Origin of the sequence: Hymenobacter citatus (assembly GCF_014333615.1) — a bacterium.
In the GTDB taxonomy this organism is placed as follows: domain Bacteria; phylum Bacteroidota; class Bacteroidia; order Cytophagales; family Hymenobacteraceae; genus Hymenobacter; species Hymenobacter citatus.
Map to the genome: position 1 here is coordinate 1 of NZ_JACSCY010000008.1, position 205,226 is coordinate 205,226.

At 55.1% G+C, this 205,226-nt stretch carries 163 protein-coding genes and 4 tRNA genes; 103 read left to right on the forward strand and 64 right to left on the reverse strand.

Annotated elements, in window-relative coordinates:
• Window positions 1-731 precede the first annotated feature (731 nt).
• Both H8B15_RS11515 and H8B15_RS11520 read left to right on the forward strand, forming a co-directional pair.
• Window positions 732-1,934 carry a threonine synthase gene (locus H8B15_RS11515; RefSeq protein WP_187319844.1) on the forward strand — a complete coding sequence of 401 codons (1,203 nt, stop codon included), beginning with the start codon at window positions 732-734 and terminating at the stop codon, window positions 1,932-1,934.
• Between the two features lie 353 nt (window positions 1,935-2,287).
• Window positions 2,288-3,688, forward strand: coding sequence for an ammonium transporter (locus H8B15_RS11520; RefSeq protein ID WP_187319845.1), 1,401 nt, complete (start codon window positions 2,288-2,290; stop codon window positions 3,686-3,688).
• A 188-nt stretch (window positions 3,689-3,876) separates the two neighbouring features.
• Here H8B15_RS11520 and H8B15_RS11525 read toward each other — a convergent pair whose 3' ends face one another.
• The 7 genes from H8B15_RS11525 to H8B15_RS11555 all read right to left on the reverse strand — a co-directional run bounded on the left by H8B15_RS11525 (window position 3,877) and on the right by H8B15_RS11555 (window position 10,150).
• Complete coding sequence (locus tag H8B15_RS11525) at window positions 3,877-5,082, reverse strand: tetratricopeptide repeat protein (RefSeq protein ID WP_187319846.1); 1,206 nt, start codon at window positions 5,080-5,082, stop codon at window positions 3,877-3,879.
• A gap of 24 nt (window positions 5,083-5,106) precedes the next feature.
• Window positions 5,107-6,321 (reverse strand): tetratricopeptide repeat protein, encoded by a 1,215-nt coding sequence (locus H8B15_RS11530; RefSeq protein WP_187319847.1) that lies wholly within the window; start codon window positions 6,319-6,321, stop codon window positions 5,107-5,109.
• 16 nt (window positions 6,322-6,337) lie between these two features.
• Window positions 6,338-7,702 (reverse strand): ATP-binding protein, encoded by a 1,365-nt coding sequence (locus H8B15_RS11535; RefSeq protein ID WP_187319848.1) that lies wholly within the window; start codon window positions 7,700-7,702, stop codon window positions 6,338-6,340.
• A gap of 56 nt (window positions 7,703-7,758) precedes the next feature.
• A complete protein-coding gene (locus H8B15_RS11540) occupies window positions 7,759-8,022 on the reverse strand; it encodes a DUF167 domain-containing protein (protein WP_187319849.1) in 264 nt (87 codons plus the stop codon).
• A 19-nt stretch (window positions 8,023-8,041) separates the two neighbouring features.
• Window positions 8,042-8,242 carry a hypothetical protein gene (locus H8B15_RS11545; RefSeq protein ID WP_187319850.1) on the reverse strand — a complete coding sequence of 67 codons (201 nt, stop codon included), beginning with the start codon at window positions 8,240-8,242 and terminating at the stop codon, window positions 8,042-8,044.
• Window positions 8,243-8,446: 204 nt separating this feature from the next.
• Window positions 8,447-9,172, reverse strand: coding sequence for an endonuclease III domain-containing protein (locus H8B15_RS11550; protein ID WP_343069150.1), 726 nt, complete (start codon window positions 9,170-9,172; stop codon window positions 8,447-8,449).
• Between the two features lie 48 nt (window positions 9,173-9,220).
• Complete coding sequence (locus tag H8B15_RS11555) at window positions 9,221-10,150, reverse strand: hypothetical protein (RefSeq protein WP_187319851.1); 930 nt, start codon at window positions 10,148-10,150, stop codon at window positions 9,221-9,223.
• Window positions 10,151-10,389: 239 nt separating this feature from the next.
• Here H8B15_RS11555 and H8B15_RS11560 point away from each other — a divergent pair, with 239 nt between their 5' ends.
• Window positions 10,390-11,205, forward strand: coding sequence for a TrmH family RNA methyltransferase (locus tag H8B15_RS11560; protein WP_187319852.1), 816 nt, complete (start codon window positions 10,390-10,392; stop codon window positions 11,203-11,205).
• A gap of 176 nt (window positions 11,206-11,381) precedes the next feature.
• On the opposite strand, the gene nagA is transcribed toward H8B15_RS11560, so the two are convergent.
• On the reverse strand, window positions 11,382-12,509 hold the full coding sequence (gene nagA / locus H8B15_RS11565; RefSeq protein WP_187319853.1) for an N-acetylglucosamine-6-phosphate deacetylase: 1,128 nt from the start codon (window positions 12,507-12,509) through the stop codon (window positions 11,382-11,384).
• Between the two features lie 126 nt (window positions 12,510-12,635).
• On the opposite strand from nagA, the gene H8B15_RS11570 reads away from it, so the two are divergent.
• Window positions 12,636-12,893, forward strand: coding sequence for an acylphosphatase (locus tag H8B15_RS11570; RefSeq protein ID WP_187319854.1), 258 nt, complete (start codon window positions 12,636-12,638; stop codon window positions 12,891-12,893).
• 74 nt (window positions 12,894-12,967) lie between these two features.
• Here the strand turns inward: H8B15_RS11570 and H8B15_RS11575 are convergent, their stop codons facing one another.
• Both H8B15_RS11575 and typA read right to left on the reverse strand, forming a co-directional pair.
• Window positions 12,968-13,282, reverse strand: coding sequence for a hypothetical protein (locus tag H8B15_RS11575; protein WP_187319855.1), 315 nt, complete (start codon window positions 13,280-13,282; stop codon window positions 12,968-12,970).
• Window positions 13,283-13,413: 131 nt separating this feature from the next.
• Window positions 13,414-15,222, reverse strand: a complete 1,809-nt coding sequence (typA, locus tag H8B15_RS11580; protein WP_187319856.1) for a translational GTPase TypA — start codon at window positions 15,220-15,222, stop codon at window positions 13,414-13,416.
• A gap of 141 nt (window positions 15,223-15,363) precedes the next feature.
• Here typA and msrB point away from each other — a divergent pair, with 141 nt between their 5' ends.
• The 3 genes from msrB (at window position 15,364) to H8B15_RS11595 (ending at window position 17,380) form a co-directional block, all read left to right on the forward strand.
• Window positions 15,364-15,975 (forward strand): peptide-methionine (R)-S-oxide reductase MsrB, encoded by a 612-nt coding sequence (gene msrB, locus H8B15_RS11585; protein WP_343069151.1) that lies wholly within the window; start codon window positions 15,364-15,366, stop codon window positions 15,973-15,975.
• 66 nt (window positions 15,976-16,041) lie between these two features.
• Complete coding sequence (locus H8B15_RS11590; RefSeq protein WP_187319857.1) at window positions 16,042-16,830, forward strand: DUF3050 domain-containing protein; 789 nt, start codon at window positions 16,042-16,044, stop codon at window positions 16,828-16,830.
• Between the two features lie 196 nt (window positions 16,831-17,026).
• Complete coding sequence (locus H8B15_RS11595; RefSeq protein WP_187319858.1) at window positions 17,027-17,380, forward strand: hypothetical protein; 354 nt, start codon at window positions 17,027-17,029, stop codon at window positions 17,378-17,380.
• Window positions 17,381-17,389: 9 nt separating this feature from the next.
• Here H8B15_RS11595 and H8B15_RS11600 read toward each other — a convergent pair whose 3' ends face one another.
• The gene (locus tag H8B15_RS11600) at window positions 17,390-17,962 is read right to left on the reverse strand and encodes a hypothetical protein (protein WP_187319859.1); all 573 of its coding nucleotides are present in this window, start codon (window positions 17,960-17,962) and stop codon (window positions 17,390-17,392) included.
• 214 nt (window positions 17,963-18,176) lie between these two features.
• Between H8B15_RS11600 and metG the strand changes: the two genes are divergently transcribed.
• Window positions 18,177-20,225: a methionine--tRNA ligase gene (gene metG / locus H8B15_RS11605; RefSeq protein WP_187319860.1), complete on the forward strand. Its 2,049-nt coding sequence runs from the start codon at window positions 18,177-18,179 to the stop codon at window positions 20,223-20,225.
• Between the two features lie 206 nt (window positions 20,226-20,431).
• Here the strand turns inward: metG and pth are convergent, their stop codons facing one another.
• Entirely contained in the window at window positions 20,432-20,995 is a 564-nt protein-coding gene (gene pth / locus H8B15_RS11610; RefSeq protein WP_187319861.1) for an aminoacyl-tRNA hydrolase, read from the reverse strand.
• Between the two features lie 129 nt (window positions 20,996-21,124).
• Window positions 21,125-21,697 (reverse strand): 50S ribosomal protein L25/general stress protein Ctc, encoded by a 573-nt coding sequence (locus tag H8B15_RS11615; protein ID WP_187319862.1) that lies wholly within the window; start codon window positions 21,695-21,697, stop codon window positions 21,125-21,127.
• Between the two features lie 348 nt (window positions 21,698-22,045).
• Here H8B15_RS11615 and H8B15_RS11620 point away from each other — a divergent pair, with 348 nt between their 5' ends.
• Window positions 22,046-23,917: a CocE/NonD family hydrolase gene (locus H8B15_RS11620; protein ID WP_187319863.1), complete on the forward strand. Its 1,872-nt coding sequence runs from the start codon at window positions 22,046-22,048 to the stop codon at window positions 23,915-23,917.
• A 117-nt stretch (window positions 23,918-24,034) separates the two neighbouring features.
• Here the strand turns inward: H8B15_RS11620 and H8B15_RS11625 are convergent, their stop codons facing one another.
• Together H8B15_RS11625 and H8B15_RS11630 are read right to left on the reverse strand one after the other, a co-directional pair.
• A complete protein-coding gene (locus H8B15_RS11625; RefSeq protein ID WP_187319864.1) occupies window positions 24,035-24,964 on the reverse strand; it encodes a ribose-phosphate pyrophosphokinase in 930 nt (309 codons plus the stop codon).
• 165 nt (window positions 24,965-25,129) lie between these two features.
• A tRNA-Gln gene (locus H8B15_RS11630) sits at window positions 25,130-25,202 on the reverse strand.
• A gap of 283 nt (window positions 25,203-25,485) precedes the next feature.
• On the opposite strand from H8B15_RS11630, the gene atpD reads away from it, so the two are divergent.
• The 3 genes from atpD to H8B15_RS11645 all read left to right on the forward strand — a co-directional run bounded on the left by atpD (window position 25,486) and on the right by H8B15_RS11645 (window position 28,558).
• Window positions 25,486-26,991: a F0F1 ATP synthase subunit beta gene (gene atpD, locus H8B15_RS11635; RefSeq protein WP_187319865.1), complete on the forward strand. Its 1,506-nt coding sequence runs from the start codon at window positions 25,486-25,488 to the stop codon at window positions 26,989-26,991.
• 83 nt (window positions 26,992-27,074) lie between these two features.
• Window positions 27,075-27,320 carry an ATP synthase F1 subunit epsilon gene (atpC, locus tag H8B15_RS11640; RefSeq protein ID WP_185282650.1) on the forward strand — a complete coding sequence of 82 codons (246 nt, stop codon included), beginning with the start codon at window positions 27,075-27,077 and terminating at the stop codon, window positions 27,318-27,320.
• A gap of 107 nt (window positions 27,321-27,427) precedes the next feature.
• Window positions 27,428-28,558 carry a trans-sulfuration enzyme family protein gene (locus H8B15_RS11645; RefSeq protein ID WP_187319866.1) on the forward strand — a complete coding sequence of 377 codons (1,131 nt, stop codon included), beginning with the start codon at window positions 27,428-27,430 and terminating at the stop codon, window positions 28,556-28,558.
• Window positions 28,559-28,728: 170 nt separating this feature from the next.
• Here H8B15_RS11645 and H8B15_RS11650 read toward each other — a convergent pair whose 3' ends face one another.
• From H8B15_RS11650 to H8B15_RS11665, 4 genes are all read right to left on the reverse strand, one after another.
• Window positions 28,729-29,667 carry a YitT family protein gene (locus H8B15_RS11650; RefSeq protein ID WP_187319867.1) on the reverse strand — a complete coding sequence of 313 codons (939 nt, stop codon included), beginning with the start codon at window positions 29,665-29,667 and terminating at the stop codon, window positions 28,729-28,731.
• 90 nt (window positions 29,668-29,757) lie between these two features.
• Window positions 29,758-30,909, reverse strand: coding sequence for a DegT/DnrJ/EryC1/StrS family aminotransferase (locus H8B15_RS11655; protein ID WP_187319868.1), 1,152 nt, complete (start codon window positions 30,907-30,909; stop codon window positions 29,758-29,760).
• 69 nt (window positions 30,910-30,978) lie between these two features.
• Window positions 30,979-31,665, reverse strand: coding sequence for an acetyltransferase (locus tag H8B15_RS11660; protein WP_187319869.1), 687 nt, complete (start codon window positions 31,663-31,665; stop codon window positions 30,979-30,981).
• Window positions 31,658-32,308 (reverse strand): sugar transferase, encoded by a 651-nt coding sequence (locus H8B15_RS11665; RefSeq protein WP_187319870.1) that lies wholly within the window; start codon window positions 32,306-32,308, stop codon window positions 31,658-31,660. Before H8B15_RS11665 ends, H8B15_RS11660 begins: the two co-directional genes overlap by 8 nt.
• A 125-nt stretch (window positions 32,309-32,433) precedes the next feature.
• Here H8B15_RS11665 and ispE point away from each other — a divergent pair, with 125 nt between their 5' ends.
• The gene (ispE, locus tag H8B15_RS11670; RefSeq protein WP_187319871.1) at window positions 32,434-33,246 is read left to right on the forward strand and encodes a 4-(cytidine 5'-diphospho)-2-C-methyl-D-erythritol kinase; all 813 of its coding nucleotides are present in this window, start codon (window positions 32,434-32,436) and stop codon (window positions 33,244-33,246) included.
• 194 nt (window positions 33,247-33,440) lie between these two features.
• On the opposite strand, the gene H8B15_RS11675 is transcribed toward ispE, so the two are convergent.
• The 3 genes from H8B15_RS11675 to tgt form a co-directional block, all read right to left on the reverse strand.
• On the reverse strand, window positions 33,441-34,346 hold the full coding sequence (locus H8B15_RS11675) for a DMT family transporter (protein WP_187319872.1): 906 nt from the start codon (window positions 34,344-34,346) through the stop codon (window positions 33,441-33,443).
• Between the two features lie 125 nt (window positions 34,347-34,471).
• Window positions 34,472-35,548 carry an LptF/LptG family permease gene (locus tag H8B15_RS11680; protein WP_187319873.1) on the reverse strand — a complete coding sequence of 359 codons (1,077 nt, stop codon included), beginning with the start codon at window positions 35,546-35,548 and terminating at the stop codon, window positions 34,472-34,474.
• A 129-nt stretch (window positions 35,549-35,677) separates the two neighbouring features.
• Window positions 35,678-36,808 (reverse strand): tRNA guanosine(34) transglycosylase Tgt, encoded by a 1,131-nt coding sequence (gene tgt / locus H8B15_RS11685; protein WP_187319874.1) that lies wholly within the window; start codon window positions 36,806-36,808, stop codon window positions 35,678-35,680.
• 185 nt (window positions 36,809-36,993) lie between these two features.
• Here tgt and H8B15_RS11690 point away from each other — a divergent pair, with 185 nt between their 5' ends.
• The 4 genes from H8B15_RS11690 (at window position 36,994) to H8B15_RS11705 (ending at window position 40,223) form a co-directional block, all read left to right on the forward strand.
• Window positions 36,994-38,127, forward strand: coding sequence for a glycosyltransferase (locus H8B15_RS11690; protein WP_187319875.1), 1,134 nt, complete (start codon window positions 36,994-36,996; stop codon window positions 38,125-38,127).
• On the forward strand, window positions 38,118-38,741 hold the full coding sequence (locus H8B15_RS11695; RefSeq protein ID WP_185282661.1) for an RNA polymerase sigma factor: 624 nt from the start codon (window positions 38,118-38,120) through the stop codon (window positions 38,739-38,741). Before H8B15_RS11690 ends, H8B15_RS11695 begins: the two co-directional genes overlap by 10 nt.
• Window positions 38,742-38,981: 240 nt before the next feature.
• Window positions 38,982-39,602 carry a 16S rRNA (guanine(527)-N(7))-methyltransferase RsmG gene (gene rsmG, locus H8B15_RS11700; protein ID WP_187319876.1) on the forward strand — a complete coding sequence of 207 codons (621 nt, stop codon included), beginning with the start codon at window positions 38,982-38,984 and terminating at the stop codon, window positions 39,600-39,602.
• Between the two features lie 105 nt (window positions 39,603-39,707).
• Complete coding sequence (locus H8B15_RS11705) at window positions 39,708-40,223, forward strand: energy transducer TonB (protein ID WP_246455434.1); 516 nt, start codon at window positions 39,708-39,710, stop codon at window positions 40,221-40,223.
• Between the two features lie 179 nt (window positions 40,224-40,402).
• Here the strand turns inward: H8B15_RS11705 and H8B15_RS11710 are convergent, their stop codons facing one another.
• Window positions 40,403-41,386: a YheT family hydrolase gene (locus H8B15_RS11710; protein WP_187319878.1), complete on the reverse strand. Its 984-nt coding sequence runs from the start codon at window positions 41,384-41,386 to the stop codon at window positions 40,403-40,405.
• Window positions 41,387-41,706: 320 nt separating this feature from the next.
• Here H8B15_RS11710 and rpsT point away from each other — a divergent pair, with 320 nt between their 5' ends.
• Window positions 41,707-41,964 carry a 30S ribosomal protein S20 gene (gene rpsT / locus H8B15_RS11715; protein ID WP_187319879.1) on the forward strand — a complete coding sequence of 86 codons (258 nt, stop codon included), beginning with the start codon at window positions 41,707-41,709 and terminating at the stop codon, window positions 41,962-41,964.
• Between the two features lie 320 nt (window positions 41,965-42,284).
• Here the strand turns inward: rpsT and pyk are convergent, their stop codons facing one another.
• Together pyk and H8B15_RS11725 are read right to left on the reverse strand one after the other, a co-directional pair.
• Entirely contained in the window at window positions 42,285-43,724 is a 1,440-nt protein-coding gene (gene pyk, locus H8B15_RS11720) for a pyruvate kinase (RefSeq protein WP_187319880.1), read from the reverse strand.
• Between the two features lie 122 nt (window positions 43,725-43,846).
• Window positions 43,847-44,275 carry an IPExxxVDY family protein gene (locus H8B15_RS11725; RefSeq protein WP_187319881.1) on the reverse strand — a complete coding sequence of 143 codons (429 nt, stop codon included), beginning with the start codon at window positions 44,273-44,275 and terminating at the stop codon, window positions 43,847-43,849.
• Between the two features lie 162 nt (window positions 44,276-44,437).
• Here H8B15_RS11725 and H8B15_RS11730 point away from each other — a divergent pair, with 162 nt between their 5' ends.
• The 10 genes from H8B15_RS11730 to lgt all read left to right on the forward strand — a co-directional run bounded on the left by H8B15_RS11730 (window position 44,438) and on the right by lgt (window position 55,084).
• Window positions 44,438-44,674 (forward strand): acyl carrier protein, encoded by a 237-nt coding sequence (locus tag H8B15_RS11730; RefSeq protein WP_073109216.1) that lies wholly within the window; start codon window positions 44,438-44,440, stop codon window positions 44,672-44,674.
• Window positions 44,675-44,777: 103 nt separating this feature from the next.
• Window positions 44,778-46,031: a beta-ketoacyl-ACP synthase II gene (fabF, locus tag H8B15_RS11735; protein WP_187319882.1), complete on the forward strand. Its 1,254-nt coding sequence runs from the start codon at window positions 44,778-44,780 to the stop codon at window positions 46,029-46,031.
• A gap of 26 nt (window positions 46,032-46,057) precedes the next feature.
• Window positions 46,058-46,780, forward strand: coding sequence for a ribonuclease III (gene rnc / locus H8B15_RS11740; protein WP_343069152.1), 723 nt, complete (start codon window positions 46,058-46,060; stop codon window positions 46,778-46,780).
• Between the two features lie 249 nt (window positions 46,781-47,029).
• Window positions 47,030-48,538, forward strand: a complete 1,509-nt coding sequence (gene gndA / locus H8B15_RS11745; protein ID WP_187319884.1) for an NADP-dependent phosphogluconate dehydrogenase — start codon at window positions 47,030-47,032, stop codon at window positions 48,536-48,538.
• A 36-nt stretch (window positions 48,539-48,574) separates the two neighbouring features.
• Complete coding sequence (gene zwf / locus H8B15_RS11750; protein WP_187319997.1) at window positions 48,575-50,095, forward strand: glucose-6-phosphate dehydrogenase; 1,521 nt, start codon at window positions 48,575-48,577, stop codon at window positions 50,093-50,095.
• Window positions 50,095-50,823, forward strand: a complete 729-nt coding sequence (gene pgl / locus H8B15_RS11755; RefSeq protein WP_187319885.1) for a 6-phosphogluconolactonase — start codon at window positions 50,095-50,097, stop codon at window positions 50,821-50,823. The genes zwf and pgl overlap by 1 nt, the downstream gene beginning before the upstream one ends.
• Before the next feature lie 161 nt (window positions 50,824-50,984).
• Window positions 50,985-52,958, forward strand: a complete 1,974-nt coding sequence (gene nadE, locus H8B15_RS11760; protein WP_187319886.1) for an NAD(+) synthase — start codon at window positions 50,985-50,987, stop codon at window positions 52,956-52,958.
• Between the two features lie 142 nt (window positions 52,959-53,100).
• A complete protein-coding gene (locus H8B15_RS11765; RefSeq protein WP_343069153.1) occupies window positions 53,101-53,799 on the forward strand; it encodes an RNA polymerase sigma factor in 699 nt (232 codons plus the stop codon).
• On the forward strand, window positions 53,792-54,091 hold the full coding sequence (locus H8B15_RS11770; RefSeq protein WP_187319887.1) for a hypothetical protein: 300 nt from the start codon (window positions 53,792-53,794) through the stop codon (window positions 54,089-54,091). Before H8B15_RS11765 ends, H8B15_RS11770 begins: the two co-directional genes overlap by 8 nt.
• Window positions 54,092-54,175: 84 nt before the next feature.
• Complete coding sequence (gene lgt / locus H8B15_RS11775; RefSeq protein ID WP_187319888.1) at window positions 54,176-55,084, forward strand: prolipoprotein diacylglyceryl transferase; 909 nt, start codon at window positions 54,176-54,178, stop codon at window positions 55,082-55,084.
• Between the two features lie 148 nt (window positions 55,085-55,232).
• Here lgt and H8B15_RS11780 read toward each other — a convergent pair whose 3' ends face one another.
• Together H8B15_RS11780 and yidD are read right to left on the reverse strand one after the other, a co-directional pair.
• Window positions 55,233-56,132, reverse strand: coding sequence for an SdiA-regulated/phytase-like domain-containing protein (locus H8B15_RS11780; protein WP_187319889.1), 900 nt, complete (start codon window positions 56,130-56,132; stop codon window positions 55,233-55,235).
• Between the two features lie 81 nt (window positions 56,133-56,213).
• On the reverse strand, window positions 56,214-56,435 hold the full coding sequence (gene yidD, locus H8B15_RS11785) for a membrane protein insertion efficiency factor YidD (RefSeq protein WP_187319890.1): 222 nt from the start codon (window positions 56,433-56,435) through the stop codon (window positions 56,214-56,216).
• A gap of 157 nt (window positions 56,436-56,592) precedes the next feature.
• On the opposite strand from yidD, the gene H8B15_RS11790 reads away from it, so the two are divergent.
• Together H8B15_RS11790 and H8B15_RS11795 are read left to right on the forward strand one after the other, a co-directional pair.
• The gene (locus H8B15_RS11790; RefSeq protein ID WP_187319891.1) at window positions 56,593-57,450 is read left to right on the forward strand and encodes a PorV/PorQ family protein; all 858 of its coding nucleotides are present in this window, start codon (window positions 56,593-56,595) and stop codon (window positions 57,448-57,450) included.
• Complete coding sequence (locus tag H8B15_RS11795; RefSeq protein ID WP_187319892.1) at window positions 57,447-59,576, forward strand: ComEA family DNA-binding protein; 2,130 nt, start codon at window positions 57,447-57,449, stop codon at window positions 59,574-59,576. Before H8B15_RS11790 ends, H8B15_RS11795 begins: the two co-directional genes overlap by 4 nt.
• A 189-nt stretch (window positions 59,577-59,765) precedes the next feature.
• On the opposite strand, the gene H8B15_RS11800 is transcribed toward H8B15_RS11795, so the two are convergent.
• From H8B15_RS11800 to H8B15_RS11815, 4 genes are all read right to left on the reverse strand, one after another.
• Entirely contained in the window at window positions 59,766-63,329 is a 3,564-nt protein-coding gene (locus H8B15_RS11800; RefSeq protein WP_187319893.1) for a reprolysin-like metallopeptidase, read from the reverse strand.
• Window positions 63,330-63,602: 273 nt separating this feature from the next.
• Window positions 63,603-65,558 (reverse strand): DUF3857 domain-containing protein, encoded by a 1,956-nt coding sequence (locus H8B15_RS11805; RefSeq protein WP_187319894.1) that lies wholly within the window; start codon window positions 65,556-65,558, stop codon window positions 63,603-63,605.
• Window positions 65,559-65,562: 4 nt separating this feature from the next.
• Window positions 65,563-67,602, reverse strand: a complete 2,040-nt coding sequence (locus H8B15_RS11810; protein WP_187319895.1) for a DUF3857 domain-containing protein — start codon at window positions 67,600-67,602, stop codon at window positions 65,563-65,565.
• 203 nt (window positions 67,603-67,805) lie between these two features.
• Complete coding sequence (locus H8B15_RS11815; RefSeq protein WP_187319896.1) at window positions 67,806-69,857, reverse strand: DUF3857 domain-containing protein; 2,052 nt, start codon at window positions 69,855-69,857, stop codon at window positions 67,806-67,808.
• A gap of 267 nt (window positions 69,858-70,124) precedes the next feature.
• Between H8B15_RS11815 and H8B15_RS11820 the strand changes: the two genes are divergently transcribed.
• The gene (locus H8B15_RS11820; protein WP_187319897.1) at window positions 70,125-71,231 is read left to right on the forward strand and encodes a glycoside hydrolase family 43 protein; all 1,107 of its coding nucleotides are present in this window, start codon (window positions 70,125-70,127) and stop codon (window positions 71,229-71,231) included.
• Window positions 71,232-71,235: 4 nt separating this feature from the next.
• Here the strand turns inward: H8B15_RS11820 and H8B15_RS11825 are convergent, their stop codons facing one another.
• On the reverse strand, window positions 71,236-72,426 hold the full coding sequence (locus H8B15_RS11825; RefSeq protein WP_187319898.1) for an MFS transporter: 1,191 nt from the start codon (window positions 72,424-72,426) through the stop codon (window positions 71,236-71,238).
• Between the two features lie 279 nt (window positions 72,427-72,705).
• Window positions 72,706-76,017 (reverse strand): SGNH/GDSL hydrolase family protein, encoded by a 3,312-nt coding sequence (locus H8B15_RS11830; protein ID WP_187319899.1) that lies wholly within the window; start codon window positions 76,015-76,017, stop codon window positions 72,706-72,708.
• Window positions 76,018-76,429: 412 nt separating this feature from the next.
• Between H8B15_RS11830 and H8B15_RS11835 the strand changes: the two genes are divergently transcribed.
• From H8B15_RS11835 to H8B15_RS11855, 5 genes are all read left to right on the forward strand, one after another.
• Complete coding sequence (locus H8B15_RS11835) at window positions 76,430-78,307, forward strand: ABC transporter ATP-binding protein (RefSeq protein WP_187319900.1); 1,878 nt, start codon at window positions 76,430-76,432, stop codon at window positions 78,305-78,307.
• 107 nt (window positions 78,308-78,414) lie between these two features.
• The gene (locus tag H8B15_RS11840; protein ID WP_187319901.1) at window positions 78,415-79,002 is read left to right on the forward strand and encodes a DUF4136 domain-containing protein; all 588 of its coding nucleotides are present in this window, start codon (window positions 78,415-78,417) and stop codon (window positions 79,000-79,002) included.
• 165 nt (window positions 79,003-79,167) lie between these two features.
• Window positions 79,168-80,082 carry a hypothetical protein gene (locus tag H8B15_RS11845; RefSeq protein ID WP_187319902.1) on the forward strand — a complete coding sequence of 305 codons (915 nt, stop codon included), beginning with the start codon at window positions 79,168-79,170 and terminating at the stop codon, window positions 80,080-80,082.
• A 111-nt stretch (window positions 80,083-80,193) separates the two neighbouring features.
• Window positions 80,194-81,267, forward strand: a complete 1,074-nt coding sequence (locus H8B15_RS11850) for an MJ1255/VC2487 family glycosyltransferase (RefSeq protein ID WP_187319903.1) — start codon at window positions 80,194-80,196, stop codon at window positions 81,265-81,267.
• A 63-nt stretch (window positions 81,268-81,330) separates the two neighbouring features.
• Complete coding sequence (locus H8B15_RS11855; protein ID WP_187319904.1) at window positions 81,331-83,331, forward strand: peptidylprolyl isomerase; 2,001 nt, start codon at window positions 81,331-81,333, stop codon at window positions 83,329-83,331.
• Between the two features lie 69 nt (window positions 83,332-83,400).
• Here H8B15_RS11855 and H8B15_RS11860 read toward each other — a convergent pair whose 3' ends face one another.
• Window positions 83,401-86,448 (reverse strand): T9SS type A sorting domain-containing protein, encoded by a 3,048-nt coding sequence (locus H8B15_RS11860; protein ID WP_187319905.1) that lies wholly within the window; start codon window positions 86,446-86,448, stop codon window positions 83,401-83,403.
• Window positions 86,449-86,818: 370 nt separating this feature from the next.
• On the reverse strand, window positions 86,819-87,160 hold the full coding sequence (locus H8B15_RS11865) for a cupin domain-containing protein (protein WP_187319906.1): 342 nt from the start codon (window positions 87,158-87,160) through the stop codon (window positions 86,819-86,821).
• 177 nt (window positions 87,161-87,337) lie between these two features.
• On the opposite strand from H8B15_RS11865, the gene H8B15_RS11870 reads away from it, so the two are divergent.
• Together H8B15_RS11870 and cysK are read left to right on the forward strand one after the other, a co-directional pair.
• Window positions 87,338-88,165, forward strand: coding sequence for a serine O-acetyltransferase (locus tag H8B15_RS11870; protein WP_187319907.1), 828 nt, complete (start codon window positions 87,338-87,340; stop codon window positions 88,163-88,165).
• Between the two features lie 135 nt (window positions 88,166-88,300).
• Complete coding sequence (cysK, locus tag H8B15_RS11875; RefSeq protein ID WP_187319908.1) at window positions 88,301-89,221, forward strand: cysteine synthase A; 921 nt, start codon at window positions 88,301-88,303, stop codon at window positions 89,219-89,221.
• 122 nt (window positions 89,222-89,343) lie between these two features.
• Here the strand turns inward: cysK and H8B15_RS11880 are convergent.
• The 4 genes from H8B15_RS11880 to H8B15_RS11895 form a co-directional block, all read right to left on the reverse strand.
• Window positions 89,344-89,417: transfer RNA gene (locus H8B15_RS11880), tRNA-Ala, on the reverse strand.
• 147 nt (window positions 89,418-89,564) lie between these two features.
• Window positions 89,565-93,095, reverse strand: a complete 3,531-nt coding sequence (locus tag H8B15_RS11885; protein ID WP_187319909.1) for a TonB-dependent receptor — start codon at window positions 93,093-93,095, stop codon at window positions 89,565-89,567.
• 263 nt (window positions 93,096-93,358) lie between these two features.
• Window positions 93,359-96,751: a TonB-dependent receptor gene (locus H8B15_RS11890; RefSeq protein ID WP_187319910.1), complete on the reverse strand. Its 3,393-nt coding sequence runs from the start codon at window positions 96,749-96,751 to the stop codon at window positions 93,359-93,361.
• Window positions 96,752-96,903: 152 nt separating this feature from the next.
• On the reverse strand, window positions 96,904-97,581 hold the full coding sequence (locus H8B15_RS11895) for a C40 family peptidase (RefSeq protein WP_187319911.1): 678 nt from the start codon (window positions 97,579-97,581) through the stop codon (window positions 96,904-96,906).
• A gap of 43 nt (window positions 97,582-97,624) precedes the next feature.
• Here H8B15_RS11895 and H8B15_RS11900 point away from each other — a divergent pair, with 43 nt between their 5' ends.
• Entirely contained in the window at window positions 97,625-99,058 is a 1,434-nt protein-coding gene (locus H8B15_RS11900; protein WP_187319912.1) for an FAD-binding oxidoreductase, read from the forward strand.
• Between the two features lie 176 nt (window positions 99,059-99,234).
• On the opposite strand, the gene H8B15_RS11905 is transcribed toward H8B15_RS11900, so the two are convergent.
• A complete protein-coding gene (locus H8B15_RS11905) occupies window positions 99,235-99,723 on the reverse strand; it encodes an acyl-CoA-binding protein (protein WP_187319913.1) in 489 nt (162 codons plus the stop codon).
• 124 nt (window positions 99,724-99,847) lie between these two features.
• Between H8B15_RS11905 and asnB the strand changes: the two genes are divergently transcribed.
• The 22 genes from asnB (at window position 99,848) to H8B15_RS12015 (ending at window position 123,835) form a co-directional block, all read left to right on the forward strand.
• Entirely contained in the window at window positions 99,848-101,755 is a 1,908-nt protein-coding gene (asnB, locus tag H8B15_RS11910; RefSeq protein WP_187319914.1) for an asparagine synthase (glutamine-hydrolyzing), read from the forward strand.
• A 35-nt stretch (window positions 101,756-101,790) separates the two neighbouring features.
• Complete coding sequence (locus H8B15_RS11915) at window positions 101,791-102,522, forward strand: glycosyltransferase family 2 protein (RefSeq protein WP_187319915.1); 732 nt, start codon at window positions 101,791-101,793, stop codon at window positions 102,520-102,522.
• A 67-nt stretch (window positions 102,523-102,589) separates the two neighbouring features.
• Window positions 102,590-103,927, forward strand: a complete 1,338-nt coding sequence (locus H8B15_RS11920) for a UDP-glucose dehydrogenase family protein (protein WP_187319916.1) — start codon at window positions 102,590-102,592, stop codon at window positions 103,925-103,927.
• Window positions 103,928-104,003: 76 nt separating this feature from the next.
• On the forward strand, window positions 104,004-104,990 hold the full coding sequence (locus H8B15_RS11925) for a UDP-glucuronic acid decarboxylase family protein (RefSeq protein WP_187319917.1): 987 nt from the start codon (window positions 104,004-104,006) through the stop codon (window positions 104,988-104,990).
• A 263-nt stretch (window positions 104,991-105,253) separates the two neighbouring features.
• Window positions 105,254-106,369 (forward strand): DegT/DnrJ/EryC1/StrS family aminotransferase, encoded by a 1,116-nt coding sequence (locus tag H8B15_RS11930; RefSeq protein WP_187319918.1) that lies wholly within the window; start codon window positions 105,254-105,256, stop codon window positions 106,367-106,369.
• A gap of 147 nt (window positions 106,370-106,516) precedes the next feature.
• Window positions 106,517-107,635: a GDP-mannose 4,6-dehydratase gene (gene gmd, locus H8B15_RS11935; RefSeq protein ID WP_187319919.1), complete on the forward strand. Its 1,119-nt coding sequence runs from the start codon at window positions 106,517-106,519 to the stop codon at window positions 107,633-107,635.
• An 86-nt stretch (window positions 107,636-107,721) separates the two neighbouring features.
• Complete coding sequence (locus H8B15_RS11940; RefSeq protein WP_187319920.1) at window positions 107,722-108,657, forward strand: GDP-L-fucose synthase family protein; 936 nt, start codon at window positions 107,722-107,724, stop codon at window positions 108,655-108,657.
• A 96-nt stretch (window positions 108,658-108,753) separates the two neighbouring features.
• A complete protein-coding gene (locus H8B15_RS11945; protein WP_343069154.1) occupies window positions 108,754-109,656 on the forward strand; it encodes an ABC transporter permease in 903 nt (300 codons plus the stop codon).
• 53 nt (window positions 109,657-109,709) lie between these two features.
• Window positions 109,710-110,993, forward strand: coding sequence for an ABC transporter ATP-binding protein (locus tag H8B15_RS11950; protein ID WP_187319921.1), 1,284 nt, complete (start codon window positions 109,710-109,712; stop codon window positions 110,991-110,993).
• 2 nt (window positions 110,994-110,995) lie between these two features.
• Window positions 110,996-111,814: an alpha-1,2-fucosyltransferase gene (locus H8B15_RS11955; protein ID WP_187319922.1), complete on the forward strand. Its 819-nt coding sequence runs from the start codon at window positions 110,996-110,998 to the stop codon at window positions 111,812-111,814.
• Between the two features lie 39 nt (window positions 111,815-111,853).
• Window positions 111,854-112,771, forward strand: coding sequence for a nucleotide-diphospho-sugar transferase (locus tag H8B15_RS11960; protein ID WP_187319923.1), 918 nt, complete (start codon window positions 111,854-111,856; stop codon window positions 112,769-112,771).
• A gap of 32 nt (window positions 112,772-112,803) precedes the next feature.
• Window positions 112,804-113,418, forward strand: a complete 615-nt coding sequence (locus tag H8B15_RS11965; protein ID WP_187319924.1) for an acyltransferase — start codon at window positions 112,804-112,806, stop codon at window positions 113,416-113,418.
• The gene (locus H8B15_RS11970; protein WP_187319925.1) at window positions 113,415-114,278 is read left to right on the forward strand and encodes a class I SAM-dependent methyltransferase; all 864 of its coding nucleotides are present in this window, start codon (window positions 113,415-113,417) and stop codon (window positions 114,276-114,278) included. Before H8B15_RS11965 ends, H8B15_RS11970 begins: the two co-directional genes overlap by 4 nt.
• Entirely contained in the window at window positions 114,263-115,183 is a 921-nt protein-coding gene (locus H8B15_RS11975) for an NAD-dependent epimerase/dehydratase family protein (protein ID WP_187319926.1), read from the forward strand. The genes H8B15_RS11970 and H8B15_RS11975 overlap by 16 nt, the downstream gene beginning before the upstream one ends.
• Window positions 115,156-116,313: a glycosyltransferase family 4 protein gene (locus H8B15_RS11980; RefSeq protein WP_187319927.1), complete on the forward strand. Its 1,158-nt coding sequence runs from the start codon at window positions 115,156-115,158 to the stop codon at window positions 116,311-116,313. Before H8B15_RS11975 ends, H8B15_RS11980 begins: the two co-directional genes overlap by 28 nt.
• Window positions 116,314-116,345: 32 nt before the next feature.
• The gene (locus H8B15_RS11985) at window positions 116,346-117,425 is read left to right on the forward strand and encodes a glycosyltransferase family 2 protein (RefSeq protein WP_187319928.1); all 1,080 of its coding nucleotides are present in this window, start codon (window positions 116,346-116,348) and stop codon (window positions 117,423-117,425) included.
• Between the two features lie 72 nt (window positions 117,426-117,497).
• Entirely contained in the window at window positions 117,498-118,670 is a 1,173-nt protein-coding gene (locus H8B15_RS11990) for a glycosyltransferase family 4 protein (protein WP_187319929.1), read from the forward strand.
• Window positions 118,671-118,691: 21 nt separating this feature from the next.
• Entirely contained in the window at window positions 118,692-119,552 is an 861-nt protein-coding gene (locus tag H8B15_RS11995; RefSeq protein ID WP_187319930.1) for a glycosyltransferase, read from the forward strand.
• Between the two features lie 191 nt (window positions 119,553-119,743).
• Complete coding sequence (locus H8B15_RS12000; protein ID WP_187319931.1) at window positions 119,744-120,703, forward strand: NAD-dependent epimerase/dehydratase family protein; 960 nt, start codon at window positions 119,744-119,746, stop codon at window positions 120,701-120,703.
• Between the two features lie 54 nt (window positions 120,704-120,757).
• Complete coding sequence (locus H8B15_RS12005) at window positions 120,758-121,894, forward strand: glycosyltransferase family 4 protein (protein ID WP_187319932.1); 1,137 nt, start codon at window positions 120,758-120,760, stop codon at window positions 121,892-121,894.
• 33 nt (window positions 121,895-121,927) lie between these two features.
• The gene (locus H8B15_RS12010; RefSeq protein WP_187319933.1) at window positions 121,928-122,827 is read left to right on the forward strand and encodes a glycosyltransferase family 47 protein; all 900 of its coding nucleotides are present in this window, start codon (window positions 121,928-121,930) and stop codon (window positions 122,825-122,827) included.
• Between the two features lie 96 nt (window positions 122,828-122,923).
• Complete coding sequence (locus H8B15_RS12015; protein ID WP_187319934.1) at window positions 122,924-123,835, forward strand: glycosyltransferase family 8 protein; 912 nt, start codon at window positions 122,924-122,926, stop codon at window positions 123,833-123,835.
• Here H8B15_RS12015 and H8B15_RS12020 read toward each other — a convergent pair.
• Window positions 123,832-124,890: a glycosyltransferase gene (locus H8B15_RS12020; protein ID WP_187319935.1), complete on the reverse strand. Its 1,059-nt coding sequence runs from the start codon at window positions 124,888-124,890 to the stop codon at window positions 123,832-123,834. The two genes, H8B15_RS12015 and H8B15_RS12020, sit on opposite strands and share 4 nt — an antisense overlap.
• A gap of 477 nt (window positions 124,891-125,367) precedes the next feature.
• Here H8B15_RS12020 and H8B15_RS12025 point away from each other — a divergent pair, with 477 nt between their 5' ends.
• The 6 genes from H8B15_RS12025 to H8B15_RS12050 all read left to right on the forward strand — a co-directional run bounded on the left by H8B15_RS12025 (window position 125,368) and on the right by H8B15_RS12050 (window position 132,154).
• Window positions 125,368-125,895: a serine O-acetyltransferase gene (locus H8B15_RS12025; protein ID WP_187319936.1), complete on the forward strand. Its 528-nt coding sequence runs from the start codon at window positions 125,368-125,370 to the stop codon at window positions 125,893-125,895.
• Window positions 125,896-126,120: 225 nt separating this feature from the next.
• Window positions 126,121-127,293: a glycosyltransferase family 4 protein gene (locus tag H8B15_RS12030; protein WP_187319937.1), complete on the forward strand. Its 1,173-nt coding sequence runs from the start codon at window positions 126,121-126,123 to the stop codon at window positions 127,291-127,293.
• A gap of 82 nt (window positions 127,294-127,375) precedes the next feature.
• A complete protein-coding gene (locus tag H8B15_RS12035; protein ID WP_187319938.1) occupies window positions 127,376-128,584 on the forward strand; it encodes a glycosyltransferase family 4 protein in 1,209 nt (402 codons plus the stop codon).
• 75 nt (window positions 128,585-128,659) lie between these two features.
• Window positions 128,660-129,913, forward strand: coding sequence for a glycosyltransferase (locus H8B15_RS12040; protein WP_187319939.1), 1,254 nt, complete (start codon window positions 128,660-128,662; stop codon window positions 129,911-129,913).
• A complete protein-coding gene (locus tag H8B15_RS12045) occupies window positions 129,914-131,077 on the forward strand; it encodes a glycosyltransferase family 4 protein (protein WP_187319940.1) in 1,164 nt (387 codons plus the stop codon).
• A 9-nt stretch (window positions 131,078-131,086) separates the two neighbouring features.
• Window positions 131,087-132,154 (forward strand): glycosyltransferase, encoded by a 1,068-nt coding sequence (locus H8B15_RS12050; protein WP_187319941.1) that lies wholly within the window; start codon window positions 131,087-131,089, stop codon window positions 132,152-132,154.
• Here the strand turns inward: H8B15_RS12050 and H8B15_RS12055 are convergent.
• A complete protein-coding gene (locus H8B15_RS12055) occupies window positions 132,106-133,476 on the reverse strand; it encodes a hypothetical protein (RefSeq protein WP_187319942.1) in 1,371 nt (456 codons plus the stop codon). The genes H8B15_RS12050 and H8B15_RS12055 overlap by 49 nt on opposite strands.
• Window positions 133,477-133,486: 10 nt before the next feature.
• Window positions 133,487-134,704: a tol-pal system protein YbgF gene (locus tag H8B15_RS12060; protein ID WP_246455418.1), complete on the reverse strand. Its 1,218-nt coding sequence runs from the start codon at window positions 134,702-134,704 to the stop codon at window positions 133,487-133,489.
• 134 nt (window positions 134,705-134,838) lie between these two features.
• Between H8B15_RS12060 and H8B15_RS12065 the strand changes: the two genes are divergently transcribed.
• The 13 genes from H8B15_RS12065 (at window position 134,839) to H8B15_RS12125 (ending at window position 149,064) form a co-directional block, all read left to right on the forward strand.
• A complete protein-coding gene (locus tag H8B15_RS12065; protein ID WP_187319944.1) occupies window positions 134,839-135,753 on the forward strand; it encodes a M20/M25/M40 family metallo-hydrolase in 915 nt (304 codons plus the stop codon).
• 119 nt (window positions 135,754-135,872) lie between these two features.
• Window positions 135,873-138,107: a sodium-translocating pyrophosphatase gene (locus H8B15_RS12070; RefSeq protein WP_246455422.1), complete on the forward strand. Its 2,235-nt coding sequence runs from the start codon at window positions 135,873-135,875 to the stop codon at window positions 138,105-138,107.
• A 222-nt stretch (window positions 138,108-138,329) separates the two neighbouring features.
• Window positions 138,330-138,869 carry a hypoxanthine phosphoribosyltransferase gene (hpt, locus tag H8B15_RS12075; RefSeq protein ID WP_187319945.1) on the forward strand — a complete coding sequence of 180 codons (540 nt, stop codon included), beginning with the start codon at window positions 138,330-138,332 and terminating at the stop codon, window positions 138,867-138,869.
• Between the two features lie 87 nt (window positions 138,870-138,956).
• Complete coding sequence (locus H8B15_RS12080; protein WP_187319946.1) at window positions 138,957-139,577, forward strand: adenylate kinase; 621 nt, start codon at window positions 138,957-138,959, stop codon at window positions 139,575-139,577.
• A 219-nt stretch (window positions 139,578-139,796) separates the two neighbouring features.
• Window positions 139,797-140,795 carry a GTPase ObgE gene (obgE, locus tag H8B15_RS12085; RefSeq protein WP_187319947.1) on the forward strand — a complete coding sequence of 333 codons (999 nt, stop codon included), beginning with the start codon at window positions 139,797-139,799 and terminating at the stop codon, window positions 140,793-140,795.
• Window positions 140,796-140,923: 128 nt separating this feature from the next.
• Window positions 140,924-141,463 carry a nucleotide exchange factor GrpE gene (locus H8B15_RS12090; RefSeq protein WP_187319948.1) on the forward strand — a complete coding sequence of 180 codons (540 nt, stop codon included), beginning with the start codon at window positions 140,924-140,926 and terminating at the stop codon, window positions 141,461-141,463.
• Window positions 141,464-141,571: 108 nt separating this feature from the next.
• Window positions 141,572-142,711 (forward strand): molecular chaperone DnaJ, encoded by a 1,140-nt coding sequence (gene dnaJ / locus H8B15_RS12095; protein WP_187319949.1) that lies wholly within the window; start codon window positions 141,572-141,574, stop codon window positions 142,709-142,711.
• A gap of 342 nt (window positions 142,712-143,053) precedes the next feature.
• Window positions 143,054-143,560, forward strand: coding sequence for an RNA polymerase sigma factor (locus H8B15_RS12100; protein WP_187319950.1), 507 nt, complete (start codon window positions 143,054-143,056; stop codon window positions 143,558-143,560).
• 89 nt (window positions 143,561-143,649) lie between these two features.
• On the forward strand, window positions 143,650-144,186 hold the full coding sequence (locus H8B15_RS12105) for a hypothetical protein (protein WP_187319951.1): 537 nt from the start codon (window positions 143,650-143,652) through the stop codon (window positions 144,184-144,186).
• Between the two features lie 133 nt (window positions 144,187-144,319).
• A complete protein-coding gene (locus tag H8B15_RS12110) occupies window positions 144,320-145,267 on the forward strand; it encodes an ATP-binding cassette domain-containing protein (protein ID WP_187319952.1) in 948 nt (315 codons plus the stop codon).
• 15 nt (window positions 145,268-145,282) lie between these two features.
• The gene (locus tag H8B15_RS12115) at window positions 145,283-146,665 is read left to right on the forward strand and encodes an ABC transporter permease (RefSeq protein ID WP_187319953.1); all 1,383 of its coding nucleotides are present in this window, start codon (window positions 145,283-145,285) and stop codon (window positions 146,663-146,665) included.
• A gap of 103 nt (window positions 146,666-146,768) precedes the next feature.
• On the forward strand, window positions 146,769-147,638 hold the full coding sequence (locus H8B15_RS12120) for a ChaN family lipoprotein (protein ID WP_187319954.1): 870 nt from the start codon (window positions 146,769-146,771) through the stop codon (window positions 147,636-147,638).
• A gap of 73 nt (window positions 147,639-147,711) precedes the next feature.
• The gene (locus H8B15_RS12125; protein WP_187319955.1) at window positions 147,712-149,064 is read left to right on the forward strand and encodes a DUF2254 domain-containing protein; all 1,353 of its coding nucleotides are present in this window, start codon (window positions 147,712-147,714) and stop codon (window positions 149,062-149,064) included.
• Window positions 149,065-149,132: 68 nt separating this feature from the next.
• On the opposite strand, the gene H8B15_RS12130 is transcribed toward H8B15_RS12125, so the two are convergent.
• Window positions 149,133-149,486, reverse strand: a complete 354-nt coding sequence (locus H8B15_RS12130; RefSeq protein ID WP_187319956.1) for a HesB/IscA family protein — start codon at window positions 149,484-149,486, stop codon at window positions 149,133-149,135.
• A 202-nt stretch (window positions 149,487-149,688) separates the two neighbouring features.
• Here H8B15_RS12130 and H8B15_RS12135 point away from each other — a divergent pair, with 202 nt between their 5' ends.
• Window positions 149,689-150,225 (forward strand): DUF7935 family protein, encoded by a 537-nt coding sequence (locus tag H8B15_RS12135; protein ID WP_187319957.1) that lies wholly within the window; start codon window positions 149,689-149,691, stop codon window positions 150,223-150,225.
• A 74-nt stretch (window positions 150,226-150,299) separates the two neighbouring features.
• Here H8B15_RS12135 and H8B15_RS12140 read toward each other — a convergent pair whose 3' ends face one another.
• From H8B15_RS12140 to H8B15_RS12155, 4 genes are all read right to left on the reverse strand, one after another.
• A complete protein-coding gene (locus H8B15_RS12140) occupies window positions 150,300-151,106 on the reverse strand; it encodes a helical backbone metal receptor (RefSeq protein ID WP_187319958.1) in 807 nt (268 codons plus the stop codon).
• Window positions 151,107-151,210: 104 nt separating this feature from the next.
• Complete coding sequence (locus H8B15_RS12145; protein ID WP_187319959.1) at window positions 151,211-152,281, reverse strand: M42 family metallopeptidase; 1,071 nt, start codon at window positions 152,279-152,281, stop codon at window positions 151,211-151,213.
• 113 nt (window positions 152,282-152,394) lie between these two features.
• Window positions 152,395-153,960: an acyl-CoA carboxylase subunit beta gene (locus tag H8B15_RS12150; protein ID WP_187319960.1), complete on the reverse strand. Its 1,566-nt coding sequence runs from the start codon at window positions 153,958-153,960 to the stop codon at window positions 152,395-152,397.
• A 222-nt stretch (window positions 153,961-154,182) separates the two neighbouring features.
• Window positions 154,183-154,797: a Uma2 family endonuclease gene (locus tag H8B15_RS12155; RefSeq protein ID WP_187319961.1), complete on the reverse strand. Its 615-nt coding sequence runs from the start codon at window positions 154,795-154,797 to the stop codon at window positions 154,183-154,185.
• A 178-nt stretch (window positions 154,798-154,975) separates the two neighbouring features.
• Here H8B15_RS12155 and H8B15_RS12160 point away from each other — a divergent pair, with 178 nt between their 5' ends.
• Window positions 154,976-155,575 carry a hypothetical protein gene (locus tag H8B15_RS12160; RefSeq protein ID WP_187319962.1) on the forward strand — a complete coding sequence of 200 codons (600 nt, stop codon included), beginning with the start codon at window positions 154,976-154,978 and terminating at the stop codon, window positions 155,573-155,575.
• Between the two features lie 204 nt (window positions 155,576-155,779).
• Here the strand turns inward: H8B15_RS12160 and H8B15_RS12165 are convergent, their stop codons facing one another.
• Together H8B15_RS12165 and H8B15_RS12170 are read right to left on the reverse strand one after the other, a co-directional pair.
• Window positions 155,780-158,386, reverse strand: a complete 2,607-nt coding sequence (locus tag H8B15_RS12165; RefSeq protein ID WP_187319963.1) for an ATP-dependent Clp protease ATP-binding subunit — start codon at window positions 158,384-158,386, stop codon at window positions 155,780-155,782.
• Window positions 158,387-158,510: 124 nt separating this feature from the next.
• Window positions 158,511-159,161 carry a WbqC family protein gene (locus H8B15_RS12170; RefSeq protein WP_187319964.1) on the reverse strand — a complete coding sequence of 217 codons (651 nt, stop codon included), beginning with the start codon at window positions 159,159-159,161 and terminating at the stop codon, window positions 158,511-158,513.
• A 212-nt stretch (window positions 159,162-159,373) separates the two neighbouring features.
• Between H8B15_RS12170 and H8B15_RS12175 the strand changes: the two genes are divergently transcribed.
• Both H8B15_RS12175 and H8B15_RS12180 read left to right on the forward strand, forming a co-directional pair.
• Entirely contained in the window at window positions 159,374-160,234 is an 861-nt protein-coding gene (locus tag H8B15_RS12175; protein ID WP_187319965.1) for a hypothetical protein, read from the forward strand.
• 3 nt (window positions 160,235-160,237) lie between these two features.
• Window positions 160,238-161,134 carry a lysophospholipid acyltransferase family protein gene (locus H8B15_RS12180; RefSeq protein WP_246455424.1) on the forward strand — a complete coding sequence of 299 codons (897 nt, stop codon included), beginning with the start codon at window positions 160,238-160,240 and terminating at the stop codon, window positions 161,132-161,134.
• A 189-nt stretch (window positions 161,135-161,323) separates the two neighbouring features.
• On the opposite strand, the gene H8B15_RS12185 is transcribed toward H8B15_RS12180, so the two are convergent.
• Complete coding sequence (locus H8B15_RS12185; RefSeq protein WP_187319966.1) at window positions 161,324-161,953, reverse strand: L-threonylcarbamoyladenylate synthase; 630 nt, start codon at window positions 161,951-161,953, stop codon at window positions 161,324-161,326.
• A gap of 303 nt (window positions 161,954-162,256) precedes the next feature.
• On the opposite strand from H8B15_RS12185, the gene mltG reads away from it, so the two are divergent.
• From mltG to H8B15_RS12210, 5 genes are all read left to right on the forward strand, one after another.
• A complete protein-coding gene (gene mltG / locus H8B15_RS12190) occupies window positions 162,257-163,348 on the forward strand; it encodes an endolytic transglycosylase MltG (protein WP_187319967.1) in 1,092 nt (363 codons plus the stop codon).
• 132 nt (window positions 163,349-163,480) lie between these two features.
• Window positions 163,481-163,975, forward strand: coding sequence for an acyl-CoA thioesterase (locus tag H8B15_RS12195; protein WP_187319968.1), 495 nt, complete (start codon window positions 163,481-163,483; stop codon window positions 163,973-163,975).
• 248 nt (window positions 163,976-164,223) lie between these two features.
• Window positions 164,224-165,234 (forward strand): YihY/virulence factor BrkB family protein, encoded by a 1,011-nt coding sequence (locus H8B15_RS12200; RefSeq protein ID WP_187319969.1) that lies wholly within the window; start codon window positions 164,224-164,226, stop codon window positions 165,232-165,234.
• A 135-nt stretch (window positions 165,235-165,369) separates the two neighbouring features.
• A tRNA-Ser gene (locus tag H8B15_RS12205) sits at window positions 165,370-165,456 on the forward strand.
• Window positions 165,457-165,509: 53 nt separating this feature from the next.
• Window positions 165,510-165,594 (forward strand) — tRNA-Ser (locus H8B15_RS12210).
• Between the two features lie 67 nt (window positions 165,595-165,661).
• Here the strand turns inward: H8B15_RS12210 and H8B15_RS12215 are convergent.
• Together H8B15_RS12215 and H8B15_RS12220 are read right to left on the reverse strand one after the other, a co-directional pair.
• The gene (locus tag H8B15_RS12215; protein ID WP_187319970.1) at window positions 165,662-166,099 is read right to left on the reverse strand and encodes a hypothetical protein; all 438 of its coding nucleotides are present in this window, start codon (window positions 166,097-166,099) and stop codon (window positions 165,662-165,664) included.
• Between the two features lie 175 nt (window positions 166,100-166,274).
• The gene (locus H8B15_RS12220) at window positions 166,275-168,908 is read right to left on the reverse strand and encodes an MGH1-like glycoside hydrolase domain-containing protein (RefSeq protein ID WP_187319971.1); all 2,634 of its coding nucleotides are present in this window, start codon (window positions 168,906-168,908) and stop codon (window positions 166,275-166,277) included.
• A 388-nt stretch (window positions 168,909-169,296) separates the two neighbouring features.
• On the opposite strand from H8B15_RS12220, the gene H8B15_RS12225 reads away from it, so the two are divergent.
• Window positions 169,297-170,103: a helix-turn-helix domain-containing protein gene (locus H8B15_RS12225; protein ID WP_187319972.1), complete on the forward strand. Its 807-nt coding sequence runs from the start codon at window positions 169,297-169,299 to the stop codon at window positions 170,101-170,103.
• Between the two features lie 229 nt (window positions 170,104-170,332).
• Window positions 170,333-171,070, forward strand: coding sequence for an SDR family oxidoreductase (locus H8B15_RS12230; RefSeq protein WP_187319973.1), 738 nt, complete (start codon window positions 170,333-170,335; stop codon window positions 171,068-171,070).
• A gap of 114 nt (window positions 171,071-171,184) precedes the next feature.
• Here the strand turns inward: H8B15_RS12230 and H8B15_RS12235 are convergent, their stop codons facing one another.
• From H8B15_RS12235 to H8B15_RS12245, 3 genes are all read right to left on the reverse strand, one after another.
• A complete protein-coding gene (locus H8B15_RS12235) occupies window positions 171,185-172,363 on the reverse strand; it encodes an efflux RND transporter periplasmic adaptor subunit (RefSeq protein ID WP_187319974.1) in 1,179 nt (392 codons plus the stop codon).
• Between the two features lie 367 nt (window positions 172,364-172,730).
• Window positions 172,731-177,206, reverse strand: a complete 4,476-nt coding sequence (locus H8B15_RS12240; RefSeq protein WP_187319975.1) for a CusA/CzcA family heavy metal efflux RND transporter — start codon at window positions 177,204-177,206, stop codon at window positions 172,731-172,733.
• 309 nt (window positions 177,207-177,515) lie between these two features.
• Window positions 177,516-177,923 carry a hypothetical protein gene (locus tag H8B15_RS12245; RefSeq protein WP_187319976.1) on the reverse strand — a complete coding sequence of 136 codons (408 nt, stop codon included), beginning with the start codon at window positions 177,921-177,923 and terminating at the stop codon, window positions 177,516-177,518.
• A 201-nt stretch (window positions 177,924-178,124) separates the two neighbouring features.
• Here H8B15_RS12245 and H8B15_RS12250 point away from each other — a divergent pair, with 201 nt between their 5' ends.
• Window positions 178,125-179,390, forward strand: a complete 1,266-nt coding sequence (locus H8B15_RS12250; protein WP_187319977.1) for a zinc dependent phospholipase C family protein — start codon at window positions 178,125-178,127, stop codon at window positions 179,388-179,390.
• A gap of 193 nt (window positions 179,391-179,583) precedes the next feature.
• On the opposite strand, the gene H8B15_RS12255 is transcribed toward H8B15_RS12250, so the two are convergent.
• From H8B15_RS12255 to H8B15_RS12265, 3 genes are all read right to left on the reverse strand, one after another.
• Complete coding sequence (locus tag H8B15_RS12255) at window positions 179,584-180,993, reverse strand: TolC family protein (protein ID WP_187319978.1); 1,410 nt, start codon at window positions 180,991-180,993, stop codon at window positions 179,584-179,586.
• Between the two features lie 142 nt (window positions 180,994-181,135).
• Complete coding sequence (locus tag H8B15_RS12260; protein ID WP_187319979.1) at window positions 181,136-184,261, reverse strand: efflux RND transporter permease subunit; 3,126 nt, start codon at window positions 184,259-184,261, stop codon at window positions 181,136-181,138.
• A gap of 242 nt (window positions 184,262-184,503) precedes the next feature.
• Window positions 184,504-185,631: an efflux RND transporter periplasmic adaptor subunit gene (locus H8B15_RS12265; RefSeq protein ID WP_187319980.1), complete on the reverse strand. Its 1,128-nt coding sequence runs from the start codon at window positions 185,629-185,631 to the stop codon at window positions 184,504-184,506.
• A 328-nt stretch (window positions 185,632-185,959) separates the two neighbouring features.
• Between H8B15_RS12265 and H8B15_RS12270 the strand changes: the two genes are divergently transcribed.
• On the forward strand, window positions 185,960-186,316 hold the full coding sequence (locus H8B15_RS12270) for an MGMT family protein (protein WP_187319981.1): 357 nt from the start codon (window positions 185,960-185,962) through the stop codon (window positions 186,314-186,316).
• A 53-nt stretch (window positions 186,317-186,369) separates the two neighbouring features.
• Window positions 186,370-186,900 carry a 5' nucleotidase, NT5C type gene (locus H8B15_RS12275; protein ID WP_187319982.1) on the forward strand — a complete coding sequence of 177 codons (531 nt, stop codon included), beginning with the start codon at window positions 186,370-186,372 and terminating at the stop codon, window positions 186,898-186,900.
• Window positions 186,901-187,062: 162 nt separating this feature from the next.
• Here H8B15_RS12275 and bshA read toward each other — a convergent pair whose 3' ends face one another.
• Together bshA and H8B15_RS12285 are read right to left on the reverse strand one after the other, a co-directional pair.
• The gene (bshA, locus tag H8B15_RS12280; protein ID WP_187319983.1) at window positions 187,063-188,199 is read right to left on the reverse strand and encodes an N-acetyl-alpha-D-glucosaminyl L-malate synthase BshA; all 1,137 of its coding nucleotides are present in this window, start codon (window positions 188,197-188,199) and stop codon (window positions 187,063-187,065) included.
• A gap of 183 nt (window positions 188,200-188,382) precedes the next feature.
• Entirely contained in the window at window positions 188,383-191,343 is a 2,961-nt protein-coding gene (locus H8B15_RS12285) for a serine hydrolase domain-containing protein (protein ID WP_187319984.1), read from the reverse strand.
• Between the two features lie 271 nt (window positions 191,344-191,614).
• Between H8B15_RS12285 and mutL the strand changes: the two genes are divergently transcribed.
• From mutL to H8B15_RS12300, 3 genes are all read left to right on the forward strand, one after another.
• Window positions 191,615-193,621: a DNA mismatch repair endonuclease MutL gene (gene mutL / locus H8B15_RS12290; protein WP_187319985.1), complete on the forward strand. Its 2,007-nt coding sequence runs from the start codon at window positions 191,615-191,617 to the stop codon at window positions 193,619-193,621.
• 171 nt (window positions 193,622-193,792) lie between these two features.
• On the forward strand, window positions 193,793-194,569 hold the full coding sequence (locus tag H8B15_RS12295) for a rhomboid family intramembrane serine protease (protein WP_187319986.1): 777 nt from the start codon (window positions 193,793-193,795) through the stop codon (window positions 194,567-194,569).
• A 165-nt stretch (window positions 194,570-194,734) separates the two neighbouring features.
• Window positions 194,735-195,625 carry a rhomboid family intramembrane serine protease gene (locus tag H8B15_RS12300; protein WP_187319987.1) on the forward strand — a complete coding sequence of 297 codons (891 nt, stop codon included), beginning with the start codon at window positions 194,735-194,737 and terminating at the stop codon, window positions 195,623-195,625.
• Window positions 195,626-195,869: 244 nt separating this feature from the next.
• Here H8B15_RS12300 and H8B15_RS12305 read toward each other — a convergent pair whose 3' ends face one another.
• The 3 genes from H8B15_RS12305 to tilS form a co-directional block, all read right to left on the reverse strand.
• Window positions 195,870-196,895, reverse strand: a complete 1,026-nt coding sequence (locus tag H8B15_RS12305; protein WP_187319988.1) for an aldo/keto reductase — start codon at window positions 196,893-196,895, stop codon at window positions 195,870-195,872.
• 180 nt (window positions 196,896-197,075) lie between these two features.
• Window positions 197,076-198,017 carry a malate dehydrogenase gene (mdh, locus tag H8B15_RS12310; protein WP_187319989.1) on the reverse strand — a complete coding sequence of 314 codons (942 nt, stop codon included), beginning with the start codon at window positions 198,015-198,017 and terminating at the stop codon, window positions 197,076-197,078.
• Window positions 198,018-198,161: 144 nt separating this feature from the next.
• A complete protein-coding gene (tilS, locus tag H8B15_RS12315; RefSeq protein ID WP_246455426.1) occupies window positions 198,162-199,553 on the reverse strand; it encodes a tRNA lysidine(34) synthetase TilS in 1,392 nt (463 codons plus the stop codon).
• A gap of 165 nt (window positions 199,554-199,718) precedes the next feature.
• Between tilS and H8B15_RS12320 the strand changes: the two genes are divergently transcribed.
• The 6 genes from H8B15_RS12320 to porD all read left to right on the forward strand — a co-directional run bounded on the left by H8B15_RS12320 (window position 199,719) and on the right by porD (window position 205,053).
• Window positions 199,719-201,476, forward strand: a complete 1,758-nt coding sequence (locus H8B15_RS12320) for an OstA-like protein (RefSeq protein ID WP_187319990.1) — start codon at window positions 199,719-199,721, stop codon at window positions 201,474-201,476.
• 59 nt (window positions 201,477-201,535) lie between these two features.
• Entirely contained in the window at window positions 201,536-202,387 is an 852-nt protein-coding gene (locus H8B15_RS12325; RefSeq protein WP_246455431.1) for an outer membrane protein assembly factor BamD, read from the forward strand.
• Window positions 202,388-202,436: 49 nt separating this feature from the next.
• Complete coding sequence (locus tag H8B15_RS12330; RefSeq protein ID WP_187319991.1) at window positions 202,437-202,781, forward strand: DNA-directed RNA polymerase subunit omega; 345 nt, start codon at window positions 202,437-202,439, stop codon at window positions 202,779-202,781.
• 14 nt (window positions 202,782-202,795) lie between these two features.
• Window positions 202,796-203,344 (forward strand): flavoprotein, encoded by a 549-nt coding sequence (locus H8B15_RS12335; RefSeq protein WP_187319992.1) that lies wholly within the window; start codon window positions 202,796-202,798, stop codon window positions 203,342-203,344.
• A 148-nt stretch (window positions 203,345-203,492) separates the two neighbouring features.
• Window positions 203,493-204,143 (forward strand): phosphopantothenoylcysteine decarboxylase domain-containing protein, encoded by a 651-nt coding sequence (locus tag H8B15_RS12340; protein ID WP_187319993.1) that lies wholly within the window; start codon window positions 203,493-203,495, stop codon window positions 204,141-204,143.
• Window positions 204,127-205,053, forward strand: a complete 927-nt coding sequence (gene porD / locus H8B15_RS12345; protein ID WP_187319994.1) for a type IX secretion system protein PorD — start codon at window positions 204,127-204,129, stop codon at window positions 205,051-205,053. The genes H8B15_RS12340 and porD overlap by 17 nt, the downstream gene beginning before the upstream one ends.
• Window positions 205,054-205,226: the final 173 nt, after the last annotated feature.

The window sequence follows — 205,226 nt, forward strand, 5'->3', positions numbered from 1 at the left end:
GGGGCAGTAGGGAAAGAATGGGAAAAGATACCCCCTTTCTCTACTTTTCACTGGCCTACTTCACGGGGAAGCCTACATTGTTAACTACACAGGAAATAACCTTTGGGTGCGTGGCCAGATAGCATAACCGTTCGTGATGAGACAACAAGGTATCTAAAAACCGATAGTCTTATACACTTCTCAACATTGGCAAAAGCAACTAGCGAAAACGACCGTTAATACTGTTATTTACACTGCTTATTAACGCATTTAACTGATTAAAAGTGGTTTATGTGTAAAAAACGAAGTGGTAGGTCCTTCAACTCTGAGGGTTCGTCCTGTTTGTGTGATGGCACTCTCCTTTCCAATACTCGCCATCCCCCGGCCCGCGCCGTGCGTGCCAAGGTGCGCGCCGCTTCTGTGCGGGTCGTGTTGTTCGCATAGCTTTCTGCCAGGTTCGCGTGTTGCAACAGCTGGAGAATCCGATGCAACGTTGAGCCAGCCTTTTGCCCTAGGTGCTCAATACGTAGCGTATAATCCGCGCCTTGTGGAAGAAGAGCCCCACATAGAATCATTTGATTAAATGAAAGTGCGCTATTGGTCAAGTATTTAACGGCTGTGCTGAACTTCTAACTAAGCCTAGGTAGGTGGAAATGATAAGACCATCCGTATTCCAAACGGGCATAGCCTATTCCAAATAGCTGTTAGGTTCAGGAATGAACAGCACGCAGCTTTGCGTAGACTTTGCTGCTATGCTGACTTCTGTAGAACCTATTTCGCGCCTGCACGAGCTGCGCTGCTCGGTGTGCGGCCAGGCCCACACGGCCTACCTCTTGCAAACCGTATCGGAGTGCCACGCGGCGCCGCTGGAGGCAGTGTATGACCAGCGCCCGCGCCTGACCCGAGCCGTGGCCATCAACGTGCACGATGCCTCCATGTGGCGCTACCGGGCCATGCTCCCCCTGCTCGACGACGAAAACAAGGTGACGCTAGGCGAGGGTTTTACGCCCATTCTGCCTCTACGGCAACTGGCGGGCCGCTACAACCTGCGCGAGCTATTGTTGAAAGACGAAGGCCAGAATCCGACCGGCTCCTTTAAAGCCCGGGGCCTGAGCATGGCCGTGTCGAAGGCAAAGGAACTGGGCAGTACAGGGTGCATTATTCCTACGGCTGGCAACGCAGGCGTAGCCATGGCGGCCTACTGCGCCCGCGCCGGCCTGCGCGCCGTGGTAGTAATGCCCCGTCACACGCCCACGGCCTTCAAAGAAGAATGCTACTGGTACGGCGCCGAGGTGCATCTTGTAGATGGCCTCATCAACGACTGCGCCGCCCGCGTGCGCGAGCTGAACAGCCGCAACGAGCTGCTGGACGTTTCTACCCTAAAGGAGCCCTACCGCCTCGAAGGCAAAAAAACCATGGGCTACGAGCTGGCCGAGCAGCTCGACTGGCAATTGCCCGACGTGCTGCTCTACCCCGCCGGCGGCGGCACCGGCCTCATTGGCATCTGGAAAGCCTTCCGAGAAATGCAGGCGCTGGGCTGGCTGCCCGCCAGCGCAACGCTACCGCGCATGGTGGCCGTACAGGCCGAAAACTGCCAGCCACTCGCCGAAACGTATTTCGGCCGCCAGGCCAGCTGCGCCGCCTACGTGGGGCAGCCTACTATTGCCAATGGCCTCGCGGTGCCGCGCCCCCTGGGCGAGCAAATGATGCTGCGCGTGCTGCAAGAATCCGGCGGCACGATAGTAAGCATTTCCGACGACGACATGCTGGTAGGGATGCGTGAGCTAGGCCAACTGGAAGGCCTGTTTGTGGCGCCCGAAGGCGCCGCCGTGTGGATGGCCGCACGGCAGCTGCTAGCCGCTGGTAGCATCCGTCCCGACGAGCAAATCCTGCTGCTCAATACCGGCTCCGGGCAGAAGTATTTGGACAATGTGCTGGGCAGGTCCAAGGGGTAGGAGAAGCTGTCTTTGTTAAATCGGTGAATTATTGGAACGGTGTAGAGACGCGCCCTTACGGCTTGTCTTTGAACGATGCCGGTAGGGGCGTTTGATAATGAAACGCGAGGATACGTCTCTTCATCTTCATAACTAACACAAGCAGCTTCTAGAAAAGAATAAACGAAAAACAAAAAAGGGAATAGTAGTTATACGCGTTGATTGATGTGAATTAGATAGGTGTAATCTGAAAAATAATAGGTAATTTGTAGAGAAAGGGGGTAAAAATTAGAGGGTATCTAGATGAAAGATAGGTTTCAGGTGTATATTGCCCTTGGAAACTATACCCCCGGTCCTTTCAATCACCTCTACGTATGTCTTCCCCCTCTACTTTACGACCAAGCTACACCCTGTTTTCGCTGTTTGCGCTGGTAGCCATTAGCTTAGTAGTAGCGCTGGTGCCCCTGGAGCACCCCACCGCCGCGCCCGATTCGCTGAACGGCGCCGATGTGGCCTGGATGCTTACGGCCACCGCCCTCGTGCTGATTATGACGCCGGGCTTGTCCTTTTTCTATGGGGGGATGGTGCGGCCCAAGAACGTTATCAGCACCATGCTCCAGAGTTTTGTGGCCATGGGCGTTATCACGGTGCTATTCTACCTGGTAGGTTTCTCGCTGGCCTACGGCGACTCCTGGCACGGGCTGATCGGCAACCCCTTCACGTTCATAGCCTTGCGCAACGTAGGCACGGCACCCAACTCGGCGTTTGCGGCTACCATTCCGTTTGTGCTGTTTTTTGCGTTTCAGCTGAAGTTTGCCGTCATCACCCCGGCGCTCATCACCGGTTCGTTTGCCGAGCGTGTGCGCTTTAAGGGGTATCTGGCATTTATGGTGTTGTTTAGTTTGTTTATCTACTGCCCGCTGGCGCACTGGACCTGGCATCCTGAGGGCTTTTTGCGGCAGTGGGGTGTGTTGGATTTTGCGGGTGGTACGGTAGTGCACATTTCGGCGGGTATTGCGGCCCTGGCCGGGGCTATGGTGCTGGGCCGTCGTTCCACCCATGTGCGCCAAAGCTCTTTCTCGACGCCCAACGTGCCCTATGTCATGCTGGGCACCGGCCTGCTGTGGTTTGGTTGGTTTGGTTTTAATGCCGGTTCCTCACTGGGTGCCAATGATATAGCTGCGCTGTCGTTCGTAAATACTACCCTGGCTTCGGGCGCAGCCCTTATTGCTTGGATGCTGATTGAAACCATCTGGGGCGGCAAGCCCACGGCGCTGGGCGCCTGCATTGGAGCAGTGGTAGGCTTAGTGGCCATTACGCCCGCGGCCGGCTACGTGCAGAGCGGACACAGCATCTTCATCGGGGTTATTTCCTCCCTGATTAGCTACGCCGCCGTGCACTGGAAAAACAGCCGCACTACCCTCGACGACACCCTCGATGTGTTCCCTTGCCACGGCTTGGGCGGTATCGTAGGCATGCTGCTTACGGGCGTGTTTGCGGATAAGGTAGGGCTGATTCACGGCTCGGCTACCACGTTTGGCTACCATGTGCTGGCGTTGGTTATCGTAGTGGCCTACACCTTTGTAGGGTCCTGGATTTTGCTGAAAATAACAGCCTCTGTTTTTGGACTGCGCGTGAAGCCAGCCGACGAAGACCTGGGCCTAGACCTGAGCCAGCACGAGGAATCAACCTACCATGTGGATGAGGAGTACGAGCGCACCTACCGCAGAACTCCGATGCAACATGAGCCGGAGCCGGAATTACTTTCTCGGTAAATGCGTAGAAGCACCCTATAAACACAAACGGCCCGTCTTATGAAGATGGGCCGTTTGTGTTTACAGGGTGTTCATACTATCTAAACGGTGTAGCATATTGCGTCTCGTCGTTGAACAAATCTGGTAGTAGGGCGCGAACAACAAAACGCACGTAGGCGTCTTGGAACCGTTACAGCTATCTTTCTAAACTACCGCAACGCATACGTCCAGACGTACACCACGAGGCCGCCGAAATATAAAGCCAGTGCGGGCGTAACGTAGGTTTGCGGCATGCCAAGCGCCACGAGGCCGACGGCTATGAGCCCTACTACCGCCAAGCCACCCGCAAACCACATCGATTGACGCTGACGTTTGGGGGCCAGCAGCCGCCATGTACCCACCACTGGAAACAGTAGCCCCAGCGTGGCAAAGCCCAGCAGCTCCACGGCGGGTAGCTGGCCTAATAGTCCGCCTACGACGGCCACTGTGCCACCCAGCAGCAACACCAGAAACTGGTTCGATTGGCGTACCTGGTCGGGGCTGAGGGCGTGGCGGCCGTGACTATTGAGGCGTAGTAGGGAGTTGAACAGTGGATCGGCGAACCAGCTCATGAACACCAGCAGCAAGTACAGCGGCAGCAGCAGCGGCACGAACCGCGCCAGCACCCATAGTCCAATAAACAAGGCTCGACGAGTGCCATCACTAAGCGTAGTAGACCAATACGCAAATTTCAGGAAGCCGCGGTACAACCAGTAGCGGGCTTTCAGGGCTTCTACCAGGCCTTCGCGGGCGTAGTCAGAGGTAGGGTGGAGGCGCAGGGCCTCGCGAAAATAGCCCAGCGCCTGTTTGGGCCGACCGGCTTCCAGGGCCACCCAGCCAGCATCGGCGTGGGTGCCGGCTGCGTCGGGGTCGTGGCGCAGAGCTTCCTGGAGTGTGTCGGCGGCATCGGCGCGGCGGCCCAAGCGGGCCAGCGCCCGTCCGCGCAGCCCCAGGCAGTCGATGTGGGCAGGGTCGTAGCGCAGGCCGGTTTCGGCGGCGCGCAGGGCGGCCTCCCATTGCCCGCGCCGAAACCGGATGATGCCCAACGTGTGGTGGTAGTTGGGGTCGGCGGGATCCAGCGCCAGCGCCTGCTCAATGGCTTGCTGGGCCTCCTGCGGTCGGTGCTGACGCAGGTGGGCCAGGCTGAGCAGGTAGTAAGCAAAGTCGTATTCCGGGGCCAGATGGATGGCCAACTCCGCTTCCTGCTGTCCCTCTTCCAGCTTATTCTGTTCCAGTAAGGCCATCCCTAACCAGCCGTGCGCGAGGGCATCGGTAGGGTCGTCGTGCAGCATCTGGCGTAGCTCCTGCTCGGCCTGCGGGGCCCGGTCTTGACGTAGGAGCAGCAGGATGCGGTCGGTCCAGTGAGTTACGGGCATAAAGGATAGCGTAAGTGAAGCCTGCTACTCTTGTTGTGGAGCATATGGCTTAGCAGGACGGAACAACTGGTAGATCAGTAGGAAAAGCCCAAAAATAGCCAGGAAGCCCCGGCTTTCGGTGGCAGGATCAGGGTTTTGCCAGAAATCATACAGCATAAGCAACGCATTGCCGCCCGGTGAGAGCAGTAGCAAAAAGCCCAGCGGTAGGCGCTTGTCGCCCTCCCGAAAGCGTCGCCACGCGTTGCGCAGCGGGAAAATCAGCCCGCCTCCTACCAATGTCCACACCACTGGTAGGCTAGCTGGCAACAGAGCGGCGCTGGCGATGGTGACGCCTCCCCAGATCAGCCCACCATAAAACCAGGCATCGGTAGGCGTGGGGGCGCGTTGCTGCTGCTGATACCGCCAATCCAGCACGGCGCTCAGCAACCACGCACCGGCCAAGGGTAGGAGGAGCAGGCAGCAGCCCAACGTCAGGCAAACCGCCCACAGCTTGCTCCGAAGATGCGGCGCTTGCCACTGGTGCTGAATCTCCTGTTTTTGCGCTGTGGCCCACACAATGGGCCGTCGCCACCAGCGCGTGTCGCGGGTGGCCTGTTGCAAGAGTCGTTGCGCCACCTGTAGGGTAGGGTCGAGGCGCAGGGCTTCGCGCAGGTGGGGTAGGGCCGCAGTAGCCTGATGCCGTTCCAGCAGCGCCGAGCCCACGTTGAGCCGCACAATGGCTGTGCTCGGCGCTAGCACCAACAGCTGCGTAAACACGGCATCAGCAGTGGTGTAGTCGTGCAGCTTATTGAGGCCCATGCCCAGCCATAGTAGGTTACCTGCGTGTTGGGGCTCCAGGCTCAACCCTGCATAGGCTACCTCAATAGCCGCCGCATACAAGCCCGCAAACCACAAAATCTGACTCCGCAACGCATAATACCGCACCATATCGGGGCGCAGGCGCAGGGCCTGGATAATGGCCTCGTCGGCGGCCAGATAGCGACTAAGCAGGTGCTGCACCTGGGCCAATAGGAAGAAAGCACTGGGCTCCTCGGGGGCCAGTGCAATGGTGGTGCGACTCATCTCCAGCGCCTCAGACAGCCGGCGCTGCCGCAATAGGGCTTCTGTTAGCGTGAGGTGGGCCTGCACGTCGTACGGTTCCTGTTGGAGCCGGCGCATGGCCAGCTGAGCCGCATCGACGGGGCGGTGGTGCTGAAGCAGGAGCGCTGCCCGGGCAAACCATTCTTCTTCCTGCCTCATCACACAAGCCGCCTACCTACTCCCGCGGTTTTTTAATGCCCAAATACACCAGAATATCGTCGTACACGCCGCCCTCGTTGGAGTAAAGCGCGTAGTTTTTGGCCGTGGCAAACCACTCCTTGGTGCTGGGGCGCACCTGGCCGGTGGCTTGCAGGAAATCGGTCTGCTCCAGGGGCAGGGGGCGGCCCTGCTTCATCGACTCCCGCAGGCGGTTTTCAATGGCCACGTCTACCAGCGCCTTGAGGTCGGCGCCGGAGAAGCCAGTCGTTTTGGCGGCCAAGGCTGCCACGTTCACATTGGTGCTCAGCGGTTTTTCGCGCAGCATCACTTCCAGTACGGCTTGGCGGGCAGCCTCATCGGGCGGCGTCACCAGCACAATGCGGTCGAAGCGGCCGGGACGGCGGAAAGCTGCATCCAGGTGCCAAGGCGCGTTGGTGGCGGCCATAATGAGCACGCCGTCGTTGGCACTCACGGCTCCATCCAACTCGGCCAGAAACTGATTGATAACGGTACGGCCCGCGCTTTGGCGCAAGTCGTGGCGATTGGCGGCCAGGGCGTCTACCTCGTCAAAAAACAGCACGCACGGCGCCTGCAACCGAGCCATCTGAAACAGCTGGTGCAGGTTTTTCTCGCTGTTGCCCAGCCACATATCCAGAATGTCGTTGATGCCGACGTTGATAAACGACGCCTGCACCTCGCCGGCTGTGGCACGAGCCAGGTGAGTTTTGCCGCAACCAGGCGGGCCGTACAGCAGCAGCCCACCGCCGGTAGCTTTGCCGTAGGCTTTGTAGAGGTCGGGGAATTGCAGGGGGTGGATGATTTTGAGGCGGATTTCCTCCTTCACCGCCTCCATGCCGCCTACATCGGCAAAGTTGATTTTGGGCTTTTCGAGGCCCGCAAACAGGGCTTGTTCGTCTACCACAGGCGCGCTATCGGTGGGGCGCGGGCCTTGTGCCGGCACAGGCGTAGCCGATTCGCGCAGTTGGGCGGCCAAGGTAGCGTCCTCCAGGGTAGGGTTATGGTGCAGAGCCGTTTCATACGCCTCACGGGCGGCTTCTTGCTGACCGGTTTGGGCAAGTAGGCGCGCGTGCAGCAAGTGGGCACGCGCGTGCTCGGGGGCGCTGATTAATAGTTCTTCCACCACCACAAAAGCCGCCGAGGTTTTGTGCAAGCCAGTGTAGACTTCGGCTAATCCCAACTGCAAATCCGTATCGGTGGGTACCTGACGCAGGCCGGTGCGGTATAGTTCTTCGGCTTCGGGGAGGCGTTGAGCTTGCACCAGCAGGCCGGCTACGTGCTTGCGAAGGGGTAGATTATCGGGCGAGAAGGTAAGCGCTTCCAGCAGCGGTTGAATAGCGGATGGATCGGGTAAAGCAGCCATAAGTAAACACGAATCGTTGTACTTGCAAGCTACGGTCTTTCGCGGTTTTGTGCTAACTAATCCGCTTTATATTGCTGCAAAACCATCTGTAAGTCAATTTCTGACACACCAGCAATGGCTATTTTTTTGGAAGGCGCCGTATGGCCGCTTAGTAGCTCAACACTTGATTTGGCTACGCCAAATACCTCGGCCAGGTAGGCCAGCAGGCAAGCGTTGGCTTTGCCATCCTGAGGGGGCGCCTGTAGGCGCACCGCTACAGTGCCATCGGCGGCTACCAGCAGCTGATTGCGACGGGCATTAGGCTTGGCTTTGAGGTGCAAAATGGCCAAAACAGTTGCCTTACGCGGGGTCGTTGTAGGCGTCGTACACGTTCCAGGCCCACACCAGGAAAGGCACAATAAACGTCCACCACAGAAAAAATCCGACCAAGCCGCTAATCACCCAAATGAACAGCGCCTTCAGAATCTGGCCTTTGATTAATTGGCCCAAGCCGGGCAGGAATATGGAAGCAAGGGCTGGAACGCCGTAGGTCTGTTTCATTAGTCGATTATTTAATGTGCTGTTTGGTTGATGTGCTGATGAGTCGATACGATGATGTGATAGAGCTAATAAGTTGATTTTCGACGGTTTGATGTGCTATGTGCTGGTTTCGATGCGCCTTATTGAAACGCCGTTTTCCTCGGATGGTTGAAATGATATGGTAGGGTTCGCAATCAGCCTATCAAAAATCAACGTATCAGCACATCAACTTACCCGTGCCTGCCCGAACGGGCATTGGTCGAGCACAACGCAGCGCCCGCAGGCCGGAGCAGCGTAGTAGCAGCATTTTTGCCCATGAAACATGAGCGCCTCATGGTGGTCGTAGACTTGCTGGGCGGTCCAATCGGGGGGGAGTAGGGCTGCTAGTAGGGCGTGTGCGGGGCCTTCGCCTACCTTGGGACCAATCAGACCCAGGCGTTGGGCCACGCGGTGGTGGTGGCTGTCGACGGGCATAGCGGGCCGGTGCAATGTGCTGAACAGCAATACGGCGGCGCTGGTTTTGGGGCCTACCCCCGGCAGTTGCTCCAGCCAGGCCCGAGCCTCTGGAATGGGCATATCGGCCAGAAATTCTAGGTGGCAGGGGCCGTCGCAGCGGGTGCTTACCTCGCGCAGTACGGCTTGCAGGCGCGGGGCCTTTTGCTCGGGCCAAGTGCAGGGGTTGATGGCGGCTTCTACCTCCGCCGTCGGGGCGTCGCGCACGGCATCCCAGTCTGGAAACCGGGCGCGCAGTTGCTGGTAAGCGCGGTGCGAATCCTGGTTTTTGGTGCGGTGCGAAAGCAAGGAGCTGATGAGCTCACTCAGAGGATCTTTTTCGCTGAAAAACGGAAAAGGCGCGCCGTACTGAGCGCAGAGGCGCTCGTGTACCAGCAGTGCCTTTTCCTGGCGGGCTTCGAAGGTAGGAGAGTCGGGGGCGGTAGGGGAGGGCTTCACTTGCTTGCCTACGCAAAGCGCCGGCCGCAGGGTTGCCCGCGCTGTCTCCTATCTACCGGCGTTATTGTCGCTGTTATAAATCGTAATAGCCTGTTTGATGTTATTCTGCTGCTTGCCCTGCAACACCAGCGGTACAATCAGCAGCGGTATACCCGCATACACCAGCGGCGAAATAGTAGGCCCAGTTGCGTTTGGATTAACAGACGATACCAACCCGGCCACCAGCAAACCACCGGCGGCCACGTAGCTTAGGGTAGTGATGGTCTGGTAGCGGCGTGCCTGGGCTAGCAGGGCGCTGGCGCCGGCATTGTCGGACACGGCCACGCTCAGGTTGCGCACATTCAGGTCCTGCACCGGCCCGTTTTCCTTGCTGAAATACGACGTTTTCACTGTACGGTAGCCACCGTAGGGGTAGCCTCCAAAACCACCACCGTAGGGCATGCCGAAGCCTCCGTAGCCAAATGGGCTATACCCGAAAGGGCTGCCGCCTGCATACTGCGTACGGGTGATGGAATACAGGCTCAGGCGCCCTACCCGGTCACGGCGCAGGGTAGCCTCACGGCGCGATTTGGGTAGGGTAGTGCGCACATAGAATCCGGTTTCGTCTTCGTAGTACCGCACTTGGTCGAAGTCGATGCGTTGCTGCCCGTCGAGCAATAAGAAGTTGCGCCCAAACACGGGCTGCTTGATTTCGACGTCGTAGGCGCGGTACACCTGCCCGCTTTTCAGGCCCACCGCGTAGCGACTGGTATTGGCCGGGGGTAGGCTCTGCATCTGGCGTTGCTGCTGTTGCTGGCGCATCTCAGCTTCCGACAAGGCCGGTGGCGCCGCCAACTGGGGCCTTACCGTATCGGGAGCAGCTACGGGCGCGGGGGCTGCTTGCGGCAGCGTGTTGAGTTGGCGAGGACCCTCCTGCTGCGCCCATGCGGCGGGCGCGCCCAGCAGGAGTACGGCGAAGAGAAAGGAGCGGCAAGTCATGGTGCGTAGAGAAAAAGCAGAAGCCCAAAAAAACGGGGTCGGCATGAAGGTAAAATTAATTTTGCTACGCTGCTAGCCGAAAATTGATGGAAGCAGCCAAACCATTAGCACATGGATGACCACTGGCAACCCAATGGTTGCATAACGTCAGAACATTTGGATATGGTATGAGACTGAGCTAACCGCAAATGCCCAACTTGTTGTCTGTTGGCACCTGCCAGCCCGTATCTTTGCCTACCATGTCTGACCTTATTACCAGCCCCCAGAACCCGCGTATTAAAGCCTTGCTGCGGTTGCAGCAAAAGTCGTCGGAGCGGCGCCAGCAGGGCCTGACCATTGTAGAAGGCTTGCGCGAGCTGACGGTAGCCCGGCAGGCGGGGGTAGCGGTGCCTACCATATTCATCTGCCCCGAGCTGGCCGGCGCAGCCCAACCGCCTACTCTCGCTGCTGTGCTCGATAAGAGTACGGAGTGGGTAACCGTCTCGAAAGCCGTGTTTGAGCGCGTGGCCTACCGCGAGGGTTCCGATGGTGTGCTGGCCCTGGTGCGCCCACCCCACCGTACGCTCACCGACCTGAGTCTACCCTCCAATCCGCTGCTGCTGGTGCTGGAAGCCGTGGAAAAGCCCGGCAATCTAGGCGCCATCCTGCGCACCGCCGATGCTGCCCAGGCTACCGCCGTCATCGTCTGCGACCCACGCACCGACCTCTACAATCCCAACGCTATCCGCAGCAGCATTGGCTGCATTTTCACGGTGCCCACGGTGGCTACTTCGCGCCTTGAGCTGTTGGCATGGTGCCAGGAGCACGGCATCCGCACCTACGCCGCCGCCCTCACCGACGCGGCCCTACCCTATACTACCCGCGATTTTCGCGGCCCCACGGCCCTCGTGATGGGCACCGAGGCCGACGGCCTCACCCCCGAACTACGCCAAGCCTGCGACGAAACCATCATCATCCCCATGCGCGGCGCCATCGACTCGCTCAACGTAAGCACCGCCACCGCCATACTAACGTTTGAAGCCGTGCGGCAGAGAGGAGAAATAGTGAAGTGGTGAGTTTGTGAAGTAGTGAATGAAAAAGGCGGCTGTCATCCTGAGCTTGCGAAGGACCTTATCACGCTTGGACGAGTCGTTGTGACGTCTGTTGTTCTAGTGTGATAAGGTCCTTCGCTCCGCTCAGGATGACACGCGTCTTTTCAACTCACAATTTCACTACTCACCACCTCACCACTTCATTCTTCATTCCAAACCAACTCCCCCGCCAGCACGGTGCCTTGCACCTCAAAATCGGCGTTGAATAAACATAAATCAGCACGGTAGCCGGGTTGGATGAGGCCTAGCTCGTCGTCGAGGGCGAGGACCTGGGCGGGGTAGAGGGTAGCCATGCGCAGGGCTTCTTCCAGGGGTAGGCGCACCTCCTGCACGCAGTTGCGCACGGCATCCATCATGCTGAGAGCCGAGCCAGCCAGCGTGCCGTCTTCGTCCACGAAGCAATTATCGGCTCGGCGGAAACGGTAAGCGCCGTGGGTGCCGGCCTCCACGGCATCTGTAATCAGAAACAGCCGCTTGCCCAGTAGTTTGTGGCTGATGCGCACGGCCGCAAAGTCGCAGTGCACACCGTCGGCAATGATGCTGGCGTGAGCTGAATCGGCATCGTAGATGGCCCCTACCAGCCCCGGCGCCCGGCTTTCCAGCGCCGACATGGCATTGAACAGGTGCGTAGCCGCCGTGAAACCCTGTTTGAAGGCCGCCGCGCCCTGCGCATACATAGCGTTGGAGTGCCCTGCCGACAGGACTACCTCCGCGCGGCGCAGCAGAGCTATTATTTCCGGCGTGGTCACTTCGGGCGCCAGCGTCATCATGCGCAGGATGCCTTCACCTATTGTGAGTAGCTCCGCTACCGATTCGGTAGTGGGCTGCTGAATAAATTCTTCCTGGTGAGCACCCTTCTTAACAGGGTTGATGTAAGGACCTTCGAGATGAATACCCAGCAGGCTTGGGTACCCGGCCTGTTGGTAGTCGCGGCCGGCTTGCAAGGCCGCCCGTATCATCTCGGGCGAGTTGGTGGGCATGGTAGCCTGAAAGCCGGTGGTGCCGTGGCGTCGCACGTAAGCCTGTAGCTTCTGCAACGATTGCACCGTTGGATCAACCGAAAACAGTGCCCCACTACCCCCATAAATCTGCAAATCGATGAAGCCGGGGCTCACATTGCACCCGCGCCCATCCACGCGGTCTACGTCGGCGGGGGCGGCTACTTCGGGTACAATGGCCGCCACATGGCTTCCTTTAATCAGCACGGCGTGGTCGTGCAAAACGGTGTTGCCGCTGTAAATGGTGCAGTTGGTAAGCAGGTACGACATGGTGGCGGAGTAGTCAGATGTAGAGTGTGTGCTAAGCTACTAAACGGTAATAAGCAGGTAGGGTATCGAAAGCAGTTGGGGTTCTCACGCTCAACCCGTCTCGTTGCCTTGGCGTAGGCATACGCTATGGCACACGAACACCGCACATTCCGCATTCGCGGCCGCGTACAGGGCGTCTTTTTTCGACGGAGCGCACAACAGGAAGCGCGCCTACTCGGCCTCACCGGCTATGCCCGCAACAACGACGACAACACCGTTACAATTGAGGCCGAAGGACCTGCGGAGGCGCTGAATAAGCTAGCCGCTTGGTGTCAGCACGGCCCTAGCACCGCTAAGGTAGAGCGGGTAGAGAAAACGGTGGGGGGAGATGCAAGGCTACACTGAATTTGAAGTGCGGCGCCATTGAAAAAGGCTCAGCGTATACGCTGAGCCTTTTTTAATTTCACACGACAGCCTGTCTAGCTGGCTTTGTTGTACACGGTTTTTTCCAGCCGCTCAATGCGCTGCTGCAAGCTTTCTATATCCGTATGCTGCTGTTGCTGCGTAGCCACCCCATCATAGCGCGCTGTCTGCCTGTTCATAGCATCAATCACGGCCTCCGTCATGCGGTCGAAGGAGTTGTTGAGCCGTGCAAAGCCTTCGTTCATATCCTGGCGCATCTGCACTTGCTCTTGCTGCATTTGCGCTTGCTGTTGCTGCACGTGTTCCAGCGTAATCAAAATGTCGGCTACTACTTCGGGCAGGTCGCGCTTATTGCGGTTTTCAGAATCCATAGAATAGTATAAGTTGGTAAGCCAAGATACGTAATTGCTCCGGCAGTTGATAAAGCTAAAAAAGAAAAGGAGCGCAACCGTTTTGGTTGCGCTCCTTTAAAGCTATCAGCCAATAGCTTCTACCACAAACGTTAGTCAGCCTGCTTAGCGTAGCGTAGACGCTCGTTTTCGTCGAGGTAGATCTTGCGCATCCGCACCGATTTCGGCGTTACCTCCAGGTACTCATCCTTCTGGATGTATTCCATGGCTTCTTCCAGCGAGAACTGGCGCTTGGGCACAATCTTCACGTTTTCGTCGGAGCCCGAAGCACGCATGTTGGTGAGCTTCTTACCTTTCTGAATGTTGATGGTGAGGTCGTTGGGGCGGGTGTGCTCACCGATTACCTGACCAGCGTATACCTCTTCGCCCGGATCCACGAAGAACTCGCCGCGGTCCTGCATCTTGTCGATGGTATAAGCGGTGCCAGGACCGGTTTCCAACGAAATCAGCGAGCCGGAAACACGACCGGGAATGTTGCCCTTGTGCGCCTCATACTTTACGAAACGGTGGTTCATGATGGCCTCACCAGCGGTGGCGGTCAGCACGTTGTTACGCAGGCCAATCAAGCCGCGCGACGGGATGTTGAACTCCAGGTGCTGCAAGTCGCCCTTGGGCTCCATGATGGTCAGCTCGCCTTTGCGCATGGTTACCAACTCAATCACCTTGCCGGCGGTTTCCTCGGGCACATCTACTACCAGGTGCTCGATGGGCTCCAGGCGGTGGCCGCTCTCGTCTTCCTGGAACAGTACCTGGGGCTGGCCTACCTGCAACTCATACCCTTCGCGGCGCATCGTCTCGATGAGCACCGACAAGTGAAGAATACCGCGGCCGTACACCAAGAAGGAGTCTTCCTTGTCGGTTTCCTTCACGCGCAGGGCCAGGTTTTTCTCGGTTTCCTTGTACAGACGGTCGCGCAGGTGGCGCGAGGTCACGAACTTACCTTCCTTACCGAAGAACGGCGAGTTGTTGATGGTGAACAGCATGTTCATCGTCGGCTCGTCGATGCTGATGCGGGGTAGGGGCTCCGGGTTTTCGGCGTCGGCAATGGTGTCGCCGATGTCGAAGCCTTCGATGCCCGTTACGGCGCAGATTTCGCCGGCGCTAACCTCCGAAACCTTGGCGCGGCCGAGGCCTTCGAATACCTGTAGTTCTTTGATTTTTACCTTCTTGATGCTGCCATCAGCCTTGCACAGGCTCATGTTGGCACCTTCTTTCAGGGTACCACGCTGCACACGGCCGATGGCGATACGACCCACGAACGACGAGTAGTCGAGCGAGGTCACCTGCATCTGCGGGGTGCCTTCGTTGAACGGCGCGGGCGGAATCACCTCGATGATGGCATCGAGTAGGGGCGTGATGTTGTCGGTCTGCTCTTTCCAGTCGCGCGACATCCAGCCTTGCTTGGAAGAGCCGTACAGGGTCACGAAATCCAGCTGGTCTTCCGAAGCGCCCAAGTTGAACATCAGGTCGAACACCTGCTCGTGCACCTCGTCGGGGCGGCAGTTTTCTTTGTCTACCTTGTTTACTACCACGATGGGCTTCAGGCCCAGGTCGATGGCTTTGCCTAGCACGAAACGCGTCTGGGGCATAGCGCCTTCAAAGGCATCGACGAGCAGCAATACGCCGTCGGCCATCTTCAGTACGCGCTCTACCTCACCGCCGAAGTCGGCGTGACCAGGGGTATCGATGATGTTGATTTTAACGTCCTTATAGCGGACGGACACGTTCTTGGAAACGATGGTGATACCCCGCTCGCGCTCCAGGTCGTTGTTGTCGAGAATCAGGTCGTCGAACTGCTGGTGTTCGTCGAAGATTTTCGAGGCGTGAATGATCTTGTCCACGAGCGTGGTTTTGCCGTGGTCAACGTGCGCAATAATTGCGATATTCCGAATGTTCTGCATACAAAGGGTTTTGCGGGTGCAAAGGTACGCATTTTTGGTGGCAAAAACGCACAGCAACAAAAAGATAACTCACTGTGACTGAAAGAGCCGCGCTGCGTGGCAGAACCGAACGCAAAGCCAAGTGCGTACGTTTCATCACAGATGAGTTTACTGCTCATCATCTCCTCCGGCCTTTCATTTCCTACCCTCATGCGTACCTCCTTGCTGGCTTTGCTGTTAGCCCTCGGTATCAGCTCCACAGCCTGTTCTCAGAATAAAGCTAAAACCATCCCCAACGGCCCCGACGTGCCAGCCCGCACCGTGAATGCGGTGGACAAAAAATACGCCGCCCCCAAGCCCGTGACGGGCAAGCCCGGCGAGTTTCCGGTGCAGAAAACCACCGCCGAATGGAAAAAGCAACTCACCGACGAGCAGTTCTACATCCTGCGCGAGAAAGGCACCGAGCGCGCCTACAACAACCCCTACTGGGACAATCACGCCAAGGGCACGTACTACTGCGCCGGCTGCCACAACCTGCTGTTCAACTCCAGCACCAAGTTCGAGTCGGGCACAGGCTGGCCGAGCTTTTGGGCACCTGCTACCGATAATAGCCTGAAAGTAACCGACGACGAAAGCTTCGGGATGAGCCGCGACGAGATAGTGTGCGCCAAGTGCGGCGGCCACCTCGGCCATGTCTTCGACGACGGCCCCAAGCCTACCGGCCTGCGATACTGCATGGACTCGTATGGCATGACCTTCGAGAAGGCTAAATAACCTAAGCTGAACTGTATTTTTGTGCTGCTGAGCTTCGGCTTGGCGGTACTTTTTATTTTCCTACCTATGTCCGCTCACCCCAATTCCATCGAAGGCCTGCAACGGCAGCTGGCCCCCGCCCGCCAGCAGCTTGTCGACCACGGCGTGTACCATGCCCTCACGTCGCTCGACGATTTGCGCACGTTTATGCAGCACCACGTTTTTGCGGTGTGGGATTTTATGTCGTTGCTGAAAGCGCTGCAACGTGAGTTGACCTGTGTATCCCTACCCTGGGTGCCCAAGGGCAACCCCGCTACCCGCCGCCTCATCAACGACATTGTGCTGGAAGAAGAAACCGATGTAGACCCCGAAGGCCGCCCCAGCAGCCACTTCGAACTGTACCTGCGCTCCATGCGGGAATGCGGCGCCGACACCCAGCCAGCGGAGCGCCTACTGGCAGCATTAGCCGAAGGCAAAACCGTAGCCGAAGCCCTGGAAGCTGCGCAAGCGCCAGCGTCGGTGCGGGAGTTTGTGCTAAGCACGTTTGCCATCATCGACTCGGGCAAGCCGCACGCCGTGGCTGCCGCCTTCACGTTTGGTCGCGAAGACGTGATTCCGGATATGTTCCGCCATTTGGTAGCCGATTTGCAACGCCGCTTCCCCGGCCAGCTCGATACGTTTGCGTACTACCTCAACCGTCACATCGAGCTGGATGAGGAAGTGCACACGCCCCTGGCCCAGCAAATGGTGCGCGAACTGTGCGGCGATGATGCCCAGAAATGGCAGGAAGCCGCTACCGTAGCCGCCGAATGCATGCAGGCCCGCGTAGCCCTCTGGAACGGCATCCAGGCCGATTTAGGTGTAACGGCTTCGTAGTGACTCGTTAGGACTAATCAATACCATTGTCATCCTGAGCTTGCGAAGGACCTTCTCACGCTAGAACGAGTCGTTAATACGATGGTCGTTCTAGCGTGAGAAGATCCTTCGCAAGCTCAGGATGACAGAATAGCAACTGAATATAGAACGGGCGCGTTGTAGGAGAAAATACCTCCCACAACGCGCCCGTTCTATAATGTCAGCCCGACTTTTACTTTCGTTTCTCAGTGCTTCGCTGCTGCTTAGCGGTGCGGCCTGCACCATCTCACAGGAGCAAGGCGTGGAGGTAGCCCGCCCCGCCGTGCCCGCCGAAATCCTAACGGATGCCGACCGCCAAGCCGCCTACAACAGTAATGCGGGCTTTGGCAGCGGCACCGCGCCCGATGCTACCCCCGGCCGGGTGCAGCCTGGGCAACAGGCCAGCGACGTAAATTCGCGCAAGCGGCCCGAGAGCCTGAACACCAACCTACCCAACAACACCCCTACCGAAACGCGGCTTAGTCGCCTGCGCGGGGCACCGTTGGATACACTGCGGCTACCGCCACGGTAAAGCCGGTGGTTATTCTGTATCGGCAGCAGTATCCGATGAAGGTGCGGGAGTAGCTGGTTTCTTAGCGCGTGAGGGCCGGCTGCGGGTAGACGTGGCCGCGGAAGTAGCGCGACGGCGCGGCTTAGCGGCCGGTTTCGGTGCGGCTTCTTCCGTATCAGCTGGCGTGGCGGCTAGTTCTTCCGTGTCGATGCTGTCGGAGGCGGCGGGGGTAGGGGTATCGTAGTGGCGCACTATCGTGTGTAGGGCCTGCTCAAACATGCGCTCCGTGTCGGCGTCGAGGCGGTTGGTGGCTTCGCGCACCACTTCCTTCAGTTTGGCTTTGGTTTCCTTGCGGATGCGCTTTACCACTTCGTTCATGCGCTTGTCCAGCTCCTTTTGCAGCTCTTTGGCGGCGGCTTTCAGCGATTTTTTCTGGTTGGTCTTCTTCTCGGCGCGGTTGTCGGTTACCAGCTCCGTGGCTTTGGGGGGGCTTTTCTTCTTGCTTTTGCTTTTGCCTTCAGCTTTATCGTTTTCTGCAATAGAAGCTTTGGTATTGATGAGTTCAGCTTTGGCCGACTTCAGTTTTTTATCCAGTTTTTTCATGGGTAGGGAGCAGTAAGAAGGTGTTTTGTTGGTAGCAGATACGCGCGCACGGCTCGACTGTTGTGGCGAAAGGTACCATGCAACGGTAGGAGAAAGTCGTTAAGAATTTGTTACCATCCTAACTCCTGTTTTTTACTCGTTCCTTTGCCGGAAAATTGGCGCACTTCTGCGCGCCGTTTTCCCTCCGCGACGACTGTTTTTGGTTTCTTTTTCTATGCAAATTCTTCCTCAACGCTATACCGTTACGGCGGCCCTACCCTACGCTAACGGCCCCGTGCACATTGGTCACCTGGCGGGCGTGTACCTGCCGGCCGACATCTACGTGCGCTACCTGCGCGCCCAGCAGCGCGACGTTAAGTTCATTTGCGGCTCCGATGAGCACGGTGTGCCCATCACCATTCGCGCCCAAAAAGAAGGCGTCACGCCCCAGCAGGTGGTCGATAAATACCACGCCATCATCAAAGATTCTTTCCAGGAATTTGGCGTGTCGTTCGATATTTACTCGCGCACTTCTTCCGAAACGCACGCCGAAACGGCCAGCGGTTTTTTCCGCAAACTCTACGACGATAACAAGTTTATCGAGCAGGTTTCGGAGCAGTATTATGACGAGAAAGCCGGGCAGTTTTTGGCCGACCGCTACATTGTGGGCACCTGCCCGCACTGCGGCAACGAAAACGCCTACGGCGACCAGTGCGAGAAATGCGGCTCGTCGCTGAGCCCCAGCGAGCTGATCAACCCGCGCTCCATGCTCTCCGGCAACCAGCCCGTGCTGCGCGAAACCAAGCACTGGTACCTACCCCTCGACCAATACGAACCCTGGCTGCGCGAGTGGATTGTGGAAGGCCACAAGCAGGACTGGAAAACCAACGTGTACGGCCAGTGCAAATCCTGGCTCGACCAGGGCCTGCACCCCCGCGCCGTAACCCGCGACCTGGACTGGGGCGTGCCCGTGCCCGTAGCCGGCGCCGAGGGCAAAGTGCTCTATGTATGGTTTGATGCGCCCATCGGCTACATCTCTGCTACCAAAGACCTGCTGCCCGGCGACGCCTGGAAACCCTATTGGCAGGACGCCGGCACTAAGCTGGTGCACTTCATCGGCAAGGACAACATCGTGTTCCACTGCATCATTTTCCCCACGATGCTGAAGGCCCACGGCGACTACATCCTGCCCGACAACGTGCCCGCCAACGAGTTCCTGAACCTGGAAGGCGACAAAATCTCTACTTCGCGCAACTGGGCCGTGTGGTTGCACGAGTACCTGCAAGACTTCCCCGGCAAGGCCGATGTGCTGCGCTATGTGCTCTGCGCCAACGCTCCCGAAACCAAGGACAACGACTTCACCTGGAAGGACTTCCAGGCGCGCAACAACAACGAGTTGGTGGCCAACCTGGGTAATTTCGTGAACCGTGCCGTAGTACTCACGCACAAATTCTTCGAGGGCAAAGTACCCGAATCCGTGGGTTTTGCTACCGAAGACGAAGACGTGCTGCGCCAACTCGCGGAATTCCCGCAGCGGGTAGGCGACCTGATTGAAGCCTACCGTTTCCGCGACGCCCTGAACGAACTGATGAACCTCACGCGCCTCGGCAACAAGTACCTGGCCGATATGGAGCCCTGGAAGCTCATCAAAACCGACCAAGCCCGCACCGGCACCGTGCTACACGTGGCCCTGCAACTGGCCGCTGGCCTCGTAACGCTGCTGGAGCCCTTCCTACCCGCCTCGGCCGACAAGCTGGGCCAGATGCTGAACCTGGAAAAAGGCAGCTGGCCCCAAGCCGGCCGCTCCGATGTCCTACCCGCCGGCCACCAGCTCCAGCCCGCCGCCCTGCTCTTCGACAAAATCGAAGACGCCACGGTAGAGGCCCAGGTGCAGAAGCTGCTTGACACAAAGAAAGCCAACGAGTTGGCCGCTGCTGTAGCTGCTCCCGCTAAAGCGGATATTTCGTTCGAGCAGTTCCAGCAAATGGACCTGCGCATTGGCACCATCACCGCCGCCGAGAAGGTAGCCAAAACCAAGAAGCTGCTAAAGCTCACCGTGGACCTGGGCCTACCCGAGCCGCGCACCATTGTATCGGGCATTGCCGAACATTTTCTACCCGAAGCCCTCATCGGCCAGCAAGTGCAGGTGCTGCTGAACCTGGCGCCCCGCGAAATCAAAGGTATCCAGAGCCAGGGCATGCTGCTGATGGCTGAAAATGCTGATGGCGTATTGTCGCTGATGCAGCCGAGCAGCCACGTATTGCCGGGATCCAACGTGGCGTAGGGGCGCGTTGCACACGCCCCTCGTTGCTGATGTTGTTATAATCTTATAATCAAAACCGCCTGTCATCCTGAGCTTGCGAAGGACCTTCTCGCGGTAGAACGATGAGCGTCACAACGACTCGTTCTGCCGCGAGAAGGTCCTTCGCAAGCTCAGGATGACAGGCGGTTTTTATGTGTCGCCTACCTAAGGGCGCCTGCAAGGCGCCCCTACTTCGTGTTCACTACGTTCATCGTGCGTTCCAGCCCTATCGTGCCAAACGACAGAATCGCGTCGGCCGCCCGCTCGATGTGGGTGGAAAGGTCGATCTGCTCGTCGGCGGAGAAAGGATTGAGCACGTAATCCACCTGCCTACCCTTCGAGAAGTTGGCATCTACGCCGAAGCGCAGGCGGGCGTACTCGTCGGAACCGATACTTTCCTGGATGCTTTTCAAGCCATTGTGCCCACCAGCCGAGCCTCTGCCTTTCAGGCGCAGCTTGCCGTAGGGTAGGGCTAGGTCGTCGGTTACCACTACCATGTTTTCCTTCGGGATTTTGAGGCTGGTGAGGTAGTGCGCGGCGGCTTTGCCGCTCAGGTTCATGTAGGTGGTGGGTTTCACCAGTACAAAGATTTTACCCTTGTGCTTGATTTCGGTGACGAAGGCATGACGGCCTAGCTCAAACCGGGCGTCGTTTTTCTTCGCCAGATAATCGGCCACCATAAACCCAATGTTGTGGCGCGTATCAGCATACTCCGGCCCAATATTGCCGAGAGCGAGAACGAGGAATTTCATGCGGTAAGGTAGGCGCTTAGCCTCTTAATAAGAACGAAGTTGCAAAGAATACGCTCCATTGTTCATAAAAAGAGCCGCTCTTGTGGGAGCGGCTCTTTATGTATACGATACGTAGCCGAAGCCAGTAACTTATTTCTCGCCAGCCATCTGGCCTTTCAGCGCACGTGGGATGGCCACGGTGGCGATAGGAGCCAGGGGGTTGGTCAGGATGGTGTAGTTCTCAGGCTCTACCTTACTTACTTTGATCGACTTACCGAGGCCCAGGTCCGAAATGTCCACTTTCACGGAATCTGGCAGGTTTTCGGGTAGGGCTTTCACTTTCAGCTTACGCAGCTTGCTTACCAGCTTGCCACCAGCCAGCACGCCCGGCGATACGCCTACGTATTGTACGGGCACGTCCATCTTCACTTCTTTGCCGTCTTGCAGCAACAGGAAGTCAACGTGCAGCAGCATTTCGTTTACGGGGTGGAATTGCGCGTCCTGCACGATAGCACGGTAGGTAGTACCCTCAACGTTGAGGTCTACAATGTGTACTTCGGGGGTGTACAGCAGTTCGCGGAACAGGATGGCCGGGGCTGAAAAATGCACTTGCTCGTCGCCGCCGTACAGTACGCACGGTACATACGACTCCAGGCGCAGCGCCTTGGCATCTTTCTTACCGAGATTCGCTCTTTTAAACCCTACAATCTCGAGGCTTTTCATAAAAACGTGTGTTTGAGAGAAATAGAACGCCTACCCTGCATGGGTAAACGGGCCGCAAAGGTAGGTATAAATTCAGAAGTATGAATAGATAAGTGAGGATAATCCTTGAAATGTCTCGTTCCGTCAAAACGTCATTTCGACCAGCGGGAGAAATCTCGCGTGCCGTGATAATTTCAATCGTCAGGAATTACCGTGGCACGCGAGATTTCTCCCGCTGGTCGAAATGACGGACAAAGATGTTCTCACGCAATCGGAGCCATTAACGCAACCTGCCGGCAAAACCGCAGACTTTGGCAGTAGCCTCCGCAGGCAATTCTGTACTTTGAGGCCCTCATCTATTCTCTCCCCATGAAAAAAGCAGTTGCCCTCGGCTTACTGGTGTGGTGTAGCGTTCCGGCGCTGGCCCAAAACCAGGATAGCTACGCCAAAGCCCACTACACCAAGCAGGAAGTGTACATTCCGATGCGCGACGGCACCAAGCTGTTCACGGCCATCTACACGCCCAAAGATGCCAGCAAGCAGCACAAGTACCCCATGATGATGCAGCGCACCTGCTACAGCATCGCGCCCTATGGCGAAGGCAAGTATCCGGCGCGCCTGGGACCTTCGGAAACGATGATGAAGGAGGGCTACATCTTTGTGTATCAGGATGTGCGCGGGCGCTACAAGAGCGAGGGCACCTGGACCAACATGACGCCCGTTATCGACAACAAGAAGGGTAAAAAGGACGTCGACGAGGGCTCTGATACCTACGATACCATTGAGTGGCTGACTAAGAAAGCAGCCAACAACAACGGCAGGGTAGGACAGTGGGGCATTTCCTACCCCGGTTTCTATACGGCGGCCGGCATCCTGTCGGACCATCCGGCGCTGAAGGCTTCCTCGCCGCAGGCACCCGTTTCGGACTTCTTCTTCGACGATTTCCACCACAACGGGGCGTTTTTGGAATCGTACATCTTCACCTTTCCGGTGTTTGGGGTGCAGAAGCAGGATACCACCAGCCGTGCCTGGTACAGCGCCCAAAACATCAAGCCAAACACCAAGGACGGCTACCAGTTTCTGCTGGATCTTGGTCCGCTGAAAAACGCCGACCAGTACTACGCCAACAACTTCTTCTGGCAGGAAACCATCAACCACCCCAACTACGACGAGTTCTGGCAGAAGCGCGGCCTACCTGAGCACTACAAGTCCGGCATCAAGCCGGCTGTGATGACGGTAGGCGGCTGGTTCGACGCCGAGGATTTGCGCGGCCCGCTCACTATTTATAAGACCATTGAGAAGAAAAACCCCAACGCCTATAACACCATCGTGATGGGGCCGTTTGGACACGGGCGCTGGAGCCGCGAAACCGGCCACACCATGCACAGCAACGTGTATTTTGGTGACAGCATTGCCACGTTCTATCAGAAGAATATCGAGGCGAAGTTCTTCCGGCACTTCCTGAAAGAAGACAGCGGCAAGAACTCCGGCCTGCCCGAAGCCTATATGTATGACACGGGCAAGAAGCAGTGGGAAACCTTTGCCAAGTGGCCCGCCGCCAACGCTACCCACCAAAAGCTCTACCTCGCCGCCGATGGTAAAATCAGCCAGCAACCAGCCGCCACGCCCGGCACCACTACCTTCCTCAGCGACCCGCTGAAGCCCGTGCCCTACACCGAGGACCTGACCACCACGATGGGCTTCACCCCGCACAACTATATGAGCGAGGATCAGCGCTTCGCTGGCCGTCGCCCCGATGTAGTGGTGTTCCAGACCGATGTGTTGACCGAAGACGTGACGCTGGGCGGTGAAATCATGGCCAAGCTGCAAGTGGCCACCACCAGCACCGACGCCGACTGGGTAGTGAAGCTCATCGACGTGTATCCGGGCGATGAGGCCAACAACGCCTACATGCCCAACAAGAACATCATGCTCAGCAACTACTGGCAGATGGTGCGCTCCGAAGTGATGCCGGCCCGCTTCCGCAACAGCTTCGAGAAGCCCGAGGCAATGGTAGCGAATCAAAAAACGGCCGTTGATTTCCGCTTGCAGGACGTGCTGCATACCTTTAAAAAGGGCCACCGCATTATGGTACAGGTGCAAAGCACGTGGTTCCCATTCATTGCCCGCAATCCGCAAAAGTTCGTGCCCAACCCCTACAAAGCCGACGCCAGCGACTACACGAAAGCTACGCACACGGTGTATGGGGACAGTTTCTTGGATGTGGAGGTGCTGAAATAAGGTCTTTCTGTCATCCTGAACGCAGTGAAGGACCTTATCACGTGAGAACGACTCGTGGTTTCGAGTACCGTCTTTACGTGATAAGGTCCTTCACTGCGTTCAGGATGACAGAAAAATCTAAATAAACAACGAGCTAATCGACTCGTGCGAAACAACGTTGTGCATGGCCTGTGCAAACAGTGCTGCCACCGATACTACCTTGATCTTCTTGTTCTCCTCGCGCAGCGGAATGGTATCCGTGATAATCAGCTCCTCCAGCGCGGAGTTGCGGATACGGTCATGGGCGGGGCCGCTGAGCAGGGGGTGGGTGATGACTGCCCGCACCGATTTGGCGCCGCGCTCCATCAGCAGGTCGGCGGCTTTGCAGATGGTACCGGCTGTGTCCACGATGTCGTCTACCAGCACCACGTTGTGGCCGGCTACGTCGCCGATTACCTGCATGGAGGCAATCTCGTTGGCCCGCAGGCGCATTTTGTCGCACACTACAATCTCGGCGCCGAAGCGCTTGGCGTAGGCCCGCGTGCGCACTACCCCGCCCACGTCGGGGGAGGCAAACAGCAGGTTGTCCAGGTTCAGCGACTTGATGTAGGGCACCGTCACGGCGGCACCGTCGAGGTGGTCTACCGGAATATCGAAGAAGCCTTGGATCTGGCCCGCGTGCAGGTCGCAGGTCATGAGGCGGTCGGCGCCTACGCTCTGGATGATGTTGGCTAATACTTTGGCGCCGATGCTCACGCGCGGTTTGTCTTTACGGTCCTGGCGGGCGTAGCCCATGTAGGGCATCACCACGTTCACTTTATAGGCCGAGGCGCGTTTGGCGGCGTCTACCATCAAGGCCAGCTCCATCAGGTTCTCGGCGGGCGGGTTGGTGCTTTGGATCAGAAAAACCGCGCAGCCGCGCACGCTTTCGTTGAAGCTCGGCCCCAGCTCCGCGTCGGCGAAGCGCTGGATGCTAAGGTCGCCCAGCGGCATACCGTAGGCGGCCGCTATTTGCTCACCGAGTTCGTGCGAAGCATTGCCCGTAAAGATCTTAACCTGTTGTGACATGAAAAAGAGGTAGAGGTGTTGGAGAAGAAGACAAAGAACGGGCGGCAAGTAGAAAGCGCCAAGCGTTGGCCCGAATAAAGCCAGCGCCCCAGAAAAACCTAAAAAAGCGAAAGGCGCTGCCTTCCTGTTTAGGAAGATGCAGCGCCTTTCGCGGTAGTTGAGCAGTTGTCCGACCAGGGCTCGAACCTGGACTTTCTTGAATCAAAATCAAGCGTGTTGCCAGTTACACCATCGGACAATTTGTAATTCCCAACGGGGTGTGCCGTTTGGGTGTGCAAATGTACTACTGTTAGGATTCAAGGCAAACTTTCGGGCAAATATTTTTTTCAGCCAACTGGTTTCAAAAGCCCTTTTCATGCTGGTTGAAGCGGCTGAAACCTTGATTTTCAGAGTGTGACGTTTCCACTAAAAAGCTGAAAATTTCTCAGGGTCTCTTGGTAAGTAGACTTGGCAAAGCAACGATTTTGCCGTAGTTTTGCGGCCTGAAAACGTTGCACCACCCCTACATATAATAGAACCGCATGGCGAATATCGGTAAAATCACCCAGGTCATTGGTCCCGTCGTGGACGTGAGCTTCGCGGGTGAAGGCGCTAAACTGCCTAATATCTTGGATGCCCTCGAAGTAACGAAGGATAACGGCCAGGTTGTGGTACTGGAATGCCAGCAGCACTTGGGGGAAGACCGGGTACGCACCATTGCCATGGATTCGACCGAGGGGATGACCCGCGGCGCCGAAGTGCGTGACTTGGGCGCCCCCATCTCCATGCCCACCGGCGACGGCGTGAAAGGCCGCCTGTTCAACGTAATCGGCGAGGCCATTGACGGCATCCCGCAGCCCAAGAGCGCCGGCCCCATGTCCATTCACCGCCACGCCCCGGCGTTTGAGGACCTGGCTACGTCGTCGGAGGTGTTCTTCACCGGCATCAAAGTAATCGACCTGCTTGCTCCCTATGTAAAGGGTGGTAAGATTGGTTTGTTCGGTGGCGCCGGGGTAGGCAAAACCGTACTGATTCAGGAGCTGATCAACAACGTGGCCAAGGCCTACTCGGGTCTGTCGGTGTTTGCTGGTGTGGGCGAGCGTACCCGCGAAGGCAACGACTTGCTGCGTGAATTCATCGAGGCCAACATCATCCGCTACGGCGAGGAGTTCAAGCACTCGATGGAAGAAGGCGGCTGGGACCTGAGCAAGGTAGACATGGCCGAGATGGAAAAGTCGCAGGCTACCCTGGTGTTCGGCCAGATGAACGAGCCTCCCGGAGCCCGCGCCCGCGTGGCCCTGTCGGGTCTGACCATTGCCGAGAGCTTCCGCGACGGCGACGGCACCGGCGCTGGTCGTGACATTCTGTTCTTCATCGACAACATCTTCCGCTTCACGCAGGCAGGTTCGGAAGTATCGGCTCTGTTGGGTCGTATGCCTTCAGCCGTAGGTTATCAGCCTACCCTGGCTACTGAAATGGGCGCCATGCAGGAGCGCATTACCTCCACCAAGCGTGGTTCCATCACCTCGGTACAGGCTGTATACGTACCTGCCGATGACTTGACGGACCCGGCTCCGGCCAACACCTTCGCTCACTTGGACGCTACCACGGTACTGTCGCGTAAGATTGCTGAGCTGGGTATCTACCCTGCTGTAGACCCACTGGACTCTACCTCGCGCATTCTGGACGCTACCATCCTCGGCGACGAGCACTACAACACCGCCCAGCGCGTGAAAGAGCTGCTCCAGCGCTACAAAGAACTGCAAGACATCATTGCCATCCTGGGTATGGACGAGCTGTCGGAGGAGGACAAGCAGGTAGTAACGCGCGCCCGCCGCGTGCAGCGCTTCCTGTCGCAGCCCTTCTTTGTGGCCGAGCAGTTCACGGGCCTGAAAGGCGTACTGGTTGACATCAAGGACACCATCAAAGGCTTCAACGAAATCATCGACGGCAAGTATGACCACCTGCCCGAGGCTGCTTTCAACCTGGTAGGCAACATCGAAGATGCCGTAGCCAAAGGTGAGCGTCTGATTGCCGAAGCGAAATAATTTTTTAGTTGCCAGTTGTTAGTTGTCAGTTGTCAGGATTTGTTCTGAAACTAACAGCTGACAACTAAAAACTGACAACCACTATGCATTTAGAAATCATCACGCCGGACCGGAAGGTGTTTGAAGGCGAAGTAACCTCGGCGCAGTTTCCGGGTATCGACGGGCTGTTTGAAGTGCTGAACAACCACGCCCCGCTGATTTCGGCGTTGAAAACCGGCGCTGTAACGATTAACGGCACCAGCGGCCGCGAGTCATTCAACATCGACGGTGGCGTGGTAGAAGTATTGCGCAACAACGTGATTGTGCTGGCAGAGTCGATCAAGGCGTAACTTTCGCACTTCTGATTTTCTGAAAAAAGGTCTTTCTCCGCGGAGAAAGACCTTTTTTTGTGCCGTAAGCCGTAGCTTGTGCCGCGAACCATGCTTTGCTGTATTCGATGGAAATTCATCCCAAAATCACCCCGATTTACCAGACTTCCGTTTTCAAGTTTGAAGACCTGAACGAGCTGGAGCTGTATTTCGGAGAGCCGGGAAGCCGCTACCTCTACTCCCGCAATGGCAACCCCAACTCTGATGAGCTGGCCGAGGCCATCAATAAACTGGAAGCCGGCGCGGGAGCCGTGGCAACTGGTTCCGGCATGGGGGCCATCTTTGCGGCCATGCTGTGCTACTGCCAGGCCGGCGACCATGTGCTGTGCGCCCAGGACATCTACGGGGGCTCGTCGTCGCTGCTGAATCAGGAGCTGAGCCGCCTGGGTATCAGCGTTACGTACGTACCGTTTGCCGATCTGACGGGCGACTTACAGCCCTACCTGCAACCGCGTACCAAACTGCTGCTCTGCGAAACTATCAGCAACCCCTTGCTACGGGTGGTAGACGTGCAGGCAGCGGCGGCGGCGTGCCACGCGCATGGGTTGAAGCTGGTGGTGGATAATACGTTTGCTACCCCGGTGCTGACGCAGGTGCTGGCGCTCGGCGCCGATCTGGCCGTGCACAGTGTCACAAAGTACCTGGCCGGCCACTCCGATGTGACGGCTGGTGCCGTGGTAGCGCGTACCGCAGAAGATGCAGCGCGCCTCAAGCAAATCGGCGTGACGTTTGGGCTTACCCTGAGCCCGATGGAAAGCTGGCTGGCCGTGCGGGGGCTGAAAACACTGCGTCTGCGCGTAGAAGCGCACTCGCGTAACGCGGCGCAGATTGCCGATATGCTGACGCAGCAGCCCAGCGTGCGGGCCGTGTATTACCCCGGCTTGCCTACCCACCCGCAGCACCAGCTGGCCGCGACGCAGGGCCACGGGCTGTTCGGCGGTATGCTTTCCTTCCTGCTGGCTGATGAAGACGAAGTGGTGAACCGGGTGATGCAGCGGAGTCAGCGGTTCCCATTTGCGCCGTCGCTGGCAGGGGTCGATTCGTCGCTTTCTTACCCGGCCGGCACCTCGCACCGCGCCCTCACGCCGGAGCAGCGCACGGAGCTAGGCATCACAACCGGACTGGTGCGGCTATCCGTGGGTATTGAGCCGGTGGATGAGTTGCTAGCTGATCTGCAACAAGCGCTATCCAAGGGGTAGCATTTTATACTGAGCAGTGAGCCTTTTGTGCGTTATATACTGCCCGTTGAACTTTATGTACCTTTTTGAGGCAATATTCTACACAATACGATAATTAATCATGCTGTTTTACATACAAAAAGCCCCCGCAACGACGTGTTATGGGGGCTTTTAGGTTATTGCTACCGTACTTAGTGCAAAGGCCTTTTCTTCACCATGCCGCCTTCCGTGTCATCAATCCGATACTGAATAACGAAAGCTTTGGGGTCGATGCTGCGCACTTCGGCGCGGAGCTGTGGTATTTCCAAGCGCGTAACGACGGTGAAGACGATATCCATGTCCACATTCTGAGCGCCGCGCTTCCCAAAGCCCCGCTTGCCCTGATACATGGTAACACCCCGACCAAGCTTCTCGGTAATGGCCTGCCGGATTTGCTCGCTGAACTCAGCGGAAATAATCGTAACGCCCGTGTACTGCTCAATACCATTCAGTAGGAAGTCGAGGGAGTTGGAGGCCGCTACATAGGTCAGAATCGAATACAGGGCTACATCGACACTGAGCACAAAGGCGGCCACGCTGAAGATGAAGATGTTCAGAATCAGAATAACATCACTGACTTTGAGCAGGGGCGTATATTTGCTGATGAGCAGGGCGGCTATTTCGGTGCCGTCGAGCACAGCGCCGCCTCGCATGGCCAAGCCGATACCCGCGCCGATGAATACGCCGCCAAATACCGAGGTGAGCAGTACATCGTGGGTGACGTCGGGGAAGTGCACTACGGCCAGGCAAAGCGCCAATCCGGCAATGGCTGCCGCGCTCTTAATGGCAAATTGCAACCCTACCTGCCGGTAGCCCAAAATCAGGAAGGGTAGGTTGATGAGCGGCAGCAGCGCCGCCAGCGGCACGCCCGTCACGCTAGACAAGAGCATGGAAATGCCCGTTACGCCGCCATCAATGAGGTGGCTGGATAACAGGAAACCTTTGAGGCCCATACCGGCCGAGAGGATACCCAGCACCACCAAAGCGAAATTGCGCAGCCGGGCTTGCGGGGTGAGGGTAGGGGCGACGGGTGGGGCAATAGGCGGCACCGGTACTGGTGAGGCCTGGGGAATGGGAGCTTCGTCAGCCATGAAAAGCAGAAGATAAAATCGACAGAAGCTGCAAAATAGGCAATTTGCCCGGCGAAAGGCCTCTCTTTTATCCCTGCCGCAACTGTTGTGCTACGGCGCTGCGGGCAAAACGTCGCGTATGGCCCCGGCTACACGAGCCAAATCGTCATCGGTGAGCGCAGAGCCAGAGGGTAGGCACAAGCCGCGGGCAAACAGATCGGCACACACGGCGCCGCCGTACATGGGCGCCCCGGCAAATAGCGGTTGCAAATGCAGCGGTTTCCAGAGCGGGCGACTCTCGATGTTGCGCGTTTCGAGGTGCTGGCGCAGTTGCTCGGGCGTAACCGGAGCGGTAGCCGGGTCGAGTAGCACGGTGGTGAGCCAGCGGTTGCTGCGGCCGCCCTCGGGCTCGGTGGGCGCGAAGCTGAGGCCCGGCAGCTCGCGCAGCTTGTCCTGGTACCAGGCAAAGATTTCGCGACGCTTCTTCACGCGGTCCTCAATCAACTCCATCTGCCCGCGCCCAATGCCGGCTAGCAGATTGCTGAGGCGGTAGTTGTAGCCCACTTCGGAGTGCTGGTAGTGCGCGGCAGGGTCTTTGGCTTGGGTAGCGAGGTAGAGTGCCCGGCGGGCGTGGTCGGCGTTGTTGGTCACCAGTACGCCGCCCCCGCTGGTGGTCAGAATTTTATTGCCATTAAACGAGAAAAGACCCACATTGCCGAACGTGCCTAGCGGCCTACCCTGGTAGCGCGAACCAAGGGCTTCGGCGGCGTCTTCCAGCACCGGAATGGCATACTCGGCAGCTATAGCCAGCAACTCCGTGAGCTGGGCGGGCATACCGTAGAGGTGCACCAGAATGAGAGCCTTGGGCTTGCGGCCCAGGCGCAGCCGGTCTTCAATGGCCGAGCGCAGTAGGGTAGGGTCGAGGTTCCAAGTGGTAGGCTCACTGTCCACAAAGACCGGCGTAGCGCCCAGGTAGAGAATGGGGTTGGCCGTGGCCACAAAGGTGAACGACGGACACAGCACCTCGTCGCCCGGCCCTACCCCCAACAGCTGCAACCCCAGGTGAATAGCGGCCGTGCCCGAGGTGAGGGCCACCGCGTGCGCCACGCCGGTGTACTGGCAAACGTCCTGTTCGAAGCCCGTGAGGTTGGGGCCAACTGGGGCTACCCAGTTGTCTTCAACAGCCTTATGCAGATAATTCAGCTCGTGGCGGCCCAGGTGCGGGGGCGAAAGGTAAATTCGGTCGTAATCCTGGCTGCGCATGAAAGGCGGAAGGTGGTAGCAAGGTGGGGAAGGTACGCAGGAACAGCTGAAGCGCCGTGATGTTGGAAGCTATACGGCCTTGTGTTGTTTGATAACGGCGGCCGGCACGCCCACGGCCGTGCAGTAGGCCGGCAGGTCGCGGACGGCCACGGCGCCCGCTCCCAAGGTCGTATGCGCCCCTACTGTCACTTGGTTGAGCACCGTGGCATTGGTGCCCAAATAGGCCCCCACGCCCAGGTACGCTTCGCCGCCCACGTTGGCGTGCGGCATCAGGGAACAAAAATCTTCCAGCACGGCATCGTGGCCCACAGTACAGCCCAGATTGAGCAGTACGAAGTTTCCTACTTGAATATCCGTCGTCAGAATGCAGCCTTGCGTGATGAGGCAGCCCGCCCCGAAGCGCAGGCGTTGGTATGGCTGGCAGGCCACGCTGGGGTGAATGAGGGTAGGAAACGACAACAGTGGCGAGGTGAGTCGGCCCACAATAGCGGCCCGGCTGCGGCTGCTGCCCACCGCCACGGCCACGGCCAGCGGCTCGGTAGTAGCGTTGAGGTCGGTGGTGGTACCGAGGTAGGGTAAGTCGTGCAGGGTAGGGGTGGCGGGGGGCTGGTCGTCGTAGAAGCCGCGCAGGTTCCACATGGGTCGCACCTCGTTGAGCTGGCGTACCAATACCAGCACCTCTCGGCCCAATCCGCCCGCCCCAAAAATAACCAGAGGAGTCCCTTGTGATGGAGACGGCGTAGACAAATCACTCATGGGGTAGGGTAGAAGACGAGCCAGTGAAGGCGGTGGTAGTGGCTTGGCCGGCGGCGGTAATGCCCTGCGCCCCAAGTACCCGCTTGATTGTGCGCAGCAGAATCCGCAGGTCCAGCCATAGGCTGAGATGGTCTACGTACCACACATCATACCGGAATTTCTCTTCCCAACTGATGGCGTTGCGGCCATTCACCTGCGCCCAACCCGTGATGCCGGGCCGCACGTGGTGGCGGCGGGCCTGCTCGGGCGAATACAGCGTGAGGTATTGCGCCAGTAGGGGGCGCGGCCCAACCAGGCTCAGGTCGCCGCGCAGTACGTTCCAGAGCTGGGGCAGCTCGTCGAGGGAGGTGGCGCGCACCCAGCGGCCGAGGCGGGGTAGGCGGTCGGCATCGGGGAGGAGGTGGCCGTGGGCGTCGCGGGCTTCGGTCATAGTTTGCAGCTTGTAGAGCGTAAACAGCTGTCCATCGAAGCCGGGGCGCTGCTGCCGGAACAACACCCGCCCCCGGTTCTGCACGGCCAGCAGCGCGGCGGCACTCAGCAGCAGCGGGGCCGTGAGCACCACCAGCGGCGCGGCCAGCGCCATATCCAGCAGGCGTTTGCCGCGGCGGGTATACCAAGAAGCTGGGGTAGAAAGATGGGCCATGCGTGCCGCAAAAATACGGTTTCTGTGCCGGAGAAGCTGTAGCTTCGCCGCGGGCTGCGCCGGTGGTGTGGCCGATATGTTACTGATGGGCGCTCCGGCACCGGGCGCCTGCAAGGCGCCCCTACATGCTTGTTTTTCCCAACGCCAAGCTCAACCTTGGCCTCTACGTCACCGGCCAGCGGCCCGACGGCTTCCGCAACCTCGAATCGGTTTTCCTACCCCTGCCCTGGACCGACGCCCTGGAGGCCCTACCCGCCCCCGAAACCACGCTCACGCTCACCGGCCTGCCCATCCCCGGCGACCCGGCTACCAACCTGTGCCTGCGCGCCTACGAGCTGCTGAAAGCCGATTTCGACCTACCGCCCGCGCAGCTGCATCTGCACAAAGTGGTACCCATCGGGGCCGGGCTAGGTGGTGGCTCTGCCGACGCGGCGTTTGCCTTGCGGGTACTGAACGACCTGTTCAGCCTCCAACTTTCCACCGAAACGCTCGTTGGCTATGCCAGGCGCCTGGGTTCCGACTGCGCCTTCTTCATTGAAAATAAACCCGTTTTCGCCCATGAAAAAGGCGACGTATTCGCGCCCATCGTTCTCAACCTAACCGGTACGCCCTGCGTAGTAGTCTACCCCAATCTGCATATCAGCACGGCCGAAGCCTATGCCCGCGTGGTACCTGCCGCGCCGCGCCACGATCTGCGCGAGGCACTTGCGCAGCCTATGAGTACGTGGCGCCACACCGTCAGCAACGATTTTGAGGATGTCCTGACGCCGGTATATCCGGTGCTGGGTAGTATCAAGCAGCAGCTCTACGATGCGGGCGCTACCTATGCCAGTCTGTCGGGCTCAGGCTCGGCGGTGTATGGGTTGTTTGTGGGTAGGGAAGAGGCGCCGGCGCTGGCGTGGCCGGCGGAGTACACCGTGTGGCGCGGCCAGCTGTAGGGGCGCCTTGCAGGCGCCCGTCGTTGCTGATGTTGCGGCCGCCTACCCGTCATTGCGGCCACTAGCCCGTCATTTCGACCGGCGGGATAAATCTCGCTTGATACTAGTTTCTATCTGAAGTCAGCAAGCGAGATTTCTCCCGCTGGTCGAAATGACGTTCAACATCAGCAACAATGGGCGCCTGCAAGACGCCCCTACACTACCACTTCGGCTGCGGCCACCCTGCGCTGGCGGCGCTTGTTCCATTGGTCCAGCACCGGATGAATTAGGACGCTGAACAGGATGATGGCGGTGCCCAAGTAGAAGCCTGCCGACATCTTTTCGTGAAAGAAATACACGGCCAGCAAAATGCCATACACCGGCTCCAGGTTGATGGTGAGGTTGACGACGAAGGCCGAAATGCGCTTCATCAGCTCCACTGAGGCCGAGAAGGCGTACACCGTGCACACGCCCGCCAGCGCCAGCAGCAGCCACCAATCGTTGTCGTGCAACGCCAGTTGCAGGCCCGCGCCGTTGGTGAAATAGCGGCCATAAAAGGGTAGGAATAGCACGATGCTCAGGCAGGCCCCAGTCATTTCGTAGAAGGTGAGCTGGGTAGGCGTGTGCCGTTTCACGAACTTGGAATTGAGCACGCTGAACAGCGCCGACAAGCCCGCCGACACAATGGCTACGCTCAGTCCTAGCAGCTGGTTCAGCTCAGCCTGCGACACAATGTAGAGCCCCACCATCGTGAGCAGCCCCAGCCCTACCTCGTAAAAACGCACCGGCCGCCACAGAATCAGTGGCTCCAGCAACGACGTCCACAGGGCCAGGGTAGCTAGGCCCGCCAGGCACACACTCACCGACGACAGCCGCGCCGCCAGGAAAAACGTAATCCAGTGCGCCGCCACCAGCGCGCCTACCCCCAGCAGCCGCGCCGTATCGGCCCAGCCTACCCGCCACGACTGCCGCCGCATCAGCAGCAACCCCAGCAGCCCCGCGCTGGCCAGCAACGTGCGCCAGAACACCAGTTCCACCGGCGGCAGCGAAATCAGCTTGCCCAGAATGGCCGTGAAGCCCCAAAGCAGCACAATAAAATGGAGCCGCAGGTAATCTTTCATGTGGTGAAATAGTGAGATGGTGAAATGGTGAGTTTGACGTTCTATTGGTGCTATTGGCGCAGTTTGAGCAGATGGCGCAGTTAGGACGTCAAACTCACCATTTCACCATCTCACCATATCACCACTTAGCGCGGTACAAACCGGTAGAGTCCGGCGCCGATGCAGGAGAAAACAATACTGGGCATCCAAGCGGCTAGCAGGGGGTGCATGTCGCCCACGCTGGCCAGGTTGCGGCCCAGAATTACGAAAATGATAAATAAAAAGGCCAGCACGAAGCCCAAAGCAATCTGCCCACCCACCCCAGCCCGCGACTTGCGCGAGCTAAGAATCACGCCGATGGCCGTGAGGATGACGATGGCGAAGGGGTAGGAATACCGCTCGTATTTCTCGCTGAGGTACTGCTGCGTGTCGTCGGCGCCGCGCTCTAGCTTCTGCTGGATAAAGTCGTTCAGCTCGGGTAGCGTCATGGTTTCGGCCAGGCGGTACTTGCTGGCGAAGTCCTTGGGGTAGAGGTTGAGCGTGGTGTCGCGGGCGGGCACGGTGAGCAGGCGCTCCTGCTGCCCGTCAATCACGCGCACCAGCTGCGGCGAGAGGTGCCACACATGCTTGGTAGAGTCCCAGCTGATGGCATCGGCCGTAAGGCGGCGGCGCAGCTTGGTACCGTCGATGGTTTCGAGGGCAAAGTGGTAGCCGATGTTAGCGGTGTTGTCGTAGCTTTCCATATAGGCGTAGCTTCGCTCGCCCAGCTTCATGTGCACGTTGCGCCCATCGAAGTGGTAGGGGCGTTTCACGTAGAGCCGCTCGAAGTTGACGCGGGTTTTGTTGGCTATCGGAATCACCCAGCCAATCAGCCCAAACGTGGCCCCACCAATAATGGCCCCGCCTACCAGGTAGGGCAGCAGCAGCCGGTTGAAGCTCATGCCGCTGGCCAGCATGGCCACAATTTCGGTGCGCTCGGCTAGCCGCGCCGTCACAAATACCACGGCAATAAATACCGTGATGGGCGACAGCAGATTGGCGAAATACGGAAACAGGTTGATGTAGTAATCCAGGATAATCTTCTTGGCAGGCAGATTATGCTGAATAAACTTGTCGTTTTTCTCCGTGAAATCCACCACGCAAATCACGCTCACCAGCAAAAGCACCGTGAACACGAACGCCGTGAGAAATTTCTGAATGATGTATTTATCGAGGAGCCGCATTGTTGTTTTTGACTGTCATCCTGAGCGGAGCGAAGGACCTTCTCACGGCAGAACGAGTCGTTGTTATCATTAATCGTTCTGCCGTGAGAAGGTCCTTCGCTCCGCTCAGGATGACACAAGCATTTATGATTACAACCTAGTCATCACTTGCTTCACCATTTTGTCCTTCCACTCGCGGAAGGTGCCGGCCAGGATTCGCTCCCGCGCCTGGCCTACCAGCCACAGGTAGAAGCTGAGGTTGTGGATAGAGGCAATTTGCGGGCCGAGCATTTCCTGGCTCTGAAACAGGTGACGCACGTAGCTGCGCGAGTAAAACGTACTCACGTAGCCGCCTAGTTCACGGTCAATCGGCTCGAAGTCGGTAGCCCATTTCTTGTTGGTGATATTGATGATGCCCTGCGTGGTGAACAGCATGCCGTTGCGGGCGTTGCGGGTGGGCATCACGCAGTCAAACATATCTACGCCCAACGCTATATTCTCCAGGATATTGGCCGGCGTGCCTACCCCCATCAGGTAGCGAGGCTTATCCTGGGGTAGGATGTCGCAGACCAGCTCGGTCATTTCGTACATCAACTCGGCCGGCTCGCCCACGCTCAAGCCGCCAATGGCATTGCCTTCGCGCTGCTGCTCGGCCACAAACTCCGCCGACTTCACCCGCAAATCCTTGAACGTGCTACCCTGCACGATGGGAAACAGCGTTTGCTGGTAGCCGTAGTGGCCCTCGGTGCTGTCGAAACGCTCGATGCAGCGCTTCAGCCAGCGGTGCGTCATGTCGAGGGAGCGGGCGGCGTAGTCGTACTCGCAGGGCCAGGGCGTGCACTCGTCGAAGGCCATCATAATGTCGGCCCCAATGGTGCGCTGAATGTCCATCACACCCTCGGGCGAAAACAGGTGCTGCGAGCCGTCGATGTGGGAGCGAAACTTCACGCCCTCTTCCTTGATCTTGCGCGTGCCGCTCAGCGAGTACACCTGGTAGCCACCCGAGTCGGTGAGGATGGGCCGGTCCCAACCATTGAACTTGTGCAGGCCACCCGCCTGACGCAGCACATCAAGGCCAGGGCGTAAATACAGGTGGTAGGTATTGCCGAGGATAATCTGCGCCTTAATATCGTCTTTCAGGTCGCGCTGCTGCACAGCTTTCACGGTGCCGGCCGTGCCTACGGGCATGAAAATGGGCGTTTGAATGGCGCCGTGCGCGGTGTGCACTACACCGGCGCGGGCTTTGGACTGCGGGTCCTGGGCAACTAAATCGAAGGTCATTCTGGAGGAGCTTCTCGCAGAGGTTCGCGGAGGGAGGCGCAGAGGTTCGCAGAGAACGATAACCGTTAAACACTGCGAACCTCTGCGCCTCCCTCCGCGAACCTCTGCGAGAAATAGTATGAATCAGGGGGTAAGAATTCACAAAGGTAACTAATGCCTACTTTTGCCTGCTTATTCTGTTTGCTGTGTTGCCACTTCCGTTTTCCCCGCTGGTATGGCTGCTGCTGGCGTGCGTGCTGGTGCAGCTGTTATACTTTGCTTACTATTTCCTACCCTTCGCCAACCGGCCACCCGAGCCCGCGGCCGAGGAACCCGGCCCCGACGAAGAACCCGTTTCGGTACTCATTTGCGCCCGCAACGAGCTGGAAAACCTGCGCCAGCTAATGCCCCTGCTGCTCCAGCAGGACTACCCCACCGGCTTCGAAGTCGTCCTCGTCGACGACCGTTCCGACGACGATACCTACCTCTACGTGCAGCAACTCACGCAGTACTACCCCCACGTGCGGCTGGTGCAGGTGCACCGCACACCCGATGGCCTTGCACCAAAAAAATACGCCCTCACGCTGGGCATCAAAACCGCCCGTCACCCGCGCCTGCTGTTCACCGATGCCGACTGTATTCCGGCTACCAACCAGTGGCTCAGGCTGATGCAGCGCGGCTTTGCCCAACCCGCCGACATGGTACTAGGCTACTCAGCCTATGCGCCCGCACCGAACCTGCTCAATAAGCTCATCCGTTTTGAAACCTTAATTACCGGAGCGCAGTATCTGTCGTTTGCCTGGCGTGGTAAGCCCTACATGGGCGTGGGCCGCAACCTGGCCTACACGCAGCAAGCCTTCCGCTCCACCAAAGGGTTTGCATCTCACATCCGCAGCCTCAGTGGCGACGACGACTTGCTGGTGCAGGATGCCGTAGCCCAGGGTGCCCGGGTGGCCGTGGTGGCCGAGCCCAGTGCCCATACCCTCAGTGAGCCAGCGGCAACGTGGGGCGCCTGGTGGCGGCAAAAACGTCGGCATTTGTCGGCTGGTAAGCGCTACCGTTTCGCCGATAGATGGCGGGTAGGAAACTTTATTGGTACTAATCTGCTTTTTTATTTCACTGCGTTTGGACTGTTATTTTCCCGCCCCGATTGGATACCTTTGGCTGTCTTATGGTCGTTACGGACCGGTATCATGCTGCTGACCTATCACCGATTGGGACGCCGCCTTGACGACCGCCTACCCCCGGCGCTGCTGCCCGTGCTCGACGCCATCTATTCTTTCTACTATCTAGCCCTGGGAACCTCGCTGTTCCTTCACCGCACGCTCCGATGGAAGTAAACAATCAGGAAATACAGAAGCAATTCTCCGCCAAAGCCAAGCACGATTTCAAGCTGATTCGTGCCGCCGTAGAGCAGGGCGATGAGAAGGCCTACGCCGAACTGATGCAGATCTACAAGAAACCCGTGTATCACGTGGTATTGAAGATGGTGCGCAACGCCGACGACGCCGAAGACCTTACGATTGAGGCCTTTGCTAAAGCCTTCCGCAACCTGCACAAGTTCAACCCCGAGTATGCGTTCAGCACTTGGCTGTTCCGCATCGCTACCAACAACTGCATCGACTTTATTCGCAAGAATAAAATCAAAACGATGTCGATTGACTCGGCCATCAAGATTGACAACGGCGACGAAATCACCATCGATTTCCGCGACGGCAACCTCAACCCGGCCGAAAACGCCATCAAAAACCAGAAAATCGAAATCATGCAGCACGTGGTATCACGGCTGCCCGATAAGTACCAACGCCTCGTGACGCTACGCTATTTCGATGAGCTGAGCTATGAGGAAATTGCCCAGGAGCTGAAAGCCCCCCTCGGCACCGTGAAAGCCCAGCTGCACCGCGCCCGCGAGCTGCTCTATGACATGGTAAAGAACAAGAAGCACATTATCTGATGTGCTGATGATTAATTTGAAAAGCCCCGGCCTTGGTCGGGGCTTTTTGTTTGGGTTGAAACCATCTGTCATCCTGAGCATGTGGCGCATCAAGCCAGCGACGAAGGACCTTCCCTCTCACGTGAGAACAAACCGTTGAACAACTGATGAAACAACGACTCGTCCTAGCGTGAGAAGGTCCTTCGCAAGCTCAGGATGACAGTGCGGTTACTATGCAGCTGTACTATCTTTGCCCGCATCATGGACATCCTCTTCCGCTACTTTCCTACCCTCACCGACCACCAACGCGACCAGTTCCGCCAGCTCGAAACCGAGTTCCGCAGCTGGAACGAGCGCGTGAACCTCATCGCCCGCACCGACGTGGAAAACCTGGCCGAGCGCCATTTTCTGCACTCGCTGGGCATTGCCAAGGTGATAGAGTTTCCGGCGGGTTCGTCGGTGCTGGATGTGGGCACGGGCGGCGGCCTACCCGGCTTGCCGCTGGCTATCCTGTTTCCGGAGGTGAAATTTCACCTGGTAGATAGCATTGGCAAGAAAATCAGGGCAGTGGAAGGCATGGCTGAGGCCCTGCACCTCACCAACGTGACGGCCGAGCAAATTCGCGCCGAGCAGCTGCACACCAAATACGACTACGTAGTGAGCCGCGCTGTAGCCCGCCTCGCCACCTTTCATACTTGGATTGCCCACCGTTACAAGCCCCACGCCGCTGCTAACAGTGGCCTCTACTACCTCAAAGGTGGCGACCTAACCGAGGAAATTGCTGAGTCTGGCCTAAAAGCGCATATTACCGATCTAAGCGACTTCTTCGCGGAGGAGTTTTTTGAGACGAAGAAGGTGGTGTTTGTGCCGGCAAAGAGATGATGACCTCTTATTTAAAGGGACCGTTCAATAAATGTTATAGCTTCTTTAGTCTGTTAGTTCCGCTGCTATTTTGGTGTCGTTGAGCCTTATTGTCTGTGATCTGTGATGAAGATTCTTCTTTTCTCCCTGTTCTTGACTGGCTTGTTTGTGCTTCAGCCGTTCCTCATTCAGGCTCAGCAACAACGACAAGTGAAAAAAGCAACAGCTTCTACCCATTCCGCGAATACACCAGCCGTTTCGCCAAATGATTTAGGCGAGGCGAGCTGCATTTGTGGCTTTCCTTGTGCGGCACTGTCTCCTGCTTTAGACACCTATAGCTGTGTTGAACGGATGCCAATGCCACCACAAGGTTACATAGCGTTTTCGCGGGCTGTCGCAAGCCAAGTGCAACCTCCCATCAATCAGCCTCAGCTAACAGGAAGGGTATGGGCCACCTTTGTGGTGACCAAGACGGGAGAGCTAACCGACTTCAAGATCTCGAAAGGTCTCTCCCCAGCCTATGACGCTGAAGCATTACGCGTACTACAACAGCAGCAACCTTGGACGCCAGGCTATCAAAGTGGTCAAGCTGTGCGAGTGCAAATTTTAACCTATGTACCGTATGCCTCGGCACAACATTAGCCTCACAGAAGTGCAGAGAGAACAGCCTTTGGAAAGAGGCATGAACTCATAACCCCAGAGTCAGCATAGTAAGAATAGTACTATGTATTTATGCGTATAACAACAGGCTATAAGTTGTTATTTTTCCAAAGCCTGTCCGAGAAGTAAAAATTATATTGAGGTATAATTTCCCCCTCTAATCACCCCGGTACCCTTGCCGTCAAAAACTCAATGGCCCGGCGTTCTGAGTAATACTTGCCATCGGGCGTGCCCTCCGCAAAACCCACGTGCCCGCCAGCGGGCGGCGTTTCCAGGAACACGTACTGGCTACGCGCTGCCACGTCGCGGGGGTAGCAGGTAGGGGCCAGGAAGGGGTCGTTTTGGGCATTTACCAGCAGGGTAGGAATGCGGATGCGGCTGAGGTAGCGGCCAGAGCTGGCCGTCTCGTAGTACTCGTCGGCTGATTGGAAGCCGTGCATGGGCGCCGTGAAGCGGGCGTCGAACTCCGGAAAATCGCGCAGCAGATCAATGCCCTCCAAGTCTACCTGGCCGGGTAGCAGCTCCGCTTTCTGCCGCATCTTGGTTCGCAACGATTTCATAAAGCGCGCCATGTACACGCGGTTTGCGGGGCGGGCAATCTGGTAGGAACTGGCTTTTAAATCGGTAGGAACTGAAAAGACGGCGGCCCGCGCCACTTGGGGCGGCACCCGCTCGGGATTTTCGCCCAGATACTTCAGCGTCACGTTGCCGCCGGCCGAAAAACCCGTTAGGAACACGCGCTGGTAGCGGCCGGTAGCCAGCGCGTACCGCAGCACGAAATCCAGGTCGTCGGTGTCGCCGAGGTGGTAGGAGCGGAGCAGGCGGTTCATTTCGCCGCTACAGCTGCGGTAATTCCAGGCTAGCGCATCAAAGCCGGCGTTGTTGAGCGCCCGCACCATGCCGCGCACGTAGGGCCGCGAGGCGTCGCCTTCCAGCCCGTGCGACACAACACCCAGCGTGTCGCGCGCTTCGCCAGCCGGCCGCGACCAGTCGAGGTCCAGAAAGTCGCCGTCTTCGGTTTCTACCCGCTCGCGCTGGTAGCGCACCTCCGGCACTGAACGCCACAAGCTGGGCACGATGGTTTGCAAGTGGCCGTTGAACAGGTAGAACGGCGGCTGGTAGCGGGATTCAGCAATAACGGGCATGGCAGATGGCGGCTATGGAAAGCGAAGTAAGCAGGCAGAAAAGCCAGTACGATGTTTAAAGATAACAAAACAAGTCGTCATGCATACTATTGCTGACTACTGTATAGAAGGGTAGGGCGTCATTTCGACCGCAGGGAGAAATCTTGCGTGCTGACGAATGATACTATCTATTGTCAGCGCGCGAGATTTCTCCCTGCGGTCGAAATGACGGTCCATGATGCACGTAATTCCTCCTGTACTGTTTGCTAATTCCATTGAAAGCCGTACCTTTGCCACCCCAACTGAACTGAAACAGAGCAGAACGTACCTATTTCAACCCCATGGCAAACCACAAATCGGCCCTCAAGCGCATCCGTTCCAACGAAGCTAAGCGCGTATTGAACCGTTACCAGGCCAAATCGACCCGCACCGCTATCAAAAAGCTACGTGCTACTACAAACCAATCCGAAGCACAGGAGCAGCTGAAGAAGGTTTCGTCGATGCTGGACCGGCTGGCTAAGAAGAACATTATTCACAAGAACAAAGCCGCTAACAATAAGTCGAGCCTGGCTAAGTTCGTAAGCTCGCTGGCCGCTTAAGGCGACTTTTTCCAGCGTTCCTGCTCTTTTTAATAGAAAAGGCCCCGTGCGTAAGCGTGGGGCCTTTTTGTCTGAACCACGGATTCGCTCGAATTTATCGGATTACACGAATTTCGAATCACGGATTCGCTCGGATTAAAGCGGATTTCACGGATTTTGTGGACGATCTATCCTTATCCTTATTACCTCTCAACTCTACATAGTTGCCTTAATTGTCAGCAGAACAAAAGCGGCTGCCCAAATTGGGCAGCCGCTTTTGTTTGTAATCGTCCACAAAATCCGTGAAATCCGCTTTAATCCGAGCGAATCCGTGATTATGACTACGCTACGCTCACTTTTACCATGTTGGTCTTGCCTTTCTCCGTAATCGGCATAGAGGCGGTGTTGATGAACACGTCGCCTTTTTGCAGGTGGCCGGTGGTGGTGAGAATGTTCTTGAGGTCATCGATGGTGCTGTCGGTGCTGTTCATGCGGTCGTAGTAGAACGCGCGCACGCCCCACACGAGGCTCAGAACCGTAAGCAGGTCGCGATTGTCGGTGAAGATGAAAATGTCCGCTTTGGGGCGATATTTTGATAGTTGGAAAGCCGTGTAGCCGCGATGCGTCATGCCGGTAATGGCCTTGGCGCCCGTGTTTTTGGCCAAGTGACCCGCCGCCGACAAGAGGCTATCTACCATAAAGCCAGGCGCAGAGGAGTCGATGGGCACCCAGTGGTTGAAGATGGTTTCCGACTTGCTTTCCACGCTCCGAATGATAGCTACCATCTGCCGGATAACCTCAATGGGGTAGGCACCTACGGCGGTTTCGGCGGAGAGCATCACGGCGTCGGTACCGTCGAGCACGGCGTTGGCCACGTCGTTGGTTTCAGCGCGGGTAGGGCGAGGGGCCGTAATCATGCTCTCCATCATCTGGGTAGCCACAATCACGGGTTTGCCGGCCTTATTGCACTTCTGGATAATCATCTTCTGCGCCAAGGGCACTTCGCCGCCGGCAATTTCCACGCCCAGGTCGCCGCGGGCTACCATCACGGCATCCGTGAGGGCAATGATTTCGTCGACGTTGCGCAGGCCCTCGGGCGTCTCGATTTTGGCTATGACGCGGGTTTGCTTGCCGGCTTCGGCAATCAGCGACTTAATAAAACGAATGTCTTCGGCGCGACGCGCAAACGACAGCGCCACCCAGTCCACGTCGTTTTCCAGGCCAAACTTCAGATCGGCAATGTCCTTCTCCGTCATGGAAGGGGCCGATACGTCGGAGTCGGGTAGGTTGATGCCTTTGCGGGGCTTCACGGTGCCGCCGTAGACAACTTCCACGTCTACCTCTTTCTCGCGGTCGGTGGCCAGCACGCGCAGCTCAATCTTGCCGTCGTCAATCAGAATCGCATCGCCGGGCTTCACGTCGCGGGCCAGGCCCAGGTAGATCGTACTCAGGCGCTCGGCCGTGCTGATTTCCTTTTCGCCACACACCAGTTTAATCTTGTCGCCAGCCTTGATTTCTACGCTGCCGCCTTCTACTTCTCCCAAACGGATTTTTGGTCCCTGCAAGTCCTGTAGCAGCCCCGTATTGGTGCGCAGGTCTTTGTTGAGGCGACGCACGGTATTGATAACATTCAGGTGCGTTTCGTGCTCGCCGTGCGAGAAATTCAGGCGAAATACGTTGACGCCCTCGCGAATCAGGGCCCCCAGGCGCTCGTACGTGTCAGAAGCCGGACCAACGGTGGCTACAATCTTGGTCTTATTGAAATAAGGGCGTGGTTCCATGCAAGAGAAGAAAAGAATGGTATGTCTGGTGGTACGAAAAAACAGGGTAGCGTGCGAAGCACAGTGCCACAAAGGTAGCGGAACCTAAGGCTTCTGCCTCAGGTCAACGGGGTAGGGGTCTGTTAGAAAAATAGGTTTTCCTTGAATTCCAATTGGTTAGGATCCAGTTGACACACATGTTGAACGTCGTCTAAAGCAGTGAGGCGCGCCAGCACCTGCTCCGGCGCCAGCGTGCCCGTGCCGTTGCTGATTTGCAGCAGGTAGTCGTACTGGCGCACGTCGGGGGCGAGGTAGGGCTTCTTGAGGGTGGAGGGCGCCACCGAGCGGTTGCGCAGCAGGCGCAGGGTGCACGTGTGCGTGGTGTGCAGATAGTTGCTGATTACCAATCGGCCGCGGCTGAGCAAATCATAGATGATATCCTGCTGTTTTATCAGGCGCAGGCGCAGGTCGGCGTTTAGCAACCAGGCTAGGCGGTGCTCGCGGGTAGAGGAAACCAGCCCGAATAACTCGAAGTCGCAGTCGTATTCAAAGTCGAGAGTCAGGGTTTTCATCGGCTGAGTATCAAGGGAAAACAGGCAAAACAAGGGAGGCGCTAAACGCGGCGGAACCAGCCCGGCCATAATGTTGTACCTGTAAGATTAGACCGGGTTTGTTTGACAATGTTAGCGAAGATGGTGTTATTTGTGCCTAGTTTTCCTCAAACCCCCACGGAAATGTCTGAAATCGCAGAAAAAGTAAAAGCCATTATCATCGATAAGCTAGGTGTAGAAGCTTCGGAAGTAACGCCAGAGGCTAGCTTCACCAACGATCTGGGCGCCGACTCGCTCGATACCGTTGAGTTGATCATGGAATTTGAAAAAGAGTTTAACGTGTCTATCCCCGACGACCAGGCGGAGAACATTGCTACCGTAGGGCAGGCTATCAGCTACCTCGAGGAGCACGCTAAGTAGTCTTCGACGCTCTTTTTTTACGGCTTACAGCTCATCGGCCGGCTTGCCGCCGGCCGTTTTGCTTTTCCCACCCTTTCCTATTCTTTCGTTTCTTCTCTAGCCTATGTCTCTTCGGAGAGTTGTTGTGACCGGCATTGGGGCCATCACCCCGCTTGGCAGCACGGCCCCCGCCTACTGGGAGGGCCTGGCGCAGGGCGTAAGCGGCGCGGGTCCCATCACCCGCTTCGACGCCAGCAAGTTCAAAACGCGCTTCGCCTGCGAAGTCAAAAACTATAGTCCCGACGACTACTTCGACCGCAAGGAAGGTCGGAAGATGGACTTGTTCACGCAGTTTGGCGTCATTGCCAGCGATGAAGCCATCAAAGATGCCGGCCTGCACGAGAGTGGCGTTAACAAAGACCGGGTAGGCGTGATTTGGGGCTCTGGCATTGGGGGCCTCACCACCTTCCAGCAGGAGAGCTTCAACTTTGCCAAGGGCGACGGTACGCCGCGCTACAATCCGTTCTTCATTCCGAAGATGATTGCCGACTCCTCGTCGGGCAACATCTCGATTAAGAACGGTTTCCGCGGCCCCAACTTCGTTACCACGTCGGCCTGCGCGTCTTCTTCCGACTCCATTGTATCGGCCTACAACTACATCCGTTTGGGAATGGCCGATGTGGTGGTAACCGGCGGCTCCGAAGCCGCTATTACCGAAGCCGGGGTAGGGGGATTCAACGCCCTGAAAGCCATGAGCGAGCGGAACGACGACCCTGCTACCGCCTCGCGCCCCTACGACAAAGACCGCGACGGTTTTGTATTAGGCGAAGGCGGTGGTGCGTTGGTAGTGGAAGACTACGAGCACGCCAAGGCCCGTGGTGCCAAAATCTACGCCGAAATCATTGGCGGTGGCCTGTCTTCGGATGCCTACCACATCACGGCGCCCGATCCCACGGGCGAAGGCGTGGTGCTGGTAATGCAGAACGCCCTGCGTGATGCGGGCATCAAGCCGGAAGATGTGGACTACATCAACACCCACGGCACCAGCACGCCGCTGGGCGACGGCGCCGAGATTACGGCCATCCAGAAGGTGTTTGGCGATGCCGCCTACAACCTCAATATCTCTTCTACCAAGAGCATGACCGGCCACTTGCTGGGCGGCGCGGGTGGTATTGAGGCCGTAGCCAGCATTCTGGCCATTCAGCACGGCATCATTCCGCCTACTATCAATCACTTCACGGACGACCCGGAACTGGACGCCCGGCTAAATTTCACCTTCAATGAAGCGCAGAAGCGCGAGGTGAATATTGCTGTGAGCAATACGTTTGGGTTTGGCGGCCACAACACGTCGGTGGTCTTCCGCAAATTCCGCGACTAATGCCGAGGCCCGGTCAGCCCTTGCCTGTGTTTGGATTTTTTCGGCGGTTGCTGGGGCACGACCGGGCTTTTCGGCAGGCCATTACCACCATGACGGGCGTTTCGCCCGACAACGTGCGTGTGTACCGGTTGGCCTTCACGCACTCTTCGGTGGTGCGGCAGCAGCCGGAGCAGGGCCGGCACCAGAGCAACGAGCGCCTGGAGTTTCTGGGCGATGCCGTGCTGGGCACCATCGTGGCCGAGTACCTGTTTCGCAAGTTTCCGTACGAGCAGGAAGGCTTCCTGACGGAGATGCGTAGCCGCATCGTCAACCGCGAAAGCCTTAACCAACTCGCCCTTAAGCTGGGCCTTGATAAGCTGGTGCAGCTGGATGCCACGCAGGGTAGGGCCGCCCGCTCGCGCTCCGTAAACGGCAACGCGCTAGAGGCCTTGGTGGGCGCTGTCTACCTCGACCAGGGGTATAAAGTGGCCCGTAAGTTCGTGCTCAGCCGCCTGATTAAGCCTTTCGTGGATGTGAAGTCATTGACCGAAACCACGTCCAACTTCAAGAGCAAGCTCATTGAGTGGGCGCAACGGCAAGGCAAAGTAGTGCGCTACGAGCTGGCCGGTGAGCCGCGCGGCGGCGGCGTGATGGAGTTTTCGGCCACGCTGCTCATTGATGAGGAAGTGGTGGCCACCGGTATGGGGCTTTCGAAAAAGCAGGCTGAGCAACTAGCCGCCGAGCGTGCCTTAACAGCCTTGGGCCTTTAAAAAGCAACTTTTTTGCGGTGCTAAAAGCCGGTGCCCTACCCAATTATTGGGTAGGGCACCGGCTTTTTCGTTATCATCTACGCCATTGTTTACGTACACCCTACCCAACCGCGGGCAGCGCTGGTTTGAAACCATGCCCTACCCCAACGGTTAGAGAAGGGTAGGCCGTCTGCTGCCAATTGCTACCTTCGCGGCATCTGCTTCCGCATTTCATCTCACACCTAACACCGCTAGAAACTTTCTTTCCCAATGAGCGCACCACAACCAAAAAACTACGCCTTCGGCATGATTGGCCTGGGTACTATGGGCCGCAACCTGCTGCTGAACATGGCCGACCACGATTTTTCGGTGGCCGGGTATGACAAAGACACCAGCAAAATTCCGCTGCTGCACAAGGAAGCCGACGAAGACGGGGTGAAAAACGTGGAGGGCTTTTCGGACCTGGGCGCCTTTGTGCAGAGCTTGGCCAAGCCCCGTGTGGTGATGATGCTGGTGCCGGCGGGCAAGATTGTGGACAGCGTAATTGCAGAAATTACGCCCCTGCTCGACAAAGGGGATATGCTGATTGATGGTGGTAACTCCTACTTCCTGGATACCACCCGCCGGGCTACAGAGCTGGAAGTGAAAGGCCTGCATTTCTTTGGTATGGGCATCTCAGGTGGGGAAGAAGGCGCGCGGCGCGGCCCCAGCATGATGCCCGGTGGCGACCCAGAAGCCTACAAGCGGATGCAGCCCGTGCTGGAAGCCGTGGCAGCCAAGGTAGGCGGCGAGCCGTGCGTGACCTATATCGGGCCGGGCGCTTCCGGGCACTTTGTGAAGATGGTACACAATGGCATCGAATACGGCATTATGCAGCTGCTGGCCGAGACGTATGACGTGATGAAAAACGGTCTGGGCATGAGCAATGAGGCTATGCAGCAGGTGTACGCCAAGTGGAACGAGGGCCGGTTGCAGTCCTTCCTGGTAGACATCACCAAGGACATTTTTGCCTACATCGCCCCCGACACCGACCACCTGCTGCTGGACGATATCAAAGACGAAGCTCGCTCCAAGGGCACCGGCAAGTGGACTTCGCAGATTGCGATGGACTTGCAAGTGCCTCTGTCGCTGATTGATGAGGCCGTGGCCATGCGCGATTTGTCGAAGTACAAAGCGCTGCGCGAGGAGATGGAAAAGGCGTACGGCGCCCGCCCTACCCCCAGCCAGGATGAGCAGGAGCAGCTGGCGGAGCTGGAGCAGGCCATGTACTTCAGCATGATCATCGCCTACGCTCAGGGCATGCACATGCTGGCGCGCGCTTCCGAAGAATATGTGTTTAACCTGAACCTGGCCGACATTGCCAAAATCTGGCGCGGCGGCTGCATCATCCGCTCTGAGTTCCTGAATACGATTTACAACGCCTACCAGCAGCAGCCTGATCTGGCGCACCTGCTCCTTGATAGCGACGTGCGCCAGCAGGTGCAAGACGCCGTGGCAGGTGCACGCGCCGTGGTGGCGCGCACGGCTACGGCTGGTATTGGGGTACCCGCGCTGGCGGCGTCACTCAGCTATTTCGACACGCTGCGCACTGGCCGGATGCCTTCCAACCTCATTCAGGCCCAGCGTGACTACTTCGGCGCGCACACCTATGAGCTGATCGGCAAAGAAGGCGTATTTCATACTCAGTGGACGGCTTCGCACGAGGAAGCCGAGAACAAGCAAGACACGCACCGCGGAACCGGCACCGAAAACGAAACGCCCGTTACGCCCAACAAATAGTCTGTGTCCGTACCCATCACGCGTTACAATCTAAAAATGAGTAACAACGAGAAAATTCAGCCGACCATTTTCGTCATTTTCGGCGGTACGGGCGATTTGAACGCCCGCAAGCTGGCTCCGGCTCTATATAATTTGTTTTTGGATGGCTGGCTGCCCACGCAGTTTGCCATTCTTGGCACGGGCCGCACCAAGCTCACAGACGAGGCTTTCCGTGATAAAGTCCGGGAGGACATCGATAAGTTTTCGCGCCGGGGCAAGGTGAATTCGGATAAGTGGGAGGAGTTTGCCCAGCACATGACCTACCAGGTATCGGACCTGAACGATGCGGCTACCTACACGCAGTTTGGCGAACGAGTAGCCGAGCACGAGGCCGATTGGAACGTGAAAGCCCAGGTGATTTACTACCTGGCCGTATCGCCCAACTTCTTCCCCATCATCGCCCGCAACCTTTCCGAAGCCAAGCTGGCTGAGGACCCCGACCGCGTGCGCATCGTGATTGAGAAGCCTTTCGGGCACGATCTGGAAACGGCCAAGGAACTGAACGACCTGCTGGCCGGCATTTTCCAGGAGCGCCAGATCTACCGCATCGACCACTACCTGGGCAAGGAGACGGTGCAGAATATCATGGCGTTCCGTTTTGCCAACGCCATTCTGGAGCCGCTCTGGAACCGCAACTACATCGAGCACGTGCAGATTTCCGTGACCGAGCAGCTGGGTATGGGCGACCGGGGCGACTACTACGACGGCTCGGGCGCCCTGCGCGACATGATTCAGAACCACCTGTTGCAGCTGTTGTGCTTGGTGGCGATGGAGCCGCCCGTGAGCTTCGAGGCCGATGAGGTGCGCAATCGTAAGGTAGACGTGCTGCGCGCCATGCGCCGCTTTGGGCCGGAAGAAGTGCGTTCGGCCGCTGTGCGCGGGCAGTATGCCAAAGGTTGGGTAGAGGGCAAAGAAGTGCCCGGATACCGTGAAGAAAACAAGGTGGACCCCGAGTCGAACACCGAAACCTTTGCCGCCATCAAGTTTTTTGTGGACAACTGGCGCTGGCAGGGAGTACCGTTTTACCTACGCACGGGCAAGCGCCTGCACCGCTCGGCGTCTATCATCACTATCCAGTTTAAGGACGTGCCACACCTGATTTTTCCGAATGAGTCGTCGGAGGCGTGGCACCAGAACCGGTTGGTTATCAGCATTCAGCCCGAGATGAGCATTCGGTTGCAGGTACAGGCTAAGCGCCCCGGCCTGGATATGGTGCTCAACCGGGTAGACATGGTGTTCGACTACCAGGGCACCTACACCAACGACACGCCCGAGGCCTACGAAACCCTGCTGCTCGACACCATGATTGGCGACCAAACGCTGTTTATGCGCGGCGACCAGGTAGAGGCTGCCTGGGACCTGATTATGCCGATTCTGAGCGCTTGGGAAAGCAAAAAGAGCATGAACTTCCCCAACTATTCCGCCGACTCGTGGGGGCCGGAAATTGCCGAGGCGCTCATCGCCCGCGACGGTTTCCATTGGTTTACCCTACCCCTTCACGATAAAAAAGAGTGCTAATGGCTATTCGCGTATTTCCATCCGTTGAGGAATCTAATAAGGCGTTGGCCGACTATTTCGTGGAAACGGGTAGGCAAGCCATTGCGGCGCGGGGCCGGTTTGCGGTGGCGCTGTCGGGCGGCTCGTCGCCCAAAAAGCTGTTTGAGCTGCTGGCTTCTGACTACCGCGACCAACTGGAGTGGGAGCGGGTAGATTTCTTTTGGGGCGATGAGCGGTACGTGCCGCACACCGACCCGCAGAGCAATTACCTGATGGCTAAGAAGGCGCTGCTAGACCCACTCAACATTCAGCCCGCGCATATTTTTGCCGTCGAAACCGACCTGCCACCCGCCGAGGCTGCCGCCGCCTACACGCGCACCATGCAGCAGTACTTCGGTAGCCAGGATTCCCTACCCCTCGATCTGGACCTGCTGGGCCTGGGCGACAACGCCCATACGGCCTCGCTGTTCCCGCACACCTCCGTGCTCACCAACGACACGGTGAGCGTGCAGGCGCTCTACATCGAAGAAGTGCAGGCCAACCGCATCACCATGACGGCGCCTCTGCTGAACCAGGCCCGCGCCACCGCCTTTTTGGTGTACGGTGAGGGCAAGGCCGAAGCCGTGCGCCAGATTTTGGAAGAGAAGCGCGACGTGCAGCAATACCCTGCCCAACTAATCCAGCCCGAAAACGGCAACGTAACGTGGTTCTTGGACGAAGCTGCCGCTAGTAAGCTGACACAGAAGTAACTTTTTTCTTCATAGAACGTCATGCTGAGCTTGCCGAAGCATCTCGCGTGCTGATGTTAGAAATACTATCTTTCATCAGCACGCGAGATGCTTCGGCAAGCTCAGCATGACGTTCTAATGTTATTCATATTCACAATTTCACCCTTCACAACTTCACCACCATGCGTATCGCCGGCGCAGCGCTCAACCAGATTCCTTTTGCGTGGCAGCACAATCTGCGCACCATTCGCACAGCCATTGAGCAGGCCCGCACGTCGGGGGTAGAGTTGCTGTGTTTGCCCGAGCTGTGCCTAACTGGCTACAATTGCGAAGACCTGTTTCTGAGCGACTGGCTTTGTGAGGAAGCGCTGGACTATTTGCAGCAAATCCGTCCCTGGACCCAGGGCATTTTGGTGTGCGTGGGCCTGCCCGTGCGGTTGGAAGGCCGAACCTATAATACCAGTTGCGTGCTGCGCGATGGCGAGATTCTGGGATTTGCGGCCAAGCAGTTTTTAGCCAACGATGGCGTGCACTATGAAACGCGCTTTTTCTACCCCTGGCCGGCTGGCGAAACCACTACGGTGCGCTGGCAAGACCAGGAGTGGCCAATGGGCGACCTTACCTTTGAGCACAAAGGCGTGCGCTTCGGCTTCGAGATTTGCGAAGATGCCTGGCGCCCCGACCACGTGCGCCCCGCTGCCCGGTTGCAGGGTAGGGTAGACCTGATTGTGAACCCGTCGGCCAGCCATTTTGCCATGAGCAAGACGGACTTGCGCTACAAGCTGGTGCTCAATGCTTCACGCAATTTTCATTGCACATACCTCTACGCCAACCTACTCGGCAACGAGGCCGGCCGCATCATCTATGACGGCGAAATTCTGGTGGCCCGCGAAGGTCATTTACTGACGCGTAATCAGCTGCTGAGCTTCAAAGAAGTGGACGTGGAGTGCGTAGACGTGGACTTTGCTACGCCGCTGGAGCCGGCCGCCGAAATTCAGCCGCTCCCTACCCCCGACGAATACCTGGAGCTGAACCAGGCCCTGAGCCTGGCTTTGTTCGACTACATGCGCAAAGCCCGCACCCGCGGATTCGTGCTGAGCTTATCGGGCGGGGCCGACTCGTGCATGTGCGCGGTATCGGTGGCGGAAATGGTGCGGCTGGGCACGGCTGAGCTAGGCACGGCCGAGTTTATGCGCCGTACGGGATGCTTCACGGCCGAAGACATTGTGGCCATCACCGGCCAGACGGAGGCACCTACCATGCAAGAGCACCGCGCCGCCGCCGATGGCACCCCGCAGGAAGCGCCCTCAGATAACCTACCCAAAGCCAGCACCGAAGTAACCTCTGACGAGCAGCGCCAGATCAACCGCCGCATCACTGGCCGCCTGCTCACGTGCGCCTATCAAGGCACTGTCAACTCCTCCGATGATACCCTGAACTCGGCCCAAGAACTGGCCGAAGAACTGGGCGCCGTGTTCTACAATTGGAACATCGACGACGAGGTATCTGGGTACGTCAGCAAAATAGCCAGCGCACTGGACCGCCCCCTTACCTGGAAAACCGATGACCTGGCCCTGCAAAACATTCAGGCGCGGGTGCGGGCCCCCGGTATCTGGCTGCTAGCCAACGTGCTCAATGCCCTGCTCATCACCACCTCCAACCGCTCCGAGGCCTCCGTGGGTTATTGCACGATGGATGGCGACACCGCCGGCAGTATTTCGCCCATTGCCGGCGTCGATAAGGCTTTCGTGAAGCAGTGGCTGCGCTGGGCCGAGGTGGAACGGCACTACCCTGCCCTGCGCCACGTGAATGCTTTGCAACCCACCGCCGAGTTGCGGCCATTGGAGGAAAAGCAAACCGACGAGCGCGACCTGATGCCCTACGTGCTGCTCAACCGCATCGAGCGCCTGGCATTCTACAACCGCCTGAGCCCAGCCCAGGTGCTGGCAACCTTACTCGAAGAGGACCCCTCCGCCGACCGCGAACAATTGAAGGTCTACCTGAAGCGTTTTTACTCGCTATGGAGCCGCAACCAATGGAAGCGCGAGCGGTACGCCCCCGCCTTCCACCTCGACGACTACAACGTAGACCCGCGCTCCTGGCTGCGCTTTCCTATCCTGAGCGGCGGCTATACCGAAGAGCTGAACGCGCTGTAGCTGTTTAGTGAGTAGTGCTGTTTTTTTCAGTAGATGCTACACACTTAGTTTGTTGAGAAAATTATAAATCTGTTTCACAGATAGTTATAATCTATTTGAAGAAGTCGGGCAAGTTTTCTACAATGAAGGGACCTAAGCTGATGTGACCCTGCTACCTGCGGCTACGGCCAAAGTAGGTAGGGCGCTGTTCCTCTTTTCTGTCTCCCGGATGTACACTTTTCCGCTGCCTTGTCTTCAACCGATACCTTCTAGCGCGCAGCCAGCTGCGGCTTGCGCGGAGGCTGAGTTGGTAGCCCAATTGCAGCAGGGTAGCGAAGCGGCGTTTCGCACGTTGGTGGAGCGGTATCAACACCGCATCTACCGCACGGTGCTGGCGCTGCTCCATTCGCCGGAGGAGGCGGAGGACGTAGCACAGGAGGTTTTCGTGGAAGTGTACCAAACCATTGGCCGTTTCCGGGGCGAAGCATCCCTGACCACCTGGCTCTACCGGCTGGCTACCTCGCGGGCGCTCAAGCAGCAGCGCCGCGCCCGCGCCCGCAAGCGCTTCGCCTACCTAACCAGCTTGCTTGGCTTCGACAACCGTGTGCTGTACGAACCAGCCCATAACGAACACCCCCAGGCCCAGTTAGAAGGCCAACAACAGGTAGCGCTTTTGCGGGCACGCATTGCCCAACTGCCCGACCAGCAGCAAGTGGCTTTCACCTTGCGCCACGAGCAAGAGCTGAGTTACGAGGAAATAGCCGCGGTGCTCAACACCACCGTGTCGGCCGTGGAGTCATTGTTATTTCGGGCCCGCAAAACGCTTCGCCATCATCTTCAACCCACCCTACGCCATGTCTGATTCTGTTGACCGCACGAACGCCGACGAAGAATGGAAAAAGCTGCTGCACCAATGGCGGGCTGAAGTAGCCACCCCGCCACGGCCGTATTTCTACAGTCGGGTACGTGCTAAACTAGTGCATGCCGCAGGAGTGCAGCACCCACCGGTACGGACCTGGCGGCACTGGCCCGCCTACGCCGCTTTGCTGGCCATACTGCTCCTGCTTAGCGGCGATGATGCGGCGCTACATACAGGAGGCGAAGTCAACCAGGATAGCAGTAACCCACCTGAGGCCAGTTTCAGCGGCTATTAGCCGCCTTTGTCAAGAAATCGTGTCCACCCGCCTACCAAACGGGAAGTGAGTACCTTTGAATTTCTATCATCTTCTGCCTACCCTATGCTTTCTTTTCTTGCTGCCATCACCTGGGATGTATCGCCCCTCATTGCTGAGTTTGGCCCCTGGAATATAGGCTCGTTCACGCTGGGGCCGCTGGCGCTGCGGTGGTACGGGCTGCTGTTTATGTCGGGCTTTGTGGTGGGCACGTTTGTGCTGGCGCACATTTACAAGTCAGAAAAAGTGTCGCCGATGTGGGTGGATGTCATCACCATCTACATGCTGATTGGCACCATCGTAGGCGCCCGGTTGGGGCACGTGCTATTCTATCAGCCTGAAATACTGAAAGATCCGCTGGAGGTGTTCAAGATATGGCACGGCGGCTTGGCCAGCCACGGCGCTACCATCGGGATTATCCTAGCGGTGTATCTGTTCAGCCGCAACAACAAGTTCGACGTACTCTGGACGCTCGACCGCATCGTGATTGTGGTGGCCTCGGGTGGGGCGCTCATACGCTTGGGAAACCTGATGAACTCCGAAATCGTGGGCCGCGAAACCGACGTGCCGTGGGCCTTCATCTTCCTGCGCGACCGGGAGCATTTCGTGAATGGCATGGCCGTGCCGCGCCACCCTACCCAGATTTATGAGTCGCTGTTCTGCGTGTTTCTGTTTGTGCTGCTGTACTTTATGTGGAACCGCACCAAGGAGCGCACCCCGCGCGGGCAGCTGTTTGGGCTGTTTGTGGTGCTGCTGTTCACGTTCCGCTTTTTCGTGGAGTTCCTGAAAGTAAGCCAGGTTGATTTCGAAAATAGCCTACCCCTGGATATGGGTCAAATCCTGAGCATCCCGATGGTAGCCATTGGCTTCTGGGTGCTGCTGCGCGCCGGCAAAGACCCCAAGAATCCCTACGGCTACGCCCCGCGCGACTTGGGTAAAGAAGAACAAAACCCTAAGCTGGCGCAGGCGAAGTAAGGGTGAAGTTGACCTAAAAAAGCCGTGTCATCCTGAGCTTGCGAAGGACCTTATGTCAGTTGAACGACCGTCTTAACAACGACTCGTTCAACTGACATAAGGTCCTTCGCAAGCTCAGGATGACACGGCTTTTTGCTTACAATCCTACTTAAAACTCATACTTATACAAATCACCTTGTTCGGTGCTGATATAGATGGTATTGTCGTCGGTGAAGACCACGCCTTCTGTCTGGCCGGCGCCCTTCAGCGAAATCTGGCGCGGGGTGGCTTTTAGCGCATCGGCCAAAGAGCTGCCTTCCAGCACAAACATTTCCTCCCTACCCATCAGTACCAGGCGGCGGCCGTTGGGGCTCAGGTTGGCGTCCGTCACCTGGCCGGGAATGCTCAGTTTGGTAAGCAGTTTTGCTTTGTACGTGCCGGGCTGGTCAGGCAGCGTATATACTTTGCTGGTGCTGCTGTTGGCGCGGTCTTTCGTGAACAGGTAGAGCTGATTCTGGTGCCACAGCGAAGCTTCCACATCGAAATTACGGTCGCCTTTTTTGGGCGGAAACTCGGTTTGGTCGGCGTAGGAAAAGTTGATCTTATCTACTTGGTTCGGCGTTTTTGGGCGAAAACGGAGGATGGCCAGGTCTTCGCGGTCGTTACTATTGTTGCCCGCGTCGGCCAGATAATAGTATCCTTGGTTATCGCGCGAAATGCTTTCCCAGTCGTAGTTGGTGGCACTGAGGCGCAACGTGCCGAGCAGCTTGCCTGTTTCGGACACTTTATAGACAATCGGTGGATTACCGGCGTCGCTGAACGTGTAGAACGTGCCGGGCGTATCGGCTACAGCCAAGCCAGAGCTTTCGCGAACTTCTTCCAGGTCGCCTACCTTGTTTAGCTCCACGGCCTCGCCCTTCGATTTCTTCCCTTTTTTGCCCTTCTTCCCTTTTTTCCCCTGATCAGCCTGCGTGGTGGTGAAATCGGTGGTAGACTGTTCGGCGGGGGTAGAGTTACAACTACTCAGCAACGTGCTAGTCAGCAGGGCTGTGGTCAAAAGAAAAGGCATGGTATGCATAAAGAGGGCAAAAGAAAAGGCCCCTACCCAAAGGCAGAGGCGCGTGCACAAGGGTATACGATAATTGTGGCGTTAGGGTACAGGGTCGTAGCCATGGCCGCCCCAGGGGTGGCAGCGCCCAATGCGGCGCAGGGCCAGCCAGCCGCCCCGCCACGGACCGTGCCGCTCGATGGCCTGCACGGCATAGGCCGAGCACGTGGGCTGGTAGCGGCAGGTAGGAGGCTTGAGGGGCGACAGCAGGTGGCGGTACACCCACAATAGCGTTAGCAGCAAACGGCGGAACAACGACTTCATCGTAGCAAAGAACGCGAAACATCGGCAGCTGGTGCCCGCCACGTAATATGAGTACTTTGTTTGGCGGGGTATTTGAATAAAACCAAGCAGATTCTTTGCTGTAGGGTCTATTAGTGAATTGTTTTTGTAGTTATTCTAGTGTCTTGATTAGCTTTCTATGGAGAAACGCTACCCGCTATTTTTTTGCCTGTTTTTGTTGGGATGGCAGGCGCTGGCACAAGGCAATGGGCCGGGCATCCGAGGGGCGCGGGCCGCGGCGCTGGGCTACACCAGCACCACCCTCCACGACGTGTGGGCCGTGGGCAACAACGCCGCCGGGCTGGGCCAACTCACACAGCCAGAAGTAGGATTCTACGCCGAAAACCGTTTTTTGCTACCCAATTTCAACACGGCCGCGCTAGCTGTGGCCCTACCTCTAGGCGAAGTGGTAGAAGGCCGCGCAAAAAATGGCGTAGTCGGTTTTGAAGCCCAGCGTTTCGGAGGCAAGCTCTACGCCGAGCAGCGCTTGGGTGCGGCCTATGGCTACCGGAGCGGGCTGGTGAGTGTGGGCGCCCGCCTCGATGTGTTGCAGGTGAGTATAGAAGGGCTGGGCAGTCGCCGGGCGCTGGCCGTATCGCTGGGTGGGCAAGCCGAAGTGGTGCCCAAAAAGCTGGTATTTGGCGCCTATATCTACAACCTCAATCAGGCCCGCCTAGCCCGCTACCAAGACGAGCGGGTGCCCACCGTGCTACGAGCCGGCCTGGGCTACCAGCCCACCGATAAGGTGCTGCTGACCGTGGAAACCGAAAAGGACGTGGACCACGATGCCGATTTTCGGGCGGGCCTGGAATATAAAGCGCTGGATGCATTACAGGTGCGGGCAGGTTTTGCGGCGCTCAGTGAGCAAACCACCGGTGGTGTAGGCTTTCACACAGGCCAGCTGCGCATTGATTACGCTGCCGCCTGGCAAACGGCACTTGGGCTCAGTCAGTATCTGAGCGTGCATGTGTTGCTCGCCAAGCCTGGGCAGCCATGAGCAAAAAGCTGCCTAGCTACCTGAGAGTAGCCTTTGGGCTTGTGCTGGTGGGGCTATTCTGTGTTGCCCAGCCTACCCAGGCCCAACAGTTTCCGCGCCCTACCCCCGACCTCGACCGGCTGGTGCAGGAGCTGTTTGCCGATCAGCAGAGCGACGACGTGCCCTACGAGGATATGTACGAAACGCTATTGCTCTACTACCAAACGCCGCTCAACCTGAACCTGGCTACGCGTGAGGAGCTACGCGGACTGCTGCTGCTGTCGGAAGTGCAGATTACGCACCTGCTGGAGCACCGCCAGCGGGTAGGGCCGCTGCTCAGCCTCTACGAGCTGCAAAGCATCGACGGCTTTGACCTGCGCACCATCTACCGCGTGGGGCCTTTCGTGACGGTGACCGATGCCGGCCCCAACGCCGCCCGCGGGCCGCTCTGGCAACGCGTGCTGCACGAAGACAACAACGCCTTGTTTGTGCGCTACGAGCGGGTGTTGCAGCAACGCCGTGGCTACACTGCCCCCGATACCACCAGCACCGGCCGCCTCACCAGCCGCTATCTCGGCTCGCCCGACAAGCTGTTGCTGCGCTACCGCGTCAGCCATACCAAAGATTTCAGCGTGGGCTTCACGGCCGAAAAGGACGCCGGCGAGCCGCTGGCGTGGCAGCCCGGCCAGCGCCGCTACGGCGCCGATTTTCTGTCGGCGCACGTGGTAGTGCAGGAGCGCGGCCGCCTGAAAACCCTGGCGCTAGGTGATTATCAGCTGCAATTTGGGCAGGGGTTGTTGCTGTCGTCGGGGTTGCAGGTAGGCAAGGGTGGCGAAACCATTACCACCATTCGGCGCAGCTCGCTGGGCGTGCGGCCCTACTCTTCGGTGCTGGAAAGCGCCTTTTTTCGGGGCGCCGCGGCTACTGTAGCTGTGAGTAATACGGTGCGGGCCACAGCATTTGCTTCCTACAAACACGTAGATGCCAACCGCCAGCAAAGCCTGGATTCGTTGGCTGATTTCACGGAGTATGCGTCGGGGGTATTGGTGGCGGGCTTGCACCGTACGGCTACCGAGCTGGCTAATCGTAAAAGTCTCGGCGAGGCCATTGGGGGCGGCAACGTGACCTATACCAGCCGCAGCAACCACCTGGCGGTGGGCCTCACGGCCGTAGGCACGCACTACGATAGAGCATTGCAACGCCGGTCGGCGCTATATAACGCGTATGAATTCCGAGGACAGAATAATCTGGCTGTGGGTATGCATTACAGCTACGTGCTGCGCAACTTGCTACTATTTGGCGAAACAGCTCGTAGCAGCAGCGGTGGGGTAGGCACAGTGAATGGCCTGCTGGCCAGCCTGGCCCCCAACGTGGATGCCGCCGTGCTCTACCGCTCCTACACCCGCGACTTCCATACCTTCTACGGCAACGCGCTCAGCGAAAACAGTCGCAACATCAACGAGCGTGGCCTCTACCTAGGGCTGAAAGTACGGCCAGCAGCGGGTTGGGAAATCTCGACGTACTACGACCAATTCTGGTTTCCGTGGCTGCGCTACCGGGTAGGCGCACCTTCGCACGGCCACGACTGGCTGCTGCGCCTGGCCTACACGCCCACCAAAACCAGCCTGCTCTATGCCCAACTGCGCACCCGACTCAAAGAGTACAACGCCGACGACCCGCGCCCCCTGCCACTGCCGGAACCCACGCTGCGCCACAGCCTGCTGCTGTTCTATGATGCCAATCCTACCACTGTACTCAGCCTGCGCACGCGGGTGCAGGGCACTCGTTATCGCGAGGGCGAGGGCCCGCGCCATACGGGCTACGTGCTGGCTCAGGACATGTCTTACACCTTCGGCCGCTACCTGCGCCTGAGTGGCCGCTACGCCCTGTTTGATACCGACGATTATGATACGCGTCAGTACGTGTTTGAACAGGACGTGCTCTACGCTTTTTCGGTGCCCGCCCTCTACGGGCAGGGCACACGCACGTACGCGTTGGCCGAAGTGCGCTGCAACCGTCACCTCACGTTCTGGCTGCGCTACGCCGAAACGCACTACCGCAACCAAACGACCATCGGCTCGGGCCTGGATTTAATCGAGGGTAACCGCCGCTCCGAAGTGAAAGCCCAGGCGCGGTATCGGTTTTGAGTTTGTAAAATGGTGAAGTGGTGAAATGGTGAGTTTTGCTGTTCTGTCATCCTAAGTGCAGCGAAGGACCTTCTCACGTCAGAATGACAGTCGTAACAACGACTCGCTCTAGCGTGAGAAAGTCCTTCGCTGCACTCAGGATGACAGAACAATAAAACTCACCATTTCACCATTTCACCACTTCACCATTTACTCCTTCACCAACTTCACTACCGACGTGCCTTGCGGCTGCATGACGCGTAGTTGATAAATGCCTACGCTAAGGGCGCGTAAATCCAGGGTTTGTTGCAAGTTATTGCCCGCTTTGGCAAAGGTGCGCGTCAGCACATTGCGGCCCAAGGCGTCGAATACCTGCACCTGTACCCCGCCGGTATGCGCATTGTTCAGCTCCAATTTGAACAAGCCGTTGCTGGGGTTGGGATATACTGTTAACCCTTTCAGGACTGGCGCGGTGGCGCTGGCAAGCGTTACGCTAGCAACGGCCTCGTTGGAGTAGGACGAATTGCCTATGTCGTTTATAGCCCGGATGCGGTATACGTAGCGGCCAGTGGCAGAAACCGCATCGGAGTAAGTGGTCTGGTTGGCGGCAATGGTGGCAATGCGCTGAAAATTGGCGTTGGTGGTCAGAGAGCGTTCCAGCTCGAAGCCGGTTTCGTTATTAGCGTTGTCCTGCCACTGTAGGCCAATGGTAGCCGTACTGCCGCTGGTGCCACTGAGGTAGGCGAGTAGGCTGGTAGGCGCAGCGGGTGGGGCTGGCACCGTACACAACTCCAATGCCCAGCCTGTAAGCGTGCCGCCATTGCCAGCAGCAGTATCGGTAATGCGCAAGGTCCACGTGCCGTTAGCGGGCGCGTTCAGCAACTCGGCCAGCGAGGTAGCAGGGCGGTAGGTGCCGCCCGCGTTCAGCGGACAAGCAAGAGCTGCTGTAGCCTGCTCATCCAGCGACAAGTTGAGGTTGGCCGTGCCTGCGCACAGAGTAGCCAGCAGCACGGCCGAGCGGCCAGCCGGGTTGGTTAGCGTTACCGTCAATTCGCCTACGTTGGGATGGGTAATGGCCAGATTAGTAATGCGAATAGCCGATACCACGTCCGTCGAGCTTACTTCCACCGTCGAAGAAACGGAGGCATTCGCCGTTTCCGGAATCGTGACGGGCACTTGCGTGGCCGCATAAGGCTGGCAGGAGACTACCCCCGTGCGGAAAGCCGTGGCTGCCGAATAGGGTGCCGCGCCACAAACGTTGCCACCGCGCACGCGCCAATAGTAGGTGGTGCCCGCCGTTAGGGGAGTGGTAGGAGTGAAGCTAGTGGTAGTGCCCGACGCTATATTCTGAGTGAGCACCACATTGCTGAAAGCGGCGTCGGTGGCTACTTGCACAGCATACGCAGTGGCATTGGGCACGGCCTGCCACGTAAAGACCGGCCGCGTGGTTGTCACCGCATTGGTGGCCGGCGCTACGGCTACGGCCGCTTGCGTGGCCAGCGGCGGCACCACCACGCGCACCACCTGATTCTGCACTACCCCACCGCTAGTGCCCGTGAGGGTAAGTGTGTAGGTGCCGGGCGTGGTAGTAGCCGCCGCCGCAATGGTGGCTACTGCCGTGCCACCCGCTGCTACGCTGGCGGGCGCATAGCTAACACTAAGGCCACTGGGTAGCCCGGTAGCACCCAGCACTACAGTACCCGCAAAGCCTTGCGCCTGCCCAATACTCAGGCTCACGGGCACGCTGGAGCCGGGGCACACCGTCAGCAGATTGCTTGCAATGCAGGCCGTATTCAGGTAAAAGGTAGGCGCCGTAAGCGGCCGAATAGTGAAGTTCTGGTTGGAAATATCGAAGAACACGTTGCCCGTAGCCTGCACTTTAATACGCGCCAGCGCTGTGTTGGTGGCAGCGGGTACCGTCACCGATTCGCAACCGTCGTTGGGGGTAGCGGCCAGCAGCACGGTTGGGAACGTGAGGCCTCCATCGGTAGATAAGAGAATGTCCACGTTGGCAGCGTTGATAGGCGACTGCGTGGTATTGGCTACATCCCAGGTTACTTGTTGGGGCACTCCAGCCTGCCAGGTGGTAGCCGTGTTGGGCGTAGTCACCACAAAGGGGCCGGCGGTACCAATCACAGCTACGTTCATGGAATCGTACTCCACGCCGCCCCCGCCATTCCGGTTGTCGCGCGCCACAAACCGAAAGATCAGGCGCCGCGCATAGGTTGGCAGCACCTCCCCAATGGTTGTGGTGTTATTCACCAGGTCCGACACCCGCGGGAACGTGCGGCTGGCACTCGGGGTAGGCTCAAACGATCGGAAAATGGGCGCATTGCCCTGTGGCGCAGTAGGCGTACCGACTGGCCCGAGGTTGTACTGCTCCCACGTGTAGGTCAGGGCATCACCATCAGGGTCGGTGGCCGAGCCCGTAAGCGTGAAAGGCGTACTGATAGGAATGCGGTAGTTGGCGCCGGCATTTACGGTAGGTGCCTGGTTGCCGGTAGCGGTAACAACGGCGCAGTTGCCAGCTCCGGTTACGTGGTTCAGAATCTGGTCGTAGCTGCGCGAGTGGAAGTAGGGAATGCTGTTGGCCTGTAGGTTGTCGTTCCCGCAAATACCCGCGTAGGCCATAATCGTGACACCACTACCCGGCTCGTAGGCCGAGGAGGCAGAACGGTTGCCTCCCCCACAGTTGCCGGCTTGGCTATTAAACGTATGGTCGGCACCAAACTGGTGGCCCATCTCGTGGGCCACAAAATCCACATCAAAGGCGTCGCCCACCGGATTTGGCGAACCCGTCACGCCCATGGCCTTGCGGCCCGCCACGCACACCGAGCCCAAGGAGGCAATGCCCCCGCCGCCGGTGCTAAATACGTGTCCAATATCGTAGTTGGCCGAGCCAATGCTATCCGTCAGAACAGCTTGGTTCTGGCCCAGCATGGTTTCACCGTCGTTGTTGGTGTATCGGTCGGTGGAGTCGGTGAGAAAAATCAGACGGTCGTTGTTAGCAATCAGCACCATCCGAATGGCTAATTCACGCTCGTAAATCCCATCCACGCGGTTCACGGAGGTGACAATGCCGGCCAGGGCGCCCTCCTTCGTACCGCCTTTGGTAGCCGCGTACTCACCAGTGCAAGCCACCGCCAGCCGGTAGGTGCGTAGCTGGCTACCGTTGGGTCGCTGGAGAGCAGCAGAGCGGTTTAGAGCAGTAGCAGTCGTGCGGCTCAGGCCATCGGGCGTGTAGCACACAGCGCCCAGCGCCGAGCGGCTCATGCTGCTCTGGTCAAATACTAGGTGGTTTACCGTGTCGCCGGGCGCGGCCGGATCGATATACACCGTGCGGCCAGCTGCCAGAATCTGGGCATGAAAACCCGCCGGCGACACATCGAGGCGCGCCGTGGCTGTGGGGTCGTCTATACCCTGGGCCACATAGGTCCGAATGCGAGGATAGCGCGCCGCCAGCGCCGGCGCCATCACCTGCGTGGCTGCCACCCGAAACCGCTGGGAGGTGCCATCGGGTAGGGGCAGCGACACCACCGTACCCGACTGTCGGGCAGCCGCGCTGCGCTCGGCCGGAGCAGCGCGCAAGGTGCTGCGCACCGTGCCCAGCTGCACCGTCACGGCCCGGAAGCGGCTCAGGGCCAGCGCATGTTGCTTGGGCACTACAGCCGGGGAGGCATCGGCCCACAGTACGCGTTGCGCCGTGGCCGGTAGTAGGCCTGCCAGTAAAAACAGGCCGCTCAGCAGCCCGCGTCGCAGGGTAGAAGTTTGCATCAGGTAGAGAAAAGAAGGAAGGGTAGGAAGAACAGGGAAAACGAAAATAGCAACACCTCAACGTCATACGTCATCTACTCGACCAACGGCGCCTAAACAACGACTATCCGGGTAGAAGATAGAGCGTTTTCGGCTGCGCGGGAAGATGATGTGTAATAAATAACATTGCGCTAGTGCAGGAGCTACGTAGCAGACAGCCTCGTTGGTCGTGCAGGGTATAAAAAAAGTCTGACTGCCAGCGGCAGCCAGACTTTTCAAAAATAAACAAGTAGACTATACGTCCGTCTTCAGCAGCACAATCTGCGCCTTGTCAGCCGCGCTGATTTTGCGGCGAAACTCCACATAAGCCGGGTAGTCTGCCTTGGCGAAGCGCGTACGGGGCATTTGCAGCTGACGCACATACTGCAACGTACCATCAGGCAGAGTACGCAGCTGGGCTGAGTACGTGCCGAAAGCCGTGGTAAGCTGCACTGGCGCCGGCAGGTTTTCGGGTTGTAGCCCAGCCGGCACATGAATGCGTACCGTATCGGCGTAGGTGTAGGCGTGGCTCAGCCACACATCTGACTGGCGGCCGCCCACCGGCACAGCCATGGCGGGTAGGCGACTGAGTAGGTTGGGCGCCAGAAACAGGCGCTTGCCACTCACCGACGCGAAAGTAGGCAGCGTAAGGTCCAGCTTCTCCGTTACCATAGGTAGGGCCTGCTGGCGGTTGGCCGTCAGGTTGAATTTCGTGATGCTGAAGTTGTTCAGGGTCAGGCTTTCCGTGATGTATTTCTTCTGCTGAGCTGGGTCCAGCCCATCAAGCATAGCGCTGAGGCGGTCCTGCTCCAGGCCAGTGTAGGCCGTGCGTACGGCGGCTGTGGCTTTACCCTGGGCATCCAGATACACATCGGCCAGCCGCTCGCGGCGGTTTTCGCGCACGCCGTAGGTAGGGGTGCGCACCAGCTTACCACCCTGCGGGGTGAGCAGCAGCGCGTGGCGGTTGCCTGTGAAGCTGCCCATGTAGCCAAACGGCGCCGTTTGGCTGGTGCATTCCAGCCACACCGTATCGGCCTTGGCGGTTTTGGTGGCAGCCAGCGGCACGCACAGTATCACGTGGTTGAACTGGGTGCTGGGAAACTCGGTGTGAATGTCGGGCGCGTCGGCGCGCACCAGGGCACAGTAGCCCGTAATGCCAGCCGCCTGCAACAGCGCCATGCCGTAGTTCGATAGGGCTTTGCAGTCGCCGTAGCCGTTGGTGCTCACCGCCGAGGCCGGAAACGTTTGCCACCCACCCAGCCCCAACTGCACCGAAATGTACCGGGTATTGGCCTGCAAGAATTCGTACACTTTTCGAATGCGGGCGCGCTCGTCTTTCTCGTCCTTCACCAGCGCCGCCACGCGCGCCCGCAGGTCATCGGGCAATACGTCGCGGCCCTTGTTCAGCTCGTAGCTCCACTGGCCCAGCTGCTGCCAGGAAGCAGCGCTTCCGGCATGACCCTGTACCTCAAAGGCAGCAGGCGCTGTCACTACTATCGGCGTCAGTTCACGCAGGGGCGGACCATCCGGCTCGCGCTCTATGGCGGCCAACCCCTTCACTTCCCACTGATACACTTCCTGCCCGCCCTGCTGCGAGCGTGCGGCCTGCACGCCTTGGGGCAGGTGTCGCTCCTGGTAACGTAGGGGTAGGGCCGTGGGCGTCAGCACCCGGAAAGTGGCGTGCTCTACGGCCAACTGGGGCTCGTCCTGCGGATCCCAGGTGCTATAGAACAACGAGTTGTCGGAAGTGATTTCGTAGTCGAACTCCACCGTATAAGGGTAGGCCGACTGTTGCAATTTGGCCAGCCGGCCGCGGTTGTCGGTGGCCAAGCTAAAGCCGTCGGACAGGCCGTAGTCCTTCACGTCGGAGGCACGCAGGGAGCGAATTAGGCGGCCGTCGGCATCGTACACAGCCCCGCGTAGGTAGTTGATGCTGTTGAGCTGATCATAGGGCACCAGCAGCTCGGCCCAGTCGGCGCCGGCGCCGTCTAGGATGGTGATGGCGCGGTGCACCGTACTCACTGTGCGGCTCACCGACTTCACCACCAGCGTTTCGTCGTAGGCGCGCACCACGCCGTGGGCATTCTCGCGTAGGCTGGCCGATAGGTCGCTCACCGGGTATTTGGGCGCCGGCGCGGCCCAGGCAGTGCTGCTTAGCAACAGGCCGATGCTCAGTACAGTAGCCCGGCAGGATAGGGGAAAGTAGCGCATCGGCTTACGATTTTTTCTTGAGCACAATTTGCTCGGCCTGCTTGGCCAGCAGGCGCGAGTAGAAGTCCCGCAGCGCTGCATACTCTTCGGCCGAGTACACCGTTTTGCGCAGGTTCATGCGGGTCATAATCTGCAAGGAGTTCTCGCCGGGCGAGATGGAGTACATAAATCGGCCGCCGTTGTCGGGCAGGTCTACCACCAGCGGTTTGGGCATCTCCTCTACCGCATAGCCGGCGGGTAGGGCCAATGTCACCAGATTGGTTTCGTCCATTAGTGCGCCAAAATCCACCGGGAAACGACGGTCTTCGTGCAGAAATGGATTTTTGCTGTCGCTGAAATGCCGCATGGGATTGATGTATAGCATGTCGGCAGCCTGCTCGTTGCCGGCGCTGGTCAGCTCGTAGTCCAGGGAAAGCGGGGCCGTATAAGTTTCTTTTTCCTTGAACGCATATTTCGGAATGTCCCAGCCCTCGTGGCCCTTGGCCAATTCCTCCATAAACTTTTTCTCGCCCAGCTTCACTAGGCGCGAGCGGTGGTGGGCGCCCAGATAGCCGCCGTACTCTTGGTGCACCTGCCCGGTGTAGCCGCCCTTATCATCTAGTTGCAGCTGCACCTTGCGGTAGTCGATAAACCGGGTGAGGGGAGCAAGATCTACCCAACGCGACTGCGCCGCATTGGGCAGGAGCAGGCGACCCACACCATTCAGGCAGCGGCCAGGCAGGTTGCCGCAGGGCATAGCTTCTTCGGTGGCATCTACCAGCATCTCCTTATTGTCGGGTAGGGCCACGTGGGCAACCACATAGTTGAAGTTCGACAGCAGCGGAAAGAGCGTGTTTACGCGGCCGTGGTCGCGGGTGCTTAGGATAACGGGATGAGCCGTGAGGCCAGCGTCGCGCAGGGCACCTATTAGCAGCAGATTCACGTCGGCAGCACTCCCGTTATGCTGATCGTAGGCCCGGCGGGTAGTAGTGGTAGCGTAGAGGCGGTCTTGGTCGTTGTACTTCACCGAGTGGTGTACCAAGTGGCGTATGGCGGCCGTCAGCGCCGCCGGGTTGCCGGCGTGCTTGGCTTTGAGCGCTGCAATCTCCTCTTTCAAAAAGCTGGCGTGCTTTGCTTGGTTTCCAAAACTCTCCTCCGTCAGCAGCTCTTCATTAATTTTGTTCCAGGAATTGGCCATGTTATGGTATCCCTGGTTGGGCCACTTGGTACCCGCCAGCTCAAAGTCGATGCGGGCTATAAAGTCGCGCGAGGTGGTCATGTACGGCTCGTTGCGGAAGGCCGGCACATCTTTCATCACCCAGCGGTGGTTGGTCACGCTGGCCGATACCGTTTGGCTGCTGGCGCTGCGGCGGTTGCCATAGTCGTCAAAAGAGCCACCGGTGCTAATCGTATACTGCGTCTGGCCGGTAGGATGCTCACTAATGGCCAGCGGCTCGTAGCCCTGCATCAGCATTTTGTAGTCGAAATACTCCGGGATGCTGGCCCGGTACTCGCTCCAGCGCACAGGTATGCTTTCCTGGAACTGCCAATTCTGGAAGTTGAACAGAAAGTCAGAATTGACGGTGTAGGCGTACTCAATCACAGAACCTACGCGCACGTTGGGTAGTGTAAACTTGCGCACCGTCACGTTGGCCGATTTCTCCTCCCGGAAGGTATTTTCGCTGGCCAGCTTTTCTTTCACTAGCTGCCCGTTCACCATGTTGTAAGTGAAGCCGCGCAGGGTGCTCAGTTTCTCTTCGCTGGTGCCTTGATGATACAGCGGCACCTCCACCGTGGCCCGGTCGTAGGCCGATTTCTTCAGAATCTTGATGCGCGTGACGCGCTCAAATACAATTTTGAAGTCGCCGTTTGCTACGTTGAAGCGCGACACGCCGTAGTCGCACAGCACCACAGCCTCGGCGGCGCTGTCGGCCGCAAAGTTTTTCTCGTCCATGTCCTGCGGATCGAGCTTGCCGAACTTAATGGGCTCGTTCTGGGCCTGGGCAGTAAGGGCGAGGCCACTGGCCAACGCCAGCAGCAGGAAGCGGGGTAGTAATTTTTGCATAAGTAAGGAGGGTAGTAATTATTGTAGGCACAGGGAGCCACAGCCACGCGCCAATTAGGCGTGCAGCCGCAGAATATCATAGTTGCATAAGGTGTAGGGCAGAAAGCAGGGCGGCGGGTAGAAAACGGTTTGCGTTATTTCTCATTGCCAGCAGGATGACGAGACGCAAACTTGCGTCTCGTCATCCTGCTGGCGTATTTCTTCTACTTCCGTTGCAGCACCAGCATTTCGGCGTGCTTGGCAATGGCACGGCTGTAAAACTCGCGCAGGGCCGCGTACTCGGCCGGGCTGTAGCTGGTCTTGGTGAGTTGTAAGCGCGAGGTGATTTCCAGACGGTCAGGGGTAGGCTGGGCCACGTGGTAGAGAAACTTGCCTGCATTGCCGGGTAGGGCTAGGGTCAGGTCGGCAGGCTTCTCTTGCACCGTGTAGCGGGCTGGTAGGGCCAAGCTCACCACCTGCGTCAGCTCACGGCTGGTACTAAAATCGACGGGAAAAAACCGGTCGGCGTGGCGGAAAGGGTTAGTGGTAAGGCCAACCGTCTGCATCAGTGGCAGATACAGCGTAGCGGCCGGCGTTTCGGAGCCGGGTAGAGTCATGGCTACGTCCACGGCGAAGGCCTTTCTGGGGTCTTCCAGCTCCAGCAAGGTAGGCGGGGTAGTCAGCTGCCAGTCGGTCCAGCGGTGGCCCAGTTGGGTTTTATAGGCCGATTCGCCCTGGCTGAACACCTGTTGCCGGGCCGCCAGGCCAGCATAGCCACTGTACCCCTGGCGCATGGTACCGCGCAGCGTGCCCGTATCGTCGAGCTTGAAGTCAGCCTTGGTGTACTCCAGGTAGTTGCGGTTGCTGGTGAGGGGTAGCCAGGCACCGGTAGTAGTCAGCAGGCGGCCCTGCTCGTTGAGGCAGCGCTCCGGCAGCATCTCCATGGGTAGCAACGGCTCGGTGGCGTCCAGCAGCAATTCTCCATCGGGCAGCAGCACGTGGGCAATAGTGTAGTTGAACTGACTGAGCAGGGGCATATCCGTCACGATGCGGCCGTGGCTGCGCGTGCTCAGCAGCACGGGGTTAGCGGTCAAATCGGCCGCACGCAGCGTTTGCAGCAGCAGCAGGTTCACATCGGCCGAGTTGCCCTGGTGCTGCTCGTAGGTTTTGCGGGTAGGCTGCGACGTATAGAGCCGTTCCTGCCCGTTGTATTTCACGTGCTGCTGCACCAGCCGCAGCACGGCCTCGGCGCGGGCGTGGGCATCGGGTAGGCGGGTGCGCAGGGCCTTGGCCTCGGTTGTCAGCGGCGAATTCTGGTTGAGCACCGCGCCAAACCGCTCGTCGGCCAGCAGCGCCGCCCCTATCTTCTCCCAGGTATGCGACAGGTCGCGGAAGTCGTGACCTGTGAAATCGGAGCCGGCCAGCTCGAAGTGCACGCTGCGCATGTAGTCCTGCGCGGCGGCCATAAACGGCTCTTCCCGGAAAGCCGGCGCGTTTTGCAGCACCCAGCGCTTAGCCAGTGCCTGCGTGCTGATGCTAGTCGTTTGGGTAGGGCCCGTATTCACGGACCCATAACCCGTCTGTTGGTTCTGGTGGTAGCCGGTGCTGTAGGGCACCCACGCCTGGTCCTGGGTGGCAAAGGGCAGGTAGCCGTGCGTGATTTCCTTGTACCGGAAAAACGAGGGCAGGGCCACGCGGTACTCGCTCCAGCGCGTAGGAATGCGGTGCTGAAACTGCCAATCCTGAAGGTTGAACAGAAAATCCGACGTGATGGTATAGGTAAACTCCACCACCGAGCCTTCCTTCACGTTGGGTAGGGTGAAGGAGTAGAGCACGTGGTTTTTGTCGATTTTCTCGCTGAACACCCCCGAGCCGGGGTCGAGCTTGGTTTTCTCCACCTTGCCGCCTACCATATTATAAGTGAAGCCTTTCAGGTTGGAGAGCTTCTCGCGCTGGTCGTCGTCCACGTAGAGGGGCACGCGCACCGTGGCCCACTCGTAGCCGGCCTTACGCAGAATATGAATGCGCGTGGTGCGGTCAAACACCACCTGGAATTTCTCCGTGGCCCCCACAATGCGCGACTGGCCGTAGTCGCACAGTACCTCGGCTTCGGCGGCGCTATCGGCAGCCACAGGGGTCGGGCTGGGAGCAAAATCAGCGACCGATACGTCGCCGAAGGAGATGGGTGGCTTTAGGCCGGCCTTTTGTGCCATTGTTGGCCGGTAGCCACACAGTAGCCCCAGCAGCAAGCCACTGCCGAGTATAAAATGACGCATAATCAGGAAAAGTAGAAACGACTCGTAATAGCAACCAATTGATACTGATAGTCTAAGCCGATCTTATAAGGCAGGCTGTCTTATCTTCATCAAAGATGAAGATAAGATGATATTTAGCCAAATTTCTGTACTTTATTTGTGAGCTTGTGCTCTAAGTTTCACGCACAAATGCGCAGCTGCTGTGCAGAGCGCTAGTGGTCGTTTAGCGGCGGTTGCGCTGGTGTGGGTTTCGCGCCGTATTTTTCGACGAAGACATTATAGGGAAGTATGAACCGAAATAGGGTAGTAGCAGGCGTGGTGGCGTTGCTGAGTTTGGTGGGATTAGTGGCGGCACAACGCCACGGGGCACTGCCCAACGAAAAAAAGATGGGCGCCTACCTGTTCGTGTTCTTCACCGACCCCACGCACAGCCTGTTTATGGCCACCAGCCGCGACGGCTACACGTTCACGGCCGTGAACGAGGGCCAGCCTGTTATAGCCGGCGACACCATTGCTGAGCAGCGCGGCATCCGCGACCCGCACATCTACCGCGGGCCCGATGGTGCTTTCTATATGGCCATGACCGACTTGCACCTGTTTGCCAAGCAAAAGGGCTACCGCGCCACCACCTGGGAGCGCGACGAAAATGCCTACGGGTGGGGCAACAACCGCGGGCTGGTGCTGCTCCGGTCTACCGACCTCATTCACTGGACGCACCATGTCGTGCGCTTCGACAAGGCGTTTCCGGAGCTAAAAGATGTGGGCTGTGTTTGGGCACCCGAGACAATTTATGATGCCGCGGCTGGTAAGATGATGCTATACTTCACGATGCGCTTGGGCAACGGGCGCACTAAGCTGTATTACGCCTACACCGACGCGGCCTTTACCCGGCTCACCTCGGCCCCGAAAATCCTCTTCGAATACCCAAACCCCGAAATACAGGTGTTGGATGCCGACATCATCCAACTCCCCGATAAGCGATTTTGCCTAACGTACGTGGCGCAGGAAAAGCCCGGCGGTATCAAAATGGCGCTGTCCGACAGTATCCACAGCGGCTACCGCTACAACCCCGCGTGGGTAGACGCCGAGCCGGGCGCCTGCGAAGCGCCCAATATGTGGAAGCGCATTGGGGAAGATAAATGGGTGCTGATGTATGACGTGTTCAGCATTCAACCGCACAATTTCGGGTTCTGCCAAACCACCGATTTCGCTACGTTCAACGACCTGGGGCATTTCAACACGGGCGTGATGAAGGCCACCAATTTCACGTCGCCGAAGCACGGCACGGTAATTCAGCTCACGGCAAAAGAGGCCGACCGATTGGAGCGTTACTGGAAGAAAAAAGAAGACACCCGCCGTGCCGGTAGCGGCAGAAGGACTGCGGTAAAAGGGTAGGAGGCTACGCGACTTCTGAAGCTGGCCGGTGGCGCACGCCTACCCACAGATACACCAAAGCCACTAGCGTAACGGCGGCGCTCAGGCCGTGCACGTAGGGTAGGCGGGCGGGCGAGTTGGCGAAAATCCAACCGGCCAGCAGGGCGCCCAGGCCAATACCGGCTTCCAGGGCAATGTACATGGTGGCCACGCCGCGGCCGCGCCGCTCGGCGGGGCTCAAGTCAATGGTCCAGGCGTAGAGGGTAGGGGAGTTGAGGCCCGTGGCAAAGCCGTAGAGCACGGCCGACGCCAGCAGAAACGGAACCGAAGGCGCCAGGGCCAGCGCCACTAGGGCCACCAACAGCAGGGTAGTGGAAAAGCGCAGCACCGGCACCCGCCCGTAGCGGTCGGAGGCGCGGCCGGCCACCAGGCGCACCACCAGCGAGGCCACGGTGTAGAAGGTGAAAAACAGGCCTTTATTGCTGATGCCCAAATACGTGCTCTGATCGGGAATGACGGTGAGCACGGCCCCGTACGGAAACATGCACAGCAGGGTAGCCAACGCTGGTCGGAAGACGCGGGGCTCCAGCACCTCGTCCCAGCGCAGGCGCAACAGCTTGAGGCTGAACTTCTGGCGCTGCGCCGGGGGTAGGGTTTCGGTCATGGTGCCCTGCACGATAAGCGAGAGCAAGGCCGTGCCGGAAGAGCAGTAAAACAGCACGTTCAGCGAAAAATGCTCGGCCAGCAAGCCGCCCAGCGCCGGGCCGGCGGCCATGCCCATCGAGCTGGCCACGCCCAGCAGGCCCATGGCCTCACCCCGGCGCTCAAACGGAATAATATCCCCAATAAACGCCGCCGTGCCGGTGGGTTTGAAGCCCGTGCTAAAGCCGTGCAGCAGGCGCAGCAGTAGAAAGCCGCCCACTGTGGCCGTCCAGGGGTAGAAAAAGCCGCACAGAAAGCACACCAGCGACCCAAACACCATCACCGGAATGCGCCCCACCGTATCGGCCAGCTTGCCCGAAAACGGCCGCGACAACCCCGCCGTGACCGTGAACATGGCAATGATGTAGCCCTTATACTCGGCGCCGCCCAGGCTGGTGAGGTAGTCGGGCAGCTCGGGCAGCAGCATGTTGAAGCTGGCAAAAAACAGGAACGACGACAAACACATCAGCCAGAAACCGGCCGTGTACACGCGGGTGGGAGCAGCAGAGGACATAGCGCGCAAAGGTAGACCACGGATTCGCTCGGATTTGACGGATTACACGGATTTTGTGGGTAGGTAGGGTGAAATGGTGAATAACCTATTGGCTAACAAAGCATACGGGAAGCAAAACCTTTGCTTCCCGTATGCTTGATTTTTGAGTTGTTTAAAAGGTCAAAAAGCCCGTCATGCTGAGCTTGTCGAAGCATCTCGCGTGCTGATGTTGGATAGTATCTTTCATCAGCACGCGAGATGCTTCGACAAGCTCAGCATGACGGGTTACACCTTTTGCGCTTAGTTGGCCTGGCGCACTATGCGCTTGTGTACCAGCCCATCCGTCGTTTCAAATACCAGTGAGTACACCCCGGATTTCAACGCCCCAATGTTGAGCTTGCCGCCCACTGCTTTCGTGCGGAGCACGAGGCGACCCATCGTATCATACAGTCTTACCTCGGTGCCTTCCAGGTTCCAGGGGGCCAGCAGGCGCAACTCGCCGGTGGTAGGGTTGGGATACAGGATTACTTGCGCCGCCCTCGTACTCTCGCGTGTGCCCAGCGTTACGGGGCCGGCGGTTCGGGCTAGCGTGTTCAGGCTTTGAGCAAGGTTGACCAGCGAATCGGCGGTGGGGCGGCCATCGAGTGGGGCGTACAGCTCCAGGCTGGATTTGAGTAGGGAGTCGGCGGCCATAGCCAGCACCTCGTCCTGGTTCATGCCCGAGCGGTACAACAGCCAGTCGCGCAACTGTAGCTTGGTTGGGGCAGTGGTGCCGCCTACCTCGAATTGGGTAGGACGCAGGCGCTCGGCCACGCTACCCTCCCGCACACTATCCACGTAGAGCATGGTGGTGCCGCGGGCGTAGAAGTGGGTGAGTACCAGCTTATGCCAGCGGTTATTGGCTACCGGCACCGTGCCCGTAATAGTCTGGCCTTTGGCCGACGTGTAGAGCAGCTTGCCATCGGTGCTGATGCGGATGGTGCCCGCCGCAATACCGGCACTGTCGCGGATTTCGACTAGCTGGCCGGCGCCGTTGGTCTTGAAGCGGAGCGCCTGGGTGAAGGGGTGCACCACATCCTCGGGCACAAAGCGCACCACCGAGGTAGGCTGCCCCACCGTTTTGCCCAGCGTGATGCCCGCGCCTGCCCCAGGGCGGCGGGTGGGTAGGGGCTTGCCCGCGTGCAGGGCATCGAAAAGGGAGGGCACCAGCGTATGCGCCATTTCGGCGTGGCCCAGGTCGTTGGGGTGTAGGTCATCAAACCGATAACCAGCGGCCCAGCGCCCTTGGCCGTCGTCTACGGCGCCCAGCAGGTTCACGCTCGGCACGTTCCAGCCGTGGATCAGCAGGTTCATCTGCCGCACAAAGGCGTAGGCCTCGGCTGTGTAGTCGGAGCGGGTGTAGGAGTTCGTTACAATAGGCACCATGCCATCAGCTCGCGCTTGCTTGATGAGCTGCGTCATATTGGTGCGAAACTGGTCGAAGATGGGCTGCCCGCCGGTCAGGATGCCTTCATTGCCCAAGGCCAGGGCGTATACCACGTATTTGCCGTGCTGGGGTAGGAGGTCGGCGGCGTAGCGGTTGCGCACATCTACCGTATTGTTGCCGGGCACTGAAATATTGGCCGTTACCCAAGGCTGCCCCGTGCCAGCCGTGGCGCGGCGGGCCAGCAAATCGGAGTACATGGCCGTGTAGCCGTAGTTGTTGGTAGCGCCCGTGCCATAAGGTACCGACGAGCCCATGTACACAATTTTCAACGGGTTCTGCGGTATCGGCACGGTGTAAGGTTCCAGCAGTAGATCATCAAAGTAGGCGCTGCCCGCGGCCCCGGCGGAATTGCGCCACACAGCGGCCCCTTTCACATAGGCCGTGCCCGTGGGAATAGTGGCCGTAGTTTGCAGCTGCGTCCAGGTGCCAGCAGGCGAGGCGGCCGTCAGCGAATCGGAGCGGAATTGCCCCAGCAGCACATTGTTGCTGTTGTAGTACAGCAGCTCCAAGTGCACCGCCTGGCTGCCTTGCAGTCCCGCCGTGGCCGGGTTGTAAAACCACCCGCTCAGCTTCTGCGCCGTGGTGCCAATGGTAGGCACGTAGGTAATTTGCTGCTCCAGCGCCAGGCTACCACCCGCCAGTTGGGCGGCGTAGCTGCCCGCGTGCTTGGTAGCCGTGCTGATGGTAGTCGTGGCGCCGGTACCGCGCGCCGTAGTAGTCCAGTTGGTGAAGTTGCCCAGCTCGAAGCCCGGATTCTGGAAGGCGATGTTGCCGGTTACCGGGTTGCGGTTCGGCACCACGTCCACGCGCATCAGATTGAGGTAGGCAAAGGAACCGGCTTCTTTGCTCAGCGTCAGCTCAATCATGCCGTTGGCATCCGCCGAGAGTGTGTCGGAGTCGCTGATGGTGTTGTTGTTGCCGGGGTAGCCATTGGCGCCCACATTGGCGCCCGAGGTGGTTTGGGTGAAGGTGCTGGTAGTAGCCCCCGCAAACGTGTAGCGCGACACCCGCGTTTCGGTGGCAATCTGCCGGCTGCCAAACACGTGAAATACGTACCGTTTGGTACGGTCGAGCCCGCTCAGGCGCAACCTACCGGTAGCAGTACTGCCCGTGCCCTGCACAAAAAAGTAGTCCTGGGTGGCAGTAGCCACGGCATACTGGCCCAGCAAGGCCGCGTCCGGCGCCAGCAGGCCGCCGGTGTTGATGCCGTTGGTCAGGAAGTTAGGGCCTACGGCAAGCTTCACACCGGTCGTCCGGTTGGCGTTGTCTACCAGCCGAAACGTGTCGGCGGCGCTGGTGATATTCAGGACGTTGTTCCAATAGTTGCCGTTGGCATCGGGGCTGGCGGTAGGGTTGCCGTTGGTGCCGTCGTCTACCCCAAAATCGAAGTAGAAGAAGGTGTTAGCCGTAGCAGGCGGTGGTGGGGGCGTGGCGCGGGCCGGCACAATGTCTACCCGTATCAGGTTGAGGTAGGCGAAAGAACCGGCCGACTTGCTCAGCGTCAGCTCAATGATGCCGCTACTATTCGCAGCCAGCGTATCAGAATCAGTAACTGTGTTGTTGTTGCCGGGGTAGCCGTTCGCGCCCACATCGGCACCCGAGGTGGTCTGCGTGATGGTGTTGGTGGTAGCGCCCGCGAAGGTGTAGCGCGACACGCGCCGCTCGGTAGCAATCTGCCGGCTGCCGAACACGTGAAACACGTAGCGCTTGGCGGGGTCTAGGCCGCTCAGACGAATGGTGGCCGTGGAGGTGGCCCCGGTGCCCTGCACGAAAAAATAATCCTGAGTAGCGGTAGCTACGGCGTATTGGCCCAGCAGCGCGGCATCTGGCGTCAGCAAGCCCCCGTTGAGTATGCCATTGGTCAGAAAATTAGGCCCCACATTCAGCTTGATATTGGTGGCGGCATTTGTCTTGTCGATCAGGGAAAACGTGTCCCCCGTGTTGTTGAGCACGTTGTTCCAATAGCTGCCGTTGGCATCGGGGCTGGGCGTGGAGTTGCCGTTGGTGCCGTCGTTCACGCCAAAGTCAATGAGCACCGACTGTGTCGCCGTCGTTGTTTGCGCCTGCGCCACTAAGCCAGGCAATAACAGCACAGCTAAGGCAAAAAGAGTACATAGTTTTTTCATGCAAGTGGGATTTTAGGGTAGAAATAGGTCGGGTAGAAGGGAGCAGGCGGGTGCGTGTCTATGCAGTATAGTCTGCTTGGGTAATGCAGTACCCTACTCTCCTGATACAGACGAGGGTAGGGGTAACGCGTTGCACCTCGCAGCGGTATTTGCGTGAAGTAGATGCGTGCTCGTTCGTATACCTTTCGATTTCTGCATCAAGTCAGTGTAAAAAGTAGGCGCAGACATCTGCCAGAGCCAACACGCAATAGGATAGCTCCAGAATATAGTGGAAGTGGACACGTAGGCGCGAGAAACCGCAGCTGGTCAACCGCTCGTGCTTGCTGTCAAAGCAACGTGCCGATTATCTGCCAAAACGACTACCCCACACCCCACGAACCTAGTTGGAGCGAATTGTGTCGTATGGCTACTAATGGCTTCAATTTTCGATTCACTGCACGCGGTTTCCGCTAAGCGCCCGCGGCCCGACGGCAAACCCGTCCTTTCGGTGCGGGAGCGGTTCTCGGCGCTGGGCAACTTACCGGAGTTCCTGAAGCTGGTCTGGCACACCAGCCCCGCCCTCACACTTGCCAACATTATATTGCGTCTGCTACGGGCCGCCCTACCCGTTGCTATCCTATATGTAGGTCAGCTTATTCTGGATGAGGTAGTGGCGCTGAGCCGCCTACCCGCCGCCGAGCGCACGCTCTCGCCGGTGCTCACGCTGCTGGCCTTGGAGTTCGGCTTGGCCATTTTGTCCGATGCGCTGGGTAGGGGCGTAGCCCTGCTCGACTCGCTGCTGGGCGACTTGTTCGCCAACCAGTCGTCCATCCGCCTCATGGAGCACGCCGCCCACCTCGACCTCGACCAGTTTGAGGACAGCGCCTTCTACGACAAGCTGGAGCGGGCGCGCCGCCAAACGCTCTCGCGCACGGTGCTCATGTCGCAGGTGCTCTCGCAGGCGCAGGACTTTATCACGATGGGCTTTTTGGCGGTGGGCCTGGCTGCGTTCAACCCGTGGCTGCTCCTGCTCCTGCTAGTGGCCGTGGTGCCGGCGTTTCTGGGCGAGTCGCACTTCAATGAGCGCAGCTACTCGCTGGTGCACGGCTGGACGCCCGAGCGCCGCGAGCTGGACTACCTGCGCGTGACCGGCGCCTCCGACGAAACTGCCAAGGAGGTAAAGATTTTTGGTCTGGCTGGCTTTCTTACCGACCGTTTTCGTCAGCTTTCCGACGAGTTTTATGAGAAAAACAAGAGCCTAGTGGTGCGCCGCGCCGGCTGGGGCACGTTCTTCGCGGCGGTGGGCGCGGCCGGCTACTACGCGGCCTACGTCTACATTATTGCGCAGGCGGTGCGCGGGGTAGTGTCCATCGGTCAGCTCACGTTTTTGGCGGGTTCCTTTGCCCGGATGCGGAGTTTGCTGGAAGGCATTCTGAGTCGGTTTAGCTCGGTGGCCGAAGGCGCGCTGTACTTACAGGACTTCTTCGATTTCTTCCACTTGCAGCCCCGCATTGTGCGCGACGAGTCGCGGCCCGTGCGGCCGTTTCCGCGGCCTATCCAGGTAGGGTTCGAGTTTGACAACGTGGGCTTCAAGTACCGCAACGCTGAGAAGTGGGCGTTGCGTAACCTCAGCTTCACGCTGCACGCTGGCGAAAAGCTGGCGCTGGTAGGCGAAAATGGCTCCGGCAAAACCACTCTCGTCAAGCTGCTCTCTCGCCTCTACGACCCCACCGAGGGCCGCATTCTGCTCGATGGCTACGACCTGCGCGAGTACGACCCGCAGGAGCTGCGCCAGGAAATCGGCGTGATTTTCCAGGATTTCGTGCGCTTTCAGCTCTCAGCGGGCCAAAACCTGGCCGTGGGCCGTATCGAGGAAAAGGAAAATACCGCCCGCATCCAGTCGGCCGCCGCGCAAAGCCTGGCCGACTCGGTGGTGAAGAAACTGCCCCAAGGCTACGACCAGATCATCGGCCGGCGCTTTGCCGGCGGGGTAGACCTGAGCGGGGGCGAGTGGCAGAAAATTGCCTTGGGCCGCGCCTACATGCGCGACGCCCAACTGCTGATTCTGGACGAGCCCACCGCCGCCCTCGATGCTCGTGCCGAGTACGAAGTGTTTCAGCGTTTCAACGAGCTGACGCAGGGCAAAACCGCCGTACTCATTTCCCACCGCTTCAGCACCGTGCGCATGGCCGACCGCATTCTGGTTATCGAGCAGGGTAAGTTCATCGAAATCGGTTCGCACCAGGAGTTGCTGGCGCGGGGCGGGCGCTATGCAGAATTGTTTCAGCTACAGGCAGCCGGCTACCGATAAATAATTGGAAGGGCAAAATTTTTTCCGGGTTTACGACTGATTGTGAGAGTAATAAGGCGAAATATTGCTTATCTTAGGCATGACCTTTCTCACTACAATCCATCCGTATGAAGCCTACCTTTACCCTGCTTGTAGGGCTGTTGCTGTTGAGTTTGACTGGCTGTTTTGCCACGCGTGAGGCCCGAATTGAATCAGATTATAGCTATAGCGGCACGTTTAAGCGCTACCGCACCTACGAGTTTATGCGGGGGCAGGGCCTGGCTTCCGATTCCAGCCGGCTAGGCGAGGCCCTGCGCGATGCCGTGCGCAACCGCCTGCGTGCCCAGGGCTACCGCCCCGCCACCTCCCGCCCCGATCTGCTCATCAACTTCCAGGTGTTTGAGGGCGACATGCGCTTCCGCGGCTATATGCAGGAAGACTTGGAGCGCTGGGTGAAGATGGGCGTGGTAGAAGACGATGAAACGCCCGACGAATACAAGCGTGGCTATAAGCCTGTGCGCATGCTGCTCTCCGAGGGCACCCTGCTCGTGACGCTGATTGACAACCACACCAACCGCGCCGTTTGGAACGGCTATGCTTCCGGCGTAACCGTGCCCAACGGCCCCCGCGGCGAGATTGTGCTGCGCCGCTCCGTACGCTCCATTTTCGACCAGTACCGCGTCTTCACAGAAGGCTACGTAGGAGGCGGCAACTAGTGCTACTACAGACCAACAAACCAGCCCGGTGCAGCCCTGCGCCGGGCTGGTTGCGTTAGAATAGGTTGCATTGCACAGTGAAAACAGGTACAGCATTCGGCTTGGTTTTGGCGAAGGGCCGATAACCCGTTTCTTTGTCGGTCTGTATCTGTTTCCTTCGCCTGTATGCGTACTTCATTTCGTAGTGTTTTTTCTTGGGTAGCCGCCGCCGCGTTGCTAGCCGCTACCTCCTGCGTGGCGCCACGCACCATCGTCAGCACGGGTAAAGTGACACCGCGGGGTGAGTTTCGGGTGGGAGGCAACGCGGCCTTCAACGTGCCGACCGCCACGCTAGGCAAAGCCGGCTCAGCACTGAAATCGGCCGCTGAAAGCACTGCTGGCAAGGACACCGTGCAGTACAGTCAAACAGTTACCAACCTGCAAGCTGCGGCCCTGGCCTACGTGCTGGACCCCGTGCAGCCCACTGCTGACCTCTACCTGCGCTACGGCGTGCTCGACCGCCTCGATGTGGGCTATAAGTATGCATTCGGCTCGCACGTGTTCGATGCCATGTACCAGTTCTTAGGGCCGGTGGGTTCTGTAGAGCACCCGCAGGGTAGAGGCGGCGACACCTACGCTAGTATTGGCCTGCAATACGCTACACAACGGGCCAAACTGCCCGGCCTGGCCTTTCTGGACAACATCACTGATGCGGTGGGCTTCCGCGCTTCCCGCCACGATTTGCTGGTGCCACTGGTGTTCAGTAAGTCGTTTGGGCCGGAAGAGGAAAAAGGCGCTTTCTCCTACGGTGTGGTGTACGCGCATACGTTTCTGAGCTACCGCTTTCAGCCTACTAATATCTTCTACAAGGGTAGTAATCAGCAAATTCCGGATCTGCCGCTCAGCAAGCAGAATTTCTCGTCGTTTGGTGCTTTTGCCAACGTCAAAATCGGTTACCGCTACGCCTACTTCATTCCGTCGCTGTCGATTTTCTACCAGAACTACGGTACCTTCGCGCTGCTCAACAACACTTCCACATCGCTCAAAGGCCTCACTATCGTACCTAGCCTAGGCCTGCAGTTTCGTGTGCCTACCCGATAGGTGAGATAGTGAAATGGTGAGATGGTGAGTTTTACGTTCTCGCCGCGCAACTTGCGCCAATAGCGTCACCAGAACATCAACTCACTATTTCACCATCTCACCATTTCACTTATGAAGATTCTGTACGGTGTGCCCGGCGAAGGGCTGGGGCACGCTACCCGTAGCAAAGTAGTGATTGGCTGGTTGCTGGCGCAGGGGCATGAGGTGCAGGTAGTGAGCAGCAGCCGCGCCTACCAGATGCTGGCCCGCAACTTTCCGGGCCGGGTACACGAAATCAAGGGGTTTCACTTGGCGTATAAAGATGTCACGGTGTCGCGCGTGCGCACGGTGGCACTCACGCTACGCACAGCCCCGGAAAGTCTGCGTGTCAACTTTGCCCGGTACCGCGAACTGCTGGGCGCGTTTACGCCGGACGTGGTGATTTCCGATTTCGAGTCCTTTAGCTATTTCTTCGCCCGTTGGAAGCGTCTGCCCGTTATTAGCATCGATAACATGCAGATAATTAGCCGCGCCGCACTGGATATTGCTGTGCCGCCCACTGAGCGTGAACACCTGCAACTGGCTCGTCAGATTGTGCGGGCCAAGCTGCCCCGCAGCCAGCACTACCTCGTTACTACCTTCTTCGAACTGCCGCTTCTGAAGCCCAATACCACGCTGGTGCCGCCCATTATCCGCCCCGAGATTCTAGCCGCACAGCCTACCCGTGGTCAGCATGTGCTGGTGTACCAGTCGGCCACTACCCAAACCAACCTGGTGCCGCTGCTGCAAGCACTACCAGGGCAGGAGTTTCGGGTATATGGCTTCAATAAAGAAGAAAACCATGGTAATGTGCACCTAAGGGCTTTCAGTGAGCAGGGCTTTATAGAGGACCTGGCCAGCGCCCGCGCGGTGATTACCAACGGCGGCTTCTCGCTGATCAGCGAGGCAGTATACCTGCATAAGCCCGTGTGCGCGGTGCCCATTCCGGCGCAATTCGAGCAGTTTTTGAACGCGGCGGAGGTAGAAAAGCTGGGGTATGGACGCCACTTCACAACTCTCACGGCCGACAACGTACGGGCTTTTCTCTACGAGCTAAGCGAGTTTGAAGAGAAGCTAAGCCACTATCAGCAGTCCGGCAACGAGGCGCTATTTGCTACGCTGGCGCAGCAGTTGGTAACGATAGCCGCTGAGGGGCAACAGGAATAGCCGCGCACAAACCCATGTAGGGCAGAGGCCGCCTATCGCATTTTGCCTATTTTAGGGGCGAATATGAATTCGTATATCCCGAAGTACGGCTGTGTGCGGCTGGCCGCTCTGCTTACCCTGGCAGCCGTTGGCAGCGCCTGCTCTACCACACAGCCCACCGCAACTACGCCGACCGTTGCGGCGGCTCCCAACAAGTTTGCGGCTGATAGCACCCTGCGCCGGATTGCTACCCTGCAGGATGAACGCCGGACGGCGGCACTGTTGAACTACCTGCTGAGCCCTGAGCCGCGCTACCGCGAGCAGGCCGCGCTGGCCTTTGCCTCAGTGCAGGATAAAGCCGCTACGGGCGCGCTCAATGCGCACCTCAACGATCCAGAAGCATCGGTGCGGCGTGCTGTAGCCTACGCGCTGGGCCAGACGGCCGACAGCACCGCCGAGGCGGCGTTGCGTCAGCAAGTAAGCACTGAGTCCAATGCAGCGGTGCGTGCTGAGGTGCTGGAGGCACTAGGAAAATGCACTACCCGCACGGGCCTACCCGCATTGGTGCGCCTACCCACCCAGCTGACCGCCGATACGGCCGCCCTTACCGGGCAAAGCTGGGGCTTGTACCGTGCCGCCTTGCGCGGTATCACCTCGGAGCCCGCGGTAGCCCGGCTGGTGCAGTTGCTGAGCAAAGAGAATCCTTACAGTGCCCGCCTGGCTGCGGCCAATGCCCTGGCCCGCACCCGTAGCCTCGACCTGACGCCCTATGCTGCCTCGCTTGCCACTGCCGCACAAACAGACCCCAGCTATGCCGTGCGTGGAGCTGCCGCATTGGCGCTGGGCAAAGCCAGCCATGCTCCCACAATGCCTGCCCTGCTGGCTACCCTAGCCCGCCGCGACTCCGACTACCGGGTGCGAATAAGCGCCTTACGTGCTATGAATACTGCCATGTACGTGCAGGTGAAAGAGGCCGCCTGGGCAGCTCTGACGGACTCGAACGACCAGGTAGCCCTCATAGCAGCTGATTTTTTTCTGGCCAATGCCAGTCAGGAACCGGGTATGCTGTTTCTGGAAAAAGCCAATAAGCTGACGCAGTGGCGGGTGCGGGCTACTCTACTAGCCACTGCTCTAAAACAGCGATCCGCTGAGCAGGCTGCTATCCGGCAGGCGGTGCAGGAGCGCTATACTGCTGCGGCCAACGCTTACGAGAAGGGATATTTGCTGAAAGCGCTAGGCGAAGATCCGGCAGCGTATGAATTTGTACGACAGGCCACGTTTGCCTCGGCGCAGCAATTGGTAGTACGCACCTATGGGTTAGAGGCGCTGGTTGCCATGCGACATCAGCCCGATTTCCCGGCAGCACAATACGCCTCGTTTGCGCTGACGCTACGGCAAGCCGCAGAAACCGGCGACGTAGCGCTGCTCGGTATTGCTGCCGAAGCCCTGCGCGACCCCAAGCTGAACCTCCGCCAGCTATTGCCCGACCTCACTTTTCTGCAAAAAGCGCAGGCAAAGCTCGTTCTACCCCGAGACTTGGAGGCGTGGCAATCGGTGCAGCAGACGCTGGATTTTTTGCAGAAGCAGCCAGCTACCCCTACGCCCGTGGCGGTGGCCGCTTCGCACCCCATCAACTGGGCGGTGGTGTCTGCCATTCCAGCCAACCAGCGTGTGGTAGTGCGCACCGGTAAGGGAATCATCACATTGCAACTGCTGGTAGAAGAGGCGCCTGGCTCCGTAGCGAGCTTCGTGGAGCTGATTCGGCAGGGATTTTACGATGGTAAAAACTTCCACCGGGTAGTACCCAACTTTGTGGCCCAAGGCGGCTGCCCACGCGGCGACGGCTGGGGTAGCACCGACTACAATCTGCGCTCGGAGTTGTCCAACCTACACTATGGCGCGGGAGCCGTAGGCCTGGCCTCGGCGGGCAAAGACACCGAGAGCTGCCAATGGTTTATCACCCACGCTCCAACCCCGCACCTCGACGGCCGCTATACCATTTTTGCGCAGGTGGTAGCGGGCATGGACGTAGTACAGCGCCTAGAAATTGGCGACCCAATAGAACGGGTCGAGCTAGTGCGGTAAGAGCGGTCCGTTTTAAAGAAAAGGCCTCAGTTGAGCAACTGAGGCCTTTTCATGATACTTGTAAATGATTTACTGTTTCACCAAGCGCACTACACTATCGGCAAAACCCTGGCCGTGCACACGGACCATGTAGGTGCCGGCCGTTAGTGATGCCGGTAGGGGTAGGGTAACACCGGATTTAGCCGGCAGCGTTTGGGTGAGAACCGTACGACCAGTCAAATCAAAGAGCGTGAGCGTGACGGTACCCGTGGCAGTGGAGGGTAGGGCTACCTGCACGTGGCGGGTAGCAGGGTTGGGATACAGACTGAACGCGGTAGATGCAACGGCGGCCTTGGTGGGCAGTGTCACGCTGGTGAGGTTTACAGCCGCCGGCGTCGATACGCGTGTACCGCTGGATAGCACCTGCTGCAACCGATAGTAGGCCGTTACGTTGGTGCGGTCGGGGCGGTCTTGGTAGGTGTAGGCGCGTTGCGGCGTGGCCGGCCGGCTGGCTACGGCACCAATTTTCTGCCAGCTCTGCTGATCGTAGGAGCGTTCGATATCGAAACCTTGCACGGCTACCGCATCCGATGTAGTCCAGTCTAGTTGCACCACGTTGGGTTGCACTTCAGTGGCTTTCAGCGCGGCCAGCTCCGTTATCAGTGGGTTGGCATCGGCAGAAAGTGAACCCAGTGTAAAGGTGCCAAACGGACTCACAGCATCCGCGGCAGTTACGGCACCGGCCATCAAGTCGCCGCTCAACTTACCGTGGCCAGCGCTTACCCAGGTGTTGCCATCGTAGCGGGCTACCTGCAAATCGTTGGTGAAGGCATCGATGCCGCTGCGGAACGCGTTTTCCCAAAACAGCTGCACACGCACATTCTCCGACGCGCCGCCATCTTGCGTCAGCTGCCAGGTGTCTATGGCGCTGATGTTGTGCAGCGGGGCCGCAAGCGTCACGTTAGTGGTAGTGCTAGTCGCCTGAGGCGCTTGATACTCGGCGGTGAAACCTGCACTGGCAGCGCTAGGAGCAGAAATACCCACGCGAGCCCACTGGCCATTCTTTCCTACCGGAAACACGAAGGCTTGATTGCCAATCTTCCGCAGCGGCCCATCTACGTACGAAGTGGCGTTGCCGGCTGTAGCCATTGCCGTAGCCAGCAACGACAATAGGTTGGTGCTGGTCGTCACCACATGGCCACTCGTAAGCGTAAGGTTTCCCGACAAACTAAACGGGGCACCCAGCGTCAGGGCGTTACCAGCTGTTAGGTTGATGGTAAGGTCGCGCAGCGTACTGCTGCCGGTGGCCGTCAGGGTAAACGGTTTGGTTACGGTCAGAGCCTCATCGTAAGTGCCAGCCATGGCGCTAAGAGTACCGTTTGCAGGTAAGAACTCCACGCCTTGCTGCAAGCTGGCACCGGGGACGATGGCCGGGCTAGCGCCATCTACGTGCAGGTAGCTTCGGTCACCCTGAAAGCCCGCGTCGGTGGCGGCATCCTGGTTGCTATGCAGAAAAGGGGAGTAGGCAATGCGCCCGGCTGCACTGGTTGGCGCTTCGCGCGTAAACGTATTGCCGTTCCTGCTGATTGTGGCTACCAAGCCATTCTGCTTGTCGGGACCGTAAAGCTGGCTGACCTCGGTGCTGCCAAGCCAGTTCAGCGGTGCGGCTACTGGCGTGCTCAGGTTGACGGCTACCAGTGCCTGCGTGCAGTTCTCCAGCTTGTTGTCCTGGATAAGGTTGTCTAGGGTAGGGAGTTGGGTATTGCGGTTGATGTCGAAGAAGGGCGTGCCTACCCCTGTGCTGTTGGTAGGGCGCTCCTGCACCTGAATACCAATTTGGCACTGCGTGATTTGGTTGCCGATAACCCGGTTGTGGCTACCCTCCAGCACAATGCCGAACCCGTTGATGCCCGAGCTGAGGTTGCTTTGCTGTTCGCTGGCAATGTATCCTTCCAGCGTATTGTTGGCGAGGTAGGCGCCGCCCGTCACCAGGTCGCCGGTTACGCCGCCCCCTGCTTGAATAACCCCCCGGTCACGGTCAATGAAGGCAATAGCGGCATTGTCGTCAAGCAGACTGGTTGGAATATCCTCGGGCAGCCCGTCGGGTAGCGGATTAGGGCGAGTCGTGAGGCGTGTAATCACGTTTTCTCGCACCACAAAGCTGCCCGGGCCGCTGGCTTGGCCGTTGCCCGTCACTGATTTCAGCTCCATCCCGTTGGAGCCGTTATTGCGGATGATATTGCGTTCAATCAGGGCCGCCGGAGTCAGGAAGTTGCCAGCCGCATCACGCAGGCCCCCGGCCCCCAGCAACGCAATAGCGCCGCCGCCATTCTGCGAGAATAGCGCATCACGAATAAGTAAGTCGCTTACGCTACCATCGTTGATGTCAATACCGGCGCGCCGATTTTGCTCGTAAACACCACCTTCAATCAAAATCTGCCGTTTGGTGCCATTGACAATGAACAAGCCGCGACCTGCCGGGCTGCTACTCCCATTATAGTTGGTACGCACATCGGCCGGATCAACAGCCGTTCGGGCAATGTGCACGCGCCGAAACGTCAGATTATCAGCGCCTCCCAGGCTGTTCCAGAAAATACCATACTGCCTTTGGTCCAGGATTTCTACGTCTTCCAACACCACATTGGCGCGGGCGCTGCCATCGGTTTCTATCCCGAGGTCATAAGCCTGAATGGTAAGGCCAGCAATGACTAACGGTGCCGCTGCCGTGCCACCGGGGGCAGTGAGCAGCAGTCCTACCTCATGGCTTCGCGCACCAGATTGGGGCAAACCCGCGTTGAAAATCGTAGCCCCATCGGGCCGATTTGTTGCGGTGCCTGCCCCACGGAGGTGTACCGTTTTGTGTAATACGATGCGTTCGGTATACGTGCCAGCATCTACATAGACAGTAGTGCCTGCTAGCGCTACTTGCAACGCACGCCCTACCGTTGCAAAAGGCGCCGCGGCCGTACCATCGCCGGTAAGGTCACTGCCCGCCGCTTGGGTGTATAGGTCATTGGAGGTAGCCGCATCATTCACGTACAAAGCCGTCGGAGTGGTTTGCTGTCCTGCTGTTGGCTTAGTTGCTACGCTTAGGCCACTTATCAGTAAAAGGGTAGGAATAGGTAGAAAGTGCTTCATATTGAGAATGCAGAAAGGAAACGACAAATGCTATTTGTCTTTCTACAAAAATGAAGCAGGTATACTAGCTAGAATACAGAGAGGAAAGAAGAACTGTGTTATATAAAATCCTTTCTTGAAAGCGTTATAATCTATATCGCAATGATAAGCCTTTCAATTATTTATAGTGATAAATGTATTATAAGTGTTGTTGTAAAATATATAATTTTTTATAGAATATACTTTATTCATCAACAGAGCCAATAGGTCTCATTGCTAGAACTATCGGTATATACCGAGTAGCAGGATAGGCTGAGGTATACTACACAACAGCTCGCCTTTTCACTACGGAAAAAGCGAGCTGCAATAGAACTCAAAGGAAAATCGGAGATTACTTTTCCTCGCGGCCGTGCACCTGCGCTGGTGGTGAAGTGGCTTCTACCGCCGTAAACGCCTCCAAAATGTTATAGGTATGCGAGGCGCCTTTAGGAACTACCCACGAGTTACCGGGTTCCAGAATCACTTTCTGACCTTCCAGATGCAGTTCGGCCCGGCCACTGATAACATATCCTACGGTTTCGTACGGACGCGTAGAAGGTTCCTTTGCCTCAGCAGGCTGCTCATTTTCCCACATACGCATCGAAACGTGGACGCCAGAGGCCAAATACTTTTCGCCCTCAGGGCCGGTAGGCGAGTGCTTCGAATCAACTTTGGTGATGGTGGTATCGGCCATAATGTTCAGAGTAGAAGTTAGAGTGGATGAGAGAATTACCGTAACTAACGCAGGGTAGGGGATGGTGGTTGTACCACGTACCTTAAACCTTCCGGCCCGCCGACTGGTTGAAAACCGTTCGGCGGCTCCTACTATGTGTGTTGCAACAGTAGCCGGCCGTTACTTTATCCGTTTCGCATGTCCGACGATTTTCTGCACACCCTCACCCACGCCCACCAACAGGCTGCTGTGCCCCTTCCGGCGCCTGCTTTCTGCCACTGGGCCGAGCAGGTGCTGCAACTCCTGTTTCCGGAGCGCGCCGACCGCCCCCTGTCTACCACCGATGCTGTGGCGGCTACCATCAGCCAGCTTCGCTCCGATCTGGCGGTCTTGCTTAGTGTAGTGCCGATTGCAGAGCCGGCGTCGGCTATAGCTGCCGACTTTATCGAGCAACTGCCGCAACTGCGCGAGCTGTTGCTGCTAGATGCCGCCGCCATCGTGGCCGCCGACCCAGCCGCCGAAGGCTTGTTGGAAGTCATTGCCACGTATCCGGGGTTCTATGCCATTGCCCTGCACCGGTTGGCCCACGCACTACACCGGTTGGCGGTGCCCCGCGTGCCCCGCCTGCTCAGCGAGTTTGCGCACACCCGCACGGGCGTCGATATTCACCCTGGCGCGCAGATTGGCCCGTCTTTCTGCATTGACCACGGCACGGGCATCGTCATCGGCGAAACCACGGTGATTGGCGCGCACGTAAAGATATTTCAGGGTGTTACCCTGGGGGCGCTCAGTGTAGCCAAGCACCTAGCGCATACCAAGCGCCACCCTACCATCGAAGACGATGTGGTAATTTATGCCGGCGCTACTATTTTAGGTGGTAGCACGGTCATCGGGCGTCACAGTATCATTGGGGGTAATGTGTGGCTCACAGAAAGCGTGCCTTCGCATTCGCGCGTGTATCACCAAGCCCAAATCCAAGTAACTCGTACCGAGGACCCAACGGCTGATATCATGTTTTCGATTTAACTACTTGCTGACTACCTAGCAAATGCTTTGGGGTGCCACAGTTCTTCTTACCGAAAAAGATGTTGTATAGGTACCCACTTCATAAACTGTCTTCAGCAAGCAATAAGCAGTAACTCACTCAACTATTCCCATCCCATGAAAGCTAATTCCATTCTAGATACCATCGGCCGCACGCCGCTGGTACGCGTCAACCGCCTGTTTGCCCACCGTCCCGACGTAGAAGTATGGGTGAAAACGGAGCGCACCAACCCCGGCGGGAGCATCAAAGACCGTATTGCCCTCTCCATGATTGAGCAGGCCGAAAAAGACTGTATCCTTACCAAAGATAGTGTGATTATTGAGCCTACCTCCGGCAACACGGGGGTAGGGCTAGCCATGGTAGCCGCCGTGAAAGGCTACCAGATTACGTTGGTCATGCCTGAGTCCATGTCCATCGAGCGGCGCCGGCTGATGTCGGCCTACGGTGCCCAGTTGGAGCTAACGCCCCGCGAGAAAGGCATGAAGGGCGCCATTGAAAAAGCCAAGGAAATGGTGGCCGAAAACCCCAAAGCCTGGATGCCAATGCAGTTCGACAACCCCGCCAACATTCAGATCCACATCGATACCACCGCCCAAGAACTTTTGGAAGAAGCTCCCGAAGGTTTCGATTATTACATCACGGGGGTAGGCACCGGCGGCCACATCACTGGTGTAGCTGAAGTGTTGAAGAAAAAATTTCCAAATATGCAGGTGTTTGCTGTAGAGCCCGAAGCTTCGCCCGTTATCAGCGGCGGTGCCCCAGGTCCGCACCCCATCCAGGGCATCGGCGCCGGCTTCATCCCCGAAAACCTACACACCAACGTGCTGGATGGTGCTATCCAAGTCAGCCAACAGGAGTCATTTGAAATGACGCGCCGCTCGGCCCGCGAGGAAGGCGTGCTAGGCGGCATCTCCTCCGGCGCCTCCCTGGCCGCAGTAGCCAAAAAGCTCGATGAGATGCCCCAGGGTAGCCGCGTGCTCACCTTCTGCTACGATACCGGTGAGCGGTATTTGTCGGTAGATGGCCTGTTTGTGTAGCATCCTCACACGCTTACCTACTCAACAACACGGCCCTGCTTTCTACCTGGAAGCAGGGCCGTCTCGGTTGCTACTAAAAACAAAAAAGCCTGACTCTACGAGTCAGGCTTTTGCAACGGGAGTGGAGAATATCGGAGTCGAACCGATGACCTCTTGCATGCCATGCAAGCGCTCTAGCCAGCTGAGCTAATCCCCCGTTTTCGTAGACCAAGCCGCCAACTGCGTTTTGGTGATGCAAAAGTAGGGTAGATTTTGGTATCCGCAAGGCTAGCGCTAAAATATTTTTCAAAAAAACAGGGCTGGCAATATTGCCAGCCCTGTTTTAGAAAGTTAATCTTCTGAATTAGTTGAAGATGTAGCGTAGGCCAATCTGACCCTGCCAACGCGAACCAATACCACCCGTGTCGTTGCGGAAGGTTTTAGTCAGCGGAGTACCTGGCGTAACGGCACCTGTGGTAGCGTTGCGGGTAGGATTAGTTAAATTAGGGAATGTAAACACCGGCTGTCCTTGTGTATTGTAGCCAGAGAACGACAATGGGTTCACCTTATTCGGCGTCTGGAACACACCCCAGTCACTGTTGATCAGGTTACCGATGTTAAAGATGTCGATGCTGAGTTGAAGCGTATTGCGGTTTTCGCCAATGTTGGTGAAGATGTCCTGCAACAGACGAGCATCCAGACGGTTTTGCCAGGGGCGCACGCCGCCGTTACGCTCAGCATACTTCCCACGATTCTTGCTCAGATAGTCGTCCTGTTGAATGTAAGCATTCAAATCAGCATACTGCTGAGCAGCAGTGTAACGAGCAAACTCTATCGATTGGTTTGCTTGGTTCTGATAAGAATATACAATGTCACGCAGGTTAACTTCGCTAGCATTGCGTGGGATGTACATCAGGTCGTTGGCGTTTTGGTTATCACCATTCATGTCGCCTGCGTACACGTAGGAGAAGCGGCTTTGCGGAGCAGCCTCATAGAACAAAGAGATGGTTGTGCCCAGATGGCCCAAGTACTCTTTGCGATAAGAGCCAGAAGCAATAATGCGGTGCTTCTGCAAAAACTGTGAGTAGCTCAGTACATCAGCGTTCGGGTCGCCGGATATCTGCCGGTCGCGCCAGATAGATTGGGCAATAGAGCCACCATCGTTCACCGAGCGTGAGTCGGAGTAAGTGTATGCCGCACTCACGTAGAAGCCACTCACAAAGGACTTTTGCAACTGCGCTGTCACAGCATACGAATAGCCTTTGTTAGTATTCTTCATCAGGATAGCATCGCTGATGTTGGGGTTGGCAGCTGAAGCCGTACCCTGCCCACCGTAGATTCGCTCGTTGCGGGTGATGCTCACCAGGCCCGCATTAGCGCCTGTTTGGGCTGCACCTAAAGTGTAGAAAATAGGTCGCCGGTCGCCAGCATAGATGCGGTTGTTTTCTGTTGCGCCTACCGCGTAGTTCAACGGTTGAGGCAGGTTCACGTTCTGGTGATATACGGCGTTCAAATCCTTCGTGTAGAAACCTTCCAGGGTAGCAATAATGCCACCGGGCAGTTGCTGATCAATGGCCAGGTTGGAGCGCCACACCTGTGGGAATTTGAAGTCTTTGTCCGTTACGGCTAGGTTGTAGGCCGTGTTAGCGGTAGCATTTTCCGGACGGTAGGCATTCACATCGCCATTGAAGTAGGAGGGAGTGCCCGATACAGGATTAACCGTATTAGATCCGCTCAGGCTATACGAGCCAAACTGCACACCATTGTTACTGGCTTGGTTGGAGAGCCACACGAAGGGCACACGGCCCGTGAAGATACCCGTACCACCGCGCACCTGCGTTTTCTTGTCATCATTGGCATCCCAGTTGAACCCCACGCGCGGCGAGAACAGCACACGCTCCTTCGGCGTGGCGGAGGTATTGATCTTCACTCCGTCACGGAAAGTTAGATTTGCTGCGTTCGTGTTTTGCAGCAAATCAGAAGTCAAGAAAGGTAGGTCGGCGCGCAAGCCGTAGGTCAGCTTGAAATTGCTGCGCGGCGACCATTCGTCCTGCACATACAAGCCCAACTGCATAGCCTGGATGTCGGCATACGGAAACTCACCGCCGGGTAGGGCAGAGTATTGCAGGTTGTAGCGGGCCGGGCCGGGGCGGTTAACACCAGCAGCTAATGGCTCAATTGACGGAGTGCTTGTACCGTTGCTACGCGTATAGTTGTAACCGGCCGAGGCATAGAAATCCTCTAGAGAGTTAAAAGAGTAATTGCCGTAGTAGTTTGGCGCAAAGCCGTTGCGGAACTTATAATACTCGTTGTAAGTACCCACCGTCACGTTGTGCTTGCCAAGGTAGGCCGTGAAGTTGTCTCCTAACTGATACACGTCCGAGTTCAGTATGTTAAAAGCCGTAAAGGGCTCGTAGCCAAACGAAGTCAGCGTGTTAGAGGCTTGGATGCCATTAATGGCAGCGGTGGAAGTGCTGCGTCCTACACTGTTGCCAATATCTACCAGCGGGAAAATAGACCCACCGGGACTCTGGCGGAAATCGCGGAAGGCAGAGTAACCAGCCGTCAGGTTGTTCGAGAACTTGCCCCCGCCAATAGTGCTGTTCAGCTCAGCGATAAACGAGTTTAGATTGTTGTTGATGGTGTAGTACGACGAGAAGAAGGGTAGGCCGAATTGCGATTGTGCGCGGTTGCCCCCAATAGCACCCGAGGTGCTCGGGTTGATGTCAGCGTACGACTTTAAGTAATTGTACTTGATGTTGAAGCGATTGTTCTGGTTAATGTTCCAGTCGATCTTGATGGTGGCCTTGTCGCTATTGGCGCGCTGGTTGTAGCCTTCGTAAGGACCGGGGTTGTAACCGTACTGCTGCTGTAGGAAATTGCTTAGGAAATCGAGGTCATTGGCATTAGCCTGTGAGGTCTGCGAGCCGGTAGCCGGTGCGGTAGCCGCCCGATTGGCAATGAAGTTGCCGTTTGGCGGATCGGTGCGACGCTCCTGCTCTCCATTGATAAAGAAGAACAACTTATCCTTGATGATGGGACCACCTACCCGGAAACCGTAGTTCTTCAAGTTAAACTTAGGATACTGGTTTTTTACATCGCCTACCTTATCGCCTACTAAGTCTTGGTTGCGGTAGAAGCCATACACCGAGCCCGAAAACTTGTTGGTGCCTGAGCGGGTTACTACGTTGATGCCTGCACCGGTAAAAGAGCCCTGGCGTACATCGTAGGGAGCAATAGCCACCTGAATCTGATCAATAGCATCCAGCGAGATAGGCTGAGCGCTGGCTTGCCCACCTACCGTAGAAGAAAGACCGAAAGCGTTGTTGAAGATGGCTCCATCGACAGTGATGTTGTTGTAGCCGCTGTTGCGGCCGCCGAAGCTCTGGCCATTGGCCTGGGGCGTGAGGCGGGTGAAGTCGTTGAGCGAGCGGTTCAGGGTAGGCAAACGCTCAATCTGCTCGCGCTGTACCGTGGTAGCAGCACCCGTGCGGTTGGAGTTGATAACCGGATCCTGGCGGCCCGATACTACAACCTCACCCAATTGCTGCGTGGCCTCGCTTAGGTTTACATCTAAGCGCAGGTTTTGGCCCAGAGTTAGATAAACTCCTTCACGTAAAAAATCCTGGTAGCCTACAAAGGTTACACGCACGGTGTAGGGGCCACCCACGCGCATATTCTGAATGTTGAAGCGGCCATCCGAGTTGGTAGGGGCCACATATTGGGTGTTGGTGGGCGTGTGTACCGCAATGATGGTAGCGCCAGGCAGGCCGCTGCCCGTCTGATCGGTAATCGTACCATTCATGGCGGAAGTAGTCACGCCCTGCGTCCAACCGACATGGGCAAGTAGCAATAGCAACGCTACTACTAAGTAACGTGTAAAACTGTGTTTCATACAGAGGGTTAAATGAAAAACGGCACAAATGTAAGTGCCGGCTTGTCTGTTGTAGTATTACTAAATTGTTATGGCGAAATAGCTCATGTAATGGCGGTAAAATGAACAATTATACACCATGTATTAAGTGAGTTAAAAAAGCATAAAATATTACTAATGTATTCATGTTAGTGATGATTTTATATTGTGAAACTTTCACACCAGCAGGCACAAAAAAGGCGGAGATTTCTCCGCCTTTTTTGTGCCTGCTGGTGTGCTTAATACTAATTGAAGATGTAACGCAAGCCTACCTGCATGTAATAAGTAGAAGCAGTAGTGAAGGTATTACGGAATGTTTCCTGTGGCAAGCCACCACGGTCTAGCTGCAACTGGAAAGTAGGTACTGTATTGCTGCTAGAGGATAAACTTCCCACATTTCTAGGAACAAGAATTGAGCTAGCAGTAGTAGTACGTACCAAGCCCCAATCTTTATTCAGGAAGTTGCCTAAATTGAAGATGTCTAAGCTTAACTGCAGCGTATTTCGTTTGTTACCAATATTTGTAAACAAGTCTTGGAGAAGCTTGATGTCAACTTGATTACGCCATGGGAGTAAAGCACCATTGCGCTCAGCATAACTGCCTTGGTGCTTGCTTAAGTACTTATCTTGAGCAATATACTTGAAGAACAAGTCGCTCTGTTCCTGAGCAGTTACAACTCTAGCAGTAGAGCCAGTGCCTATCGTTTGATCCACGAACCGAATTTCGGAAGCATTACGTGGGATATAAATCAGATCTGCGTTTGCTCCATCGCGGTTGAAATCAGCAGAGTAAACATAAGAGAAACGGCCCTGGTTACTGCCTTCGTAGAACAACGATACAGTGGTAGCTAGGTGGTTAATATATTCTTTACGGTACGATAAAGAAGCAATTACGCGGTTGGGCACTACATAACCCGCAGGTGCCAATACTGGACGGTTTGCACCATTTACAGTAGGAGTCAACTGCCAAGCAGAAAGAGGCTGGTCGCCGCTTCCATCGAAAAGGTTTTTTGCCTCGCTACGTACATAAGAAGCCGATGCAAAGAGGCCATTGTCAAATTGCTTCTCCAGTTTGGCAGCCAATGACCAGTAATAGCCTTTCGAAGCGTTATCTAGCACAATTGCATTGAAGGCGCCTCCGTCTCGAGTTCCATTTGCTACAGCTTTACCACCAATAATAGGGTTGATAAACTTATCCGCATTGCTGTTTGGGTAAATTAAACGGGTATCGGGATAATTGCTAATATTCAGGTTTTGAGGATCAACCAAGTTGGCATTGCGAAACAGAGCCGTATTCAAATCCTTGTTGTAGATACCTTCTAAGGAGCCGATGATGCCGCCGGGCAGCTTGGTATCAACAGCTAGGCTGGTTTTCCATGTTTGCGGGAAGCGGAAATCACGCGCAATAGCAGAGATAGGATTTGGAATAACCGTGCCGGCTACCGGTGGAGTTGCTGGACGATAGAAAGCAGGGTCGGCACTGAAACCACGCCAGCCACCAGGTACAGTTACCGCACTAGGCGTGGTGTTGAAAGCAGCAGCGCCGGTGTAAGTCTGAGTGATTTGTAGCAAGCCCGCATCACCCGCTTGGCTTACTACCCATACGTAAGGAATTTTACCAGTGAAAATACCCGTACCACCACGCAATTGAACGGTTTGGTCACCATTCACATCCCAGTTAAATCCAACCCGGGGAGAGAGCAATACCCGTGATTTTGGCAGATTCGCTACATTAATCTTTTCGTTGTTGGCGAACGTTAGTGCCGAAACCAGGGGATGCTCCTTCAGCGACTCAGGAAAGCGGGTCAACTCAGCGCGTAGACCGGCAGTAACACGAAATTGTTCCGTGAATGCATATTCGTCCTGTGCGTAGAGTGAATATTGATTAAACTTGAAAGTAGGGAAGGCCTGTTGGAAGCCAGGAGAGAGAGAATACGTAATGGCATAAGCCGAGGGAATGGCCGTAGCGCGTACGTTTGGGTCTGAGCTATTGTAGATAGCAGGATCGTTAGCATTTTGAAATGCTTGGAAAGAGTCAAAACGATAGTAGCTCGTGCCAAAGCGCTGGAAACCATTCTGCGTTTTGCTGTAGTCATACTGACCGCCTAACGTCAGATTGTGCTTGCCTAGTGTCCAAGAGAAGTCATCCCGAATAGAGTAGATTTCCACATCACGAAGGTTACCATAGCTAAATGGCTCATATCCAAAAGAGGTGAAAGGCTGACCGTCTTTGAGAATGTCTACGAAGGGGAAAATGGTGCTTTCAGCACTACGTGGGTCGTTCTGCTTGGTATAAGTAGCACGAAGCGTGTTAGCAATGGTAGCACCGAAAGTGCTGTTCCATTCGCCGGCTAAAGAGTAGAAATTAGCCTCTTGGAAGTAGTTAGCACTGCGGAAGGGTAAAGCATTTGGATCGGTACGGCTAGCCCCTGTTGCGAAGTTAGACAAGGGGCTAGACGAGTTGCTGGGGAAGCTAGGCGTTTTGCCTTCCGTCTGGTTGTAGCGAACATTAATTCGATGGTTTTGGCTGATGTTCCAGTCAAGACGACCCAACAACTTATTGCGGTTAGCTGTGAAGTTATAGCCTTGGTATGGGCCGGTAGAATAATCGAAGGTGTTCTGAAGGTAATTGCTAATTCCGTTGAGCTCCTCTGCTGTTGGGCGAGTGACGCTATTGCTGCCAGGTGTATAAGGAGATTGCGGGGTAGCGGCTACGCGCTGTTGGCCGGGTGTGGTATTCTTCTCAAATTCGCCGTTTACGAAGAAGAACAATTTGTCCTTAATAATGGGCCCGCCTAGACGAAATCCATATTGAGTGAAGCGAGTATCATTCAATACTAACCTTTCGTCGCCTACACGTCTTCCATTAAAATCCTGGTTTCGATAATAGGTGTAAACTGAACCACTAACATTGTTAGAACCCGAACGGGTAACAGCGTTGATGGCGCTACCTACAAAACCCGATTGCCGCACATCATATGGCGATACACCTACCGTAATCTGCTCAATAGCATCTAAGGAAATGGGAGTGCCATTAGCAGGTAAGTTACCCCCAATACCAAAATTGTTGTTAAAGTCTGCGCCGTCAACCGTAAAGTTATTTTGACGAAAATTACCACCACCAATAGAAGTGCCGTTTGCTTGAGGCGTCAAACGTGTAAAATCGTTAAGGCTACGGCTAATAGAGGGTAGGCGCTCGATTTGCTCGCGTTGAACCGCGGTAACCGAGCCTGTGCGATCAGAGTTGATGATAGCGCCACGCCGGCCGTTCACGACTACTTCTCCCAGCTCTTGCGTGCTTTCGCTCAGATTTACATCTAAGCGCAAATTCTGTCCGAGAGTTAGAAAGATGTTATCGCGGTTTACGTCCTGATAACCAACAAACGTAATACGAACTGTATAGGGGCCACCTACACGCATACCTTGAATGGTGAAGCGTCCTTCCGCATTAGTTGGAGCCACGTACTGCGTATTAGTTGGGGTATGCACCGCAATAACAGTTGCGCCAGGTAATCCCATACCCGTTTTGTCAGTGATTACCCCATTCATAGCAGATGTGGTAATCTGACTCCACGCTACAGGTGCTGATATAATCATCAGCAAGAGCAGCATAAAGTTGCGTAAAAATGTTTGTCTCATAAAGAGAAGGAAAAGGTGAAAAAATGCTTGATCAGCACAGGAAAAACGCCGCAAAAGTAACGCTTCTGCCGGTAGAGGTAATGTTAAGAAATTGTTACCTTATACAGGTTGCGGTTAAGAAATCTATTTGTATATAGATGTATGTCAAGTATTTATAATCTAGGACGCACCGCCTTAATAAACCGGCTGAGGTAATAATCTGTCTCCAAACTGTTTTCGGTAACTCCTAAGGAGCTGGACGCATGAATAAATTGCACTCCCTCAGTAGTGGCCTCCGTCACCATGCCAACGTGCGTGATGGTACCACTACCAGGATTGGCACCGAAAAATAGTAGGTCGCCTACTTGTAGGTTCTGCGGTTTCACGGGGTCACCCCAGGCGGCCTGCTCGTTGGAGGAGCGGGGGATGGCTACATCGATAGCCGCGAAGGAATTGTAGAGCAGTCCTGAGCAGTCCATGCCCAGACGCGAGGTGCCGCCGAATTTATAAGGAGTACCCTGGTAGGAGCGGGCAGTAGCAATAACGGTGGCCATTTCGCGTGGCACATTCGCAGGGAGGGAGCTGCGCTTCACCACAATTTTGGTGCGGCCGGCGGGTAGGGATTTTCGGGTTTTGGTGCGGGCCACGGGCCGACTCCGACTAGTGCCGCGGCGCCTATCCTCGGCCTTCATGCGAGCCATATCGCGGGCCGAGTAATAGCGGCCGTTGCGGTAATTCACCTTACGGGTGCTGTTGCAGGAGCTGAGCCACAGCACTATTCCTAGTAGGAAAATAGTGAAAAGCCGACGCGCCCGCTCCGAATACTGTACCTTCGCGATAGATGCCTGCATCGGCACAAAGATAGGTGAATCAGTCATTTGTTCTTTCTCTACCATGAATTTCCAGTCTCTCACTCCCGAGCTGATTGCTGCTTTCGAGCAAATAGTAGGCCCGGCGTACATCTTAACTGCTCAACATGCTGAAGCTGATGCGTACGCCGACTACGGCCGCGACCATACCGAGGACTTACACTATGCGCCTGATGTGGTACTCCGACCCGCTAACGCTGAAGAAATCAGCCAGATTGTGCGCCTCTGCCACGAACACCACATTCCGGTGACACCCCGTGGTGCCGGCACTGGCCTGAGTGGCGGGGCCCTACCCGTGCACAATGGGGTAGTGCTGAGCACCGACCGCCTCAACAAAATCGTTGAAATTGATGAGCGCAACTTGCAGGCTACCGTAGAGCCCGGGGTAGTAAATGAAGCCTTTCAGCAGGCCGTGCAAGCCGTAGGGCTGTTCTACCCGCCCGATCCGGCCAGCAAGGGTAGCTGCTTCTTGGGAGGCAATCTGGCGCATAGCAGTGGTGGTCCCAAAGCCGTGAAGTACGGCACCACCCGCGACTATGTGCTAAATCTGCAAGTGGTACTGCCCACCGGCGACATTATCTGGACGGCGGCCAATACACTCAAAAATTCCACTGGCTATAACCTCACCCAACTGATGGTAGGCTCGGAAGGTACGCTTGGTATCATCACAAAAGTGGTATTCCGGCTGTTGCCCTACCCTAAGCATAATATATTGATGCTGGTGCCTTTCCGGCATGAGGCACAGGCAGCTGAAGCTGTGTCAGCTGTATTCCGGGCGGGTATCATTCCGTCGGGTATGGAGTTTATGGAACGTGAAGCTATTGCCTGGTCTTCCGATTATCTAAAAATTCCGCTCACCCTGCCGGATGATATTACGGCGCACTTGCTGATCGAACTTGACGGCCAGGATCTGGATGATCTGTATAAAGAAGCCGAGCAAGTATATACGGTGCTGGAGAACTACGACGTAGGCGAAATCCTGCTGGCCGATAACGCCACCCAGAAAGATGAGCTATGGAGAATTCGGCGCAACATTGGTAATTCGGTGCGCTATAACTCCGTATACAAAGAAGAAGATACCGTGGTGCCCCGCGCCGAATTGCCTACCCTACTACGGGGTGTGAAGGAGATAGGGGCACGTTACGGCTTTAAGAGTGTGTGCTACGGCCACGCCGGCGACGGCAACCTGCATGTCAATATCATTCGGGGTGACCTGGACGACGAAAAATGGAACGTGGGTCTCCGCAAGCCTATTTCCGAAATCTTTGAGTTGTGCGTCAAATTAGGCGGTACGATTAGCGGGGAGCACGGCATTGGCCTGGTGCAGCAGGGCTATATTGGTATTGCTCTCAAGGAAGCCAATCTCAACCTGATGCGTGGGATCAAAAAAGTATTTGACCCGCATGGTATCATGAACCCAGGCAAGATCTTCGATTCACGGATGGGGCAGCCTGTCTGAACCACGGATTCGCTCGGATTTATCGGATTACACGGATTTTGTGGACGACGCCCTACCCTCCAGAAAGCAAAAAGGCTTGCCAAGTGGCAAGCCTTTTTGCTTGATGTATTATGTAGAGAACAATCGTCCACAAAATCCGCGTAATCCGATAAATCCGAGCGAATCCGTGGTCCTGATTATTGTTCCAGCTTGAGGTCGTCCTCACCACCATAGGGTGCGCCGCCGTCCAGATTGCCTTGTAAACCACCAGGAGCCGATTTTCCTGGCTGCGGATCATCAACTCTGGCAGTACCGGCAGAATTTACCTGAGTAGCGGTAGCGGGCTGACCGTTGCCAGTGATAATGTTAGCGGCTTCGCCCACGGGACCAGCAATTTTTTCGACCAGCGCTACGTACTGGCGCTTGGCTTCTTCCTCGGGCATTCCTTTATACTTGCTCCACGAGTCCCACTGCGCCTGCGAGAGGCCAGCAGGGCCGTCGGGGTTGTCGTGGTCGTCGGTGTCTACCTCGTCATGTTTGGTGTCGTGGTCACCGTCGGTGGCTTGTTTATAGAGGCCATAGAGGTCGGTCATGTATTCGGCGCCTTTCTCGGCGGGTAGGCCATCTACGCGCGTGATGGCGACTTCAAATTGCTTTTGTAGGCTCATTTGTTCTTGCAGATTCATAAGAAAGAGAGGCTGAGGGTGAGCAGGTACCAGGGTGTACTAAACCAACCGGGCTTTGGTTGCGATGGTATCTGGCACTTTATTTACGGGGTAGTCCGCAGACTTCGTACTTTTACCCACTGCTATGTGTGGAATTACCGGAACATTCGCCTTTACCGATGCGGGTCGCACGACGCTGGCCGCCTTACCCGCCGCTACCGACGCCATTGAGAGTCGCGGCCCCGACTCGCGGGGGCAATACGTATACGACTGCGTAGGGCTGGGCTTCCGCCGCCTGGCCATTCTGGACTTGTCGGCCGATGGCAACCAGCCGATGACCGACGAGTCGGAGCGCTATACCATTGTCTTTAATGGGGAGATATTCAATTTCAAAGAGCTGCGGCAGAAGCTAGTAGCGAAAGGCTGTCGTTTTCATTCCCAGACCGATACGGAAGTTATTCTCCAACTCTACATCACCGAAGGCCGTAACTTTCTGAAAAAGCTCAACGGCTTCTTCGGCCTGGCGATTTACGACAAGGAAGAAAACTCCCTGTTTATTGCCCGCGACCGAATGGGGGAGAAGCCCATCTTGGTGTACCGCGATGAAGACAAATTATTGTTTGGCTCCGAGATGAAGTCGCTGCTGGCCCTGGGTGTGCCGCGCAAGCTGGATTACACGTCGCTGAGTCACTACTTACAGCTGAATTATATTCCGGGTCCGGCTACTATTTTCAAAGGCGTTAAGAAGCTGCTACCCGGTCACTACCTCTATATTAAAGGCAAGAAGGTGGTGCGCAAGCGCTGGTATAAAGTGCCTTACGACCCCAAAAAGGTCCAAAAGAACAAGCTGAGCTACGAGCAGCAACAGAAAAAGCTGGTCGATTTGCTCGATGATGCCACGTCTCGCCGCTTGGTGGCCGATGTGCCGCTGGGTGCTTTCCTGAGTGGGGGCATCGACTCGTCGGTGGTGGTAGCGCTGGCCTCGCGCCATACCCAGCACCTGAATACGTTCAGCATCGGCTACCGCGATGAGCCATTCTTCGACGAAACCAAGTACGCCAAGCTGGTAGCTGACCGCTACAAAACCAACCACACAGTTTTCTCGCTCACCAATCAGGACCTGTACGACCACATCTTCGATGTGCTGAACTACCTCGACGAACCGTTTGCCGACTCCTCGGCCCTGGCCGTATATATCCTGAGCAAGCGCACCCGCGAAAAAGTAACCGTGGCCCTGTCCGGCGACGGCGCCGACGAGTTGTTTTCGGGCTATAACAAGCACATGGGCGAGTTTCAGGTGCGGCAGGGCGGATTCAAGGCCGAGGCTGTTACCAGTCTGAACTTGCTGTGGGACGTGCTGCCTAAGTCGCGTAATTCTTTCTTTGGTAATCGGGTACGGCAGTTTCAACGCTTCTCACGCGGCATGCTCAGTGGCCCCAAGGACCGGTATTGGGACTGGGCTACCTTCGCGTCGGCCACCGATGCGCGTCATCTGCTCAGCCCTGCGGCCCAGCAGAAAGTAAACAAGAAGCTAGCCGACAAGCGCCGCAAAGATATCCTGCAACACCTGCACGCCGATGGCGACCTGAACGAGGTGCTACTCACCGACGTGCAGCTGGTGCTACCCTACGATATGTTGGCCAAGGTAGACCTGATGAGCATGGCCTGCTCGTTGGAGGTGCGTCCACCGTTCCTGGACCACAACGTGGTCAATTTTGCTTTTTCCCTACCCGTGTCAAGTAAAATTGACGCGAATCTGAAAAAGAAAATTGTGCAGGATGCTTTCCGGCCTATGCTGCCCGAGGAGTTGTACAAACGCCCCAAGCATGGCTTCGAAGTACCCTTGCTCAAGTGGTTCCGCGGTGAGTTGCGCCCACTGATTGAAGACGACCTGCTCTCTGATGTATTCATCGAAGCCCAGGGAATCTTCGATGTAGAAGCTATTCGCGCCCTCAAAACCCAGTTGTTCTCCCGCAGCCCTGGCGACGTGCACGCCCGCATCTGGGCGCTCATCGTGTTTCAGTGGTGGTGGAAAAAGTGGATGCAGGCATAACCAGTCTACTTCACTGTTGATTCTCTTTTCGTTGCATGAATTCTGTTGCGCCGGTTGGTAAGCTTTCTATTGTAATTCCAGCGTACAATGAAGATGCAACGATTGGCAGAGTGCTGGCACAAGTAGAAGCGGTGGAACTGCTGGGCAATCTGACCAAAGAGGTAATTGTGGTTGACGACTGTTCACAAGACGACACGGCGCGCATTGTGCAGCACTATCAAGCCCAACACCCGCACCTAGCGGTGCAATACTACAGGCACACCGTTAATCAAGGGAAAGGGGCCGCATTGCATACGGGCATTCGCGCTGCTAATGGCGACTATATCATAATCCAGGATGCCGACCTGGAGTATGATCCAGCCGAGTACAATCTGCTGCTACAACCCGTGCTGCGTGGGGTAGCCGACGTGGTATATGGCTCCCGCTTTATGGGGGGTAGTCCTCATCGGGTACTGTTCTTCTGGCACAGCATCGGCAACCGCTGGCTAACTATGCTGACCAACCTCTTCGCCAATCTCAACCTGACGGATATGGAAACGTGCTACAAACTTTTTCGGCGCGATATCGTACAGGGCCTGACGCTGGCAGAAAAGCGTTTTGGCTTTGAGCCGGAAGTGACGCTAAAAGTAGCCCGCGTGCCCCATATACGCATATACGAAGTAGGTATAAGCTATTACGGCCGTACCTATGCCGAAGGTAAAAAAATAGGGTGGCGTGATGGTGTGCAGGCCATTTACTGCATTATTAGGTATGGGTTATTGAGATAATCCATGATTCCTATTCCTTTTGTTTCACCTTTGTACTGAAGTTATACCAGACTTTTCCCCATCAATTATGAAAATCGCAGTAGTAGGTACAGGCTATGTTGGCCTCGTAACGGGCACATGCTTTGCCGAGGTAGGCATTGAGGTAACCTGCATCGACATCGACCAAAAGAAAATAGATAACCTGCACAAAGGTATATTGCCTATCTACGAGCCGGGTCTGGAGGAAATGGTAAGCCGCAACGTATCGGCTGGCCGCCTAAGTTTCTCTACTAATCTGGCAGAGGCCATCAAAGAGTGTGATGTGGCTTTCATTGCCGTAGGTACCCCTCCCGGTGAAGACGGCTCAGCTGATTTGAAATACGTGCTGGCCGTAGCCCGTGGCATTGGCGAAAGCATGAACAACTATTGCGTGGTAGTAACTAAGAGCACAGTGCCGGTAGGCACGGCTGCCAAAGTGCGCAAAGAATTGGAAGACGCATTGGCTAAGCGTGGCGCCAACATTGAGTTTGACGTGGCTTCTAATCCCGAGTTCCTGAAAGAAGGTGCCGCCATCGACGACTTCCTGAAGCCCGACCGCATTGTGGTAGGCATTTCGTCGGAGCGGGCCGAAGAGGTGATGAGCCGCCTCTACAAGCCGTTCCTGCTCAATGGCCACCCCATCATCTTCATGGATATTCCGTCGGCTGAAATGACGAAATACGCCGCAAACTCCATGCTGGCCACTAAGATTTCGTTTATGAACGACATCGCCAACCTGTGCGAAATCATGGGTGCCGATGTGAACATGGTGCGTAAGGGTATTGGCTCCGATGCACGTATCGGCACCAAGTTTATTTATCCTGGTATCGGCTACGGAGGCTCCTGCTTCCCGAAAGACGTAAAAGCCCTCATCAAAACCGCTTCCGAGAACGGCTACGAAATGCAGGTGCTGAAGGCTGTGGAAAGCGTGAACGACGCCCAAAAGGAAGTGCTGTTTGATAAAGTAAGCAAGCACTTTGGCGGGGAGCTGAGCGGTAAGAAATTTGCCGTGTGGGGCCTGTCTTTCAAGCCCAAAACCGACGACATGCGTGAGGCGCCTTCGTTGGTTATCATCGAGAAACTGCTGGCCGAAGGTGGCACTGTATCAGCCTACGATCCGGTGGCGATGGAAGAAGCCAAGCATTCGCTCGGCGACCGTATCACTTACGCCAAAGACCCCTTCGAAGCCTTGGTAGATGCCGATGCACTGCTGGTAGTAACCGAATGGCCTGAGTTCCGCTCACCTAGCTTCGAGGTAGTGGGTAAGCTGTTGAAGGACAAGGTTATCTTCGACGGTCGTAATATTTACGACCCAGCTGAGTTGCGCGAATTAGGTTTTGCCTACCACTGTATTGGCGTTAAAACCGCTCACAAAGAGCCAGCTTAGAATAGCTGCCCATTTGATTCTTGGTGTCACCACAAAAGCTATCAGCTACTAGCTAATAGCGAACAGCTTAAACGATATGTCTGACAAAAAACGCGTACTTATTACGGGCGGAGCTGGCTTCCTGGGCTCTCACCTCTGCGACCGGTTCTTGGCGGAGGGCTACCACGTCATTGCCATGGATAACCTAGTGACGGGCGACCTCCAGAACATCGAGCACCTGTTTGGGAAAGAAGACTTTGAATTTCATCACCACGATGTGTCGAAGTTCGTATTTGTGCCCGGCAAGCTGGACTATATCCTACACTTTGCCTCGCCCGCTTCGCCTATCGACTACCTCAAAATACCAATTCAGACGCTGAAGGTAGGCTCGCTGGGTACGCACAATCTGCTGGGCCTGGCCCGCGTAAAGGGTGCCCGCATGCTCATTGCCAGCACCTCGGAAGTATACGGCGACCCGGAGATTCACCCGCAGGTGGAGGAGTATTTCGGCAACGTAAATCCCGTAGGGCCACGTGGCTGCTATGATGAGGCCAAGCGTTTCCAGGAAGCCATTACCATGGCCTACCACAACCACCACGGTCTGGAAACCCGCATTGTACGCATCTTCAACACCTACGGCCCCCGTATGCGCCTCAACGACGGTCGTGTACTACCCGCGTTCCTGTCGCAGGCCCTGCGTGGCGAGAGTCTGACTGTATTCGGCGACGGCTCGCAAACCCGTTCGTTCTGCTACGTTGATGACCTGATTGAGGGCATCTACCGCCTGTTGCTGTCAGATTACCCGATGCCGGTGAACGTAGGGAATCCCGACGAAATTACCATCAAGGAGTTTGGGGAGGAAATTGCGCGTTTGATGAATGTGGAGTTCAAGCCCAGTTACCAAGAACTGCCTCAGAACGATCCAATGAAGCGTAAGCCCGATATCACCAAAGCTAAGGAAATCCTAGGCTGGGAGCCGAAGGTAGACCGCGCCGAAGGCTTGAAGCGCACGCTGGAATATTTCAAAGAGCACGTGAGCGAGGTAATGGCCGGTAAGGTCGACAACACGCCGCGCAGTTTTTAGAGCACCTTGCTTCTGACTACTACGCTTCAACCATTAGTAGGCAGAAACATTCTGAGTGAGCAATAGATACCAGCTGTTTGCATACAGAAGCACCTTTGCCTTTTCTATGAAAATGGTAAAGGTGCTTCTGTTATATCCACTAGATGGGTTGAACACGCAATACTAGTGCTTGATCTATACCGTGCTATGCCTTTCGGTAGGGTAGGGGCACAGAAAACCGGCGGTTTCGGACCTGTACGCAGTGAAATATACGTTGTCTGTCTATGTTGCCCATCCCCTTTCTATCTTTTGAGGCCCAACACCAGCCCCTGCGTGATGCTATCCTGAAGGCAATGGCACGCGTTTACGATTCGGGGCAACTTGTGCTTGGAGAGGAAGTAGCAGGGTTCGAGAAGGAATACGCCCGCTTTAATGGCACAGTAGAATGCGTGGGGGTAGGCAATGGACTAGACGCGCTATACTTCGCCCTGCTGGCGTTAGATATCGGGCCAGGGGACGAGGTTATTGTGCCCAGCAACACATACATTGCTACCTGGCTGGCTGTCACTAAAACAGGTGCTATCCCTGTTCCCGTAGAGCCGGACCCTGCTACCAGTAACCTGAACCCTGACTTGCTGCCGGCGGCCATTACACCACGTACTCGCGCCATATTACCCGTGCACTTATATGGTCAGGCGTGCCGCATGACGGAGATTATGCACATCGCCCGACACTATGGCTTATCAGTAGTGGAAGACAACGCGCAGGCGCAGGGCGCCACGTTTGCGGGCCAGCCAACCGGCAGCTTCGGAGAACTGAATGGAACAAGCTTCTACCCCGGTAAAAATCTGGGTGCCCTGGGCGACGCCGGAGCTGTTACGACCAATAATCCGGAACTAGCACATAAAATTCGGCTACTTCGTAACTATGGTTCGCAACAAAAATATTACAACGACGTAATGGGCCATAATTCGCGCCTGGATGAGCTACAAGCGGCCGTGCTGCGGGTTAAACTTCCTTTTCTGACAACTTGGATTGCCCAGCGACAGCAGCTGGCTACCTGGTATAATTCCTATCTGGCCGATATTCCTACCCTAGGCCTGCCTGCAATCCAACCCGGTGCCACACACGTTTATCACCTGTACGTTATTCATACTCCCCACCGCAATGCCCTTCAACGCTACTTGGCGGGCCGGGGCATTACTACGATGATCCATTATCCCGTGCCACCCCATCGGCAGCTCGCCTACAAGGGACTTGCACTCCAGCAACCGCTGCTAATTGCCGAGCAACTAGCAGATACCTGTCTAAGCCTGCCCCTGTGGCCAGGCATGACGCAAGCCCAAATCGGCAGGATAGCAAACACCATTCGGGCTTACTATTCCGAAATAGCTATTTAATTTCGCGTTTCAGTACAATATCATATTAGAAAAAATACTAATTTTGCCTTTCTGAGCGCCCATTTGCCAAACCCACCAAGTTCTTTCACTGTCTAACAGCGTTTCTCACTTCGATACCTCTATCATCATTTCAAACACACATTACACATGGCAAAATGTGCACTCATCACCGGTATTACCGGGCAAGATGGTACCTACCTGGCTGAATTGCTGCTGAGCAAGGGCTACGAAGTTCACGGCGTAAAGCGTCGCGCCTCCCTGTTTAACACCAGCCGTATCGACCACCTATATCAAGATCCGCACGAAAAAGATGTGCGCTTCACGCTGCACTACGGCGACCTGACGGACTCTACCAACCTGATCCGCATCATTCAGGAGGTACAGCCCGACGAAATCTACAATCTCGGTGCCATGTCGCACGTAAAAGTATCGTTTGACACGCCGGAGTATACCGCCGACGTAGACGGTATTGGTACGTTGCGCCTGCTGGAAGCCGTGCGCATCCTGGGGATGACTAAGAAAACGCGTATTTATCAAGCTTCTACCTCCGAGCTGTACGGCTTAGTGCAAGAAGTGCCCCAGCGCGAAACCACGCCCTTCTATCCCCGTTCGCCCTACGCCGTGGCTAAAATGTACGGCTTCTGGATTACAGTAAACTACCGCGAAGCATACGACATGTATGCCTGCAACGGTATCCTGTTCAACCACGAAAGCCCTCTGCGTGGCGAAACCTTCGTAACGCGCAAGATCACCCGCGCGGTATCGCGCATTGCTCTAGGCCTGCAAGATTGCCTCTACTTGGGTAACCTGAGCGCCAAGCGTGACTGGGGCCACGCCAAAGATTACGTAGAAGGCATGTGGCGTATGCTACAGCAGGAAACCGCCGAAGATTTTGTACTTGCTACCGGGGTAACCACGACTGTACGCGACTTTGTACGGCTGGCATTTGCCGAGGTAGGCATAGAACTAGCTTTTGAAGGGGAAGAAGATAAAGAGGTAGCCCGTGTGGTAGCCTGCAACAATCCTGAGTACCAAATCGAGGTTGGTACCATCGTGACGAAAGTAGACGAGCGTTATTTCCGTCCCACGGAAGTGGAACTGCTCATCGGTGATCCTACGAAAGCCAAAACTAAGCTTGGCTGGGAGCCTAAATATGATCTGCAGGGTTTGGTAAAAGAAATGATGCAGTCAGATTTGGATGAATCGCGCCGCGACGAGTACCTGCGCGAAGGTGGCCATACTATCCTGAAAAACTACGCCGAGTAGTTAGCTGTTAGAAGCTATAAACTGGCTCTCCTTCTTTTTCCAAGGAAGGGAGCCAGTTTATGGTTTACACCCTGAAATTTCTTCCAATGGAACAAAACGCTAAAATATACGTGGCGGGCCACCGCGGCATGGTAGGCGGCGCTCTAGTGCGCCGACTGCAACAGGCGGGTTACCAGAACATCGTGACCCGTACCTCCAAAGAGCTGGACCTGCGTAACAAGAAGGCTGTAGATGCTTTCTTTGCCGAAGAAAAGCCAGAGTATGTGTTCCTGGCTGCTGCCAAGGTAGGCGGCATCTTGGCCAACAACACCTATCGCGCCGACTTCCTACTGGACAACCTTCAGATTCAGAACAACGTCATTCAGGCCAGCTTCGACCAGGACGTGAAGAAACTGTTGTTCCTAGGCTCGTCGTGCATCTATCCCAAGATGGCGCCTCAGCCCATTAAGGAAGAGTACCTGCTAACCGGCCCCCTGGAAGCCACCAACGAGCCTTATGCGCTGGCTAAAATTGCCGGCCTAAAGCTTTGCGAAGCCTTCCGCGACCAGCACGGGAGTAACTACATCTCGGCTATGCCTACTAACCTCTATGGCCCCGGTGACAACTACGACTTGCAAAACTCGCACGTACTACCTGCCTTGCTGCGTAAGTTCCATGAAGCTAAGGAAAGCAGTGCGCCAGAGGTAGAGGTATGGGGTACAGGTACTCCGCGCCGCGAGTTCCTGCATGTAGATGACCTAGCTGACGCCTGCTTGCACCTGATGCTGCACTATAATGGCAAGGAACCCGTGAACGTAGGTACGGGCGAAGACTTAACCATCCGTGAGCTAGTAGAACTAGTGCGCGACACGGTAGGCTACGAGGGCAACATCCGTTTCAACACTGACAAGCCCGATGGCACCCCACGCAAGCTACTTGATGTTTCCAAGTTGGCAGAAGCTGGCTGGAAGTATAGGATTTCGCTACCGGATGGGATAAAAGCTGTGTACCAGGAGGCGTTTCAGCCGGCATCAGTAGCGTAGGTACGGTACTTGCAAGACGTTTGTCCTGCCGTATAGTTATCTTTGCGCCCGCAAGTAACTGCTTGCGGGCGTATCTTTTTCCTAACCCATCCCTTTGTGGACACCACAAACGTTCTGAGTAAGCCAGAAAAAACGCATACCGAAACCAGTATGCAAGAAGAAAGCTGGACTGAAGTTATTCAACCTCGCACTCGTTTACTTGACTTAGGTCTTGCCGATGTATGGCGTTACCGCGACTTAGTGATGTTGTTCGTTAGGCGGGATTTTGTCTCTACATACAAGCAGACGGTACTCGGGCCTATCTGGTTTTTCATTCAGCCTCTGCTCACCACTATTACCTATTACATCATATTCGGCAGAGTAGCCAACCTTTCAACGGATGCTTTGCCGCCGCTGGTGTTCTACATCTCAGGTGTTACCATCTGGAACTACTTCGCCCAGACGTTGACTGCCACCTCCACAGTGTTTCGCGATAACGCAGCCATGTTTGGCAAGGTGTACTTCCCACGCCTAACCATGCCGCTGTCTATCGTTATTTCCAACTTAGTGCGGTTTGCTATTCAGTTTGGGTTGTTTCTGTTGATCTGGCTTTATTATGTAGTACAGACCGATGCTATTCATCCCAACTGGTTGATAGCATTGACTCCCGCACTAATAGCAATAATGGGGCTGATGTCACTGGGCTTGGGTATGATCTTTAGCGCCCTAACTACCAAGTACCGCGACCTGGCTATGCTGCTGACATTTGGGGTGCAACTGTTGATGTATGCTACGCCAGTTATTTACCCGCTTTCCAGCATTACTAACCCCAAGTACAAGCTGATTATTCTGGCTAACCCCATGAGTTCTATCGTCGAAACGTTTCGCTATGCCTTCTTAGGGTCAGGTACGTTTAGCTGGGCTGCGTTGGCATATAGTGCAGTAATTACTCTGGCGGTGCTACTGGCGGGCATAATTATCTTCAACCGGGTACAAAAGAGTTTCACCGATACGGTGTAATAAAAGCCTTTCCGCTTCAGAATACCCTACCTGAATAGTTTTAGAATGCACCGATGAGTGACGTTGCTATAAAAGTTGAAAACCTCGGAAAGCTTTACCGCCTCGGAGAGGTAGGCACAGGCACTCTTAGCCAAGACTTGAACCGTTGGTGGGCTCAGGTGCGCGGCAAAGAAGACCCGTTTGCCAAGATTGGTGAAGCCAACGACCGCACTAAAAAAGGTAGTAGTGACTTTGTATGGTCACTGAAGGATGTCAACTTCGAAGTGAAGAAAGGGGAGGTGTTAGGCATCATCGGGCGCAATGGTGCCGGTAAGTCTACTCTCCTCAAGATTCTCTCGAAAGTAACAGCGCCTACCACAGGCAAGATCAAAGTAGACGGCCGCATTGCTTCCCTGCTGGAAGTAGGTACCGGCTTCCACCCAGAGCTAACCGGTCGGGAGAATATCTTCCTAAACGGCGCTATTCTGGGCATGTCGAAAACAGAGATTCGTGCCAAGTTTGACGAGATAGTAGATTTCTCAGGCGTAGAGCGCTATATCGATACTCCAGTGAAACGCTATAGTAGCGGGATGTATGTACGCTTAGCCTTTGCTGTGTCGGCTTTCCTCGAACCGGAAATTCTAATTGTGGATGAAGTATTGGCAGTAGGGGACGCTGAGTTTCAAAAGAAGTGTTTAGGGCGAATGAAGGATGTAAGTGTGAATGATGGACGCACTGTACTCTTTGTGAGTCATAACATGGCTGCTGTACAGCAGTTGTGTACTACTGGTATTTTGTTGAAAAACGGTCAGTTGTTCTATGACGGAGAAGTGAGAAAAACACTGCAAGAGTATTTTGCTATGCAAAAGAATGTGTTTGAGAGTGACTTAGGTAGCAGGACTGATCGTAAAGGAACAGGTTTGATTAAATTTACTTCTATAGAATTTTATGACAGTCACAATCAGCCTATCTATAATATAGTAACTGGTCAGCAATTATCGTTGAAACTCAAATTCGAAAATAATATACAAGATAAAAAGGATCACAATGTTAGATTTGATGTGATAATTATGGATGAAAATGAAAATATGATTTCTATGCTAACAACGTTTTATCAACATAATAATACTTATATCCATAGTGATTCTGCTTATTATACTATCAGTATTCCAAAGTTGCCTTTGTCACAAGGTAATTATACGTTAGGTATATACTGTAAAATAGATGAAGATGAAGCAGACTGGATAATGAACGCGATGGAGTTTACAGTGGAAGAAGGTGATTTCTTTAATTGTGGGCGAGTTATGCCTCGTGGGTTCGGAGCTGTTGCTATAGAGCATACTATTCAGCTGCACTAATTATGGTTATCGTATGTTTGAACGGTCGGCTTGGGAATCAACTTTTTCAATATGCATTCGCAGTAGCACTTAGTAAGAAGCTAAATACTTCTTATGTTATAGATGATCGATTAGTTGTTGATAGTGTAAAAAAATATTTCGAAAGAATAAATATAACAGATAATCAATACCTCCGCAGGATAGTAAAAAGGTATTACAGAGATAGAATGCCTATAGTTGAACAAACTGGTTTTGAGGAAGTAGATATTTCCAAAAACTTAGTCAACAACAATGTGTATTATTCTGGTTATTTTCAATCTGAAAAGTACATAGATAGCATTAAATCAAGTCTAAAGGATATTTTTAAAATTAAGCATATTTATGAACAGCAATTTGTTGATAAATATGCTTCTTTGTTTAAAAACAAAAAGGTACTTGCTATTCACTATAGAATAGGTGACTATGCAGTATGGGGTGGAGAGTTGCTTGGAGGAAGCAATATGGTACTTCCTGATTCATATTATGAAAATGCACTTAAGCTAATACCTGATTATGAAAATTATAAGGTAGTCTTGGTTACAGATGATGCAAAAAGCGCACAAGCTAAATTGCCTTTCATCAAAGACAAGCTTGTTGTTTCTGATCAAGAAATACTGGATTTTCAAGTATTAATGAACGCTGATAAATTAATTATATCTAATAGCACATTTGCTTGGTGGGCAGCATCGCTCAATAAGAAGAATGCGGAAGTGTTTGCGCCAGAATTTTGGATAGGGTTCAAGGTCAAAAAAGAATACCCGGTAGGTATTATTAGTTCGTCTTTTGTTAAGGTGGCTTTCTAGTTTGAGAAAAACTTTGCTGCTTTAAAGTTGGTAAAAATCATGCTTGACGTTTCGGTTCTATTTACAGTCTTTAACCGCCCAGATACAACTCAGGTTGTATTTGAAAGAATTCGCCAAGCTAAGCCTAGGAAGCTCTTTTTAGCTGCTGACGGTCCTCGACCTAATAAGGATGGGGAGAAGGAGAAATGCGATGAGGTAAAGAGAATTGTCAGCAATGTAGATTGGGATTGTGATGTGTATACCCTATTTAGAGAAGAAAATCTAGGATCTGGCAAAGCGTTGAGTAGTGCCATTACTTGGTTCTTTTCTCATGTAGAAATGGGTATAATTCTGGAAGATGATTGTCTGCCAGACGTAAGCTTCTTTTCGTTTTGTAAAGATGTGCTTGAATTTTACAAAGATGAAGAAAAGGTAATGCATGTCTCAGGAGGAAATTTACAATGTGGAATTAAGAGAGGAAGTGCAAGTTATTATCTCTCTAAACTTCCCTCAACTTGGGGGTGGGCAACTTGGAGACGTGCTTGGAAAAGATATTCTTTTGTCTTTTTTGAAGATTCAGATGATGAAATCAAAAAGGTGTTAACTAGGACGTTGAAAGATGAGGAGTATGTAAATTATTTTTTCAACGAGTTTGAAAAAACTAAAGCACATGTTGTGGACGCTTGGGACTACCAATGGGTGTATACATTGTTTAAGTACGACGCAATATGTGTAACGCCTCAGTATAGTTTGATTAGGAATATTGGTTTTAATTCTCGTGGTACACATACATTTTATGCCCCATTTTGGTACAAGTATCTTATCTATAAACCTGCTGGAAAGTTTGAACCTGTAAAAGGTATTGAATTATTTGATAAAGCAGATGATTTTTATTTGACTTTAACGATGGGAAAAAGAAGCTTTGAAGTTTTACTTGTAAAACTTCTTTTTAAAATAAAGAATTTTTCAACAAAGTAAAACATACTTCATTTTATGCAATTCAAATTGCCATGGTAAAAAAAATATTAACCTGGTTATTTACTAGATATTCTTTTCAAGACTTAATAAAACAACTTGATGATGAAAAGAGTGTGTTAAATTGTAATAAGAGTGTGTTAAATAAAGGCGCTGTGTTTTATCCAGAAGCAGTTATAGATAATATTTCTAATAAACCAGAAAAAATTAGAATAGGAAAAGGTACTCATATTAGAGGTATGATTTCTATCTTTAAATATGGAGGCGAAGTAGAGATAGGAGAAAACTGTTACATTGGTCATGGGTCTAGAATATGGTCTGGTGATAAGATTGTTATAGGTAATAATGTCTTAATATCTCATAATGTAAATATAATGGATACTAATTCTCATGAATTGTATAGTGTAGAGAGGGCCGAACGATATACTGCATTAGTAGAAACGGGCCATTGGGAAAATAAAGGAAATATTAACACTTCGCCAATTGTAATTGAAGATTATGTGTGGATAAACTTTAATGCAATTATATTGAAAGGGGTGAGAATAGGAAGAGGTGCAATAATTGCAGCTGGAAGCGTTGTAACCAAAGATGTTCCTGATTATGCAGTAGTAGCAGGTAACCCTGCACGAATCTTAAAATATACGACATGAACTGGCACGAAACCATCGCGTACATACGGGAAAATGCACAATATGCCGAGTTGGTTAAGCTAGCGTATTTTGATGAAGATTTGCGGTTGAACGTTGAACGCTTTGGAGCTAGTGAAGAGTATAGTAAAACAATAGATATAATTAGACAGTATGCACCCAGTGCAAATACTATATTAGATGTTGGTGCAGGAAATGGAATTAGTTCCATAAACTTTGCGCTAAGTGGTTACACTGTAACAGTTGTTGAGCCAGATTCAAGTGACAGTGTAGGAGCTAATGCTATCCGCAGGCTTCAACAAAATTATCAGCTAGACAATTTAACAGTATATGAAAGTTTTGCTGAAGAAGTCGGCTTTGCTGAGGCTACATTTGATATAGTGTATGTACGGCAGGCTATGCATCACGCTTACGATCTTGATAAATTTTTAATTGAGTGTGCACGTGTATTAAAACCAGGTGGCTTGTTGATAACTATTCGTGACCATGTTATTTTTGATGAACAAGACAAAGCTTGGTTTCTAGAAAGTCACCCACTGCATAAGTTTTATGGCGGTGAAAATGCCTTTACTCTTGAGGAATATACTGGAGCTATGTCCAAAGCTAAGCTGCTCATAAAAGAGGTGTTGAAATTTTACGATTCACCTATTAATTATTATCCTTTCTCAACTAGTGATTTAGAAGATAAAAAGAAGAAAAATAAAGCTTACTTGTTAAATGAGCTGAAAAATAAAATTGGGTTTGCGGCAAATATACCTATTCTTCTTTCCTTGTATAGGATTAAGAATGGTTTTTCAACTTCTTGGTTAAATGAAAAGCAAGTACCAGGAAGAATGTATTCGTTCATATGCCAGAAGTTGTGAGTAAAATTCTAATCATTGGGTCCAAAGGTTTTATTGGCTCTCACGCCTATGCCTATTTTTCTGCTCAAGCTGAATATGATTGTTGGGCGTGTGATGTAGTGGTAGATTATGTTGATGAGCGGTACTTTGTTATTGATAGCTCAAATTCTGACTTCAATGAAATATTTGAAGCCGAAAGCTTCGATTATTGCTTGAATTGTTCAGGTGCTGCCAGTGTACCAGATTCACTTAAGCATCCACTACGGGATTTCTCCTTGAATACTTACAATGTGGCAAAAGTATTGGAGGCTATTCGCCGTCATGCGCCACATTGCCGCTTCATCAATTTGTCGAGCGCAGCAGTGTACGGTAACCCTATTAGTTTGCCTATCACCGAAAAGGCTGCTTGTATGCCAGTGTCGCCTTATGGTCAGCACAAGCTGATGGCCGAAATGCTGTGCAAACAGTATGCGCAGTACTTTGATGTTGCTACCTGTTGTTTGCGAATCTTCTCTGCATACGGCCCAGGTCTACAAAAGCAGCTTCTTTGGGATGTATTTCAGAAAAGTAAACAGTCAAATTCTATCGCACTGTTTGGCACAGGGAAGGAGTCACGCGACTTTATATTCGTAGCGGATATCGTGCGCGCCATTGAGCTAGTTATGAAACATGCTGCATTTGATGGTGATGCCTATAATTTAGCTAGTGGTACCGAAACAACAGTGGGCGAAATAATAGCCTTGTTGTTGCAAGAGTTACAATACAACGGAGAAGTAATCTACTCAGGAGCTGGACGCTCCGGCGACCCTATAAATTGGCAAGCTGATGTCACCTCTCTAACAAAGCTGGGGTTTGTTCCTGCAGTATCTGTACAAGAAGGAGTTCAACACTACGTAAAATGGCTGTACGAAGAAGGATTGCGTTAATTTACACGTACAACGAAAGTTGGATCGGTGGCACATACTACATCGAGAACTTAGTTGCCGCTTTGGCGCAGCTTCCTGATGCTCAACAACCAGAGCTACTGATCTTCAGTTGGGATGAAGCCGACGAAGTACGGCTGAAGAAAGCTGTACAGTATCCTTACTGGTCCTTTCGCCGTTTTGAACGAACCCTATCGTTACCCGAACGCATACTGAACAAAATAACAGCTATTGTACTAAGGAAAAGGTTTATTAGTCTGTTGTATTCAGATGCAGATATTGTATTTCCATTACCGACAGGATCACGACAATATTTTAGTCGAATACCATATCATTTATATTGGATTCCTGATTTTCAAGAGCATTATTTACCTGCCTTTTTCTCTTCTGAAGAAATTGCGGTTCGCAAGGTAGATCAACAGCTTATATTAAAGCTGGCTCAAAATATTGTTTTTAGCAGTCATGCAGCACAGAATGACTTCAATGCAATTTATCCTAACAGTGGCTTAGCGCAGCACATCTTGCAATTTGCAGTTACGAGTAAACCTGTCTCTACTAAAGAGAACGATTGTTTGTCTCGCTACGGAATTGCTCAGCCTTATTTTATTTGTAGCAATCAATTTTGGAAACACAAGAACCATCCTACAGTTCTGAGAGCCTTAGCAAATCTCAAGCAGACACACCCGGATGCCTTAATTGTGTTTACAGGGAAAGAGCAGGACTATCGTAACCCTGCTTATTTCGAAGAGCTAATGAACTTGCGAGAGGAATTAACTTTACATAATGAAGTAAAGTTCTTAGGCTTTATTCCGCGTGAAGATCAACTTGCTCTTATGCAGCAGGCAGTAGCTGTTATTCAACCATCCTTATTCGAAGGTTGGAGCACAGTAGTAGAAGATGCAAAATCCTTAAATGCTCCTTTGATAGCATCTAATATAGCTGTTCATCAAGAACAGTTAGCTGAATACAAGCAGAAACTGTTCTTCGAGCCTAAAGATGCAGAAGACTTAACAAGATGCTTAGAGGAAGTACTACAAAATGGTTTACATCGCGAAACATATAATTATAACCGTGATGTAAAGCGTTTTGCCCATGAGTTTGTCCAGATTGTTGACAGCATTGTAGGCGTATAGAAGCAATCCGTTCTCATCTGATCTATTGTCAAATGACATTTTCTGAATCACCCACTATTCCTGAAATACCAGGCAAATCTGGATGGCCATGGCAATTGCCAACTCTTGAGGAACACATGTCAGGAGAAATAACTGTCCCTAAAATATCTATTATAACCCCTAGCTACAATCAAGGCCATTATTTAGAAGAAACTATCCGTTCTATTATATTACAAAATTATTTCAATTACGAATTAATCATTATAGATGGAGGGAGTACAGATAGTACCTTACAAGTTATCAAGAAGTATGAACCTTGGATAACTTATTGGGTAAGCGAGAAAGATAAAGGGCAAAGCCATGCTATTCGAAAGGGGCTAGCAATAGCCACTGGCGATATTATCAATTGGATTAATAGTGATGATTTACTAGCGCCAGGAGCATTGCATGCAATAGCAAGCAAGTTTGACCTACAGCGTTATGACGTGATATGTGGCTATTGCGATTACTTTGTTAGTAATCTAACCCACTTAGATACTCGTAATGAAAGGATGGGACTGAGTGCTACAGTTGGCGATACGATATTAAAACGACAAATTAATCAGCCTTCTACTTTCTTTAAAACGTCTATTTTTAGAGAATTAGATATAAATGAGCAATTCCACTATACCATGGACTTAGATCTTTGGTATCGCTACTTGCTAAAGTACGGACAGAGTCGTGTGCTTCTTTTCGATAAGTTGCTCACATATTTTCGCTTGCATGAAGCTTCAAAGACAGTAGCTTTAACTCCAAATTTTGAAAAAGATATAAGAAAAGTTATATATAACATATTTTTTAGTGTAAATCAAGCTAGCGAGCTAATGTCTTACTTACGCTTTTTGGTTAATGATGATAATTTTGTTCCGTCTTTATACACTGTGAATATTCCGCTTAACGAGCTCCGATCATTAATTAAATTTTATGCTTGGCAAGCTGTAGTGCATTATAACCAACAAGCTACATATGACAGAGCAGCTGCACGCGCTTGTTTAGTAATAGCTCGGCATAATGGTATGCCAGCTAATATAGGGTATGTACTACAATGGGTGAAGCATTATATATTGCCTGAATCTGTAGGTATTAAGAAATAACTTAATTGAAGAATATTGTGTACTAGATGATGGATTATGTTGTATTTAATCTATTAAAATTTCATTTCGGGGATGAGTAAAAAAGTATTGTTTGTTTCTCATGAGGCTACCCGCACAGGGGCGCCAATTGCATTATTACGCATGTTGCGTTGGCTCAAAGAGAATACGCCATGGGAAATAGTAATTCTTTTAATAAAGGGAGGTGAGCTATTAGCCGACTTTCAGCAAGTAGGGGAAACATATGTATGGGAGAAATCTGTTACAAATACCTTGTGGCTTAATCGTTGGAGAAGGATCAAACGTATAGCACATGTGCCAAATCTACATAGAGCAACTCTGATAGCGCGTTTGAAGAAGAGTAATCCTGATATTATTTATGCGAATAGTAGTGTGTCTCTGGCGCTAGGAGTTGAGCTTAAGGAGATATTGCATGTTCCTTTGGTGTCTCATATTCACGAGTTAAATATTCTTATTAATCGGTTTGTAGGTCCAGAAAATTTTCTGAGGCTGTCAAGTCAAGTAGACTTGTTCTTTGCAGTTTCACAAGCTACAAAGGATAATTTAGTCGAAAACTATAATATTAGCTCAGAAAGGGTAAAGGTTATTTACGCTTACATAGATATAGCAGAGATACAAATTGCTTCTGATGATGTATCAATGGCACTCAGAGCAGAGCTAGACATTCCTTCTAACGCGTTTGTCATACTAACAGCTGGTTCGCTTTATTGGAATAAATCTCCTGATTTATTTATTCAAATAGCCCAGCAAACTCATCTTATTGCTGATGAAATGCCATACTTCATTTGGCTTGGTGGAGATATTGAGGCACCAGAAGCACGAGAGCTACACCATGATTTTATCCGTGTCGGATTAGGTAAATATATACGCTTCGTTTCTACAAAACCTAACCCTTATAATTACATGGCTATGTGTGATGTATTTATGATGACTTCTCGTGAAGATTCATTCGGTCTAGTAGGATTAGAAGCCGCTTCTTTAAACAAGCCTGTATTATGTTTCGCTAAAGGAGGTGGTATGTCAGAATTTGTAGAGCAAGATGCAGGTATTATCATTCCTTATTTACGTACCGATTTGATGGCGCAAGCAATTATTGACTTACAGCGGAATTCAGCAGCTAGATTAGCCTTTGGTCACCAAGCCGCCCAAAAAGTAAGGGAGCGGCATACAGTAGAGGCAGTAATTCCAAAGGCTGCAAGGTATTTGAGCGGTTTATTAGCTAGGTAGTCTTAACTAATTGTTTGGAACATGCTTTCCATTATCATCTGCTCTCGTGACGTACAAGCTCTGCAGGCCGTTCAGGAAAGCGTAGCGTCAACAATCGGAGTTCCTTACGAGATTGTTGCCATCGACAACAGTAAAGGACAATATGGTATCTGCGAAGCTTACAACGTAGGAGCCGCTCGCAGTCAGTATGACTTACTATGCTTCATGCATGAGGACATTCGCTTTCATACGCATAACTGGGGGGCTACTGTTGCGGAAATACTTGCTGATACATCCATTGGAGTACTGGGTGTCACTGGAGGTATGTACCAAGTGAAAGCGCCGGCTCCTTGGTGGGGATGTGGACTAACGTTGTGTCGCGAAAACTTATTGAATATTCTGGATAATGGGCAGCAAGTAATGGAGCTACGCAATCCAGATAATAAGGAGTTAGAAGATGTAGCCGTAGTAGATGGTGTGTGGATGTGCTCTCGGAAAGAAGTATGGCATAAATACCCTTTTGACGCCACCACTTTCTCAGATTTTCATTTCTATGATATCGACTACTGTACAGAAATTTTTTCGCATAGATTACGGGTTTGCGTTACGTTTCGGCTGCTGATAGAGCATCATTCACGGGGCTCGTTAAATGACTCTTGGGTGAGAAATGCGTTGAAATACCAAAGTAAACGTCATAATCAGTTACCATTCGGAACCATACAACCTCCAGTTGAGCAAAGCCAGGACATCGAGTTAAGAGCTTTGCAAGAGTTTACTGGTCGATTGATTCGAGGGAGGTTTTCTAAGATCCTTGTATTAAATTATCTATCGCGTTGCTTGCTATCTGGTCCTTTAAACCGTGATACGCTATGGTTAGTGAAACGTTGGTTACGCAATACTTAGGCAAATGCTAGTGAGTCAGCTACATAGATGTTAAAGCTCACTAGAAAAGTTTATTAAGAGGTGTATTACGTAATAACTATCTGATTAAAGATTGGAGTAGAGGAGCCGCGGTATAATGACTGATGTGAGTATACGAATCGTACCTTCGTGCGCACATAGCTTCTAACACCAGTTCTAAAGAATACAAGAGAATGATTGCTCAGTCAACCCGTGCACTTGTGACATGCGTTATTGGAGGTACAGGATTTATTGGCCGAGCAGTGGTACAGGAGCTAGTAAAGCACGGGAGAAAAATTCTGGTGCTAGGTCGCAAGAGTTTACCACAGAACGCATTGCCACATGGAGTAACATACTTGGTCAATGAGGAAAACGATGAATTCCTCCGTCAAACTTTACAAGGTGTTGATGAGGTTATTGATCTGGCTTATGCTACTGTACCCCAAACTAGTTTCCAGGACCCAGTTCATGACATACTAACTAACTTACCTACTACCGTACGGCTATTTGAACTAGCGGCTGAGGCATCTATACAAAAATTCGTCTGGATTTCATCTGGAGGTACCGTGTATGGGCGCTCGATGGCTAGCTACCAAAATGAAGAGCATGCTACCAATCCTATATCACCTTATGGTATTACTAAGTTAGCTATAGAGAAGTACGCTCACTTGTTTTACGAGACGCGCAACTTGCCTATCGTCTGCGTACGTCCATCGAATGCTTTTGGGGAAGGCCAGCGTGCGTACTCAGGACAAGGCTTTATTGCCACCGCTATTGCGTCAATTCTTGATGGCAAGCGATTAAACCTATTTGGCGAAAACGGCACAGTGCGCGACTACCTATATGTGCACGACATGGCCTCCGGCATTGTAGCCGCTTTGCTGCATGGTAATCCAGGCGAAGTATATAACCTTGGGAGTGGGCATGGGCTGAATAATCGACAGATACTTGATGCTTTAGCTCCGCTAGCTGCTGCGGTAGGAACAGAAGTGGATGTAGAGGTTCTGCCTGCGCGCCCTTTCGATGTTCCTTTAAATGTGCTCGACAATCAAAAGCTTATGTCGCATACTGGTTGGCACCCCAGGATTAATTTTGCTGAAGCATTGTCAAGAACTTGGGAATGGTATCTGCACCAGCACTTACACACTTCATAAATAAGCAAGAGAAAGTTCTTTCCTGAGAAGCTTCCTATTGTACTTTCCATTCCGATGAGAATAGCATTTATCTTGACAATGGGGGATGCGCCCTGGGGCGGTAGTGAAGTGCTATGGTCGAAAACGGCAGCGTTGGCATTACAGCAAGGACATGCAGTATTTATATCGACTTACCGTTGGCCAGAGATTCCTTCGCAATTAGCTGCTCTACAGCAGGATGGTGCTATTCTGTTTCGAAGACCCGGTTATCGTGCTGATATAATATCTAGAATTACAAATCGATTAAGACTAGTAGGAAAACTAAGATCTGAAGAAGTACGGGCTATTGAGAGCTTCGCGCCTGATCTGCTTGTAATTAACCAAGGGGGAGCTCATGATATAATATATCGAGAGGATTTGTTGCCTCTTTTGCTAAGCAAACAGTATCGTTATTGTCTGCTTTGTCATTTATACCAGGATCCTATTAAGCTGCGTGAGGCGGAACGGAATATAATCACCAGAGTTTACGCAAATGCTCAACAAGTATTTGCTATTTCCAGAAACCAAGCCGATGTATTGCAGCGTCAAATTGCTACGAAGCTGCCTCATTTATCCATTGTACAGAACCCTATCAATCTACCAACACAGTGGCCCATTGCTTTTCCATCAAGTAATGTTCCGCAATGGGCTGTAGTAGCTAGTTTGGATTCTGATAGGAAAGGTCAAGATGTGCTATTTGAAGTACTAGCCCGTCCACAGTGGCAGGAGCGATTATGGCATTTAAATTTATACGGTACAGGACCAGACCTGGCCTATTTGACAAAATTGGCTACTTACTATGCCATTGCTAATCGCGTGACATTTAAGGGGCACGTAGCGGATAGTGGGCAAATTTGGGCAGAAAATCACGTTTTGATTATTCCCTCCCGACTTGAATCTGGCCCAATGGTGCTAGCAGAGGCTATGCTGAGTGGCCGTCCAGTAGTAGCTACCAACGTAGGTATGGTAAAAGAGTGGATACAGGAAGGGCAAAATGGTTTTATAGCTGAGGCCTCACTGCCCGACTCGTTGGATGCTGCTTTAGAACGGTGCTGGACTAGGCAAACAGATTGGGAGAAAATCGGACAAGCAGCTTATGCCTACGCTAAGCCCCGTGTTGACTTCAATGCGTCTGAGACGATGATGAATAAGTTTTTAGCGTTAGGGAAGTAGCTGTCACGCATTTTAAAAACAGATTACAACTGGATGAAGAATAAAGTACAAGAAATAAAAGGTAATTATCCTGTCGAGGAAATTTATTCATTTAGAGAGTCTGGTTACATAAAAGAGGTGGCAACTAATCTATCTGCCAGGCTGTCTGCTGATGTTGAGTTATACCTATATTTTCAGTTGAGCAAATGGAAAGGTAATGATTTGGTTATTGCAAGTAATGGTAAAAAGAAGGTAGTACTATGTGTTGGAGATGAGTCGCCAAATGTCTCGTATCCGTTTTTAGCTGAAGTAGATAGTGTCTTCCGTACGTATCTGCCAGGACAGTTGCATGGACATGGTAAACTCAATCATTTGGCTGTAGGGCCTAGTACTCAATTTGTTGCCGCAGAAGTTAAAGATTTTGAGGCACGGCAATATAATGTGTTCTTTTCGGGTAATCTGCACTTAGGCCGAGCCGATCTTTATCGCGCTTTGACGGGAGCTTATCTAGTTCCTTTTGCGCTGCTGCATAGGACAAAAAAGCTACTAGGTACTAACTTTGATGCCACCTTTCCCTCTTCCGTTATCCGTTTCAGCACAGGTTTTCATAACGGAATTTCTCCATCCGAGTACGCTAATTATATGCAGGATAGTAAAATCTGTTTGTGTCCAGCAGGAGTTGAAAATCCAGAAACAATGCGGCACTTTGAGGCTGCTCAGCTAGGAAATATTGTTGTGACGCTGCCCTTACCTAATGTACCTGTCTATAAAGAGGCTCCCTTTGTTGTGTTATCATCATGGCGAGAGTTGCACAAAACAATAAGGCAGTTATTAGCAGAACCTAACTATATGCTTGATTTACATCGAAAAACCCTAGAGTGGTGGCGACGCCAAGCTGCTCCAGAAACGGTAGCTTCTTTGATAGAGCAGAGGTTACATGAACATGGCTTGTAGTATTTGTTATAGTAATTAACAGCACTGCTTGCAAGCGCGAAAACGTCTGTTGATATAGATAGCGCGCTTTTTTCACTTACTCTAATTTTCGAGCACATGCATATAGCTATTTCTTTTGATCAGAATTTTATAACACCAACTTATGTATTCCTAACCTCTGTATTTAATAATAATCAGCATGAAAAAATTTTCTTTCATGCTATAGCTACTGGAGTATCAGATAAAGATAAACAAGATATTGAAGACTATATTCAGCAGCATGGGGCAGAAATAGAATATTATAATATTGATGATAAAAACCTAACAAATTTAATTATTCCAGAGCATTCTTATTTTACAGTAGCTACATATTACCGTTTGTTTTTTCCATCATTAGTACCAGCGCATGTAGAACAGTTGTTGTATATTGATACGGACACAGTAGTGGTAGGAAACCTTAAGGACTTGTATTTAACTGATGTGCGTCCTTATCCGGCGGGAGCAGTATTAGATACTGTGGTAGCTGTTCGCCCTGATTTAGGTATAGATGAGTTAGGGTATTATTTTAATGCTGGAGTACTATTAATAAATATACCTATTTGGAAAGAGCAAAAGATATCAGAAAAATCTATTCAATTTTTAGTTGATTATCCCGAAAAAATAAAGTGGGTAGATCAAGATGCGCTAAATGCAGTGCTTTATCGCAATGTATATAAGTTAGCTGGAGGATACAATGTGACTTTCTATGATATACCAAAGGACTTGCCACGTAAAAAATATAAAGAATTTATCTCTGACAAATACATTATTCATTATACAACAGGCCTGCATAAGCCATGGTCTATATTAGGAGAAAATAAATTTAGATATGTATATCATGATTATTTAAAAAAATCTCCGAAGAGTAAAGAAAGAAAGTATAAGAATTACAAAGTAGATATAAAATCAGCTTCTTTTTTTGTTAAAGTTAGAATTTTAGAATATCTATATGACTATCCAATGATCATAAAATTATTAAAGAGACGTTAGTGTATCTCTTTTTTAAATTCAGGAGATATCCATTGTTGCTTTGGTAGATTGCGATAGATCTGTTTTACCTTGCTATGGTTTTGTAATAAGCTAGTAAGAAAGCCAAAGTGGTTAGAAAAATCAGCTCGTGTTCTATGATAATTTCCTTTGAATAGGGAAGTAAATAGTGAAAATATATCCTTTATTATTAAATATACAGCGCTTATATAAAGCCAATGAATACCTTTCTTGAATCGGTTGGTTTGTTTTAGCATTAATAGCTTATAGGGAGTTAAAAAAGGGAAAGTAATACCAAAGCTGTTGTTCAATCTCTTAAAGTAATTCCAGTTGATGCGGCCCGTTGGCATGAAGTGTTGAAATTGCAGCCGCTCATCATAGTGAATCTCACCGCCTGACAGGATAATAGCATAGCAAAGCTCTACGTCTTCTCCTGCTCCCAAACTCTTTGCTGTTCGGCCAGAGAGTAACTTCTGAAAGCCATTGGATAGTATAGCATCTATGGCTGATTTTCTAAATATAGCACCGGCTGTATAAACGAATCCTCTTTCTAAACTAACGGGGCCACTAGGATTAGGCCCTTGTCCTCCAACTGCATAGGCAGCTTGTAATGATTCAAACCAGAGAGGGGGAGGTGTTTCACAAACTGCAATACCGCAGCCACCTAACCCTGCAATATTCTTATTTTGGATCATGATATCATAGGCCAGATCAAGATAGTTTGGATTGAGCCAATTATCATCGTCACAGAAAAGAAGAAAAGCATGCCTTACATTTGCCATTCCCATCTCTCGGGCATGTCCTGTACCAGGTATAGGTTGAAGTAGTACACGCATTGGGGCTGGAGAATTATACTTAGACCACTCTGTAACAGCTATATGACTTGTGGCATCTGTCGAAGCATTATCTACAATGATTACTTCCCACGCAAGATTAGGATATTTGCTAAATTGCTGATTAGCTAAATGCTCTAATGTCTCAGGGAGCCTCTTACCACTGTTATAACAACAAATGATAACCGAAATTCCTGCAGGGTATTTGGTGTCTGATAATGACATAATGTTGAAAGCATATTTGCTAAAGCAAAGTTAGTTCTCTTTACAGAATAGGCTAGTTAAGCATTGGAATTTCCAGATTATTTGTCAATGATCTTGCTAGGAGGTATCGTAAATCTGTAGATTTATTAGATTAGTTAAAAATAATATTGATATAGTATAATTATAAAAAGTTTAGAAATTATATTCATGATTTTATACATAACGAGACAGCTTGATTGAGATTCTTTGGATCATATACAAACCTGCATTTGTAATGTAGTTAAGCTAATGCATATAGCTTGTCAATAACATGCTCTGGTTTAACTACATAAGCTCTATAACTAGATTCTTATAATAGGATAAACTATTATAATTAGTAATGATTGTTTCCTTAGTTATTTAAGTGATTAGTGTGCATAGAAGTTTTACTGTTTATTTGCAATCGTTTTAATACTTAGGTGACGTACTTTTAAGCTCCTGCTTAAGAAAGTGAATAATATGAGCTTTGCCAAATTTGTCATGCAGGATCGTAAGGCCAATTGGCATAATGCGACGAAAGGAAAATATGTTGTAGTACTTTTTAGGATTGCACAGTACATTAATAATAGTAAATTATTATCTATAATATTATTTTGGTATCAGCCTCTATATAGGCTGTTTGTTCATTGGATATTGTGTGTTGAGCTTTATCCAGCTAGCCAGATAGGTGAAGGTTTAGTATTGTGGCATGTTCACTCCTTAGTCGTTCATCCTGCAACGAAAATAGGAAAGGGTTGCTCACTTAGACAAACTACTACTATTGGTACTAAAAAGGATAAGGATGGGTCAATCAATCAGAATGCGCCTATAATTGGTGACAATGTCGATATAGGCGCTAATTCTATAATCATCGGCCCTGTTGTTATTGGGGATAATGTTATTATTGGTGCAGGATCTGTAGTAGTTAAAGATATTCCAAGCCATGCGATAGTTGCAGGTAATCCAGCTAGAATTATAGGAACGAATACATATAATATACATGTTTAATGTATTCTTGTATATAAATTATTCGCATCAAAATATACTGTATGTAATTTATTTGTAATATAAATTTAACGTGTTATAAGTCTAATTATGCAACATTGTTGCTTCAATTGAAGTTATATCGCTATCTGTACATAATATTTATGATGAAAGTAAAATTATTTATATAAGAATATAAAGGTTATATGCTAGAGTAAAGTAGAAACATAAGCGGACAACTGAGTAAATATGAGTCATTCTGATAAACCACTGCATATTGGTTTTCTGACTAGCACCGATCCATTGAATCGTCGTTCATGGTCAGGGGTCCACTATTCTATGTTTCGGGCTGCCGAGCGTAATCTGGGAACAGTGGAAGCATTAGGGCCTGTACCTATGGTCTGGCCGTTGCGGATCGGAGATAATTTAAATCGACGCCTTATAAAGCCTCTTACTGGTAAACGGTATCATTATGCAGCTAATCAGTTGATTGCGCGGCGTTATAGCCAAATTTTTGAACGGCGAATTGGCCAGCATCATTTCGATTTGCTGCTAGCTCCCGCCTCATTTACTGAAATAGCTTATCTGAATACTAAAGTTCCTATTGTTTATTGTGAAGACTCGACACTAGGGCAGCTTATTGATTTTTATCCAGGAATGTCGGGAATGCTGGATATATCAAAGCGCGAACTCAATGCCATTGAGAAAAAGGTCTTAAATAAAGCTGATTTAATCTGTTACTCATCAGTATGGGCTGCACAGTCTGCCATTAATGACTATGGTGCTGATCCTGCCAAAGTAGTAGTAATTCCTTTTGGGGCTAATTATCCTAAACCGCCAACAGCGCAAGAAATTAGTCTACGGGTGCCTAGTGATGTGTGCCGTTTGTTTTTTTTAGGCGGTGAATGGGGGCGAAAGGGTGGTGATATAGCGTATGAAACCTTAGTAAAGTTGACTGACATGGGTGTTAAAGCTGAGCTAACTGTGGTAGGGTGTCAGCCGCCAGATGCACAGCGTTACACGCACCCAGGGTTTCGTACTATCCCTTTTTTAAATATGGGTAACGAAGCAGACTTACAGCAGCTTGATCGACTATTTCGCACGGCTGACTTCTTCCTACTGCCCTCAAGAGCAGAATGTGCTGCTATTGCATTCTGCGATGCAAATTCTTTCGGCGTACCTGTTATAACAACTGACGTGGGAGGAATCAGTAGCTTTATTAAAGAGGGAGAAAATGGAGTGATGCTTCCGCTGTCAGCAACAGGCAAAGATTTTGCGCAAGTAATTAGTGATTTGTTTAAGGATACTGAACGTTATACTCAGATGCGCAAAAGAGCCCGTATCAGGTATGAAGATATTCTAAATTGGGATTCTTGGGCTAGAAGTTTAAAAGATGAGCTGAAAAAGAGAAGCATTATTTAGTCAGCAACAAAAAGGCATCACAAAACTTGTTGCAACAATAAAACTACTGACTGATAAAAAGTGCTTTCATATAGCTGATTCTATGCGCATACTAATTGCTATTGAAGATTTGCGAACAGGTGGTGCACAAGTGTTTGCAATGCGCTTGGCTGAAGCTTTACATAATCATGGCCACCAAGTGTGGCTATATTGTCATTATGCAAACTATATCAACAAAGAACTCCTCCAACGAATAGCTCCTGATATTCCTGTAATAGCGTTTGATGCTGGTTTGCCTGGTCTTGATTGGCTGCTCCTGAAAGCTCAGGGAGCGTTGCGTCGCCTAAAGCTGTCTATCTCACTACGTGAGCAACTCGTAGAAAGGCACTTAAAACGTATTGTACAGCAACTTAATATACAACTTGTTAATAGCCACACTATTAAGTCTGATTATGTGGCAACAGCAGCAACTTCAGGTTTACAGCCAATAGTGCCCGTAGTCATTACTATGCATGGTTGCTATGAGGATTTTTTGCATATGCCCGGCCAGGCAGAAGTCACGTTCAAGTCGAAGCGTGCTTTGGCGCAAACAGCGGGTCTAGTCTATCTTACACAAAAGAACTTAGAGATATTCTCGACACCAGATGTCCGGCCGTTGGCTGACATAGCGCACGCTCAAATCTATAATGGTTTTGAGGGACAATTTTCTACTGTTGATAAACTACCTACACGCGCTCAACTAGACATTAAAGAAGAAGATATTGTCTTCGGTATGGTAGCGCGTGGTATTCAAGAGAAAGGTTGGCAGTATGCGCTTGATTCATTTCACCAAGTGCATCAAGTGCAGCCTGATAGCCACCTCATCCTAGTAGGGGAGAGTGAATATCTGAACAAGTTGAAAGCCGAAAACACCAGTTCAGCTGTGCATTTCATAGGGTTTGCACAGAATCCAATAGATTGGGTACAGCTGTTTGATGTGGGGCTGTTGCCAAGCTATTTTGCTTCGGAGAGCCTACCTAATTCAATTGCAGAATATCTATTCTGCGGGATTCCAGCTGTTGCTACACGTATTGGAGAAATTCCAGCTATGCTGGCAGTGTCAGATGGAGGCGAAGCAGGAATACTACTTGAACAAAATGTCCACGGTCTTACACATCCGGAAGAGCTAACGGCGGCTATGCAACGGTATGCAGACGAGAAGGATTTCTTGGCAGCGCACAAAGTGCTAGCGCGCCAGTGTTTCGAAAAATTTCGAATGGATAAGTGTATAGCTGCTTATGAAAAGCTATTTGCTCAGGTGCAGCCGAGATGAGTAGCGCGGCGTGCTTACTTTTGTTTCGTACTACTGGGTGGCAACTAGTAAAAGCCCGGTGGATCTTAGCACAGCATGAATCCTATTTCCAAGCGTTTACGTCTCCTACTGCTTATTCCTAACCTGGGCCTAGGCGGTGCACAACGCGTTTTTCACGATCATAGCGTAGAACTGGCCAAGCAGCACAACGTCACGGAGGCGGTATTCAACGAAGAAGGGGGAAATATCTATCCAAGTGGCAACGAACAAGTGAGCCTGGGTGTAGGCGGCGGAGGAAATCCATTGGATAAAGTGCGCAACTTTATGCGGCGTGTTACGCGCCTACGCCAACTAAAGCACCGGCTCGGCGCTGATGTGTGTATCAGCCATCTTGAAGGAGCCGATTACGTCAATTTACTTAGCAAGGGCCGGGAAAAGGTGATTTTGTGTATTCACGGCTCTAAGCTACATGATGCCAATATTCGGGGGGCAGCAGGGTGGTTGCGTAAGAAAATTCTAATGCCAGGATTGTATAATCGTGCAGACCGCATAGTAACCGTTAGCCGCGACATCAATCCGGAATTGATTGACGGATTTGGAGTAAAGTCAGAGAAACTATTGACAATCAATAACTTCTTTGAGGTAGCCCAAATTGAAGCCAAAGCGCAGGAACCGCTAACGGCCGCTGAGCAGGCGGTGTATGCAGCGGCACCGGTGCTGGTGACCTCCGGACGTCTTTCTGTACAGAAGAACCAAGCGCCGTTGTTGAACAGCTTTGCCGCTCTGCTACAGCATATGCCAGTTAAATTAGTGTTTGTGGGAGATGGAGAGTTGCGGAATGAGTTAGTAACATACGCGCAGAATCTTGGACTACGAGTGTACGAAGCATGGCATGCACAACCGCTTACGCCTGCCTATGATGTATACTTTATGGGTATGCAGCAGAACCCATTTAAGTATATCAGGCCCGCAACCATCTTCGTATTTCCGTCAGCGTGGGAAGGTTTTCCTATGGCGCTGGGAGAGGCTATGATTTGCGGGGTGACTGTAGTAACCGCTGATTGTCCGACCGGGCCCCGGGAGATTTTAGCGCCTACCACGACTAAGCCGCTTACGCCTATCCGGGCAGCCGAACCAGCTGCGTATGGCATATTGATGCCTATGCTGAACCAGCCAACTACGCTCTCTGCTGATTTGCAGGTGTGGACAAATACACTCGCCAATTTGCTGCATGATCCAGCGGAGCGGAGCCGACTTGGTAAACTAGCGAGTCAACGTATGCAGGATTTCACACGCGAAAAGATTTTTCGGCAGTGGATAGCAGTGATTGAAGAAGTAGCCACACAGTGAATGGGTGAGAATAACAAGCAATCCTCAACGCGCCCCTGTATTCTGGTCGTAGATAATTCGCGTGCCGTAACGGGAGCGTTGAACGCTATGCGAAACGCTACTGGGCAATTGCGAGGACAGTTTATATTTGAATACATAGTACCTACAGGCAGCACAGCCCGAGCGGTGTTGGAGCGGGATGGCTACGCAGTACATGAGCTGCCTTTCGTAGAAATTAGCCGCCGCAAAGAGGATGTATTGCGCTACTTCCCACTGTTGCTACTTAACAGTTGGCGTCTACGCCAGTTAGTACGGCGGCAGGGCGCAAGCATGGTTCACTTAAACGACTTCTACAACCTGACCGGCTACGTTGCGAAAGCCTTTAGTTTAGGGAAGCTGAGGCTAGTAACGCATGTGCGCTTTCTACCTCAAAGCCTACCACAACCACTGGCGCGCACGTGGCGTTGGCTAGCAGAGCGTTTCGCTGATCGGGTGGTGTGTGTGTCGCAGGCAGTACGGTCGTATTTCAGCGAGGCAGAAAAGGTGCAAGTAGTCTTCGATCCGATACCTGAAACAGAGCAATATCCCGTCGCTGTAGTACCCATTTTGCGCCATCCTACTACTGTTGAGCTGCTCTACCTGAGCAACTACATTCCGGGCAAGGGACAAGACCTTGCGCTAGCAGCATTCAAGAAAGCTTATGTGTACAATAAGCAGTTAAGGCTGTCTTTTATAGGTGGAGATATGGGAATGCCTAGAAATAGAGAGTTTCGAGAGCAGTTAGAAAGGGAGGTACAGCAAGATGGTTTAAAGCAAATAGTCTCATTCGGCAGCTTTGTAACAGATGTAGAAAAGGCTATGAAAGCAGCGGACATCGTACTGAACTTTTCAGAAGCTGAGTCCTTCTCACTGACTTGCTTGGATGCCTTATATTTTGGTATTCCTCTTATTGCCTCTGACTGCGGTGGCCCAGCCGAATTGTTTGAAAATGGGGGCTCTGGTATCTTGGTGCCCAATCGGGACGTAGGGTCTATGGCTGAAGCTATTATAACGTTAGCTGATGACCCACAAAAAAGAACGCAGTTTGCTGCCGCCAGCCGAATTTTTGTACGACAAAAGTTCAGCCCAGAAGCTACTTATCTACGTTTGGGTAGGCTGTATGCTACCGTTTTGACTAAACAGTAGTCCACACGCATGAAAATTCTTTTTGTTGCGCCTTATCCATTAGGCCAAGCGCCCTCACAGCGTTTTCGCTTCGAGCAGTACTTAGATACTTTAACTGAAAACGGTCATCAATGGCATCTAGCTCCCTTCCTATCGATGGAGACCTGGAAAATTCTGTATAAGCCAGGGCAGACGCTGCGCAAGGCAATTGGGATTGTTGCTGGTTTTCTACGACGGGTAGGGCTGATGTTTACAGTACCACGCTACGATTATGTATTCATTCATCGGGAAGCATCACCTATTGGCCCGCCAGTATTTGAATGGGTGATAGCTAAGCTATTAGGAAAAAGAATCATTTACGATTTTGACGATTCTATCTGGCTACCCAATACATCAGAAGCCAATAAACTGGTAGCAGGCATCAAGTGGCATCATAAGGTAGGAAATATTTGCCGGTGGGCTTACAAAGTCAGCTGTGGCAATGAGTACCTGCGTGCATATGCTCAACAATTTAATAAACAGTCTATTGTCAATCCAACAACGATTGATACGGTGCATTTGCACAATCAGGTGCGCGATCAGCAGGTAGGAGACAGGCTAGTTATTGGCTGGACAGGTACTCACTCTACCTTGAAGTATCTACATCAGATAGTGCCGGTGCTAGCGAAATTAGAGCAAGAATATGATTTTGAATTTCGGGTAATATCCAACCAGCCACCTGCACTTCCTCTACAATCGTTGGTATACCAACCTTGGCGAAAAGAAACAGAAATTGCCGATTTATTAGCCTTCCACGTTGGGGTGATGCCGTTGGAAGATGACCCCTGGGCACAGGGCAAATGTGCTTTTAAAGCGCTACAATATATGGCCCTAGGCGAGCCAGCTTTAGTTTCGCCAGTAGGTATGAACACTGAAGTGGTAGTCGACGGTATGAACGGCAATATATGTGCTACCCCACAGGAATGGGAAACAGCATTGCGCCAACTAATGCGCGATGCAGACGTGCGTGCCCGTATGGGTAGAGCTGCTCGGCGCACAATAGAGCAGCGTTATTCCGTAACAGCTAATTGCCGCAACTTCCTAGGATTGTTCAGTTGAGGTTGATTAAGGCGTGCTTTACGCTTTGCACTAGCCATAAACTGCATAATATAGAGTGCAGCCAAATAAAAAGGCATCAGAGGAATCTTGTAGCGTACCAGCGTACCAAAATTGCCACTATTGGTGCCTACTCCAATAGCTAATACTATTGAAAAGAGAAAGCAGAACGTGAGAATAGGTTGCGAAGCAATCAATTGTAAACTCTTTATAACGCCAGTTTTATAAAACAGATTAACAGTTAGGTATAGAAACAGTGCTGCTTCCAGTGCTGATAAAAGCATAACTGGGTTGCGGGCTTCAAACAAGAAGGGTCGGAAAAGGCTGACCACTACCGCTTGAGGCGCCACCTTTACCATTGAACCTAAGGAGCCATCAAAGGAGCCAATATTATAAGCTGAACCATTGGCTACCTGCGAGGTGAGGTACTCGGAATTGATTTTAGTACGTTCTCCAATCTTCTCTACATCATACTTAGCATCACCTTCAGTGAGCTGGGTAGCCCCAATGTAGCCTGCACCTAAACCTAGCAGTAAGAAAAAAGGCTTTAGCAGCATACGAGCCGCAGCCGACTTGATACGGCGGTTATTCTCGTTGAATATCCAAAGTAGGGCAGGCGGTAGAAAGGAGAGTAGAATATACACTTTAACGGAAATCAATAAATAGACTCCAAGCAATCCTACCAAAGCGGAGAAGATGATTTGTCGTTTGAGAATAGCTGTATGGTAAAATCCATAAAATACCCATCCTAACGCTCCAATACAAATTGAATCTTTCATGAGGCCAGAGCCCCAGAAAAAGACAGAAGGTAGGAAGAAGATGGCAATAGCTAGCTTTTTGTAGGCCAGCGGATAAATACGTAGGAATGTGAGATACATAGCCCACATGCCGCTGAAGCTCATAGCTGCAAAAAATAACCCAATGACGGTGTACGTATCAAAGCAAAATAGACCAAAAAAAGCAGCGATGCGAACTACCGCGTATTCAGTACTGGCATGATACCAATACAAACGGCCTGCGTATAGAGCAACATCCGGATTGTAGCCTTCTGTAGAACCAAAAATAAGTTGCAGGCCCGCTGATGGCGAGTTTAGAAAGGCTTCATAAATGATCTGCGTATGATAGTGGTAGTTAAACGTATCCCCCCCACCATAGTAAAACTGATATATCAATCCCAGCGCAATAGCTCCTAGAAACTTCAACGACAGTGCCGGAATGAAGTATTTCTTTGTGAGCACGTTGGTATATTTCTTACGCACTGAAAACGCAATGCCGTAGAAAATAGCCAAGTAGATAGGCGTTAGCAACAGATCCTTCAGCTCCATACCAACGGGGTTATTTATGATTTTTTAGGTAGGCCTTCGCCTCGCGGTACTGATCCGATTTGCGGCTAGCCTTGTCAGCAACTACGGTGTAGTATTTTTTAGCAGCGGCTACATCTTTCGCCTTATCGGCCATACGGGCCAGGTTGATGTGGGAGTAGATGTAGAAGCCGCCCGAAGTTTCGCCTGTGCCTTCGGCGAATACAATGCAACGCTGGTAGTAGTCCTTGGCTTTGGCTAAGTCGCTGTACTTATTCTGCATCAGCCAGCCCAAGAAATAGGTGGCGTAGCGGCCGCTGATGAATTCATAGCCCGGAAACCCCCGATTGATTTTATCCAGAATCTCTCGGCTCACTCGCTCGCTTTCCTTGAACTCGCCTTGGTGAAAACAATTGAGCGCGTAGAAACGCTGAAAATAGCCATTATCGGGATAGTTGGTGGCTAGGTAGCGCGCGAGGGGAAGAGCAGCCGCGGGGTCGTTTTCCTCATTGTAGAGGATCTTCATCAAGAAAAACTTGGCTTCGGTGCCCGTGTAAAAACCGTTGTCGGCTACGCTGCGCAATTGTTTGAGGCCCAAGGCTCGGTCGCCTTTTGGGAAGAATAGCAAAACGGGACGTAGCAGCTTATATTCTTCGGAAATCCAAACGGCGTAGTAGTTGAACAGCGCCTGTCCGAACAAAAATTCTGGGCTGAGGCCGTTGGCTTCCTTGCTGATTTGCAGGTAGTCCAGCGCGTGTTTGCTGCTGAAGGTAGCCTTGCGCCAGTCCTTCCGCTCGGCGTGCAGGCGGGCATTGAAGCCGTAGGCAGCGGAAAGGAAAAAGCAGGCTTCGTAATTCTTATTGTCAGCCTCATACATTTTCTCGCCTACCGTAATGGCCGAGTCCATGTAGGCAAAGAACAACTTATCGTACTGTGTGGTTTGCACGTTGGTCGGTACAATTTTCCACCAGGTGCTCAGGCCCATCAGGAAGTAGGGCATGGGATGGGTAGGGTAGCGCCGCCGCAAAGACCGGAACTGCTTTTCGGCCTTGTCGTACTTGAAATTGTACATATTCTGTATGGCCCCCTCCAGCTCCAGCTGAATGTCGCGGTCCAGCAACAGCCAGCCTTTGGTGTCTACCGCGCCGGGCAACACGTCCACGTTTTCTACCTGAATATTGCGGATGGGAGCCGGTACGCGGGAAGTGTCGGGACGTTGCGCTGAGGCCAGGAAGGGCAACAGAAGCAACAACAGAAGAAAATAACGTGGGTGGGTCATGGGCACGGATACGAACACAGACAATGGGTACGGTAAACCAGTCAGTATTCAACGAATAAGCTAAAGTATATCTTTTGCCCTAGTTTCGAATTAACAACCTACACTTCATGCAACTTCTACGAACTCTGTGCCACATACCGGCACCTTCTGGCCACGAAACACGGCTCACCGAATTTTTGCTCCGATACATTGCCACAGAGCAGAAAAACTGGCAAACTACTCCGCAAGTGCTGGCCGGTGAGCAATTCCAGGATTGCATCATCCTCGTGTTTGGACAGCCCCGCACTGCCGTTTTCGCCCACTTAGATAGTATCGGCTTCACGGTGCGCTACGGCCGGCAACTCGTGCGTATTGGTGGCCCCGACGTGGAACCCGGCTACCGCCTGGTAGGCGAAGACACACAAGGGCCTATCGATTGCACGCTGACAGTTGATGAGGAAACCGGCGCATTAGGCTATGAGTTCACCCGCGACATTGAACGCGGTACGGAACTCACATTCTTCTGCGACTTTCGTGAGACGGAAACCACTGTGCAAAGCTGCTACCTCGACAACCGCCTGGGTGTGTGGAATGCCCTGCGCCTGTGCGAAACGCTGGAGCATGGCATTGTGGTATTTAGCTGCTGGGAGGAGCACGGCGGCGGCTCGGTGGCCTACTTGGCTAAGTATATTTATGAAACCTACGGGGTACGCCAAGCCCTGATTTCGGACATCACCTGGGTGACGGAGGGAGTGCGGCCCGGTGAGGGCGTAGCCATTTCTCTGCGCGACTCTCTAATTCCGCGCCGTGCCTATGTAGACCGCATCCGGCAGATTGCAGCGGCTTCAGGCATACCGCATCAGCTAGAGGTAGAAGGCGCCGGCGGCTCCGATGCCAAGGAGCTGCAACACGCCGATGCGCCCTGGGACTGGTGCTTTGTGGGAGCCCCCGAAGACAACGTACACTCGCCCGACGAAATCGTGGATAAGCGTGATATCGAGAGTATGCTGGCGCTGTACCAGGTGCTGATGCGGGAATTGTAGGGTAGGAGGCAAACCGGGCCTGAGGGCTTGATTATTAAGGGATAAAAGGTATTTTACCAACCCGTTTGGCTTCGGCCGGCGGGTTGTTCTTTTCTTCCCACCCTCTCACTCCACCCACTATGCTGTTCCTTTACCTGGTGCCCGGCCTCGGGCTGTTGGCGTTATTGTACACTTGGTTGCGCTCGGGCTGGGTTAGCCGGCAGGATGCTGGCGATGAGCGCATGCGCACTATTGCTGGCTACATTGCCGATGGGGCTATTGCCTTTCTGAAAGCCGAGTATCGCGTCCTGACGTTGTTTGGCCTGATTGCTTCAGCTTTTCTATTCTACTTAGGCAGCACCGGTGAGAAATCCAGCCCCGTAATTGTGCTGGCCTTTATCATTGGGGCGGTTTTCTCGGCGTTGGCGGGCTTCATTGGGATGAAGATTGCCACCAAGGCCAATGTGCGCACGGCCCAGGCGGCGCGCACTAGCCTGAGCAAAGCCCTGAACGTGTCGTTTTCGGGTGGTTCGGTGATGGGTATGGGTGTAGCGGGACTAGCTGTATTGGGGCTGGGGTCGTTGTTTATTGTGTTCTACCAGCTGTTTGTAGTGAGCAAAGGCGGCGGGGCCAATGGCATTGAGATGGAAACTGCGTTGGAGGTGCTCACCGGCTTCTCGCTGGGGGCCGAGAGCATTGCGCTGTTTGCCAGGGTAGGGGGCGGCATCTATACCAAGGCTGCCGACGTGGGCGCCGACCTGGTGGGCAAGGTAGAAGCCGGCATTCCCGAAGACGACCCCCGCAACCCCGCCACCATTGCCGATAACGTGGGCGACAACGTAGGCGATGTAGCCGGCATGGGCGCCGACCTGTTCGGTTCCTACGTGGCAACTATCCTGGCTACCATGGTGCTGGGCCGCGAGGTGGTGGCCACCAATGACCAATTCAACGGCCTGTCGCCCATCCTGCTGCCCATGGTTATTGCCGGGGTAGGGATTGTAGCTTCGCTAGTGGGTATTCTACTGGTGCGGGTGAAAGAGGGCGGCAATGTGCAGGCGGCGCTCAACTTCGGAAACTATGCCTCGGTTATCGTGTCGGGCATCGCCTCATTCTTCATTATCCGCTGGATGCTGCCTGTGGGTGCGCTCGTGATTGGCCGGCCGGGCGCCGCGCCGTTCACTGCCACCGATGTATTCTACGCTGTGGTGGTAGGTCTCGTGGTAGGCACGCTCATGAGCATCATCACGGAGTATTACACCGCTATGGGCAAACGGCCCGTCAATAGCATTGTGCAGCAGAGCAGCACCGGGCACGCCACCACCGTTATTGGCGGGCTGGCTGTGGGCATGGAGTCCACGGTACTACCTATTATTGTGCTGGCCGCCGGCATCATTCTCTCGTATGAGTTTGCTGGCCTCTACGGGGTAGCCATTGCGGCTGCCGGCATGATGGCCACCACCGCCATGCAGCTCGCCATCGACGCCTTCGGCCCCATTGCCGACAACGCCGGCGGCATCGCCGAAATGAGCGAGCTACCTAAAGAAGTGCGCGAACGGACCGATATTCTGGATGCTGTGGGCAATACTACCGCTGCCACCGGCAAAGGCTTTGCTATTGCGTCGGCTGCACTTACCTCGCTGGCGCTGTTTGCGGCGTTTATGGGCACGGCCAATATTTCGGTGATTGATATCAGCAATGCCCGCGTGCTGGCTGGCTTGTTCGTGGGCGCCATGATTCCATTTATCTTCTCGGCCCTGGCAATTTCGGCGGTGGGTAGGGCGGCCATGGCCATGGTGCAGGAAGTGCGGCGGCAGTTCCGCGAAATTCCCGGTATTATGGAAGGCACTGGCCGACCCGAATACGAGAAGTGCGTGGCTATTTCTACCTCGGCTGCCATTCGGGAAATGATGCTGCCGGGCGCCATTGCCCTCATTGTGCCCATCCTCATCGGTTTCACGCTGGGGCCGGAGGTGCTGGGTGGCACGTTGGCGGGCGTCACAGTGAGCGGGGTGCTGATGGCCATGTTCCAGAGCAACGCCGGTGGCGCCTGGGACAATGCCAAAAAGTCCTTTGAGAAAGGTGTGCTGATTGACGGCACGATGGTGTATAAAGGGTCCGACCAGCACAAAGCCTCCGTGACGGGCGACACGGTAGGCGACCCATTCAAAGACACCTCGGGCCCCAGTATGAACATTCTTATCAAGCTCATGAGCATCGTGTCGCTGGTGATTGCCCCGCACATTGCCGCGCCCGGTGGTGCTCCACGCACGCTGACGCCGGCTCTCTCGGTACCAAAAACTGAGTTGGGCGCTCAGCAAGGGGTACGCTTCGCGAGTTATACTCCGGGTCAGGGAGTGAGAAAAAGTGATTTTTAAGTGCAAATCAAGTGTCATGTTGAGCGAAGCGGAACACAGTCGAACCATCGCTACCGTGAGTATTATCTGACGCGATAAAAAAGTGGTAGCGATGGTTCGACTACGCCTCCGGCTTCGCTCAACGTGACACTTGACTTTCCAATTCAACGGCTAAAACTCAACACTCAACCATTCAACCCCTACCTTTGCTAGCGCATTTGCACAGGATTCAACTCTTTCTGGATGCCTACGTCCACTATTTCACTGCACAATAAGCAGTTTGCTCCGTATTTGTCGGCCGCTGAACTGGCTCAGGCCATTCAGCAGCTTGCCACCCGCCTCAACCAGGACTATGCCGGCAAGCAGCCTCTGTTCCTGTCGGTGCTCAACGGCGCGTTCATGTTCACGGCCGACTTGCTAAAATGCATGACCATTGACTGTGAGGTGACGTTCATTCGGGTAGCATCCTACGCTGGCACGGCCAGCACGGGCAGCGTGAAAGAGGTATTGGGGTTGTATGAGGAACTAGCTGATCGACACGTGATTATTCTGGAAGATATCGTGGATACAGGCCATACCATGCGGATGCTGCTGGATACCATAGCGGCCAAAAATCCGGCCTCGTTGGAGGTAGCTACACTGTTCTTAAAGCCCGAGTGTTTGCAGCACGAGTTGGCAGTAGAATACGTTGGCCTGTCAATTCCCAACGACTTCATCGTGGGCTACGGCCTTGATTACGACGGGCTGGGCCGGAACTACCCCGACGTGTACAAAGCGGTGTAACTGCTGCATTAATCGGAGTTGCTCAGCGCAGATTGCCTATCTTGCCACTTTCTTTCACCTTCTGCACTATCCGCGAAACCATTACCCATGCTCAATCTCGTGCTCTTCGGCCCGCCCGGCGCCGGCAAAGGAACGCAAAGCCAAAAGCTGATTGCCCATTACAACCTGGTGCACCTCTCCACCGGCGACCTGCTCCGCGCTCAGATTGCGCAAAGCACTGTGCTGGGTTTGCAGGCCAAAAAGCTGATGGACGAAGGCCTATTGGTACCCGATGAAGTGGTAATCGGCATGATTGACAGCGCCTTGAAAGAGAATGTGCAATCCGGTGGCTTCATCTTCGACGGGTTTCCGCGCACCGTACCGCAGGCCGAAAGCCTCGATGCCCTGCTGGCGCAGCACAACACGCAGGTATCGTGCATGGTAGCGCTGGAAGTAGACGAGCAGGAGCTGGTGAAACGCCTGTTGGAGCGTGGCAAAACCAGCGGCCGCCCCGACGACCAAAACGAAGATAAAATCCGCAAGCGTGTGCAGGTGTACAACACCGAAACCGCTCAGGTGGCCGGCTATTATGCCAACCAGCATAAATTTCACGCCCTCAATGGCATTGGCGCCATCGAGGATATCTTCCAGCAGATCTGCACTGTAGTCGATCAGCACCAGCCTACCTCCGAAAGCAGCCAGCAAGCTACCGACGAAGTAAAAGCGTAACTTTGCGATTCTAATTCGCACAAACCTGTCATCCTGAGCAGCGCGAAGGACCTTATCACGCCAGAACGACCATCGTACCAACGATTCGTCCTGACGTGATAAGGTCCTTCGCTGCGCTCAGGATGACAGTCTTTTTTTACAATACCACAGTTAAAAATCAGAAGAAAAGGAATGCAGCAATTCCTAATTCTTGAATTTTTGACTATTAATTGAAAACCCGTGGCTTCCAACAACTTCATCGACTACGTCAAAATCAACTGCCGCTCGGGTAGGGGCGGGGCTGGTTCGCACCACTTCTTCCGAGCTAAAGGCCTACCCAACGGTGGTCCTGATGGCGGCGACGGTGGCCGGGGCGGCCACATTATCCTGGAAGGCAGCTCCCAGCTCTGGACGCTGCTGCACCTGCAATACCAGAAACACCTGATTGCCAAGCCCGGCGAAAACGGTGGCGAAAACCTGCGCACCGGCGCCCAGGGCGACGATATCGTGATTCAGGTGCCGCTGGGTACCGTGGCTCGCGACGCCGAAACCGGCGAGAAACGCCTGGAAATTACCGAGGATGGCCAGCGCTTAATCCTGACGCCCGGCGGCCGCGGCGGCCTCGGCAACGACCACTTCAAATCGGCTACCAACCAGGCCCCTACCTACGCCCAGCCCGGCGAGCCGGGTATTGATGAATGGATTATCCTGGAGCTGAAGCTGCTGGCCGATGTGGGCCTAGTGGGCCTACCCAACGCCGGCAAGAGCACCCTGCTTTCCGTAGTATCGGCGGCCCGCCCCAAGATTGCCGATTACGCCTTCACTACCCTCGTGCCCAACCTGGGTGTGGTGGCCTATCGTGATTACCAGTCCTTTGTAATGGCCGATATTCCGGGCATTATCGAAGGCGCCGCCGAGGGCAAAGGTTTGGGTACGCGTTTCCTGCGCCACATCGAGCGCAACGCTACCTTGCTGTTCATGATCAGCTGCGACAGCCCCGACATTGCCGCTGAGTACCAGGTGTTGCTGGGCGAGTTGGAGCAATTCAATCCCGAATTGCTGGACAAGAAGCGCCTGCTGGCCATCACCAAATCTGATATGCTGGATGAGGAGCTGGAAGAAGAAATCCGCCAGACCTTACCCACCGATTTGCCTACGGTGTTCATTTCTAGCTTGACGAATAAGAATATTCAAAAGCTGAAGGATATGATTTGGGCGCAGTTGCATGCGAAAGAGTAGGGGCAGATGCATAGATGTTTCTGTGCCAAACTGACAGCCAAATCTGCTTTGGCAAACTCCTTGCGCCCGAGTGCTTGCCAACTGGCTAAAACTGAGTGAAAAACCCCTTCCGACGACTATTTCATCCGATGGCTGACGATAACCAACAACCCCAGGACGACAACTTGACGGCCGACCAAGCCACTACGGCTGGCGAAACGGCAGAAACCGCTCCCGCCGAGGAAACTCCCAAAACCGAAACCGAACTGGCCGAGCTGAAAGACAAGTACCTGCGCCTGGCCGCCGAGTTTGATAACTACAAGCGCCGTACGGCCAAAGAGCGCCAGGAGCTGTTCAAAACAGCCAGCCAGGAGCTGATGGTAGCGCTGCTACCTGTAATGGACGACTTTGAGCGGGCCAATAGCTACACGAAAGATTCTGACGATGTAAACGCTGTGCGCGAGAGCATCGACATCATCTACAACAAGCTGGTGAAAACCCTGCAACAGAAGGGCCTGACGCCGATGGAAACCAAAGGTGGCGCGTTCGACCCTGATTTGCATGAGGCCATCACGCAAATTCCGGCCCCCAACGAGGAGCTGAAAGGCAAGGTGGTGGACGAGGTAGAGAAAGGTTACTACTTGGGCGACAAGGTATTGCGCCACGCCAAGGTAGTACTGGGTCAATAATTGCAGAGCATCCGCAGGCGGCCACGGACACCGGAGAACTTTCGGACAGTCCGTGGCTGTTGCGGCAACAAACCGGCGGCGTAGTCCGCCCCGGTCAGTGAACGAACTATGGCAACCAAGCGAGATTATTACGAAATACTGGGCGTCGTGAAAACGGCCTCGGGCGATGAGATTAAGAAGGCTTACCGCAAAGTGGCCATCAAGTATCACCCCGATAAAAACCCCGACGACCCATCGGCCGAAGACAAGTTCAAGGAGGCGGCCGAGGCCTACGAGGTGCTATCGGACCAGGACAAGCGCGCCCGCTACGACCGGTTTGGGCACCAGGGGGTAGGCGGCGCCAGCGGTGGCGGCCCCAACATGGAGGACATCTTCTCCCAGTTCGGCGACATTTTCGGTGGGGGCGGCTTCGAGGGCTTCTTCGGAGGCGGCCAGCGCGGCGGTGGCCGGCGCGTGAAGAAGGGCTCCAACCTGCGCATCAAGCTGAAGCTGGACCTGGAGGAAGTGGCCAACGGCGTCGAAAAAAAGATCAAGGTGAAGCGCTACACGGCGTGCAACACCTGCTCGGGCACCGGCGCTAAAAATGGCACCGACCTGCGCGAGTGCTCTACCTGCCACGGCGAAGGCCAGGTGAAGCGCGTGGTGAATACCATGCTGGGCCAGATGGTGAGTGCCAGCACTTGCCCTACCTGCCACGGCGAGGGTAAGGTGGTAACTAGCAAGTGCGACGTGTGCCACGGCGAAGGCCGCCAGTTGCAGGAAGAAATTATTCCGATCAACATTCCGGCGGGTGTGGCCGAGGGCATGCAGCTCTCCATGGGCGGCAAAGGCAACTACCCCGAGCGTGGCGGCGTGCCCGGTGACCTGCTGATTCAGATTGAGGAGGAGCCGCACGAGCTACTGAAGCGCGACGGCAACAACATCATGTTTGAGCAGTACATCTCCTTCGTGGATGCGGCGCTGGGTGCTAACCTGGAAGTGCCGACCATTGAAGGAAAAGTGAAAATCAAGGTAGAGCCGGGCACGCAGCCGGGCAAAATCCTGCGCCTGCGCGGCAAAGGCATCAAGGACATCAATGGCTACGGCCGCGGTGACCAGCTGATTCACCTGAACGTGTGGACGCCCAAAAACGTGAACGGCGAGGAGCGCGAGCTGCTCGAAAAGCTCCGCAATGCGCAGAATTTCACACCAAATCCTGGTAAAAACGAGAAAGGCTTCTTCGAGAAAGTGAAGGAGTACTTCCAATAGAATCACGGATTAAGCCGGATTTTTCGGATTCCACGGATTTTGTGGACGATTGCAAAGCCTGCTTCCTTTTCGAGGGAAGCAGGCTTTTTTGTTGGGTTCAGGTCAGCGCTGATAGTGAAAACCAGCGGGATCTATAGCAGGTCGTCATTTCGACCAGCGGGAGAAATCTCGCGTGCTCCCGCTAATTTCCAACTACTGGATTACCGTTGCACGCGAGATTTCTCCCGCTGGTCGAAATGACGGTCTATTTGGTTTAAGTTACTACCCTGATTTGCAAAATATTTTTGCACGCACCTGTAATGATTGCTAGAGCCTGACGATAAATACAGTAAATCGTCCGTTATGCTCGCCGCGCCGCCCGACTTTCTGGTTTTGCTGAACGAATACCAGCCGCTGTTGCGGCGGGTATGCCGCCTGTACTGCCCCGATGCCGACGACCGGCAGGACTTGTACCAGGAAATAGTGACGCAGCTGTGGCAAGCGTGGCCGCGCTACCAGCCCCGGCCCGATGTGAAAGTCAGCACGTGGCTCTACCGCGTGGCACTTAATGTAGCCATCAGCGACTTGCGCCAGCGCACCCGCCGCCCTGCCGCCGCCCACCTCGACGCGGCCCGACTACCCGACGTGCCCCTACTCCCCGCCGATGGCCCCGATACGGATGATCTGCACCAGTTGTACCGGGCTATCAACTGCCTTTCCGATGTAGACAAAGCCTTTGTGCTGCTCTATCTGGAGGAGCGTACCTACGAGGAAATGGCTGATATTCTGGGTATCACGCAAAACAACGTGCGTGTGAAAATGCACCGCGTGCAAGAAAAACTTCGTCAACTCTTAACGCAACCCGCCTGATGGAACTCGATGAGCTACGCCGGCGCTGGCAACAGCCCGCCCCTGATGTTTCCACTTCTTATAACGCACAAACCTTAGAACAACTACTCATGAAAACGAAGCAAAACTCGATTGGCCGGATGCGGCGCAATGCCCGGTGGGAACTGGGGTTCACTTTGGTACTGCTAGTGGGTAGCACCATCGGATTCTTCTATGTGAAGAGCCTTGAAACGCGTACCATGTTACTGTGGCTTATCCTCATTAGTCTGATAAGCCTAGTGTCGTATCACCGCCACATGCTCAGCGGTATTCAAGAGCTGAGCGGGGTAGGCGCCACCATACACACGCACATTACACAGCGGGTAGCAGGTCTTCGGCAACTACTGCAAGCTTCCTACCGCTCTAGTGTGTGGGTGCTGTGTGTCACGTTCGGCATCGTCCTTTCCTTTGCGCTATACAAAGCGCTGACTCAGTATTCTGGTCGGTTATTACTGATCCAGCTCGTGGGGGTAGGGCTAGGCTGCGTGGTAGCCGTGGTGGTTAGCCATTTCGTGCGCCGCGTGGTTCGCCAGGTATTGCAGGACCTCTACGGCCGCCACCTCGACCGGCTGGAAGCTGCCCTGAGCGACTTACAGGATGCTCAATAAGTGCGAGCTTACAACAGTTCACAGGGTATTCTCAACAGTTCGGTCCCGGTAGTTTACCGATTGGGTAAAATAGGCATCAATTCCTTCGCCGGAACCTGTATTATTACGGCGTTAACCTTTCCCTTTTCTATTTGTGCAACCTATACTCGAAGCGCTGAACGTACGCAAGGCCTACGCCCAGCATACTGCACTAGACGGCGTGAGCCTAGCCATTCCGGAGGGCAGCATCTTTGGATTGCTGGGACCCAACGGTGCGGGCAAAACCTCGCTCATCCGCATCATCACCCAGATTACGGCCGCCGATGAGGGCGAAATCCGGTTTCGGGGGCAGAAGCTGAACCCTGAGCACATTGCCCAGATTGGCTACCTGCCCGAGGAGCGCGGCCTGTATAAGAAGATGAAGGTAGGGGAACAGTTGCTTTACTTGGCTCGCCTGCGCGGTCTGAGTCGGGCTGATGCTACACAGCGCATCAAGAACTGGCTCACACGCTTCGACATCAAGCCCTGGGCCGAAAAAAACGTGGAAGACCTCAGCAAAGGCATGCAACAGAAGGTACAGTTCATTGCCACGGTGCTGCACGAGCCTAGCCTGATCATCCTCGATGAGCCGTTCTCCGGCTTCGACCCCATCAACGCCAATCTCATCAAGGACGAAATTCTGGAGCTACGCCAGCGCGGGGCCACCATCATTTTCTCTACTCACCGCATGGAGTCGGTGGAGGAAATGTGCGACAGCATTGCCCTGATCAACCGCTCGCGCAAAGTGCTGGACGGTACCGTTACGGACATCCGCGACGCGTTCAAAACCCAAACCTACATAGTGGAAGGCAAGGGCCGCTTGATGGTGCTGCACCCCGATTTTGAGGTGCTAGAGCACAAAGAGCGCGAAAACGGCTTCTTCCAGGACCGCATTCGACTGCACGCCGGTACTACCCCCAACGATTTGCTGCGCTACCTTATTGGTAACGTGGAGGTGCACGCCTTCCGGGAGCAGATTCCGAGTATCAATGAAATCTTTATCCGGCGGGTGCGCGAAACGATGCCCGAGACGCTGGTGGAGCTGGAAGAAAGTAGCAACTAATTTACTGTCAAGAGAATGGAATCGAAATTTTGGCTGGTAGCCCAGCGTGAATACCTTACCCGGGTCCGCAAAAAAAGCTTTCTGATTCTGACGCTGCTGGTACCGGTGCTATTCGTCGGCTTTGGGTTTCTGATAGCCCGAGTAGCCATGGCCGACAACGACGAAATCGACGTGGTGCGGGTGCTGGACCAGAGCCCGGCCCGGCTGGGCAGCCGCCTGAAGTCGACGGCGCGGCTGCAATTTATTCCAGTGCAGGGGCCACTGGAGCAGGCCAAAAGCGCGTACCGCAAATCGGACGATGGCGGTCTGCTCTACCTGCCGGCTACCATCACGCCGCAACAAAACACAGGCATTCAGCTATATGCCAAAGGCAATGTGAGCCTGCGTAAGCAGAAAGCCGTGGAAGACGCGCTGGATAAGATACTAGCCGAGGAAAAGCTGCGCGGCGCCGGCCTGTCGCAGGAAAAGCTGGATGCGCTCCGGTCTTCGGTAGATGTAGCCAGCATCAATCTGGATGAAGAAGGCAAGGAAAAAAGCAGCAACGCGCTGGCTACTTCGGGCATCTCCTACGCGCTGGCCCTACTGATTTATATGTTCATCTTTATCTACGGCGTGCAGATTATGCGTGGGGTAGGGGAGGAGAAATCGAGCCGGATCATGGAAGTGATGCTGTCGTCGGTGAAGCCGTTTCAGCTGATGATGGGCAAAATTGTGGGCATAGCCGCCGTGGGGCTTACGCAGTTCTTGCTGTGGGGCCTGCTCTCGTGGGGCGCAGGTACGCTGGTAGGGTCGGTGGTGCTGAATAAATTTGCGCCACCTAAAACGGAGGTAGCCACCACCGCTACGCAAACCACTGCGGATAGCGCAGCATCGGGCAGCATCTCGGCCACCACGCAACCCATCGACGGCCAGGATGCCATACAGCAGGCAACCACGGCGCGTACGGGCGTTTTCAAAGTGCTGGCCGATTTGCCCATTGGCACCATCCTATTTGGCTTCATCGCCTATTTTCTAGGCGGTTACCTGCTTTACGGGGCCTTGTTTGGTGCCATCGGTGCAGCCGTAGACGACCAAACGGACACCCAGCAATTCATGTTTCCCATCACCATGCCCTTGATTTTGAGCTACATCATTGGCGTATCCGTGATTCTGCGCAACCCCGATGGACCGGTGGCGTTCTGGATGTCGATGATTCCGTTCACCTCGCCCATTGCCATGGTCATTCGCCTACCCTTTGGGGTGCCGGCGTGGCAACTGGCCTTGTCGCTGGTGCTGCTGGCCATTGGGTTTGTAGGCACCGTGTGGGTAGGAGCGCGCATCTACCGGGTAGGCGTGCTGATGTACGGCAAGAAAGTAACTTACCGCGAGCTGTCGAAGTGGATGTTCTATAAGGGGTAGCAAACACTGCGTCCTCTGCGGGCTAAATCGTTGTTATGGTTTTAGCCCGCAGAGGACGCAGTGGAAAACGCAGATGACGCAGAGGAGGGCGTATCTTTGAGTTATGCGCGTCTTACTCTTCTTACTGCTACTTGTTGCACCGGCTGTACACGCCCAGGACAAACCTGCCTACCGCCTGTTCACGGCCGCCGGCAAGCCCGCCGACTACAACAAAATGCTGGCCCAACTGGCCCAGGCCGATGTGGTGCTGTTCGGCGAGCAGCACAACGACCCCATTGCGCACTGGCTGGAGCTACAAGTAGCCCGAGACCTGGCCCAGCGCAAGCAAGGCCAGTTGGTGCTTGGGTTGGAGATGTTTGAGCGCGACGTGCAGCCTCAAGTAGAGCAGTACAACACCGGCGAGCTAACCGATCAGGCCTTCGAAGCTGACAGCCGCCCCTGGCCCAATTACGCCACCGACTACAAACCCCTGCTGCAACTGGCCCGCCAGCAAAAGCTGCGCGTGGTAGGCACCAATGTACCCCGCCGCTACGCCTCGCAGGTAGCCAAGGGTAGCCTGTCGGTCCTCAATGCCCTACCCGACGCGGAAAAGGCCTGGCTGGCACCCCTACCCATCACCGTCGATTTTGAGCTGCCGGGTTACAAGAATATGCAAGCCATGTTTGGGGGCGATGCGGCCCATGCCGCGGGCGTGCAAAACATCATTCAGGCGCAGGCGCTGAAGGATGCTACGATGGCTTATTTCATCCGCCAGAGCCGGCAGCCGGGCCAGACTATGTTGCACTTCAATGGCAGCTACCACTCCGACAACCACGACGGCATTGTGTGGTACTTAAAGCAAGCAGAGCCGCAGCTAAAGATCCTGACCATCTCCACCATATCGCAGGAACAGCTGCAAAAACTGGACAAGGACAATCAGCAAAAAGCTGACTACATCGTAGTGGTGCCCGCCGACATGACCAAGACGTATTGAGCAGACAAGGGTAGGACTTGTGTAGCCAACACCCACCCACAACTCAACGGCGAAAAATGCAGTTATAAGCTGCATGAATAAGCTAAAACAGTGGTGGTCTGATATCAATTCGAGTCTGTGGTTTGTGCCTACCATCATGGTGGTGGTAGCCATGCTACTGGCCTATGGGCTAGTGATGATTGACGATGGCATCAGCCACGATTGGGTATCGGAGTACCCACTGCTATTTGGTGCGGGCGCCGACGGTGCCCGTGGGATGCTCTCGGCCATTGCCAGCTCTATGATTACGGTGGCGGGCCTTATTTTCTCGCTCACGCTCTCTACCCTGGCGCAGGTATCGAGCCAGTATACACCGCGGCTGCTGCGCAACTTCATGCGCGACCGGGCTAATCAGGTGGTGATGGGCTTTTTCGTAGGCATCTTTGTGTATTGCCTGATGGTGCTGCGCACGATTCGCGGGGGCGACGAGGGCAAATTTATTCCGTCGCTGGCGGTGGCATTTGGACTGCTGCTGGCCTTGGTCAGCATTGGCATGCTGATTTTTTTTATCCATCATATTGCCTCCTCCGTGCAGGCGGCCAACATTATTGCCGGGGCTTCGGAAGAAACGTATAAGTCGATGCAGAAGCTATTTCCGACTGCGTTGGGGGAAGCCGCTGATGCGGAAGAAAAGGCCGATCTGGCTACTACAGACGGATTGCGCTGGCTCCCTATTCCGGCGCGCACTACCGGCTACGTGCAGGGCATCGACAACGAGTCTATCCTGGAATTTGCGAAGGATAAGGATGGTGTCATTCGCATGGAGCATACCATCGGCAGCTTTGTGGCTATGGGCGACCCGCTGGTGTCGGTAGCCCTGTACCAGGACGACGAAAAGCTGCTGACTGAGACGGAAGAGACTATTGAGCACCTAAACAATCAGTTCAGCATTGGCCACCAGCGCACGTTGGATCAGGATGCTGGCTTCGGTATTCGCCAGATTGTGGACATTGCGTTGAAAGCACTGTCGCCAGGCATCAACGATACCACTACGGCTATCATGTGCATCGACCACCTGGGGGGACTAATCAGCTACCTGGCCAACCGCCAGTTGGGCTCCCCACTGCGTACGGCTGGCGACCGGGTACGCGTCATTGCCAACAGCCCGGATTTCGACAAATACGTATCCACCGCCTTCGACCAGATTCGTACCAGCGGTGCCGACAACGTGGCCGTGCACCTGCGCACGCTCACCGCGTTTGAAACCATTGCGCGGCGGACGTCCTCCTTCAAGCGCCGGCAGATAATACGTCGGCAGTGCGAGCGAACCCTGCAAACCGCCGAAAAAAACCTCACCGACGCGCACGAGCTGCAACGGGTACGCACGCGGCAGGCTGAAGCCTTGCAGCTGCTAAATACGCCGCTCTTGGAAAAGCTGCCAGCCTAGCCCACAACACGCAAAAGCCCCTCGCCACTGCACGTGACGAGGGGCCGCGAAGAATACAAAGCAATAGGCTACGCCGAGAACGACGAGCCGCAGCCGCAGGTGCTCTTGGCCTGAGGGTTGTTGAACACAAAGCCGCGGGCATTCAAGCCATCCTGAAAGTCGACTTCCATGCCCATCACGTACATGGCGTGCTTTTTATCCATAATGAGTAATACGCCATCCAGGTCGAAGGTTTCGTCGGCGTCTTTGGCTTTATCGAAGCCTAGCAGGTAGCTCAGGCCCGAACAGCCACCGCCCTGCACGCCCACGCGCAGACCGTACTCGGTCGGTACATTTTTGTCGCGGAGAATGGTACGAACCTCCTCCAGAGCGCGAGGAGTGAGGCTGATGGGAGCAAGCTTGGTCGAAACAGCAGTAGCCATAAGACAGAGGTAGATAATGGAGAAGGCAAAGATACAAACCGACGCGCAGAGTACTATTCGCGCGTAGTTCATCAAGTTATAGTATAACACGTTACTATCCCCTACGGTTCACCGTATATCTTTGCGGCCCGTTACGGACGCGCTGTTCTCTTACCTTCCTTTCCTTCTCACGCATGGGTGCCAGCCGGTGCCTACCCCTTATATGGATACTACCGCTTACATTTTTGACCTGCTAAAGATAATTCTACCTGCTTTGCTGGTGGCAGGTTCTATTTTCTATCTGGTGCAGCAATACTTCGAGAAAGAACAGCAGCGCCGCCTGATTGAACTACGCCTGCAAAGCAGTAAAGAAGTATTGCCCGTGCGTCTGCAAGCCTACGAGCGAATCATCCTGTTCCTGGAGCGTATCACGCCCAGCAACCTGCTAGTGCGCCTAAGCAGTGCAGGCCAGTCGGCGCCCGACTACCACCGCCTGCTACTGCAGGAAATCCGCGCCGAGTACGAGCACAATCTTTCCCAGCAGCTCTATATGAGTCCCGAGGCGTGGCAGCAGGTGAAGCAGGCCAAGGAAAACGTACTGACGATGATTAATCAGGCGTACCACGGTTTGCCCCAGCCCCAGCAAGCCCGCGGCACGGAGCTGGCGAAGCGCGTGCTCGAAACCGTTATTGCCAACGAGGTAGACCCTACCACCCAGGCTTTAAACGTAGTAAAGCACGAAGCTACAGGGCTTTTCTAAGAAGTAAACGCTCATGAGAACGTCGTTTCGAACGCAGTGAGAAATGACGTTCTTACGTGTCCTGTGCCTGACAACTAACAACTATCACGCAGTTGCCGCAGATACGCCGCCGAGTGTCGCAAGCGGCTGCCGTACCAGCTGAATAGCTCCCCATCAACGAGCCGCACGGTAGCCGTTGGGCAAAGGGCGCGAAACTCCTCCAAGTGCTTCTCCCGGAAGGGGTAGGGCTCGGAGGAAAGCAAAATTTGCTGCGGCTGGGTGGCGGCCAACTGCGCAGGCGTAATTTCAGGGTAGCGTGTTTGGTTGGCAAACACGTTGGCAAAGCCCGCCCTACCCAGCAAATCGTTGATAAACGTATCGGTGGCGGCCACCATGTAGGGCTTGCGCCAGATGAAATACGCCGTGGGTAGCAGAGGCCGCACGGCGGCCAGCGAGGCAAACGACTGCGCAATCTCGGCCGCCAGCGCATTGGCGCGGTCGGCGGTGCCCGTAAGCTGGCCTACCTGCCGAATCATGACCAGCGCATCGGGTAGCGTAGCTATATCACTGATCCAGACGGGGTAGGAAGTCGCTAGTTGCTCGATGCCTTCCCGATAGTTTTCTTCTTTGTTACCCAGAATCAGATCAGGCTGCAACGCCGCAATCTTCTCGAAGTCGAAACTCTTGGTACCCCCAACCACCACGGCCCGCTGCCGTGCTTCGGCGGGGTGAATGCAAAACTTTGTGACGCCCACTACCCGTTCGCCCAAACCCAAATCAAACAACAGCTCCGTTTGTGAAGGCACCAGCGAGACTATCCTGACCGCGGATTTTTCGGATTCGACGGATTTACCGGATTGCGTAGCTGTGTGATATACTAGTTGATAAAACGGATTACTCATATCGTATAAGCAAAGCAAAAACGGCTGCCCCACACGGGGCAGCCGTCAAAAAAGAATCGTCTACAAAATCCGTTCAATCCGCAAAATCCGAGCGAATCCGTGGTTTAGACAAAATACCGGAAATCGTGGCCGTCCTCAATCCGCAGCACGGTTTCGTAAATCAGCTTGATGACATTTTCCACGTCGTCTTTATGCACCGTTTCTACCGTGGTGTGCATATACTTGAGGGGTAGGGAAATAAGCGCCGCGGCTACGCCCATGCCAGCGTAAGCAAAGGCATCGGTGTCGGTGCCGGTGGCGCGGGTAGCAGCGGCCCGCTGAAACGGTATTTCAGCTTTCTGGGCCGTCTCTATGATCAGGTCGCGCAGGTTGTTTTGCACGGCCGGACCGTATGTAACCACTGGCCCACGGCCGCAGAACAGGTCGCCAGAGGTCTTTTTCTCGTACATCGGCGACTGCGTGTCGTGGGTTACATCGGTGATGATAGCCACATCGGGTTGCAGGCGGTGGGCAATCATCTCGGCCCCACGCAGGCCAATTTCCTCCTGCACCGAGTTCACGATGTACAGGCCAAAGGGTAGGGTTTTGCCCTCTTCCTTCAGACGACGAGCTACTTCGGCAATCATGAAGCCGCCCACGCGGTTGTCGAGCGCCCGGCCCACATAGTACTTGTCGTTCATCACCATAAACTCGTCCTCGAACGTGACGACCGAGCCCACGTGAATGCCCATGGCTTCCACTTCCTCCTTGCTCGACGCGCCGCAGTCCAAGTAAACGGTTTCCATGGTAGGGGCCTTGTCCTGCTCTACCTTGCGCACGTGAATGGCCGGCCAGCCGAACACCGCTTTCACAATGCCCTTAGCCGTGTGGATGTTCACGCGTTTACTGGGCGCTACCAGCGGATCGGAGCCGCCATTTTTGCGCAGGTATAAAAAGCCCGATTCCGTAATGAAGTTGACGAAGTAGCTGATTTCGTCGGCGTGGGCCTCGATGACTACTTTGTACTTAGCCTCGGGGTTGATGATGCCCACCACCGTGCCGTAGGTGTCTATCAGGTAGTCGTCCACGTAGGGCCGCACGTAGTCGAGCCACAGTTTCTGGCCTTCCTTCTCGAAGCCGGTAGGAGAGGCATTATTGAGGTATTTCTGAAGAAATTCGAAAGATTCGGGACGCATAAAGTAAAGTGATATACTGTGCGCACAGATTGTGTAAATGGAAATAGCACAGAGCTCGGGGTGGGAAGTTCTGTGCAACTCCTGCTACCCCTAGTAACACTGTGAAAAAGAACTTAAAGTGGAATGTTGCCGTGCTTCTTACGTGGTAACTGATCCACTTTGTTTTCGAGCATTTTAAACGCTCGAATCAGCTTTTGCCGCGTCTGTGAGGGTAGAATTACCTCGTCCACAAAGCCCCGGTGCGCAGCGCGGTAGGGCGTGGCAAATTTCTGCTGGTAGTCGTCTACTTTCTCCTGAAGCTTGGCTTCAGGATCGGCAGCCTCTGCAATTTCGCGCTTGAAGATGATTTCGGCCGCGCCCTTGGCACCCATCACCGCAATTTCGGCGGTAGGCCAGGCAAAGTTCAGGTCGGCGCCGATGTGCTTGCTGTTCATCACGTCGTAGGCACCGCCATAGGCCTTGCGCGTAATCACTGTCACGCGGGGTACGGTGGCTTCGCAGAACGCATACAGCAGCTTGGCGCCGTTGGTGATGATGCCGCGCCACTCCTGGTCGGTGCCGGGTAGGAAGCCGGGCACGTCTTCCAGCACCAGCAGCGGAATGTTGAACGCGTCGCAGAACCGCACGAAGCGGGCGGCTTTGGTGCTGGCGTTGATGTCGAGTACGCCGGCCAACACGGCTGGCTGGTTGCCCACAATGCCAATGCTGCGGCCAGCCAGTCGGGCAAAGCCTACCACAATATTCTCGGCAAAGTGCTGGTGCACTTCCAGGAAAGAATCGGCATCCACAATGCCCTCTACCACCTCCCGAATATCGTAGGGCTGATTGGGGTTGTCGGGGATGAGCGTGTCAAGGGTAGGGCGCTGCTCGTCGGCCGGCGTGTAGGGTAGGGCGGGAGCGGTTTCCTCGCAGTTCTGCGGCATGTAGCTCAGCAGCTGCTTGAGCTGCTGGATGCAGGCCACTTCGTTGGGGGCCGTGAAGTGTGTCACGCCGCTCTTGGTGGAATGCGTGCTGGCACCGCCCAGCTCCTCACTGGTCACGGTTTCGTGGGTCACGGTTTTCACCACGTTGGGGCCAGTCACAAACATGTAGCTCGTGTCCTCCACCATCAGAATGAAGTCCGTGATGGCCGGCGAGTACACCGCCCCGCCCGCGCATGGCCCCATCACCGCCGACAGCTGGGGCACTACCCCCGAGGCCAGCGTATTCTTGTAGAAGATGTCGGCGTAGCCGCCCAGGCTCACCACGCCCTCCTGAATGCGCGCCCCACCCGAGTCGTTTAGCCCGATAATGGGCGCGCCGTTCTTCATGGCCAGGTCCATAATCTTCACAATTTTCTCGGCGTGCGTTTCGCTCAGGGAGCCACCAAACACCGTGAAATCCTGCGAAAACACGTACACCAGCCGGCCGTGCACGGTGCCGTAGCCCGTCACCACGCCGTCGCCGAGGTAGTACTCCTTGTCCAGCCCAAAGTCCTTGGCGCGGTGCATCACAAACTTCCCGATTTCCTCAAACGAGCCCTCATCCAGCAGCAAATCCAGCCGTTCGCGGGCCGTGAGCTTGCCTTTTTTGTGTTGGGCGTCGATGCGGGCCTGACCACCGCCGAGGAGCGCTTCGGCGTTTTTGGCGGCTAAAACTTCCAGTTTGTTGAGATGAGCGTTTGCGTGCGGATCAGCCATGCGGGGTGGGGTGGGGGTGAACTTCAAAGGTAAGGCAGGAAACAAAAAAAGCCGCACCAGAATTTGGTGCGGCTAGAAGCTTATCCAAAAGTAACTAACTGTCAAGTGCTTTGAGCTTATGAGACGCCTTGCTACATGGAAACAAAGGGTTAGTGCAAGTACTATTTAGTTGTAAAAAATTATTTTGCGCTCTACTCAGGATAGCGGGTAGGTCTGGCTCTATCAAAGCACAACATCCTCATACAACTCCTGCATAGTCAGTGTTGTATCCAAACCAGGCAGCGCAATAACGTCGCTCATTCGCAGAAACTCCGTCAACGTCCACTGCCCGGTGGCAGTCCGGGAATACAGCTCGGCCCGCAGGCTGCGCGAGTCAATCAGCAGATAGTCCTGCACCGATTCGATGCTGCGGTAGCGCATGAACTTGCCGCTCCGGTCGTAGTCTGCCGTCGAATCGGACAGCACCTCAACGATAAGGATATGATTGGTCAGCAAGTCCATTTTGCCTTCCTGCCGAATCTCTGGTTTCCCGCATACCACCAGACTATCTGGATATAAATAAGTGCCAGTTAGTGGGATATACACGCGCATATCACTACCGAATACTCGACAGCCTCTACCACGTAAACCATTCCCTAAAAGGAAAGTGACGTTGCTGGTCACCGTATTATGCGGCAACGAAGTGCCCGACATTGCCTGCACATCATACATGCCTATCATATCCGGGTGCCCCCAAGGATAGATCTGCCCATCCACAAATTCGTGCTTGAATTCGGAGGCTTCCTCCATCGCTAAGTACTCCTCTTCGGTATAGCGTCGTTTGTGGCGGGTTGTCATAGCTCTAGTGTTTCTTCAACATAGTGAAACTACTAGTTTAATTACTAACGCTATTGCACTGTCAGTCAAAAGTTATTATCTTGAGCTAATAGAATCATAGTTGGTGATTTATACAATTATGTTTCCGTAAAGTTTAAATTTGCACTGATATAATCACAGTATAAATAATTCATGGTGTATGGATATATTTAATATTATCTGTGGATTAGTAACCATAATAAGTCTTGGGGTTACTATTTATTATGGAAGAATAGCATCTATTTTAGAAATGCAAAAGAAAAAGCTTGATTGGTCTGATGTTCAAGCATGTGCGAATGACTTAGGAGATAAAATAAAGCAAGATAATTTTATTCCTGATTTGATATTTACCCCTGGTTTAAGAGCTGCTTCTTTTGTTTCTCTTTTAGAAACAGAGTTTAATAATATAAATATTCCGACATTTGTCGGACTCTCTTTTTGGAAAGCCTCAACTTTTAATTCTTCATTTGTAAGTAACTATGAAAGAATTGAGACTAATAAATGGGAGATTCTTATTCCTGAAGCTATGTTAAGGTTGACAGATAAAAAAATTTTGATTGTCGATGATTTTGCTATGTCAGGAGATTTTATTCTGCTTTTAAAGCAACTTTTAATAGACAAAGGTTATAAAAAAGAATATATTAAAACAGCAACTATAGCTGTTACTAAAGTAGCAAAAGCAAATAAAAAGTGTCCTGATTATTGTTGGATTGAAACTAATGACAATAGTTTTTATTTCCCCTGGGGAAAAGCAAGATAAATAATTTGATGAATTATATTAATGATGTTTTTTTCTTAAATATAAGAATGGATAAGTGATATAATTCAGCTGAATATTGTGAGGTTTGTATATAATAATTATCAATATTTGATATTATGGTGCCTAAATATTGAAGGTTAATAAACAACAAAAATGGCCAGCCCCTTCACAGGAGCCGGCCGTTTTATTTATCTAAGCAACAACTTACTTATCCTTCTTCTTATCCGAAGCGTCGTCCGGGGCCGGGGTTTCCTCCGGGCGTTCGTCGCTTGGCAGATCTGGAGCTTCGTCGCTCTTGCTGATGGAGAAGGTCAACTCATCGGCGCCTTCTTTGTAATCAGCGGTGATAATGTCGCCGTGGGCGATTTGCGCCTTCAGGATTTCTTCCGCAATCGGGTCTTCGATGTACTTCTGGATGGCTCGGTTCAGCGGACGCGCACCGAACTTCGGATCGTAGCCTTTGTCGGCCACGAAGTCCTTGGCGGCTTCGGTTAGCTCTACTCGGTAGCCCAGCGTCTGAATGCGCGACAGCAGCTTCGACAGCGAAATGTCGATGATCTGGTGGATGTCTTTTTTCTCGAGCGAGTTGAAGACAATCACGTCGTCCAAACGGTTGAGGAACTCCGGCGAGAACGTCTTACGCAGAGCATTGGTGATGGTGCCTTTCGTAATCTCGTCCAGGTTTTCCTGGCGGGCTTTCGTGCCAAAGCCGATGCCTACCCCGAAGTCTGCCAGATCACGCGCCCCAATGTTCGAGGTCATGATAATGATGGTGTTCCGGAAGTCTACCTTACGGCCCAGGCCGTCGGTCAAGATACCGTCGTCCAGCACTTGCAGGAGCAGGTTGTACACGTCGGGGTGTGCCTTCTCAATCTCGTCAAGCAGCACTACCGAGTACGGCTTGCGACGGATTTTCTCCGTCAGCTGGCCGCCTTCTTCGTAGCCCACGTAGCCGGGAGGCGCGCCCACCAGGCGCGATACGCTGAATTTCTCCATGTATTCCGACATGTCGATGCGCACCAGCGACTCTTCTTTATCGAAGAGGTAGTTGGCCAGCACCTTCGCCAGTTCGGTCTTACCTACCCCGGTCGGGCCGAGGAACACGAACGAGCCGATGGGCTTCTTCGGATCTTTTAGGCCTACGCGGGTACGCTGGATGGCTTTCACGAGCTGGGCAATAGCCTTATCCTGGCCAATTACCTTACCCTTCAGCTCTTCACCCATGTTCAGCAGCTTGGCGCTTTCGTTCTGAGCCACGCGGGATACGGGGATGCCAGTCATCATGGCGATAACCTCGGCCACGTTCTCCTCCTTCACGGTGTAGCGCTTCTTCTTGGTCTCCTCTTCCCAGTCCTTTTTGGCCTGTTCGAGTTGGTCAATCAGCTTCTTTTCCGTGTCGCGAAGCTTGGCGGCTTCCTCGTATTTCTGCGACTTCACCACGCGGTTTTTCTCGCCTTTGATGTTCTCAATCTGCTCTTCGAGCTTGAGAATATCCTCGGGCACCACAATGTTGTTGATGTGCACGCGGGCACCGGCTTCGTCCAGGATATCAATGGCCTTGTCGGGTAGGAAACGGTCCGACATGTAGCGGTCCGACAGCTTCACGCACTGCTCAATGGCCTTATCGGTGTACACCACGTGGTGGTGGTCCTGATACTTATCTTTGATGTTGTGCAGTATTTCAATGGTCTCCTCAGGCGTGGTGGGGTCCACCATCACCATCTGGAAACGACGAGCCAAAGCACCATCCTTCTCGATGTACTGACGGTACTCGTCGAGGGTAGTGGCACCAATGCATTGAATCTCGCCACGGGCCAAAGCTGGCTTGAACATGTTGCTGGCATCCAGCGAGCCCGAAGCCCCACCGGCACCTACAATCGTGTGCAACTCGTCGATGAACAGAATTACGTCGGGCGACTTTTCCAGCTCGTTCATCACGGCCTTCATACGCTCCTCAAACTGACCGCGGTATTTGGTACCGGCTACCAGCGAAGCCAGATCCAGCGTCACCACGCGCTTGTTGAACAGCACGCGCGACACTTTTTTCTGGATGATGCGCAGGGCCAAGCCCTCAGCAATGGCCGTTTTACCAACGCCGGGCTCACCAATCAGGATCGGGTTGTTCTTCTTGCGGCGCGACAGGATTTGCGCTACGCGCTCAATCTCCTTCTCGCGGCCTACAATCGGGTCGAGCTTGTCTTCCTCGGCCAGCTTGGTCAGGTCGCGGCCGAAGTTGTCGAGCACGGGCGTACGCGACTTCTCGTTGCCTTTCTTGGGGGTAGCCCCGGAGCCACCACGGCCCTGGCCACCGCCAAACAGACGGTCGTTGTCGTCGTCGTCGGCCTCGGGGCCGTTGGTGGGGTTGTTGCTCGCGGCACCGTGATAGTCCAGCGAGTCACGTACAGATTCGTAGTTCACGTTGAATTTGCTGAGAATCTGGGAAGAGATATTGTCCTCATCGCGCAAGATCGACAGGAGCAAGTGCTCGGTGCCGATAATCTCACTTTTGAAGATTTTCGCCTCCAGATAGGTGATTTTAAGGACTTTTTCAGTCTGTTTCGTCAGCGGGATAGAGCCGGTGATGCTCGTGCCCTGCGTAGCCGTATTACGGGTAGCTTGTTCCAGGGCATACTTTAGCTCCTCCACCGAGACGCCCAATTTCTTGAGCAGCCCAATGGCGGTGCCTTCCCCTTCGCGAATCATGCCCAGCAATAAATGTTCGGTACCGATATAGTCGTGACCGAGCCGGATGGCTTCTTCCCGGCTCAAAGAAATTACCTCCTTGACTCGGTTTGAGAATTTAGCTTCCATGCAGATAAGTAATAAAGAAAAACGGAACCCCGCAAGCCCAGGAGTAAGATCAGGGCACGGATTAGGCCGATTGTACCTGAAAACAGATAAGGTCGGGCGAAGGTTCTACTAGCCGTAATTGGCCTTACGTAAGAAAGGCTCCGGCGGACGGACCTTGCATAAACAACAGGTCCAGGATACTTAGATTGGGTACAAATTGCACGCCAAAGGTCTGGGGGTAAACACGGCCCGACGTCCTGTCAGGTTCATCTGCCACAGCGGTCTTGGGCGTCAGCCAGTCGCGGCGGTCAACTAGTGGTGAGATGGTGAGATGGTGAGATGGTGAGCTTTCTGATGAGGGGTAGGAAGGAAGATACGAATGGGTGAATTCTACGTGAGGGCGCAGGCGCAGGCAGCGCAGGTAGAAGCGCAGCAGTTGGGTATTCAGGTCGAACAGCAGGGTAGGGCGCTGATAGTAAATGTCGTGCAGATAATCAGCGTAATACTCAAAATACGGGGTGCCACCGTAGGCGGTTTGCAGGGTGCGCCAGTGCTGGTGTACCCAGTTCTGCCGATAGTCGATTTCAATGGCGGAAGTGGCGATTTTCTCACTCCGGTTGCCGTCTACCACGGGCACGGTCAGCGGCTTCACACCTTGGGCCGTCAGGATCAGGCAGCGGTTGCGGTAGGTTTGCTTGCGGTAGTGGTCGTGGGCTTCCAGTAGCAAGGTATCCTGCCCGAGCAGCTCAGTGAAGAATGCAATGGGCGGATTGTACTGCGACTCGAAAAGGACCACGGGGAAGGAGTTAGTTGTTAGTCTGGCACGTCATTTCGAACGCAGTGAGAAATCTCGCGTGCTGATGTGAGATACTATCTATCGTCAGCACGCAAGATTTCTCACTGCGTTCGAAATGACGTACTAAATCTTAGGCACAAAGCCTCTCGGTTTTCTTGTTCAACAATTCAACCAGTCCCGAACCCGCTACCTTTACCCGCCAAACTGACACGATGCGACTTCTCCTCAGCTTCTTTTTTGCCCTTTTGGCGGCCACTGTGCAGGCCGCTGCGCCCCAACTGCTACTCGATGTAGCTCACTTTCGCAATGAGGATAGGGTAGTGAAAGGTTCTGTGGTGGAGCTGTACGCCACCGTGCCTGGCACTGGCCTCACCTACCTGCGCCGGGCACCCAAAACGTTTCAAGCGGCGGCCGTGCTCACGCTAGAAATCCTGAAAGCCGACGGCCAGCCGGCCTACCAGGAAACCGTGACGCTGAAGCCGCCCGTGCTCAGCGACACCACCGCGGCCATCAAAAACCCGGTCAGCTTCCAGAAACGCGTGGCCCTACCCGATGGCCAGTACACGGTGCGCGCCCGCCTGCGCGACCAATACAAAGCCGGAAGTGAAACTACGGTGGACCGTTTGCTTACGCTGCAAACAAAGGACAAAGAAGCTTTTCTAAGTGACATTGTGCTGCTAGCGCGACCAGCAGCGAAATCAAGCGCGCAGGATAATTTTGCGCGGGGCGGGTTGCGGTTGTCGCGGGCACCGGGCGGATATTACGGGCGCGGCACGGCGCAGATTTTTTTCTACGCCGAACTATACCAAGCGCCCGCCGGGCAGCCCCTTAATGTGCGCTACCGCATCGCCTCCGATGAAGGTGGCGCCGCTGAAGCCGAAACCACGCTCGACCAGGCAGCTCAGGGCAAGCCTACCACTATTGTGGGCGAATTGCCATTAGGGCCGCTTCCCAGTGGCCAATACATCTTTACAATCGAAATTCGCAACGCGAAAAACCAGCTGCTTACCACGCAAAGCACCGTGCTAACGCGCTATATGGAAGATTACGCGCCCGCTGGCGCCACCAATTAACACATGTCTCCTTCTACCCTCGCCAAACCCTACCCCTGGTACCTGCGCCCTATTAACTGGTTACTGGTTGGGCTGTCCCGGCTGCCGCTGTCGGTGCTGTATTTCCTGGCCGATGGCATCTATCTGCTGCTGGCTTATGGAGTGCGCTACCGCTGGCGCGTTATCACGGAGAATATTCGTAACTCGTTTCCCGAGAAAACGGAGGCGGAGGTAGCCGCTACTGGCCGGGCTTTCTATCGGCACTTTGCTCAGGTGATAGTAGAAATTCTGAAGCTGCGCACTATTTCGGCGGCAGAACTGGGTAAGCGGGTGCGCTTCACCAATCCGGAGTTGATTGAGCCGCTGTTTGAGGCTGGGCGCACTGTCCTCACGTTAGGCTCGCACGCAGGCAACTGGGAGTGGATTTTGTCGGGCGCGGCGGTGCGGTTTCCGGGTAGAGCCGATGGGGTGTATAAGCCACTCAGTAGTCCGTTTTTTGAGAGCTTCATGTATGAGTTGCGCACCCGCAGTGGCGCGGTGCTGGTGCCCATGCGCAACACCCTGCGCTACCTACTGACTACCCGCGGCGAGGGCCGCTCCCTCAGCCTGCTCACCGACCAGGCCGCCGGCCCCCGCGACAGTCCCTACTGGACCACCTTCCTACACCAAGATACCAGCTTCTACACCAGCGCCGACCGCCTAGCTCCGCAGTTGCAAGCGCCAGTATTCTATGTCAGCATTCAGCGCGTGCGGCGCGGCTACTATGATATCACCATCACGCTGCTCTACGATGGCTACGCACCCATCGAGAAAGGTGCCTATCCCATTGCCGAGGCGTTTGCGCGCCTATTGGAGCGCGATATTCAGGCCGCGCCCGCACAGTACCTCTGGTCGCATCGCCGCTGGAAGCACAAGCGGTGAGATAGTGAAGTGGTGAGTTTGTGAAGTTGTGAATAAAAAGCGTCTGTCATCCTGAGCTTGCGAAGGACCTTCTCACGTGTGAACGACAAGCTTATCAACGACTTGTGCTAACGTGAGGAGGTCCTTCGCAAGCTCAGGATGACAGCCACATTTTCATTCACAACTTCACAAACTCACCACTTCACTATTCTACAAGTACTGTTCAATATCTCCCGCGCCCTGGCGGATGATATCGAAGTCCTCGTTTGTGCAGTCGACGACGGTACTAGCGACGTTGTTGCCGAAGCCACCGTCAATCACGAGGTCTACCAACGAGCGATATTTCTCGAACAGCAGGTCGGGGTCGGTGGTGTATTCCAGCAACTCGTCGTCGTCGCGGATGGAAGTGGACACGATGGGATTGCCCAACTCGCGCACCAGGCTGGTGCAAATCTGGTTGTCGGGCACGCGGATACCCACGGTTTTGCGCTTCACGCCACCGTAGCGCGGAGCCTGCGGGCTGGCCTCAAAAATAAAGGTGAACGGGCCGGGTAGGGCTTTCTTCAGCACCTTATACATAGGTGTGGTGATGCCATGGGCATAGTCGGTGATGTGCGACAAATCGGCACAGATGAACGACAGGTTCGCTTTATCGGGATGAATGCCTTTGATGCGGCAGAGTTTTTCTACGGCTTTTGCGTTGTGAATGTCGCAGCCCAAACCATAAATGGTATCCGTAGGATAAATAATGACTCCACCCTTGCGCAGCACTTCTACGGCTTGCAGCAGACGGTTTTGGGGCGGATTATCAGGGTGAATGCGAAGCAACGTAGCAGCCATAGGAAAGCAGAAGGATTGAGTGGAAACTGATGCTACCACCAAGCGATGGGGTAGGGAAAAGATAGCAGATAAAGCGAAAAAATAGCCTTATCTGCCTGTTATATCGGCCGCAGCGGGCCGAAATGTATCCTCTTAATACACGGTAGCCGGCCTGAAAGTTTTGCGGGCTTGCTACCCACCGCCGGAAGTTAGCGCGATAGAACTCGTACTTTTGGCCTTCGGATAATCCCGGTAGGGCCTTTTGGGTGGCCGTAGCGTAGGATTGTCGGCCAGTATCTTCTTCCTCAACTCGCTACCTGCCGTATGGCTACCCCTTCTCAACCTACCCCCAACATCATAGAGCGCCGCGATAAGGCCCTGAAGCGTCGCAAACGTATTGGCACCGTGGTGGCGCTGGCAGGCGTGCTGTTCGTGAGCTTCTCCTACTATTTCTACCAGGTTTTTTATACCGCCAACGTGGACACCAACGGCCGGCCTACCTACGTGCTCATCCGCCGCGGCGAACCATATAAGGCTGTGCTGGACAGCATTTATGCCACTGGCGCTATTGTAGACAAGCTCTCGTTTGCATTCGTAGCCAAGTTGATGAAGTATCCTGAACTGGTGAAACCCGGCCGCTATGAGCTGAAAGATGGCTACACCAACCGCCAGCTAGTGTCGGACCTACGCGCTGGGCGGCAGTCGCCCCTCAAGCTCACGTTTCAGAATATCCGGCTGCGCGAGGATCTGGCGCGCAAGCTCAGCCACACCATCGACAGCCGGCCGGGGCAGTTCGATTCGTTGCTGAGCAGCCCTAGCTATACCAAAAGCCTGGGCTTCGATACCACGACCATTCTCACCATGTTTATCCCGAACACCTACGAGCTGTACTGGAACTCCTCGGCCGACAACCTCATGCAGCGCATGAAGAAGGAATATGAGAAGTTCTGGACGCCCGCTCGCGACGCCAAGCGCCAGAAGCTGGGCCTCACGCGCGCCCAGGTGAGCACGCTGGCCAGCATTGTGGAGGCCGAGCAGCAGCAGCACCCCGACGAGCGCCCTCGCGTGGCCGGCGTCTACCTCAACCGCCTCCAGCGCGGCATGAAGCTGCAAGCCGACCCCACCGTGGTGTACGCCAACGGCGACTTCGGCATCAAGCGCGTACTGAACGTGCATTTGCAAAAGGATTCGCCCTACAACACGTACAAGTACAACGGCCTACCCCCCGGCCCCATCAATCTGCCCAGCATTGCCAGCATCGACGCCGTGCTGAACCCTGAGGACCATAACTACCTCTATTTCTGCGCCAAGGAAGACTTCAGCGGTTACCACGCATTTGCTACTAACGAGGCCGCGCACTTAGTAAACGCTCGCCGCTACCAGGCCGCGTTGACGAGGAGTGGAATTATAAAATAAAATTAGCCCGTCATGCTGAGCTCGTCGAAGCATCTCGCATGCTGATGTGAGATAGAAATCCAACGTCAGCACGCGAGATGCTTCGACAAGCTCAGCATGACGTTCTGTTTTAACCATTTAGCCATTCAACCCATGTACCAATCCGATACCCACATTCGCGTGCGCTACGCCGAGACGGACCAGATGGGCTACGTTTACCACGGCAACTACGCGGCGTATTTTGAGGTAGCGCGCACTGAGGCGTTCCGGCAGTTGGGCATTAGCTACAAGACCATGGAAGCCGAGGGGGTAGGGATGCCCGTGGGCGAGCTGCGTACCCGCTTCCGTCGCCCCGCCCGCTACGACGACCTCCTGACCGTGCGCATGCTACTGCGCCAGCCCGCCGAGGGCACGCGCATTTTGTTTGAGTACGAAATCTACAACGAGGCGCAGGAGCTGCTCACCGAAGGCCACACGCTTATGGTATTCGTGAATATGAGCACCGGCCGGCCGGTACCCATTCCGGCGGCTATTCAGCAAAAATTGCTGCCCTACTTCACTGAGGAAGAGACGGCCGGCCCGCTCACGCCACCCAAAACGCCCGCCTCGGAAGCGCCCGCCCCAGCCGCTTTCCTGAAAAAGGAGTAGAAGGAGGGTAGGGGCTGGGCGGAGGCGGAATCTGTTCGGCTCGTATAGAGTTATGGACAATGAAGCAATTATAGACCGTCATGCTGAGCGCAGCGGAGCGAAGTCGAAGCATCTCGCGTGCAACGGTAATCCTAATCGTTAGAAAATTACCGGAAGCACGCGAGATGCTTCGACTCCGCTCCGCTGCGCTCAGCATGACGGTTTGAACCGCCGCAAACTCACTACTCACCATTTCACCATCTCACCGCATGCGTCTACCCGTCCGTCGATACCACCTCTCCGACATCCGTCAGCGCCGCAGCTACCGCCGCCTGATGGTGTGGCTGAAGCGCCTGCGCTTCGCGGGAGGTAGGGCGTCGGTGTACGATGTGATGGACCGCATGATTCAGGAGTCGAAGCTGGACAGCATCACCAAGCGCGCCAGCTACATGGCATTCAACCTGACCATTGCCATTTTCCCCACCATCATCTTCCTGTTCACGTTGATACCGTACATCCCGGTGCCTAACCTGAACGTGGATATTCTGCAATTCATCGGCGACCTGATGCCTAAGGAGATGTACGCCGCCACGGCCAGCACCATCAACGACATCATCACGATTCAGCACGGTGGCTTGCTGTCGTTCGGCTTTGCTACTGCGTTGGTGCTCAGCTCTAACGGCATCATGGCCCTGCTCGACGCGTTCGAGAAAAAGTACCCGTCGTTTAAGCGGCGTACCTACGTGCGCAAGCGCGTCATTGCCACGTTGCTGACGGTGGTACTGTCGGTGCTGCTGCTGGTGGCTATTGTGGGTATTTTCTTCGGTACCTATATCATCGACTGGCTGGTGTTCAACGAGGTAGTATCCGAAGCCTTTACAGGTCAGTTGATTACCATTGTGAAATATGGTTCCGTTACGGGGCTTTCGCTGATGATAACCTGCCTGATCTACTACTATGTGCCGCCCGTGCACAACAAGTGGCCCTTCGTATCGGCGGGGGCGGTAGTGGCCACGGTGCTGATCTTTATCGTGTCGTTTTTGTTTATCCTCTACGTCAAGATCTTCGACAGCTACAACCATTTCTATGGCTCTATCGGCACGCTCATCGGCCTCATGGTGTGGCTGGATTTCGTGTGTATGACGTTGATTTTGGGCTTTGAAGTGAACGTGAGCATTGATGCCGTAACCGGGCGCCTGCGACACGGCAAGGAAGCCACCCCGTCCCGCCATCGACTGCCTATACCCGGCCGGTCAGGTAAGGTAGTAGCGGCGGGTTAAATTATTCAGCCTCAAGAAAGAACAGTAAAGACAATCAACTTCGTAGAAAAAAGATTAAAAAAAACGCTCGTAGAGTTTGCGTACCCTGCCTCGGCCTGCTACTTTTGTCGACCCAAACCCACTCGTTTGGACCCTAGAGAGGTGGCAGAGTGGTCGAATGCGACGGATTCGAAATCCGTTATACCTGCAAGGGTATCGGGGGTTCGAATCCCCCCCTCTCTGCAAAGGCCTTTCATTGCTGCGGAAAGCGTCTTTTTTATAGCAGCACATAGTTTAGAGGAGTGGCAGAGTGGTCGATTGCGGCGGTCTTGAAAACCGTTGAGGGTTAAACCTCCGGGGGTTCGAATCCCTCCTCCTCTGCATAAAAGCCCCGTTTCCAGCTTGGAAACGGGGCTTTTGCGTTGCAGAGCTATATGTACGCTTTACGTTATGACAGCAGCCGGGCTTGATGGGCAATGCTGATCAGCTTAGGGGCATTCTTGAGGGTAGCCAACACCAGTTCTTTGGTAGCTTGCTTTACCTCGTCTTTACTGATGTCGTGAGCTTCTTCCCGCACAAGGTTGGTAATGATCTGGAAGGAGTTGGTGAGCACGCGTCGGCGGGGGCGTTCCGCTTTCAGCTCAGTGAAAGCCACGGCCATATGTGCCTGAATTTTCTTGCGACGTGCATGAAACACCGATTCTTGCTCCACTTGCGGCTGAATGGCTTGGAGCAGCGTCACCAGCGGAACGAGCTTAGTAGCAGTAGCACCCACGGCCCGGTATAGGCGGCGAGGTGGCTTGTTCTGGGGTATACCGCTCGGCTCGGCGGGTGATAAGGTAGGGGGCGCTGGGTACTCGGGAGGTAGGAAATCAGGGGACGCCATTGGATAGGAGGGTATAATTTGTAGAAATCGAATATAGCACCACTCGTGCAGAATAGATACAAGCGTATGCACAACAAAATAGGTTGCTGTCTACTACACAACGTGTACCAGGACAAGCGCTAATAGAAAGTCCCCGTTTCTAGGTAAGAAACGGGGACTCTAGTGGGGGGCTTACTTAAAAAGTAGTACCTGCCCTGGGCATGCTCAGCAGCTTGGCTATCAGGCCGGTCCAGCCGGTTTGGTGGGTGGTGCCTAGGCCGTGGCCGTCGTCGCCGTGGAAATACTCGTGGAAGAGTAGGTAGTCTTTAAAGTGCGGATCGGTTTGCAACAGTTCATCTTTGCCGAAGGCGGGGCGCCTACCCTGCGCGTCTTTGCGGAGCAGGCTGGTGAGGCGGTCGGAGAGGGCCAGGGCCACATCGCGCAATGTGTGCTCCTGTCCCGAGCCGGTGGGGTACTCAATGGTAAACGAGTCGCCGTAGTAAGCGTAGAAACGCTGCAACGACTCGATAATCAAGAAGTTAATGGGAAACCAGATGGGGCCGCGCCAGTTGCTGTTGCCCCCAAACATGCTGGACTCGGCCTCGCCGGGAATGTAGCTCACCTCAAAATCGTCTTCTTCGGTGCTGAACACATACGGGTGCTCCAGGTGGTAGCGTGATAGCGCCCGAACGCCGTGGGGCGCCAGAAACTCGGTTTCGTCCAGCATACGACGCAAGACGTGGCCCAGCCGCTCGCGCCGCAGCAACGACAGCTTATGCCGCGCGCCCCTACCCGGCTCCTGCCACCGCGACACCAGCTTGGCCAAGTGCGGCCGGTTTTCGAGCAGCCAGATGGCGCGGGTGGTGAACTCGGGCACGGTGTCGAGCAGCTCCTGGTCGATGACCTCCACGGCGAACAGCGGAATCAGACCCACAATGGAGCGCACCTTCAGGATGGTACGCTCGTCGTCGGGGGTACGCAGCACGTCGTAGTAGAACTGGTCGTCGTCGTCCCAGAGGTCGAAGCGGCCGTCGCCGCCGCGGGTCATGGCGTCGGCAATGTAGAGGAAGTGCTCGAAGAACTTGCCCGCAATTTCCTGGTACACGGCGTTGGTGCCGGCCAGCTCCAGGGCCATGCGCATCAGGTTGAGGGCAAACATGGCCATCCAGCTGGTGCCGTCGCTCTGCTCGATGTGGCCGCCGGTGGGGAGGGGGGCAGAGCGGTCGAACACCCCAATGTTGTCGAGCCCCAGAAAGCCGCCCTCGAAGATGTTCCGCTCGCTTTTGTCCTTGCGGTTCACCCACCACGTGAAGTTCAGCGTGAGCTTATGAAACACGGCCTCCAGAAATTGCAGGTCGCCGTGGCCGCGCAGCTTTTTGTCCATCTGATATACGCGCCAGGTGGCCCAGGCATGCACCGGCGGGTTCACGTCGGAGAGGTTCCACTCGTAGGCCGGCAACTGTCCATTGGGATGCATGTACCAGTCCTTGGTAAACAGGCGCAACTGCTGCTTGGCAAACTCTGCATCGACCATGGCCAGCGGAATGCAGTGGAAAGCCGAGTCCCAGGCCGCGTACCAAGGGTACTCCCACTTGTCGGGCATGGAGATAATGTCGGCGTTGTAGAGGTGGCGCCAGTTGGCGTTGCGGCCCTTGCGGCGACGGATAGACGACTTTGGCCCGTTCGGCTCCCCGTCGAGCCACTTCGTGACGTCGTAATAATAGAACTGCTTGCTCCACAGCATCCCAGCAAAGGCCTGCCGCTGAATGTTGCGCGCATCGGGGTCGGTTACACCTTCCTGCACGCAGTCGTAAAACTCGTCGGCCTCTTGCTGGCGCTGGGCAAACACGGCGTCGAACTCCGCAAACGGCGCCTCGTGAGCAGGCTGGCTGAGACGCACGCGGATAGTCTGGGAAGCCCCGGCCTCTAGGCTGAGGCGGTAGTGGGCGGCGGCCTTGGTGCCTACCCTAGCCGGATTAACGGCGCTAGGGTCGCCCTCCACCACGTAGTCGTTGATGCCGTCTTTGAAATAGCGCGTCTGCCGGGGCGGCTCTTGCAGGCGGATGTAGTTGGTGTCGTTGTCGCAGAACAGCAGGTCGGGCGCCTGGTCGCAGTAGAAGTGGTAGCGGCCCAGCGCCTCGTGGTCGGCCTGCACGATGCCGGGGGCGGGGGTGCGCATCTGGGGGCGGGTAGGGTTGCCCTCGCCCCAGGCCCAGGTGTTGCGAAACCACAGCTGCGGCAGCACGTGCAAGCGCGCTTTGCGCGGTCCGCGGTTGTGGATGGTGAGCTGAATCAGCAGATCATCCGGTCCGGCCTTAGCGTATTCCATGAACACGTCGAAATAGCGGCCGTCGTCAAAAATGCCCGTGTCGAGCAGCTCGTACTCAGGCTGCTTGCGGGTGCGGCGCTTGTTTTTGCGCAGCAGCTTCTGGTACGGAAACGTGCGTTGCGGATACTTGTAGAGCATCCGCATGTAGGAGTGGGTAGGGGTGCTGTCGAGGTAGTAGTACAGCTCCTTCACGTCCTCGCCGTGGTTGCCCTCACCGTTGGTGAGGCCAAACAGGCGCTCCTTCAGAATTTCGTCGTTTTCGTTCCACAGGCCCACGCCAAAGCACAGGTGCTGCTGGTCGTCGGAGATGCCGCCGAGGCCCTCCTCGCCCCAGCGGTAGGCGTAGCTGCGGGCCATATCGTGGGTGATGTAGTCCCAGGCGTTGCCGTCGGGGCTGTAGTCTTCGCGCACCGTACCCCATTGGCGCTCAGTGAGGTAGGGGCCAAATTTCTTCCACGGAATCGTGGCGGATTCGGCCAGGCGTTGTTGTTCGGACGTCATGTAGAGAAAGCTCGTAGAACGGAACGGAGGGCACAGGCCTTCCGGTTAGGTTGTCTACCGTTACTGTCAGGAAGGATTGAGGTTGCGAGGATAAGGAAAATCAACGCGAGAATTTACGTTGAGCAGGCCCGTGCTGAAGCCGCAGCGGGCGGCAGGGGGTGAGAGGATAAGTTGGCTTGCCCGGCTGATTCGGAAAGACACGGGAGGGTACAACCAAAGCAAAAGTATAACCGCAGGGCGTTGTCGGCCGCCGGCGTGGACCGCTGAGCAAAGTAACTTTGGCCTTTTAAACAAAGCGCTACCGCTCTGAGTGGCCTACTTTTGCCTTATCAAGCGACGCTTCCAATCAGGGTAGGTTATTTCACCGCTATCCAACCGCAGCTTCTTTATGAACGACAAGCAGATGAATCGTCATGCCGACCTGTTGGCGGTCTGTTATGGTGACCAGCGTTACGGAGGAGAAAAAACTTTCGAAGAGAATGTGTTGGTCAGTGTACTGGCCGGCGAATTGAAGGTAGTGCAGGCGGCGCGCACGCTCCACTGCGGCGCAGGCGATACGGTGCTGTTGCCCCGCAACCAGCCGGCCATTCTGCTCAAATATCCGAAAGATGGTACCGCGTATCGCGCCGTGGTTCTGAAGCTGCCCACAACGCTGGTGCAGGCATACTATCAGCAGCACAGCCCAGCGCCTACCCGGCCGGCCGCCGCCAACGTGCTGCTTTTTCCAAAAAATCCTCTTTTGCAGAGCCTCTTCGCCTCTTTGCTGCCCTATCTGGAGCTGGAGCACCGCTTGCCGGACAAGCTGCTCGGCATGAAAATCACAGAAGTGCTGGAGATACTGCGCGGCCTTGATAAGCAGAGCGACGAAGTACTGGCCGATTTTGGCGAGCCGGGCAAGCTGAATCTGGTGGAGTTTATGGAGGCGAACTACATGTTTAATATGCCCTTAGCCAGGTTCAGCTATCTGACCGGCCGCAGCCTCACCACTTTCAAGCGAGATTTCAAAAAGGCATTTCAGCTGAGTCCCCAGCGCTGGCTCACGCAGAAACGCTTGACGCTGGCGCATTATCAGCTGGCGGAGCAGAGAAAGAAACCGGTGGAGCTGTACCTGGAAGTAGGATTTGAAAATCTGGCGCACTTCTCTTACGCTTTCAAAAAGCAGTTTGGCTACTCCCCAACTGCTCTTGTCAGGTAGCCAATGAAGCTACCGCCAGGGCTCTGCCCTGCACCGCCAGCTGGCAGTGGTGGCACTCCCCACAGCTACGCGGACAGGTAGTGGTCAACTGAATTCTGTAGTTCTTTCATGTTTCTTCTAAACAGGCAAATGCCTGATCGGCACGGCTATGCCCGTGCGTGAGCCGTCTGGCCGCAGGGGGTTGCTGGTTTTTTTCTCACCAATCTTACTTCACCTTACCTAATTCATCATGAAGTCAGCATTAGTAACGGGCGCAAACAAAGGCATTGGCCTGGAAGTAGCCAAGCTGCTCGCCCAACACGGGTTCTTCGTATATCTCGGCAGCCGTAACGTGGCAAGTGGAGCAGCGGCCGTACAGCAGCTCAACGCCCTGGGTCTCACACACCTCGAAGCTGTGCAGCTGGATGTCACCAGTCCCGGTTCCATCCGGGCGGCCCGGACAACCATTGGCGAAAAAACGCCGGTTCTGGACGTACTGGTCAACAACGCCGGTATTTCTGGGGGCATGTCGCAGTCGGCCCAACATGCCACGCTGGCGCAGTTTCGGGACGTATTCGAAACCAACGTGTTCGGCGTGGCTGGGGTCACACAGGCGTTTCTCGATTTGCTGTCGGCCGCGCCGCAGCCGCGCATTGTCAACGTCAGTTCCGCCATGGCCTCCCTGACGCTGTACGCCGACTTTGATAACGAGAATTTTGCCTACCGTTTTCCGGTGTATCAGGCCTCGAAAACGGCCTTGAATATGTATACCCTTAACCTGGCTTACGAGCTGCGCGACACACCTTTCAAAATCAACGCAGTATGCCCAGGCTATACCCAGACTGATTTCACGGGACACCAGGGAACCAGCACGGTAGCAGAAGCCGGGCAGCGGATAGTGAAGTACGCATTGCTTGATTCGGATGGCCCTACCGGAAAATATTTCAGCGAGGAATATTTTCCCGCACCCGCAACTTGTCCGTGGTAAGCGAAAGATGAATTGTCATTATACATTGGCACACACTGAATTTCGGCTCGACGTAGCTCTGCGCAAAATTTCAGCTGAGCAGCTGCATACCGATGTATAACGACAGTTCAACGGCTACTCGTCGCCCTGGCCTTTGGTCAGCTCGGCTTGCAGGAAGTAGGCGCCGCGACGCACCAGTTGGGTGGTGTCGCGCACCTGGTCTAGCAGCGTGACGGCCACGGCGCCGTGCTGGGGCTGGCCCGCCCGCAGCTGCACCCGCCGGAAAGTGCTGCCCGCGCTGTCGGTGGCTGTGCGCACGAAGGCGTAGCTCACCTCCCCATCCTGAATAATGGCGTCTTCGGGTAGGGTGCGCTGGCGGCGCCCGCCCGTCTGGATGCGCGCCGACACGTATTGGCCGGGCAGCAGGTCGTCGCGCTCGGGCTCCAGGTGGGCGTGCACGCTCACGGTACGGTCGTTGTCGTCGAAGGCCTTACCTACCAGAAAGATGCGGGCCGTCATGTTGTCGGGCGAGCTGCTGTTGGGGATGTTGAACAGGATGCGCTGGCCCACCTTCACGCGGGCAATGTCCTTCTCAAACACCTTCAATTCTAGGTGCAAATCGGAGCGGTCTACTACTTCCACCAGCACGTCCTGCGGCCCCACGTACTGGCCAGGGTTGATGTTCACGGCGCGCACAAACCCACCCACCGGGGCCGTAAGCGGCACGGTAGGCGCAATGTAGCCGCCATCCAACCGCGCCACCGACAGGCCCAACATCCGCACCTGGGCGGCCAACGCACGCAGGGCAGCCTGCTCGGTCTGGTAGTCGGCCTGGGCTTGTTGAAGCTTGCGCTTGGCGCCTACGTCCTCGGCATCGAGTATTTGCTGGCGGTCCAGCTCCTGCTGCAAAAAGCGCAGGCGGGCACGGCTTTGCAGGTAGTTCTGTTGCAGTTGCAGGTAGTCGGGGTGGCGCAGCACGGCCACCGTGCCGCCGCGCTTGATAAACTCGCCCGGCAGCACGTTTACCTTCTGCACGTACCCGCCCATCACTGCCGAAATAGACGCCATATTCTGGGGCGGCACGTCGATGAGGCCATTGGCCGGCACATCGGTGGTCATTTCTTGGTGGTCGAAGGTGCCAATCTCGATGCCCGCAGCCTGCGTTTGGGTAGGGCTGAGAGTCAGTTGATTAGGCGCAACAGGCTTTTCTGTGGCCGCAGCCGCGGCGTGAGCTTCTTTGGTTTCCTGAGGGGTAGAGTTGCAGGCTGCTGTGAGGCAGGCGCATAGCAGGAGGAGCAGGCGGAAGGACCTCACCCCCCGGCCCCCTCTCCTCGGGGAGAGGGGGAGCCACAGCAGCGCATACGCATGCCAGGCGGTAGAAAATCGTTCGGCTCCTCTTCTCCCCGAGGAGAAGGGGCCAGAGGGTGAGGATACAGGCGGTGCATTAAACAGCGAGAAAAGCATATAGCGAAGTCGTTGAAATCAAAAAGGAAATCTGTTTAGGCCGTACGCCCTCGCTCGGCTGTGCCGAGTGAGGACTATGCTCCAGCAGCTTTGCTGCGTGCGTCTGCTCCATCTGCGCCACGCACGCAGCTTCGTACAAGCGGTGCAGACGGATTCGGGGCAGAGCCCCTCAAGCATAAAGCTCACTCGGCACAGTCGAGCGAGGGCGTACGGCCTGCTATTCCTCCGTGCCCGTGAGGGCCTGGAGCTGGAATAGCAGTTGGTTGTAGCGGCTCACCTGGTCGAGGTAGGCTTGTTGGATTTGCCAGGCGGGCTCGGTATTCACCACGTAGGTCACGTACTCCACATCGCCGGCGCGGAAGCTTTTCTCGGCCGTGCTCAGCACTAGGCGGGCCTGGGGTAGGGCCACGGTTTCGTAGTAGCGCAGGGAGGCGCGGGCGCGGGCCAACTGCTGGCGCAGGGTGCGTAGTTGGCTATTAAGCTGCACAGTGTAGTAGTTGAGCTGGTTGGTAGCATACTGCTCGCCTAATCGGGCTGCGGCAATGCGCGCCTTTTGGACCCCGCCCAGCAGCGGCACCGCCACGCCCGCCTGTGCCACCTGGTAGCCGCCTACCCGGCTGATACTCTGATTGAAATAACCCACCCGCAAATCAGGCAGGCGGCGCAGCTTCTCCACCTTGGTTTGTTGCTGACTGATGGTTACCTCCTGCCGCAGCAGGCCCAGGGTAGGGTTGGCATCGGGCGAGAGGGCCACGGTGTCGGCGGGGTTGATGGTGGCTACCACGCTGGCCGCGGTATCCACATCCACGGGGGTAGGGTAGCCCAGCAGCACGCCCAGTTGCTGGCGCTGCACCTGCACATCGGTGAGCAGGGTGAGCAGCTGGTTTTGCAACTCCAGCATCCGGGCCTCGGCGGCCACCTGCTCCAGGCGGTTGGTTTCGCCTACCTGGTAGCGGATGCGGGCGGCGTGGGCGGCGCGGCGGTAGAGGCTATCCTGGCGGCGCAACAGCTGCACGCGACGGTAAGCAATCAGCAAATCGTAGTAGTCAGTACGGATGACGCGGGTTAACTCGCGGCGTTGGGTGCGGGCACGCTGCTCGGCGGCACCCGTCTGGTTTTCGAGCAGGCGCTTCTGAGCTGCGTAGAGGGTAGGGAAGGCCGTTTGCTGGATGATGTTGAAGCTCTGGTCGGTGGAAGCATCCGAAATCTGTCCGCGCTGGTAGTCCAGCACCGTGCGCGGCACGTCGTAGCCGGAGCGGTTCAGGGCCTGCTGCCGGCGCACCTCTAGCGCCGCCGACTGCACCAGCAGACTCTGCCCCAACCCTGCCTGCAACGCCTGCCCCACCGACAGCGGCCCGGTAGGCGGCGCCACGGCGGTTTGCCCGGCTGTGCTACCCAGCGTGTTTTGGGCCGCGGCCGCGCGGGGTAGGAGCAAACCTGTCAACGCGACCAGCATCATCAATAAAGTAGTAGCTGGTCCGATGCGTGGCGTTTCCGGGGCCGGTTTATGATGGTGTTTCAGCTCTTCCTCGGCTTGCTGCGCTTCCTCTTGCTGCTTCTCAGCCGCTTCTTCGGCTTCGGCCGTAGGGCTCGGCTCGCCATCTTTGGTGAAATAGGTGTAGAGCACCGGCAGCACTACCAGCGTGAGCAGGGTAGCCGAAATCAAGCCCCCAATCACCACCGTAGCCAACGGTTTCTGTACCTCCGCGCCGGCTGAGGTAGACAGGGCCATGGGCAGGAAGCCCAGCGAGGCCACCGCCGCCGTGAGCAGCACTGGCCGGAAACGCTCGGCAGTAGCACGCAGAACCCGTTCGCGCACGTCGTGCACACCCTCGGCGGCCAGCTCGTTTAGGCTGGCGACCAGCACAATCCCATTGAGTACGGCCACCCCAAACAGCGCAATAAACCCTACCCCCGCCGAGATACTGAACGGCATCCCGCGCAGCCACAGGGCCAGCACGCCGCCAATAGCCGCCAGCGGAATGCCCGTGAAAATGAGAGCCGCCTGCTTCATGGAACTGAACGACAGGTAGAGCAGCGTAAAAATCAGGAGCAATGACACCGGCACGGCAATGGTGAGGCGGGCCTTGGCACGCTGCAAATTCTCAAACTCGCCCCCGTATACCACCGTGTAGCCCGTGGGCAGCTTCACGCCCTGCTGAATCTTCTGCTGAATTTCCTCCACCAGACTCTGAATGTCGCGGTTGCGCACGTTCACGCCAATGTTGATGCGGCGCTGGGCGTCGTCGCGGGAGATTTGGGTAGGGGCGTTGCGGTATTGCACCTGGGCCACCTCTTCCAGCGGAATTTTCTGGCCGTTGGGCAGGTCCACGTAAAGGCGGCGCAGGTCGGCGAGGCTGGTGCGCCGGGCCGAGTCGAGGCGCACGACCAGGTCGTAGCGGCGCTCCTTTTCGTATACCTGCCCGGCCACGTCGCCCGCGAAGGAGGCGCGCAGCAGCGTGTTCAGGTCTTCCACGCGCAGCCCGTAGCGGGCCAACTTAGCGCGGTCGTAGGTCACGCGCATCTGCGGCAGGCCCACAATCTGCTCCACCTTCAGGTCGCCTACCCCCGCCAGGGGCCGGATGAGCGCGGCGGCCTGGTTGGCCTTTTCGTATAGTACTTCTAGGTCATCGCCGTAAATTTTGATGCTGATATCCGACTTCACGCCCGAAATCAGCTCATTAAACCGCATCTGAATGGGTTGCTGAAACTCCAGGTTGATGCCCGGAATACCAGCCAGCGCCTCCTGCATCTTCTCCGCCAGCCCCTCGCGCGAGTGCGCCGAGGTCCATTCTTCCTGATTTTTCAGAATCACAATCTGGTCGGAGTCTTCCAGCGACATAGGGTCGGTAGGGATTTCGGACGTGCCGATTTTGCCCACAATCTGCTGAATTTCAGGAAACTCGCGCAGTAGGGTTTTCTGCACTTTGGTGGTGGTTTTGATGCTCTGGTCCAGTGACGAGCCCGGCGCCAGCGTCACGTTTACGGCAAAGTCGCCCTCATCGAGCTGCGGAATAAACTCACCGCCCATTTTCAGGAAAATAGCCACGGCCCCCACCAGCAAGGCCACCGCCGCGCCCACCACAATAGGCCGGATGCGCAACGCCCCCCGGATGATGGGGTCGTAGCCGCGGTGCAGGGTGCTCATGATGCGGTCGGCCAGGGTGCCTTCCTCCTTAATGTCTTTGCGCAAGGCCCAGGCGGCTACGGCCGGCACGTAGGTGAGGCACAGAATCATGGCTCCGATGATGGCAAAGCTCACCGTGAGGGCCATGGGGCGGAACATCTTGCCCTCTACCCCAGTCAGCGACAGGATGGGGAAGTACACAATCAGAATGATGAGCTGCCCGAACAAGGCCGAGCGCATCAGGCGCGTGGCGGCGGTTTGGGCCACCTGGTCCATGGTCTCGTTGGCGGCCCGCTGCCGCTCGTGCACTAGGTGAAAAATCATAGCCTCCACAATAATCACGGCCCCGTCCACAATCAGCCCGAAGTCCAGCGCGCCGAGGCTCATCAGGTTGGCCGATACGCCGAACACCTTCATCATGGCCAGCGCAAACAGCATGCACAAGGGAATCATGGCCGCCACCACCAGGCCAGCGCGCAGGTTGCCCAGCAGCACCAGCAGCACAATTATCACGATGACGCCGCCTTCCAGCAGGTTTTTGCTGACCGTGTGAATGGCTTTGTCAATGAGTTTGGTGCGGTCGAGGAAGGGGAGCACGCGCACGCCGGCGGGTAGGGCTTTTTCGATCTGCGCCACCCGCTCCTTCACGTTTTTGATGGTGGCCTCGGAGCTGGCGCCCTTCAGCATCAGCACAATACCGCCCACGGCCTCGCCCTGGCCGTTGCGCGTCATGGCGCCGTAGCGCACGGCGTGGCCAAACTGCACGGTCGTCACGTCGCCTACCAGCAGGGGCACGCTGCCCACTTGCTTCACCACAATCTGCCGGATGTCGTCCAGGGATTCTACCCTACCCTCGCCGCGGATGAAGTAGGCATTGGGGCCGCGCTCCAGGTAGCTGCCGCCGGTGTTGCCGTTGCCGGTTTGCAAGGCCTGCATCAGCTCGGGCAGACTCACGCCGGCCGAGGCCAGCCGCTCGGGGTTCACACTCACCTCGTACTGGCGCACGTAGCCGCCGAAGCTGCTCACATCTACCACGCCCGGCGTGCCGGATAGCTGGCGCTTCACAATCCAGTCCTGCATGTCGCGCAGGGCCGAGAGGGAGTACTGGCCTTTGTACTTGGGGTCGACTTCCAGTGAATACTGAAAAATCTCGCCCAAGCCCGTGGTGATGGGCGCCATAGTAGGCGTGCCTAGCCCCGCGCCCAGGTCGGCCTGGGCCGTGGTGAGCTTCTCGGCCACCAGCTGGCGCGTGAGGTAGGTGTCCACGTCTTCCTCAAACACCACCGTGATAACGGAGAGGCCAAAGCGCGAAATAGAGCGAATTTCACGCACGTTGGGGATGGTGCGCAGCTGCAATTCCAGCGGAATGGTGAGCAACTGCTCCACCTCCTGCGCCGCCAGCGCCGGCGACTGGGTGATGACCTGGACCTGGTTGTTGGTGACGTCGGGGATGGCATCCAGCGGCAGGGTAGTGGCCGCGTAGCCGCCCCAAGCCACCAGGGCAAGCAGCATCAGAGCAACAAGGAGCTTGTTGCGGATACTTAGGGCAATAATTCGGGAGAGCATGAGCAAATAGGCAAAGCCGCGCTTCGCCGGAATACGACCTAGCCCCGGCGCGCTTACCGCATACGGCAGGCGCGGCCACGGGTAGCCGGGTTGGTTTTAGAAGGAGAGGGGAGGCTGACCGGCCACATGAACCGGCTGGGGTAGGGGCGACTTGCAGCCGCCCGCGGGGTAGGGTAGGGCTAGGACTAGTGATCCGTCAGAAATAGGCAGCCTGTCAGCAAGTAGCTGCTTCCTAGTATGAACGGTGTGCCGAATACTAGCAACGGCACCCAATAGTCCTGCGAGCGGCTGCAAGCCGCCCCTACCCACTTAGGCCCGTGGTGGTTGCAATAGCGCCCTGCTAAAGCTGAAGGCATACGACGTGGCTTCGCTGACGCGATGAGCCGGCGCGGGCCAGTGTACGCGCAAGGGCACTACCACGGGCCGGGCCGGCAGCACGTAGGCCGCCATCACGCAGTCGTGGTGGCTGTGCAGCGGCAGCTTTTGGTGCTCAATGTTGTGCTGGGCCGAGTGCGCGTGCAGGTAGTGCGTGGTATTGGGGCTGTAGTGCAGCACCAGAAACTCGCTCAGCGACAGGCTGCCACCTGCCACGGTGTGGTGGTATTGGTAGTGGTCCAGCAGCTCGGGCAGCTTCGTCAGTTCCGACAAATCATTTTGCGGAATCAGGCTGCCCGCGAGCATCAAGAACGCTAGAAAGAAAGCCAGCACGGATTTCATGCGAGCAAAGGTACGGCAGAAAGCCCGTTTGTGTGGGGAGGTATCCTTAGAATTGGCTTAAGTTGGGTGCCAACGCAGGCAGCGGTTCCAGTAATTCGCCATCGAGCTGAACACTATTTCAAAGAGTAGTACCAACTTCAGTGCAACTTTTGCGTAGGTGCACTCTACCCCACGGCTCATTGCTCTTGGGAAACTGCTACTATGCAAAAAATCCTGTTCCTGGGCAGCCTGCTGCTGTTATTGCTGTGGTGGCCATCCTCCGCCGCTGCGTATTCGGTGCTCACGCACCAAGCCAACGTCGACTCGGTGTGGCGGCGCTGCCTGGTGCCGCTGCTGGCTAAGCGCTACCCTGGCGCTACCCCGGAGGAGTGGAAATCGGCCAAGGCGTATGCCTACGGCGGGTCCATTATTCAAGATATGGGCTACTACCCGTTCGGCTCCAAGCTATTCACCAATTTGGCGCACTACGTGCGCAGCGGTGACTTTGTGCAAAATATGCTGAACGAGGCCCACGACCGGGAGGAGTACGCCTTTGCCCTGGGCGCGCTGGCCCACTATGTGGCCGATATTAAAGGCCATTCCGAAGGCACCAACCGCGCCATGCCCTCGGTGTACCCCAAGCTGGCGGCTGAGTTTGGCAATTACATCACCTACGAGCAGGCGCCCATTCAACACACGCAGCTGGAGTTTGCCTTTGATGTGGTGCAGCTAGCCGCTGGGCGCTACCGCTCCGATAAGTACCACGATTTTATCGGCTTCAAGGTGGATAAAGACCTGCTAGAGCGGGCTTTCCAGAAAACCTACGGCCTGGAGCTGGGCCAGATTGTATTCAACGTAGACCTAAGCATCAGCGCCTACCGCTTCTCGGTGATGCAGCTGATTCCGACGGCCTCGCGGGCGGCCTGGCATGCCGAGCGCAAGAATATCAAGAAGCTGGACAAACGCGCCCGTCGCCGCGACTACGTGTACCGCGTGAACCAGCGCGAATATCGCCGCGAGTTCGGCACCACTGATTTCGACAAGCCGGGCTTCGGGGCCAAAATTCTGTCAAAAGCCATTCAGGTGCTGCCCAAAATTGGCCCGCTCCGGCCCTTTGCCTTCAAGCTGCCCACCCCCGAGGCGCAGAAGTTTTTCAAGGAAAGCTTTCAGCAAGTGATGGAGGACTACTGCAAAGTGCTGACGAAAACCAAAACGCTGGCCGCCGAGCAAAATCCCGACCTCCCCAACTATGACTTCGACACGGGCCACGCCACCAAGCTAGGCGAGTACCCGCTGGCCGACGAAACCTACGGCGAGCTACTCCGCAAGCTGCACGACAAGAAGTTTGAAGGCATGACCCCCGAGCTGCGCCAGAGCATCCTGGCGTTCTTCTCCAACACCCCGCCCCAAAAGCCCGCCGACGAAGACGAAAAAAAGAAAATAGAGCAAACCGAAGCGGCCCTAGCCGATTTGCGAGCGATGAAGTAGGGTAGGAGGGTGTGAGGGTGTGAGGGTAGGAAGAAAAAAGCGTGTGTCATCCTGAGCTTGCGAAGGACCTTATGCCAGTTGAACGAGTCGTTGTGACGAATATCGTTCTGACGTGATAAGGTCCTTCGCAAGCTCAGGATGACACGCGCTTTTTTCTTCCTACCCCCACACCCTCCTACCTTTCTACCCTAAACTACTCCCCCTGCACCAAGCCACTGCTCAAACGCCGCAGGGCGGTTTCGGCTTGTTTGGCGTCGTAGCGGATGTCGAGGAGGCGTACTTCGGCGGCGAGCTGGGTGTTTTGGGCCACGCGCAGGTCCAGGGGCGTGAGCAGACCCAGACGGTAGCGCTCCAGGGCAATAGCCACGTTTTGGCGTGCCAGCTTGATATTGTCTTCTTCCAGCTGCAACAGCTGCAAGCGGTTCTGATAGCGCACGTAGGCTTGCTCCAGCTCCGCATCGAGCTGCAATTGGGTTTGATCGAGCTGGAGCTTGGTTTGGAGTTCCGTCACGCGGGCGTTCTGTTCCAGGCGCGTGCGGTTGAAGCCGTCAAAAATCGGGATGGAGGCCTGCACACCGTAGCCAGGACCATACACGCGGCTCACGTTGGACCCCAAAAAACTACCTTGTTGCGTGTTGATAAAGATGGCGTTGTTGATGTTGCGCGTGAGGCCGTAGCTACCCGTAAGCGACAGGGTAGGGTAGCGGCTGGCCCGAATCAGGCGGCGGTCGTAGGTAGCCACGCTGGTATTCAGTTGGGCCTGTTGCAAGCGCGGGTTGCGCTGGCGCACGGCCTGGGCAATAGCATCGTGGTTGAGGCCGCGGGCTACCACAATCGAGTCGGTAGGCTGAAAATCGACGTTGGGCGCCCGGCTCAGCAGGTTGTTCAAGTTGATTTTGGCCGTAGCCAATAGCTCCTGCTGCTGAATGAGCAGGGAGCGGTCGGCATTGAAGTCCACCTGCGCCGTGAGTAGATTCACCTTAGCCGTGAGGCCCACGTCTACCTGCGCTTGGGTCAGGTCGATGCGCGCCTGCCCGATGTTCAGGGCTTCTTCCAGCGACTTAATCTTGCCCGACTCGCGCACCACGGCGTAGTAGGCGTCGGTGATATCGGCAATGGTTTGCTCCACCGTCGTGCGCGTCACCTCCCGCTGAAACTGCTCCAGCGTGCGCAAGCGGTCCAGGGCAATAAACATCCCGAGGCCATCAAAAATCGTCCAGTTCAGGTTGGCCGTGGCCGCCAGGGCATTGGCCTTGCCGCCACGTACCACGCGCGGGTCGTTGTTGTTGAGCTGCTGGCGGGAATTGTTGACGTTGAACGTGCGCAGGGCGTTGCCACTGATAACGGGCAGTTGGCCTGCGTTGCCACGGGTTACGTTGTTGCTGGCAATTTCCTCGTCGCGCCGGGCCAGCAAGATGCCGTAGTTGCTTTGTAAGCCCATGCGCAGAGCTTCTTCCAGGGAAAGCGGCGGGGCAGGCACCACGGTAGCCGGCTTTTCGGTTTGGGGCTTGGCTTCGGGCTTGGGAAGCTGCTGCGCCACCGCTACGCCACTCAACAGGAAACAGGAGGTAAGAAAAAAGCAGAAACGGGTAGCAGAAAACATGCGGGGCAGACTAGGCGGGGAGGAACGGATGCCCGTCATGCTGAGCTTGTCGAAGCATCTCTACCAGGAGTAATTCTGTTGATTGAAATTACTCCCGGTAGAGATGCTTCGACAAGCTCAGCATGACGGTTTATTTGAATAATTACGCCGGTTGCAGCTCGCGCTGCTCTGTAGGTAGGGGTTGGTCTTGCGAGGTGTCGGCGCCCGACGTGGGCTTGTGCTTTTTTGCCGTAGCAAAGTAGGAGTACATCACCGGCACCACGTACAGCGTAAGGATGGTAGCAAACAGCAAGCCGCCTACTACCCCAATGCCCATGGCCCGGCGGCTAAACGCGCCCGCACCCGTGGCTACGGCAATGGGCAAAATACCCAGCACGGCGCACAGCGAGGTCATCAGAATAGGACGGAAGCGGGCCGTGGCACCTTCCACCAAGCCCGTCATGTAGTCGAGGCCGTGCTCCACGCGCTGGTTGGCAAACTCCACAATCAGGATACCGTTCTTCGTCACCAGCCCTACCAGCATGATGATGCCGATTTGCGAGAACAGGTTGAGGGTCTGGTTGAAATACCACAAGCTCAGCAGCGCGCCTGCCAGTGCCAGCGGCACCGTAATCATGATAATGCCCGGGTCGCGGAAGCTTTCAAACTGCGCGGCCAGAATCAGGTAGATCAGTACCAAGGCCAGCCCAAAGGCAAACAGCAGCGACGAGGAGCTTTCCTCAAAGTCGCGCGAGGCACCCGACAGGGCCGTGCTAAAGGAGTCGTCCAGGGTTTTATCGGCAATGCGGCGCATGGCGGCAATGCCGTCGCCCAGAGTTTTGTTGGGGCTGAGCGCCGCCGATATAGTGGCCGCATTGTAGCGGTTGAAGCGGTAGAGTTGGGGCGGCGTGCTCTGCTCTTCTAGCCGAATCACGTTGTCGAGCTGGATGAGCTTGCCCTCACGGTTTTTCACGTAGAGCGTGCGCACATCCAGTGGCTGATTGCGGTCTTCGCGCGCCACTTGCCCAATAATCTGATACTGCTTGCTGTCTTTGATGAAGTAGCCGTAGCGCGCCCCGCTCAGGCCGGCCTGCAAGGTTTGCGAAATATCCTGCACCGACACGCCTAAACTTTGTGCCTTCTCGCGGTCAATAATCACGCGCAACTCAGGCTTGCTGAACTTCAGGTTCACATCCACAAAGCTGAAGGTAGGGTCCTGACGAGCTGCATCCAGGAACTTAGGCACAGCATCGCGCAGCTTCTCGAAGTTCTGGGTTTGCAGTACAAATTGCACTGGCAAGCCCCCGCCGCTGTTGCCAATGCTCTGGTCCTGCGATACAGAGGTGCGGCCATTGGTAAGCTGCTTCACGCTGAGGGTCAACTTATCAGCCAATTGTTGCTGACTCATGGGGCGGTTTTCGGCATCCACCAGCAGAATGCGGGCAATACCTGTGTTTACAACACCCGCGCCGCCGCCACCGCTCGGAGCCGTTACAGTCAGCACATTGTCCAGGTTTTCAGTGCCCACCGAGTCAATAATCATTCTTGTGAGCCGATCCATGTAGGCGGTCATGTATTCGAACGACGCGCCCTCAGGGCCAGTGGCATTCACGTTGATGCGGTTCCGGTCTTCTATTGGAGCCAGCTCGGAGGGTAGGGCGCCCATAAAGAACCAAATGCCTACCCCCGTGCCTACCACCATCAGCCAGGCCCAGTAGCGGTTGCGCAGAAAGGCTTCCAGGCTATGGCGGTAGCCGGTGGTCAGGCGCTCGAAGAAGGGCTCCGTTTTGCGGTAAAACCAGTTGTGCGTTTCCTGCCGCTTCAGAATCTGCGAGCACATCATGGGCGTGAGTGTGAGCGACACAAAGGCCGATATCAGTACCGAGCCCGCCAGTACAATTCCAAACTCGCGGAACAAGCGCCCTGTGATGCCTTCCAAGAAGATAACGGGTAGGAACACCGCGGCCAACACCACCGTGGTCGATACCACGGCCATCAGAATCTCCTCCGAGCCCTTAATGGCCGCTTCCCGCGGGTCGTCGCCGGCTTCAATACGCGAGTAGATATTTTCCAATACCACAATGGCGTCGTCTACTACCAGGCTGATGGCCAGTACGATGGCCAACAGCGTGAGCACGTTGATAGAGAAGTCCAGCAGGTACATAATAAAGAAAATACCCACCAAGGATACCGGAATAGCCACCACCGGAATAATAGTGGAGCGGAAGTCGCGCAGGAACAGAAAAATCACCACTACTACCAGCACGAAGGCCTCAATAATGGTGTGCTCTACCTCGCCAATAGAAGCCCGGATAAACACCGAGTTATCAAAACCGGTGCTCAGCTTCAAGTCTTCGGGCAAGTCCTTCTTATACTGCTCAATGCGCCGGTTGAACTCGTTGGCAATTTCAATCTGGTTGGAGCCCGGCTGCGGCACGGCGTTGATGCCTACCATCGGAAAGCCGTTGCGCGCCAACGACGACTGATCGTTTTCGGGGTAGAGCTCGGCCGTGCCCACGTCAGACAGCCGCACCAGCGCGGTGGGGTCGTTACGAAGAATCAGGTTGTTGAAGTCCTCCACCGAGTACAGGCGGCCCATAGTGCGCAGTGTGAGCTGAGTGGCTTCGCCCTGCACAGCACCGCCGGGCAGCTCCACGTTTTCGCGGCGCAGGGCCGTTTGCACGTCCACCGGCGAGATGCCCAGTGCGGCCATCTTCACGGGGTCTAGCCACAGGCGCATCGAGTATTTTCGCTCGCCCCACACCCGCACTTCACTCACGCCGGGAATGGTTTGCAGCCGTTCGCGCAGCACGTTGTTGGCGTAGTCGGTCAGCTCTAGCAGGCTGCGCTTGCTGCTGCTCAGGTACACCAGCACAATGGGTTGCGAGTCGGCGTTGGCCTTGCTCACCGTGGGCGGGTCCACGTCGTCGGGGAGGCGCCGCTGGGCCGCCGATACCTTGTCGCGCACGTCGTTGGCGGCGGCTTCCAGGTTGGCGTCCAGATCAAACTCCACGCTGATCTGGGAGCGGCCGTCGCGGGAGGTAGAGGTTAGGTTGCGGATACCCGCAATGCCGTTGATACCCTCCTCCAGCGGCTCCGTAATCTGCGACTGAATCACGTCGGCCGACGCGCCGGTATAGGTGGTCGACACCGAAATAAACGGCGGGTCGACGCTCGGATATTCCCGAATGCTGAGGTAGCGAAACCCGATGACGCCAAAAATCACGATGAGCAAGCTCATCACAATGGCCAAAACCGGGCGGTTGATGCTGGTGGAAGATAAACTCATGGGTGGAGGGAAGTAGAAAGAACGACAACTCCCCTCCTCAGTTGAGACGGGGATGCTTTGGCGTTAGCCAAAGCTGGGATGGTTGGCTCGTTGCTGATGTTGTTTATAAAACAGTACTAACTATATGATTATCTGTTTGGTAGTTGTTCGTGCGACGTTAACAACATCAGCAACGAGCCAACCACCTCAGTTGCCGCTGAAGCGGCAACATTCCCTTCTCAGTTGAGGAGGGGCGTGTCGTTCTATTTTTGCACGGCTACCTTGTCGCCGGCTTTTATTTGCAGAATACCCGTCCGGATCAGCGAATCGCCCACGGTTAGGCCCTCGGTGATTTCAATAAGCTTCGTGGAGCGGTTGCCGATTTTCACCTTGCGCGACTCCGCTTTCCCATCCTTCACAACGTACACCGTGTAGCCACTGGCATCCGGAATAACAGCCTCAGTCGGAATCTGCAAAGCCTCGGTGGTAGCGCCCAGCTCCAGATTAACCTTCACGAAAGCGCCAGGGCGCAACTCATCCTGTGCGTTGGGGTAAAGAGCCCGCACCTGCAAGGTGCGCGAAACAGGGTCAATCTGGGGATTGATGGCATACACTTTTGCCCGATATTTTTTGGTAGTGCCTTCGTCGGTTACCGTTACGGGGTCGCCTACCTTCACGGCATTGGAAAAGCGGCTGGGTACGGCAAAGTCGATTTTTACGGGACGAATACGGGAGAGCGTCGTAATCTGCGTGCCGGGGCTTACGTAGGTGCCCACGGTGGCAGTCGTCAGCCCAAGCACACCGCTAAAGGGCGCCCGCACATAGGCTTTGGCCAAGGCAGCACGTAGCGCCTGCTCATCGGCGCGGGCCGTAAGCAGCAGGTTGTTGGTTTGCTCGTATTCCTGGGCGCTGATATATTCCTTCTCCAGCAGCGTGCGTTGGCGCTTTTCCTGGTCCTGGTATAGCTTCAGGTTGAAAGCCTGCCGCTTCAAATTGGCCTGAATCTCGTCGGCGTTGATGGTGAACAGCAACTGGCCTTTTTTCACCGGTTGGCCTTCCTTGATGTTGAGGCTGGTAATCTTGCCCGAAATCTCACTCTGAATCACCACCGACTCATCGGCCAGCACCGAGCCCGTAGCGGCTACCACATTGGAAAGGCTGGTCGCCTTCACCGGGTATACCTGTACTGGGACGCGACTGGCCGTTTTGCTACCCGCAGCCTTGCCTCCACCTTTGCTACCCTTGCCCCCAGCCTCGGGCGAAGGAAAGAACTTGTACTTCACAAAAACCAGCGCGCCTATAACGGCCAGGACAATGATAATTCCGAGAATCCGACGACCGGGGCTGGTTGTCGAAGTGGTTTCTACTTCCTCTCGCTCCTGCGTTTGCATGTAATAAAGGCGTGATTACTAATAGGTAAGCGTGAATGGCGCTGGGTGGCAATCCATCACAACGACGGGTAGGGCGTTAGAGTTTAGCGGAAAACAACTTCTCTGCCGACTTACCCTTGCTAAGACACAGAAAAAGCCTGCGAGTTGCAGGCTTTTTCTGGGAAAGCGGCTGTTTATATCGCTTTCCAGTGCTGTAGTGTAGTGCGCTATTTGTCCAGCATATGGATCGTTATTAATTTCTCCAACACATGTGCTGCTGCAACGCAATGGGTTGCCGACTACCGGTCTGGCTCTCATTACTAGATGCTGCCCCGTACTTTTACACCCTATGAGCGTTCCTAAAAATCCCACCCAAGCACAGCGCAATTTCTTTCAGGACGTGCACGAAGTGGTGCGCCTGGTACCGTCCGGCCGCGTAACGACCTACGGTGCTATTGCCAACTACCTGGGTGCCCGCCACGGTGCGCGCATGGTAGGCTGGGCCATGATGGCCGCCCATACGGCTCACCAACCGGTACCCGCACACCGCGTTATCAACCGGCTGGGGCTGCTCACGGGCCGGCAGCACTTCGCTACTTCCACCGCCATGCAGGAGGCGCTGGAGGCCGAAGGTGTGCGGGTGGTGGAAGACCAAGTGCAAAACTTTCGGGAGCTGTTCTGGGACCCGGCCGCGGAGCTGGAGTAGTAAAACGAAGTGGCCGTTTACCTGTTCGTAGGAGTAACCGATAATCAGAACGCATGACCAAACAACGCATTGCCGTGGATATGGACGAGGTAATTGCCGACTCCATTGCCCGCTTTCAGGAGTGGTATCTCCGAGATTATAAAATAGAGCTGACTCTGGACCAGCTACAAGGCAAAAGTGCCCATCAGGCTGTAGCGCCAGAGCACCAGCCCATCATCCGCGACTACGTGAACCGGGAAGGCTTCTTCCGCGACCTGCCCATTATCAAAGATAGCCAACAGGTGCTGCGTGCCTTATCGGAGCGGTACGAGCTGTTTATTGCCACGGCGGCCATGGAGTTTCCCAACTGCTTCCGCGACAAATACGACTGGCTGCAACAGCACTTTCCGTTCATCCCGTGGCCCAACTACGTGTTCTGCGGCGACAAAAGTATCCTCAACGCCGACTATCTCATCGACGACAACGCCTTTAATTTTGAGCGTTTCCGGGGCGAGGGTATCCTATTTAATGCCCCACACAACATCCACGAAACCGGCTACCGCCGCGTGCATAGCTGGCAGGAGGTAGGGGAGCTGCTGCTGTGAGGGGAGGGGTAGAAGCAGGTGGAAGCTAAAAAGTAGAACGTCATGCTGAGCTTGTCGAAGCATCTCGCGTGCTGATGGCGGATAGTAACTCCAACATCAGCACGCGAGATGCTTCGACAAGCTCAGCATGACGTTCCTTTAAACTTTCTACAATGCCCTACCCTATACCGATGCCAGCTGCGCCTTGATGGCGCGGCGGTAGCAGTCTTCGTACAGGGGTACAATCTTGTCTACCTCAAACTCCTCGGCGCGGGCTAGGGCGGCTGCCTTGAATCGGGGTAGGTTTTCGTCGCGCAGGATAAATAGGGCTTGCTGCACCATATCTGGCACGTCGCCGATTTCGCTAACGGTGCCAGTCACGCCGTTGATATTCAGCTCGGGAATGCCACCGGCGTTGGTGCTCAGCACCGGTACTTCGCAGGCCATGGCTTCCAGCGCCGCCAGCCCAAAACTTTCTTTTTCTGAAGGCATTAGGAATAGGTCCGTCACGCTCAGAACTTCCTCCACGGCTTCCAGCTTGCCCAGGAAGCGCACGTCTTGGTGGTGCTCCAGCTCCCGCACAATTTTCTCGATGCGCGGGCGGTCGGGACCGTCGCCTACCAGCAGCAGCTTAACCGGAATCTGCTCACGCACGCCGGCAAAGATGCGCACCACGTCCTCCACGCGCTTCACCGAGCGGAAGTTGGATGTATGCGTGAGTAGCTTCTCACCGTTGGGCGCAATGGCCGCCCGGAAGTGCTCCTTGTTCTGTTTCTTGAAGCGCTCCAAGTTGATGAAATTCGGAATTACCTCAATGTCCTTTTCGATGGCGAAGTACTCGTAGGTCTCGCGCCGCAGATCAGCCGATACGGCCGTCACGCCGTCGCTCTGGTTGATGCTGAACGTGACTACGGGCTCGTAGCTGGCGTCTTTGCCCACCAGTGTAATATCGGTGCCGTGCAGGGTCGTTACTACCGGCACCCGAATGCCGCGGGTGAGCAGAATCTGCTTGGCCATATACGCCGCCGAAGCGTGCGGAATGGCGTAGTGCACGTGCAGCACATCCAGCTTTTCGTTCTGCACAATGTCTACCATCTTGCTCGCTAGCGCCAGCTCGTAGGGCGGAAACTGAAACAAGGGGTAGGGCGGAATGTATACCTCGTGGTAGAACAGATTCTCGTTGAAAAAATCGAGGCGCACGGGCTGGCTGTAGGTGATAAAGTGCACCCGGTGACCCTTTAGCGCCAGGGCTTTACCTAGCTCGGTGGCTACCACGCCGGAGCCGCCAAAAGTGGGGTAACAAACAATGCCGATATTCATAGGTAGGGCAGGCAGAGGCGCAAAGAGATGCGCGAATGGTGGAAGGGGAGTCTGAAAAATAAGAACCGGATACGGCCGCAGGGTTGCAAATGCTACAAGCAAAACCGGCGGCCTACCACCTAAAACAGGTGCCGGGCCGCCGGTTGCGGAGCTACTCAGAAGAAAATGCAATCAGCCAACAGCTCATGTCTTTTGCAGTGCTTTGTAGATAACGTCGTGAATGCGCGTGCGGATATTGTACTGCACCAGTTTGCGGTTGCTGGCGTCGGGGTACACGCGGTTAGAAAGAAAGATGTATACGATTTTGTTTTCGGGATCGAGCCACACGCAGGTGCCTGTGAAGCCCGTATGCCCAAACGTGCTGGCCGGCGACAGGTTGGAAGTCGGCCCCGATTCCTTCTCCGGCGTGCCTTTGTCCCAGCCCAGCGCCCGGCGGTTGCCAGCCACGCCACTGGTACGCACAAAGTCCGTAACCACCGGCGTGCGGAAGTAGCGCGCGCCACCGTAGTTACCGTTCTGCAAGTCCATCTGCATCAGAATAGCCAAGTCGTTGGCATTCGAAAATAAGCCTGCATGCCCCGCAATGCCGCCCACCAGCGCGGCCGATTGGTCGTGCACGTTGCCCTGCAACAGGGTGTGGCGGTAGTAGTTGTCGTTTTCAGTGGGGGCGATGCAGGATTTGGGGAAGCGGTTGAGCGGATTGTAGGTCATCGACCCCAGCCCCAGCGGCTTGTAGAAGGTAGCGTCCAGAAAATCCTCGATGGGCTGCTTCAAAATCCGCTCGCACAGGTGCTTCATTATTATGAAGCTTAAGTCACTGTATTCCACGGGATACTTTCCCTTCACCTTAGGCAGCAGCGCCGAATTGATAGTCCAGGCCCACACCGAATCGGCGGCGGTTTTCACGCTGTACAGTTCAGGCGTGACTTCGTTGGGGAACTGCGCGGTGCTGGTGGTGGCGTAGTAAGCAGGCTTAGGACCGGCGCTGGTCACGGTCTTCTCCCAGGTAGCAATACCCGGTTTCAGGCCAGCCTGGTGCAGGAGCACGTCGCGCACCAGCATGTCGCGCTTGTTGCTGTTGCGTAATTCGGGTAGGTAGGCAGATACTTTCTCATCGAGGTTGAGTTTGCCCTGATCTTTCAGGTACATCACCGCCTGCAAAGTGCCGGCTACTTTGGTCACGGAGGCCAGGTCGTAGAGCGTGCTGTTGCTCACGGGCTGTTCCTTGTTGTAGGTGTAGTAGCCGTAGCTTTTGTCGAACACCACAGCACCGTTCTTAGCCACCAGCACCTGGCAGCCGGGTGCGGCGGCGTAGGCCACCGTTTCGAGGGCAATGTTGTCGATCTGTGCCAGTACTTTTGAGTCCAGCCCCTCGCTTTCGGGGGTGGTGTAGCGCAGGCGGCGCAGGTCGGGGGTAGGCAGGCCCACGCCCGCCTTCAGGGTAGGCGACACCGTAACGGGCAACTGGCCCTTGGCCGGCAACGCCCCAAACAGCACCTGCGGCACCACCAACTGCGAGGCGTAGTTGTCTTCGTAGCCGCACACCAGCGTGCGGGCGTCTTCCAAATACTTCAGCGAGTAGGCATTGCCCATGGCCACCACTACCACCTTCAGGTGCGGGTTGGCTTGCAGGCGTTTCAGGAAGGTGAGGGTGCCATCGCCCAGCCCGTAGTTGTGGGTGGGCGTGTTGTTCATATTGTGCAGGCTCACCACCACCGTGTTGTAGGGTGTGAGGCGCGTGAGGATCTGCTCGAAGGTAGAGTCGGGCGCGTAGCGGTTGCTGATGGCGTACACCGGCCCCGGCTGGTACTTGTTCATCGTTTCGCCAAACGTGCTACCCGGCTTTGTGCCAATGGTAATGGTGGCGATGCGCAGGGTATCCAGGCGCTGCAAGGGGAGGAGGTCGTCCTGATTTTTAGCTACCGTGGTGGCGTGCTCATAAATCTGCTGCTGCACGGTGCGGGCCGCGGGGCGGTCCAGGTTCTGCATTAGGTTGGGCACATCCACGGGCTGGTAGCGGTTGAGGCCGGCCCAGAATTTAGCCCGCAAGATCTTGCGCACCCGCTGGTCAATGTCTTCTTGCTGAATTCGGCCCGCTGCTACGGCTTCTTTGATCTTTTGCAGGGCCATCGGCACATCTTCCGAGAACAGCAGCACGTCGTTGCCGGCCACCAGGGCCATGGCGTCTACCTCACCGGGCTTGTAGTAGCTGGTTACGCCCTTCATGTTGAGCGCATCCGTGAATACCAGGCCCTTATAGTTCATTTTTTGCTTCAGCAAGCCCGTCACCAGGTTTGGCGAAAGGGTAGCCGAGAGCGTGCGCACAGTGTCGAACAGCGGCATGTAGAGGTGCCCGACCATCACGCCCATCACGCCCCGCTCAAACGCCTTCTGAAACGGGTAGAGGTCCACGTTGGTGAGGCGGGCCATGTCGGTGTTGATAACCGGTAGGGCCACGTGCGAGTCGGTATCGGTGTCGCCGTGGCCGGGAAAATGCTTGGCTACGGCCATAATGCCGTGGTCCTGCAACCCGCTGATATAGGCCAGCCCGGCGCGGGCTACCCGGTCCTTGTCTTCCCCAAACGAGCGGTTGCCGATGACTGGGTTCAGCGGATTCGAGTTCACGTCAATCACCGGCGAAAAGCTCACCTGTACACCCAATGTTTTGAGCATCAAGGCAATTTCGCGGCCCATCTGGTACACGTACCGGTCGTCGTCCATGGCGCCCAGGGTCATTTCCTTGGCAAAGTGCATGGTGGAGTCGAGGCGCATATCCAGGCCCCACTCGGCATCGAGGGCAATGAGCAGGGGCACTTTGGCCTCGGCCTGGTAGCGGTTGGTGAGGATGGCTTGCCGGCGCGGCCCGCCCTGCAAAAACATCAGCCCGCCCACGTTGTAGTTCTTCACCAGCGCATCAATGCCCTGCACGTGGCGGCGGTCCTTATTGGAGTAGGCGGCCACCATAAACAGCTGACCCAGGCGCTGATCGGGCGTGAGCGAGGTGAACACGCTATCCACCCAGTTTTGCTCGGCCAGGGAGGTAGGGGCGGCTTCGCGGGCCGTGCGCGGGGCGGCCGCTGAAATCATCAGACCAATAAGCGCCACGAAAACCAGCAGAAGTCGAATGCGAAAATCCTTGAGCATGGGCGCCGTGGGGTGCGTCTGAAACAGGCGTAAAGTTGAAACCGAGCGGAAATAGCCCTACTTTTGTTATCCGTCCGGGCCAGCCAAACCAGCTTTTTTTGGGCCAGTTGCGTGCTGCTCAAGCTGCTGCAAAAAGCCGCGGTAGTCCGCTAGGGTAACAAAAGTTGACTACAAACTTACGGATAATTTCGCCGTGCCGGTTGTGGTCAAGCGCATGCCCTTCTTCTTTTTAACGCGTAAACTCTTCTTCCCGCCCCGCGGTTTCTGAGGAATGGCAGACATTATCCAGTTGCTTCCCGAATACCTGGCCAACCAGATTGCCGCCGGCGAGGTGGTGCAGCGTCCGGCTTCGGTGGTGAAGGAACTGCTCGAAAACGCCGTGGACGCTGGCGCCACGCAAGTACAGCTCATCATTAAAGACGCCGGCAAGCAGCTGGTGCAGGTAGTCGACAACGGCCTGGGCATGTCGCCCACCGATGCGCGCATGAGCCTGGAGCGCCACGCTACCAGCAAGATTCGCTCAACGGAAGATCTGTTCAAGATTCGGACGCTGGGCTTCCGGGGCGAGGCGCTGGCGAGTATTGCGGCCGTGTCGCAGTTGGAGCTGCGCACCAAGCCGCGCCAGCAGGAAACCGGTACGCTCCTGCTAGTAGAAGGCTCCAGTATCAGCAGTCAGCAGCCCGTGGCCTGCCCCGATGGCACCAGCATCAGCGTGAAGAACTTGTTCTTTAACGTGCCGGCGCGGCGCAACTTTCTTAAAAGCAACGCCGTGGAGATGCGCCATATTCTGGACGAGTTTCAGCATGTGGCATTGGCCAATCCGCAAATTGGGTTTTCGCTGCACCAAAACGAGCTAGAGGTGTTCAACCTGCCGGCGGGCAAGCTCAGCCAGCGCATTGTGGCGCTGCTGGGCAACGGCTACAAGGAGCAGTTGGCGCAGGTGGAGGAGGTAACGCCCTTTCTGGCCGTGCGCGGCTACATCGGCAAGCCAGCCTCGGCCAAGAAGAGTAGGGGCGACCAGTTTTTCTTCGTCAACAACCGCTTCATTCGCTCGGCCTACCTCAACCACGCCGTGCTCACGGCCTACGAGGGCCTGCTCCCCCGCGATACGCACCCGTTCTACGTGCTGTTTTTGGAGCTGGATCCTAAGGCCATCGACATCAACGTGCACCCTACCAAGACGGAAATCAAGTTCGAGGACGAGAAAACCGTGTACGCCATTGTGCGGTCGGCCGTGAAGCAGTCGTTAGGCATTCACAACATGGCGCCCTCGCTGGATTTTGAGGGCGACGTGAATTTTGCGCCCATTCAGCCGCTACGCATAACGCCGGCTACCCCCAGCACGCCCAACCGTTTCGACGACGCCCGCCGCCCCGATGCGCTGGCCGCCGCCGCCAGCGGGGCCGCCAGCCAGGTGCGCCAGTCCACCTCCAAAACTGACAAAGCCGCCGACTACGAGCGGCCCCTACCCCCGCGCCCTACCGAGCAAGCCAAGCGCGACCTGGAAGATTTCTACAAGTCCCTGGGTCAGCTCTCGGCCGCCGACCTGGAAGGCGAGGCCCCGGCCGCGCCCAAACAGAAGGCCGGAGCCGCTGCCGCGCCTACCGACATGGCCGCTTTCCTGAGCGCCCTACCCCCCAAAGCGCCGGCCGCGCCGCCCGTAGAGGCCAACCCCGAGTTGCCCCTGCGCGAAACCGCCAACGGCCCCGGCAACCGCGTGCTGCAAGTGCATCAGCAGTATTTGCTGGTGCCCGTAAAATCGGGAGTGATGCTGATTGACCAGGTAGCGGCCCGCGAGCGGATTTTGTTTGAGCAGTATGCCCAGGCGCTGGAGCGCGAGGGCGGCGCCTCGCAAACGCTGCTGTTTCCGCGTACCGTCACGTTTTCGCCCCAGGATTTTGCGGTGCTGCGCGAGGTGACTGATGCTCTGCACGCGCTGGGGTTCCGGTTCACGGAGTTTGGCAAGTTTACGGTGGCCGTGGAGGGCATTCCGGCCGACGTGCCCGCCCGCGACGAGCAGGCCTTGCTGGAAGGCCTCATCGAGCAGTTCCGGACCCACGCCGGCCCCGTGAAGCTCGACCGGCGCGAGCAGGTAGCGCGCGCCTTGGCGCGCCGCGTGGCCAGTAGCGCTGCCACCGCCCGCCTCTCCGACCTGGAAATGAACGCTCTGGCCGACCGCCTCTTTGCCTGCCAGGTGCCCGGCTACACCCCCGACGGCCGCCGCACACTGGTACTGCTGGAACTCAACCAGATTCAGGACTTTTTCCGTAAGCCGTGAGGTAAATGGCTGAAATTCGTTTGTCGTCTTACACCCATCTGTCATCCTGAGCGGAGCGAAGGACCTTCTCACGTTGGAACGACCATCATAGCAACGACTCGTTCACACGTGAGAAGGTCCTTCGCTCCGCTCAGGATGACAGACGATTTATAACTTCCCTACCTTCTTTCGATGTTCAACCTCACCCCGGCCGTCCGGAATATTCTACTGCTTAACGTACTCGTGTTCGTGGCGCAGCAGGTGCTCGGCGACCAGACGATTATGCTGGCGCTGTTCCCGGTGGGCTCGCCTAACTACCAGCCATGGCAGTTCCTGACGTACATGTTCATGCATGGTGGGTTTATGCACATCCTGTTCAATATGTTCGCGCTTATCAGTTTCGGGCCGTTGCTGGAAATGCAATGGGGCGCCAACCGCTTCCTGACGTTTTGGCTGATTTGCGGGGTAGGGGCTGGCGTATTGTATTCGGGCGTGCGCTATTACGAGCTGGATAAAATGAATCAGGCGCGGATAGAATTCCGCCAAGACCCTACTCCCGGCAACTACGCCGATTTTTTCCGAGCCTACCTCCCGGAAGCCCCGTACCAGCAGAATGCGCAAATCCTAAAGCAGAGTCCTACCCCCGCCAACATTGCCCAAGCCACACAAAACCTGGATGATGTGTTTAATCAGAGCTTCAACGTACCGATGCTAGGCGCGTCGGGCGCAATTTTTGGGATTCTGATGGCGTTTGCTTACCTGTTTCCAAATACGGAGTTGATGCTCTTGTTCATTCCGTTTCCAGTGAAGGCTAAGTATATGGTGTTCGGCTATGCGGCCTTCGAGCTGTTTCAGGGCGTGCACCGCGTGCCGGGCGACACTGTGGCACACTTCGCCCACCTGGGCGGAATGTTGATTGGCTTCATTGTGTTAAAAATCTGGGAGCGAAGCCGCGGCCAGTTTTATTAAGTTGTGAAGAGGAACGTCATTTCGACCGCAGGGAGAAATCTCGCGTGCTGATGATGGGTAGTAATTTTCACTTCACAAGATAAGATTACCGGGAGCCCGCGGGATTTCTTCCTGCGTTTGAAATGACGTTCTTGCTCGCAACCGGCACTTCCTTTCATCTTCTCTATGAGCATCTTTAACGACATCCGGACTGCCTTCAACCGCCGCGACAACTCGCTTAATCAGTTGTTGCTGATTAACGTGCTGGTGTTTGTAGTCCTGCAACTGATTCGGGTGGTGATGTGGCTGAGCGGGCTGCCGTATTACAGCAGCGTTATCGAGCAGCTTGCCCTACCATCCAACCTCTCGTGGCTGGCTTACCGCCCTTGGACAGTACTGACCTATGCTTTTGTGCATGAGGGTTTTCTGCATATACTCTTCAACTTGCTGAACCTCTATTGGTTCGGCTCGCTGATTCGGGAATACCTCGGTGAGCGAAAGGTGACAAGCCTGTATATACTGGGCGCACTGGCTGGCGCGGCGCTATTTCTGCTGGGCTACAACCTCATTCCAAAGCTTCAGCAGTTGGGACCAACGATTGTGCTAGGTGCTTCGGGCGCTGTGGTAGCCATTGTGGTAGGTGCTGCTACCCTGTTGCCCAATTATGAGTTCAACTTGATTCTAATTGGTCCGGTCCGCATCAAATACATTGCAGCGGTGCTGGTGCTTATCGCCATTTTCGGCCTCGATGGAGGCAACACGGGCGGCGAAATGGCCCACATTGGCGGCGCTATTCTAGGCTTCACCTTTATCAAGCAATTGCAAGCTGGCCGCGACTTGGGCCGCCCTATCCTCGCTATCGGCGACTGGGTAGGGGGCTTGTTCACGGGGCGGCCCAACCTGCGCGTGTCGCACCGCAACCGCGCCACGGTGCCGCCCACCACCAAGGCCCGCAAAGGCCCCGCCCAGCCCGACGCCGAGGACATCGACTCCATCCTGGATAAGATTTCGCGCTCTGGCTACGAGAGCCTCTCGAAAGAAGAAAAGCAAAAGCTTTTCCGAGCCAGTCAACAGTAAAGCAAAGTATAAATACAGCATTTGGGCCGAGCAAAGCACGTGTGAAAACGTGCTTTGCTCGGCCCAAATGTTTAAATGGCGCTACTGTGTCAGGCTTAAAGGCTGTGTAAGTTAACTAATGAACTGTGTAGAGACGCATACTTGCGTCTCGGCGTTTGCGCCATCAGAGTGACCTTCGTTCAATGATAAGACGCAAGTATGCGTCTCTACACCGTCCTGGTAACATTTTAGCTAACGCAGCTTCTTACAGCGCCGAGGAACCCAGCATGGGAAACAGGCGCTGATGCCAGTAGGGATAGGTAGGCGTGGTGTCGCTCACGGCGTCGAGGCGGGCTGTCTGCTCTGGGGTGAGGTTCCAGCCAGTAGCAGCCAGGTTTTGGCGTAACTGTTCTTCGTTGCGGGCTCCCACCACGAGGTTTACAACGGTAGGGCGCTGCAACAGCCAGTTGAGGGCAACCTGGGCCACGGTTTTCTCGGTTTCGGTAGCTACCTCGTCCAGTACATCCACAATAGCAAACAGGCGCTCATCGGGTACCTGCGGACCCTGGCCGCCGCCCTGGGCCAGTCGGCTGCTTTCGGGCATAGGCTGACCGCGGCGAATCTTGCCACTCAGCAGCCCCGCCGACAACGGACTCCATACCAGGGTTCCTACCCCCTGGTCGATACCCAGCGGCATCAGCTCCCACTCAAACTCGCGGTGGAGCAGCGAGTAGTACACCTGATGGCCCACGTAGCGCGCCCACCCGTGCCGCTCCGACACGGACAAGGACTTCATCAAGTGCCAGCCCGAAAAGTTGGAGCAGGCAATGTAGCGCACTTTGCCGCTCTGCACCAGCGTATCGAGCGTGCGCAGGGTTTCGTCTACCGGCGTGTGGGCGTCGAAGCCGTGCATGTGGTAAATGTCAATGTAGTCGGTACCCAGGCGGCGGAGGGAATCTTCGCAGGCGCGCATTAGGTGCTGGCGCGAGGAGCCGTAGTCCTGCGGACCATCACCCGTGGGGAAGGTAGCCTTGGTGGAAATCAGCGTCTCATGGCGGCGGCCTTCCAGCGCCTTGCCCAGGATTTCTTCTGCCACGCCCTGCGAGTACACGTTGGCCGTGTCAAACAGGTTGGCACCGGCTTCCAGGCAGATATCAACAAGCTTCCGGGCTTCTTCTACCTGCGTATTGCCCCAGGATTTAAAGAACTCGGTGCTTCCTCCAAAGGTAGCCGTGCCAAAGCTCAAGACCGGAATGCGCAGACCCGAAGCGCCTAACTGACGGTGTTCCATACAAATGCAAGAATATAGGATGAGAAATACCGCATCTAGCGGCCGCCATTCAGGTGGCGTATCGCCCAGAACAACCAACCGGCTAGGCCGAAGTTTTGGTTGATGACCTCAGCAACAAAAACAACGGGCCGCCCTGCATACGCAGAGCGGCCCGTTGTTGGGGTGGTGTGCCGAATACTGTTAGGCGTTAGTCTGGCTCATCTTATCCAGCGCGTCCATCACCTCTTTCACGTGGCCGCGTGAGGTTTCCAGCAGCGCTTTCTCCTCGTCGTTGAGTTGCAGCTCAATGACTTTCTCGATGCCGTTTTTGCCCAGAATAACGGGCGCGCCCAGGTATACACCGTCGATGCCGTACTCGCCTTCCAGCTTGATGCACACGGGGAACACGCGGCGTTGGTCGCGCACAATGGCTTCTACCATCTGAGCCGCTGCCGCGCCAGGCGCGTACCAGGCCGAGGTGCCCATCAGCTTCACCAACTCGCCGCCACCCTTGGCCGTACGGTCTACGATGGCGTCAAGAGTCTCTTTATCTAGCAGTTCTGTAACGGGAATGCCGCCTACTGTGGTGTAGCGGGGTAGGGGCACCATGGTGTCGCCGTGGCCTCCCATGAGCACCGCCTGAATATCCTTCGGACTCACATTCAACGCTTCGGCCAGGAAAGCGCGGTAGCGGGCCGTGTCCAGGATGCCAGCCATGCCGAACACCTTCGTGCGGTCTTTGCCGGAGGTGAGGTGGGCCTGGTAGGTCATCACGTCGAGCGGGTTGCTCACGATGATGATGATGGCGTTGGGCGAGTATTTCACTACCTGCTCCGTCACCGATTTCACGATGCCGGCGTTGGTCGAAATCAGGTCGTCGCGGCTCATGCCGGGCTTGCGGGGTAGGCCGGAGGTAATCACCACCACGTCGGAGTCGGCGGTGCGCGAGTAGTCGCCGGTTACGCCCACGGTGCGGGTGTCGTAGCCAATAATGGGAGCTTTCTGCCAGATATCGAGGGCCTTGCCTTCGGCGAAGCCTTCCTTGATATCAACCAGTACTACTTCATTGGCAATTTCGCGGGTGGCAAGTACATCGGCGCAGGTTGCGCCCACGTTGCCAGCCCCAACTACGGTAACTTTCATCAGTGAATACGTTGAATGGGTAGGAAATGCGATACGCGTAAATGTAACCGAAAACCCCGAAGGCTGCACGGTGGTGGCTGTTATTGGCCGAAATCGTGTTGCGTTCCGGCAACCTCGGCAACGATGGGCGGCTGCAAGCCGCCCCTACATCCGCTGCACGGCCAGCACGCTCTGCGTCTCCTCCGTCACCTTAAACCGGTCGTCGGGCCGCAGGCCAATCACCCAGGCAATCTTGCCGTCGCCCGATACCAGCACGCGCACGTCGTCCTTCAGGTTCAGCGGTATTTTCTGGTCGATCAGGAAATCCGAGAGCTTCTTTTTGCCCTTCATACCGATGGGCATAAACCAGTCGCCCTCCTGCCAGCGCCGCACCACCAGCGGAAACTTCAGCTTATCGGCATCCAAGGCCGCCTGGTTTTTGGCGCGGGGTAGGACAAAGCCGTTGGCCTCGTGCAAGTTCAGCCGCAGGTGCAAACCGTCGATTTTCAGGGTTTCCTGGCCGGCCGCTAGCTGGTGCGTGCCGAAGTTATCCAGCTTTTTGTGCGTAATCACCAGCTGCTCCCGGTCCTTTACCAGACGGTGGGTAGGGGACTCAAACTGCCGGCCCGGCTCGGCCCCGAACGCCGCCACAATGTCTTTCACCACGAGGTAGGAAAACCCAAACGGTCGCAGCAACTCGTGCAGCACCAGCGCCGTGGCCGCCGTGCGTTGCAGCGTGTCGATGCGGAGGTAGGTTACCTCGTTTTCGGTGTGCTGGGCTTCGGCAGCGGTGTCCTGCACGTAGCGTCGCACAATTTCCTCGGCGCCGCCTACCCGCTCGGCGGTGATTTGCAGGGTCTGGTCGAGGTTGGGATTGATGTCGCGCAATACCGGCAGCACCTCCTGGCGCAAGCGGTTGCGCTGATACACGGGCGAGTCGTTGCTGGCATCCTCGCGCCAGATCAGGCGGTTTTCCACCAAGTAGTCGAACAGCGCGGGTTTGTCGATGGGTAGGAGAGGGCGCACCACATGGCCACTCTTGGCCGGAATGCCGTGCAAACCCGCCAAGCCGGTGCCGTGCGTGAGGTTGAGTAGCATGGTTTCGGCGGCGTCGCGCTGGTGGTGGGCCGTGGCGATGCAGGCGTATCCCTCGCGCTGCCGCACCTGCTCGAACCACTGGTAGCGCAGGGCGCGGGCGGCCATCTGCGTCGAAATGCCTTCCTGCTGGGCAAAGGCTTTGGTCTGGAAGAACTCCGCGAAGTAGGGCGCTTCGTACTGCTTGGCCAGCTTGCGCACAAACTGCTCGTCGGCGTCGGCCTCGTCGCCACGCAGGCCGAAGTGGCAATGCGCCACGGCTATCTGCACGCCCAGGCGGTGCAGCACGTCGAGCAATACCACTGAGTCTTGCCCGCCGCTCACGGCCACGAGTACGGTATCGGTGGTAGGGGAGAAAAGACTGTTATCGAGAATGAATTGACGAATCTGGTCAAGCATGGGGTAGAATGTAGGGGCAGCTTGCAGCCGCCCGTCGTTGCAGAAGTAGGGTAGGGGCGTCATGCTGAGCTTGTCGAAGCATCTCGCTCGCTTCGTTGGATTAGTTGCGCAACGTCAGCACGCGAGATGCTTCGACAAGCTCAGCATGACGGTCTAATAGGAATCACAAAAAGCACTATTCTACAAAGATGACCGTTAGCAACCGACCTTCCGTACCTTTGCGCCGAAATGTCGTTCCCAAAATCCGTTTTTCTCTTTTTTCTGCTGTTGGTGCCCCTTTTTAGCTGGGCGCAACGCCCGGCAACACCGGCTGCCCGGCCAGCTAACAACGGCAAGAACCCGCCCGTGGAGCTATTGGGTACCGACCAGTTTGTAGGGGGCGAGTTCAACGGCGTCAAAATCCGCAAGCTGCTGGGCAATGTGCGCTTCAAGCAGGGTACTACCCTGTTGTTTTGCGACTCGGCCTACCAGTACATGGAGCGCAATACCGTGGATGCGTTCAGCAACGTGCGCATCGTGCAGAATGATACTGTAACCATCACCGGCGAGAAGGGTTTCTACGACGGCAACGCCCGCACGGCCCGCATGACCGGCAACGTGGTGATGCGTGACCCGCGCATGACGCTCACCACCAGCCTACTCGACTACGACCTGACCCGAAACCTGGCCTACTATAGCACCGGCGGCCACCTGCAAGACCCCGAAAACACGCTCGACAGCCAGTTTGGCTACTACAATACCGAAAGTAAAGTGTTCAGCTTCCGGCGTAACGTGCACGTGGTCACGAAAAGCAATGAGATTCGCAGCGACACCTTGCAGTACAATACCCTATCGAAGGTGGTGTACTTTTTCGGTCCTACCCGCATCATCGACAAGCTGAACCGCACGCTCTACGCCGAAAACGGTACGTATAATACCCTGACGAAAGTAGCTGACTTTCAAAAGAATGCTAAAATAGAAACGCCCGACTACCTACTGGGCGGTGATAAGCTGGTGTACGACGAAAACACCAGCTACGGCATAGCCACCGGCCACGTCTCCATGACATCCAAGAAAGACAACCTCGTGATTCGGGGTGATGTGGGGAGGTATTGGAGGGCGCTGGGCAAAGCCAAGGTGTACGGCTCACCCGTGATGCGCAACATCTCTGGCAAGGATACGCTCTACGTAGCGGGCGATACGCTGATTAGCGTGGAGGGAAAGCCAGCCCCACCGCCGCCACCCAAGCCTAAACCCGGCATTCGTTTTCAAACCACAGCGCCGCTGCCGCCTACCCAAAAGCAACTCAATGCCAGCGTGTTGTATGTCTACCCCAGGGCCAAGATATACCGTAGCGACCTACAAGGCGCCTGCGACTCGCTGACCTACGACCGGCAGGACTCGGTTATTTACCTCAACAAGAACCCCATTCTGTGGCAGGAACAAAACCAGCTTACCTCCGACAGCATGGAAATCAGGCTACGCAACGGTAAGATTGACCAGATGCGCCTGTACGCCAACGCGTTCAGCATAGCCGAAGACACGTTGCTGAACTACAACCAAGTGAAGGGCCGCAACATGGTGGCCTACTTTGCGGACAGCAAACTGAAAAAAATTACGGTGCTTGGCAACGCCGAGAGCCTCTACTTTGCTCTTGATGGAGATACCGCCCTCACGGGCATGAACAAAGCCGTGGGCGCCTCCATGGCCCTCCGTTTCACAGAAGGTAAGAAAGCGCCTAAAGTCACCTACTACACCAACCCCGATGCCAGCTTCATTCCGCCCCACGAGCTAAAGGATGAGGACCGCAAGCTGAAAGGCTTCCAGTGGCGCGCTACGGAACGTCCTACCCGCCAGCAGGTGTTAGGGCGGCAGTTTGGGAGGCCTGCCAAGCCCAAAGTCAAGCCTAAGACGAAGTCTAAAAAAACAAAAACCGCCCCCAAAGCCCGTCCTGTAGCCCCCAGTCGTAAGGTCCCGGTAGCCACCGGCAAGCCTACTTCCCGGTAAGTACCGCGTTCTGTGCCGCCTTTGATTCGGGCGCCTAATCCGTTATCTTTGCGTTCTTCATGCTATCCATGTCTGTGTTTCGCCCTACCGCCTTCGTTGTTCTGCTTTTGAGCGCCTTGCTGCTCGGCTCGTGCAGCGGCTACCAAAAGCTGCTTAAAAGCAACGATGTGAACAAGAAATACGAAGCCGCCATTAAGTACTACGAGGAGGGCGACTATTTCAAGGCTGGTACGCTGCTAGAGGAGCTTCAACCCTTGCTGAAAGGCCGCCCCGAGGCGGAGAAGGCTCAATTCTTCTTCGCGAACACGAATTTCAAGCAGAGTAATTACGTACTGAGCGCTCACTATTTTAAGTCGTTCTACGAAACGTATCCCAACTCGCAATATGCCGAGGAGGCTATGTTCTTGCACGCCAAGTCGCTGTTCCGCGACTCGCCGGAGTATGAGCTTGACCAGACCAACACGCTGTCGGCCAACGAGAGCATCCAGGAATTTCTGAACCGTTACCCTGAAAGCACATTCCGCCCTGAGGTGGAAAATATGTCGCAGGAGTTGCAGAAAAAGCTGGAAAATAAAGCGTTTCAGGGCGCTAAGTTGTACCAGCAGCTGCGGTATTACCAGTCGGCGGTGGTGGCGCTGGGCAACTTCCAGCAGCAATACCCTGCCTCGGTATACAGCGAAGACGCGGCCTACCTGAAGCTGGAATCACAGTTCAACCTGGCCAAGGAAAGCGTGGCCGAAAAGCAGCGTGAGCGGTATCTGGAGGCCGTAGCCTTTTACCAACAGTTCATCGATGCCTATCCCAGTAGCCGCAACCTCAAGAGTGCCGAGAACATGTATGATTTCGCGCGCAAAGAGCTAGACCGCCTGAAAACCACTGAAAAAACGGCAGCTTCGGCTTCCACCAACTAGGCAGCGCCTACTCCAAAAGAAATTTTTCTGATTCTGAAGATACTTGAATATGAAAGTTCCGAATAACGTTTCTCCCTCCATCGTGACGCGCAATATGTCGGATTTCGCGCAAGAAACCGGCAACGTGTACGAGTCTATTGCCATCATCTCGAAGCGTGCTAACCAACTGTCGGTGAAGCTGAAAGAGGAGCTGAACGGTAAGCTGGCCGAATTTGCTACCACAGTAGATAACCTCGAAGAGGTATTTGAAAACCGCGAGCAGATCGAGATTTCCAAGCACTACGAGCGCCTGCCTAAGCCTACCAACCTCGCCATTGAGGAGTTCTTAGAAGGCAAAGTATACTTCCGTACGCCGGAGGTTGACAACGACGGCAACTTGCTCGCCAACGAGTAATTGCCCCTCTGCGCATGGCACTGCACAACCGTAAGATTCTGCTGGGCGTGTGCGGGAGTATTGCCGCGTATAAATCAGCCGTGTTGGTGCGGCTACTCGTGAAAGCCGGGGCCGAAGTGCAGGTAATCCTGACTGCTTCGGCCTCGGCTTTTGTTACGCCCCTCACGCTGGGCACGCTGTCTAAAAAGCCCGTGCTACAAGGCTTTCTGAAAGACGAAAAAGCTGGCGAATGGCACAACCACGTGCACCTGGGCCTATGGGCCGATGTGCTGCTGGTAGCTCCGGCCTCGGCCAATACCATCGGCCACTTCGCTCATGGCCTTTGCGATTCGTTGTTGGATGCTGCCTACCTTTCGGCTCGCTGCCCCGTGTTTCTGGCCCCCGCTATGGACCTGGACATGTACCAGCACCCAGCCGTGACGGCCAACCTGGCCGCCCTGCGTAGCTACGGCAACCACGTGCTCGACTCGCCCAGCGGCGAACTGGCCAGTGGCCTCTCTGGCCCCGGCCGCATGCTGGAACCCGAAGATATTGTGGCAGAGCTGGAGCGGTTTTTTGGGTAGGGAAATAGTTGTTTTCAGCTGTCATCCTAAGCAGAGCGAAGGACCTTCTCACGTTGGAGTTACTATCAAGCGACTCGTTCACAGGTGATAAGGTCCTTCACAAGCTTAGGATGACAGAAGAATTCATAATTTATACTTTCAGATTAGAGTGAATATCCTGCTCACTGCCGGCCCTACCTACGAACCGCTGGATCCTGTGCGGTTCATCGGCAACCGCTCGACGGGCAAGATGGGCTATGCGCTGGCGGAAGCCTTTGCCGCTGCGGGCCATACCGTTACGCTGGTGAGTGGCCCCACGGCCCTGCCTGCGCCTACCCATCTGGCTATTCAGACGGTGCGGGTAGAGACGGCTTCGCAGATGTATGCTGCCGCTGCTGAGGCCGCACCAGCGGCGCAGATTTGGGTGTTTGCGGCTGCCGTGGCCGACTACCGGCCCGCCGAGGTAGCCCCCGAAAAAATTAAGAAAGCCGGCGATACACTCACGCTCACGCTTGTCAAAAACGTAGATATTGCCGCTACGCTGGGAGAAACAAAACGCGCTGAACAATTTTCGGTAGGTTTTGCGTTGGAAACCAACAACGAGCAGGCACACGCGCTGGACAAGCTCCGCCGCAAGAACTTTGATGTGGTGGTGCTGAACTCCCTGCGCGATGCCGGGGCCGGTTTCGGCCACGATACCAATAAGGTAACCCTGCTCACGGCCGATGGCGTGGTCACGACGTCGGACTTACTCCCTAAATCTGCCGTGGCGCAGGATATTGTTCAGTTTGTGCTTGCCCGCTATGCTCAATACACGTAAACTATTGTCGCTGTGTTTGTTGTTGGTTGCTTGCCTGTGCACATCGGTAGTGCGGGCACAGGAGCTGCTGGCCGATGTGCGCGTGACAACGGAAAACGTGACGGTATCGGATCAGCAAATCGTGCTGCAAATGCAGAATGATATCCAGAACTTCCTCAATACCCGCGCCTGGACCAACCAGTCTTATCGGCCAGAGGAAAAAATTCGCTGTAAGTTTTTCGTGGGCTTGACCGGTATTCCACAGACAGGCACTTACACCGCCACCGTGCGCATCATTACCACGCGCCCCGTGTACGGCACCGGTTATGAAACCAACGTTATGTCGATTTCCGACCGGGGGTGGCTGTTCAACTACTCGCCTCAGAACCCGCTGGATTTTTCGGAAAATACCTTTGTGGGCAATTTGTCGTCGCTTTTAAGCTTCTATGCCTACATCATCATCGGCATGGACCAGGACAGCTTTGTTCGCTTGGGCGGCACGCCGTATTATGACCGCGCCCGCAATATTCTGCTGGCGGCCGCGTCGCAGACGGTCACCAACGAGTCGGATGGCGGGTGGAAAGACGGGGAGCCGCGCAACCGTTACTGGCTACTCACCAACCTGCAAGACCCGCAGCTCGAAGCCTTCCGCACGGGCTCGTACGCCTACTACCGGCAGGGTATGGATATCTTCATCGAGAAGCCTCAAGATGCCCGCGCCAGTATTCTGACAGCGCTGACTGGCATTCAAGCGGCCATGCTGCGGCGTCCGGGTACACTAGTAGCCCGCTCCTTTTTTGATACGAAGTCCGACGAAATAGCCAATATTTTCCGTACCAGCCAAGACCCGCAGCAAAAGCAGCAGGTAGTAAATATGCTCGGCGAAATCGACCCGACGAATACGGCCAAGTACCAATCTATTCTGCGGTAGGGTAGGCGGAATGTGCGAGGTAGAGACACAATATTTTGTGTCTCGTCGTTGAGCAGTTCGCATTTTATCGTTAGGCCATTGGGCGGTCATGCTGAGCTTGTCGAAGCATCTCGCGTGCTGATGTGGGATACTATCTGATGCCAGCACGCGAGATGCTTCGACAAGCTCAGCAT

Excerpts from the sequence above, each read along its gene's own strand:
- H8B15_RS12200 (WP_187319969.1), top strand. The coding sequence starts at position 164,224 with ATGCGTCTACCCGTCCGTCGATACCACCTCTCCGACATCCGTCAGCGC.
- H8B15_RS12260 (WP_187319979.1), bottom strand. The coding sequence starts at position 184,261 with ATGAGTTTATCTTCCACCAGCATCAACCGCCCGGTTTTGGCCATTGTG.
- H8B15_RS11625 (WP_187319864.1), bottom strand. The coding sequence starts at position 24,964 with ATGTCACAACAGGTTAAGATCTTTACGGGCAATGCTTCGCACGAACTC.
- H8B15_RS11725 (WP_187319881.1), bottom strand. The coding sequence starts at position 44,275 with ATGAAAACCCTGACTCTCGACTTTGAATACGACTGCGACTTCGAGTTA.
- H8B15_RS12220 (WP_187319971.1), bottom strand. The coding sequence starts at position 168,908 with ATGACGTCCGAACAACAACGCCTGGCCGAATCCGCCACGATTCCGTGG.
- H8B15_RS12275 (WP_187319982.1), top strand. The coding sequence starts at position 186,370 with ATGACCAAACAACGCATTGCCGTGGATATGGACGAGGTAATTGCCGAC.
- H8B15_RS12305 (WP_187319988.1), bottom strand. The coding sequence starts at position 196,895 with ATGGAACACCGTCAGTTAGGCGCTTCGGGTCTGCGCATTCCGGTCTTG.
- H8B15_RS12050 (WP_187319941.1), top strand. The coding sequence starts at position 131,087 with ATGAAAATTCTTTTTGTTGCGCCTTATCCATTAGGCCAAGCGCCCTCA.
- H8B15_RS11925 (WP_187319917.1), top strand. The coding sequence starts at position 104,004 with ATGTCTGACAAAAAACGCGTACTTATTACGGGCGGAGCTGGCTTCCTG.
- H8B15_RS11940 (WP_187319920.1), top strand. The coding sequence starts at position 107,722 with ATGGAACAAAACGCTAAAATATACGTGGCGGGCCACCGCGGCATGGTA.
- fabF (WP_187319882.1), top strand. The coding sequence starts at position 44,778 with ATGTCTCTTCGGAGAGTTGTTGTGACCGGCATTGGGGCCATCACCCCG.
- H8B15_RS12230 (WP_187319973.1), top strand. The coding sequence starts at position 170,333 with ATGAAGTCAGCATTAGTAACGGGCGCAAACAAAGGCATTGGCCTGGAA.
- H8B15_RS11885 (WP_187319909.1), bottom strand. The coding sequence starts at position 93,095 with ATGAAACACAGTTTTACACGTTACTTAGTAGTAGCGTTGCTATTGCTA.
- H8B15_RS11980 (WP_187319927.1), top strand. The coding sequence starts at position 115,156 with ATGGCTGTACGAAGAAGGATTGCGTTAATTTACACGTACAACGAAAGT.
- H8B15_RS11995 (WP_187319930.1), top strand. The coding sequence starts at position 118,692 with ATGCTTTCCATTATCATCTGCTCTCGTGACGTACAAGCTCTGCAGGCC.
- H8B15_RS12240 (WP_187319975.1), bottom strand. The coding sequence starts at position 177,206 with ATGCTCTCCCGAATTATTGCCCTAAGTATCCGCAACAAGCTCCTTGTT.
- H8B15_RS12040 (WP_187319939.1), top strand. The coding sequence starts at position 128,660 with ATGAATCCTATTTCCAAGCGTTTACGTCTCCTACTGCTTATTCCTAAC.
- asnB (WP_187319914.1), top strand. The coding sequence starts at position 99,848 with ATGTGTGGAATTACCGGAACATTCGCCTTTACCGATGCGGGTCGCACG.
- pth (WP_187319861.1), bottom strand. The coding sequence starts at position 20,995 with ATGAAATTCCTCGTTCTCGCTCTCGGCAATATTGGGCCGGAGTATGCT.
- rpsT (WP_187319879.1), top strand. The coding sequence starts at position 41,707 with ATGGCAAACCACAAATCGGCCCTCAAGCGCATCCGTTCCAACGAAGCT.
- H8B15_RS11955 (WP_187319922.1), top strand. The coding sequence starts at position 110,996 with ATGGTTATCGTATGTTTGAACGGTCGGCTTGGGAATCAACTTTTTCAA.
- H8B15_RS11960 (WP_187319923.1), top strand. The coding sequence starts at position 111,854 with ATGCTTGACGTTTCGGTTCTATTTACAGTCTTTAACCGCCCAGATACA.
- H8B15_RS11595 (WP_187319858.1), top strand. The coding sequence starts at position 17,027 with ATGTCAGCCCGACTTTTACTTTCGTTTCTCAGTGCTTCGCTGCTGCTT.
- ispE (WP_187319871.1), top strand. The coding sequence starts at position 32,434 with ATGCTTGTTTTTCCCAACGCCAAGCTCAACCTTGGCCTCTACGTCACC.
- H8B15_RS12330 (WP_187319991.1), top strand. The coding sequence starts at position 202,437 with ATGAAAGTTCCGAATAACGTTTCTCCCTCCATCGTGACGCGCAATATG.
- gndA (WP_187319884.1), top strand. The coding sequence starts at position 47,030 with ATGAGCGCACCACAACCAAAAAACTACGCCTTCGGCATGATTGGCCTG.
- H8B15_RS11770 (WP_187319887.1), top strand. The coding sequence starts at position 53,792 with ATGTCTGATTCTGTTGACCGCACGAACGCCGACGAAGAATGGAAAAAG.
- H8B15_RS12265 (WP_187319980.1), bottom strand. The coding sequence starts at position 185,631 with ATGCAAACGCAGGAGCGAGAGGAAGTAGAAACCACTTCGACAACCAGC.
- H8B15_RS12065 (WP_187319944.1), top strand. The coding sequence starts at position 134,839 with ATGCAACTTCTACGAACTCTGTGCCACATACCGGCACCTTCTGGCCAC.
- H8B15_RS12150 (WP_187319960.1), bottom strand. The coding sequence starts at position 153,960 with ATGGCTGATCCGCACGCAAACGCTCATCTCAACAAACTGGAAGTTTTA.
- H8B15_RS11675 (WP_187319872.1), bottom strand. The coding sequence starts at position 34,346 with ATGAAAGATTACCTGCGGCTCCATTTTATTGTGCTGCTTTGGGGCTTC.
- H8B15_RS12125 (WP_187319955.1), top strand. The coding sequence starts at position 147,712 with ATGAATAAGCTAAAACAGTGGTGGTCTGATATCAATTCGAGTCTGTGG.
- typA (WP_187319856.1), bottom strand. The coding sequence starts at position 15,222 with ATGCAGAACATTCGGAATATCGCAATTATTGCGCACGTTGACCACGGC.
- H8B15_RS11645 (WP_187319866.1), top strand. The coding sequence starts at position 27,428 with ATGGAAATTCATCCCAAAATCACCCCGATTTACCAGACTTCCGTTTTC.
- H8B15_RS12320 (WP_187319990.1), top strand. The coding sequence starts at position 199,719 with ATGTCGTTCCCAAAATCCGTTTTTCTCTTTTTTCTGCTGTTGGTGCCC.
- H8B15_RS11555 (WP_187319851.1), bottom strand. The coding sequence starts at position 10,150 with ATGACTTGCCGCTCCTTTCTCTTCGCCGTACTCCTGCTGGGCGCGCCC.
- H8B15_RS11730 (WP_073109216.1), top strand. The coding sequence starts at position 44,438 with ATGTCTGAAATCGCAGAAAAAGTAAAAGCCATTATCATCGATAAGCTA.
- H8B15_RS11970 (WP_187319925.1), top strand. The coding sequence starts at position 113,415 with ATGAACTGGCACGAAACCATCGCGTACATACGGGAAAATGCACAATAT.
- H8B15_RS12045 (WP_187319940.1), top strand. The coding sequence starts at position 129,914 with ATGGGTGAGAATAACAAGCAATCCTCAACGCGCCCCTGTATTCTGGTC.
- H8B15_RS11855 (WP_187319904.1), top strand. The coding sequence starts at position 81,331 with ATGAATTCGTATATCCCGAAGTACGGCTGTGTGCGGCTGGCCGCTCTG.
- H8B15_RS12250 (WP_187319977.1), top strand. The coding sequence starts at position 178,125 with ATGCAAAAAATCCTGTTCCTGGGCAGCCTGCTGCTGTTATTGCTGTGG.
- mltG (WP_187319967.1), top strand. The coding sequence starts at position 162,257 with ATGGCTACCCCTTCTCAACCTACCCCCAACATCATAGAGCGCCGCGAT.
- H8B15_RS11665 (WP_187319870.1), bottom strand. The coding sequence starts at position 32,308 with ATGGCCCATCTTTCTACCCCAGCTTCTTGGTATACCCGCCGCGGCAAA.
- atpC (WP_185282650.1), top strand. The coding sequence starts at position 27,075 with ATGCATTTAGAAATCATCACGCCGGACCGGAAGGTGTTTGAAGGCGAA.
- H8B15_RS12270 (WP_187319981.1), top strand. The coding sequence starts at position 185,960 with ATGAGCGTTCCTAAAAATCCCACCCAAGCACAGCGCAATTTCTTTCAG.
- mdh (WP_187319989.1), bottom strand. The coding sequence starts at position 198,017 with ATGAAAGTTACCGTAGTTGGGGCTGGCAACGTGGGCGCAACCTGCGCC.
- H8B15_RS11905 (WP_187319913.1), bottom strand. The coding sequence starts at position 99,723 with ATGAATCTGCAAGAACAAATGAGCCTACAAAAGCAATTTGAAGTCGCC.
- zwf (WP_187319997.1), top strand. The coding sequence starts at position 48,575 with ATGAGTAACAACGAGAAAATTCAGCCGACCATTTTCGTCATTTTCGGC.
- H8B15_RS12135 (WP_187319957.1), top strand. The coding sequence starts at position 149,689 with ATGGATACTACCGCTTACATTTTTGACCTGCTAAAGATAATTCTACCT.
- H8B15_RS12285 (WP_187319984.1), bottom strand. The coding sequence starts at position 191,343 with ATGCTCAAGGATTTTCGCATTCGACTTCTGCTGGTTTTCGTGGCGCTT.
- H8B15_RS11515 (WP_187319844.1), top strand. The coding sequence starts at position 732 with ATGCTGACTTCTGTAGAACCTATTTCGCGCCTGCACGAGCTGCGCTGC.
- H8B15_RS12015 (WP_187319934.1), top strand. The coding sequence starts at position 122,924 with ATGCATATAGCTATTTCTTTTGATCAGAATTTTATAACACCAACTTAT.
- H8B15_RS12035 (WP_187319938.1), top strand. The coding sequence starts at position 127,376 with ATGCGCATACTAATTGCTATTGAAGATTTGCGAACAGGTGGTGCACAA.
- H8B15_RS11850 (WP_187319903.1), top strand. The coding sequence starts at position 80,194 with ATGAAGATTCTGTACGGTGTGCCCGGCGAAGGGCTGGGGCACGCTACC.
- H8B15_RS11710 (WP_187319878.1), bottom strand. The coding sequence starts at position 41,386 with ATGCCCGTTATTGCTGAATCCCGCTACCAGCCGCCGTTCTACCTGTTC.
- H8B15_RS11965 (WP_187319924.1), top strand. The coding sequence starts at position 112,804 with ATGGTAAAAAAAATATTAACCTGGTTATTTACTAGATATTCTTTTCAA.
- H8B15_RS11790 (WP_187319891.1), top strand. The coding sequence starts at position 56,593 with ATGGAGAAACGCTACCCGCTATTTTTTTGCCTGTTTTTGTTGGGATGG.
- H8B15_RS12155 (WP_187319961.1), bottom strand. The coding sequence starts at position 154,797 with ATGACAACCCGCCACAAACGACGCTATACCGAAGAGGAGTACTTAGCG.
- H8B15_RS11780 (WP_187319889.1), bottom strand. The coding sequence starts at position 56,132 with ATGCCTTTTCTTTTGACCACAGCCCTGCTGACTAGCACGTTGCTGAGT.
- H8B15_RS11985 (WP_187319928.1), top strand. The coding sequence starts at position 116,346 with ATGACATTTTCTGAATCACCCACTATTCCTGAAATACCAGGCAAATCT.
- H8B15_RS11860 (WP_187319905.1), bottom strand. The coding sequence starts at position 86,448 with ATGAAGCACTTTCTACCTATTCCTACCCTTTTACTGATAAGTGGCCTA.
- H8B15_RS11930 (WP_187319918.1), top strand. The coding sequence starts at position 105,254 with ATGTTGCCCATCCCCTTTCTATCTTTTGAGGCCCAACACCAGCCCCTG.
- nadE (WP_187319886.1), top strand. The coding sequence starts at position 50,985 with ATGCGTATCGCCGGCGCAGCGCTCAACCAGATTCCTTTTGCGTGGCAG.
- tilS (WP_246455426.1), bottom strand. The coding sequence starts at position 199,553 with ATGACGCCCCTACCCTACTTCTGCAACGACGGGCGGCTGCAAGCTGCC.
- H8B15_RS12005 (WP_187319932.1), top strand. The coding sequence starts at position 120,758 with ATGAGAATAGCATTTATCTTGACAATGGGGGATGCGCCCTGGGGCGGT.
- mutL (WP_187319985.1), top strand. The coding sequence starts at position 191,615 with ATGGCAGACATTATCCAGTTGCTTCCCGAATACCTGGCCAACCAGATT.
- H8B15_RS11900 (WP_187319912.1), top strand. The coding sequence starts at position 97,625 with ATGAATTTCCAGTCTCTCACTCCCGAGCTGATTGCTGCTTTCGAGCAA.
- H8B15_RS12180 (WP_246455424.1), top strand. The coding sequence starts at position 160,238 with ATGTCTCCTTCTACCCTCGCCAAACCCTACCCCTGGTACCTGCGCCCT.
- H8B15_RS11810 (WP_187319895.1), bottom strand. The coding sequence starts at position 67,602 with ATGCAAAAATTACTACCCCGCTTCCTGCTGCTGGCGTTGGCCAGTGGC.
- H8B15_RS11800 (WP_187319893.1), bottom strand. The coding sequence starts at position 63,329 with ATGCAAACTTCTACCCTGCGACGCGGGCTGCTGAGCGGCCTGTTTTTA.
- H8B15_RS12185 (WP_187319966.1), bottom strand. The coding sequence starts at position 161,953 with ATGGCTGCTACGTTGCTTCGCATTCACCCTGATAATCCGCCCCAAAAC.
- H8B15_RS12300 (WP_187319987.1), top strand. The coding sequence starts at position 194,735 with ATGAGCATCTTTAACGACATCCGGACTGCCTTCAACCGCCGCGACAAC.
- H8B15_RS11915 (WP_187319915.1), top strand. The coding sequence starts at position 101,791 with ATGAATTCTGTTGCGCCGGTTGGTAAGCTTTCTATTGTAATTCCAGCG.
- H8B15_RS11805 (WP_187319894.1), bottom strand. The coding sequence starts at position 65,558 with ATGCGCTACTTTCCCCTATCCTGCCGGGCTACTGTACTGAGCATCGGC.
- hpt (WP_187319945.1), top strand. The coding sequence starts at position 138,330 with ATGCCTACGTCCACTATTTCACTGCACAATAAGCAGTTTGCTCCGTAT.
- H8B15_RS11705 (WP_246455434.1), top strand. The coding sequence starts at position 39,708 with ATGAAGATTCTTCTTTTCTCCCTGTTCTTGACTGGCTTGTTTGTGCTT.
- H8B15_RS11575 (WP_187319855.1), bottom strand. The coding sequence starts at position 13,282 with ATGGATTCTGAAAACCGCAATAAGCGCGACCTGCCCGAAGTAGTAGCC.
- H8B15_RS12130 (WP_187319956.1), bottom strand. The coding sequence starts at position 149,486 with ATGGCTACTGCTGTTTCGACCAAGCTTGCTCCCATCAGCCTCACTCCT.
- H8B15_RS12055 (WP_187319942.1), bottom strand. The coding sequence starts at position 133,476 with ATGGAGCTGAAGGATCTGTTGCTAACGCCTATCTACTTGGCTATTTTC.
- H8B15_RS11890 (WP_187319910.1), bottom strand. The coding sequence starts at position 96,751 with ATGAGACAAACATTTTTACGCAACTTTATGCTGCTCTTGCTGATGATT.
- cysK (WP_187319908.1), top strand. The coding sequence starts at position 88,301 with ATGAAAGCTAATTCCATTCTAGATACCATCGGCCGCACGCCGCTGGTA.
- H8B15_RS12020 (WP_187319935.1), bottom strand. The coding sequence starts at position 124,890 with ATGTCATTATCAGACACCAAATACCCTGCAGGAATTTCGGTTATCATT.
- bshA (WP_187319983.1), bottom strand. The coding sequence starts at position 188,199 with ATGAATATCGGCATTGTTTGTTACCCCACTTTTGGCGGCTCCGGCGTG.
- H8B15_RS11655 (WP_187319868.1), bottom strand. The coding sequence starts at position 30,909 with ATGCGCAGCCAGGATTACGACCGAATTTACCTTTCGCCCCCGCACCTG.
- yidD (WP_187319890.1), bottom strand. The coding sequence starts at position 56,435 with ATGAAGTCGTTGTTCCGCCGTTTGCTGCTAACGCTATTGTGGGTGTAC.
- H8B15_RS11525 (WP_187319846.1), bottom strand. The coding sequence starts at position 5,082 with ATGCCCGTAACTCACTGGACCGACCGCATCCTGCTGCTCCTACGTCAA.
- H8B15_RS11600 (WP_187319859.1), bottom strand. The coding sequence starts at position 17,962 with ATGAAAAAACTGGATAAAAAACTGAAGTCGGCCAAAGCTGAACTCATC.
- H8B15_RS12115 (WP_187319953.1), top strand. The coding sequence starts at position 145,283 with ATGGAATCGAAATTTTGGCTGGTAGCCCAGCGTGAATACCTTACCCGG.
- H8B15_RS11615 (WP_187319862.1), bottom strand. The coding sequence starts at position 21,697 with ATGAAAAGCCTCGAGATTGTAGGGTTTAAAAGAGCGAATCTCGGTAAG.
- rsmG (WP_187319876.1), top strand. The coding sequence starts at position 38,982 with ATGGACATCCTCTTCCGCTACTTTCCTACCCTCACCGACCACCAACGC.
- metG (WP_187319860.1), top strand. The coding sequence starts at position 18,177 with ATGCAAATTCTTCCTCAACGCTATACCGTTACGGCGGCCCTACCCTAC.
- H8B15_RS12100 (WP_187319950.1), top strand. The coding sequence starts at position 143,054 with ATGCTCGCCGCGCCGCCCGACTTTCTGGTTTTGCTGAACGAATACCAG.
- H8B15_RS11895 (WP_187319911.1), bottom strand. The coding sequence starts at position 97,581 with ATGCAGGCATCTATCGCGAAGGTACAGTATTCGGAGCGGGCGCGTCGG.
- H8B15_RS12335 (WP_187319992.1), top strand. The coding sequence starts at position 202,796 with ATGGCACTGCACAACCGTAAGATTCTGCTGGGCGTGTGCGGGAGTATT.
- H8B15_RS11830 (WP_187319899.1), bottom strand. The coding sequence starts at position 76,017 with ATGAAAAAACTATGTACTCTTTTTGCCTTAGCTGTGCTGTTATTGCCT.
- H8B15_RS11975 (WP_187319926.1), top strand. The coding sequence starts at position 114,263 with ATGCCAGAAGTTGTGAGTAAAATTCTAATCATTGGGTCCAAAGGTTTT.
- msrB (WP_343069151.1), top strand. The coding sequence starts at position 15,364 with ATGAGTTTACTGCTCATCATCTCCTCCGGCCTTTCATTTCCTACCCTC.
- H8B15_RS12225 (WP_187319972.1), top strand. The coding sequence starts at position 169,297 with ATGAACGACAAGCAGATGAATCGTCATGCCGACCTGTTGGCGGTCTGT.
- H8B15_RS12165 (WP_187319963.1), bottom strand. The coding sequence starts at position 158,386 with ATGGAAGCTAAATTCTCAAACCGAGTCAAGGAGGTAATTTCTTTGAGC.
- H8B15_RS12160 (WP_187319962.1), top strand. The coding sequence starts at position 154,976 with ATGGATATATTTAATATTATCTGTGGATTAGTAACCATAATAAGTCTT.
- H8B15_RS11815 (WP_187319896.1), bottom strand. The coding sequence starts at position 69,857 with ATGCGTCATTTTATACTCGGCAGTGGCTTGCTGCTGGGGCTACTGTGT.
- H8B15_RS12245 (WP_187319976.1), bottom strand. The coding sequence starts at position 177,923 with ATGAAATCCGTGCTGGCTTTCTTTCTAGCGTTCTTGATGCTCGCGGGC.
- H8B15_RS12080 (WP_187319946.1), top strand. The coding sequence starts at position 138,957 with ATGCTCAATCTCGTGCTCTTCGGCCCGCCCGGCGCCGGCAAAGGAACG.
- H8B15_RS11870 (WP_187319907.1), top strand. The coding sequence starts at position 87,338 with ATGTCCGACGATTTTCTGCACACCCTCACCCACGCCCACCAACAGGCT.
- H8B15_RS11695 (WP_185282661.1), top strand. The coding sequence starts at position 38,118 with ATGGAAGTAAACAATCAGGAAATACAGAAGCAATTCTCCGCCAAAGCC.
- H8B15_RS11795 (WP_187319892.1), top strand. The coding sequence starts at position 57,447 with ATGAGCAAAAAGCTGCCTAGCTACCTGAGAGTAGCCTTTGGGCTTGTG.
- H8B15_RS11660 (WP_187319869.1), bottom strand. The coding sequence starts at position 31,665 with ATGAGTGATTTGTCTACGCCGTCTCCATCACAAGGGACTCCTCTGGTT.
- lgt (WP_187319888.1), top strand. The coding sequence starts at position 54,176 with ATGCTTTCTTTTCTTGCTGCCATCACCTGGGATGTATCGCCCCTCATT.
- H8B15_RS11650 (WP_187319867.1), bottom strand. The coding sequence starts at position 29,667 with ATGGCTGACGAAGCTCCCATTCCCCAGGCCTCACCAGTACCGGTGCCG.
- dnaJ (WP_187319949.1), top strand. The coding sequence starts at position 141,572 with ATGGCAACCAAGCGAGATTATTACGAAATACTGGGCGTCGTGAAAACG.
- H8B15_RS12140 (WP_187319958.1), bottom strand. The coding sequence starts at position 151,106 with ATGAGTAATCCGTTTTATCAACTAGTATATCACACAGCTACGCAATCC.
- H8B15_RS11840 (WP_187319901.1), top strand. The coding sequence starts at position 78,415 with ATGAAGCCTACCTTTACCCTGCTTGTAGGGCTGTTGCTGTTGAGTTTG.
- H8B15_RS12070 (WP_246455422.1), top strand. The coding sequence starts at position 135,873 with ATGCTGTTCCTTTACCTGGTGCCCGGCCTCGGGCTGTTGGCGTTATTG.
- H8B15_RS11520 (WP_187319845.1), top strand. The coding sequence starts at position 2,288 with ATGTCTTCCCCCTCTACTTTACGACCAAGCTACACCCTGTTTTCGCTG.
- H8B15_RS11545 (WP_187319850.1), bottom strand. The coding sequence starts at position 8,242 with ATGAAACAGACCTACGGCGTTCCAGCCCTTGCTTCCATATTCCTGCCC.
- atpD (WP_187319865.1), top strand. The coding sequence starts at position 25,486 with ATGGCGAATATCGGTAAAATCACCCAGGTCATTGGTCCCGTCGTGGAC.
- pyk (WP_187319880.1), bottom strand. The coding sequence starts at position 43,724 with ATGGAACCACGCCCTTATTTCAATAAGACCAAGATTGTAGCCACCGTT.
- H8B15_RS12295 (WP_187319986.1), top strand. The coding sequence starts at position 193,793 with ATGTTCAACCTCACCCCGGCCGTCCGGAATATTCTACTGCTTAACGTA.
- nagA (WP_187319853.1), bottom strand. The coding sequence starts at position 12,509 with ATGTCGTACCTGCTTACCAACTGCACCATTTACAGCGGCAACACCGTT.
- H8B15_RS11835 (WP_187319900.1), top strand. The coding sequence starts at position 76,430 with ATGGCTTCAATTTTCGATTCACTGCACGCGGTTTCCGCTAAGCGCCCG.
- H8B15_RS12195 (WP_187319968.1), top strand. The coding sequence starts at position 163,481 with ATGTACCAATCCGATACCCACATTCGCGTGCGCTACGCCGAGACGGAC.
- H8B15_RS11590 (WP_187319857.1), top strand. The coding sequence starts at position 16,042 with ATGTCCGCTCACCCCAATTCCATCGAAGGCCTGCAACGGCAGCTGGCC.
- H8B15_RS12105 (WP_187319951.1), top strand. The coding sequence starts at position 143,650 with ATGAAAACGAAGCAAAACTCGATTGGCCGGATGCGGCGCAATGCCCGG.
- H8B15_RS11820 (WP_187319897.1), top strand. The coding sequence starts at position 70,125 with ATGAACCGAAATAGGGTAGTAGCAGGCGTGGTGGCGTTGCTGAGTTTG.
- H8B15_RS11530 (WP_187319847.1), bottom strand. The coding sequence starts at position 6,321 with ATGAGGCAGGAAGAAGAATGGTTTGCCCGGGCAGCGCTCCTGCTTCAG.
- H8B15_RS11920 (WP_187319916.1), top strand. The coding sequence starts at position 102,590 with ATGAAAATCGCAGTAGTAGGTACAGGCTATGTTGGCCTCGTAACGGGC.
- H8B15_RS12090 (WP_187319948.1), top strand. The coding sequence starts at position 140,924 with ATGGCTGACGATAACCAACAACCCCAGGACGACAACTTGACGGCCGAC.
- H8B15_RS12145 (WP_187319959.1), bottom strand. The coding sequence starts at position 152,281 with ATGCGTCCCGAATCTTTCGAATTTCTTCAGAAATACCTCAATAATGCC.
- H8B15_RS11620 (WP_187319863.1), top strand. The coding sequence starts at position 22,046 with ATGAAAAAAGCAGTTGCCCTCGGCTTACTGGTGTGGTGTAGCGTTCCG.
- H8B15_RS12120 (WP_187319954.1), top strand. The coding sequence starts at position 146,769 with ATGCGCGTCTTACTCTTCTTACTGCTACTTGTTGCACCGGCTGTACAC.
- H8B15_RS11865 (WP_187319906.1), bottom strand. The coding sequence starts at position 87,160 with ATGGCCGATACCACCATCACCAAAGTTGATTCGAAGCACTCGCCTACC.
- pgl (WP_187319885.1), top strand. The coding sequence starts at position 50,095 with ATGGCTATTCGCGTATTTCCATCCGTTGAGGAATCTAATAAGGCGTTG.
- H8B15_RS11535 (WP_187319848.1), bottom strand. The coding sequence starts at position 7,702 with ATGGCTGCTTTACCCGATCCATCCGCTATTCAACCGCTGCTGGAAGCG.
- H8B15_RS12215 (WP_187319970.1), bottom strand. The coding sequence starts at position 166,099 with ATGGCGTCCCCTGATTTCCTACCTCCCGAGTACCCAGCGCCCCCTACC.
- H8B15_RS11845 (WP_187319902.1), top strand. The coding sequence starts at position 79,168 with ATGCGTACTTCATTTCGTAGTGTTTTTTCTTGGGTAGCCGCCGCCGCG.
- H8B15_RS12010 (WP_187319933.1), top strand. The coding sequence starts at position 121,928 with ATGAAGAATAAAGTACAAGAAATAAAAGGTAATTATCCTGTCGAGGAA.
- H8B15_RS12325 (WP_246455431.1), top strand. The coding sequence starts at position 201,536 with ATGCTATCCATGTCTGTGTTTCGCCCTACCGCCTTCGTTGTTCTGCTT.
- porD (WP_187319994.1), top strand. The coding sequence starts at position 204,127 with ATGCTCAATACACGTAAACTATTGTCGCTGTGTTTGTTGTTGGTTGCT.
- H8B15_RS11825 (WP_187319898.1), bottom strand. The coding sequence starts at position 72,426 with ATGTCCTCTGCTGCTCCCACCCGCGTGTACACGGCCGGTTTCTGGCTG.
- H8B15_RS11950 (WP_187319921.1), top strand. The coding sequence starts at position 109,710 with ATGAGTGACGTTGCTATAAAAGTTGAAAACCTCGGAAAGCTTTACCGC.
- H8B15_RS11990 (WP_187319929.1), top strand. The coding sequence starts at position 117,498 with ATGAGTAAAAAAGTATTGTTTGTTTCTCATGAGGCTACCCGCACAGGG.
- H8B15_RS12030 (WP_187319937.1), top strand. The coding sequence starts at position 126,121 with ATGAGTCATTCTGATAAACCACTGCATATTGGTTTTCTGACTAGCACC.
- H8B15_RS11570 (WP_187319854.1), top strand. The coding sequence starts at position 12,636 with ATGGCACACGAACACCGCACATTCCGCATTCGCGGCCGCGTACAGGGC.
- H8B15_RS11680 (WP_187319873.1), bottom strand. The coding sequence starts at position 35,548 with ATGCGGCTCCTCGATAAATACATCATTCAGAAATTTCTCACGGCGTTC.
- H8B15_RS12255 (WP_187319978.1), bottom strand. The coding sequence starts at position 180,993 with ATGTTTTCTGCTACCCGTTTCTGCTTTTTTCTTACCTCCTGTTTCCTG.
- H8B15_RS11560 (WP_187319852.1), top strand. The coding sequence starts at position 10,390 with ATGTCTGACCTTATTACCAGCCCCCAGAACCCGCGTATTAAAGCCTTG.
- H8B15_RS12175 (WP_187319965.1), top strand. The coding sequence starts at position 159,374 with ATGCGACTTCTCCTCAGCTTCTTTTTTGCCCTTTTGGCGGCCACTGTG.
- tgt (WP_187319874.1), bottom strand. The coding sequence starts at position 36,808 with ATGACCTTCGATTTAGTTGCCCAGGACCCGCAGTCCAAAGCCCGCGCC.
- gmd (WP_187319919.1), top strand. The coding sequence starts at position 106,517 with ATGGCAAAATGTGCACTCATCACCGGTATTACCGGGCAAGATGGTACC.
- H8B15_RS12000 (WP_187319931.1), top strand. The coding sequence starts at position 119,744 with ATGATTGCTCAGTCAACCCGTGCACTTGTGACATGCGTTATTGGAGGT.
- H8B15_RS12025 (WP_187319936.1), top strand. The coding sequence starts at position 125,368 with ATGAGCTTTGCCAAATTTGTCATGCAGGATCGTAAGGCCAATTGGCAT.